Source organism: Mesorhizobium sp. M1B.F.Ca.ET.045.04.1.1 (assembly GCF_003952465.1).
Taxonomy (GTDB): domain Bacteria; phylum Pseudomonadota; class Alphaproteobacteria; order Rhizobiales; family Rhizobiaceae; genus Mesorhizobium; species Mesorhizobium shonense.
This window is the reverse complement of record NZ_CP034448.1, coordinates 4,061,359-4,286,318: the sequence shown is the minus strand read 5'-3', so window position 1 is coordinate 4,286,318 and position 224,960 is coordinate 4,061,359. Positions and strand designations below refer to the sequence as shown.

The following is a 224,960-nucleotide window of genomic DNA, read 5'->3' as shown; positions in this document are numbered from 1 at the left end:
AACGCTTCCCCGTCCTGTTGCAGCTTGCCACGCAGCATCTCGCGGCCAAGGTTCTCGCGGATGGCCACGAATTCCATCTCGGGCGTGATGATCCCTGCGCGCGCATAGGCAAGCTGCGTCACCGCCTTGCCGGCTTTCGCCCGCAACGGACGGTTGCGGATGGGGAATTCCGGCGTCAGCCGTTCGCCGGTCGCAAATCCGTTGTCCTCCGGCCTCACATGGCGGCCGTCATAGGCCTCGACATCGCCGCGCGCCGTGATCCAGTCCCGGCGAAGCCGGACAAGTCCCTTTTCAATGTTCGTTTCGATCGCCGGATCGGTATACGGGCCTGATGGATCGTAGACCGTCACCGGCGGCTCGCCGGCGGTCGGATGCACGCTGATCTCGCGCATCGGCACTCTGATCTGCGGATGGATAATGCCGGCCTTGTGGATCTTCCGTGAGGCTGGCAGCGGTCCCGTCGAAACGGTGGGGGTCAAGGCATTCATTTGAGGCTCCTTTGCTCAACTGCATTGGAGACCCAGTTCTGTGCCGGAAGGATGTAGGACGCTTTGGTCTGCCTGCTCGACGCAGGTCTTCGGGCATGGAGTCCCGCAAAGCGCTTGCACCGTCCCTACGCCAGTATGAACTGGATCAGGTTCAACGGGTCACTGCGCCGCGAAAGCCAGCAGTATCTCAGCCCCTTGCCGGGACTCCCCTGGTGAATGCTTCAAGTTGAACGAGCCGCCGCCGTCTTGTCAAGCGCGTTCGGCCGGCGGCAGTGGGTCAGTTTGAAATTCCCAGCATCATTCCTCGACCCCATACGAACCTATAGGGCCGAGCATGGCGGCAACATAAGCGATCACGTCGGATTGGATGTCGTAGCGCGCGTGATAATAAGGGTCGGTAACTTTCACGAGGCGATCTTTGGGCATTCGCTGCGCATGGGCGTGAAAAAACGCTAGGTGTTGGGCAGTGTCCAGAATTTCTCGCGTATTTCTGGAAATTTGCTCGTCATTATCCCGAAACGGATGTTTCATGACGAAATGCATGCGTTCAATGGCATCTGGGTATTTTGTCAGATGCAGCCGCATAAACTCTTTGAGTTGGCTGTCGCTGAACGTTCTTTGCCTCAATTCAGTTTCTTTCGATAAGGCCCGCGAACCATTGGTTTCTCGGCTTCTTTCGCTTCAATCAACGCGATAATATCACCGATCTCCCAAAGCTTGTCAGCCACGCCAGCGGCCATCGCCGGCGTGACGCGCAGCGTCTTATGGATGCGCACGAAGTTGTAATACATGAAGTGCAGAGCAACCGCGTTGGCGTGAACCTCTACCTTCTTTGAGAAGCCATTGGTCAGGCGGGTGAAGCGGCGCATGTGCATGCGCATGGTGAGGTTCTGGCGTTCCGCAAACGACGTGCTGACGTGCTTAGGATCGGGGTTGCCTTCGACGGTCTCTTTCCGTGCGCCAGTGCATTCGGCGGAGCTGTAACGGCCCTTGGCGCTGTCCGGCGACGTGCCGTAAATCTTGACCAGCATGGCGTAATCGACATCACAACCGAAAGCGCCTTCCACCGCTTCAAGGTAAGCCCGGTGGCGGTCGCTAGTCAGTTGAATGCGATTGGCGAGGCGGCGCGAAAGATCATCAATGAAGGCCATCGCATATTCGCTGTCGCGGCCACCGACCAGCCACGACATGACAAGCTTGGTGTCGGCATCAATGGCCGTCCAAGTCCAAGTGTCGCCAGCCCACTCCGGCGCAGCCTTGGCAGCCGGGACATTCTTTTCCTTGGCATAGGTGAAGCTCCAGATTTCGTCCACCTGCACCCGCTTGCAGGTCAGATTGCGAAGAGCCTGGTCCTGATATTCGGCGCACACCGCGCCAGCGTCCGAAAGCAGCTTGGCAACGGTGTTTTTGCTCATCCCCATCACGGGGGTGATGGCGCGGATCGACTGACCCTCACAAAGCATGTGGAGGATTTGCGAACGGGTCTTGGTGTCGAGTTTATTCACGCATTCGTTATGGCATGTGCTATAAACGAAGTCAAGCATAAAGGTCAGTTTAACGCGTTACGTTCATTCATTTGTTGACACCCAACCCTTTGGTGTGTAGGGTGATTCCGCATGAGGGTTGTGTTCGCGGACAAAAATCTTGCGCGCATTCTGACGGACGAAGCCCACAAGCTCGGCCTGCCGATTGCCGTTATAAAAGCCGCCCGAAACAAGCTCGTGCAACTGGAAGCAGCGGCCGACGAGCGAGACCTGAGAAACTTGAAAAGTCTAAACTATAAAAAGCGGCAAGGGTCCGATGACGGGATCAGATCGATCCGCGTCAACGACCAGTATCGTATTCAATTCACGATTTCGGACGGCGAACGGCCTCCAATCGTAACAATCACTGCCATCGGCGACACGCACTGAGGAGGGTCGGCATGACTATCGCATCTAGCCTTACTGACGTGCCCCACCCCGGCGAGTTCATTCGCGAAGAATTGGACGCGCGCGGTTGGTCTCAGCGCGACTTGGCTTATATCCTCGGCGTTCAGGAGCAGGCGATCAATCCTATCATCTCCGGCAAGAGAGGAATTAGCCCGGAGATGGCGAAAGCGCTTGGGGACGCGTTCGACGTGTCGCCCGAATACTTCGCCAACCTGCAGCAGGCGTACGAGATGGCGAATGCCCACGCGCCAGATCCTGGCGTTGCAAGACGTGCACACCTGCAAAGCGTCTATCCTGTCCGCGAGATGATTAGGCGCGGCTGGTTGCAAGATACCGGCGTTAGCTTGCTAGAGGCGCAGATGATGCGCTTCTTCGGCAAGAATGACCTATCTGATATCCCTTATTTGGCGCACGCCGCAAAGAAGGCGGATTATTCGGAAGAGACGCCGGCTCAGGTAGCTTGGCTATTTCGCGTGCGTCAGCTTGCCTTAGAAACTGTGGTTCCGAGCTATTCAGAATCCAAGCTTCGTACGCTCGCTCAGGAGATAACCAGATATATGGTTGATCCTGAGGACGTCCGTCGCGTGCCTCGTGCTCTTGCTGAGTGTGGTGTGCGGTACGTGATCGTGGAAACCTTGCCCAAAGCGAACATCGATGGAGTTTGTTTCTGGTTGGATGGCGGTTCTCCGGTTATTGGAATGACGGTGCGCTTCGACCGGATCGACAATTTTTGGTTCGTTCTTCGGCATGAAATTGAGCATGTCCTCAACCGCGATGGTCAGGGGAATCTTGGCCCTGAGATTATCGATACCGAGCTTGAAGGGGAGCGAGCTGGCACGGGCGACACACTGCCAAAAGAGGAGCGCTTGGCTAACCGGGCTGCGGCTGAAATCTGTGTCCCCGCAACTGAATTGGAGTCGTTCTACATTAGGAAATTCCCGTTCATTTCCGAGAGGGACATGCTGGGCTTCGCCCGCCGTGTGCAGAGACATCCGGGAATTGTTGTTGGTCAGCTACAACGCAAGATGGAGCGTTACGACTGGCTAGCCCGGTACAAGGTCAAGGTGCGTCATTTTCTGATTGGCAGCGTCGTGGTTGACGGGTGGGGTAACGCTGCTCCGTCCAATTTGTAGGAGCAACCAATGGCAAAGTACAAAGAGCAGCTTCAGCGAGTGTGGCATGAATACGAGCATGCACACGGGCATGTCCCTGCCTCGCTACGTGAAGCAGTGCAATGGGGCGTATCCAAGGGGATGATCCAGGCCCCGGAAGTCGATCCGCTGGCGAAGCTGGTTGAGGATATGTCTGACGCGCTGCGCGAAGAGTACGCAACCGATGCGGACGGCCGCCGCTACCGCGTAAATCACGCTGTGCGAGTGACGCGGGCAGGAGTGCAGTATACCTTTTGGGCCGTAATGAAAGATGCGCCTCGCGAGCACATGCAGAAGGCGTTTATCCAGCGGCGCGAACAAATCGTTGGCGATTGCGTACAACTCGCTACCGACGTTGACGCCTACAACACGATGAAGAAGGACCAGCCGCCGATCCAGATGCTTTTCGACTTCCGAGATGACGTTGAAGAGCGTTTCGCCCTTGATGGTCGAAAGGCCGCCTAGCTTTTTTTCCAACGAGCCTCAGCAGCGATTCTGGCGATCTCCGAGCGCTGCTCAGGCGTCAGCGCTTCCATCCTTGCCTTGGAACCTTTGAGGCCCCCTTTGCGAGCGCTGGCGAGAGGCTTCTTATCTTCGGCTTCGCCCGTGGCGAGATCGACAATCGACTTTGCCAACTGGTTCGGATCGCGCGGGCGCTTGGGGTTGGTTGTCACGAGGCGGTCAACTCAAAGCCAAGATAGTCCCTAGAGCCGTTCCAGCGGAACATCTCGCCGCACTTGTGGCATGCGAACTCACCGCGCTCACGTTGCGGGCCATCCTGATAGCGCGCAAGATAACGCGTCCCGCACTTCTCGCAGGTGATTTCGACAGTTCCAGTGCTCATCAAAGCCATATCCGCAATATGGCATCGCAGCCGGTCACTTCAAAGTCGGAATTTCAAACTGACCCACTGCCCGGCCGGCAATTGCCGCTCAACACCGTCGTGGATGGAAGGTTGGCGATCGAGCGGACCCGGAAAGCCAGGCGAAAGAAACACGCGCGAGGCTGGAACCGGATTCATCACTGGTCTCCGGGAGTGACTTGCGGCGCGCGGCGACCGCCCTTGGCTGCCGATCCCCACAGCGCCATCAGCGGCGCGGCCAGCAGCAGGAAGGGCGGCAGAAGATTGGGGAAATAGATGCGGGTATCGTGGATCGGGAAGACGGTGAACTTCGCCAGCACGCCGAATACGAGAGCCGCGAGCAGGATGCCGGCGCGGCGGTCGAGCCGGAAGCCGGCGCGGTCGAGCCCGTACCAGCCGGCTAAAGCCAGCACCGACACGCCGACCCAACTGTTGACGTTGACGGCGCGCACCACCGAGGCGGCAAAGGCCTTGAGATAGGCCACCACCGAGAATGGCGGCTCGAAGCCGTCCATGTTGTAGTGCTGTTCGATGCTGGAGAACCACAGATGCGGCCACCAGCCGGGATGCTGCGCCCAGTGCGAAATGGCGAAATAGGCGATGAAGGAGGCGGCGAAACCGGCGAGCGCGCCCCATGCCTTCTGCCGGAAGGCGACCAAAAGCACGGCGAAGATGGCGAGGAAAACGATGTTGTCCGGACGCGCCATGAAGGCCAGGAAAAGCAGGATCGCCGTCGCCACCTCGCGTTTGCGCACAAAGGCAAACAGCCCGCCGAGGAACAATGCCGAGCACAACAGGTCAGGCGTCGAGGCCCGCGCGGCGTCGCCGAGATCGGCCATGATCAGGACGGCGCCGGCGACCGGCGCCAGTGCCAGCGCGCCCTCCGCGCGCAGCCAGGCGAGCGTGATGATGCCGAACAACAGCACCGAAAATACCTGCACCAGCCGCATCGCCTCGACCGGCGACACGACATGGCTGAGGCTCGACAGGATTTCGGCATAGAGGAACTTGATCCGGTACATGCCGAGCAGCGAATGGAAGTCGGCGGCATTCTCCGTCATGTGGCTGCGGAAGCCGCCGCCATCGTCGGTCAGCGTCTTGTAGTCGCCCGCCGATACGCCTTCCCTGACCGTGCTGTAGGCATAATCATGCAGCGCCTGCGGGTCGAGATAGGTGCCTTCCTCGGCGATCGCCAGATAAGGCAGCATGTCCCAGTTGGCGTCCGGCATGAACCAGGCCGTCACAGCAGTGAGCAGGATGTAGAGCGAGAAGGCGGCCGCACCGATCGGCGCGGCCCATCTCGCGTAAACCCCCTCGCCCCAGGCAAGACCGGCTTCGGTCGGCCGGTCGAGCGGATTGGCGGGAGCGGCTGGCGGCCTGGTCAGCATCGTCTGTCTCAGCGGACCTGGCTTTTCACGAAATCCTTCACGATGGCCACGATGCCGCGCGAGAGCAGGCTGTCGAAGGCATCGACGAAGCGGTCGACATGCTCGCGCTGGCAGATCAGCGGCGGCTCGAGCCGAATGACGTTGCGGTTGTATTCGGTGAAAGCGACGAGCACGTCATAGTCGCGCAACAAGAGCGCGCCGACGAAGCCCGACAGCGAGCCCTTCAGTTTGTCGTCGAGCACGCTGACCACTGGACGCAGCACCATCGGCAGGGTCTGCGAGAAATCGTGGAACTCGAGCCCGACCATGAAGCCCTTGCCCCGCACGTCCTTGATGATCTTCGGATATTTTTCCTTCAGCGTCCGCAGCCGCTGCAAAAGGTACTCGCCGGTCGAGGCGGCGTTATCGATCAAGCCCTCGTCATAGAGCACGTTCAGCGCCTCGATCGCGGTGATGCAGGCCTCGCCCATGCCGCCGAACGTCGCCATGGCATGGATCATCGCCGTCTTTGGCGTGCCGTAGGCCTTCATGTAGACGTCGCGCCTGGCGATCATGGCGCCGACCGCGGCCTTGCCGCCGCCGAGCGATTTCGCCAGCGCCGTCACGTCCGGTACGACGCCGTAATGCTCGAAGGCATAGAAACGCCCGGAACGGCCATAGCCACACTGGACTTCGTCCGCGACCCACAGCACGCCATGCTGGTCGCAAAGCGCGCGCAGCTTCCGCCAATATTGCGCCTCTGCCTGGATGATGCCGCCGCCGCCCTGGATGGTTTCGAGCACGATGACGCCGATAGCAGGGTCGCTCTTGAACAGGCGTTCGACGGCGTCGATGTCGGCGAAGGGGATGCGCACTGCATTGTCCGCCACCCTGAACTCGGCGCGGTAGAGCTGGCCGTCGGTGATCGCCAGCACGCCCTTGGTCTTGCCGTGGAAGGAATTCTCGGCATAGACGACCTTGGGCCGCTTTGGGCCTGCGGCGCGCTCGGCGAGCTTCACCGCCGCTTCCATGGCTTCCGAGCCGGATGAGCCGAGGAACACCATGTCGAGGTCGCCGGGCGAGCATTTGGCGATGTTGTGCGCCAGTGCCGCCGCATATTGCGACATGAAGGCGATGGCGATCTCCTGGCGCTTCTCCTCCTGGAATTTCTTGCGCGCCTCCAGGATGCGCGGATGGTTGTGACCGAAGGCCAACGAGCCGAAGCCGCCGAAGAAGTCGAGGATCTCGCGGCCGTTCTGGTCGATGTAGAACATGCCCTCGGCACGCTCGATCTTGACCTTGTGGAAGCCGAGCAGCTTCATGAAATGTAGCTGGCCCGGGTTGAGGTGCGCCTTGAACAGGTCGGTGATGCGGGCGACATCCATCGCCTTGGCCTGTTCGACGCTGATCAGGTCGGGCTTGGCGATGGTAGCAGGCAACAGCGCCGGCGCATCGACCAGCGCGCGCACACCCGGTTCCGGTTTGGCAATGACGGTCATCTCGAAATCCCCCCTTCGTCGCCTTTATTCGGCAGGCACATGTTCGGTGGCGACGGCGTGGCCGTCCTTCTTGGCGCGGTATTCGCTGTAGGCGGCGATCAGCATGTCCTCGTCGCGGTATTGCGGCACCCAGCCGAGCTGACGCTCGGCCTTGGACACGTCGAGCACGCATTCCTCGTCGGCGATCAGATACTGCTCCGGATCCATGATCGGCATGTTGAAGAGGTCGAGCAGGTCGAGCGTGCGCTTGACCGCCCAGCCCGGCGTCGGCAGCAGGATCGACTTGGAGCCGGCATGCTTGATCAGGTCCCCGAGCAGTTTTCTCACCGGCGGCGGATTGAGCGAACCGAGATTATAGGCTTCGTTCGGCACGCCGGCCCTCCAGGCCGCGCGGGCGGCTTCCGCGCAGTCGAACACCGAGATGAACTGATACGGATTCCTGCCCGAGCCGATCATTGGCACCGGCAAATTCCAGTCGATCAGCTTGAAGAGCTTTTCCAGGATGCCGAGGCGGCCGGGGCCGATGATCAGGCGCGGTCGGAACAGCGAGATCGACATGCCGCGCCTGCGCCACTCGACGGCGAGCTCCTCGGTCCTGAGCTTCGACAGGCCGTATTCGCCGAGCGGCGCGACAGGATGATCCTCGGTCATCGGCAGCACCACCGTGTGGCCGTAGATCATGTCGGTCGTGTAGTGGACCAGTTTCGAGGAACCGGCCCTGTCCATCGCCTGGATGATGTGCTCGGTGCCGTGGAAATTCACCGGGAAGAAGAAGTCATGCCGCTTGGCGCGGACCTGGATCGGCGACAGCATCTTGGCCGACAAATTGTAGACCATGTCGTCGGCCTTGAGCCCGACCGCCGCGACCGAAGCCGGATTGGTGACGTCGCAAGTGATGAAGCGCACCGAGCGATAATGCGGCAGGTCGCTCTTGACGATGTCGGCGACGACGACGTTCTCGCCGTCGGCGGCGAGCTTGGGCGCAAGATGACGACCGACGAAGCCGTCGCCGCCGAAAATCACATGTCTCATCGAAGGATCTCGCTTGTGCCGACCTTGTCGGAGGTGATGGAAGCGGTCTGGTCCTCATGCCCTCGTCCACTTTGCGCGATCAGAATTGTGCCGGCGCAGATGCAGGCAATGCCGGCGATGCGCCAGCCGTTGAGATCCTCGCGGAAGACGAAATAGGCAAAGACGGCGACCGCGACATAGGCGAGGCTGAGGAACGGATAGGCGAAGCTGAGCTCGACCTTCGACAGCACGTAGAGATGCGAGCCCATCGAGATGACGAAGGTGCACAGCCCGAGGAAAACCCACGGGCTGAAGACGATCTGCAGCAGCTTGACGAGCGGATTGACGCCGTCGAATGAGATCGGCCCCAGCGACATCATGCCCTGCTTCAGCATGAGCTGCGCAGCGGCATTGGTCATGACCGTGAAGAGAATGAAGACGATGTATTTCATGTTGCCACCCCGCCCTTGAGCGGTCCTACTACGGACCTGCAAATATTTCGTGAAATCACATGTCTATTTTCGGTAAACTTCGATCTTAACGCTTCATTTACCAAGATTTACTCGAATTTTATCTATTCCGCTGCCTCCGCGATATCGCGCCTCACGCTCAGCTTTTTCGCTGTCCGCGCCCAGAAACTCGACATGAAGGCGGGATCGCGAAGCGCCTCCAGCCGCTGCCATTGCGGGAAGGATGCCGCGAAGGTTCCGGCACCCATGCGCGCGTCCTTGTAGGGGTTGACGGCCCCGCCGGCCTCGACCGTGATGTGGTCGAGTTCGTCGAGCAGCTTCAATGTCCTTTCCCCCCTGTTGGGGAAATCGAGCGTCAGCGTGTAGCCCGGCCGCGGGAACGACAGCAGCGCCGGCGAACGGACGTCGACAAATCGCTTCAGCACCGTGAGAAACGAGCCCTGCCCGGCCCGCCGCGCCGCTTCGAGCAGTGCCGGAACAGTGCGGCGCGCGTCAGCCTCAGGAACCACACTCTGGTGCTGGAAGAGCCCATGCGGACCATAGAGCCGGTTCCAGTCGCGAACGCCGTCGAGCGGAAAGAAGAAGCCCTGGTAGCCCGCATGACGCGCATCGGACGAGCGACCCTTCTTCCACCGATAGGCAGCGTTGAAGACGGTCAGGAACGGGCGGTTGAGCACGTTGAAGGGTGGCTGCACGGCCACCGAAAGCCGGCCGCCCGCCTGCAAGGTGGCATGCGAGCCGTGCTCGGCGTGATTGCCGGTGAACAAAAGGCCCCGCCCTCGCGCGTGGCCGCCCGCAAGCTGATCGATCCAGGCAACGGCATATTCGTCGGCCTGGTCGGCTGCGCCGGCAAGATCGAAGAACTCGCCGAGATCGCGAAACCGCGTCGCTTTTTCGACGATGTCGAGCGAGGGCACCCGCATCAGCCGGATCGACGCCGACAGGATCAGTCCGGTCAGCCCCATGCCGCCGATCGTCGCCCTGAACAGACGGGCGTTCTCGGTGTCGGAGCAGCGATACGTCCGGCCGTCGGACCGCAGCAAGGCCAAGGATTCGACATGGCAGCCGAATGTGCCGCGCCGGTGATGGTTCTTGCCATGCACGTCATTGGCGATGGCGCCGCCGAGCGTCACGAACTGCGTGCCGGGAACCACGGCCGGAAAGAAGCCGTAGGGAGCGCCGTGTGCAATGATGTCGCAAAGCAGCACCCCGGCATCGGCCTCGATCACACCGGTCTCGGCGTTAAACGAACGGATACGGTTGAGCGGCCGCATGTCGACGACCATGCCGGCGTCGTTCTGGCAGCTGTCGCCGTAGGAGCGGCCATTGCCGTAGCCGATGAGCGAGCCCGGTTTGGCGGCGCCGCTCTTCAGCAGCGCAATGGCCTCGTCGGCCGGGATCGCCCGGCGTGCCGGCGGCGTCGCCAGCCCGAAGCTGCCGAAGCGTTCGCTGCCCATCCTCACCAGCCCCAGCCCCCGGCAACGAGAAGCGCCGAGCCGATGGCAACGACGATCTGGCTTCGCCAGTCGCGGATGATGAAGACGACCGGATCGTCATGCATCTCGTCGCGGCGGGCGAGGATCCAGACGCGCATGGTCAGGTAAAGCACGATCGGCGCCAAAGGCCACATCACCCACGGATGCGGATAGAGCTCGCGCACCGCGACGCTGTCCATGTAAAGTGCCAGCACCAGGGCCGAGGAGAAGGCCGAGGCCATGCCCGCCTGGGCGACGATCTCCTGGTCTTCGGTGCGGTAGCCGCGGCCGGCGATGCGCTCGCCGGCCGCGATGGCGGTCGTGCGCAACTCGACGAAGCGCTTTACCAGCGCCAGCGACAGGAAGAAGAAGATCGAGAAGGCGAGCAGCCAGAAGGAAACGTCGACGCCGGTGGCCGCCGCACCTGCCAGCACTCGGATCGTGTAGAGGCCGGCGAGCGTCAGCACGTCGATCAGCAACATGCGCTTGAAAGACAGCGAATAGGCCGTGGTGACGATCATGTAGCCGCAAAGCACGCCGAGGAACTCGATCGGCAGCAGGCAGCCGGTGGCGATGCCGATCGCGAGCAGCACAAGGATGGCGCCGAGGCCGAACGGGATCGACAGCGCACCGCTGGCAAAGGGCCTGTTGCGTTTGGTCGGATGCTTGCGGTCGAGCGCAAGGTCGAAGAAGTCGTTGACGATGTAGATGGCGGAGGCCACGGCGCTGAAGGAAACGAACGCCAGGGCGCACTGCCAGATCATATTTACGTTGAAATACTCATGCGACAGCACCATCGGCACCGCGATCAACGAATTCTTCAACCACTGATGGACCCTCAGCATCTTGACGTAGGTCTTGAGCGTCGGCTTCGGCGCCGGCATGGTCTCGGCGCCGTGCGCCGCCTGCCAGCGCTGGGCGCTGCTGTCCGGCGCCACCACGATGGCGTTGCGCGCCGCGTCGAACACCTTGAGATCGTGGCGGCTGTTGCCCGCATAGTCGAAGCCGGCATCGCCATAGGCCGCGACCAGCGACGCCCGCTTTCTGCCCGAGGTCAGATTGTGCGGCCCGTCCGTTGCCAGCACGCGGTCGAAGATGCCGAGATAGGCGGCGATCGTCTCGGCGAATTTGCGCGGCGTACCGGTCGCCAGCACGATCTTGCGGCCGTCCTCATGTTCGGCGCGGAGCCGCTCCAGCAATTCAACCCGGTAGGGCAGCGAGGCCGGATCGATGTCGATGCGCCGGGCGATTTCCTGCTTGAGCCGCGCCGGGCCGCCGGTCAGCCAGAGCAGAACCAGAAAAAGATAGAGCGGGTTCTTCTTGAGCAGAACGAACAGGCCTTCCCACAGAAGGTCCGTTGCAATCAGCGTGCCATCGAGATCGACCGCAAGCGGAATTGCGTTCCTGTCCGACCGCGCGTCCATTGCCCTGCCCTGCTCACCCCACGCCGTATTTCGGCGTCTTCGCAATGGATATAACGGGGGATGACGGAGCGAACGTTAAAACGCCCGGTTGCAGCGCGCTGTGCTGGGGTATTTCCGGTGTTATCGTTAAGCAGCGGCTATCGGAAACGATAAAAGGCCGGACATTCGCCCGGCCTTTGCCGATCATGTCTGAGAGTTTTTACTTGATCCGGGCAATGCCGCCCGAGATTTCGACCGTTTCGGAGCCGGTCAGCGCTTCGAGGTCACCATTGGGCAGGGTGACAAAACAGCCATTCGGGCAGAACTCCACCGTCTCGCCGGCGGCCAGCGCCAGCTCGGTCTTACCGCCGCCTTCGGTCACGATCAACGTCCGCGTCTGGGCGTCCTTGTTGACCGCGCTGGCGCCAAAAGCCGAACCGCCCAGGGCCAGAAAAGCGATGGCGGCAACGACAGACTTCCACATTGCAATTTCCGGTGTTTCCACACCGCCTCTGTTGCATTTCGCAAGGCATTCCCGCCCTTTGCGTGAGAGCTTATATGAGATGTAACCTGAACCGCAACTGAATGCCGCATTCATGCCACAATTGGTTTCGGCAGCCGGATACAACGCCGCCGAAGGTGTACCGAGATTCGGGTCAGGCCGTGTCGAAAATGGTGGTTTCCGAGAACCGGCCTACGCCGGCCGTGCCCTCATAGGGCGGAGACATTTGTGAGGGCTTCGGTCGGCGAAGGCCGGAAGCGCAGGAAACCGCCGTTTGCAGGCCGGCCCACCCGAATGCCGATGCACCTCAGCCCGGATCGGGCTTGCGGCCCCTCCGCTTCATCTTCGCTAGCCGTGCCTGCTCGGCCGCGGCCTCCGCCTCCAGCCGTTCACGCTCGGCAAATTCCGCCTCGATCTTGTCGTCGTCGATCGGCCACGATACGTGCTTTTTGGTCTCGACCACGGCGCGCGGCGTCGACGGGATTTCGATGTGCTCGTCGTCGAAGATATCGAAGATCGCGAAGCGGATGTCGTTCTGGACGATGCTGCCGTTCATCACATCGGCCACGAATACCCGTATCTCGAATTCGAGCGCAGCGGCGCCGAAATTGGCGAAGAGCACGAAGGGCTCGGGGTTCTTGAGCACCATCGGATGGGCCCGGGCAATGTCGAGCAGAAGGGCATGAACGCGCTTGACGTCACTGCCATAGGCGACGCCGACCTTGATGTCGACGCGGCCAAGCTTGTTGCGATGCGTCCAGTTGCCGACCGCGTTGTTGATGAGGTTCGAGTTCGGCAGGATCACCGACTGCCGCTGGAACGTCTCGATCTCCGTCGCGCGCACGCTGATCTTTCTGACCGTGCCGCTGATGTCGCCGGCGACGATCCAGTCGCCGACCTTGAACGGGCGCTCGGCAAGCAGGATCAGGCCTGAGACGAAGTTCGAGACCACGTTCTGCAGGCCGAAGCCGATACCCAGCGAAAGCGCGCCGGCGACCAGCGCCAGATTGGAAAGATCGATGCCCGCCGCCGATATGCCGACCAACGCCGCAAGCGCGACGCCGGCATAGCCTACCGCCAGCCGGATCGAGTTGCGCACGCCGGTGTCGACCTTGCCGCGCGCCATGACCGAGCCGTCGAGCCAGCCCTGGAACCAGCGCGTCAGGAAATAGCCGATGACGAAGACGACGATGCCGGTGAGGATGCCGAGGAACGAGATCGTGACGGAGCCGATCGTGACGCCCGTCGCCAGCTTGTAGGCCCAGGCCTCGATGTCGCCGGGCTGGAAGCCCCACATCAAAAGGATCAGCGGCAGGAACACCAGCATGATCATCAGGTTGATGGCGATGCTGACCACCAGGCCGAGTTGATCGAGCGCGGTGTCCTCAGAGCTGGAATTGGCCGACAGCCAGCGCCCGACCGAAGTGTCGGCGAAGCCGCCCTCCTCGCCGATCGCCCGCGCCGACAGGAAGCCGATATAGGCGGTGACCAGGGTGGTGCCGGTGACAACGACCTGGATCGAGACAAAAAGCGCAAGGCCGATATAGCCGAGCAGCGCCGCTGCGATGGTGAACAGGCCGAGCCCGATGGCAATGAGGCGAAGCCATGCCGGCCACGGTCGCCACGAGCCGTCTTGCGCTTTGAAAGGTCTCAGCACTCCCATCAGGATCAGGATGACGCCGACGATGACGGTGGCGACGAAGCTTCGCGCGATCGTCAGCGACAGCGGCGAACCCATCTTCTCGTTGACGACCGACAGAAAGTAATTGAAGCCGAGAACCACGGCCATGGCCGTGGTCAGCCGCACCAGCCAGCGCGCCGGACCGGTCTCCACCGGAATAAGCCGCCAGTCCGGCAGCCGCGGCTCGAGTGCCGCATTGGTCAGCCGGTTGACGCAGAACACCACCGCGATGACCGCGAGCAGCGCGTTGAGGAATTCGCCGATGTCGCCGCGCAGCACGTTGTAATAGTTGAAGAAGAACACGGTCGAGGCGAGGAACGCGCCGAGCGCCACGGTCGGCAGCAACGTCGACCAGAACGCCACCGAAAGCCGGCTGAGGTAGGACGGCTCTTCGACCGATGGATCGGCCTCGAAGATGCGGCCGAACAGGCGCCTGCCGCCGATCAGCAGCACTGCCGCGAGCGCCAGCGCCATCAGCGTCGCCGCAAGCATGGCTTGGAACTTGAACTTCAACGCGAAGCTGAGCCAGGACGCCACCGCTTTGTAGAGGCCGCTGAACTGGTCGTGCGCATCGGAAAAGGCCTGCGGGCTCAGCGCATCGGTCAATTCATAGCGTTTCGTCAGAACGCTGCGGAAAAGCTCGCTGCGCATGGTGGCGATCTTGTCGACCAGCCCGCTGATGCGGATCGACAGGTTCTGCGCGCTGGCCACCACCGCATTGATCTCGGCCTTCTCGGCCGAGAGCGCTGCGCGCTCGTTGGCGACGACCGCGGGCTCCGGCGGCTGGCCTTGCGCCGGCGGCGGCCCCAACACCTCGATGCGACCGTTAATGTCGTTGAGGCGCGAACGGAACGCGAGCGCGCTGTTCAGCGCCGCCCGCGAAATATCCTCGAGCTGCAAGCGGATATCGACAAGGCCGGCATCGTCCTGGTCGGGGGCGCCTATTTTCTTCTCCAGGCCGTCGGTCTTCGCCGTCAGGTCCTGGATAGCCTTGGTCTGGTCTGCGATGAGCTGCGCGGAGCCTTGGCCGATCGCCTGCGCCATCGCGCCGGACGACGGCTGCGCCGCGGCGACGACAATGGCGACCAGGATCAGGCGTAGCAGTCGGAAAATCATGACGTGACGGGCGACTCGCGGCCGAAAAATCTTCGAAAATTCCGCCCTTGATAAAGACCGCCATACCGGGCGGCAAGCCGTCTCCGTCCGCGGACCGATGCCGAGGATCGGAGTCGGCCTGTCGAAAAGCGATGGCGTAATCTTGGCTTTGCGCTTCCCGCCTGCTCTATAGTCTGCCGCCTCGCACCAAAAGGACAACAGGAAGAATGGCGGAATATTCAGCCTTTTCGCTGCTCAAGAACGCTCTGACCGGCAACAAGGACTGGAAGCCGGCCTGGCGCAAGCCGGATCCCAAGGCGTCCTATGACGTGATCGTCATCGGCGGCGGCGGCCATGGCCTCTCGACCGCCTATTACCTTGCCAGGGAGCACGGCATCACCAATGTCGCGGTGCTGGAAAAAGGCTGGCTGGGCTCGGGCAATGTCGGCCGCAACACCACCGCTGTGCGCTCCAACTACCTCTTGCCGCAGAACACCCGCTTCTACGAACATTCGATGAAGCTGTGGGAGAACCTGTCGCACGACCTCAACTACAACGTCATGTTCTCGCAGCGCGGCTGCCTCAACCTCGCGCACACACCGGCCCAGCTCGACGATTATGCGAGGCGCGGCAACGCTATGCGCCATCTCGGCGTCGATGCGGAACTGATGAGTGTCGACCAGATCAAGCGGCTTGTTCCAGCACTGGACGTCTCGGGTTCGGCGCGCTTTCCCGTCCTCGGCGGACTGATGCAGCCGCGCGCCGGCACGGCGCGCCACGACGCGGTCGCATGGGGCTATGCGCGCGGCGCCGACCGGCGCGGCGTCGACATCATCGAAAATTGCGAGGTCACCGGCTTCCTGCGCGACGGCGACAGGGTCATTGGCGTGACGACGACGCGCGGCGAGATCCGCGCCAAGAAGGTAGCGCTTGCGGTTGCCGGCAGCACCGGCAGCGTCATGCAGCTTGCCGGCATTTCGCATATGCCGATCGAAAGCCACGTGCTGCAGGCCTTCGTCTCGGAATCGCTGAAGCCGATCGTCGACACCGTTCTCACCTTCGGCATGGGCCACTTCTACATCTCGCAGTCCGACAAGGGCGGCCTTGTCTATGGCGGCGATCTGGACGGCTACAACAGCTATGCCCAGCGCGGCAGCCTGCCGGTCGTCGACGAGGTGATGAGCGAGATGCTGGCGCTGTTCCCGGGCCTGGCGCGCGTGCGCATGCTGCGCTCCTGGGGCGGGCTTTGCGACATGACGATGGACGGCTCGCCGATCATCACCACCGGACCGCTGCCCGGCATGTATCTCAATTGCGGCTGGTGCTATGGCGGCTTCAAGGCGACGCCTGCCTCGGGCTGGTGCTTCGCCTGGACTATCGCCAAGGACGAGCCGCATGAGTTCAACGCCCCCTTCACGCTCGACCGTTTCTATCGCGGCCTGATCATCGACGACAAAGGCCAGGGCGCGACGCCTCGGCTGCACTAGGGTTGAAATCAAGATGTTGATCACCTGTCCCTATTGCGGCCCGCGCGACGTAATCGAATTCACCTACCAGGGCGACGGCAACCGCGAGCGGCCGCAACCGGCCTCACAGGACCTCGACGCCTGGAACGCCTATGTCTACGACCGGCTGAACCCGGCCGGCGACCACAATGAGATCTGGCAGCATTCCGGCGGCTGCCGCGCGCATCTGCGGGTGGTGCGCAATACCGTAACCCATGAAATCTTGAGCACCGCCTTCGTCCGTGGCGGACACAAATCCGCGGCCCATAAGGCGGGAGGCAACCAGTGAGCCCTCGCCGCACGGAAACCGGCGGCCGCATCGACCGGCTGCGCACCATCCGCTTCACCTTCGACGGCGCACCCTATACCGGCCATGCCGGCGACACGCTCGCATCGGCGCTGCTCGCCAATGGCGTGACGCTGTTCGGCCGCTCGTTCAAATACCACCGCCCGCGCGGCCTGCTTGCCGCCGGTGTCGAGGAACCGAACGCGCTGGTGACGGTGCTGCGCGGCGACGTTCGCGAGCCGAACATCCCCGCCACCATGGTCGAGATCTATGACGGGCTCGTCGCCGTCAGCCAGAACCGCTCGCCCTCGCTCGCCTGGGATGTCGGCGCGCTCAACCAGCTCGGCGGCAAGATCCTGTCGGCCGGCTTCTACTACAAGACCTTCATGGGGCCGGTGATCGGCCCGCTGAAGGGCACGCGCTTCTGGATGTTCTGCGAGCATTTCATCCGCCGCGCTGCCGGGCTCGGCAAGGCGGGCACCGCGCCCGATAGCTCGCGCTACGAGCGCATGAACGCCTTTTGCGACGTGCTGGTGGTCGGCTCCGGCCCGGCCGGCCTGATGGCGGCGAAGGCCGCGGCCGACCAGGGTGCGCGCGTGATCCTGGCCGACCTCGAAGCGCGCTTCGGCGGCTCGGCCAACTGGTCGGACGAAACCATCGACGGCGCGCCAGCCACCGACTGGGCGGGGCGCGTCGTCGGCCAGCTCGAGGGCAATGACAATGTCCGCCTGCTGCCGCGCACGACGGCCTGGGGCTATTACGACGGCAACACGCTCGCCGCGCTCGAACGCGTAACCGACCACAAGGAGGTGGCGGCCAAGGGAGAGCCGCGCCAGCGCTATTGGGCGATCCGCGCCAGGACCGTGGTTCTCGCCACCGGTTCCTTCGAGCGTCCGCTGGTGTTTCCCGGCAACGACCGTCCGGGTGTCATGCTGGCGCATGCGGCCGAACGCTACGCCAATGAATATGGCGTGCTGCCCGGCCAGCGGATCGCGCTGTTCACCAACAACGACAGCGCCTATCGCCCGGCCGTTGCCCTGAAGAAGGCCGGTGCCGCTGTCGTCGCCATCGTCGATGTCCGCAGCGACGTGTCGAACGAGATGAGCAGGCTGGCCAGCGAAGCCGAGGCCGAGCTGCTTGCCGGCCATGCCGTGATCGCCACCGAAGGCGGCAAGGCGCTCACCGGCCTCAAGGTGCAGCGGTTCGACGCGATGGGCGGAGCGCTCAGTGGCGATGAGCGCAGCATCCATGCCGACTGCCTGCTGATGTCGGGCGGCTGGTCGCCGACCATCCATCTCGCCAGCCAGGCCGGCGCCAAGGCCGTGTGGGATCCGGGCAGGCAGGCCTTCCTACCGCCGCGGCCGACGCAGCGCTGGATCGGCGCCGGCGCCTTCACCGGCGCCTTCTCGACCGCGGAAGCCATCGCCGAGGGCCGCGCGGCCGGCCTTGAGGCCGCCGGCGGAACAGCGTCATCCGCGCCCCTGCCGGTCGTCGAGGCCGCCCCTGGCGATCCCGATCCGGCGCCGGTCTTCGAGATCAAGGCCAAGGGCAAGAGCTTTGTCGACTTCCAGCACGACGTGACCGCCGAGGATGTGCGGCTCGCGCATCGCGAAGGCTTCGTCTCGGTCGAGCATCTGAAGCGCTACACCACCCTTGGCATGGCGACCGACCAGGGCAAGAACTCCAACGTGCCGGGCCTCGCCATCATGGCCGAAGCGCTCGGCAAGCCGATCCCCGAAGTCGGCACGACGCGCTTCCGCCCGCCCTACACGGCGGTTTCCATCGGCTCGCTGGCGGCCGAGCGCTTCGGCGACTTGAAGCCGGAGCGGCTGACGCCGATGCATGACTGGCACCTCGACAATGCCGCGACCATGTATTCGGCCGGCCTGTGGTATCGCCCGATGATCTACGGCCTTGCCGGCGAGACGGTCGAGCAGGCCTATGTCCGCGAGGCCAAGGCGACGCGCGAGAGCGCCGGCATCGTCGATGTCTCGACGCTCGGAAAGATTGCGGTACAAGGGCCGGATGCGGCGGAATTCCTCGACCGCGTCTACACCAACATGTTTTCGACTTTAGCCGTCGGCAAGGCCCGCTACGGCCTGATGCTGCGCGAGGACGGCCTTGCCTTCGACGACGGCACCACCTGGCGGCTCGGCGAGCAGGACTTCCTGATGACCACCACCACCGCCAATGCCGGCAAGGTGATGCAGCATCTGGAATATTTCCTCGACGTCATCTGGCCCGAGTTGAAGGTCACCGTCACCTCCGTCACCGACGAATGGGCGGGTGCGGCGATCGGCGGACCGAAAGCCAGGGCAATCCTCGCTTCTTGCGTTACCGGCACCGCCGTCGACAATGCGACCCTCCCCTTCATGGGCATCATCCATGGTGAGATCGCCGGCGTGCCGGTGATGATCTGCCGCCTGTCTTTCTCCGGCGAGATGGCCTTCGAGGTCTATTCCGGAGCCGGCCACGGCACGCGGGTGTGGGAAGCTCTCATCGAGGCAGGCAAGCCGTTCGGCCTGGTCACCTACGGGCTCGAGGCGCTAGGTACCATGCGCATCGAGAAGGGCCACGTCACCGGCGCCGAGATCGACGGCCGCACGACTGCGCGCGACCTGCATCTCGACTGGATGCTGTCGAAGAAGAAGCCCTTCATCGGCTCAGCCATGATGGATCGCGAAGGCCTGATCGCTCCCGACCGGCTGGAGTTGGTCGGGGTGATTGCGCTCGACAACCGGGCGCTGAACGGTGGCGGACATATCGTAGAGGAGCTGGATGAAGCCAATCCGCACGATTCGATCGGCCATATCACCGCCTGCTGCTATTCGCCGGCGCTCGGCAAATATATCGCGCTGGCCCTAGTCAAGGATGGCAAGGCGCGCCACGGCACGCGTGCCTTCGTCTCCGACCCGCTGCGCAACCGGTTTGGGCCGATCGAGATCGTCTCCAACCATTTCTACGATCCAGACGGGAGCCGCATGCATGGTTGAGCGCCAATCTCCGCTCGAGCCGGTCTACCACCCGGGCTCGCACGGCAATTTCGAGCATGGCGTCGACGTCATCCTGTCCGAGACGCGGCCTGGCTCGATCCTGCAGCTCGCGGCATGGCCAGGCGAGGAAAAGCGGCTGATCGATGCCGTCCGCAAGGTCACCGGCCTTGCCTTGCCAGACGGCGCCGGCGGCGGCGTAAGCAGCGGCCTTCGCGCCGCTTTCGGCTTCGCGCCCGGAAAATTCACCGTGGTCGACGAGGCGGAGGGCCTGGCGGCAGCGTTCGCTGGCGTCATCACGCCTGCCGTCGGCACGATCACGGATCTTTCACATGGCCGCACCGCAATCCGCATCGCCGGGCCGAAGGCCGAATGGGTGATGGCGAAATTCTTCGCCATCGACTTCGCCTTGCCGGCTTTCCCGCTTGGAGCCGGCCGTTCGACCACCCATCACGATGTCTTTGCCCAGATCCAGCGCAGCGGCGCCGACCAGTTCGACATCTATGTGTTCCGCTCCTTCGCGCGCTCGTTCTGGAAGGCCTTGTGCCACGCCAGCGAGGAAGTCGGCTACGAGGTGCACTGAAGCAATCCGGGGAAACCAGGGATTGGTCCAGTGAGTAGTCTGGCACTATCGACGGCCACAACTGCTGCTTGAGCCTTGGGCCAGCGAAGACGATAGATAGGAATCACGGGCTCTTGTCGGCAGGCGTCCGTTCAGGCAACCAGTTCGACCATACCCTCCCATGACTGCAGAGATTTCGGCGACGGCCACGCCCCGCTTTGCTCCGGCGGGCGAGCCGTCCATGCTGTTGCCGGCGACTGTCGCCTGCGGCGTCTTCATGACCAGCCTCGACCAGAATGTCGTGGTGACCGCGCTGCCCGGAATCGGCGAAAGCCTTGATCGCCCGCCGAGCCAGCTCGGCCTTCTGATTACCGTCTATGTCGCGAGCCTCATCGTCACGATGCCGCTCGGCGGCTGGTTGGCCGATCGCTTCGGCCTGCGCAACGTCTACTGCTTTGCCTTGTTGGTTTTCGCCAGCGCCTCGGCGCTCTGCGGCCTGTCGGAAAACATGTGGATGCTGGTCGCCTCGCGCGCGCTGCAAGGCTTCGGCGGCGCGCTGATGGGCACGCTCGGCCAGGTCGTGATCCTGTCGAGCTTCCCGCGCGATCGCACGCTCAAGATCAACATGTACATTTCGCTCGCCGGCCAGTCAGGGCCGCTGGTTGGGCCGCTCGTCGGCGGCGCGCTCACCACTTACGTTTCCTGGCGCTGGATCTTCTACATCAACATACCGATCGCGCTGACCGCCGCGCTGCTCGCGGCCTCGCTGTTCCCCACGACCACCAAGCCGGTCCGCACGCCTTTCGATTTTCCGGGCTTCCTGCTCGTCGGCAGCGGCATGGCGCTGCTCGTCTTCGGCATGGACTCGCTCGCCGCCAAGGACGCAGCGGCCGCCCGCATCGCCTTGGAACTCGTCCTGGCGATAGCCATCCTCACCGTCGCGGCCTTCTATTGCCTGCGCGCCCGCAATCCGTTGCTCGATCTCAACCTGCTGCGCATCCGCACCTTCCGCATCAGCTTCCTCACCGGCGGCGGTCTCGACACGATCGGGTTGAGCTCGGTGGTCTTCCTTTTGCCGCTGATGTTCCAGCTCGGTTTCGGCATGAGCGCGGTGCAGGCCGGATCGCTGACCTTTGTCGCCGCGATCGGGTCGCTGCTGATGCGTTTCTTCATGCCGCGTATCTTGAACCGCTTCGGCTTCAAGCGCGTTCTGGTCACCAACACGCCGATCGCCGCCTTGCTGGTCGCCGGTTTTGCCTTGCTGCAGGAAAGCACGCCCGCCTGGATCGTGCTTACCTACATTTTCATCTTCGGCCTTTTCCGGTCGGTACAATGGGCCTCGACCGGCAATCTTTCCTATTCCGACATCGCGCCCGAGCAGCTCGCGCGCTTCAGCGCGCTTTACTACATCCTGTGGCAGCTGGCGGTAGCGATCAGCGTCGGCCTGGCGGCCGCACTACTCTCGCTGCTTGCCGGCGGCGGCCAGGCCAGCGTCAACGACTATCGCATCCTGTTCGTCATCGAAGGGCTGATCACGCTTTGCGCGCTGCTCGCCTATCTCAGGCTCACGCCGCAGGACGGCGCCCATGTCAGCGGCCATGGCGCGCATATGAGCACGGATTAACTGTTACTCCGCGAACGTCACCCAATCTTCGAGCGGCGCGCGGTCGGTGCGGAATTCATTCTCGGGCTTCGAGTGGTCCTCATAGCCCAGCGCCATGCCGCAGACGACGACTTCCTCGTCGGGAATGTCGAGCACCGGTCGGATCTGCCGGTGGTAGGGCGCGAAGGCCGCCTGCGGACAGGTATGCAGCCCCCTGCCCCTTGCCGCGACCATGATGTTCTGCAGGAACATGCCGTAGTCGATCCACGATCCCTTATTGAGCCGCCGGTCGACCGTGAAGATCATGCCGACCGGCGCATCGAAGAAGACGAAGTTGCGGTCGTGCTGCGCGCGCATCTTGTCGACTTCGCGCCGGCCGATGCCGATCGCGCCGTAGAGGCCAAAACCATTGGCGCGGCGCCGGCTGAGATAGGGCTCGAAGAACTGGTCGGGATAGTAGCGGTACTCGTCCCATTCCGCCTTCTCGGCGCGGATGCCGGAATTGAGGATGGCGTCGCTGATGCGCTGCTTCACCTCGCCCTTGGTCACATAGACCCGCCAAGGCTGCATATTGGTGCCCGACGGCGCGCGCGCCGCGACCGTCAGGATGGCGCGGATCGTCTCATCGTCGACCATGTCGGGCAAAAAGGCGCGCACGGACCGGCGCGAAACGATCGCCTCGTCGACGATCGCCGCATCCTCGGCGATCCGGCTATTCTTCTCCAGCATGGGCCGTCCCTTCACGCATGGCCGGAACCGGCAACTCGATTCCGCAACGACCATCCGCAGACACTGATAACTAACTGGTCCCCGACCTGACGTCCCCACTCGCCGTTCGTCGGCGAGCCTTTGCATCAACCGCCAAAATCGCGCAAGCAAATCTTCTGGTTCATGAAAATCCACTTGATTTTTCATGAGTTTGCTGTCTCATGAAATTTATTCAGATTTTTCACGCCAGATTTCAGACGGAGAGACGATTGGCCTCGACCGCTGTCTCGGCGACATCCGGGGCTGCGCGGCGACGCCACCGAATCGCGCTGAAGCCGCCGTCGGCTGGTCACCAGTCGAGCGCGGCGTCGTTCTTCGCTCGGCGACCTCGCCGAACTCGAAAAAAAAAAAAACTGGTCCCCGCCTGACGTCCCCACCTCGCCGTTCGTCGGCGAGCCGTTTGCATCAACCGCCAAAATCGCGCAAGCAAATCTTCTGGTTCATGAAAATCCACTTGATTTTTTCATGAGTTTGCTGTCTCATGAAATTTATTCAGATTTTTTCACGCCAGATTTCAGACGGAGAGACGATTGGCCTCGACCGCTGTCACATCGGAGCAGGACAATGGCGAGCGGCTGCTGGCCGGCGACATCCGTGCGCTGCGTAAGGCGCGCGGGCTGACGCTCACCGAAATCGCGCTGAAGCTCGGCCGCTCTGTCGGCTGGGTCAGCCAGGTCGAGCGCGGGCTGTCGGTTCCTTCGCTCGGCGACCTGCGAGCCTTCGCCGAACTCTTCGGCGTGCCGGTCAGCCTGTTCTTCAGCCATGACGTGCCTGTCGAGAAGGAACGCGGCGTGGTTGTGCGCGCCGGCAGCCGCCGCTCGCTTGGCACAAGCGAATCCGGCCTGGTGGAGGAGCTTCTGTCGCCCGACCTCGGCGGTAGCTTCGAGATGTTGCGCTCGGTCTTCGCGCCGGGCGCAGAGCTGAAGACCGAAGCGCGCCGTCCGACCGAGGAAGCGGGCTACGTAGCGTCGGGTGTTTTCGAGATCGAGATCGGCGGCGTCTGGCACCGACTCGGTGAAGGCGACAGCTTTCGTTTCGAAGGCAAGCCGTTTCGCTGGCGCAATCCTGGCGCCGAGCCGGCAGTCGTCATCTGGGTGGTTTCGCCGCCGGTATATTGAGTAGACTTTGGAGGAAAAAATGGCCGGTTTGCCGACCACGGCACGCGTGGTGATCATCGGAGGCGGTGTCGTCGGCGCCTCCTCCCTCTACCACCTCTGCAAGGCGGGCTGGATCGACTGCGTGCTCTTGGAAAAGAATGAGCTGACCTCCGGCTCGACCTGGCATGCCGCCGGTAACGTGCCGACCTTCTCCTCGTCATGGTCGCTGATGAACATGCAGCGCTATTCGACCGAGCTCTACCGGGGCCTCGCCGAAGCGGTAGACTATCCGATGAACTACCACGTCACCGGCTCGCTGAGATTGGCTCACACCAAGGAGCGCATGCAGGAGTTCCAGCGCGCCAAGGGCATGGGCCGTTACCAGGGCATGGACATCGATGTCGTCGGCCTCGACGAGATCAAGCGGCGCTACCCCTTCATCGAGACGCATGATCTCAAGGGCGCGCTCTACGATCCGAGCGACGGCGACATCGATCCGGCACAGTTGACCCAGGCGCTCGCCAAGGGCGCGCGCGACATGGGCGCGAAAATCATCCGCTTCTGTCCGGTCACCGGCGTTCGCCGCGAAAATGGCGAATGGGTGGTTGCGACGCCGCAAGGCGAGATCCGCTCAGAGATCGTCGTCAACGCTGCCGGCTACCGGGCCGCCGAGATTGGAAAAATGTTCGGCCGCGAAGTGCCGATGATGGTGATGAGCCATCAGTACATATTGTTCGAGGAAATCCCCGAGCTCGCGGCATGGACGAAGGAACAGGGCAAAAAACTGCCGCTGCTGCGCGACGTCGACACGTCCTATTACCTGCGCCAGGAAAAGACCGGCATGAATCTCGGCCCCTATGAGCGCAACTGCCGCGCGCATTGGGCGACCCACAACGATCCGATGCCGGAGGACTTTTCCTTCCAACTGTTCCCTGACGACCTCGACCGGCTGGAGCATTACCTGGCCGATGCGGTCGCCCGCGTGCCGATCCTGGGAACCGCCGGCCTCTCCAAGGTCATCAACGGGCCGATCCCTTATGCGCCGGACGGCAACCCGCTGATCGGGCCGATGCCTGGCGTGCCCAACGCCTTCGAGGCTTGCGTCTTCACCTTCGGCATCGCGCAAGGGGGCGGCGCCGGGAAGGTGCTCGCCGAATGGGTGACCGAGGGCCAGACCGAATGGGACATGTGGTCCTGCGATCCGCGCCGCTTCACTTCCTTCGCATCCGCGCCGGATTATTGCGTCGCCAAGGGCATGGAGATCTACGGCAACGAGTACGCCATCCAGTTCCCGCGCCATGCTTGGCCGGCGGGGCGCGACCGCAAGCATTCGCCGCTGCACGAACGCATCAAGGCGCTTGGCGGCCAATTCGACGCCTATAACGGCTGGGAACGCGCCACCTGGTATGCTCAGCCCGGCGACGACATTTCGGAAGAATCGACGCTCACCTTCCGCCGCGACGGACCGTGGCAGCAGCTTGTGCGCGAGGAATGCCTGGCCGTGCGCGACGCCGCCGGCATCCTTGACCTGCCCGGCTTCTCGCGCTTCAACCTCGAAGGCCCGGGCGCAGCGGAGTGGCTGTCGCGGCAGGTCACCGGGCTCGTGCCGAAACCCGGCCGCATCGGCCTAGTCTATTTCGCCGACGACAAGGGCCGCATCGTCACCGAAATGTCGGTGGTGCGTCATGGCGAGGATCAGATGACGCTGATCACCGCCGCGGTGGCGCAGTGTCACGATTTCGAATGGCTGAAGTCGCGCATGCCGGCCGACGCCGCCTTCACACTGACCGACCGCACGGAAGAGTATTCGACGCAAATCCTCGCCGGCCCGAACTCGCGCAAGATCCTCGCCGAGGTCTGCGACGCGGATCTCTCGCTGCCCTGGCTGACGCATCAGGAAACCACCATCGCCGGACGCTGGGCGAAGCTGGTGCGCGTCTCCTTCGCCGGCGAGCTTGGCTGGGAAATCCACACCAAGGTTGCCGACACTTTGACGGTCTTCGACGCCGTCTGGGCCGCCGGCCAGAAGCACGGCCTGAAACCGTTCGGCATGTATGCGCTGGATTCGCTGCGGCTGGAGAAAGGCTACCGCGCCTGGAAATGCGACCTGTCGACCGATTATTCGATCTTGCAGGGCGGGCTGGAGCGCTTCGTCAAATGGGACAAGCCCGACTTCCGCGGCAAGGCAGCGCTGCTCAACGAAAAGCAGCAGGGCGTGAAGAAGCGCTTCGTCACGCTGGTCGTCGAGAACCCCGGCGATTGCGATGCGCCCTATATGTCAACGCTCTGGCATGACGGCGTGATCGTCGGCGAGACGACGTCGGGCGGCTGGGGCCATCGCGTCGACAAGTCGATCGCGCTCGGCATGCTGCGCGCCGATCTCGCCGAGCCCGGCACGGCGGTCGAGGTCGAGATCTTCGGCGACCGCTTCAAGGCGGTGGTTCAGAAGGACGAACCGCTCTGGGATCCGAAGAATGAGAGGTTGCGCGCATGACGTCGGTTGTCCTCACCGATGGCGGCATGGGCCAGGAACTGGTGCGCCGCAGCAGGTCTGAGCCGACGCCGCTGTGGTCTGCCAGGGTGCTGATCGACGAGCCGGACCTGGTGCGCGACCTGCATGCCGAATTCATCCGCGCGGGCGCCCGCGTCATCACCATCAATACCTATTCGGCGACGCCCGAGCGGTTGGCGCGCGAAGGCGCGCAAGATCTGTTCAAGCCTTTGCAGAAGCGGGGCATCGAACTCGCCCGGCAAGCGTGCGACGAGGCAGGTGACGCCGCGATCGCCGGCTGCCTGTCACCGTTGTTCGGCAGCTATGCGCCGGCGCTGACCATCTCCTTCGAGGAGACGCTCGGCATATATCGCCGCATCGTTGCCGAGCAGGCGGACGGCGTCGAACTGTTCCTGTGCGAGACAATGGCCTCTGCCGAAGAGGCGCGCGCCGCCGTCACCGCGGCCTCGGAAAGCGGCAAGCCGGTGTGGGTGTCGTGGACGCTTGCCGATCACGGCACACCGCGCCTGCGCAGCGGCGAGACCATTGCCGCAGCATCAAGTGCCCTCGGCGACCTGCCGGTCGCAGCGCGGCTGCTCAACTGCTGCCGGCCCGAGGCCATTGCAGCCGCGCTGCCCGAACTGATCGCGCTCGGCGGTCCCGTTGGCGCCTATGCCAACGGCTTCACGTCGGTCGAGGCGCTCAAGCATGGCGGCACGGTCGACGTGCTGCACGCTCGCCATGACCTCGACCCGCAAGCCTATGCCGCCCAGGCCGTCGGCTGGGTCGACGCGGGCGCCGGCATCGTCGGCGGCTGCTGCGAGGTCGGCCCCGCCCACATCGCCGCGCTGCGCGACCGGCTCATCCAGGCCGGCCATCAGATCACGGGAGTTTCCTGATGCCAAAACCATCAAAGCGCATTACCGGCATCGTGCCTTCGGGCAAGGATGGCTGGGAAGTCCACTTCGCCGCCTGGACCCGCAGGGCAGCCGGCGAAGACATCATCGTGCTTTCGGTCGGCGACCATGACTTCGACACGCCCTCGGAAGCGATCGAGGCCTGCGTCAATGCCGTCCGCGGCAGCAACCACCACTACACCCCTCTCCCCGGCCTTCCGCGCCTGCGCAAGGCGATGGCGGCGGCCTCCACCGCCTGCACCGGCATCTTGACGGAACCGGACGAGATCATCGCCACGGCTGGTGGCCAGGGCGCGCTCTACGCCGCCGTGCAGGGCGTGCTCGATCCCGGCGATCACGCCATCGTCGTCGCGCCTTACTACGCCACCTACCCCAACACCTTCAGCGCCGCCGGCGCCAGCTTCACCGTGGTCGAGACGCCGGCCGAGGACGGCTTCCAGCCGCACGCCGACATGATTCGCGCGGCGCTCAGGCCGAACACGCGCGCCATCCTGATCAACACGCCGAACAACCCGACGGGTGCTGTCTATTCGCGCGAACGGCTCGAACAGCTGGCCGCAATCTGCAAGGAGCACGACCTCTGGCTGCTGTCGGACGAGGTCTACTGGACGCTCGGCGGCGGCGAGCACATCTCGCCGCGCTCGCTGCCCGGCATGCCCGAGCGCACCCTGGTCATCAATTCGATGTCGAAAAGCCACGGCATGACTGGATGGCGCATGGGCTGGCTGACCGGGCCGAAAGCGATGATCGCGCTGATGACCGACCTCAACCTGGTGACGACCTACGGCCTGCCGGCCTTCATCTCGATCGCCTGCGCCGAGGCACTGGAAAACCATTACGGCCTGAAGGAGATCGCCGAGCGCTACGCCTCGCGCCGCGCCATCTTCCTCGATGCCATACGCGGCGCAAATGAACTCACCGTGCATGGCTCCGAAGGCGGCATGTATGTCATGCTCGACATCTCGGCCGTCGAGCCCGACGATGAGAAATTCGCCTGGGCGCTGCTCGACAAGGAAAAGGTCGGCGTCATGCCGGGCTCGAGCTTCGGCGAAGCCGCTGCCGGTCATATCCGTATCAGCCTCTGCCAGCCTGAACCCATCCTTCGGGAAGCAGCGCTTCGCGTGCGTCGCTTCGCTTCCAACTATCGCCGCGAGGCCGCATGACCAAAACCGTTCCATCCAAAGCCCGCGCCGTCATCATCGGCGGCGGCGTCTCCGGCTGCTCGGTCGCCTATCACTTGGCCAAGCTCGGCTGGACCGACATCGTGTTGCTCGAGCGCAAGCAGCTCACCTGCGGCACGACCTGGCACGCCGCCGGCCTGATCGGCCAGTTGCGCGCCTCGCTGAACATGACCCGGCTAGCGAAATATTCGGCCGACCTCTACGTCAAGCTCGAAGCCGAGACCGATGTCGGCACCGGCATGCGCCAGGTCGGCTCGATCACCGTCGCGCTGACCGAGGAGCGCAAGCACGAGATCTACCGGCAGGCCTCGCTTGCTCGCGCCTTCGATGTCGATGTGCGCGAGATTTCGCCGAGCGAAGTCAAGCAGATGTACCCGCATCTCAATGTGTCCGACGTCGTCGGCGCGGTTCACTTGCCGCTCGACGGGCAATGCGATCCGGCCAACATCGCCATGGCGCTGGCCAAGGGGGCGCGCCAGCGCGGTGCGACGGTCATCGAAAACGTCAAGGTCACCAAGGTCCACACCAGGAACGGCCGTGTCAGCGGTGTCTCCTGGGCGCAAGGCGAGGACCAAGGCACGATCGAGACCGACATCGTGATCAACTGCGCCGGCATGTGGGCGCGCGAGCTTGGGCGCCAGAACGGCGTCACCATCCCGCTACACGCCTGCGAGCATTTCTATCTCGTCACCGAGCCGATCCCAGGGCTTGCCCGCCTGCCGGTGCTGCGCGTGCCGGATGAGTGCGCCTACTACAAGGAGGATGCCGGCAAGATGATGCTCGGCGCCTTCGAGCCGGTGGCGAAACCCTGGGGCATGGACGGCATCCGCGAGGATTTCTGCTTCGACCAGCTGCCCGAGGACATGGATCACTTCGAGCCGATCCTTGAAATGGGCGTCAACCGCATGCCGATGCTTGGCACGGCCGGCATCCACACCTTCTTCAACGGCCCCGAGAGTTTCACGCCCGACGACCGCTATTATCTCGGCGAGGCGCCGGAACTCGCCGGCTACTGGATGGCGACCGGCTACAATTCGATCGGCATTGTCTCCTCAGGCGGCGCCGGCATGGCGCTGGCGCAGTGGATCAACGACGGCGAAGCGCCCTTCGACCTCTGGGAGGTCGACATCCGCCGCGCCCAGCCCTTCCAGAAGAACCGCCGTTATCTGAAAGAACGGGTCTCGGAAACGCTCGGCCTGCTCTATGCCGACCATTTTCCCTATCGCCAGATGGCGACATCGCGCGGCGTGCGCCGCTCGCCCTTGCACGAGCACCTGAAAGCACGAGGCGCCGTCTTCGGCGAGGTGGCGGGCTGGGAGCGCGCCAACTGGTTCGCCCGGGACGGCCAGGAGCGCGAGTACCGCTATTCCTGGAAGCGACAGAACTGGTTCGACAACCAGTGCGAGGAGCATCTGGCCGTGCGCAACGGCGTCGGCCTGTTCGACATGACCTCTTTCGGCAAGATCCGCGTCGAAGGCCGCGATGCCTGTGCCGTCCTGCAGCGGCTCTGCGCCAACGACATGGACGTCGCGCCGGGCAGGATCGTCTACACGCAGATGCTCAACGCCCGGGGCGGCATCGAAAGCGACCTCACCGTGACGCGGCTGTCGGACACGGCCTATTTCCTGGTCGTGCCCGGCGCCACCTTGCAGCGCGATCTCGTCTGGCTGAGGCGGCACGTCGCCGACGAGTTCGTCGTCATCACCGACGTGACCGCCGCCGAAGCCGTCATCTGCCTGATGGGTCCGGATGCGCGAAAACTGATCCAGAAGGTCAGCCCGAACGACTTCTCCAACGAGGCCAATCCGTTCGGCACCTTCCAGGAGATCGAGATCGGCATGGGCCTCGCCCGCGCGCACCGCGTCACCTATGTCGGCGAGCTCGGCTGGGAGCTCTATGTCTCGACCGAGCAGGCGGCCCACGTCTTCGAAGCGATCGCGGAGGCCGGCGTCGATATCGGCCTGAAGCTCTGCGGCCTGCATACGCTCGATTCCTGCCGCATCGAAAAAGCCTTCCGCCACTTCGGCCACGACATCACCGACGAGGACAATGTGCTGGAGGCCGGCCTCGGCTTCGCCGTGAAGATGAGCAAAGCCGACTTTATCGGCCGCGACGCGGTGCTGCGGAAAAAGGAAGCCGGCCTGTCACGCCGGCTGGTGCAGTTCCGCCTGAAGGACCCTGAGCCCCTGCTCTTCCACAATGAGGCGATCCTGCGCGACGGCAAGATCGTCGGCCCGATCACCTCGGGCAATTACGGCCACCATCTCGGCGGCGCGATCGGCCTGGGCTATGTGCCGTGCGCGGGCGAGAGCGAGGCGGAGGTTCTGGCCTCATCCTACGAGGTGGAGATCGCCGGAGAACGGTTCGAGGCGGAAGCATCGCTGAAGCCAATGTACGATCCGAAGGCGGAACGGGTAAGGATGTAGCGCAGGCTTTCCTTCTCCCCCTTGTGGGAGAAGGGAAGATCGGCACTCAAAACCTCTCCAGCCTCGCCCTTACCTTGCCGAGAAACGCCACCCGGCTTTTCGGCGTCGAGGAATCCATCAGATAGTGCGCCAGGAAGAACGTCCGGCAGCGCGTGGCGCAGAGCGCGCGCATGCCGCGCAGGATCGTCTTGCGCTCCGGCTGGCCGACGACGACGCTCCACCAGGTCGGCGCGCCGCAGGTGGTGATGACGCCGACCTTGGTCACATGCCTCATCAGCGACGTGATCCTGCCCTTGCCGGCAGGCAGCTTGAAGGCGATGTCGGTCGCCCAGACACGGTCGAACCAGCCCTTCAGCATCGCCGGCAGGCCGTACCACCAGGTCGGGTAGATGAACAGGATCGCCTCGGCCCATTGCAGATGTTCGAAATGCGGCTCGAGTGCTGGGTCGTCCGGCGCGCGGTCATTGTAGGAGCGCCGCTCCTCGCAGCTCATCACCGGATTGAAGTTCTCGGCATAGAGATCGAGCAACCGCACATCCCAGCCTCTCCCCTTCAACACCTCGACGGCGGTGTCACGGATCGCGGCGCAATAGCTCTCGGGCACCGGATGGCAATAGACCACCAGCACGCGCATCAGAATTGATCCATGCTGGCTGCCACCTTCGCCATGAAGGCTTTGCGCGTCTTGTCGGTCGAGAGATTCATCGAATAATGCGCGAGATAGGAGACGGAAGCGCCCGGCTTGATGGTGGCTCGCAGCATGCGCTTCACCACCTTGCGCGGTGGATCGCCCATCAGCATGGCGCGGAAACGGCTGCCGCCATAGGTGGTGACGGCGGCGAGCTTGCTTATGTTGTGCAGCGTCGGCTGAACCTTGCCGTCGATGAGCTTGAACGAGACGCCGGGCAGGAAGACGCGGTCGAAAAAACCTTTCAGGATCGCCGGATAGCCGTAGTTCCAGATCGGAAAGGACAGCACCAGCGCTTCGGCTTTGCGCAGCCTTTCGACGTAGCCCGCTACCGCGTCGGCCGGCCCGCGCTGGTCGTGGTAGCCGAGCCGCTCCGTCCGCGTCAGCCGTGGGTCGAAATCCTCGGCGTAGAGATCGCAGTCGTCGATCGCGTGCCCTGCCGCGGAGAGCCGCTCTACGATCAGCCTGTGCAGGCCGGCATTGAAGCTGGTCTCCACCGGGTGAGCGTAAAGCACGAGGACGTTCATCAACCCGCCTTTTGCAGCCCCTTGAACAGGAACGACTTGCCGGAACGGTAGTCGTAATCCGCGTTCTCCCAGGCGATCATCTTGCCAGGATTGAGCAGGCCTTGTGGATCGGTCTCGCGTTTGAAGGCGAGCTGGACATCGTCGGTCCGCTTCATGCCGCCCTCTTCCAGCGTGTAGCGGTGCGGGTTGAAGATCCAGCAGCCATTGTCCTCGTGGATGCGGATGATCTCATCCAGTCGTTCTTCCGTGGTGAAGCGGACCAGCGGCAGGCCTGCCGCGCCGATCGCTCCGTCGAAGCGGATGAATTCGAGATGCGCCGGCACCTCGTCGCCGAAACGGTCGACCATCGCCTTGACGTGCGCGAGATGGTCCGGCGACGGGTAGCGCGCCTGCAGATAGGTGATGGTCGGATCGACGCGGATGGCACGCAGCGTCGTGTGGTTCCAGGTCAGCTCGTAGGCGGGCGGCAGGCCCTTCAGATCGGCTTCCTGGTCGGCCCGGAACACGATCTCGCCCTTGCCGCTGCGGACGAAGGCGACGAACGCATCCATTGCATGCGGCGCGATCATGCAGACCACGATACTCTGCTCGCGCCGGAAGAATCTCTGGTGCCGCTTGAAATAGTCATATGGGATGGGCGCCGCGATCGGCGTGATCAGCTTCGCCAATATGCCGTCCTGGATGGCGAGGTCGTTGCCGAAGCCGGCGGCATCCATGAAATCGTCGAAGCCGACGATGACGTCGATCCAGTCATAGGAGGCGGTCAGCGGCATCTCGACTTCGGTGATGATGCCGTTGGTGCCATAGGCGTGCATGACCTTGAGCACGTCTTCGCCTGTGAGCTCCATGACGCGCGGCTCGGCCTCCATGGTCACGGTCCTGAGCCGGATGACATTGCCGAGGTCGCGCAACCCGCCCCAGCGGATCGAGCCGACACCGCCCGAGCCGCCGGCGACGAAGCCGCCGATAGAGGCCGTGTTGTAGGTGGACGGCGACATGCGCAGTTCCTGCGCGGAATGCGCGCGCGTCGCCTTGTCGATATCGGCCAGCACCGCGCCCGGCCCGGTCACCACGCGTCCGGGCGCGATCGCCTTGACCTCATTCATCTCGGCGAGGTTGAGCACCACACCGCCCGACAGCGGCATCGCCTGCCCGTAATTGCCGGTGCCGCTGCCGCGCGGCGTGACCGGAACGCCGTGCCGGTGGCAGGCGGCGAGCACGCGGATCACCTCGGCCTCGTTCTTCGGCGTGACGATCAGGTCGCCGGCGACATGATCGAGCTGCTGCTTGAGCACCGGGCTGTACCAGTAGAAGTCGCGGCTCTTCTGCTGGACGATTGCCGGATGGTCGTCGATCTTCAGCCCTTCGAGATCGCGCTTTAGCGCTGCGATATCCATCATTCCACCATCAATTCGTCGAGTTCGGCATAGTCGGGCAGCTTACGCTCAATCGCCATGCCCTCGCGCACCACGATGCGATTCGATTCGGGCCGCGACAGCAATTCGGTCCAGCTGCGCCCCTTGAAGACGATGAAGTCGGCACTGCCGCCGGCGGCGAGAGTGCCGACGCCTTCCAGCCGCATCACCTCGGCCGGCGTCGCCGCCACCGCTCGCGGCCAGTCTCCGACGGGGTGGTCGAAATGCAGGATGCGCGTCGCCATGCGGTAGACCTCCAGCATATCGAGATCGCCATAGGCATAGAACGGGTCGCGCGTGTTGTCGGAGGCGATAGAGACCTTGATGCCGCGCGCTTTCATTTCGTGCAGCAGCGTCACGCCGCGCCAGCGCGGTGTCGTTCCGTTATTGCGCCTGTCCTGCAGATAGAGGTTGCACATCGGCAGCGACACCACGGCGAGCCCCGCCTTCGCCACCTTGTCGAGCGTGTCGAGCACCTCGAGATCCGGCTGGCGCGAGAGCGAACAGCAATGGCCGACCAGAATGTTGCCGTCAAAACCGTTCCACAGCGATGCTTCGGCGATCTTCTTCAAGGAGATCGCCGCAATGTCCTCGGTCTCGTCGGCATGGAAGTCGAGGTCGAGCCCGTGCTTGATCGCCTGCGCAAAAACCCGGTCGAGCAGTTCCTCGAGGTCGGGCACCATATAGGCCACGACGCCGAGCACGCCCTTGGCCGCGGCGACACGCTTTGCCAGCCGTTCGAACCAAGCCTTGTCGCGCACGCCTTCGATGCCGAGCAGGCAGGCGGCCTGCAGCTCGATGCGCCCGCGCCATTTTTCCCGCATCGTCTCGAACACCGGCCAGGAGATCTCCTCCTGCGGCGCCACGCTGTCGAGATGCGTGCGCAAGGCCTTTGTGCCGTGCGCGTAGGCTGAGCGCAGTGAGAAATCCATGCGCCGCGCGACATCCTCCGCGCTCCAGCGCGCGGCGCGGTCGGCGCCTGCGGCGTTGAGCGCGCCCATGAAGGTACCGTCCGGATTGGGTTTTCGCGGCCAGATATGGCCCTTGTCGATATGGGTGTGGCAGTCGACGAAGCACGGCAGCACTATGCGGCCGGAGAGATCGATCGCGCTGGGTTGTGCCACTGCCTGGCCATGCGCAGCAAGGTCGGCGATCTTGCCATTTGCAACGGTAACGTCGGCCAGCGCAAACCCATCCGGGTCGAAAGCAGCGGCAAGACCCGGCGTGAGCGATCGATGAAGCCGAACGTTAGCCAGACGATAAGAACCAGAGGTTGGTATCAAGGCCTAGCCCCCTCTGCCCTATGCAACATCGTTCCCCAAAGGGGTCGGTGGGATCGGGGAAACGGCGAACGGCCGTGCGGAGACATCGCGAACAGTTTTGCACCGCTGCTAAGCTCGAAGGGAACGGCATGGATCCTAGGGTCTGCGCGTCCGCTTCGCTCCCGCTCCGCCCTAGGATGACGAAGAGAAAGGATTCCGGCACCAATCGCAAACGTCGGGGATAACGGGGTTCCTACCAATCTCCAGCGTTGGCGATTTGCATATGCTTTCTTGTCCTTCGTCATCCACGGGCGGAGCGGGAGCGAAGCGGACGCGCAGACCCGAGGATCCATTCCGTTACGGTCGCCGAAGAATGCGGCGGTGCAAAAATGTTCGCGATGTCTCCGCACGCCTGTTCGCTGTGTCTCTGGCCCAAGCAGCCCCTCACTGTTCTCAATCACGTCACCCACCCTACCGCTCCTGCTTCAGCGCGCTCTCGTGCCAGCGGCGCAGGATAAGATGCGATACCAGTGACAGCACCAGGAAGATCAGTATGCCGGTGAGCGAGATCAGGATCAGCGCCGCGAACAACCTCGGCGCGTTGAGCCGGTAGCCGGCCTCGATGATGCGCGACGCCAGCCCGGACGATTGCCCCTGCGCGCCGGCGACGAATTCGGCGACGACCGCGCCGATCAGCGACAGGCCGCCGGCGATCTTCAACCCGCCGAGGAAATAGGGCATGGCCGCCGGCAGGCGCAAATAGCGCAATTGCTGCCAGCGTGTCGCGCCGTTGAGCTTGAACAGATCGCGCAGATTGCGGTCGACGGAATTCAGCCCAAGCGTTGTGTTGGAAAGGATCGGGAAGAAGGCGACGATCCAGGCGCAAAGCAGAAGCTTCGTCGTCTGGTTGTTGATGTAGATGTTGATCAGCGGGAAGATCGCGACGATCGGCGTCACCTGGAGCACGATGGCGAAGGGGAAGAACGACATCTCCACCCATTTCGACTGCGCGAACAGCACCGCCAGCCCGACGCCGCCGATGACGGCAAGCAGCAGGCTGAGGAAGGTAATCCGAAGCGTCACCAGCAGAGACGAGGACAACAGGCCGGCATCGTCATGCAACGTCTGCAGCACCACGCCGGGACGCGGCAGGATGTATTGCGGAATCTCGTTCCAGACGCAGATGCGGTCCCACAGCCAGATCGCGAGCACCATGATTGCAAGCGGCAGCACCCATTTGCCGATCCGCTCCAGCCGCTCCTGGCGAACGCGGCGCGCCTCTTCGGGATCGAGCTTGAGGGCGGTGTCTTCAGTGGCCGTCATGATGAGGTCCGGCGGTTGAGTTGATGGCATTCACCAGCACGTCCGAGGCCTGCCGGCAAAGCGCGGCATAGTCGGGCGAGGTCCGGAATACCTCGTCGCGCGGATAAGGCGCTTCAATGGCAAGCTCGCCGTAAACCCGGCCCGGCCGCGCGGCCATGACGACGACGCGGCTGGACAGGAACACGCTTTCGAAGACGCTGTGCGTGACGAAGACGACGGTGAAGCGCTCGTCCTGCCAAAGCTCCAGAAGGTCGTTGTTGAGCTTGAAGCGGGTGATCTCGTCGAGCGCCGCGAAGGGCTCGTCCATCAAAAGGATGCGCGGCCTGGTCACCATGGCCCGCGCGATCGAGACGCGCATCTTCATGCCGCCGGAAAGCTCGCGCGGCACCGCGTTCTCAAAGCCGGTAAGGTGGACGCGCGACAGCATCTCCATGACGGCGGGCTCGGCCCTGGCGCGCGACACACCTTTGAGCCTCAGCGGCAGCCAGACATTGTCGAAGACGCTCGCCCATGGCAGCAGCGTCGGCTCCTGGAAGACGAAGCCGATCTTCGACCGGTCGATCGAGCCGCGCCAGTCGAGCTGGCCGGAGGTCGGCGTCGACAGGCCGGCGATCAGCCTGAGCGCCGTCGACTTGCCGCAGCCCGACGGGCCGAGCAGGCTGAGGAAATCGCCTTCCCGGATCGCCAGGTCGACCTTGCTCAGCGCCGTCACGCCGTTGGAAAAGATCTTGCCGACATTTCGCAGCGAAAGCAGCATCGGGCTTTCGCCCGATGCCTGCTTCCGTGCCACTTTCTCCTGGATCATGTCAGGCAGGCCGCCTTACTTCTTCAGCTCCAGCCCGACGCCCTTGTTGATGAAGGCGAGCGTATAGGCCTTCTTGATGTCGATGTCCGGCTGCGCGACCTTGGCTTTGACCATCTTGTCGTAGAAGCTCTGGATGCGCGCTTCGGTCATGGCGCCGATGCCGAGCTTTTCCGAATCGCCGGAATCGACAATGCCGAACTTCTTCAGCTGCTCGATCGAGAAGGCGATCTGCTCATCCGTCATGTCCGGATTGTCCTTCTTGATCATGTCGTTGGCGGCTTTGTTGTCGCCGTAGAGATAGTTGTACCAGCCCTTGGCCGAACCATCGACGAAGCACTGCACCACCTCCGGCCGCTTGTCGATCGTGTCCTGCATCACTTCGATGGTCGTGGCGTAAGTATCCCAGCCATTGTCAGCGAGCAGAAACTGGTTCGGCATGAAACCGCCCTGCTTCTGCACGGCGAAGGGCTCCGACGTCACATAGCCCTGCTGGATCGACTTCTTGTTGGCGATGAAGGGCGCCGGATTGAAGGTGTAGGGCACACGCTTGGCGGCGTCGAAGCCGAGATCCGTCACCATCCACTGGAAGAAGGTCTGCGCGCCCTCGTCGCCGAGGATGTACTGATCGGCGTTCTTGAGATCCTCCCACTTATCCAGCCCCTGCCCCGGCTGGGACATGATGACCTGCGGGTCCTTCTGGAAGTCGGCGGCCACGACGCGCATCGGAATGCCCTGCTGCACGGCGTCGAAGGCCGAGAGCAGGTTGCCGCCCATGTAGAAATCGATCTTGCCGGCAAGCAGCATCGGCCGGCCGCTGACCTGCGGGCCGCCCTGCATGATGGTGACGTCGAGGCCGCAGGCGGCGTAGGTGCCGTCGGCGATCGCCTGGTAGTAGCCGCCATGTTCCGGCTCGGCCAGCCAGTTGGTGCCGAAGGTGACCTTCTCGTTGGCCGCCGCACCCAACGTGCCTGCCGCAAGCAGCGCGATCGCACCCGCCAGGATCTTTTCTTTTCCGTGCATAAACATCACCCTCTCTTGGCTCCGGCGCGCTGCGCGCTGGGCTCGACACCATTTGTTCAAGAAGCAAGACACATGCCACCGCCTGGGCCGCCTGCTTGCGCGGCAGTCATTGCCGAGACCGGACGGGTCATGCTGTACGGGAGGCATCGTGCCTATTTTTTGGACGCCTGTCCACAATCGCCCGCGTGGCATGCACCGCATCTTGAAGGTTTCGTCAATCCGGCCTTAGTCTGCCTATAGACAGGAGAATGCCATGCTCAAATACCTCGCCCCCCAATCGATCAAGCCGCCCTTTGCCCGCTACAGCCACGGCGTCGAAATTCCAGCGGGAAAGCGCATTGTCCTGTGTTCGGGCCAGTTGGGTATCGGTCCGGACGACGCCGTCCCCGAGGATGCCGGGGCGCAGACGGAGCTGTGCTTCAAGAACATTGCCGCGATTCTCAGCGAAGCCGGGCTGACGTTGAACGATGTCGTGCGCATCAACGCCTTCGTCACCGATCGTGCGCATCTGCAGGCCTATATGGACGTTCGCAACCGGCTGTTTTCCGATCCGGCGCCGGCCTCGACGCTGATGATCGTCTCCGGCTTCGCCCGCGCGGAATTCAAGGTCGAGGTGGAGGTGCTCGCGGCCGGCTGATGGTTGCCCGCGACCGCCAGGCGCTTTAGATCATCCCAATGAGGTCAATCGGGAGACGAAAGTGACGACAAGACGTGTATGGTGGGGCGACTACCGGGCGACCGAATACGCCTCGATCGACGCGGAAGCGACCATCGCCGTTCTGCCGGTGGCGGCGATCGAGCAGCATGGCCCCCACCTTCCGGTCTCGACCGACACTTCGATCATGATGGGCATGCTGGAGACTGTGATCGCGCGCCTGCCCGACGACCTCGACATCCGTATCCTGCCGGTCCAGGCCGTCGGCAAATCGAACGAGCACCTGCACGCGCCGGGCACGCTCACCCTGCCGGCCACCACCCTGGTCGATGCCTGGACCGAGCTTGGCCTGTCGATTGCCCGCGCCGGCGTCAGGAAGCTGATCGTCGTCAACTCGCATGGCGGCAACGAGGAGATCATGGGCATCATCACGCGCGAATTGCGCGTGCGTGCAAAAATGCTGGCGGTGAAGACCAGCTGGCAGCGCTTCGGCCGCCCGGCCGGCATGTATACCGAGCTGGAGGACCGTCATGGCATCCATGGCGGCGACGTCGAGACCTCGCTGATGCTGCATTTCCGGCCGGATCTCGTCGACATGGGCAAGGCCGATAATTTCGTCTCCAATGTCGGCCGCGCCGAAAAGGAATTCGCCCTGCTGCGCCACATCGGCACGCATGCCTTCGCCTGGATCGCCAGCGACCTCAATCCGAACGGCGTGGTCGGCGACGCCAGCATCGCGACCGCCGAGAAGGGCCGGCTGACGGCCGAGCATCAGGCCGACGGTTTTATCAACCTCGTCCGGGATGTGCGTAAGGCGAAGCTTGCCGACTGGCTGTCGTAGCTGAACAGCGCGAGCTCAACTTTCAATAGTGAGCTCGAACGGCGTCCCTTCGAAGGCATCCGCGCCGCGCCCGATCGCTTCGATCGCCGCGATCATGCGGCCGTCGCGCCCGAGCAAAGTGTCGGCGACGGCGATCAGCCGCGGATTGGGCGTCGCTGACGGCGAGAGAAAGCGCAACGTCTTGGCCAGTTCCGCCTCGTCGCGTTTGGGCGCCAGTGCTGCCGCGATGATGTAGGCCGAGGCGGTCGAGCGGCTGATGCCGGCATAGCAGTGCACGACCATCGGCTTTGCCCGATCCCAGCGATAGGCGAAGTCGAGAAGCGCGCGCACATGCTCCTCGCCCGGCATGGTCATGCCTTCCTGGGCGATCGCGATATCGTGCATGACCAGATGCAGATGGTTTTCAGCCAGGATGGAAGCCGGACGGATCACCTCGGTGCCTGCGGCAAGCAGCGACAGCAGCCGTTCGGCGCCAGTCCTCGCCACCGTCTCTCCCACCTTCGACAGCGAACAGACATGAATCATGGTGCGGTCTCCTCCGCCACATCGTCGCGCCGCGAGGCCCAGGCTGCAAGCGCGCCTTCAAGGCGCTGCCATTCCTCCTCGCTGCCCGGCAGACCGATGCGCAAGACATGGGGCCGCGCGGCAAAATGGCGGACCAGCACGCCACGCTCGCCAAGTGCCGCAAACAGGGTTGGAGCGTCAGGGAAAGACAAAAAGCGGAACAGACTGGTGCCGCCAGCGACCGGAACATCGAATCGAGCGAGCAGCGCGTCGAGACGCTCGGCATCGCCTGCCAGGCGTCGTCGCATGTCGCCAAGCCACTTGGGGTCCGCCAACGCGCGGATACCGTATTCGAGCGCTGGACCGGCGACAGCCCAGGGCCCTAGCTGCGCATCCAGCCGCTCGACCGTCAGTCGGTCGGCCAGCGCGAAACCGAGCCTCACGCCAGCGAGCCCGAAGAACTTGCCGAAGGAGCGCAGCACCACGATGCCGCCCTGCCCGACATGGCCAGCCAGACTTTGCCCGGTTGGCCCGACATCCATGAAAGCTTCGTCGACGACCAGCAGGCCGCCCTTGGCGCGAAGCTGCGCGGCAAGGTCGAGCAGGCGATCCCTTTCGACCACTCGCCCATCCGGATTGTTTGGATTGACCAGCACCGCAAGGTCGGCATCCGCCAGGGCATCGAAATCGTCCACCTCCGCTGCCGCATGGCCCGCGATTGCGGCAGCTCTGGCATGCTCTGCATAGGTCGGGCCGAGCACCAGCGCCTTGCCCGGCCTCACCAGCGAGGCGACGCGCGGCAGGAGGATCTGCGTGCCGGGCGCAGCCGCGACATGCGCCGCCGACGGCGCGCCATAGGTCCTGGCCGCAATTTCGGCCAATTCGCGCAGTCGCTCGGATTCGGGCAATCGCGACAGGGCGGTGGCGGGCAATTCGAAAAGCGGGTAGGAGTGCGGATTGATACCTGTCGAAAGATCGACGAAAGGCCGTGGCGCGTGGGGGAAGAGCGCGCTCGCCCGGCCAAGGGATCCGCCGTGATCCACCGCAGCAATCGCTCCATCAAGAAGCTTCATGTCGATCCTGATCGCTTTCCTGTCACTTGCCGTTGAACGTACCCTTGGCTATCCGGACTGGCTGTTCAACGCCATCGGCCATCCCGTCACCTGGATCGGCAGGCTGATATCCTTTCTCGATCGCAGTCTCAACCGCGCCACCGATTCCGACGAATTGCGTCGCCGCCGCGGCGTCCAGGCGCTGCTGGTCATAGTGTTGGTGCCGGCCCTCATCGGACTGACGCTGCATGTCCTGCTCTGGCTGATCTTCCCGACCGGCCTCATCGTTGCGGCCATCCTCGGCTCCTCGCTGCTGTCGCAGAAGAGCCTTGCCGAGCATGTCGAGGACGTCGCCGATGCGCTGGAGACCGGCGGCCTGACGCTTGGCCGCATCGCCGTTTCGCGCATCGTCGGCCGCGATCCCGAAAAACTCGACAAGGCGGGCGTCGCCCGCGCCGCGATCGAAAGCCTGGCCGAGAATTTCTCCGACGGCATCGTAGCACCTGCCCTCTGGACCGGCGTCGGCGGGCTGGCGGGAGGCGCCGCCTACAAAGCCGCCAACACCGCCGATTCGATGATCGGCCACCGCACGCCGAAACACGAGGCTTTCGGCCGTGCCGCGGCGCTGTTCGATGACAGGATCAACCTGCCGGCATCGCGCCTTACCGGCCTGCTGATCGTGCTCGCGGCATTCCTGGTCAAAGGCGCCGATCCTCGCAATGCCTGGCAGGTGATGCGGCGCGACGCCAGGAAACACCGCTCGCCCAATGCCGGCTGGCCGGAAGCCGCGATGGCCGGCGCGCTGGGCCTGTCCCTGGCGGGGCCCCGTAGCTATGGCGGCGAGATCGTCGAGGACGCCTTCATGGGCGAAGGCGGCCGCCGTGAGGCCGAGAGCACCGACATAAGACAGGCGTTGAAACTCTATCGGGTCGCCGACTGGCTGCTGATCGGTCTGTTCGGCGTCCTTTCGGCTCTCATCATCTACTTGACCATTTCGATCGCCGGTTAATGCATGTCGCCCGGAAGTGTGCAGCGGTTCTGGGACAACGACATGCATCAAAACAAAGACTTTTAAAGCGCGTCGCCTGAATCCGTTTCAGCGCGAGGCGCTTTATGGCGCTTCAGAATTCAATTCCCTGCTGCGCCTTCACGCCCGCCGAGAAGTGGTGCTTGGTCAGGCCCATCTCGGTGACGAGATCGGCCGCGTCGATCAATAGAGGCTTGGCGTTGCGGCCGGTGACGATGACATGCAGGCCCTCGCGGCGCGCCTTCAGCGCCGCGACCACCTTTTCAAGGTCGAGATAGTCGTAGCGCAGCGCGATGTTGAGTTCGTCGAGCACGACGAGGCTGATCGAAGGGTCGGCCATCAGCTCGTGCGCCTTCGCCCAGGCGGCCTCGGCGGCGGCGATGTCGCGCTTGAGGTCCTGCGTCTCCCAGGTGAACCCCTCGCCCATCGCATGCCAGACGACGCGGTCGCCGAAGGCGGCGAACGCGTCCTTCTCGCCGGTGTGCCACTTGCCCTTGATGAACTGGACGACGCCGACGCGCTTGCCGTAGCCCAGCATTCTCAGCGCCAGGCCGAAGGCCGCGGTGGTCTTGCCCTTGCCCGGTCCGGTGTTGACGATCAGCAGGCCCTTCTCGATCGTCTTGCCCGCCACCTCGGCATCCTGCACCGCCTTGCGCTTGGCCATCTTGGCGCGATGGCGTTCGGCGTCCCTGTCTTCGCTGGTGTTGTCGTCAGCCATGTCACTTCACCTTGAGCGGCAGCCCGGCCACCATCATCAGCACGCTGTCGGCGACCGCCGCGACCTGCTGGTTGAGCCGGCCGGCGGCGTCGCGGAACCGGCGCGCCAGCGCATTGTCCGGCACGATGCCGAGTCCGACTTCGTTCGACACCACGAACCATGGGCCACGCGGGCGCGACAGCACATCCGAGAGCCGCCGGCATTCGGCCTCGATGTCATGTTCCGCCAGCATATGATTGGTCAGCCACAATGTCAGGCAATCGATCAGCACCGGCTGGTGATCCGGCAAGGCCTCGATCGCGCTGGTGAGATCGAGCGGCGCATCGATGGTCACCCAGCCTTCGCCGCGCCGCGAGCGATGCAGCGCGATGCGCTCGCGCATCTCGTCGTCATAGGCCTGTGCGGTGGCGATGTAGACCCAGGGCGAAGGGGTTGCCGTCGCCAGGATCTCGGCATGCGCGCTCTTGCCGGAGCGCGCGCCGCCGAGGATGAAGGTCAGGCGACCCTCGGCGCGATCAGGCAAAGCTGCCGCGCAGGCTGGTCGCCGTGCCGGTGAAGCGGCCGCGCACCACGCCGACGACGGCACCCAGCACCAGCCAGAACACCAGGTCGGTGAGCGTCACCGCCACCACGAACTGATGATGCAGCCCTTCCGGAATTGCCGTCTCGAAGCTGTCGGGCTGCGGCGCGCCGACGACGTGCGGCGCAACGATCAGTACGACGGCCAGTATGGCCAGCGGCAGCGACTTTCGGAAGGCGATCAGGCCAAGACCGACCGCCGTTGCCGCCACTGTCGAAATCCACCAGATCTGGCGCGGCAACAGCTCGGGCACCGGCATCGCCGGCAGTTCCGGTGGCAGGCTGAGGCCCGGCGCCAGGGTGAACACGGCAAAGCCGGCGAGGCCCCAGAACACGCCCTGGCGCCAGTTACCGATGCCGCCCGCGAATTCGGAGACCGCGGCCAGGATCAGCGCGAAACCGATGCCGGTGACGATGTTGGCGACTACGTTGAAGGCAAAGCGTTCGAAGCCGTCGGCCGGCGCCCAGCCCTCGTCTTCGGCCGGAGCCGCCGCTTCCGTCGGCGCCGGAGCAGCGGTGCTCATTGCGTTGTCCGCCGGAGCAGCCGAGCTCATCGCATTGTTGGCTGAGGTCGCGGCATGGTCGTGGTGATGACCGCCACCCGCCTTTTCATAGACTTCCGCCTTGAGGATCAGCGGCACGGTCGCGTAGGCCTGCATGCAGGCGAGCACGATGCCCGCCACGAGCCCCGCGATCGCCGCGATGAACACGACGTTGCGAAACAGATTCATGATGTCGGACCTAGCTTAGTGGCAGGGAAAAGCCATCGAGTGGCGATAGTCGTGGGCGGCATTGTGGACCGCATCGATATGCGAGAAGCCGACAAAGCCGACGACGAAAATGCCGAGCAGCGCGGCCAAGGCCAGCTGCATGATGCGCGACTGCGAGGAGACGGAGGCGCCGAGAGAGACGGAAGCGGTATTCATGTCTTGTCCTTTCGCCCTCCACCCGAGGGCATAGAAGTCAACTTTGCCGTCGCCGGCAGGTCTCCTGGCTCGCGGATCCGCGCCCTTCCCCACCTTCCCGAGGAAAAATCCCCAGTGGTCTATGGAGAGGACTACCGCATACAGTTGCGGGGGCAGCCACGGCTTTGGGCAAAAAAGTCCACCCTCACCGCATTCCCTCTTGGCTCCAAAAACGGAACCGACGACGCGACCGACTATAGGCAGAATCATCGCGCCCGGCAAACCAAATTCCGCCACCTCAGAGCGCGATTGCGGCACGCAGTGGCGTGCTAGGAGCCGGCAATCCTTTCGGCGACAAGCTGCTGCAATCGCCACAAATGGGCGTCGTGGATACCGCGCGCTTCGAGATTCTTGACGGTGTTGTAGAGATAATCGGCGCCCGAACCCCAATGGCCGCAGGACGTCGCCAGCCTTTCGACCACCTCCTCTTCGCTGAGTGGGCCGGCATAGGTCGTGCCCTTGCGATTGATGACGAAGGCGAGCGCCCGCAACGGCCCTTTGTCGGTTGCAAGCTGCAGCAGGCGCGGGTGGTAGCTGGTCGGCTTCAGCGTCATCTCGCGCCGGAAAAGCTTGTCCAGCGCTTGCCGGCGCTCACCACCGTTCAGGCGGAAGGCGACGCCCTTGCATTGCCCGCCGCGATCCAGCGCCATCATCAGGCCCGGGCTCTGCTTGGTGCCGCGCCAGCGCGTCATCTTCATACAGAAGGAGCGATGCCAGCCGCGCGCCACGGCGACCCGCTCCTCGACATGCTCGATTTCAGGCTTCCAGATCAGCGAACCATAGCCCAACAGCCATAGCGGTTCGGTCGCGGGAAGCTCAGCCTCGAACGCATCCAGCATGGCTTCATAGTCGCTGTCGCAGAGATGCTGCGCATCAGGATCTGGCCCTGGATCCTCGACCGCACGAAAACAGCGGGCGACGAGTTCCTCGGTGAGCGACATCGTTCTTGCAGACATGCTTGAAACCCTGGCCAGCCCGCAATGCGAACAGAGCTTAAGGTGCCCGCACAATCGCCACAATGCGGAAGACCATCCGGTCAAAACGACTTCGGCAAATAGCGCCAGGTGACGAAGCCGCAGAAGGCGGCCAACAGTCCGAGCGTGACGAAGACCGAGCCCAGCCCGAAGAAGCTCAGCACCACCGAATAGACGAGCGGCGGCGTCAACTCGGAAAAGTCGAGATAGGTGCGGTAGACCGCCGCCATCTGCGCCTTTTCGTAAGAGCGCACCGAACGCATGAAGGCGGTGGAACCCAGCGCGTCGAGCGCGATGGTGAAGAGCGCGCCGCAGAGCAGGAAGCCGGCGGTGAGCAGCGGCGCGGCTGCGCCGACACCTCCCGCCGCAAGCAGCATGGCAGACATCGCGAAATAGGCGAAGGTCATGGTCCGCCGGCCGCCGAACCGCTTTCCCGCCCTGCCCCAGAAGATCGCCATGAACAACAGCGCATTGCCAGCCGAGACCAGCAACCCGCCGGCAAGCTTGCCCTCGCCGGTGATCACCATGAACAGCGGGCCGTAGACGAAGAAGGTCGTCCAGAAGCAGGAGCGACCGAAGGCGATCAGCCAGGCGAGACGCAGGCGCGGCTGCGCGATGAAGCGGCCGATATTGGCGAGCGGATTGGCCGGCCGGCTCTTGCCGGGGCGGATCGACGGATTGTCGCCCAGCCGGTAGGTCCAGAACAGCGCCAGCAATGCCAGCGCGAAGGCCACGACCACGCCATGCGCGGCATAGATGCCGAAGCGCGCATAGAGGAAAATGCCGAGCGTCGGCCCGCCGGTCCAGGCAAACATCGACCACGCCATGCGCAGCGACTCCGCCTGCATGAAGTCGGTCTTGCGGATGTGGTCCATAATATAGAGGTTGAGCGTGATCGACAGCGCGCTCGCCCCCATGACGCGGCAAAGCATGCCGGCGAGTTGCCCAGGCAGCGTGTGGGTGACGAAGAAAACCGAACCGAGCGCCAGCATCAGGCAGCCGGCCGTGTAGACCCAGCGCCGCGCGAAGCGGCGGATCAGCATCGGCATGAATAGCGTCACCGAAAGCCCGAGCAGCGACACGATTGTGTAGAGGATCGAGACGATCTGCTCGTTGTGCAGTATCTCGTAGGCCTGGATAGGAATGACGCTGGAGATCGTGGCGCGGGCAAAGGATTCGACCGCGTAGAGCGAGGCGAAGGTGCGCGCGTCTGCCGGCCGCAGCGCCGGAAGCCAGATCGGATGGCGCACATGGGTGGACATCGGCCCTCCGAAAAGTGAATCGCTCGCCAAATCTGGCCGGACCAGCGGTCGGCCAGTAGCAGGAAACCGACTCCGAGAAGCCGAAAAGCGAAGCCGGCCAAAGGCTTTCCGCTACTGGCCTAAAGCGCGTCGCGCTGAAACGGATTCAGGCGACGCGCCTTAGGCCTTTGCTTTGGTGCATGTCGTTGCCCCAGAACCGCTGCACACTTCTGGGCGACATGCATTAAAGTGGCTTGCCGTGCCGTCGGATCGCCGCTGCCGATCCACCCTCTGTTGTTCGCCCGAACCGTGATAGTCGTTTTGGCACGACTGAATCGGATGCGAGATCATGAGCCTTCAGACGACGAGCGAAGCCGTTCAGGACGCGCCGAAGCACAGCCGCATCGTCGCCATCGATATCCTGCGTGGCATCGCGCTGATCGCCATGGCGAGCTACCACTTCACCTGGGACCTCGAAAACTTCGGCTACACCGCGCCCGGCCTGACCGCCTTCGGCTGGTGGAAGCTCTGTGCGCGCTGCATCGCCTCCACCTTCCTGTTCCTGGTCGGTGTCAGCCTGTTCCTTGCGCATGGCCGCCAGATCCGCTGGCCGAGCTTCTGGAAGCGTTTTGCCATGGTCGCGCTGGCGGCGATCGCCATCTCGGCCGTCACCTATATCGCCACGCCTGACGGCTTCATCTTCTTCGGCATCCTGCATGAGATCGCGCTGGCAAGCCTGCTCGGCCTCGCGTTTCTCAGGCTGCCGGCGCTGCTGACTGCAATTGCCGCTGCGGCCGTGATCGCAGCGCCCTATTTTTCCAGGTCGGAATTCTTCGACCATCCGGCGCTGTGGTGGGTCGGGCTGTCGGCGACCAACCCGCGCTCGAACGATTATGTGCCGCTGTTTCCATGGTTCGGCGCGGTGCTTGCAGGCGTCGCGGTCGTCAAGCTCGCTTCAGCATCCGGCCTTCTCGCTCGCCTGGGGACCTGGATGCCCGGCCGCTGGTCCAATCCGCTTGTCTTCATCGGCCGGCATAGCCTCGCCTTCTACCTCATCCACCAGCCGGTGCTGTTCGGCTCGGTCTGGCTGCTTTCGCAGGTCATGCCGGCACCGCCGCAGGACAAGGACGCCGGCTTCCTGAAAGCCTGCCAGGCCTCCTGCGAACAGCAGCGGGACACGACGTTCTGTTCCAGCTATTGTGGCTGCATGCTGGCCACGCTGAAGGGCGAAGGGTCTCTCGACAAGCTCTACGGCAACGACCAGACCGAGATCTGGAAATCGCATCTTGCGGATCTCGCGAGCACCTGCACCGCGGCGACCGAAAGCAAGATGGAGGGAGGACAACAATGACCGGCACCCAGCCGAAGCATGGGATCATTCCCTGGCCGCCCGTGATCTATGTCGTGGCGATCGCGCTCAGCGTCGTGCTCGGCATGCTCTACCCGCTGCCCTGGATCGGCGACATTTTTGGCGACATCCTGGTCGGCGCCGGCTGGGTGGCGCTTTTCGGCGTCGCAGCGCTCTGGGTCACGGCGATCCGCACCATGGTGCGCGCGAAGACGACGCTCAATCCCAATGCCGAGCCCGACCATCTGGTGACGTCGGGGCCCTTCGGCATCACCCGCAACCCGATGTATCTCGCCAACACGCTGCTCTTGATCGGCGTGTCCTTCATTACCGGCATCGCCTGGTTCCTGCTCTTCGCCTTCCTCGCCGCCTTCGCCACGCAGAAGCTGGCGATCGAGAAGGAGGAAAAAATGCTGGCGGCGAAGTTCGGCAAGAAGTACCGCGACTATGCCAAACGGGTCCGGCGCTGGATTTGAGCCTACCGCTCAGGTGTTGACACCCAGCTCCGCCAGCCGCTCCACGCACGACTCCTCGGCCTGGTCGAGCTCGGCCAGCGTTTCCTCGAGATCGCGCCGCTTCTGGCGCAAGTCCTCGCGCTTTTCCTCGATGCGCTTGATCATCAGCTTGAGCTGGCCGACCTCGCCGGGCGGCTCCTTGTACATCTGGATGATTTCCCGGATCTCGGCGATCGAGAAGCCGAGCCGCTTGCCGCGCATGATCTGGCGGATGAGATGCCGGTCGGAGGGGCGGAACAGCCGCGTGCGGCCGCGCCGGATCGGCTGCACCAGCCCTTCATCCTCATAGAACCGCAACGTCCGGGTCGACACGTCGAACTCGCGCGTCAGCTCGGTGATCGTGTAATATTCCCGCATTCTCGCTCCCACGCCCAAATGTCCAGGCATCGCTACGCAGAAGCGTCGCCCTTCCTCCGATCAAACCCCGTCACATGCCGGAATCGGCATATGATCCCAAGGCAACGTCGCACGGCATTTACGTAAAAGTCAATTGTAGCACTCTCTTAGGAAACGCCAAACCACCAGGTGGCCAACCCAAGGAAGGCAAAAAAGCCGACGACATCGGTGACCGTGGTGACGAAGACGGCCGAGGCCACCGCCGGATCGATCTTGAAGCGGTCGAGCACCAGTGGGATGAGAATTCCGGCCAGTGCCGCGGCGAACATGTTGATGATCATTGCGGCCGCGATGATGCCGCCCAGGTTAGGGTCGTGGAACCAGAGCCCGGCGACCGTCCCGATCAGCACCGCAAACACCATGCCGTTGATGAAGCCGACGCCCAGCTCGCGGCGGATGATGCGGGCGGCGTTGTAGATGTCGAGATCCCTTGTCGCCAACGCCCGCACGGTGACGGTCATGGTCTGCGAGCCGGCATTGCCGCCCATGCCGGCGACGATTGGCATCAGCACCGCCAGCGCCACGATGTGCTCGATCGTGCGGTCGAACAGGCCGATCACCGATGCCGCCAGGAATGCCGTCAACAAATTGACGAGTAGCCAAGGCACGCGCGAACGCGAGGTGGCCAGCACGGTATCGGACAGCTCTTCGTCGCCGACGCCGCCCATGCGCAGAAGGTCTTCCTCCGCTTCCTGCTGGATGACGTCGACCACGTCGTCGATGGTGAGCACGCCGACCAGCCGGTCGTTCTCGTCGACCACCGCGGCCGAGAGCAGGTCGTACTGCTCGAACTCGCGCGCCGCTTCCTCCTGGTCCATGGTGGCCGGGATGGCATGTCGCGTCTCGTGCATCACGTCCTCGACCTTCACCGCGCGCTTGGTGCGCAGGATCTGGTCGAGGTCGATGGCGCCGAGCAGCTTGAAGCTCGGGTCGATGACGAAGATCTGGCTGAAGCGGTCGGGAAGGTTCTTGTCCTCGCGCATGTAGTCGATGGTCTGGCCGATCGTCCAGAACGGCGGCACGGCGACGAACTCCGTCTGCATGCGCCGCCCGGCCGTCTCTTCCGGATAGTCGAGCGCGCGCCTCAGCCTGATGCGCTCGGTGAAGGGCAGTTGCGAGAGGATCTCTTCCTGGTCTTCCCGGTCGAGATCCTCGAGGATGTAGACGGCGTCGTCCGAATCGAGTTCCTGCACCGCCTGCGCGATCTGCGCGTTGGGCAAATTGTCGACGATGTCGAGGCGGATAGCCTCGTCGACCTCGGTCAGCGCGGAGAAGTCGAAATCGGAACCGAGCAGCTCGACCAGGGCCCGGCGCTGCTCGGGATGCAGCGCCTCCAGCAGATCGCCGAGTTCGGACTGATGCAGGTCGTCGACCTCTCGCTTGAGGGTCAACGTGTCGCGGTCGGCGATGGCTGCGCCGATCTGGGCAAGGAAGGAGGAACGGACGGCGCCGTCCTCGCCGTAGATATCGGCGTGGTGCTCGTCGGCGGCCCTGGCGCCGGTCGTCTCTGTGTCCTGGGCTTCCACCAGCGCCTCCGCCAACAGGAATCCGGAAAGGGTGCGAAATCAAGGTCTAGAGCATGATCCCCGAAAGTGGAAACCGCTTTTCGGGGAAATCCTATGCCAATGCGGCAGATAGGGCCGTGATGCGATTCGTCTTGCGAAATCGTTGCGCTAGCATGCGGAATATTCAGCGAAATATGCCGCGTGAGGCCTTCGACGCGACCTGACCGCCTGGCAATTCTCGGCTTCAGCCGGCGCGACAGCGCATGTCGCTGCGGAAAGAGCGCCCTTTTGCGATTGGGGCAGAATTGTCATGATGCAGGTCCGAAGGGACCGGCAACTGCATAAAGATCGACAGGACAATCGGCAGGCCTTGAACCTCAAGTCCCGGAAAACGACCGAAGCAATTGGCAACCGGCGCGTACGCGTTGTCGTCGCCGAGCGCAATCCGCTCGTTGTGTCGGCGCTGCGCGAGATGCTGGAATGCGACGGGCGTTTCGAGCTCTTGAGTTCGGTGCAGAGCGGCAAGCAATTCCTGGAATTGGCCGAGGACACCAAATTCGACGTCGCCGTCATCGGCTGGAAACTCGCCGACATGGACGGCGCGGATATCCTGGCGGAAGTCCAGAACCGCAAGCTCGACCTGCGCATCACGGTTTTTTCCAACGACCATGACATCGGCATCCTGAAGCAGTGCGTGCGCCTCGGCGCCCAAGGCTACTGCTTCCAGTTCGACGATCCGCCGATCATCTTCGAGACGATCCTGGCCGTCGCGCATGGGCGGATCTGCATCCCCTACATCGATATCAACAAGGTCAACGACACGCCGCTGTCGCAGCTCACCGTGCGTGAGCGCGAGCTGCTTGCGGTGCTGTCCGATGGCTGGACCAATCTCCAGATCGCGACCCGGACCGGGATCTCGGAGAACACGGTGAAGTACCACCTCAAGAATCTCTACGACAAGCTTGACGTGCGCAACCGCGCCATGGCTGTCGCGCTCTATGCGAACGAGAAACGCCGCACGTCCAAATCGCCATTCGGGTAGGCCGGCCGGGTAGGTCAGCCCTACCCGCGCGCGGCGACAACTTACCCGGCAAGGTGTTGTTGCTCGGCGCCCTCGCAACGAAACTTCCTCCATCATCCCAAACGATCGGAGGAGTTCGCGCATGGCTGGGTTCACCCATCTTTTCATCCCAGGGCCCACCAACATTCCGGAGGAGGTCCGACAGGCCATGAACCTGCCGATGGAGGACATGCGCGCCGCTTCCTTCCCCAATCTCACGCTGCCGCTGTTCGAGGACATCAAGCGGGTCTTCAAGAACGAGACCGGCCGCGTCTTCATCTACCCTTCGTCGGGCACGGGCGCCTGGGAAGCGGCGATGACCAATGTGCTCAACCCCGGCGACCGGGTGCTGATGTCGCGCTTCGGCCAGTTCTCGCATCTATGGGTCGACATGGCCGAGCGCCTCGGCTTCGAGGTCGACGTCATCGACTGCGAGTGGGGCACGGGCGTCCCGCTCGACCTCTATGCGGAGAAGCTCCGAGCCGACAAGGCGCACCGCATCAAGGCGGTCTTCTGCACCCAGAACGAAACCGCGACCGGCGTCACCAGCGACGTCGCCGGCTGCCGCGCCGCGCTCGACGCCGCGAACCACCCGGCACTCCTCTTCGTCGATGGTGTCTCGTCGATCGGCTCGATCGACTTCCGCCAGGAGGAATGGCGCGTCGACTGCGCCGTCAGCGGCTCGCAGAAAGGTTTCATGCTGCCCGCCGGCCTCGGCTTCCTGTCGGTCAGCAAGAAGGCGCTTGCCGCCTCGCGCGTCGCGACCCACCAGCGCTGCTACTTCTCCTTCGAGGACATGATCCGCGCCAACGACGCCGGCTACTTCCCCTACACGCCCGCCACGCAATTGCTGCGTGGCCTGCGCGCCTCGCTCGACCTGATTGCCGAGGAAGGGCTGGAGAATATCTTCGCCCGCCATCACCGCCTGGCCGAGGGCGTGCGCCAGGCGGTCGACGCCTGGGGCCTGAAGTTGTGCGCAAAGTCGCCGCAATGGCACTCCGACACGGTCAGCGCCATCCTGGTGCCGGAAGGCATCGACAGCGGCGACGTCGTCAAGCGCGCCTATCGCACCTACCAGACATCGCTCGGCGGCGGCCTCAACAAGGTGTTCGGCAAGGTCTTCCGCATCGGCCATCTCGGCTGGCTGAACGAGGTGATGGTCTGTGCTTCGCTGTCGGCGGCCGAAATGGCGCTGCTCGATTGCGGCGTGCGCCTTGCGCCGGGCTCCGGCGTGGCGGCAGCGATCGAGCATTTCAGGCGCACGGCCGAAGTGCCGGTCGCCGAGGCGGCGTGAGGAGCAGACGATGAGCCACACCATCAACCACCTCAAAAAGCTCAGGCTCCAGCGCAGCGAGCTGGCGGTTCCTGGCTCCAGCCCGGAGATGATCGACAAGGCGGCGAACAGCGCCGCCGACTTCGTCTTCCTCGACATCGAGGACGCGGTCGCGCCGCCCGACAAGGAACGCGCCCGCGAGAACATCATCCAGGCGCTCAACGACATCGACTGGCGCGCCAAGGGCAAGACCGTCTCGGTGCGCATCAACGGCCTCGACACCCATTACATGTACCGCGACGTGGTCGACGTGATGGAACAAGCTGGCGATCGGCTGGACACGATCCTGGTGCCGAAGGTCGGCGTGCCGGCCGACCTCTACATGGTCGAAGCCATGGTCAACCAGATCGAGATGGCCAAGGGTTTCAAGACCCGTGTCGGCCTCGAAGCGCTGATCGAGACGGCGCTCGGCATGGCCAATGTCGAGGCGATCGCAGCCACCCCCGGCAGGCTCGAAGCAATGCATTTCGGCGTCGCCGACTATGCCGCGAGCAACAAGGCGCGCACCGTCAACATCGGTGGCCTCAACCCCGACTATCCCGGCGACCAATGGCATTTCGCCCTCTCGCGCATGACCGTCGCCTGCCGCGCCTACGGCCTGCGCGCCATCGACGGGCCGTTCGGCGATTTCTCCGATCCCGAAGGCTACAAGGCGGCCGCCCGGCGTGCCGCGGCGCTCGGCATCGAGGGCAAATGGGCGATCCACCCTTCGCAGATCGCTTTGGCCAACGACGTGTTCTCGCCGCCGGAGAAGGAGGTCACGCGCGCCCGACGCATCCTCGAGGTGCTCAAGGAGGCGGAGGCGCTCGGCAAGGGTGCGGCAGCGCTCGACGGCAAGATGATCGACGCGGCATCCGAGCGCATGGCGCGGAACGTGCTGGTGGTGAGCGAGGCGATCGAGCGCGCCGGCCAGGCGCAGGCGCACTGACAATCCCCGGGAGGAAAAAATGGACATTCACGAATACCAGGCCAAGGAACTGCTCGCTCGCCACGGCGTGCATGTGCCGCGTGGCGGCCTTGCCTACAGCCCCGAGCAGGCGACCTACCGGGCGCGCGAGATCGGCGGCTCGAAATGGGTGCTGAAGGCGCAGGTTCATTCGGGCGCGCGCGGCAAGGCCGGCGGCATAAAACTCTGTTCCAATGACGAGGAGATCTCCAACGCGGCGGAAGCCATGCTCGGGCGCAAGCTGGTGACCCAGCAGACCGGCCCGCGCGGCAAGCTGATCTCGCGCCTCTATCTCGAGGAAGCGGTCGACATCGCCCAGGAGCTCTATCTCGGCTTCGTGCTCGACCGGAAGGAAGAGCGCGTCATGATCGTGGCGTCGGCCGCCGGCGGCATGGAGATCGAGGATATCTCCGAAAAAAAGCCGGATTCGATCATCCGCGCCACCGTCGATCCCGGTGTCGGCATGCAAGGTTTTCAGGCGCGCGAGATCGCCTTCGGCCTCGGCCTCGAGAGCAACCTGATCGGCAAGGCGACCGAAACCATCCTCGGCTGCTACCAGGTGTTCCGCGACTACGACGCCTCGATGCTGGAGATCAACCCGCTGGTGGTGACCCGCGACGGCAATCTCGTCGCGCTCGATGCAAAAATGTCGTTCGACGAGAACGCGCTGTTTCGCCGCCCGGAAATCTCCGAGCTGCGCGACAAGAGCCAGGAAGACCCGCGCGAGACCTTCGCCAGCGACCGCGGCCTCTCCTATGTCGGGCTGGACGGCAATATCGGCTGCATTATCAACGGCGCCGGCCTTGCCATGGCAACGATGGACATGATCAAGATCGCCGGCGGCGAGCCGGCCAACTTCCTCGACATCGGCGGCGGCGCCTCGCCCGAGCGGGTGGCGAAGTCTTTCCGCGCCGTGCTCGGCGACAAGAATGTCGAGACCATCCTCGTCAACATCTTCGCCGGCATCAACCGCTGCGACTGGGTCGCCGAAGGCGTCATCAAGGCGATCCGCGAGGTCGGCGTCGACGTGCCGCTGGTGGTGCGGCTCTCCGGCACCAAGGTCGAGGAAGGGCGCAAGATCCTGGCCGATTCCGGCGAGAAGGTGATCGTCGCCGACACGCTGGCCGAAGCCGCCGAAAAGGCCGTCGCCGCGTGGCGCAAAGTCACCAAGAACAAAAAAGCAGCCTGAGGGAGGTAGAAAAAAATGGCAATCCTGCTCAACCGCAGCACGCGCGTCATCGTTCAGGGTTTTACCGGCAAGATCGGCAGCTTCCACGCCGACGACATGAAGCGCTACGGCACCAAGCTGGTCGGCGGCGTCACCCCCGGCAAGGGCGGCCAGAGCCATCTCGGCCTGCCGGTGTTCAACACCGTCAAGGGCGCGGTGCGCGAGACCCGCGCCGAAGCCAGCATCGTCTTCGTGCCGCCGCCGTTCGCCGCCGATTCGATCATGGAGGCGGCGGATGCCGGCATCAAGCTATGCGTGTGCATCACCGACGGCATCCCCTCGCAGGACATGATGCAGGTCAAGCGCTACATGCGCCGCTACCGCTTCGAGGACCGCATGCGCCTCGTCGGCCCGAACTGCGCCGGCGTCATCACGCCCGGACAGGCGCTGATGGGCATCATGCCCGGCAATATCTATCTCCCCGGCCGTGTCGGCATCGTCGGGCGCTCCGGCACGCTCGGCTACGAGGCGGCCTCGCAGATGAAGGCGCTGGGCATCGGTGTGTCGACCAGCGTCGGCATCGGCGGCGATCCGATCAACGGCTCGTCCTTCAAGGACATTCTGCAGCTCTTCGAGCGCGACGAGGATACAGACGCCGTGGTGATGATCGGAGAGATCGGCGGCCCGCAGGAAGCCGAAGCCGCGATCTGGGCGCGCGACAATATGCGGAAGCCGCTGATCGCCTACATCGCGGGCTTGTCTGCGCCGAAAGGCCGCCGCATGGGCCACGCCGGCGCCATCATCTCCGCCTTCGGCGAGTCGGCGCAGGAAAAGGTCGAGATCCTGAAGGAAGCCGGCGTCGTCATCGTGCCGACCCCGGCTTCATTCGGCGAGGTCGTGGCCGATACGCTGGCGCGGTCGAAGAAGGCGGCGTGACCGCGGTCAGGGGCGACCGACACGAAACTCAAAAACTTGATGCGGCGGCGCGGTCCTCGTGGCCGGCCGCCGTTTCCGTTTGGCCTATCGGACAAACACACGATCGCAAGCATTCGCGTGCGCGCTTCAATTAACCGGCTCGTCGAAAGAGGCTTTAGAGGGGAGTTTGGTGCGGTCGAGAAGACTCGAACTTCCACGGGTTGCCCCACAGCGACCTCAACGCTGCGCGTCTACCAATTCCGCCACGACCGCACGTGGTAGGAGCCGGAACCGTCCGGCCCGGGGCCTGTAGCAAATCGTTTCCGGCGAAACAAGTGCGCCGTGCGGAATATTCGCTAATGCATGTCGCCCAAAAGTGCGCAGCGGTTTTGCGAGAACGACATGCACAACACAAAGCTGCCGGCACAATGCTCCACAGCCTCGCCGCGAGCTGGCGGAACTGGACGTTTTTGTCGATTGCCGCCATATGAAGGGCAATTGCATGTCGCCCGAAGCCGTTGACGGATTTTTGGGGCACAATACACATCTGAGCCCGCCTGGATCCGGTTCCGGTCATGGCGCGCCTCAGGAGAGACGCGCCATGACAGAACGCAGCCAGATCGCCACGTCGTTCCTGCCCCTTCCCGGTTCGGCGCCGGTCGAATGGGTGATCGAGCCAGGCCTCACCTCCTATCCCGACGCGCTTGCCTTCATGGAGGCGCGCGCCGAGGCGATCCGCAGCGGTGCCGCCGGCGAGATGGTCTGGCTGGTCGAGCATCCGCCGCTCTATACCGCCGGCACCAGCGCGCGTATCGAGGACCTGATCGAGCCCGACCGTTTCCCGGTCTTTGCCGCCGGCCGCGGCGGCGAATACACCTATCACGGCCCCGGCCAGCGTGTGGCCTATGTGATGCTCGACTTGAAGCGCCGGCGCGAGGATGTCCGCGCCTTCGTCGCCGCGCTCGAGCAATGGATTATCGAAACACTCGCCGCCTTCAACGTGCGCGGCGAGCGGCGCGAGGACCGCGTCGGCGTCTGGGTGGTGCGGCCGGATCGCCCTGCCCTGCCCGACGGCTCGCCCGCCGAGGACAAGATCGCGGCAATAGGCATCAGGCTCAGGCGCTGGGTGAGTTTTCACGGCATCGCCATCAATGTCGAGCCGGAGCTTTCCCATTTCAGCGGCATCGTGCCGTGCGGCGTCTCGGACCATGGCGTCACCAGCCTCGTCGACCTCGGCCTGCCCGTCACCATGGCCGACCTCGACCTCGCGCTGAAATCCGCCTTCGAGGACGTGTTCGGATCTGCCGCCGTCCTGGTCGCCGAACTGGCCCGAAAGGCAGGCTGACTCCCTAGGATGTGCTGAGATTCAGGTCAGGCCGAGTCGGAGTCGAAGACGGGCGCGAAGCGAAGAAACAAGTTGGGTTCCGAGAACCGGAGCGGAGCGTACTTAAGTACGTGAGCACCGGCCTACGCCGGCCGTAGCCTCAACTGTGATGCCACTCATGAGTGCTTCGGCCGGCGAAGGCCGGAAGCGCAGGAACCCAACGTTTTCGACTCGGCCTGACCTGAATCTCAACACGCCCTACATCAGCTTCGCCGAAGCCCACAGCACGCCATAGCCATGAATGGAAAAGACCGCGAGCAGCGCGCCGGCCATGGCCAGGCGATCGAAGGCTCGGATCGGCCTCAGCTCATGACGCGGCTTCACGCCGCTTCCCACGGTGATGAGGCTGAGCATCGAGAACACCGCGCCGGCGATGAGCAGGAAGCTGGGCGGGAAACCGGCGCGCCAGCCGAGCGCCAGCAGGGCCGACAGCAGCAGGAAGGAGGCCAGCGCCAGCGCGAGCGGCCCCGGGCAGATCTGGCGCAGCACCTGGCCGCCGTCGAACTTCCATACCGGCACCAGATTGGCGATGTTGAACAGAGACGCGCAGCCGGCAAGCGCCGCCAGCAGCAATGCCGCCAGGCGATGCCCCTCGCTGCCGGCGAAGCCGCTGGCGGCGATCAGCAGAGGCACAAGGAAAGCGGAGAAGCCCGCGCCCATCAGCGCCACGAAAGCGACTTCGAAGCGGCTGTCATAGGGCCTGCCGCCCATGGCGATGCCGCCGAGCAACGGGATGAAGATCATCCGCGCCCGGCGATGTTCCGTAAGGCGGAACGCTGCCATATGGCCGAGCTCGTGCAGTGCGACCACCGAGGTCAGGATGGCGGCCAGCGCCAGCCCGCCGAGGTTCAGCCCGAAGAACGGCCACAGGATGAAGGCCGAAAGTACAGCAAAGCCGATCTGGCTCACCGGATGCTCGAACCAGCCGCCCTTGCGATAGGTTCCGGTTCTCGCCCAGACCTGCAGCTTGGCGAGCTCGCGGCGCATGGCGAAGTAGCGGAAGATCAGAAAGGCGACGCCACGATAGTGGTCCGTCTGCGTCAGCGTGACCCGCGTCGCGTTGCCTTCGCGGACGAGTTCGGTGGTTTCGCGATAGTCGGCCCAGAACGAAGGATCGAGCGCCGTGTCCTCGATGATGCGCATCGAGAAGCGGCTGCCTTCCACCACATCGTCGAACCGCGACTTGCGTTCGATCGGCCGGCCATCCCGCCCTTCCCAGGACAGTCTGATCAGCGCCGTCCCCTCGCCGTCCAGCGGTTCGGCTGACAGGATTTTGCCCGACCAGGCGGCGTCTTGGCCGAACGGCCAAAGCGCCTGCCAGAGGCGATTGCCGTCAGCCGCCACAAGACGGCTGACACGAACGGTGCGCAGCCCGAGCGGCGCCGTCATCAACAGAAAGATCAGTCCGAGATTTCCGGCCACGAGAGTGACCGTGGCGATGACCGACACTGCCTTTTGCTCCCTTCTTCGGGAAGCAGCCTAGCGGCGGCGCGGCCAAGAAAGACTTAACAATGGGCGGGGCCTTGCCCGTCCCAAACAGAGGGCGGGCCTTTTGCCCACCCGAGGAAGCGGCGGCGAACCGCCTGATCACATGGCGCCAATCCAGATCGCCATGGAAATGAGAAAGGTGCTCATGCAAACCAGCGAGACGACATCCTGAACCAGATCGGCCATAACTCTCTCCTGTTGTTGGTATGTTCGTAATTTGTTCTAATTTTGTTCGAATGTCAACGGATCAGGGAGCGGCGCGCCAGGCGAATCCGGACGGTCCGTTTGAGCACGGTTAAGGAAAGGTTGACGGGCGAAAAACTGCGACGGCCAAATGCCGAAGGCGACCAGACAATCGCAGGCCGGGGTGTACCGAGATTCAGGTCAGGCCGAGTCGAAAATGGTGGTTTCCGAGAACCGGAGCGGAGCGTACTTAAAGTACGTGAGCACCGGAAGCGCAGGAAGCCGCCATTTGCAGGCCGGCCTCATCTGAATCTCGGTACACCCTACAGCGGCACCACCTTGCCCTCGGCCAACGTCACACGTCGGTCCATACGGGCGGCCAGCTCGTGATTGTGGGTGGCGATCAACGCCGCCAGCCCCGACTGCCTGACAAGCGCTTCGAGCGCGTCGAAGACGTAGTGAGCCGTCGCGGGATCGAGATTGCCGGTCGGCTCGTCGGCCAGAAGCACCAGCGGCGCATTGGCGACGGCGCGTGCGATTGCCACGCGCTGCTGCTCGCCGCCGGAAAGCTCCGACGGCCGGTGCTGCGCGCGCTTGCCGATCTGCATGTAGTCGAGAAGCTGCGCCGCCCGTTCGGACGCCTCCTTGGCGGGAAGCCCCTTGATCAGCTGCGGCATCATTATGTTTTCGAGTGCGGAAAACTCCGGCAGCAGATGATGGAACTGATAGACGAAGCCGACATCGTTGCGGCGGATCGCGGTGCGTTCATCATCTGAGAGCCGGCCGCAGGCGCGGCCGTTAAGAACCACATCGCCGGCGTCCGGTCGCTCGAGCAGGCCCGCCGTATGCAGCAACGTCGACTTGCCGGTGCCAGATGGCGCCACCAGCGCAACCATCTCGCCACGCCTGAGCGAGAAGTCGGCGCCGTTCAGGATGGTGAGCTTGCGCGGCCCCTGGACATAATGCCGCTCGACGCCCTTCAGCTCGATAATGGCGTCGGCCATCACTCGTACCTCAAGGCTTCGACCGGATCGAGCCGGGCCGCCCGCCAGGCCGGAAACACCGTCGCCAGGAAGGACAGGGCCAGCGCCATGATGACGACATAGGTGGTCTCGCGCGGATCCATTTTCGCCGGCAGCTGGCTAAGGAAATAGAGCTCGGGATTGAACAGGATCCTGCCTGTCATCCAGGAGAAGAACTGGCGGATCGATTCGATGTTGAGGCAGATGACGACGCCGAGCAGCACGCCGGCGATGGTGCCGGTGACGCCGATCGCGGCCCCGGTCATCAGGAAGATGCGCAGGATTGCGCCGCGCGACGCTCCCATGGTGCGCAGGATGGCGATGTCGTGGCCCTTGTCCTTCACCAGCATGATGAGGCCGGAAATGATATTGAGCGCCGCCACCAGCACGATCAGCGTCAGGATCATGAACATGACGTTGCGCTCGACCTGCAGCGCCGAGAAGAAGGTCTCGTTGCGCTGGCGCCAGTCGACGAGATCGACCGGCCGTTGCGCCGCCTGCTCGACCAGCGACTTCAGCGCATCGACATTGTCGGGATTGTCGACATAGATCTCGATGGTCTGCGCCCGCCCGTCCATGTTGAAATAGAGCTGCGCCTCGGAAAACGGCATGTAGACGATCGAGCTGTCATATTCCGACATGCCGACCTCGAAGATCGCCGCCACCTTATAGCCCTTCATGCGCGGCGTCGTGCCGAGCGGAGTGACATCGCCTTCGGGCGAGATCAGCGTGATGGTGTCGCCGAGGACGAGGCCGAGATTCTCGGCCATGCGCTTGCCGATCGCCACACCCTCACCGGCATCGAAGCCGTCAAGCGTTCCCTGCTTGATGTTGCTGGAGACGATTGCGATCTTGGCAAGGTCCTCGCCGCGGATTCCGCGCACCAGCGCGCCGGTTCCGCCGCCGACATTGCCTTGCGCCAGCACCTGGCCGTCGATCAGCGGTATGGCGTATTTGACGCCGGCAACGCCATTGATGCGGCTCGCTACCTGCGCATAGTCCTCCAGCGGCGAATCCAGCGGCTGCGCGATGAGATGGCCGTTGACGCCGAGGATGCGGGTCAGCAGCTCGGCGCGAAAACCGTTCATCACCGCCATGACGACGATCAGCGTCGCGACGCCCAGCATGATGCCGAGGAAGGAGATCGAGGCGATCACCGAGATCACCGTCTCCTTGCGCCGCGAACGCAGGTAGCGCCACGCCACCATGCGCTCGAAGCCTGAAAAGGCGCCCGCCGGCGATCTGGCCGCTGCCGCCGCTTCGCTCATCAGGCGATACCCAAGCGTTTCCTGGCCTCCGCGATCGGCAGCGTCTCGCGTTCGCCCGACTTGCGGTTCTTGATCTCGACCTCGCCGGCGGCAACGCCCCGCGGTCCGACGATCACCTGCCAGGGCAGGCCGATCAGGTCAGCGGTGGCGAACTTGCCGCCCGGCCGCTGGTCGGTGTCGTCATAGAGCACGTCCTTGCCGGCTGAACTCAGCGCCGCGTAGAGCTCGTCGCAGACGCGGTCGCACTCGGCGTCGCCCACCTTCATGTTGATCAAGCCGACATCGAACGGCGCCACTGCTTCCGGCCAGATGATGCCGTTCTCGTCATGGCTGGCCTCGATGATCGCCGCGACCAGCCGCGACGGGCCGATGCCGTAGGAGCCGCCCGAGGCGAAATGGTCCTTGCCGTCGGGCCCGGTCACCTTGGCGCCCATCGGCTTCGAATACTTCTCGCCGAAATGGAAGATGTGGCCGACCTCGATGCCGCGCGCCGAGAGCCTGTCGCCTTCAGCGACATTCGCCCAGGCCGCTTCGTCATGCATCTCGTCGGTGGCGGCGTAAGGCGTCGTCCATTTCTTCACGATGCCGCCGATCTCGCCATCGTTGGAAAAGTTCGTGTCCGCGCCGGGCACGTCGAGCGACAGATAGGCGCGGTCGCAGAACACCTGGCTCTCGCCGGTTTCGGCCAGGATGATGAACTCATGGCTGAGGTCGCCGCCGATCGGGCCGGTGTCGGCGCGCATCGGGATGGCCTGCAGGCCCATGCGCGTGAACGTCCTGAGATAGGAGACGAACATGCGGTTGTAGGCGGCTCTCGCGCCTTCGAAATCGAGGTCGAAGGAGTAAGCGTCCTTCATCAGGAATTCTCGGCTGCGCATGACGCCGAAGCGGGGGCGCACCTCGTCGCGGAACTTCCACTGGATGTGGTAGAGGTTGAGCGGCAGGTCCTTGTAGGATTTGACGTAGGCGCGGAAGATCTCGGTGACCATTTCCTCGTTGGTCGGGCCGTAGAGCATGTCGCGGTCCTGGCGATCCTTGATGCGCAGCATCTCCTTGCCGTAGTCGTTGTAACGGCCGCTCTCGCGCCAGAGGTCCGCCGACTGGATGGTCGGCATCAGGATTTCCAGCGCGCCTGCCCGGTTCTGCTCCTCGCGGATGATCTGGCAGACCTTGTCCAGCACGCGCTTGCCGAGCGGCAGCCAGGAGAAGCTGCCCTGCCCCTGCTGGCGGATCATGCCGGCGCGCAGCATCAGCCGGTGCGAGACGATTTCGGCCTCGCGAGGGTTTTCTTTGAGAATGGGCAGGAAGTAGCGCGACAAACGCATGGACTGGTCCGTGACTGAAAAATGGCGGCGCGGGAATCGGCGCAACCGAGGCTGCTTGCCCGGGCTTCATAGCCATTTCATGACCGAATGGAAACCCGAGCGCCCCAAAGTATCGGGGCCTTCTGCACCTTACCAAAAACGCCGTTTTTGATCACAAAGTGCCGCATCCGGCTTTTTGATCGATTCACAAGCAAGCCCTGCCGCACTATTGTGCAGTGCAGCACGATATTGCCCGTTTGAAGGCAAAATTCTTCGTGACATTTTCACCTGCCTTGGTCTAGTGTGCGCCGATAACCGAGAGGGCGGAGAAAAATCTGCTCTCCTACGCGGTCAAAGTCTTGGGAGGATGCGATCTAGGCGCGGTAACTCGCTGCCGCCGGACACCGGAAACGGATCGGACGCGTTTAAATTGCAAGGCCTCGTGCCTTGCATTTTTTTTGTGCAATCATCTGCTTAGCACGACAAGCTGCCAAACGGCATTACGCTGCGTCGGCCGTTGAAATCGGAAGCCGGGTTCCGATTTCAACCACCGCGCGTGGCTGCTGCTTAATACTTGCAGAAACCTCGCCAGGGACTTTAGTTTTAGATTTAGTGGCCGTCGATATGACTAAAGTCCGGTACGATGTGCGGAATGTCGTCGAAGCCGAGGCCGAGCCCCCTCGTCAGGCCGTAGAAAATACCGATCACGATGGCGGTGACGATGGTCGTGCGGATCGCCGCGCGCAGCATATGCGGCCCGCGTGGCGCGCTCGAAACCGTTCCCAGCGTCACGTCCTTGTCCTCGTCCTGCGTGCGCAGGCTGAACGGCAGCACGGCAAACAGCACCAGCCACCAGGTGACGAAGAACAGCGCTATAAACGAAACCCAGTTCATGCCTGCTCCAGTTCGACCAGCGTGCCGAAGAAATCCTTGGGGTGCAGGAACAGCACCGGCTTGCCGTGCGCGCCGATCTTTGGATTGCCGTCGCCGAGCACGCGCGCGCCGCTCGCCTTCAGATGATCGCGCGCGGCGAGGATATCGTCGACCTCGTAGCAGACGTGATGCATGCCGCCCGACGGATTCTTCTCCAGGAAGGCGGCGATCGGCGAGGCATCGCCCAGCGGCTCCAGCAGCTCGATCTTGGTGTTGCCGACATCGACGAACACCACCGTCACGCCATGTTCCGGCAGCGCCCGCGGTTCGCTCAACCGCGCGCCCAGCGTATCGCGATAGGCCGCGGTCGCCGCCGCCAGATCCGGCACGGCAAGCGCGACATGGTTCAGGCGTCCGAGCATTGTCATTTTCCTCAAGGCAGTAGCCAATAGGCAGTAGGGAAGAACAAAGTGGGCGAGTTACAAACCCATCACCTTTTCCCTACTGCCTACTGCCTACCTCCTACTCCCTCATCTGGTGACGAACACCGTCACCAGCGGCTTCTTGCCCCAGGCTTCGTTGGCGGCGCCACGCACGGCACGGCGTACGGCCTCCTGCACCAGGTCGAGGTCTTTTCGGCGCTGGCGGGGGATCGAGTCCACCGCGCCGATTGCCGCATCGAGCATCAGGTCTTCCAGCGTCTCGCCGCTGGCATCCGCCTCGGCGACGCCGATCGCCACCAGGTCGGGGTCGCCGGCAAGCTCGTATTTGTCGTCGAGCACGACATTGACCGCGACATGGCCGGCGAAGGACAGCTTGCGCCGGTCGCGTATTCCCATCGCCTGGTCGGTGCCGATCAGAAAGCCGTCCTTGTAGAGACGGCCGAACGGCACCTGGTCGATGATCGTGGCGGGACCGGGCCAGAGCCTCAGCATGTCGCCGTCGCGCACCTGCGCCACCTGGCCGATGCCCGACATCGACATCAGCGAACCCTGCGCCACCAGATGCGCCGCCTCGCCATGCACCGGCACGCCGATTTGCGGCCGCACCCACTCATACATCTTGCGCAATTCGCTGCGGCGCGGATGGCCGGAGACATGCACCAGCGCGTCGCCGTCCTCGATGATCTTCATGCCGAGGTCGATCAGCCGGTTCTTGATCTCGAGGATCGCCTTTTCGTTGCCGGGAATGGTGCGCGAGGAAAACACGACCGTGTCGCCGGCCGTCAGCGCCACCGACTTCATCTCGTCGCGCGACAGCTTCGCCAATGCTGCCAGCGGCTCGCCCTGACTGCCGGTGCAGATGATCACCAGGTTTTCCCGTGGGATGAAGCCGTAATCCTCTTCGGTGATGAATTCCGGCAACCCGTCCATATAGCCGAGCTCGCCCGCGACATCGATGACGCGCTTCAGCGAGCGGCCGAGCACCAGGCATTGCCGCCCGGCATCGCGCGCCGCCCTGGCGATCGAGACGATGCGCCCGACATTGGAGGAAAATGTGGTGACCGCGACCCGGCCCTTGGCGTTCTCGATGACGCCCTTGAGGCCCTCGCCGACCGCCACTTCCGAGGGCGAGTCCCCTTCCCTCAGCGCATTGGTGGAATCGCAGACCAGCGCCAGCACGCCCTTGTCGCCATAGGCGCGGAAGCGCGCCTCGTCGGTCTTCGGCCCGATCGTCGGCGCCGGGTCGATCTTCCAGTCGCCAGTGTGGATCACCGTGCCGGCCGCCGTGGTGATCGCCAGCGACATCGGCTCGGGGATCGAGTGCGCGACCGGGATGGCCTCGATCTCGAACGGCCCGATGGTGAACTTCTCGCCCGCCCGATAGATCGTTGCCGGGATCTTCGGCGCGCCCTGCTCGCCCTGCCGCTTGGCCTCGAGCAGGCCGGCTGTGAACGGCGTCATCCAGACCGGCACCTTGAGCCTCGGCCAGATGTCGAGCAGCGCCCCGTAATGGTCCTCATGCGCGTGGGTGATGACGATGCCGCGCAAACCGTCGATATTCTCCTCGATGAAGCGCGTGTCGGGCAGGATGAGATCGACGCCCGGATGCGCGGTGTCGGGAAAGGTGACGCCGACATCGACGACGATCCACTCGCGCGCGTTTGCCGGCCCGTAGCCGTAGAGGGCGAAGTTCATGCCGATCTCGCCGACACCGCCGAGCGGCGCGAACACAAGTTCGGCGTTTTCTCTATCCGCCATGAATTCTTTCCTTCCTGGCCGGTCAGGCCAAGCCGTTAGAGCAATTCCAGGAAAAGTGTGTCACCGTTCTCCGTCCGGAATAGCGCAAAAACAAAACTATATCCGCGCCGACGCGACCGCGCCGAAATGCACGTCGCCGGCCGCGATCGTCAAAACAGATCCGTCATCGTCGCGGATCACGAAACGGCAGTCCTCGTCAATGGTCTCGAAGACGCCGCGCACCACATTGCCGTCAATTCTGACAGCAACCTCGCCGCCGAGCCCGGCCGCGCGCGCCAGCCAGCGCTTCCTGATTGCGGTGAGCCCGCGACCGTCATCCCACAATCTGAAATTCTCGCTCCAGGCATCCGAAAGCGCCAGGAACAGCGTCTCGGCATCGCAACTGGCACCCAGTGCCTTGAGCGATGTCGCCGGATACGGCAAATCCTGCGGGTAAGCCACGACATTGACGCCGATGCCGACAGCGACGGCAAAGCGGCCGCCTTCGAGCATCGCCGATTCCAGCAAGATGCCGGCAAGCTTGGCGCCGGAGGCAAGAACGTCGTTCGGCCATTTCAGCTCGAAGCGGTTACGGCCTTCGCTGCCGCCGTCCAAGCCGACGGCAATCCGCCCTTTCGGGACTATGGCGTCGAGCGCGTCCGCCAGGGCGAGCCCGGCGACGAAGCTGAGCGTCGCGGCGAGCCGTAGCTCGCCGCCAGGAACCAGGAGCAGCGTTGCCGCCAGGTTGCCTTCAGGCGTCGCCCAGGCGCGGCCACGCCGCCCGCGCCCGCTTTCCTGCTTCTTCGAGACCACCCAGAGTTTCCCCGGATCGCCGGCCCGCGCATGCTCCAGCGCCAGCGCGTTGGTCGAGCCGACGCTGTCATGGGCCTCGAGCCGGAACCCTTCCGAAGCCGCGGTTGGAGCCAGCCGAAATGCCATCCGGTCAGAAGAAGGTTTTTGCGGCGGCTTCGGCATAGCTGCCGATCGGGCCGCCGATCAGCACGTAGAACAGCACGAAGGCGCCGCTGACGCCGAGCACGAGGCGCAACTCGCTCGCCATCGGCACGAAGCCGCCGACAGGTTCGTCGAACCACATGATCTTGATGATGCGCAGGTAATAATAGGCGCCCACCACCGAAGCCAGCACGCCGATGATCGCCAGCGCATAGAGATGCGCGTTGATGGCGGCGAGGAACACGTACCACTTCCCCCAGAAGCCCGCGAGCGGCGGAATGCCGGCCAGCGAGAACATCAGGATGGTGAGGATGGTGGCCATGATCGGGTTGGTCGAGGCAAGGCCGGCGAGGTCGCCGATCTGTTCGACATTGCCTTCCTTGCGCCGCATGGCGAGGATGAAGGCGAAGGTGCCGAGCGTCATCACCAGATAGATCAGCATGTAGATCGCGACGCCGCGCACGCCGGCCTGGCTGTTCGCGGCAAGGCCGACCAGTGCGTATCCCATATGGCCGATCGAGGAATAGGCCATCAGGCGCTTGATGTTGGTCTGGCCGATGGCCGCGAAGGCGCCGAGCGCCATCGAGGCGATCGAGATGAAGACGACGATCTGCTGCCAGTCGGCGGCGATCGGCTTGAAGGCGCCCATGGTGACGCGCACGATCAGCGCCATCGCCGCCATTTTCGGCGCCGCCGCCAGGAAGGCGGTGATCGGCGTCGGCGCGCCTTCGTAGACGTCCGGCGTCCACATGTGGAACGGCACGGCCGAGATTTTGAAGGCAAGCCCGGCGAGCACGAAGACCAGGCCGAAGACGAGGCCGAGCTGGCGCTCGCCGCCGCCCAGTGCCGTCGCGATCTCGTGGAAACCGGTATTGCCGGTGTAACCGTAGACTAGGCTGATGCCGTAAAGCAGCATGCCCGACGACAGCGCGCCGAGGACGAAATACTTCAGGCCCGCTTCGGTCGAGCGGAGATTGTCGCGATTGATCGCCGCCAGCACATAGATCGCCAGCGACTGCAGCTCGAGCCCGAGATAGAGCCCGATCATGCCGTTGGCCGAGATCATCAGCATCATCCCGAGCGTGCAGAGCACGATCAGCACCGGATATTCGAACTTGTCGAAATGCTCCTGCCTGGCGAAGCGCATCGACATGACGAGCGTCACCGCCGAGCCGATCAGCGCCAGCATCTTCATGAAGCGGCCGAAGGAATCCTGAACGAAGGCGCTGCCATAGGCGGTCCCTTGGCCAGCGGAGAAGGCCAGCCACAGGCCGGCGATCACAAGCACCGCGACCGCGAGGCCGGTTACCGTCATGGTGTTGTTGGAGCGCGAATAGGCGCCAACCATCAAAAGCGCCAGCGCGCCGATAGCGAGGATCAGCTCCGGTGTCGAGAGCGAAAGGCTGGAGAGAAGGTCCGGCGTCATGGTATTTCCCCAGTCAGTTCGCCGCCGCGGTCTGCGCGGAATTGATGGATGCGGTGACGTTGGTGACGAGCGCCTTCACCGACTGCGTCGTGACGTCGAACACCGGCGCCGGATAGACGCCGAAGAAGATGACCAGCGCCACCAGCGGGTAGATGATGACCTTCTCGCGGGTCGAGAGATCGAGCAGGTTCTTCAGGCTCTCCTTGGTCAGCGCGCCGAAGATCACCCGGCGGTAGAGCCAGAGCGCGTAAGCCGCCGACAGGATCACGCCGGTGGCTGCGAAGAAGGCCACCCAGGTGTTGACCCGGAACACGCCGAGCATGGTCAGGAACTCGCCGACGAAGCCGCTGGTGCCCGGCAGGCCGACATTGGCCATTGTGAAGATCATGAACACGGTGGCGTATTTCGGCATGTTGTTGACCAGCCCGCCATAGGCGTCGATCTCACGCGTATGCATGCGGTCGTAGATGACGCCGACGCACAGGAACAGCGCTCCGGAGACGAGGCCGTGGCTGAGCATCTGGTAGATCGCCCCCTGCACGCCTTCCTGGTTCATCGCGAAGGTGCCCATGGTGACGAAGCCCATGTGGGCCACCGACGAATAGGCGATCAGCTTCTTCATGTCCTCCTGCATCAGCGCCACCAGCGAGGTGTAGATGATGGCGACGACCGAGAGCGTGAAGATCAGCGGCGCGAACATCTCGGACGCCAGCGGGAACATCGGCAGCGAGAAGCGCAGGAAGCCATACCCGCCCATCTTCAGGAGGATGGCGGCCAGGATGACCGAGCCCGCCGTCGGCGCCTCCACGTGCGCATCGGGCAGCCAGGTGTGCACCGGCCACATCGGCATCTTCACCGCGAAGGAGGCGAAGAAGGCGAGCCACAGCCAGGTCTGCATGCTGGCCGGGAAGTTGTGCGTCAGAAGCGTGGTGATGTCGGTCGTGCCGGACTGGAAGAACATCGCCATGATGGCGAGCAGCATCAGCACCGAGCCGGCGAGCGTATAGAGGAAGAATTTGAACGAGGCATAGACGCGCCGCTTGCCGCCCCAGACGCCGATGATGATGAACATCGGGATCAGGCCCGCCTCGAAGAAGACGTAGAACAGCACGATGTCGAGCGCACAGAACACGCCGATCATCAGCGTCTCGAGGATCAGGAAGGCGATCATGTAGGCCTTGACCCGCTTCTCGATCGCATCCCAGGAGGCGAGGATGCAAAGCGGCATCAGGAACGTGGTCAGGATGACGAACAGCATCGAGATGCCGTCGACGCCCATGTGGTAGGAGATGCCCGAATCCAGCCAGGCGAATTTCTCGACGAACTGGAAGCCGGCTTGCGAATTGTCAAAACCCTTCCAGATGAACAGCGACACCACGAAGGTGAACGCCGTGGTGATGAAGGCGATCGAGCGGATGTTGCGGCGCGCGTTTTCGCTGTCGTCGCTGATCGGCAGAATGAGCAGAACACCAACCAGCGGCAGGAAGGTGACCAGCGAGAGGATTGGCCAGTCGGTCATCAGAGCATCATCCAGGTGACGAGAGCGGCCACGCCGATCAGCATGGCGAAAGCATAGTGATAGAGATAGCCGGTCTGCAGCTTGACGACCCGGTTGGTGACGTCGACGACGCGCGCCGAGATGCCGTCGGGGCCGAGCCCGTCGATGACGGCGCCGTCACCGGTCTTCCACAGGAACCGGCCGAGGCGTTTCGCCGGCCGCACGAACAGGAAGTCGTAGAGCTCGTCGAAATACCACTTGTTGAGCAGGAAGCCGTAGAGCAGGCGGTGGTTGGCGGCGACGCTCCGTGGCAGTTCCGGCGAGCGGATGTAGAACTTCCAGGCAACCGCGAAGCCGATGACCATGGCGATGAACGGCGCCAGTTCCACCCATAGCGGCAGTTCGTGGATCTCGTGCAGGATATGGTTGTCCTGCAGCGTGAACAGCGAAGCCTTCCAGAACTCGGCATAGCCCTCGCCGATGAAGGCGCCGTGGAAGAGGATGCCGGCAAACAGCGCGCCGGCGGCCAGCAGATAGAGCGGCACCAGCATCACCGGCGGCGATTCATGCACGTGATGCATGATCTCGTGGCTCGCCCGCGGCTCGCCATGGAAGGTCATGAAGATCAGCCGCCAGGAATAGAAGCTGGTGAAGCAGGCGGCGATGACGAGCAGCACGAAGGCGAAGACCGCGACCGCGTTGTGGCTGGCAAAGGATGCCTCGATGATGGCGTCCTTGGAGAAGAAGCCGGCGGTGCCGATCACCGTCGCCGGGATACCGACGCCGGTCAGCGCCAGCGTGCCGATCACCATCATCCAGTAGGTCTTGGGAACGAGCGTCCTCAACCCGCCCATCTGGCGCATGTCCTGCTCGTCGGAAACGGCATGGATGACCGAGCCCGAGCCGAGGAACAGCAGCGCCTTGAAGAAGGCATGCGTGAACAGGTGGAAGATCGCCGCGCCATAGGCGCCGACGCCGAGCGCCACGAACATGTAGCCGAGCTGCGAGCAGGTCGAATAGGCGATGACGCGCTTGATGTCGTTCTGCACCAGGCCGACGGTCGCCGCGAAGAAGGCGGTGAAGGCGCCGATGAAGGTGACGACGGTCAGCGCCGAATGCGACAGCTCGAACAGCGGCGAGAGCCTCGCCAGCATGAACACGCCGGCCGTCACCATGGTCGCGGCATGGATCAGCGCCGAGACGGGCGTCGGACCTTCCATGGCGTCGGGCAGCCAGGTGTGCAGCGGCACCTGCGCCGACTTGCCCATGGCGCCCATGAAGAGCAGCAGGCAGACCACCGTCAGCGCGATATGCTTGTCCAGCGCATGGCCGAGGAAGTTGAGCACCGCGGCGCCTTCCGGCGCGCCTTCGGCCGGCAGGAAGGAGGCTGCGTTGGCAAAGACTGTGCCGAGATTGACCGAGCCGAACAGCACGAAGACGCCGAAGATGCCGAGTGCGAAGCCGAAGTCGCCGACGCGATTGACGACGAAGGCCTTGATTGCGGCGGCGTTGGCGGACGGCTTCTTGTACCAGAAGCCGATCAGCAGGTAGGAGGCGAGGCCGACGCCTTCCCAGCCGAAGTACATCTGCACCAGGTTGTCCGCCGTCACCAGCATCAGCATCGCGAAGGTGAACAGCGACAGATAGGCGAAGAAGCGCGGCCGGTTCGGATCGTGGTGCATGTAGCCGATCGAATAGATATGGACCAGCGCCGACACCGTGTTGACGACGACCAGCATCACGACCGTGAGGGTGTCGATCCTGAGCGCCCAGGCGGCGTCGAGCCCGCCGGCCTGGATCCAGCGCAGCACCGGCACGGTAAACACCTCGCCATGGCCGAAGCCGACGGTGAAGAAGACGATCCAAGACAGCACCGCCGAGATGACCAGGAAGCCGGAGGTGATGTATTCGGAAGCCTTGGCGCCGAGCGAATTGCCGAACAGGCCGACAATCAGGAAGCCAAGCAGCGGAAGGAAGACGATGGCCTGGTACATGGTTGTTCCCGTCAACCCTTCATCTGGTTCACGTCTTCGACCGCGATCGAGCCCCGGTTGCGGAAGAAGACGACAAGAATGGCAAGTCCGATCGCGGCCTCGGCCGCGGCGACCGTCAGCACGAAGAGCGCGAACACCTGTCCGACGAGGTCATGCAGCGCCGCCGAGAAGGCGACGAAATTGATGTTGACCGCAAGTAGGATCAGCTCGATCGACATCAGGATGACGATGATGTTGCGGCGGTTCAAGAAGATGCCGAACACGCCGAGCGTGAACAGGACCGCCGATACGGTCAGATAATGCGCGATGCCGACGACCATCTCAGATACCCTCGCCCGACTTGACCTTGCGGATTTCCATGCCCGTCGCAGCCGTGCGGCCGACCTGGGCGGCGATTGACTGCCGCTTGACGCCTTCCTTGTGGCGCAGCGTCAAGACGATGGCGCCAATCATGGCGACCAGCAGCACGAGGCCGGCGATCTGGAAGTAATAGAGGTAGTCCGTGTAGAGGATGTCGCCGAGCGCTGCCGTGTTGGAGCGCGTGGCGATATCCGGCGTTGCCTTCGCCACCGTCGAGGCAAGCTGCGGCGCGAAGCTGTAGCCGCCGAGCACGACGATCAGTTCCGCCGCCAGGACCAGCCCGACCAGCGCGCCGATCGGCGCGTATTGCAACGCGCCCTGCTTCATCTCGGCAAAGTCGACGTCGAGCATCATGACGACGAACAGGAACAGCACCATCACCGCGCCGACATAGACCACGAGCAGAATCAGTGCCAGGAATTCGGCGCCGGTCAGCAGGAAGAGCCCTGCGGCGTTGAAGAAGGTCAGGATCAGGAACAGCACGGAATGCACGGGGTTGCGTGACGAAATGACCATGAAGGCCGACGCCACGGCAATAAAGGCGAAGAGGTAGAAAAAGACCGCCTCTAGTCCACTCAGCATGGGGTTCCCCGGGTTCCTGTCCGAACACTGGGCTCAGCGCCCCTGCTCGATATCGCCGCCGCCTCCGGCTGGCAAAGTTGGTGTTCCATTAGACGAGGCTCTTCGCCCCGTCCATGCGTCAAATGTCAGCGATAGGGCGCGTCCAGCGCGATGTTGCGCGCCAGTTCACGTTCCCAGCGATCGCCGTTCGCGAGCAGCTTTTCCTTGTTGTAGTAAAGCTCCTCGCGCGTTTCGGTCGCGAATTCGAAGTTCGGCCCCTCGACGATGGCGTCGACCGGGCAGGCTTCCTGGCAGAAGCCGCAATAGATGCACTTCACCATGTCGATGTCGTAGCGCACCGTGCGGCGTGTGCCGTCATTGCGGCGCGGGCCGGCCTCGATGGTGATCGCCTGAGCCGGGCAGATCGCTTCGCAGAGCTTGCAGGCAATGCAGCGCTCCTCGCCGTTGGGATAGCGGCGCAGCGCATGCTCGCCACGGAAGCGCGGGCTGATCGGCCCCTTCTCGTGCGGATAATTGATCGTCTCCTTCGGCGCGAAGAACTGGCGCATCGACAGGAAAAAGGCGCTGACGAAATCCTTCAGCAGCAGGGCCTTTGCGGCTTGGGCAAGAGCAGACATCACGCAAATCCCGTGATCTTGAGGAAGGCCGCGGTGGCGACGACCATGAACAGCGAGATCGGCAGGAAGACCTTCCAGCCCAACCGCATCAACTGGTCGTAGCGGTAGCGCGGCACGAACGCCTTCACCATCGAGAACATGAAGAACACCAGGCAGACCTTGAGCACGAACCAGATCAGCCCCGGCACCCAGGTGAAGGGCGCGAAGTCGAACGGTGGCAACCAGCCGCCGAGGAAAAGGATGGTGGCCAACGCGCACATCAAGACGACGGCGACATACTCACCAAGGAAGAAGAGCAGGAACGGCGTCGACGAGTATTCAACCATATGGCCGGCGACGAGTTCCGATTCCGCTTCCACCAGGTCGAACGGCGGGCGGTTCGTCTCGGCCAGCGCCGAGATGAAGAACACGATGAACATCGGGAACAGCGACAGCCAGTGCCAGTCGAGGAAGGTGTTGGGCAGGCCGAGCCGCGTACCCAGGCCATCCTGCTGCGCGAGCACGATGTCGGAGAGGTTGAGCGAGCCGACGGTGAGCAGAACGGTGACGATGACGAAGCCGATCGAGACCTCGTAGGACACCATCTGCGCCGCCGAGCGCAGCGCGCCGAGGAACGGATATTTCGAGTTCGATGCCCAGCCGCCCATGATCACGCCATAGACCTCGAGCGAGGAGATGGCGAAGACATAGAGGATGCCGACATTGATGTTGGCGATCGCCCAGCCTTGACTGACCGGGATGACGGCCCAGGCCGAGATCGCCAGCACCGCCGACACCAGTGGCGCGAGCAGGAAGACGCCCTTGTTGGCGCCGGACGGGATCACCGGTTCCTTGAAGACGAATTTCAACAGGTCGGCGAAGGCCTGCAGCGTGCCCCACGGACCGACGACGTTCGGACCGCGACGCAATTGCACCGCCGCCCAGATCTTGCGGTCGGCATAGAGCACATAAGCCACGAAGATCAGAAGAACGACGATCAGCACGACCGACTTCAACAGGATCAGCAGCGCCGGCAGCACGTAGAAGGAGAAGAAGGTGTCCATGCTTATTCCGCCGCCTGCTTGAAGCCGCTCTTGGCCAACGCCGAGCATTCGGCCATCACGGCCGAGGCCCGCGCGATCGGGTTGGTCAGATAGAAGTCCTTCACCGGCGAGGTGAAGGTGCCCTTGTTCAACCGCCCGCCGAGCTTCGCCGCCTTGGCGACGTCGTCGGCGCTGCCGGCCAGGACCTGGTCGATACGGGCCAGATGCGGATATTCGCCACAGAGCTTGGCGCGCAGTTGCGCCAGCGAATCGAAGGGCAGTTTCTTGCCGAGCACATCCGACAGCGCCCGCAGGATCGCCCAGTCCTCGCGCGCCTCGCCTGGAGCGAAACCGGCGCGGTTTGTCTGTTGGACACGGCCTTCCGTGTTGACATAGGTGCCGGACTTTTCGGTGTAGGCGGCGGCCGGCAGGATGACGTTGGCGCGGTGCGCGCCGGCATCGCCATGCGTGCCGATATAGACGACGAAGGCGCCGCCGGTCTTGGCCATGTCGATCTCGTCGGCGCCAAGCAGGAACAGCAGATCCGTCTCGCCCAGCATGCCGGCGACATTCTTGCCGCCCTCGCCCGGCACGAAGCCGACGTCGAGGCCGCCGACGCGGCCGGCGGCGTTGTGTAGCACCGCAAAGCCGTTCCAGTCGGCCGTCACGGCATCGACGGCCGTGGCGAGTTTGGCCGCCTGGCCGAGCACCGCCGCGCCGTCCGCACGCGCCAGCGCGCCCTGGCCGACGATGATCAGCGGATGCGTCGCCTTCTTCAGCACCTCGAAGAACTTGCCGTTGCCGTCGGCGAGGTCCTTCAAGGATTCGGGGCCGGCGCCGATGAGCTCATAGTCGTAACGCGTGTCGCCGATCTCGCCGATGACGCCGACCGGCAGGTTGCCGACGCGCCAGCGCTTGCGGATGCGGGCGTTGAGCACCGAGGCCTCGAAGCGCGGATTGGCGCCGATGATCAGCACCGCATCGGCCTGCTCGATGCCCTCGATAGTCGGGTTGAAGATGTAGCTCGCGCGGCCGAGCGACGGATCGAGCGCTGCGCCATCCTGGCGGCAGTCGATGTTCTTCGAGCCGAGCGCGCCCATCAGAAGCTTGAGCGCATAGATCTCCTCGACCGCGGCGAGGTCGCCGGCGATGGCGCCGATGCGCTCAGGCGCGGTCTTGCCCACCTCGTCCTTGATCGCCGCGAAGGCCTCCGCCCAGCTTGCCGGGGCGAGCTTGCCGTTCTTGCGAACGTAAGGGCGATCGAGGCGCTGCGTGCGCAGGCCGTCCCAGATGAAGCGGGTTTTGTCGGAAATCCACTCCTCGTTCACCGCTTCGTTGACGCGCGGCAGGATACGCATCACCTCACGGCCTCTCGAATCGACGCGGATCGCCGAGCCGACAGCGTCCATGACGTCGATCGATTCCGTCTTGGTCAGTTCCCACGGCCGCGCCTGGAAGGCGAACGGCTTGGAGGTCAGCGCGCCGACCGGGCAAAGGTCGATGACGTTGCCCTGGAGCTCCGACGTCATCGCCTGTTCGAGATAGGTGGTGATCTCGGCGTCCTCGCCACGGCCGATCAGGCCGAGCTCGGAAATGCCGGCGACCTCGGTGGTGAAGCGGACGCAGCGCGTGCAATGGATGCAGCGGTTCATCACCGTCTTCACCAACGGGCCGATATACTTGTCTTCGACCGCGCGCTTGTTCTCGTGATAGCGCGAGGAGTCGACGCCGAAGGCCATCGCCTGGTCCTGCAGGTCGCATTCGCCGCCCTGGTCGCAGATCGGGCAGTCGAGCGGATGGTTGATCAGCAGGAACTCCATCACGCCTTCGCGCGCCTTCTTGACCATCGGCGTGTTGGTGAAGATCTCCGGCGGCTCGCCGTTCGGGCCGGGGCGCAGGTCGCGCACGCCCATGGCGCAGGAAGCCTGCGGCTTGGGCGGACCGCCCTTCACCTCGATCAGGCACATGCGGCAGTTGCCGGCGATCGACAGCCGCTCGTGGAAGCAGAAGCGCGGCACTTCCGCGCCGGCGTCCTCAGCCGCCTGCAGCAGCGTGTAATGGTCGGGTACCGTGATCTCTTTCCCGTCGACCTTGAGCTTTGCCATTCGCCTCAAACCCTCGCGGATTTCCCGCAATCTCTCATTCCGGGCGCGACTGGTGCCGCGCCCGGCATTTCATCTCACTACTTGGCGGCCAGCGCCGCCGCCTGACCGGTCCAGTCGTCGCGGCCGATGCGGCCGGCGAGCGACAGGTAATCCTCGACCCAGGCGATCTCTTCCGACGTCCAGGCAGCGATCTGGCCATAAGTCCAGATGCCAAGACCGTTCAGCACTTTCTCGAGCTTCGGCCCGATGCCCGAGATCGCCTTCAGGTCGGAAGGCTTCCCCGGCTTGTCGATCGCCTTGGGCTGCCTGAAATCCTCCGGCATCAGCCCGGTCGCGGCCGTTCCGGCAACCGTGTCGGCGCCTGAAGTGTCGAGCGCCTTCTCGGTGGCGTTGGCCGCGATGTCGGTCACGTCCCTGGCGAAGGTCTGCGCCTCGGCGATCAGCGTCTCGGTCGCCTTGCGCGCCTTGGACGAATTGTTGGCGGCTTCGGTCCGCGCCTCGAGATCGTCGAGGAACGGTTGGAACATGCGCTGCGAGGCTTCGACCGCGCCGGAGAGCGCGCCCATCCAGACGCCCATTGCCTGATTGGCAAATCCGATGCCCAGCGCCGACATCGCGGCTGCGCCCGCGACAGGATGCGCCATGAGGTTGACGGCGCTAGCCATCTCCCTCGGCATCATCTTTGTCAGGTCCTGGTTCATCTTCTCGAGTTGGTCCCAATAAGGCATCAGCGGGTAGGCTATCGAATACGGCGCCATAGACATCTCCTGGTCGTTTCTTCGTACGCCCCGCCCCTGCTTTTCCGTCCCGGGCAATGCCCGTCTTACAAATCTTATTCCGCCGCCACCATCACCGGCTCGACCCGGTGGGCGTTGCGCGAAAACTCGTCGATGCGGCGCTCCACCTCGCCGCGGAAGTGTCGCATCAGGCCCTGGATCGGCCAGGCCGCCGCGTCGCCCAGCGCGCAGATCGTGTGGCCCTCGACCTGCTTGGTGACGTCGAGCAGCATGTCGATCTCGCGCTTCTGCGCTTCGCCGCGCACCAGCCGCTCCATCACCCGCCACATCCAGCCGGTGCCTTCGCGGCATGGCGTGCACTGGCCGCAGCTCTCATGCTTGTAGAAGTAGGAAAGCCTGGCGATCGCCTTCACGACATCGGTCGACTTGTCCATGACGATGACGGCCGCCGTGCCGAGGCCGGATTTGAGGTCGCGCAGCGCGTCGAAGTCCATCGGCGCGTCGATGATCTGCTCCGCAGGCACCAGCGGCACCGAGGCGCCGCCTGGGATCACCGCGAGCAGATTGTCCCAGCCGCCGCGAATGCCGCCGCAATGCGTCTCGATCAGCTCGCGGAACGGGATCGACATCGCTTCTTCGAAAGTGCACGGATTGTTGACGTGGCCGGAGACGCAGAACAGCTTGGTGCCGGCATTGTTCGGCCGGCCGAAGGACGAGAACCAGGCAGCGCCTCGGCGCAGAATGGTCGGCGCCACCGCGATCGACTCGACGTTGTTGACCGTCGTCGGGCAGCCATAGAGGCCCACGTTGGCCGGGAATGGCGGCTTCAGCCGCGGCTGGCCCTTCTTGCCTTCGAGGCTTTCGAGCAGCGCCGTCTCCTCGCCGCAGATATAGGCGCCGGCGCCATGGTGCATATAGACGTCGAAGTCGTAGCCGGACGTGTTGTTCTTGCCGATGAGCTTGGCTGCGTAAGCCTCGTCGATGGCGCGCTGCAGCGCCTCGCGCTCGCGGATGAACTCGCCGCGCACATAGATGTAGGCCGCGACCGCGCCCATGGCGAAGCCGGCGACCAGCGCGCCCTCGACCAACGTGTGCGGATCGTTGCGCAGGATGTCGCGGTCCTTGCAGGTGCCGGGCTCGGATTCGTCGGCATTGATGACCAGATAGCTCGGCCGGCCGTCGCTCTGCTTCGGCATGAACGACCATTTGAGACCGGTCGGGAAGCCGGCGCCGCCGCGGCCGCGCAGGCCGCTCGCCTTCATCTCGTTGACGATCCAGTCGCGCCCCTTGGCGATCAGGCCCGGCGTGTCGTCCCAGATGCCGCGCGCCTGAGCTCCGGCCAGCGACTTGTCGAACAGGCCGTAGATGTTGGTGAAGATGCGGTCTTTGTCCTGAAGCATGGTTCGTCCCTCAGACCGGCTTTTTGCCGAAGACGCGGATGTATTCGGCGACGCCGCCCTTGGCGAGCGCCTTTGCCTGCTTCACCCAGTCGTCGCGCTCGATGCGGCCGCGGAAGTTTAGATAACCGTCGACCCATTCGCGCTCGGCTTTCTTCCACGCGGCGACCTGCGCGAAGGTGTAGATGCCTATCGAATGCAAGGTGCTCTCGATCTTCGGTCCGACGCCCGAGATCAGCTTGAGATCGTCGACCGTTGCCGGGCGCTCGATGCCGGCCGGGCGGTTCTTGTCCTCAAGCGAAGGCTTCGCCGTTTTGGCGATAGGCTGCTTGGTTTCGGGTGACTTGAAGGCGGAAGCCGGTTCGGCCTTGATCGTCGGCCCGCTGCGCGGCTTTGAAACCCCTTCGACTTCCGGATCAGCCTGATTGGCGTTGGCGGCGGAATGGCGGGGCGCCCTGACGCTGGCCGCCTTCTCCGTGGCCGGCGAAACCTTTACCGGCGACGGCGTCTTCAGCGCCGGGCTGGTCTCGGGCGCATCCGTCTTCGGCTTGCTGGATTTCGACGGCCCGACCGGAGCCGATGGCGCCGGCGCGGCGGGTGCCTGCGAGACGACGGCGGCCGGCGCGGCTGCCGGTGCGGCAGCGGCGGCCTCTCTGGCCGCCTTCGCCGCAGCCTTGGCTTCCTTGTCGCGGGTCGACTTCAGAATTGCCTTCTCGCTCTTCAGCGTCGTCAGCCCAGTCGCCGGCTCCGAGCCGGTGCGGCCATTCTGGGGGCCGGGCTTTACAGTGGCGCCTTTGCCAGCCTCATAGAGATCGATGATCTCGGCCAGCCGCTCCGGCGTCAGGTCTTCAAAAGTGTCTTTGAAGATCATGACCATCGGCGCGTTGACGCAGGCGCCGAGGCATTCGACCTCCTCCCACGACAGCGTGCCCTTGTCATTGGTGTGGAACTGGTCGTGATGGATCTTCGAGCGGCAGACATCCATCAGCGCTTCCGAGCCGCGCAGCATGCAGGGCGTAGTACCGCAGACCTGGATATGCGCGCGCGTGCCGACCGGATTGAGCTGGTATTGCGTGTAGAAGGTCGCGACCTCGAGGCCGCGGATGCGCGGCATGCCGAGCATGTCGGAGATCGTCTCGATCGCCGCCTTCGTGACCCAGCCTTCCTGCTCCTGCGCCAGCATCAGCAAGGGAATGATGGCCGACTGCTCGCGTCCCTTGGGATATTTGGCGATCCACTGCTTGGCCGCCGCCGTGTTCGCCTTGTTGAAGGCGAAGGAAGCTGGCTGGACGCTGGCATCTGCGAGACGGCGGACTGACATTTTAGCGATCGACCTCACCAAACACGATGTCGAGGGAGCCAAGCACGGCGGTGACGTCGGCCAGCATGTGGCCACGGCACAGGAAATCCATGGCCTGCAGATGCGCGAAGCCTGGCGCGCGCAGCTTGCAGCGATAGGGCTTGTTGGTGCCGTCGGAGACGAGATAGACGCCGAACTCGCCCTTCGGAGCTTCCACTGCCGCATAGACCTCGCCGGCCGGCACGCGATAACCCTCGGTGTAGAGCTTGAAGTGATGGATCAGCGCTTCCATCGAGCGCTTCATCGCCGCGCGCTTCGGCGGCACCACCTTGCCGTCGAGGTTCGACACCGGACCGCTGCTCTCCTTGCCGAGCAGAAGATCGACGCACTGGCGCATGATCTTCGCCGACTGACGCATCTCTTCCATGCGCACGAGATAACGGTCGAAGCAGTCGCCGTTCTTGCCGATCGGGATGTCGAAATCCATCTCGGAATAGCATTCATAAGGCTGCGCCTTGCGCAGGTCCCAGGCAGCGCCCGAGCCGCGCACCATCACGCCCGAGAAACCCCAGGCCCAGGCGTCCGCCAGTGACACCGTGCCGATATCGACGTTGCGCTGCTTGAAGATGCGATTGGGCGTGAGCAGCGCGTCGAGATCGTCGATCGACTTCAGGAACGGGTCGATCCACTCGCCGATGTCCTCGACCAGCTTCTGCGGCAGGTCCTGATGCACGCCGCCCGGCCGGAAATAGGCCGCGTGCATGCGCGAGCCGGAGGCGCGCTCATAGAACACCATCAACTTCTCGCGCTCGACGAAGCCCCACAGCGGCGGGGTCAGCGCGCCGACGTCCATCGCCTGCGTCGTCACGTTGAGGATGTGCGACATGATGCGGCCCATCTCGGAATAGAGCACGCGGATCAGCTGGCCGCGCTTCGGCACCTCGATGCCAAGCAGCCGCTCGGCTGCGAGCGCGAAGGCATGCTCCTGGTTCATCGGCGCGCAATAGTCGAGCCGGTCGAGATAAGGCACGGCCTGCAGGTAGGTCTTGGCCTCGATCAGCTTCTCGGTGCCGCGATGGAGCAGGCCGATATGCGGATCGACCCGGTCGACGACTTCGCCGTCGAGTTCAAGAACCAGACGCAAAACGCCATGCGCCGCAGGATGCTGCGGACCGAAGTTGATGTTGAAGTTGCGGACGGAGGTTTCAGCCATTCTGCCGCCTCAATTTGCCTTCGCTTTCTCGTCGCCCGGCAGCACGTAGTCGGTGCCTTCCCAGGGCGAGAGGAAATCGAAATTGCGGAATTCCTGCTTGAGCTCGACCGGCTCGTAGATCACGCGCTTGGCCTCGTCGTCGTAGCGCACCTCGACGAAGCCGGTCAGGGGGAAATCCTTACGCAGCGGATGCCCGTCGAAACCGTAGTCGGTCAAAATGCGCCGCAGATCCGGATGGTCGGAGAACAGCACGCCGTAGAGGTCGTAGGTCTCGCGCTCGTACCAGTCGGCGCCGGGATAGACGGCGGTCAGCGACGGCACCAGCGTTTCCTCGTCGGCCTGAACCTTGAGCCGGATGCGGACATTCTGCTTCGGCGACAGCAAGTGGTAGACGACGTCGAAGCGCCTGGCGCGCGACGGGTAGTCGGCACCGCAGATGTCGATGATCGAGATGAACTGGCAGCGCGGATCGTCGCGCAGGAAGGTCGCCACCGCGATCAAATTGTCCGGCTCGACGGAAACCGTCAGTTCGCCATAGGCAAGCACGGCTTCGCCGATGCGGCCGGAGAGCTTCTCGCCCAGATAGATGGAGAGTTCGTTCAACGCCAGGGTCATCGGCTCACCGTTCGATTGTGCCGGTGCGGCGGATCTTCTTCTGCAAGAGAAGAATGCCGTAGAGCAGCGCTTCCGCGCTCGGCGGGCAGCCGGGCACATAGATGTCGACCGGCACGATGCGGTCGCAGCCGCGCACCACCGAATAGGAATAGTGGTAGTAACCACCACCATTGGCGCAAGAGCCCATCGAGATGACGTAGCGCGGCTCCGGCATCTGGTCGTAGACCTTGCGCAGCGCCGGCGCCATCTTGTTGGTCAGCGTGCCGGCGACGATCATGATGTCGGACTGGCGCGGAGACGCGCGCGGGGCGACGCCGAAACGCTCGCTGTCATAGCGCGGCATCGAGGTGTGGATCATCTCGACCGCGCAGCAGGCGAGGCCGAAGGTCATGAACATCAGCGAGCCGCTGCGCGCCCAGGTAATCAGCGCTTCAGTCGAGGTGACGAGGAAACCCTTGTCTGCCAGCTCATTGTTGATTTCGAGGAAGAAGGGATCGTCCTCCCCCACCGGCCTGCCGGTGTTGGGATCGATGATGCCCTTGGGCTTCGGCGCGACGAGGGTGCCTGAACTGTCGTTCAATCCCATTCCAGCGCTCCTTTTTTCCATTCATAGGCAAAGCCGATGGTCAGCACCGCCAGGAACACCATCATCGACCAGAAGCCGAGCATGCCGACCTTCGAAAAGGACACCGCCCACGGGAACAGGAAGGCGACCTCGAGATCGAAAATGATGAACAGGATCGACACCAGGTAGAAGCGGATGTCGAATTTCATGCGGGCGTCGTCGAACGAGTTGAACCCGCATTCATAGGCGGAAAGCTTTTCGGGGTCGGGATTGCGGTAGGCCACCAGGAACGGCGCGACGATAAGCGCAAGACCGACGACCATCGCCACCGCGATGAAGAGGACGATGGGCAGATACGAACTCAGGAGTGCGCTCATGCGGCGACTTTCCTTTGGCGGGCCAGTTCACTTTGATTACAGCAACGGACTCTAATGCGGAAGCGTGACAGTTTAACCCGCTGAACCGTTTTAAGGGCCCTATGCTGCGACGCGGCGAGGGTTAGCGCAGCGGTTTCGGCGAAGCAAGTCAAACCTTGTTCAAAATCCGGCCCTGGACGCCATATCGGAAGAAACTGGTCCGATCCGCTCCTGTTTGATTTCCTTCACTTTTTACTCCACTTTTCTCTCCTGACATATCTCCCGCCATTTGCCTGCTAGCATGGCTGGAATCACCGGCTGGAAATCAGGTAAACGGATCGAGGCAAAGGCTCCTTGATGAAGGAAAAAATCTCGCTTCGCATGGCCAGGCGCATCGCGCTCGGTGCGCAGGGTTTCACGGACCCCCGCCCCGGCGGCGAGCCCAACCGCCGGCACCTCGCCCGCGTGCTCTTCCGAACCGGGCTGCTGCAGATCGATTCCGTCAGCGCGGTGGTGCGCGCCCACTACATGCCGCTTTATTCGCGTCTCGGCCCCTACCCGCTTGCGCTGCTCGACAACGCCGCGGTCACCCGCAAACGCGCCGTCTTTGAATATTGGGCGCACGAGGCGTCCTTCTTGCCGGTCGAGACCTACCCGCTGATGCGCTGGCGCATGCAGCGCGCCGAACGCGGCGAGGAAATGTATCTCGGCCTCGCCAAATGGGGCCGTGAACGCAAGGAGATGATCGACGAGATATACGGCCAGGTCGCCGAACGCGGGCCGATCGCCGCTTCCGACATCGAAGGCCACAAGGGCAATGGCGGCTGGTGGGGCTGGAGCGAGGCCAAGCACGCCTTCGAATGGCTGTTCTGGGCCGGGCGCATCACCACCGCCTACCGGCGCGGCTTCGAACGCTACTACGACCTGCCGGCGCGTGTTCTGCCGCAGGCTATCCTGGACCTGCCTGTACCTTCGGTCGAGGACTCGCATCGCGAATTGCTGCGCATTTCCGCCCGCGCCCACGGCATCGCCACTTATGGCGACCTGCGCGATTATTTTCGCCTGGCGCCGGGCGACACGAAGGATCGCATCGAAGAGCTTGTTGAAATGGGCGAATTGCTGCCGGTTAAGGTCGAGAGCTGGGATAAGGCCGCTTATCTGCACAAGGACGCCCGCATTCCGCGCCGGATCGAGGCGCGCGCCCTGCTAGCGCCGTTCGATCCCGTGGTCTTCGAGCGCACTCGCACCGAAAAGCTCTTCGGCTTCCGTTACCGCATCGAGATCTACACGCCGGCCGAAAAGCGCCAATACGGCTACTATGTGCTGCCCTTCCTGCTCGGCGACCGGATCGTCGCTCGCGTCGACCTGAGGGCCGATCGCCCAGCAAGCATCTTGCGCGTCCACGCAGCCTATGCCGAGGCCGACGCCCCGTCCGAAACGGTCGCGCAGCTCTTCGAGGAATTGAAGCAGATGCAGGCGTGGCTCGGACTGGAGGCTATCGAAGTGACGCCGGCCGGCGACCTCGGGCCGGCGCTGGCCGACATCTCGGCGTCGCACCCTGCGTTGACAGGCGCATAGCCGTAAGCCTAAATCCGAGCCAGACGGTCTTCTCCCGGCAAAGGGAGGAGCTGAGAGGGAATGCGGTGCGGGATAATTTCCCAAATCCGCGGCTGTCCCCGCAACTGTAAGCGACGAGCCTCAGCCGAAAACCACTGGGATGTTCCCGGGAAGGCGGCATTCAAGGCGATGACCCGCGAGCCAGGAGACCTGCCGTCTGAGACTTTAAGTATCCGAATGCCTGGCGGGTTTTCCGGGCAAGGAGCCTGGTTTTGGATCGTAACGGCAGTTTCCCGGCAAACATCGCGGACATTTCGTCCGAGCCCGACGCGTTGGCGGACGTGACGGTCATCGTCTGCTCGTCCTGCCGCGACGAAACCGGTTCGGATGCCAACCCGCGCGCCGGCGCCCTGCTTGCTGAAGACACGCGCCGCGCCGCATCGGGCGAAAACATCCGCATCCGTACCGTCGAATGCCTTGGCAATTGCAAGCGCCGCTTGAGCGCGGCGCTTCTGCGCGACGGCTGCTGGAGCTACGTCTTCGGCGATCTGGATGCGACCAGCGGCGCCGACCTCGTCGCCGGCGCAAAGCTCTTTGCAACTTCCACTGACGGCCTCATCCCCTGGCGCGGCCGGCCCGATTCCCTCAAGCGCGGCCTGGTTGCCCGCATCCCTCCCCTCGACCTCCTGAAGGACCGATCATGAACGCCTCCGTTTCTCGTGTTCCCTGCACCGTCGTCACCGGCTTTCTCGGCGCCGGGAAGACGACGCTGATCCGCAACCTGCTCGAAAACGCCAAGGGCAAGCGGCTGGCGATCATCGTCAACGAGTTCGGCGATGTCGGCATCGACGGCGAGATCCTGAAAGGCTGCGGCATCGACACCTGCCCGGAGGAAAACATCGTCGAGCTCGCCAATGGCTGCATCTGCTGCACCGTCGCCGACGACTTCGTGCCGGCGCTCGACCAGATCCTGTCGCGCACGCCGAAGGTCGACCACATCCTGATCGAGACCTCCGGCCTCGCTTTGCCGAAGCCGCTCGTCCAAGCCTTCCAGTGGCCGACGGTGAAGAGCCGCGTAACGGTCGACGGCGTCATCGCCGTGGTCGATGGCCCGGCTTTGGCCGATGGCCGCGTCGCTTCCGACATGGATGCGCTGCAGGCGCAGCGCGCCGCGGACGATTCGCTCGACCACGACGATCCGGTCGAGGAGGTGTTCGAGGACCAGATCGCCTGTGCCGACCTGATCATCCTGTCGAAGAGCGACCTGATGGATGCGGCCGGCTCGGCCCGCGCCAATGCCGTGATCGGCGAGCATGTGGCGCGCGCCGTGAAAGTCGTGCCGACCGCGCAGGGCAAGGTCGATGCGTCGGTGCTGCTCGGCCTCGGCCTCGCCGTCGAGGACGACATCGAGAACCGCAAGACCCACCACGACGACGAGCTCGACCATGAGCACGACGATTTTGACTCCTTCGTCATCGATATCCCGTCGATCGCCAATCCGGATGAGCTGGCCAAGCGCGTCGCTCTCGCTGCCGAGCATGAAAACGTGCTGCGCGTCAAAGGCTTCGTCGAGGTCGGCGGCAAGCCGATGCGGCTCTTGCTCCAGGCCGTCGGCCCGCGCGTCAATCATTATTATGACCGATCCTGGACGGCGGAGGACGACCGCCGCTCGCGGTTGGTCGTCATCGGCCTCAAAGGGCTGAATCGCCCGGCGATCGAGCGTATCCTCGCCGGCTGAGGCAACACGAAAAGCCCAAACACGAAAAGCAATGCATATCCTCACCACGACATCCGCCTCGCTCGACGATCTCGCCGAGCCGATCGACCTCAGGCAGACGCCTGCGGATGTCGTGGCCCTGTCCTTCACCGACAGCGATCTTTCGGGACTGGCTACCGCCTGGAAAGCCGACACAGAGCGGCTGCCATCGATGCGGCTCGCCGCACTTCGCGACCTTCGCCACCCGATGTCGGTCGACCTCTGGGTCGATAGCGTCGCGCGCCATGCCAAAGTAATCCTCGTCCGCATCCTCGGCGGCTATGACTGGTGGCGCTATGGCTGCGACCAGCTCGTGGCGGTCGCGCGCGAGCGCGGCATCAAGCTGGCGCTGCTGCCGGGCGAAAGCCATGACGAGGACCAGCGCCTGATCGAAGGCTCGACCCTGCCGCGCACCGAGCTCGACGCCCTGCTCGGCTATTTCCGCGAGGGCGGCCCGGCCAATATGAGCGCGCTGGTGAAAAGGTTGGCGAGGCTTGCGGGGTCGGACGCGGCGGTTGCTGAGCCTGTGGGCGTGCCGAAGGTGGGTTATTATCAACCTAGAATTGGAGTCGTAGAGAAGCCTGGACTTTCAAAGGTCGGCGATCCTTCACACCCCCTCTGTCCTGCCGGACATCTCCCCCGCAAGGGGGAGATCAGCTATCACCAACCCCGGCGCCAATTCTTCCACGTCAGCAGCAGAGCCATCTGCAACATCTCCGATTGGCGAAATCGTCGGCGACAGCTCAATCTCCCCCCTTGCGGGGGAGATGTCCGGCAGGACAGAGGGGGTGTGACGGGACTCGACGCCGACAATTTCGCCGCGCCCGTCATCCCTATCCTCTTCTACCGATCGATGCTGCTGGCAGCCGACGTGGCACCGATCGACGCGTTGGCCGAGGCGCTGCACTTGCAAGGCATTACGCCGGTGCCGATCTTCGTCTCCAGCCTCAAGGATCCGGCGTCTCTGACGTTCGTCGAAAACGCCATTGCTTCTCTGAACCCATCAGCCATCGCCACCGCCACCGCCTTTGCCTCCGGCGCAGAACCAGGCGCCGAGACGCTCTTTGACCGCGCCGGCGTACCCGTCTTCCAGGTCATCGTCGCGACGACGCGGCGCGAGGTCTGGGAAAAAAACCAGCGCGGCCTGGCGCCCGCCGATCTCGCCATGCATGTCGTGCTGCCGGAGCTCGACGGCCGCATCCTGGCCGGCGCGATTTCCTTCAAGGGCGAGGTCGAAACCGATCCGGCGCTGGCCTTCCGCGCCTTCGCCAACCGGCCAGAGCCCGACCGCGTCGCGCAGGTCGCCGCCCGCATCGCGGCGTTCGTTCGCCTGCAACAGACCGAGCGCGCTAAGCGCAAGCTGGCGATCCTGATCCCGGATTACCCGAGCGCGCCCGGCCGTACCGGCTACGCCGTCGGGCTTGATGTTCCGTCGAGCGTGCTCGCCATGCTGCACGACCTGAAGGAACAGGGCTATGCGGTTGAGAGGATTCCGCAATCGGCACGGGGGCTGCTGGATGCACTGGAGATGGGTGGGCATGGTCTGAGCCTTAACGACTATCGGCGCCTGTCGATGGAGCTGCCGGAAGGCGCGCGCGATGCGGTTGAGGCTGCGTGGGGTAAGGCCGGGAGCGAGATAGGGTTGCGCGAGGCACCCCCCTCTGTCCTGCCGGACATCTCCCCCTCAAGGGGGGAGATTGCCCCGTCACCACCGCTTTCGCCAATCGCCAGCGTTGTAGGTGGAGCGCCGTCGCCCGAACTGCCAATCTCCCCCCTAGAGGGGGAGATGTCCGGCAGGACAGAGGGGGGTGTTCAAGCGCCGGCCTCGCCAAGCTTCCCCTTCCGCGCCGCCACCTTCGGCAACATCACAGTGGCGCTGGCCCCCGATCGCGGCCGCTCGGCCGACCGCCGCGCCGACTACCACGATCCGACGCTGCCGCCGCGCCACGAACTCATCGCCTTCGGCCTCTGGCTGCAGAAATCCCTCGGCGTGCACGCCATTATCCATGTCGGTGCGCACGGCACGCTGGAATGGCTGCCGGGCAAGACGGTCGCCCTCTCGGATAACTGCTTCCCCGAGATCGTCACCGGCTCGCTGCCGGTCGTCTATCCCTTCATCGTCTCCAATCCCGGCGAGGCGGCGCAGGCCAAGCGCCGTATTGCGGCCGTGACACTCGGTCATCTGCCGCCGCCGCTGACCGGTGCCGGCCTGGACGAGGCACAGCAGAAGCTCGAGCGGCTGGTGGATGAATATGCGCAGGCCGACGGGCTCGACCGTCGCCGCCGCGACCGGCTGGCGAGGCTCATCGTCGAGACCGCGCAGAAGACCGGTCTTGCCGCAGAAGCCGGCCTTGCTGGCACCGATGCGCCGGACGAGGCGCTGCGCCGCATCGATGCCTGGCTTTGCGATCTCAAGGATTTCGCCGTCAAGGACGGTCTGCATGTCTACGGCCGCGCGCCGGAAAACGAGGCCGACTCGCTGCGCCGGCAAAGCGCCGAGGCCGAAAAAACTGCCCTCCTCGCCGCGCTCGACGGCCGCCACATCAAAGCCGGGCCGGCCGGCGCACCGGCGCGCGGCCGCTCCGACGTGCTGCCCACGGGGCGCAACCTCTTCACCTCGGATCCGCGCACCATGCCGACCCCGACCGCTTACGACCTCGGCCAGACGGCGGCGGAGGAAGTGGTGCGCAGCTACATGCAAAGCCATGGCGACTGGCCGCGTTCGCTGGTCATCGACCTTTGGGGCTCAGCCTCATTGCGCACCGGCGGAGAGGAGATCGCCCAAGGCCTGGCGCTGATGGGATGCCGGCCGCAATGGGATGCCGCGACGGGTCGCGTCACCGGCATCGAGGTGCTGCCGCCGGCAGCACTTGGCCGCCCGCGCGTCGACGTCACCTGGCGCATCTCGGGCCTGTTCCGCGACATGTTCCCGACCCAGATCGCGTTGATCGACGCCGCCGCCAGCGCCGTCGCCGGCCGTGACGAGGACGATTCGGAAAATCCCCTCGCAGCCGCGACTCGCGCCGCTGGCAAGGTCGGGCCCCGCATTTTCGGCACCTCGCCCGGCACCTATGGCGCTGGCGTCGAGGATCTGCTTTCGCGCGGCGAATGGGGCGCACGCGAGGAGATCGGCCGCGCCTATCTCGAGGCCACCTCGCACGCCTATGGCGGCGCAGAAGGAGAAGCGATCTCGGCGCCCGGCGCCTTCGAGGGCCGCATCGCCGAAGCCGATCTTCTCGTCCATACCGGCGACGATCCGGGCCGCGACATCCTCGAAGGCTCGGCCGACGTCGCCTTCATCGGCGGGTTCTCGGCGGCGCTTGCAGCACTTGGCCGGAATGCCGATGTCATCGTGCTCGACACGACCGATCCGAAGAAGCCGAAGCCGCGCTCGGTCGGCGAAGCCGTCGCCCGCGTGGTGCGGGCCCGCGCCGTCAACCCGCGCTTCATCGCCGGCCAGATGCGTCACGGCCCACGCGGTGCCTCGGAATTCGCCGAGACGGTCGACCGTCTCGTCGGCTTCGCCGAGACCACGCATGCCATATCCGGCGCGCTGATCGAGGCCGTGCATGATGCCTATGTTGGCGATCCGGACGTCCGCGCCTTCCTTCTGCGCGAGAATCCGGCCGCAGCAAAGGTTATCGCCGAGCGGTTTCTCTCCGCACGGCGGCGCGGACTTTGGCATCCGCTTCGCAACTCCATCGACGATGATCTCGCGGCTTTGATCGCCGAGGCGCAGAGGGTAGCGGCATGAACGCCTTCTCGCGCCGCGGCGCCTGTCCCGCTTTGTCCGCGCCGATGCAGACCGGCGACGGGCTGCTGGTGCGGCTCAACCCTGTCGCTGGAGGACTTGCTCCCAAGTCGCTGATCGGACTCTGCGAATCCGCCTTCCGCCACGGCAATGGCACCATGGAGGTGACCGCGCGCGGCAGCCTGCAGATCCGCGGCCTGACAGCGGAGAGCGCACGGCTGTTGGCGGCTGAGGTGGATGCGCTGGGGATCGCGGTGCGCACCGGAGTGCCGGTTGAGACCGGGCCACTGGCGGGGATCGATCCGCAGGAGATTGCAGACCCGCGCCCGCTGTCCGAGCGGGTCAGCGCGGCGATCGAAAAGGGCGGGCTGACGGCAAGGCTGGGGCCGAAGGTGTCGGTGGTTGTCGATGGCGGCGGGCAGTCGACGATGGATGCGGTGACGGCTGACGTAAGGCTGGCTGCGGTGCGGGCCACAGCGGGCGTCCAGTGGAGCGTATCGGTTGCCGGAGATGCGCGGGGTGCAAAGCCGCTAGCAACGGTCGATGAAGATTCCGCACGCGACATTACCGTGGCAGCGCTCAGGATGGTCGCAGAGAAAGGCCGCGAGGCACACACGCGGGATTTGTCGGAGCGGCAGCTCAAATCTCTCGCAAGCTGGCACTCCGTCACACCCCCCTCTGTCCTGCCGGACATCTCCCCCTCTAGGGGGAGATTGAGCTGTCGCCATCGGTTTCGCCAATTTCCAACGCCGAAAGCGAAGAGCCGGCGCGCGAACTGCCAATCTCCCCCCTAGAGGGGGAGATGTCCGGCAGGACAGAGGGGGGCGCCGTAGAGCGCCATCGTTCGCCGCTTGGCCTTTTCAACCTTAACAACGGCCACGCCCTCGGCATCGCCCTGCCTTTCGGCAGCATGCCGGCGCATCCCCTCATCGACCTCGCCAGCCAAGCCTTCGACCTCGGCACCACCGAAATCCGCCTTGCGCCCGGCCGAGCCCTGCTGTTCCTCGGCCTCTCCGCAACCTCCTGCCCTGCCCTGCAAGCGTCCGCCACCACCCTCGGCTTCGTCACGGCCGCCTCCGACCCCCGCACCCGCATCGCTGCCTGCCCCGGCACGCCCGCCTGCGCTTCCGGCCGCATCGCCACCCGCGCCATCGCCGAGACGGTCGCCGCTGAATGCCCCGACCTCCTCGACCCCTCGCTCACGCTCCATATTTCCGGCTGCGCCAAGGGCTGCGCCCATCCCGGTCCGGCGGCGCTCACTTTGGTCGGCGACGAAAACGGAGCCGGACTTGTCGTGGACGGGACGGTAAAGGCCCTTCCTGCCGGATACAGGCCGGGCTATGACGCCGCGCGCGGCGTCGGCGGCGTCCTTGCCGCGATGCGCGCGCAAAGACATCCCGGCGAGACCGCCGCTGCCTGCCTCACAAGGCTTGGCACGGCCGGCATCGCCGAACTCTATCGACGGAACTAAAGAATGGCCGCCTACGACTATATCCATGACGGGATGGCGATCTACGAGCGCTCTTTCGCCATCATCCGCGCTGAGGCGGACCTGTCGCGCTTCTCCGAGGCGGAAGCCGACGTCGCGATCCGCATGATCCACGCCTGCGGCCAGGTCGAAGCCGCCGGCCATTTCGTCTTCTCCAGCGATTTCGTTGCCGCGGCCCGCGCCGCGCTTGCCGCCGGCGCGCCGATCTTCTGCGACGCGGAGATGGTCGCGCATGGCGTCACCCGCGCCCGACTGCCTGCCGGCAACGAGGTGATCTGCACGTTGCGCGACCCGCGCACCGCCGAGATCGCCAAGGCGATCGGCAACACGCGCTCGGCCGCGGCGATCGATCTCTGGGGCGAGCGCATGGCAGGCTCCGTTGTTGCGATCGGCAATGCGCCGACCGCGCTTTTCTATCTGCTCGAAAAGCTGCGCGACGGCGCGCCGAAGCCGGCGGCGATCATCGGCATGCCGGTCGGCTTCGTCGGTGCCGCCGAATCCAAGGATGCGCTGGCCAAGAATTCTTACGGCGTGCCTCACGCCATCGTTCGCGGCAGGCTGGGCGGCAGCGCCATGACAGCGGCCGCGCTCAACGCATTGGCGAGGCCGGGTCTGTGAACGTGATTGCAAAAGGCCGTCTTGTCGGCGTCGGCACCGGTCCCGGCGATCCGGATTTGTTGACGCTCAAGGCCGCGCGCGCGCTGGCCGAGGCCGACGTCGTCGCCTATTTCGCCAAGCGCGGCAACAACAGCAATGCGCGCACCATCGTCGAGGCGCGTTTCCGGCCGGACATGATCGAGCTGCCGCTGCTCTATCCCGTGACGACGGAGATCGACAAGGATCACGACGACTACCGTTCGCAGATCACCGAATTCTATGAGCAGTCGGCCGAGCGGGTCGCCGAGCATCTCGGTGCCGGTAGGATGGTTGCGGTGCTGTCGGAGGGCGATCCGCTCTTCTATGGCTCCTACATGCACCTGCACGTCCGGCTGGCGCATCGCTTCCCGACCGAGGTCATTCCCGGCATCACCGCCATGTCCGGTTGCTGGTCGGCGACCGGCCTGCCGATCGTCCAGGGCGACGACGTGCTGACCGTGCTGCCGGGCACCATGAGCGAGTTCGAGCTGACCCGGCGCCTCGCCGACACCGATGCCGCCGTCATCATGAAGGTCGGCCGCAACCTGCCGAAAATCCGGCGAGCGCTCGAGGCGACCGGCAAGCTGGCGAAGGCCATCTATGTCGAGCGCGGCACCATGCCGGGCAGCGTCTCGATGCGTCTCGCCGAAAAGCCGGACGACAACGCGCCCTATTTCGCCATCGTGCTGGTTGCCGGCTGGTCGGCCCGCCCCGGAGCCCCCGGAGCAAAGCCATGAGCGGCCGCCTCACCGTCATCGGCCTCGGTCCCGGCAATGCCGACCAGGTCACGCCGCAGGCAAGCCGCGCCGTGGCCGAAGCTTCCTTCTTCTACGGCTACAAGCCCTATCTCGACCGCCTCGAGCTGCGGGAGGACCAGACCCGCGTCGCCTCCGACAACCGCGAGGAGCTCGCCCGTTCCAACGAGGCACTCGCCAAGGCGGCCGAAGGCTACAACGTCGCCGTCGTTTCCGGCGGCGATCCCGGCGTCTTTGCCATGGCGGCAGCCGTCTGCGAGGCGATCGAAGCCGGGCCTGCCGAATGGCGCGCTATCGATCTCTCAGTAGTCCCTGGCGTCACCGCCATGCTTGCGGTCGCCGCCCGCATCGGCGCGCCGCTCGGTCACGACTTCTGCGCCATTTCGCTGTCCGACAATCTGAAGCCATGGGACCTGATCGAACTGCGTCTCTTGGCGGCCGCCGGCGCCGGCTTCGTGATTGCGCTCTACAATCCGATCAGCAAGGCGCGCCCCTGGCAGCTCGGCCGCGCTTTCGAATGCCTTAGGGCGATCCTGCCGGGCACGACGCCCGTCATTTTCGGCCGCGCCGCCGGCCGGCCCGACGAGCGCATCGAGGTGTCTCTTTTGGCAGATGCCGACGCAGAAAAAGCCGATATGGCGACCTGCATCATTATCGGCTCGCCCGAAACCCGGATCATCAAGCGGGGCGAACAGCCGGCACTGGTCTACACGCCGCGTTCGGCAACCGGTTCGAAAAAATGATCGACGATTGCCGCCAGCTGATCGACGGTTTCAGCCGAGCGAATGTCCGGCAAGGGCGGCCGGCGCACAATGATCATCTCGATGCCGAGCGCCCGAGCCGCAGCGATCTTGCCATAGGTCGCGTCGCCGCCGCTGTTCTTCGAAACGACGGCATCGATGCCGTATTTTTCGAGCAGAGCCCGTTCGTCCGCTTCCGGGAACGGCCCACGCGCAAGCAGATAGGCCGCGTCCGGAACTGCCAGCTCCGGCTCGACCGGATCCACGCTGCGGATGAGATAGCGATGCTGCGGCGCGGCTTCGAAGACGCCCGCCTCCTGCCGGCCGATCGCAAGGAAGACACGCCGCGGCGCCGTGCCAAGCGCTTGCGCCGCTTCAACAACACTGTCGACCAGCGTCCAGCGATCACCAGCCACAGGCTCCCAGCCCGGACGGCGCAGCGCGATGATCGGCACGCCGGCCTGCCTGGCTGCTTCGGCGGCATTGACCGATATACGCGCCGCGTAAGGGTGCGTGGCGTCGATCAGCAGGTGGATGTGTTCCTGGCCGAGATAGGCCGCCAGCCCGTCGGCACCGCCAAAACCTCCGGCGCGCACCGGGACGCCTTGCGCGATCGGGTTCTCCGTTCGGCCGGCCAGCGACAGCGTTACGGAAAAATCCTCGCGACGCGCCAGCTTTCCCGCCAGTTGCCGGGCTTCCGTCGTTCCGCCGAGGATCAGAATGTTCTTCATGGGCACCATGATGCTCAGCGCTTGCGCTGTCCCTCACCCTTACCCTCTCCCCGTAAGAACGGGGAGAGGGGATCGCCGACGTTGCAACCAGCCTCCTTCTCCCCGTCACTATACGGGGAGAAGGTGCCCGCAGGTGGATGAGGGGCGGCGCGGCATGTCAAAAAACAAGCAGCCAACGCGGAAATGGCTCACCATCGTCGGCATCGGCGAGGACGGTGTAACGGGTCTCGGCGACGAGGCCAAGCGGCAGATTGCCGAGGCCGAAGTCGTCTTCGGCGGCAAGCGGCACCTCGCCCTTGTCGCATCCTTGATCAAGGGCGATGCCCGCTCCTGGCCGACGCCTTTCGACGCCGAAATGCGCGATGTGCTGGCGCTCAAGGGCAAAAACGTCTGCGTGCTCGCCTCCGGCGACCCGTTCTTCCACGGCGTCGGCGTCACTCTGGCGCGCAAGGTCAAGCCGGATGAGATGCTCGTGCTGCCGGCGCCCTCGTCGCTTTCGCTGGCGGCCTCCCGCCTGGGTTGGGCGCTGCAGGATGTCGAAACCATCTCCCTGCACGGCCACTCAATCGACCTCATCAGGCCTTTGCTCCACCCTGGCGCGCGTATCCTCGCGCTGACGTCCGACGGCGACGCCCCAGCTGCAATCGCCGCATTGCTCGATGAACTCGGCTTCGGCCCGTCCCGACTGACGATCCTCGAAGCGCTCGGCGGTCCGGATGAGACGCGTCGCACGGTGCGTGCCGATGCTTCCGATCTCAAAAAGATCAATCCGCTCAACGTGCTGGCGCTCGAAATTGAATCGACGCCGGATGCGCGCATCTTGCCTTTGACCGTGGGCCTTGCCGACCATCTGTTCGAGCATGACGGCCAGATCACCAAGCGCGAGATCCGCGCCATCACGCTGTCGGCGCTGGCGCCCCGGCGCGGCGAGCTGCTGTGGGATATCGGCGCCGGTTCCGGCTCGATCGGCATCGAATGGATGCTCGCGCACCCTTCGATGCGCGCCATCGCCATCGAGGCCGACAACGAGCGCGCCGCCCGCATCCGCCGCAACGCCTCGCATTGCGGCGTACCCGGCCTCGCCGTGATCGAAGGCTCGGCGCCGAAGGTGCTGGCAAAGCTGGAGACGCCCGACGCCATCTTCATCGGGGGCGGCGGCAGCGATGCCGGCGTGCTGGAGAAAGCGATCAAGGCGCTGCGTGCCGGCGGCCGGCTCGTTGCCAATGCGGTGACGCTGGAAATGGAAGCGCTGCTTCTCGACCAGCACACCAGGCGCGGCGGCGACCTTACCCGCATAGCGCTCTCGCGTGCGGCACCGGTCGGGTCTATGCAGGCCTGGCGTCCGGCAATGCCGGTCATGCAGTGGAGCTGGGTGAAACCATGATGGTCGCGGGCATCGGCAGCCGGAAGGGCGTGACGGCAAGCGATGTGCGCGCCGCTATCGAGACCGCGCTCGAAGCGCACGGGTTGGCGATGACCGCACTTTCGGCACTTGCCACAAGCGAAATCAAACGCGACGAGGAAGCGATCTTCCTCGCCGGTCGCGACCTCGCCCTTCCGGTGATCGTCGTCGCCGACGAAGCGTTGCATGTGGTGTCCGCGGACATAATCAGCCGATCCGAAGTATCGCAAGCGCATGCCGGAACGCCGTCGGTTTCGGAAGCCTCGGCGCTTGCCGCGGCTGGGAAAGGTGCAAAACTGCTCGGGCCGCGCACGGTACTTGGCGCGGTGACCTGCGCCATCGCTCTTGGCGGAGGTACTGAATGACCGTCCATTTCATCGGCGCCGGGCCGGGCGCGGCCGACCTCATCACCTTGCGCGGCAGCAGGCTGCTGGCGTCCTGTCCGGTCTGCCTCTATGCCGGCTCGATCGTGGCGCCGGAGTTGCTCGAGCATTGCGCGCCGGGAACGAAACTGATCGACACCGCGCCGATGTCGCTCGACGAGATCGAGGCCGAATATGTCGCCGCCCACAAGGCCGGCCAGGATGTCGCGCGCCTGCATTCCGGCGATCTCTCGGTCTGGAGCGCGGTGGCCGAGCAGATCAGGCGGCTGGAAAAGCACGACATCCCCTACACGCTGACCCCCGGCGTCCCCTCCTTCGCAGCCGCAGCTGCAGCGCTGCGCCGCGAGCTCACCATCCCCGAGCTTGCGCAAAGCCTGGTGCTGACCCGCATCTCCGGCCGCGCCTCGAAGATGCCGCCCGGTGAGACGCTCGCCGGCTTCGGCCGCACCGGCGCCACGCTTGCCATTCATCTCGCCATCCACGCCATCGACCGCATCGTTGCCGACCTCACGCCGCTCTATGGTGCCGAATGCCCGGTTGCGGTCGTCTTCCGCGCCTCCTGGCCGGACGAACGGATTCTCACCGGTACGCTCGGCACGATCGAAGCGCTGCTGGCGCAAAACCCGATGGAGCGCACAGCGATCATCTTCGTCGGCAGTGCCTTGGCCGCGCAGGATTTCGGCGAAAGCTCACTTTACGACGCCCACTACCAGCGGCGTTTTCGCGGACGGGACGGATTGTGAACGGCAGCGCCAACAGAAACGGACGGGCAACGGTGGAGCAGGCGCTGGCGCGGCTGAACTTCAGGCCGCGCGCGCTGGAGCCCGGCCAGGTCTGGCTGGCCGGCGCCGGCCCCGGCGATCCCGGCTGCCTGACGCTGGAGGTGCTGGCGGCGCTCGGCCAATGCGACGCGCTGGTCTATGACGCGCTGGTCTCGCCCGATGTCGTCGCGGTCGCCGAGGGCGCCGAGCTTTTCTACGCAGGCAAACGCGGCGGCCAGCCTTCGATGAAGCAGGACGACATCAACACCCTGCTCGTGCGGCTGGCGCGCGAGGGGCGCCGTGTCGTGCGCCTCAAGGGCGGCGACCCCTATATTTTCGGCCGCGGCGGCGAAGAGGCGCTGGCACTCGCCCGCGAAGGGATCCAGTTCCGGGTGCTGTCCGGCCTCACTTCCGGTCTGAGCGCCTTGGCCGCTACCGGCATCCCCGCCACCATGCGCGGCATCAACAAGGCCGTCATCCTCGCCACCGGCCACGCCGCCGGCACCGATGACGACATCGACTGGGCCGCGATCGCGCGCACCGGCCAGCCTATCGTCGTCTATATGGGCATGGCCAATCTGCCGCTGATCGCCGCAGCCCTGCTCAAAGGGGGCCTCGCGCCATCGACGCCGGCTGCGGTGATCGTCGCGGCGACCACGCCGCAGGAGCGCACCGTCGTCGCCACACTCGCCACGATTGCTGAAGAGGCCGCCGCCGCCGGGCTCGCCTCGCCGGCTTTGATCGTCGTCGGCGGCATCGTTGCCATGCGCGCGGCATTGGCGGGCGGGACATGACGGCGCGGGCGATCATCATCGGCGCGCCGCGCTCAGGCTCGGGCAAGACCAGTGTCACCATCGGCCTCCTGCGCGCGCTGGCCCGGCGCGGCCTGAAGGTCCGCGGCGCGAAGTCCGGGCCGGACTACATCGACCCCGGCTTCCACGCCGCAGCCACCGGGCTTTCCGGTGTCAATCTGGACAGTTGGGCGATGTCGCCCTCCCTGCTGAATGCGCTGGCAAGCCAGGCCGCGGACGATGCGGAGTACGTCATCCTCGAAAGCGCGATGGGCCTGTTCGACGGCATTCCCGCGCCCGAGGGTCGATCGGGCTCGGCCGCCGACCTCGCCCGGCTCTACGGCCTTCCGGTGCTTCTGGTGCTTGACGTTTCCGGACAATCGACCACGGCAGCCGCCGTCGCCAAGGGTTTCGCCACATACGATCCGGGCGTGCGCATGACTGGCGTCGTGCTCAACCGTCTGGGCAGCGAACGTCATCGGCGGTTATCGGGCGATGCGATCGAGGCGATCGGCCTGCCGGTGGTCGGCGCCATCATGCGCGATCCCACACTCAACCTGCCCGAGCGCCATCTCGGCCTTGTGCAAGCCGGCGAATACGAGAACCTGATGGCGCATCTCGACCGGCTGGCCGACATGGTGGAAAAATCGCTCGACATCGACGCCATCCTGGCGCTGGCAACCCCGCTGGAACCTGCGGCTGGCGACTTCGGCGATGCCTTGTCGCCGCCTGGACAGCGTATCGCGCTGGCCGGGGACGCTGCCTTCACCTTCCTCTACCCGCATGTCGCCACGCACTGGCGCAAAGCCGGCGCCGAGATCGTCCCTTTTTCGCCGCTTGCCGATGAGGCGCCAGCCGAAGACTGCGATGTCTGCTGGCTTCCAGGCGGCTATCCTGAGCTGCATGCCGGCAGGCTTGCGGCCGCCGCCAACTTCCGGGCGGGAATGGCGCGTTTCGCCACGACCAAGCCCGTGCATGGCGAGTGCGGCGGCTTCATGGTGCTGGGTGAGGTGCTGGAGGACGCCGGCGGCCAAAGCCACAAAATGCTCGGTCTGCTCGGCCATTCGACCAGCTTCGCCAAACGCAAGATGAACCTCGGCTATCGCGAGGCCCGGCTGCGTGCCGGATGCCCGCTGGGAAGCGAAGGCACGCTGATCCGGGGTCATGAGTTCCACTACGCGCAGATGATTGCGACCGGCAATGACGAGCCGCTGGCCGACCTCGCCGACGGCCAAGGTAACCCGCTTGGGGCGTCAGGGTACCGGCGCAGCCATGTCAGCGGCACTTTCTTTCACGCGATTGCGAGGGGCGCATGAGCGGCCTCTCCGAACCCAGGCAGTTGCTGGACGATATCGGCCTCAACCTTGTCTTCTTCACGCGGCTGAGGCTGCCTTCGGGCGATTTCGGCGGCCGCAATCTTGCCGACGCGATCTGGGCGGCACCCTTTGCCGGCCTCGCCGTGGCGATCATCGGCGCGCTCGCCTACGCCATTGCAGTCGCCCTGGGTCTTGCCGGCGGCCCGGCCGCGGCGCTCGCGCTTGCCGCGACGATGCTCGCCACCGGCTGCCTACACGAGGACGGCTTCTCCGACATTGCCGACGGCTTCGGTGGTGGCGGGACGCGCGAAAGGAAACTGGAAATCATGCGCGACAGCCGCATCGGCGCCTATGGCGCCGCGGCGCTCGGCATCTCCCTGCTCATCCGCTGGAGCGCGCTTTCGGAACTGGCCGGTCCCGGCCACGTCTTCCTGGCTCTTTTGGCGGCGCATGCTTCTTCGCGTGGGCTTTTCGGCGCCTTCATGCGTCTTCTGCCGGCGGCTCGCGCCAACGGCCTGTCCGCAAATGCCGGCTCTGTGAGTGCCGAGACCGCTATTATCGGCGCGGCTCTCGGGGCCGTGGCGCTGCTGGCGCTTGGCCTTGGCGGCGCGATCGCCGCGCTCATCCTGCTCGGCCTGTTGTTTGCCGCGTTCCGCGCGCTTTGCCTCAGCCAGATCGGCGGCCAGACCGGCGACACGATCGGTGCCCTGCAACAGCTCGCCGAGATCGCGGTCCTCCTCGTGGCCTCAGTTTCCCTATCCCCCTGACTCTCAATTGGAGACATTGCCCCCATGTCGTTCAAATCGTTCGAAGACCTCCGAGCCGCCTGCCTAGACCTTCCCGCTGGCAGCGACGCCGCTGCCAACGCCGTCGCCCGCCGCCAGGACACGCTGACCAAGCCGCAGGGCAGCCTCGGCAGGCTTGAAACGATCGCCGCCTGGCTGGCCCGCTGGCAGGGCCGAGAGATGCCGAAGCTCGACGCGGTAAAGGTCTTCGTGTTCGCCGGCAATCACGGCGTCACCGCGCAGGGCGTGTCGGCCTACCCGTCGGAAGTCACCGTCCAGATGGTGGCCAACTTCTCCGGCGGCGGCGCGGCCATCAACCAGCTTGCCCGCGTCGCCGGCGCCAGGCTCGACGTCATCCCGCTCGATCTCGACCATCCGACCGGCGATTTCACGCAAGTGCCGGCGATGGACGAGAAGACTTTTCTCGCCGCCGTCTCGGCCGGCTACGACGCCGTGTCCAAGGATCTCGACCTCGTCTGCTTCGGCGAGATGGGCATCGGCAACACCACGCCGGCGGCGGCGATCTCGACCGCGCTGTTCGGCGGCGGCGCCGAGAAATGGACCGGCCGCGGCACCGGCGTCGATGACGCTGGAATGATCCGCAAGATCACGGCGATCGAGGCGGGCCTCAAGCGCCACACCGATTCGCTATCTGACCCGATTAAGATCGCCGCAGCGCTCGGCGGGCGCGAGCTCGCCGCCATCCTCGGCGCCACGCTCGCCGCGCGCCGCAACAATATCCCGGTGCTGCTCGACGGCTTCGTCTGCACCGCAGCCGTCGCACCGCTGGCAAGGCTGCACCCGACGGGGCTTGCGCACACAATCGCCGCCCATGTCTCGGCCGAGGCCGGCCACCGCCGCCTGCTCGAAGCGCTCGGCCTGCCGCCACTGCTCGATCTCGGCATGCGGCTCGGCGAGGGCTCCGGCGCCTGCCTTGCCGTCAACATCGTGCGTTCGGCGCTGGAGTGCCATGCGAAGATGGCGAGCTTTGCAGAGGCCGGTGTTTCAGAAAAATAAATCGATCGAAATTTCAACGCTGTTGAAACATCGAAATAACGCCATCTTGATTATTTCATGGGACAGAGATGTCTCACGGGAGATCGATCGATGTATTTGAGGTACCTAATATCCGCTGCAATTCTTGTTGCAGCGGCTTCGCCAGCCTCGTCTCAAGAGCAATATGTTCGCCCGCTTCGCCCGGGCGACGATGGGTCGGCCAGGATCCAGTCTTCCTTCTCGATGACCCTACCGGTCAAGGATGACGAAGACGCCGGCGCTCAGCAGCAGGTAGCGCTTCGCTCCTTCTACAAGGTCGCGGCGGGCAGTTGCGCCATCGTGGTAGAGACCGTGGCCGACACATGCGAGATCACCGGCATGACGACCAACGTCAACGCCCGGGACCGCAACGTCGGCGGCTATGGCGGATCGCAGATCACGGTGACCGGGCAGATCACGATGAAGGTCAAGTTCAAGGCCAATCTCGGCAAGACGGCGTTGTAGCCCAATCAAGTCACCGGACCAGATCCGGGCCGCCCTGGTTCCGGCGGCGTTTCCCCTGAAACGGTGAACCGCTCTAACGGGATCACCTGGCGTGGGCGCCGTCATGCGGGACTTGGCCTCCGGGAGAAGGCCACTGGTGTCGAAAGCCTGCCGGCGACGGCCGCATCATTTGATCTTGATGGCGATGAGCCTGGGGCGGCGCAGTCCCAAAGAGCGGACGGCGATGGAAGCCAGCCTTTTGTAAATCCTTGCTGCCTCGCGCAATGCCGCGCCAGGAGCGCGGAGACGTTTTGGCCTCTCATGGCGCACGATCACGGATGGAAAACGCGGGGCGGCGGTGAATCGGTCCTGTATGCAGAGCGCCGGACCGATTTTGTAGACCTTCAAGCCGGGCAGCCCCTCGTTGAAGAGGTGTTGATCGAACTCTTGATTGATTTCCGTGAAAGTGGCGTGCAGCTTCGCGGCGCATTCACGCGAAATGATATAGGCCGCCGTTCCGGCGAAGCCTGAGAGCGCCTGATACAGCTTTCTCCCCAATGCTCTCTGTCCGGTTTCGACGCCGACAAACCGTTTTCCGAGCTTTTCGAGATGAACGATGTCGGCATCGACCGGTATCCACGACACATCATTCAAGAATGCGGGCAGATCCGCGCCAAGATGCGCATCGTCCTCGAAAATCGCGGCGAACCTGTCAGGCCCACTGGCGATTTCCTTCCAAATCGCGCGATGGCTGAAGAAGCAGGCGACCGCTTCCTTCGAGACATTGAACTGAGTGGCGACACTGTCCGCGATCGAAGCATTGCTCACCGCGTCAAATCGTTCGATATCCAAGCCTAGCCGGCTTGCTTGAGCGTCAAACCATTTCCGACGGTCAACGGAGACCGCCAAGTTGATGTAGAACGACCGCATTTTGAATACCCCCGAAGCCCGAAACCGTTCTAGCTAAGGAAAGGCAACAGCTCAATACATCCCTGATCAGGATTAGCGGTCGCGGATGCGCTTTTGCACAGAGTTACTCAGATAGAGGACTTCCGTAGGCACTGAGCCTCGAATAGAATTGGCCGATGCTGAAGCTTCGTCCGTTTGCCGCTGCCTTCGCCATTGCCCTGTCGCCGGAGTGCTTCGCCGCAGCGGATATCTTAGCTACGGCCTGATCGACACTGCGGTTCTTATTCTTTTCTTGATTTTTGTCTGATGGCTTATCAGCGATTTTTCCGGGGGCAAGGAACCTGTTCTGACCGACGCCAAAGATGGCGTTGACAACAGCCTGGCCTTTCGATTCGGCAAGTTCCTGAACCGTGTTTTTCGACGCGGACGCAGCGTCTAATCTCGGCATATCGGAGAGTTGATTGGTGGGTGTGCACAGGATCGAACTGTGGACCCGCTGATTAAGAGTCAGCTGCTCTACCAACTGAGCTACACACCCACACCGCCGGGAAACCCAGCGTCGGCGGGCATATAGCCGCCGGATTCGGTGATGTCTAGCCCTGCCGGATCATTTCCCGACAAATCGCCGAATTGCCGCACCGGTCAAACAAAGAGGCTGCCTTCCGCCACCTTGATGGCATGGCCGCCGATGCGCGCGGAGGCCAATTTTCCGCCGTCGACATTGAGCTCTAGCCGGATGCGCGACGGCCTGCCCATCTCCAGCCCCTGCTCGATCCAGAGCTGCGTGATTCCGTCGGTCGGGGCGTCGAAATGCATGATCGCGCCGGCAAAGGCAGCCGCGGCCGAGCCGGTCGCCGGGTCTTCGTAGGACGGGGTACCGGGCACGATCATGCGGACATGGAAGGCGCTGTCATGGTGCACCGTCTCGCGGCAATAGACATAGGGGCTGGCGAAAGCCCAGTCGCTCTTGCGAGGCGCCAGCTCCGACCAGGCCTGGTTGTCCAGCCTGACTTTTGCCGCCGCATCGAGGCCAGAGACCGGAATGGCGACATAGGGCACGCCGGCCGACCAGAAGGAGACGCGGTGATTCTCGAAGCCGATCTCGTGCGGCGCAAGGCCGAGCGCTGCGCCGATCATTTCCGGGTCGGCGGCGAGTTCCAGGCGATCCGGCAGTTTCGCCAGATCGAATTCGGCATAGATGGCGCCGTCATGCTTGCTGACCGCGCAGCGCACTGGGCCGATATTCTCCTCCAGCACGAAGACCCCCGCCGCCTCGCCTGCCAGTTCCGCCAGCGCGATCGCCGAGCCGACCGTCGGATGTCCGGCGAACGGCATCTCATAGTCGGGCGTGAAGATGCGAATCCGATTGCGGTGCTTGGGATTGTCGGGCGGCAGCACGAAAACCGTTTCCGACAGGTTGAATTCACGCGCGATCGCCTGCATGGCGGCCGTCTCCAGCCCTTGGCTGTCGAGCACGACGGCGACCGGATTCCCGGCCAGCCGCTCGGTCGTGAATACATCGTAAAGCAAGTAGCTGCGTGCCATCGAGAAAACCTTCCGCCTCATCCCGAATTTTCCGCCTCAATCCCAACATGAGGAAAATTTAATTTGAAATTCGAACCTTAAGGCATGATTTGTGCACCAATAGGGACAGCAAATTTTCGCTATAGGGGTCTGGGGTGGACCAGGTTGTCAATCCGCCAAACGCAGAATCCGACACTTCCATCGAAGCCGCCCTCGGGCTCGACCGCAAAGGCGTGAGCCGCAAGCGCCGGCGCGGCTGGCTCTATGCGCTGCTGGCGCTGGCGGTAGTGGCGGCCGCGATTGGCGCCTACCGGTGGAACGCCGCCGCGCCGCCCCGAATCGAATACACGACTGCTCCGGCGACGGTCGCCGACCTGACCGTCCAGGTCTCGGCAACCGGCACGTTGCAGCCGTTGACCCAGGTCGACATCTCCAGCGAGCTTTCCGGCATCGTCCGCTCCGTCGCGGTCAACGAGAACCAGCAGGTGAAGAAGGGCGACGTGCTGGCGACGCTCGACACCGCCAAGCTCGAGGTCCAGATCGAGCGCGCCACCGCCTCGGCCAAGGCGGCCGCAGCTAGCGTCGAGGACGCCAAGGTCACCTTGCAGGAAAACGAGAACGCGGTGGCCCGCGCGAGCGCGCTCACCAAGCGCGGCATGGCGACGGACCAGTCGCTGGAGGCGGCGACCGCGACGCGCGACCGCTCCAAGGCTTCACTCGACAGCGCCGAGGCCAATCTCGCCATCGCTCAGGCCGATCTCAAGGCGCAGCAGACCGATCTTGCCAAGAGCACGATCTACGCGCCGATCGACGGCATCGTGCTCACGCGCTCGGTCGATCCCGGCCAGACGGTCGCCTCTTCGCTGCAGGCGCCGGTGCTATTCGTCATCGCTGCCGACTTGCGGAACATGGAACTGCAGGCGGCGGTCGACGAGGCCGATATCGGCCAGGTCAAACCCGGCCAGCATGCCCGCTTCACCGTCGATGCATTCCCGGACCGTCCGTTCGACGCTGAGATCCGCGACATCTCCTACGCCTCGGTCACCACCGATGGCGTCGTCACCTACAATGCCCGGCTCGAAGTGGACAACAGCGAGCTTCTGCTCAGGCCCGGCATGACCGCCACGGTCGCGGTGGTGACCAGGCAGGCCAGGGACGTGCTCACCGTGCCGGCCACTGCCTTCCGCTACCGCCCGGTCCAACAGACGGCCCGCGGCTGGAGTCTGCGCGACCTGTTCACTGGCCGCATGGGCCGTCCCAACCGGCAGCGTGAGGCGACGAAGGCGCCGACCGACGGCTCGCGCACGCTCTATGTCCTGGAGAATGGCCGGCCGCATCCCGTCAACGTCAAGATCGGCTCGACCGACGGCGAGTTGACCGAGATCACGTCCGGCCTCGAGCAAGGCGCCGAGGTCGTCACCGGCTCGCAGCAGCGGAGTTGACGCCATGTCGGCTCCCCTGCTCATTACTTTCGACCAGGTCTGGAAGAGCTATGGCGAGGGCGAGGCGCGCGTGCATGCGCTTGCCGGCGTCGATCTTGCCATCCGCCGCGGCGAGTTTGTCGCCATAATGGGCCCCTCCGGCTCGGGCAAGTCCACCGCCATGAACATCATCGGCTGCCTCGACACGCCGACCGCTGGGACCTACAGATTCGAGGGCATCGACGCCGGCCGGCTCGATCGCAACCGCCGCGCCCTGCTGCGCAACCTCTATGTCGGCTTCGTCTTCCAGGGCTACAATCTCCTGCCCCGCACCACGGCGGCGGAAAATGTCGAGCTGCCTCTCATCTATCGCGGCGTCTCCGCCCGCGAACGCCGCGAACTCGCCATGCAGGCGCTGGCTGAGGTCGGGCTTGTCGGACGGGAGCACCATACGCCTGCCGAGCTCTCGGGCGGTCAGCAGCAGCGCGTGGCGATCGCGCGCGCCATCGTCACCAAGCCGACGCTGCTCGTCGCCGACGAGCCGACCGGCAATCTGGACACCGCGCGCACGCACGAGATCATGGAATTGCTGACCAGACTGAACGCCGAGCTCGGACTCACCATCGTCATGGTCACGCACGAAGCCGATGTCGCGGACTATGCCGAGCGCACCGTGCGCTTCCTCGACGGCCATGTTGCCTCTGACACAGCGAAAGCCGAGGCCGCATGATCTGGGAGACCGTCCGCCTTTCGCTGATTTCCATCCGCAGGAACGTGCTGCGCTCGTTCCTGACGCTGCTCGGCATCGTCATCGGCGTTGCCGCCGTCATCGCAATGCTGACCATCGGTTCGGGCACCACCGAGAAGGTCAAGGCCGATATCTCGAAGCTCGGCAGCAATCTTCTCGTCGTCCGCGCCGGCCGTCCCGCCGGGCCCGGCGGACCGGGCGGGCTCGACCAGGTCACCCGACCGCTGGCCGCCAAGGATGTCGAAGCGCTGGTCGCCCACCTCAGCGGCGCCCGCGCCATCGCGCCGGCTTCGCAGAAGCAGGTGCGCGTCATCTTCGGCACGGAGAGCCTGACGTCGGGCGTCACCGGCACCGACAGCGCCTATCTCGACGCGCGTGACTGGAAGCTGGTCTCCGGCCGCCCCTTCAGCGATTCCGAGACGCGCGCCGGCGCCGGCGTGTGCCTGATCGGCGAGACGGTGCGCCAGCAATTCTTCGACGCCGGCGATCCGGAGGGCGAGACCATCCGCGTCAACCGCACGTCCTGCAGGATCATCGGCCTGCTGGAGCCGAAGGGCTACACCGGCTTCGGCCAGGACCAGGACAATGTCGTGCTGATGCCTTTAGCCGCCTACCAGCGGCGAATCGCCGGCAATCGCGACATCGACAATATCTACATTGCCGCCGACGACAGAACGCCCACCACCGAACTGCAGCCGCGTGTCGAAGACATCTTGCGCGACACGCGCCGCATCACGCCGGACCGCGATCCCGATTTTTCGATCCGCGACATGACCCAGATCGCCGACGCCATGGCCAGCGCGACCACGACCATGACCGGAATGCTCGGCGCCGTCGCCGGCGTCAGCCTTCTGGTCGGCGGCATCGGCATCATGAACATCATGCTGGTGTCGGTCACCGAACGCACGCGCGAGATCGGCATCAGGCTGGCGATCGGCGCGCATGAGAAGCACATCCTCATCCAGTTCCTGGTCGAGGCGACGGTGCTGTCGCTGCTCGGCGGCATCATCGGCATCCTGATCGGCCTGGCGCTCGCCGGTCTCGCTTCGGCGACGCTGACGATACCTTTTGCGCCGAGCCCGGCGGTCATCCTGCTCGCGGTCGGCTTCTCGGCGCTGATCGGCATGGTATTCGGCTTCTTCCCCGCGCTGCGCGGCGCAAGGCTCGATCCGATCGACGCGCTGAGGCACGAGTAGGCCCACGCGGCTTTTGCCGCGCCTCTGGCCTGCAGGAGCTGTTAAAACGGAAGCCGCGCATTCTCCTTGACCTCCTTCATGACGAAGAAGGTCCGGGTTTGCCGGACGCCCGGCAGCGCGATCAGCTTCTGCCCATGCAGCTTGTTGAAATCCGCCATGTCCCGCACCCTTATCTTCAAGAGATAGTCGAAGTCGCCGGCCACGAGGTTGCAATCAAGCACCTCCTTGAGTTTGAGCACGGCCTCCTCGAAAGCGGCGAAGCTTTCCGGTGTCGAACGGTCGAGCACGACGCCGACCATCACCAGCGCGCCAAGCGCTACGGCGGCGGGCGCGATCTCCGCCCTGACCCCGGTGATGTGGCCCTCTTCAAACAGGCGTTGCGTGCGCCTATGGCATGTGGCGGCGCTGACATTCACGCGCGCCGCCAGTTCCGCATTGGTCAGCCGTCCCTCGGACTGAAGGGCCCGCAGGATCTTGATGTCAATGCGATCGAAGGCTGGTTCGGAAGATTCTTCCATTTTTACGGTTCCAAATGGATGATTGGAGCCAACCTTAGCGCATTTTCTTATGAGAGTGGAAAAATCCTGGAGAACCTTCGAGAGCACCTTTCGCCCTTATTCGTCTATCATCTGTCTATCGAAAACGACCACGGCGGAGGCAGATCGATGTCACTTCTCGACAAGTTTGAACGCTATCCGCTGACCTTCGGCCCGACGCCGATCGAGCATCTGCCCCGGCTGAGCGCGGCCTTGGGCGGCAAGGTGCAAATCTACGCAAAGCGTGACGATTGCAATTCCGGTCTCGCCATGGGCGGGAACAAATTACGAAAGCTCGAATACATCGTGCCGGACGCTATTCGCTCCGGCGCCGACACGCTGGTGTCGATCGGCGGCGTCCAGTCGAACCACACCCGCATGGTCGCCGCGACAGCGGCCAAGATCGGCATGAAGTGCGTGGTGATCCAGGAAAAATGGGTGCCCCACTATGATGCGGTCTACGACCGGGTCGGCAACATCCTGCTGACCCGCCTGATGGGCGCTGACAGCCGGCTTGTAGACGACGGCTTCGATATCGGCATTCGTAAGAGCTGGGAGGACGCGATCCAGTCGGTGAAGGACGCGGGCGGCAAGCCCTATCCGATCCCCGCTGGCGCCTCGGTGCACAAGTACGGCGGGTTGGGCTATGTCGGCTTCGCAGAAGAGGTCGCCAGGCAGGAGGCCGAGCTCGGCTTCACCTTCGACTATATCATCGTGTGCGTCGTGACCGGGTCGACGCAGGGCGGCATGATCGTCGGCTTTGCCGCGCAAGACCGCGCCGACCGGGTGATCGGCATCGACGCCTCCGGGACGCTCGAACAGACCCGCGCTCAGGTCCGCCGCATCGTCGACGACACCGCCGCCCTCGTCGGGCTGGGCCGAGCCGTCCGCGACGACGAAATCGTGATCAATCCCGACTATGCCTATCCGGCTTATGGCGTTCCGTCTGAGGCGACGAATGACGCGATCCGGCTGGCAGCCCGCACGGAGGCTATGATCACCGATCCGGTCTATGAGGGAAAGTCGATGCAGGGCCTGATCGATCTGACCAGGAAAGGCTTCTTCCCCGAGGGTTCAAGAATCCTTTACGCGCATCTCGGCGGCGCGCCGGCCATCAACGGCTACAGCTACTATTACAAGGACGATCGCCCGGCGACTAACCTCGCGAGCGAGCTCGGCGCCCAGGAACGCGTGCCTGAGGACACGTTACCTCCAATCTTTCCATGATCGAGCTTCCGTCCGGCTGGCTGCCTGGTGCATGTCGCCCAAAAGTGTGCAGCGGTTTTGGGATAACGACATGCATAAAAACAAAGACGTAAAGCGCGTCACCCCTTTCAGCGCGACGCGCTTCAGTGACGGGTTGCCGGGGTCGCGGAAGACGTTCCGCTTGCTCGCAAAGGCGACATCAAGGATCAGAGGTCCTCGTCACTGCCAGCAAAATGCCATTCGATGAGCGGCTTCATATGCCCCATCAGACCGTCTGGCAGGTCATCAGCATGGCGGATGATGACCGGGCCCTCGATCTCCGGCTCGTTTTCAGCGGCAACGAAGGCACCGATGCGCCGCGAGATCTCGTCGGCCGGCTCGGCCACCCGGTAGCGGCGGAAAATCACCGTGCCGCTCGCTGTCGATAGCGCGTGGTAGCGCCGTCCGCGCCGGGCCGCCGACAGGTCGATGCCGGTCTCCTCGCCCACCTCGCGGATCATGTTGAAATCGACATCGACGAGGCCGTCGCGGAAATCGATCGGCTCGAAGGAGCCGGCGGCGAAATAGACTCGGCCGGCATTGACTGTATGCGAACCCATGCGGATCGCCACCAGCGCATTGTCGCCGGCGACCAGCACGGCATGCGCATAGGCATGTTCGGCGCCGCTCAGCTCGCGGTTTTTGCGCCAAAGCATGAAGGTAGAGTACTTCACGGCATGGCAGCGGCCCACGAGCCGGCTATCGCGATAGGCGAGCGCCGAAAGCAGCACCACCGTGCCGTCATAGAGCGCCGGCTTCGCCTCCATCTCGCGCCGCCAGTTTTCGGCGATCGCTGCCTGGTTGTCGCGTTCGAAAGGATGAAGGCTTGGGTCGAGCAGTACGTCGACTGCGTCGACCGGCAAAATGACGTTGCGCGGCAGGTCGAAACTCACGGGCTCAGGCCATGTCCAGAGTGATCACCACCGGGCAATGGTCGGAGGCCTTCGGCCTGTCCCATCCAGCACGCGGGAAACGTTCGACTTCCTGGCCGGACGGAAAGATGGTGCGCCAGGGCTGGCCGCTGCGGATGATGTCCGGAACTGCCGTCGCGTTCTTCGCGGCGAGCGCTTTCGACAGCAGGATGTAGTCGAGTTGGCACAGATGCCGCTCCTCCGGCCCGCGTGTGTGATAGAAACTCCAGCGGTCCATCTCCGGACGCCGCTCGACGACATTTTCGCAAAAGCCGCCGGCGGTCAGAACATTGATCGCGGACTGGGCCTCGTCTACCACCTCGAAACGATAGCCGTCGAAGCTGTCGCCTTCGATCTTCACGCGCTGCCGATAGTCGTTCATGTCGCCGCAGATCGCCCAGCGCTTGTCGGCGGCATGGTCCTTGCCGAAACGCTCCTCGATGATGCGGCGCACGGCCTGCGCTTCGGCGATGCGCAGCGGCATCGTCGCTTGGCGGCCGTCGAGCCCGTTGCGCGGCGAACCCATCGACTTGAAGTGCACCAGATAGAGCGTCAGCGGCACGCCGCCAACCGTCACGTCGATTTCAAGGCAGTCGCGCCGGAAGATGCGGTCGTTGGCCAGATGTCCAAGCGCTGCAAGCTCCGGCGTGAACAGGCCGAACTGCTCGAACGTGACATAGGCATGGCTGGCCATGCGCACGAATTCGATCGGCTGGCCCTGGGCTGTCTCGCTGCGCATCATCACGGCGACGTCGATACCGCGGGAGTCGTTGCCGGCGGTGGTGTATTTCTGCCGGTAGCCCTGCCCGATCATCTTGAAGAGGTAGCCATATTCGAAGGCCTTCAGCGCCTCGATGTTATCGACCTCCTGCATGCAGATGATGTCCGCTCGGGTCGCTGCTATGGCGAGCGCGGTAAGCTGGCGGGTATCGTCGGACTGGGCGATGGTGCGCGCCTGTTCGAGCAGCCTGTACTCAGCCTCGCTCTGGATATCGAACAGCGCCAGTGTGCGGTCCTCGTTGAGCTGGTTGCGGTAGCCGGAGAAATCGAACCTGTTCATCAGGTTCTCGACGTTGAAGGTGGCGAGGCGCAGCGACATGGCCGAGACCTTTGCCCGCAAGCAAGAGCGAAAACAAGGGCCAGGCGACACCAGTCATGGTTGACGGAACCTTTCCGTTCATCCTCCGTTCAGACGGAAAGTCCCATCAATAGGCCTCTTCCCGGGGTATTTCTGGGCGTGGGGCCTTTACTCCTTGGAGAGTGAAATGAAACCGCTCTTGTCTTCCCTCGGCTCCGGGCTGGTGGCCCTGAGCCTCATGGCAGGCCTGACGGCGCCGTCGATCGCCGGCCCGATCCTGCAGCCCGATCTCTCGACCGCCACCAGCGCGGTGGCACCCACGATCATCCCCGTCCGCGACAGTTGGGCTGGCGGCAACAACTACTCGCCGCAGATGTATGACTGGCGCTGGCGGCGCGGTGGCGACTGGCGCGGCCGCGACTTCAGATGGCGCGGCGGCGACTTCCGCGGCCGTCATTTCTCCCGCAACTGGGATGGCGGCAGATGGGATGGAGACTGGCGCTGGCGCCACCATCGCCATCATCGGCATTTCGGTGGTGGCGACGCGGCCCTTCTTGGGTTAGGCCTCGGCTTGGGTCTAGGCGCCCTAGCCTACGACAACTACTATGATCCCTATCCGCGCTACTATCAGCCGCGGCGCATTTACCGGACGGAGCGGCTTTCCAGCGCCCATGTCCAGTGGTGCTATGATCGCTACCGGTCCTATCGGGCCTGGGACAACACGTTCCAGCCCAATTACGGCCCGCGCCGGCAGTGCATTTCGCCCTATATCTGAGCCGGTCCGCAGGAAGAATGAGACGGCGCCCATCGCGGCGCCGTTTCCTTTTCGGCAAGAAAGAAACCGCCTGCGGAGGCAATAACCTTAAATTTAGCGGGAACGTCTATTGGTGATGCGATGCCCCGCATGACGATCGCGGTGCCGCGATCCGCTAGGACATGCCCGCCATGGCTGAGAACGAGTTGAGAGGCAAGCACAGGCAACGCGTACTGAAAGGCGCGGCGATCCTGACCGGCATCAACAATTCCGAGGTCAAGTGCACGGTGCGCAACATGCATCCCGGCGGCGCCGAGCTGAAGGTGCCGATCGAGGCGCGCGTGCCCGACGAATTCCTGCTCTACGTGGCGACCGACGGCGTCGGCTACAAGGCGATCGTCCGCTGGCGCCGCGAGAACCGCATCGGCGTCGAATTCACCGGCACCGAGCCGAAGCCGCATTGGCATTACGGCTGAGCATGAAAAGCCGGCGGATCGCTCCGCCGGCCTGTGATTCACAGTCTAAAGACCGACAATCAGTTCTCGCTTTGTCGACCAGCTTGTTCCTGGCGATCACTCCGCGCGACCGCAGGGGCGAAGCCCGAGGACGCGCAAGGCAGAAGAACGTGGATCGCCTTAGTTCTTGGCCTTGTCGACCAGCTTGTTCTTGGCGATCACTCCGCGCGACCGCAGGGCGAAGCCCGAGGACGCGCAAGGCAGGAGAACGTGGATCGCCTTAGTTCTTCGCTTTGTCGACCAGCTTGTTCTTGGCGATCCACGGCATCATCGCGCGCAGCTTCGCGCCGACTTCCTCGATCTGGTGGTTGTCGTTGTTGCGGCGGATGCCCTTGAAGCGCGACAGGCCGGCGCGATACTCCTGCATCCATTCCGAGGTGAACTTGCCGGTCTGGATGTCCTTCAGGATGCGCTTCATCTCAGCCTTGGTGTCGGCGGTGATGATGCGCGGGCCCGAGACATACTCGCCCCATTCGGCGGTGTTCGAGATCGAGTAGTTCATGTTGGCGATGCCACCCTCATAGATCAGGTCGACGATCAGCTTGACCTCGTGCAGGCACTCGAAATAGGCCATTTCCGGCGCGTAGCCGGCTTCCACCAGCGTCTCGAAACCGGCGCGGATCAGCTCGACCAGGCCACCGCACAGCACCACCTGCTCGCCGAACAGGTCGGTCTCGCATTCCTCGCGGAAGTTGGTCTCGATGATGCCGGAGCGGCCGCCGCCGACCCCGCAGGCGTAGGAGAGCGCAAGGTCGAGCGCGTTGCCCGAGGCATCCTGGTTGACGGCGACCAGGCACGGCACGCCGCCGCCCTTCTGGTATTCGCCGCGCACCGTGTGGCCCGGGCCCTTCGGCGCGATCATGACGACGTCGACCGAAGCCTTCGGCTCGATCAGGCCGAAATGCACGTTGAGGCCGTGCGCGAAGGCGATCGCGGCGCCGTCGCGGATGTTCGGCGCGATCTCTGATCTATAGATGTCGGCCTGCAATTCGTCGGGCGTCGCCATCATCATCAGGTCGGCCCACTTGGCGGCATCCGCCACGCTCATCACCTTGAGCCCGTCGGCCTCGACCTTCTTGGCGGTTGCCGAGCCGGCCTTGAGACCAATGGCGATCTCCTTGACGCCGGAATCCTTGAGGTTGAGCGCATGCGCCCGGCCCTGGCTGCCATAGCCGATAATGGCGACCTTCTTGCCCTTGATCAGATTGAGATCGGCGTCACGATCGTAATAGACACGCATTTCGTCTTCCTTCCCGTTTTGAAGATCAGAGCATGATGCCGAAAAGTGTGAAGCGGTTTTCGGACGACATCATGCTCTATCTCTTTGATTTAGAGCCGGATTCAGATTTCAGGTCGACTTGACCTGAAATCATCCGGCTCCAGGGCCTTGCGGCCCGGTTTTTGCTCCGTAAAGAGCGAGAAACTGCTGCGTCGCCCGCACGGCATCGCCGCCGATCGCCGCTTCAGTCAATTCCAGCCGGTCGCCGAGCAGAAGCCGGATCTGCACATCGCGGGCGACCAGCCCGAAAAAGCTGCGGAATGCCGTCTCGGCGTCGTCGAAGCCAAGCAACCCGGCCTCTTTGCCTGCTTCCAGCACCGGCTTCAGGCGCCTGGCCAGCGCGAAACGCCCATTCTGCAGCACAATAGCGCCAAGATCGTCCTTGCCGGAACCGGCATGGCCGACAGCCACGCGGTTGAGCGCGACGGACGTATCGCTGGAAATCACCCTCAGCCAGTCGGAGGCGAAGCGTTCGAGGCTTGCCGTCAGCGAAGCAAGGTCGAGACCCTTCCGGTCGACCGGCGCCACACGTACTTTCGAGGCCTGCCATTGCACCGTCGCGGTCAGCAGCCCGTCGCGGTCGCCGAACCATTTGTAGAGCGTTTCCTTGGAACAGCTTGCCCGCCGCGCCACCGCTGTCATGGTCAGGTTGTCGCCCTCCTCGACCAGCAGGCGAAGCGCGGCGTCCAGAACGGCTTGCTGCCGCTCGGTGAGCGCTTCGCTGGCATCGATGTCCGGCACGCTGTGCAACACGTTTCCCTCGGCTCACGCCCACCAGTCCAGGGCGTACCGTACGTTACGGTTCGGTTCTATGCCGTATTGTCCGAAGCCATGCAAGCGCTATTTTCCATTCCTTGCCGGAGGAACAAGATGCTGGCCGGTCTGCTTGCCTTGGCAGTTGCAGCCGCCTTCACCGGCGCCGCTGTCTATGTCAGCGTCGCGGAGCAACCGGCGCGGCTTACCCTCGACGACAAGGCGCTGCTGCTGGAGTGGCAACCCTCCTACAAGCGCGGCGCCGCCATGCAGGCCTCGATTGCCGCTATTGCCTGTCTTCTTGGCCTCGTCGCTTGGTGGCAGGCCGGCAGTCTTGCCTATCTGGTCGGGGCGGTGCTGATCATCTTGCCCTGGCCATGGACATTGATCGTGATGATGGCGACAAACAAGGCGCTGTCGGCGATGGATGCTGCTGCCATCAATCCACAAGCCAGGGCCTTGATCGTCAGATGGGGGAACATGCACCTGGTTCGCGCAGCCCTCGGCGTGCTGGCGACGCTGGCATTTCTGTGGGGCAGCCACCTGACCTGAATCCGCGCGATCCCACCGGGCCGGCTCAGGCGGCAAGTCACTCCATGACCGGCGGATCGCGCAGCCGCCCGAGCAAACGGGCCAGCGTCTCCAACTCCTCGGACGAAAGCCTGTCGCCCATCAGCTCCGATATGGTTTTTCCGTAGACTGCCCATAGGCGGCGGCGCGTCTCCCGGCCGCTTGGCGTGATGCGTACCGTCTGGCCGCGGCCGTCATCCGAGACGGGCAGCTTTTCCACCAGGCCATCCGCTTCCAGCCGGGCGAGCAGCCGTGAGACGTTGTACTGCGCCAGCAGGACGCGATCGATCAGCTCGAACGGCCGCAAGCCGCCCTCGCCCGCCTCGGCAAGTTCGTGCAGCACGTCGTACCAGGCAAGCGGCGGCAGACCCTCGGTCTTCAAAGCATCCTCGGTCTTTTCGACCAACTGGCGCGATACGCGCATCAGGCGGCCCCAGGCTTTGATGGCGTCGGGCGAAGGAGATTTTTTCGTCATCGGCGGGACCCTATTCGATAGATGCAATTGCATCAAGCTTGACGATCGATGCAAGTGCATCCATATAGATGCAATTGCATCAATAGGGAGTACTCCGATGAAACATGAAATCTGTAAAGTGGCCGATATCCCTGAGACCGGCAGTCTGGTCGCGCCCTTCTTCGGCCGCGAGGTCCATGTCTGGCGCAGCGGCGAGCGCATCCGCGCCGCGGCCAATGCCTGCCTGCATTTCGGTGGGCCGCTCGACTGCAAGGACGGCACATTTGTTTGCCAGTGGCACGGCGCCCGCTTCGACATGGAAAGCGGCGAGCGTCTCGAAGGCCCGGCGCCAAAAGGCTCGCGCCTGATGTTCCTGTCGACCCGCGTCGAGGACGGCACGCTGAACTATGTCTGGGGAGAGTGAGATGACCGCAAGGCTAACCCTCGTCAGCCATCACCTTTGCCCCTACGTCCAGCGCGCGGCGATTGCGCTTGCCGAGAAAGGCGTGCCGTTCGAGCGGGTCAATGTCGACCTTGCCAACAAGCCGGACTGGTTCAAGGCCATCTCGCCGCTCGGCAAGGTGCCCTTGCTTCGCGTCAGGCGAGATGACGCGGAAGAAGTCATTTTCGAATCCGCCGTCATCCTCGAATTCCTCGAGGACACCGAGGCCAATCCCTTGCATCCGGCCGATCCGCTCATGCGGGCCCGGCACCGCGCCTGGATCGAATTCGGCTCGGCTATCCTCAACGCCATCGGCCGCTTCTATTCTGCTGGCGACGAGGCCGCTTTTTCCAATGAAAGCAAAGCTCTGTCGCAAATGTTTGCGCGCGTGGAGGCGGAATTGTCGGCGAGGCAGAGCGGTCCATGGTTCGCCGGTGACCGCTTCTCGCTGGTCGATGCCGTCTACGGGCCGATCTTCCGCTATTTCGACACCTTCGACCGCATCGGCGATTTCGGCGTTCTCGACGGAAAGCCTCTGCTCCAAACTTGGCGTGAGGCCTTGAGCAAGCGGCAATCGGTCAGGGAAGCGGTCGGCGCCGACTATCCGCGGCGGCTGCACGCCTTCCTGCGGGCAAAGGGATCTTATCTTTCCGAGATCATCCGGCTGCAGGCCATTGAAACTCCGCAAGCCCGATCGGCCTGAACGGGTCGATCACCGTACCGGCGACCATGGCGGCGAGGAATTGCGGTCCCGGCGGGATCCTCGCCGCTACCGCCACCAATCGGTCGCGCACGAACGGCAAGACGACGGAGTCCGACTGGTAGAACGGCGTCAACGACAACGACAGCGCCTGGAAGACCCGCACATGCCAGCGGCGCGCCCGTGCATAAGCCTCCAGCGCCTCGTCGATCCCGTTCGTCCGCGCCAGCGCGTGGCTGAGTGCCGCCGCGTCGAGCAGGGCCATATTGGCGCCTTGCCCGAGCTGCGGGCTGGCCGAATGCGCGGCGTCGCCGATCACCGCCAGCCGTCGGCCCGCCGGCAGCGTCATCGTGTGGTGGCCGTAACGGGCGAGCGAGAGCTGCTCGAAACTGTCGATCTGGTTGGTGAACGCCTCGCATTCCGGCCAAACGGAAACCACCCTCTCCTTCCAGGCGTCGAGGCCCTCTGCCCGCACCTGTTCGACGTCGGCGGGCTTCAGGCTCCAGAAGAACGCGGCCATGCCTTCCGCGCCAGGTTCCGGCCGGCCGACCGGCAGCACACCGAGCATGATGCTTGCCTTGTCGTAGCGCTGCAGCAGCGCCCTTTCGTCAAAGCCGTGACGCCAGCCGAGGGACGCCCAAAAGGCGCCATAAGTGAGTGGGCGCAGCACAGCCATGTCGCCAAGGCATTGCCGCAGCCTGGAGCGCGCGCCGCTGGCATCGACGACCAGATCGAAGGGCCCCAGTCGCTTTCCATTGGCACAGACCGGCCTCGCACGCTCGCCCGTATCCAGCGCATCGATCTCGACATTGGTTTCAATGGGAATTTCCGCGCGTCGGGCGGCGCGATAGAGCACACCGAAAAGGGCAGCGCGATGCACGGCGAGGCCGAAGCGGCGGCCGCGCCGAGCGTCGTAGCGCACGTCGAGCACTGTTCTCCCGCTTTTCGCATCCGTGCCGTGCAGCCGCTCGATGCGGCTTCCCCGCGAAAGAATCTCGTCGAGCAGGCCGAGATCGGCGAGCACCGTCAGCCCGGTCGGCTGCAGCATAAGGCCAGAGCCGACAGGCTTCGGCTCGTCGAAGCGCTCGAAAATGGTGACCTTGTGCCCTGCCCGCTTGAGGTAGAGTGCCGCGGCCAGTCCGGCCGGACCGGCGCCGGCAATCGCGATCTCGTAAGACTTGCTCATTGCCCCCAACCCGAACCGGCGGGGAACAATCCCGCACAGAAAGCGCCAGATCAAGCGGCGCTTTGACGCTTATCCCGCGGGAGGAAAAGCTCAGGCCTGCGCGTTGTCGAAGGCGGCGCGCGCTTCGCGCACCGCATCATGGTTGAGTTCGGCCCATTGGATGAGCAGTTGCAGTGGCGCGAACATCGAGCGGCCGAGATCGGTGAGGCTGTATTCGACGCTCGGCGGCTTGGTCGGAAAGACTTCGCGATGCACATAGCCGTCGCGCTGCAGGTCGTAGAGCGTCTGCGTCAGCATACGCTGCGAGATATCGGGCACCAGGCGGCGCAACTCCCCGAACCGGTAAGGCCTCTCGGCCAAAGCCATGACCAGCAGCGAGCTCCATTTGCCGTTGATGCCCTGGATCACGTCGCGAACCGGGCAATCGCCGAAATTGCCGCCACCGGTCATGGCCTTGTAGACCTCGAGCTTCGATTTCAGGTTGAAGATCTTGCTGTCCATGGCGACGTTCCGATGAGCGAATGACGGCCAGCCTGGTGGTTCCCCGGCTGTGCCTACCTCCCGAAAAACTGCCTTCTTTACGGCCTCGGGTCAATTCCTATTTTAGCGCTGGTCTCTTTTTGAGACCATAAACCACAGACGCCCTTCGACACAATTTCAGGAACCTCCCATGACCGAAACCCTTCTCGTCACCGGCGCCTCCGGCCATCTCGGCCGCGCCGTCGTCAACCATCTGCTGAACGCGCAGAAGGTTGCGCCGGCCAGCATCATCGCCACCACCCGCAATCCTGAAAACCTTGCCGATCTGGCGGCCTTGGGGATCACCGTCCGGGCGGCCGATTTCGACAACCAAGCCTCGCTGGAGAAGGCATTCAAGGGCGCCGACCGGGTGCTGATCATTTCGACCGGCGAACTCGACCTGAAGAGCGACCGGCGCCTCAAGCAGCATCAGGCGGCGGTGGCCGCGGCCAAGGTGGCCGGCGTCTCGCATCTGCTCTACACCTCGATGCCAAATCCCGAGCCGGTTTCGCCGGTGCTGTTTGCCGGCGACCACTACGGCACCGAGCAGGCGATCAAGGCAAGCGGGATTCCCTACACCATCTTCCGCAATGGCTGGTATCAGGAGAACCTGTTCCTGTCGCTGCCGCATGCCATTTCGTCGGGCAAGTGGTACACCTCGGCCGCCGATGGCCGCATCGCCCATGGCGCGCGCGACGACATGGCGGCCGCGATCGCCGCGAGCCTGGCGTCCGGCACGACGGAGAGCCAAATCTACACGCTGACCGGCCCGCAGGCCTACACGACGGACGAAATCGCCGCCCTGGTAACCGAAGTCACCGGCAAGCCGCTGGAAGTCATCCAATTGCCTGACGAGGCTCTGACCGAGGGCGTCAAGGCGGCCGGCCTTCCCGAGGACTTTGCCCGCATCATCGTCTCCTTCGACGCCAACACGCGATCCGGCCGTATCGGCATGGTGACCGACGCGGTCGAGACGCTGTCGGGCCGCAAGCCGCGGACGTTGAAGCAGTTCCTCGAGGCAAACAAGGCCGCGCTGACCGGACCAGCCCACGCACATCACTGATCGTCGCTGAATTTGGGACCGTGCCCGTCTGGGCATGGTCTCAATCTCAGATCGCCACTTGCGTGCCGATCTCGACGACGCGCCCCGTGGGAATCTGGAAATATTCTGTCGCATCCGCCGCCGTTTTCGCAAGGCCGATGAACAGCCTGTCCTGCCAGATCGGCATGCCGGAATTGGGCGAAGCCTTCAACGAGCGCCGCGACAGGAAGAAGGACGTCGTCATGATGTCGAACTTCCAGCCCTGCTTGCGGCAGATGGCCAAAGCGCGCGGGATGTTCGGCTGCTCCATATAGCCGAAGGTCAGCGTCACCCGCATGAACAGCTCGTTGACCGTCTCCATCTTCACCCGCTCGCTGTCGGGCACCACCGGCTGCGGCGCCGTCACCACCGAGAGGATGACGTTCTGTTCGTGCAGAACCTTGTAGTGCTTGAGACTGTGCATCAGCGCCGTAGGGGCGCTCAGCGGATCGCTGGTCAGGAACACGGCGGTCCCCGACACCAGTTGCGGCTTCTTCTTCAGAAGATTTGCCGCCAGGAAATCGAGCGGGATTTCGTTGCGGCGGGTCTTCTCGAACAGGTAACGGCTGCCGCGCACCCAGGTCCACATGCCAAGGATAATGGCGAAAGCCACGGCGAGCGACGCCCAGCCGCCCTCGAACACCTTGACGATGTTGGAGGCAAAGAAGCCGATGTCGATAAGCGCGAACACGGCCGTCAGCGCGATCGCCGGCCAGAGGTTCCACTTCCAGATGCGCGTCATGACAACGAAGAGCAGCGTCGTCGTCACCAGCATGTTGCCGGTCACCGAGATGCCGTAAGCGGAGGCAAGCCTGCTGGACTCGCCGAAGCCGACCACCAGCAGCATCACCACAAGCGCCAAGAGCATGTTGACGCGCGGCATGTAGACCTGTCCGGACTGTTTTTCCGACGTGTGCAGGATTTCGAGCCGCGGCAGCATGTTGAGCTGCACCGCTTGCCTGGTCAGTGAATAGGCGCCGGAAATCACCGCCTGGCTGGCGATGACGGTCGCCGCCGTTGCCAGCGCCACCATGGGGATGAGCGCCCAGCCCTCGTTCATCTCGAAGAACGGGTGCCCAACCGTACCGTTCTGGGCAAGCACGAAGGCGCCCTGCCCGGCATAGTTCAAAAGCAGGCAAGGAAACACGATCGCCAGCCACGCCAGCACGATCGGTTTGCGGCCGAAATGCCCGAGGTCGGCATAGAGCGCCTCGGCCCCGGTTACCGCCAGGAACACCGCGCCGATGGTGACGAAGGAGACGTCGGGCGAATTGATCAGGAAGGCGACGATGTAATGGGGACTGATCGCCCACAGTATTTCGGGGTCGTCGATGATGTGCTTGAGCCCGGAAAGGCCGATGGCGAGGAACCAGACGGCGGTCACCGGGCCGAATACGAGGCCGACGCCGCCCGTGCCGAACCGCTGCACGGCAAAAAGAACGGCAAGGATGAGCAGCGTCAGCGGCACGACATAAGGCTGGAAAGTGGGCGTTACGACATTCATGCCTTCGACCGCCGAGAGCACGGAGATGGCGGGTGTGATGACAGCGTCGCCGAAGAACAGCGACGCGCCGATAATGCCGATGCCGAGAATGATCGCGGAGCGCGTCGGGAAGCTGCCGCGCGCCAGCGCCATCAGCGACAGCACGCCGCCCTCGCCACGGTTGTCGGCGCGCAGCACGAACATGATGTATTTTATGGTGACCGTGATGGTGAGCGACCAGATGATCAGCGACAACACGCCGAGAATGTCGGCGCGGTTGGCGACGTCGCCGCCCGACGAGGCATGCAACGCCTCGCGGAACGCGTAGATCGGGCTGGTTCCGATATCGCCATAGACGATACCAAGCGCGCCCAGCATCAGCACCTTGGTGCTGTGCTGCTCTGTTTCCGGATGCCCCGTTTGGTCGACGGGTTCTGCCTCTGCACCATTGGCAAGGGCCATGGACGACACTCCGATAAAATGCGCGGTGCTCTACGCTTGCTGCAGTGCAATATCAAGTGCCCTTGCGTTAGGGCTCCCATGCCACCAGTGCAGGGCTCGGCCTGCCCTGGTCCATTCAAATCTATCGCGCAAAGTGTCGGCTTGAAGGGTCAGATCGCGACCTGTGTGCCGATCTCGACCACGCGGCCGGTGGGGATCTGGAAATACTCCGTCGCATCCGCCGCCGTGCGCGCAAGGCCGATGAACAGCCGGTCCTGCCAGACCGGCATGCCGGAATTGGGCGAAGCCTTTAGCGAGCGCCGCGACAGGAAGAAAGAGGTCGTCATGATGTCGAACTTCCAGCCCTGCTTGCGGCAGATGGCCAAAGCGCGCGGAATGTTCGGCTGCTCCATGTAGCCGAAGGTCAGCGACACCCGCATGAACAGCTCGTTGACGGTCTCCAGCTTCACCCGCTCGCTGTCCGGCACCACCGGCTGCGGCGCCGTCACCACCGACAGGATGACGTTTTTCTCGTGCAGCACCTTGTAGTGCTTGAGACTGTGCATCAGGGCCGTCGGCGCGCTGAGTGGATCGCTGGTCAGAAAAACCGCCGTGCCGGACACCAGTTGCGGCTTCTTCTTCATGAGATTTGTCGCCAGGAAGTCGAGCGGGATTTCGTTGCGGCGGGTCTTGTCGAAGAGATAGCGGCTGCCGCGTATCCAGGTCCACATGATCAGTCCCATGATCGACGCCACCGTGATCGACACCCAGCCGCCTTCGACGATCTTGACGACATTGGCCGAGAAGAAGCCGAGGTCGATGATGCCGAAGAGCAGCGCCAGCGCGACGGCGACAGCCAGCTGCCACTTCCAGAGCCAACGCATGACGACAAACAGCAGCACCGTCGTCATCAGCATCTCGCCGGTCACCGAAATGCCATAGGCGGCGGCCAGCGCGCTCGAACTGCCGAAGCCGACGACCAGAAGCATCACACCGAGCGCGACCAGCAGATTGACCCTGGGCATGTAGATCTGTCCGCTCTGCATCTCGGATGTGTGCTGCACCTCGATGCGCGGCAGAAGGTTGAGCTGCACGGCCTGCCTGGTCAGCGAGAAGGCGCCGGAAATGACCGCCTGGCTGGCGATCACCGTCGCCGCCGTCGCCAGTCCGACCATCGGCATCAGCGCCCATTCGGGCAGCATCTGGAAGAACGGGTTGGTCGGCTTGCCGCCATGCGAGAGCACGAAGGCGCCCTGGCCGAAATAGTTGAGGAGCAGGCAAGGGAAAACCACCGAAAACCAGGCCAGCACGATTGGTTTGCGGCCGAAATGGCCGAGGTCGACATAGAGCGCCTCGGCGCCGGTAACCGCCAGGAAAACGGCGCCGACGGTGACGAAGGCTCCGGTTGGCGTGGTCGCCAGATAATAGATGGCATAGTACGGATTGATCGCCAGCAGGACGGACCAATCGTCGACGACATGATAGAGGCCGGCAACGCCGATAGCCACGAACCACGTCGCCGTCACCGGCCCGAAGACGGTCGCCACCTTGCCGGTGCCGAAGCGCTGCACGGCAAAAAGCACCGCCAGGATGACCAGCGTGATCGGAACGACATAAGCGTCGAGCGCCGGCGTGACGACTTCCAGGCCTTCCACCGCGGAAAGCACGGAAATGGCTGGAGTGATGATCGAATCGCCGAAGAACAGCGCCGCGCCGCAAAGGCCGATCGTGAGGATAAGCCCGGATCCGTTGGGATAGGCGCTGCGTGCAAGCGACATCAGCGACAGCGTACCGCCTTCGCCCTTGTTGTCGGCCCTCAGCACGAAAGCGACATATTTGATCGTGACGATGATCGTCAGCGCCCAGACGATCAGCGACAGCACGCCAAGCACATCGTCCCGGGCGACTGCGCCCCCGGAGGCGTGCAACGCCTCCCGAAAGGCATAGATTGGGCTGGTGCCGATATCGCCGTAGACGACGCCGAGTGCGCCAAGCATGAGAACCTTGGTGCTGTGGTGGCGTTCGGTGTCGGCATAGGCCGAGTGTTCGAGGGTTTCCGACTCGCTGCTGGCGTTGGCTAGCACCATGGACCCCACTTTGTCAGATGCCCGATGTTTTCCGGTCGCTGCGATGCACGCGATACGTGATAACCGCCGGAACTACGCAAGGCTTCCTTGCCCTACCATCCACAGGCCTTCAAGAACCGTCCCACCGTGCCGGCCATGCCATACTCCAGCGCATCGGCTGTCAACCCATGTCCGATCGACACTTCGGCCAATGCCGGGATACGCTTGGCGAGCGCCGGCAGGTTGTTCACGGTCAGATCGTGACCGGCATTGACCTGGAGCCCCGCCGCAATTGCCGCATCTGCGGTTTTTCCCAGTTTTTCCAATACTTTCGCCGCCTTGGCGGAATCGGAATGGCAGCTGCCGTACGGGCCGGTATAGAGTTCGATCCGGTCGGCGCCGGTGTCGCGGGCGGCATTCACGCCGGCCGGATCGGCGTCGGAAAACAGCGACACACGAAAACCCCCCTTCTTCAGCCGCTTGACGATCGGCGTCAGGAACGCCGCCTGGGCGACGAAGTTCCAGCCATGGTCGGATGTCGCCTGGGCCGGGTCGTCGGGCACCAGCGTCACCTGCTCGGGCTGGTTCTTCTCGACAAGCGCCAGGAAATCCTCGTTCGGATAGCCTTCGATGTTGAATTCCGCTGCCGGAAACTCGTCGTCGATCAGCGCCCTGATCTCCGGCAGGTCGGAATGCCTGGTGTGCCGCTCGTCGGGGCGTGGATGGACAGTCAGTCCATGCGCCCCGGCGGCCAGCGCGATGCGGCCGAGCCCCGTGACGCTCGGCCACGGCAGGTCGCGGCGGTTGCGCAACATGGCGACGGCGTTGAGGTTGACCGAAAGCTTTGCGGGCATGATCCAGCGTCCAGTTGGAGCAATTCCAGGAAAAGTGCGTAGCGGCTTTCCGTCTGGAATTGCGTAAGAACAAATACTCACAGCGGCTCAGCAGCTCTGTCAAACGCTGAACCACCTGGCATTTGGCGGGCATCTATAGCGCCTTTGCAGGGAACAGATAGAGGGTTTCCGGTGTTCCAGATGGCGAGATGGTGGCCAACGCAAGGATTTGCCAGTGAATTTTCTCGAAGCCGTGCCAGCGATACGCCGCATCGAGACCAATCGCGACGCGCTTTTTGCCATCGACGTCGTTGGAGATGTTTCGCCGGCGGACGCGGAAAACCTGTTCGGCCTGCTCGAAGCGGCCTATGCCCTGCATCCGAGGATCGACGTGCTGGTCAGATTGACCGACGAGGAGAGCGTCGATTGGGCCAATATTTCGGAAAAGACGATCCGACAAGGTTTGGCCGATGCTTTGGACCATGTCGTCCGCTGCGCGGCTATCGGCGAACCGCGCTGGGCATCCTTTGTCGGAGGCCTCTTTCCGAAGGCTTTGCCATTCGAGTTCAGGCATTTCGACAGTGATGACGAAGCCGCCGCCTGGCGATGGCTCGGCGCGAGGCCAGAAGGGTAAGCGGACTAGCGGACGATCGTCAGCCGCTCGGCCGCGCGGGTGATGGCGGTGTAGAGCCAGCGCTGCCGCGTCTCCTTGAACGCCCAGCTCTCGTCGAACAGTACGACGTCGTTCCACTGCGAGCCTTGCGCCTTGTGTACCGTCAGCGCATAGCCATAGTCGAAATCGTCGAACCGCTTCTTCTGCTGCCAGGGGATTTCGGCGTCCGGATCCTCGAACGCCGCCTTCAGCAGCTTGATCTTGGCGACGCCGCGGTCGGGATCGTCCTCTTCCGGCGAGACCAGCAGGTTGATGCCGGGCTTAACCGTCTCCCGCGACGAGGTCATCACCTTCCACAGCGAGCCGTTGAGCAGCCCCTTGGCCGGATCGTTGCGCAGGCAAACCAGCTTGTCGCCGGCCTGCGGATAGTCGGCATTGAACCCTTTGAGTTCGCGCAGGCGCTGGTTATAGCGCCGCCGGGTGCGGTTGGTACCGACCAGCACCTGGTCGGCCTTCAGCACGAGTTCCTGGTTGACGCCTTCCCTGCCGATCACCTGCGCCGTGCCGTAGTCGCCATGCATGAATTCGCGGCCCTCGCGCACGTCGAGGGCGAGGCGGAGGATCGGATTGTCGCGCGCCTGGCGGTGGATCTCGGTCAACAGCACATCAGGCTCATGCTCGGTGAAGAAGCCGCCGCCCGAGATTGGCGGCAGCTGGGCCGGATCGCCCAGCACCAGGATCGGCGTCCCAAAACTCATCAGGTCGCGGCCAAGCTGCTCGTCGACCATCGAGCATTCGTCGATCACGACCAGCTTGGCGCGGGCGATCGGGCTTTGCCGGTTGAGCGCGAAGGTCGGCGACATCGAGGTCTTACCGGTCACCTCGTCCTCGACTGATTCCTCGCCGCGCGGCCGGTAGATCAGCGAGTGGATGGTGCGGGCGTTGGTCGCTCCCTTCGAGCGCAGCACCTGCGCCGCCTTGCCGGTGAAGGCGGCGAACTGCACCTGCCCGTCGACATGTTCGGCGAAATAGCGCGCCAGCGTCGTCTTGCCGGTGCCGGCATAGCCGAACAGGCGAAAGACCTGCGGCCGGCCGTCCTTCAGCCAGCGGCCGACCGCCTTCAAAGCCTCGTCCTGTTGGGGAGAGAATTCCATCAGCGCGACAGACCGGATTCGCGAGCGAAATACAAGATTGGCCGTCCCATCGCCAGCCTCGCCGGTGACGATCTCATTTACTACAGGCTTGGCACGCTACCAGGCGGACACAGGAACGTAAAGGGAACAAAACCCTGAGCTACCGGCCGGGCCCAGGATCGTTTTCCAGCAGGATAGGCTTGCCGTGCGGGGTCGCATGCGCGGCACGCTCCCAGGCGGCCGCCAGCGCGTCGACCTCGCCTTTGCCGGCAACACCCCTTGCCGACAGCAGCTTTTCCAGAGCCGCCAGCCAATGCTCGTAATAGTCGTGTCCGTCGCTCGCGGCCGCCGGCTGCTTCACCTCTGCGGACAGGACCTCCGCCCATTCGCTCCACGAGAACAGGCCCTTGTCGTGCAGCGCGACCGTCATGGCGAAAGCCTGCGCCTGCCAAGGCTCTGCAAACACCGGATTATCGAAGCCGTCCGGCAGTCTGGGCTCAGGCTGGCTCAAGATAGCTCTCCCAGGCATCGATCGAGACAGCAAGCGTCGGGTCGGCGTCCTCGCCCCAGATCTCGGCCCCGTCGAAAACCACGGTGTAGACCCATTGCGGGTTCTCGCCCTTGCCACGCGCATTGCTGTCGGGGAACACGAAGCCGTCGCGCACGGCCTCGATCGTCCCGCTCTTGCCGCGCGCATAGCGCGGCAGGCGCGTGTGGCCGGTCGGATTGAAATTCTTCGTCCGCACGCGGTCGCCCGTCCGGAAGCGCGCCGGCGCGGCGACCGGCCGGTCGCACGGCCCGCCCTTGGCGAGCACGGCCGGCACGTCCACAGCCCTCAGAACGCGCTTGGGTGTCGCCGCCGGATCAACCGCCTTGCCGGCCGTGAGGTCGCTCTGCGTGATGAAGCCATGGCGCTTCAGAAGCACTTCCAGCGCCTTGATCCAGATCTGATAGTAGCTCGACGCGTAATAGTCGGCCGGATGCAGGGATTCCCGCGCATGCCGGCTCTCGTCGATGTTCCAGGCGCCCATGGCGCCGGCGGTAAGCGTTACGCCGAGCGCGCGCTTTTCCCATTCGGCGTGGAAATAGGGCTCGTCCATTTCGGGCGCGACCGGCCCGAAACCCATCTGCCCGCCGAGATCCTGCGGCCCGTTCATTCAGGCTCCTTCGCCAGCGCCGTGCCGATCATCGCGTCGCGGCTGACCAGGCCGGCGAGCTGTTCCTCGCTCCAGCCTTCGGTGCCCTTCGGCCGCATCGGCACCACCAGATAGCGAAGCTCCGCCGTCGAATCCCAGACGCGGATCTTCTTGTCCACCGGCAGCGCCAGCCCGAACTCCTGGAGCACGCCGCGCGGGTCGATCACCGCCCGCGAGCGGTAGGGCGGCGCCTTGTACCAGACCGGCGGCAGGCCCAGCACCGACCACGGATAGCAGGAGCAGAGCGTGCAGACGACCAGGTTGTGCGTGTCCTTCGTGTTGAAGACGGCCTGCATGTGCTCGCCCTGGCGGCCGGTATAGCCGAGCGATCCGATCGCCGCCGTCGCGTCGCGTTTCAGCCACTCGGCATAAGCCGGATCGTTCCAGGCCTTCGCCACCACACTGGCGCCGTTGCGCGGACCGATCTTCGTCTCGTAGGTGTCGACGATGACGTCGATGGCCGACGGATCGATCAGGCCTTTTTCGGTGAGGATCGTCTCCAGCGCGCGCACGCGCGCCGCGAACGGATCGAGCTCGTTGTCGTGGTCATGATCGTGGGACATGACACCAGACTAGGATCGCCGGCACGATGCCGCAAGCACGAGACCTTGGGCCAAGCGGCGGCGGCCTGGATTTTTGTTTTTGAAGCACGGTCTTCTCCGAAAAGTCTGCAACTTTTCGGGATCATGCTCTATTCGGCGGCCACCTTTTTCGGTTCGGCTTCTTCCTCGGAATCGAACAGCGAGGGCTGATCGGCAGGCTCGACCGCGTGCAACGCCGGCCGGCTCTTCTTCGACGAGAAGCCGAGCAGCCAGCCGGAGAAGTTTTCGAAGTAGACGTAAATCACAGGCGTGACGAACAGCGTGAGCGCCTGCGAGGCGAGCAGGCCGCCGACCACGGCGACGCCGAGCGGCTGGCGCAGTTCGGCGCTGGCGCCGGTGCCGAGCGCGATCGGGAACGTGCCCATCAGCGCTGCCAGCGTCGTCATCATGATCGGCCGGAAGCGCATCAGGCAGGCTTTATGGATAGAATCTTTGGCTGACATGCCCTGTCGCCTGAGCTCCAGCGCTACGTCGACCATCATGATGCCGTTCTTCTTGACGATGCCGATCAGCATCAGGATGCCGATCACCGCGATGACCGAGAGGTCCATGCCGGCGAAGCGCAGCGCCAGCACCGCGCCCAGCACCGCCGACGGCAGGCCGGTGAGGATGGTGAGCGGATGGATGAAGCTCTCATAGAGCATGCCGAGCACGATGTAGATCGTCAGGATCGCGCCGCCGATCAGCAGGCCCTGGTTGGCGAGCGAATCCTGGAAGGTCTTGGCGGTGCCGGCGAAGCTGGTCGAGATCGCCTTCGGCATGCCGATCTGCTCTTTCAACTGGTCGATGCGTGTCACGGTGTCGCCGAGCGACACGCCCTGCGGCAGGTTGTAGGAGATCGTCACCGCCGGCAACTGGCCGAGTTGGTTGACGGTCAGCGCGCCTGCCGTGCGATCGACATGGGCGAAAGCGCCGAGCGGCACGAGGCTGCCGCTCGCCGTCCTCACCTGGATGGCCAGCATCCGCTCGGGCGACCATGCAATCTTCGGGTCGAGCTCTGTGATGACTTCATAGCTGTCGGCCGAGCCAAAAATGGTTGAGACCTGATCGGTGCCGAAACCGCCATAGAGGGCCGAGCGCAGCGTGCTGGTGTCGATACCGAGCTGAGCGGCCTTGTCGCGGTCGACGACCAGGCTCGCCTGCAGGGCATTGTTCTGCAGATCGCTGGTGACGTCGGTAAAGGTCGTGTGGTCCGCCGCCATCGCGTCATCGAGCTTCTGCGCCCAGATATCGGTCTGGCCGGTATCGAGGCCCTGGACCACGAGCTGGTAGGCGCTGGCGGACGAGCGCGAGCCGAGCCGCAGATTCTGCACCGGCTGCATATAGGTCTCGATGCCCGCGACGCCCGCCAGCTGCCGCCGCAGGTCCGAAAGCACCTTCTCGATGTTGGGCCTCTGATCCTTGGCCTTCAGCTGCACGTAGAGCTGGCCCTGGTTCAGCGCGTTGTTGCCGCTACCGGCCGACCAGGCCACATGCGCAACGTAAGGCGAATGCGCGAAGACGTTCGCCACCTGGCCCTGCAGCTTCACCATGGCGTCGAAGGAGATGTCCTGCCGGGCCATCGTCGTCACCGAAATTTGGCCGATATCCTCCTGCGGGAAGAAGCCCTTCGGCGAGGCTTGGATCAGCCAGACCGACGCCGCCGCCGTGCCGATGAAGACGAGGAACACGAAGAAGGAGTGCCGCAGGCAGAAGCTGAGCAGCCAGATGTAGCCGCGCGTGAAGAGGTCATGGCCGTGGCTTTCGCTATGCGCCTCGCGGTCGGCCTTGGTCACCGACAGCAGCCGCGAGCACAGCATCGGCGTCAGCGTCAGCGACACGAACATCGACGCCAGGATGGCGACCGTCACCACGACCGCGAATTCGTTGAAGATGCGGCCGATGACGCCACCCATCAGAAGCACGGGGATGAACACCGCCACTAGCGAGATCGAGATCGAGATGATGGTGAAGCCGATCTCGCGCGCACCCTTGAGCGAAGCGTCGAAGGCCGACAGCCCGTCCTCCTCCATGTGGCGGAAGATGTTTTCGAGCATGACGATCGCATCGTCGACGACCAGGCCGACCGCAAGCGTCAATCCCATCAACGAGATGTTGTCGATCGAGAAGCCGAACAGGAACATCGCGCCAAGCGTGGCGATCAGCGAGATCGGCACCGCCACCGCCGGGATGATCGTCGCCGTTACCCTGCGCAGGAATACGAAGATCACCATCACCACCAGGGCGATGGTCAACAACAGCGTGAACTGCACGTCGTCGACGGCCTGGCGGATCGAGGTCGAGCGGTCGTTGAGCAGCTTGATCGAGGCCGCCGCCGGCATCTGGTCCTGGAAGGAGGGCAGCATTGCCTTGACCTTGTCGACGACGTCGACAGTGTTGGCATCAGGCTGGCGCTGCACGGCCATGATTATCGCGCGGGTACCATCGTACCAACTTGCGGTGGTCGTGGTCTGCACCGAATCGACGACGCGCGTCACCTCGCCCAGCCGCACCGGGTGGCCGTTCTTGGTGGCGATGATCAGGTCGGAGAACCCGGCGGCGTTGTCGAGCTGGGTATTGGCGGTGATGGTGAGTTGCTGCTTGTTGTTCTGCAGCACGCCGAGCGGTGTGTTGCTGTTCGCCGACGCGATGGCCGCCTGCAGCTGATCGATCGAGATGCCGCGCGCGGCGAGCGCGGTCGGATCGATCTGGATACGCACCGCATATTTCTGCTGGCCGAAGATCGACACCTGCGCCACGCCGTCAATGGTCGACAGCGATGGCGAGATCACGTTCTCGGCGAATGCGTCGAGGTCGGTCAGCGGAACCGTGTCGCTGACCAGCGACATCAGAAGGATCGGCGCGTCGGCCGGATTGACCTTTCGATAACTCGGCGGCGCGGTCATCTCCGGCGGCAGCGATCTTTGCGTGCGCGCGATCGCGGCCTGCACGTCCGCAGCCGCCGCGTCGATGTCCCGGTTGAGCACGAACTGGATGGCGATCGAGGTCTGGCCGAGCGAGTTTGTGGTCGAGATCGAATCGATGCCGGCGATGGTGGAGAACTGCTTGATCAGCGGTGTCGCCACCGACGTCGCCATGGTTTCCGGCGAAGCGCCGGGCAGCTGGGCCGAGACGTTGACCACCGGGAATTCGGCGCTCGGCAGCGCCGCCACCGGCAGGAACTTGTAGGCAAAGATACCGCCCAATACGAGGGCGAACGACATCAGCAGCGTGGCGACGGGCCTGCGTATGCAGAATTCGGAGATCATGGCCGCGCCTGGCCCGCCTTGTCGGCTTCCGCGACCTTGGGGGCGACCTGACCGCCGTTGCCGGCGGCCTTGCCTTCGTGGACGGCGGCGCCGTCCTTCAGCCTGGTCTGGCCTTCGACGACGACCTTTTCACCGCTCTTCAGCCCCTGGCTGATGGCGCTGTTTTCGCCCTCCGTCAGCGCGACCTGGACCGGCCGCATCTCGACGGTGTTGTCGGGCTTGACCACATAGACGAAGGAGCCCTTCTGGCTGGGCTGCACAGCGACCGTCGGGACCGACGTCATCTGCGGCATCGTTCCGGCGTCGAGCACGACGTTCACATACTGGCCGGGCCAAAGCGAAAGATCGGAATTCGGTATGCTCGCCCGTGTGGCGATGGTGCCGGATGCGGTGTCGACGCTGGAATCGACGAAGTCGAGCGTGCCCTTGCCGATCGGCGTCGGGTCGCCGTCCTTGATCAAGGTGACGGCGCCCTGCTGCGGGTTCGCCAGCGCCTTGTGCAGCAGCGCCAGATTGCTCTCCGGCAAAGTGAAATTCACCTGCAGCGGGTCCATCTGCGTGATGGTGACAAGCGGCGTCGTGCTGCTTGAGTTGCCGTTGCTGGTGGTGACGAGATCGCCGACGGATACGTTGACCGCTCCCAGCCTGCCGGAGATCGGCGCGGTGATGGTCGCATAGCTCAACTGCACGGTGTCGGAATCGATCGTCGCCTTGTCGGCGTCAATGGTCGCGGCAGCAGCCTTTTGCGCCGCCAGCGCCTGATCGTAGGTCTGCTGCGTGCCGGCCTGCTTGGCGACGAGGTCCTTGGCGCGCTGGAGGTCGCCCGCGGCGCTGACCAGCATCGCCTGGTCCTTGACGAGCGTCGCCTGGTCCTTGGCGAGTTGGGCTTTCAGAGCGCGGTCATCGAGCGAGAAGAGAAGATCGCCGGCCTTGACCATCTGCCCGTCCTTGACGGCGATCGATACGATCTGGCTGGAGACACGGGCATTCACGCTGACCACCGATGGCGAGGAGACGAAGCCGATGGCGTAGCGGCGGATCGGAAAATCGGCGGTCGTCGCAGTTGCAGAAAGGATCGAGGCCGAACGCGCGCCGCCACTGCCGCCGCCCTTCGGATTGTCCGATGCCTTTGCCGTCTTGTCGGCACTGGCCGCGCCGGCCTGCTGGCCCGAAATTAATTGCTGGACCTTGCCCAAGGTCGCAGGCGAAAAGTAGAGGCCGCCACCTGCCAGGCAGGCCAGCGCAACGACTGCAAGAGCGATTTTTCCGCGCATCGACACCATGCCCTCTACCAGACACGCCGAACCCGGTGGTCTTATTCTAGCTCGATTCACGGCGCCTTGCCGCGATTTTCGCCGAATAGATAGGGCAAGGCTTTGGCGGAAAAGGGCCAAAACGCGCCATTACGAAGATTTAATGTGCACTGCACAATCGCTGTGCAGCCAGCTAACGTGCCGTGCCGGCCCCTCGCATCAGGTTGAAAATGAGCCTGGGTCTGTTGAGATTCAGGTCAGGACGAGTCGAGAATGGTGGTTTCCGAGAACCGGAGCGGAGCGTACTCAAAGTACGTGAGCACCGGAAGCGCAGGAAGCCGCCATTCGCAGGCCGGCCTCACCTGAATCTCGACAGACCCTAGCGGAGCATCGGCCAGAGCGTCGCCGCCAGCAGCACACCCATGGCGATGTTGAACCATTTCAGGCGCACGGGATCGGACAGGAAGACGCGCAGCGCCGTGCCGAACCCGGCCCAGACGGAGACGCTGGGCAGGTTGACGATGGTGAAGGCGATCGAGATCAACGCCACCGAGACGAAGGGGTGGTCCGGGTTGGTGTAGACGGCCATGGCGGTGATCGCCATCACCCACGCCTTGGGATTGACCCACTGAAACGCGGCGGCGTCGATGAAGCGCATCGGCCGCGCCTCCGCTCCTTTTCTGTCGCTCATCGAGCGCGACATGGCGATCTTCCAGGCGAGGTAGAGCAGATAGGCGGCGCCGGCGATCTTCAGCGCCGTGTGCAGCGTCGGAACCGCCGTCAGCACCGCGCCGAGCCCGAAGCCGACGGCCAGCAGCAGGACCAGAAAGCCGATGCTGATGCCCAGCATGTGCGGAACCGTCCTGACGATACCGAAATTGACGCCGGAGGCGAGCAGCATGAGATTGTTCGGCCCCGGCGTGATCGAAGTCACGAGGGCATAGACCAACAGGGCAAGGAATGCGTCGAGCGACATGTTATCCTCCCAGATATGTCAGTCTTATTGTCCTTTTTTGGCGGACACGCAAAAGCCACCGACGGGCGACTGCCGGACCAGAGAGAAGATTGAGACGGTGCGAGCGATGCTCGCCGGGCTCACATGCCCTGCGGGCCGCGGTTCATCGCCGCCACACCGGTGCGGCAGATCTCGACCAGGCCGAGCGGCTTCATGATGGCGATGAACTGATCGAGCTTCGAACCCTTGCCGGTGATCTCGAAGATGAAATGCTCGGTGTTGGCGTCGATGACGCTGGCGCGGAACGCGTCTGCGAGCCGCAGCGCCTCGACCCGGGCGTCGCCGGTTCCGGCGACCTTGACCAGCGCCAGCTCGCGCTCCAGCGGCCGCTCCTGGCCAAGCTCGTGCGAGCGGACGGTCAAATCGACCACGCGGTGCACCGGCACGATGCGCTCGAGCTGGTGTTTGATCTGTTCGAGCACATGCGGCGTGCCGCGCGTCACGATGGTGATGCGCGACAGATGCTTCTCGTGCTCGGTCTCGGAGACGGTAAGGCTCTCGATGTTGTAGCCGCGTCCCGAGAACAGGCCGATGACGCGGGCAAGCACGCCCGGTTCGTTGTCGACCAGCACGGAAAGCGTGTGCGTTTCCGGCTTCTCGGTTTCCTTGGCGATGAAATAGGCGGAGCCGGTCGGCTGAAGCTGTGCGTTCATGACGTGAATCTCGACTTCAAACTCTTGATCTAAAACTCTGTTTCCACACGGCTTCCAGCCGCAAATCGCCGCCAGCGGCTACACCAGTTCCCTGCCCTTGGCGTCGATGGCGTTGGCCACCGCCTCGTCGGTCGCCTCGTCCGGCAGGAGCATCTCGTTATGCGCCTTGCCGGACGGGATCATCGGGAAGCAGTTGGCTAAAGTCGCCACGCGGCAGTCGAACAGCACAGGCTTCTTGACCGAGATCATTTCCTTGATCGCGTCGTCCAGCTCGTCCGGCTTGTCGCAGCGGATGCCGTGGCCGCCATAGGCTTCCGCCAGCTTGACGAAATCAGGCATCGCCTCGGTGTAGGAATGCGACAGCCGGTTGCCGTGCAGCAGCTGCTGCCACTGCCGCACCATGCCCATATACTGGTTGTTGAGGATGAAGATCTTGATCGGCGCCTCGTACTGCACCGCCGAGCTCATCTCCTGCATCGTCATCTGCACGGAAGCGTCGCCTGCAATGTCGATGACGAGCGCGTCCGGATGCGCGATCTGCACACCGAGCGCGGCCGGCAGCCCGTAGCCCATGGTGCCCAACCCGCCCGACGTCATCCAGCGGTTCGGCTTGTCGAAATGATAGTGCTGCGCCGCCCACATCTGGTGCTGACCGACCTCGGTGGTGATGTAGGTGTCGAGGTCCTTGGTCAGCGCATAGAGCCGCTGGATGGCGTATTGCGGCATGATCACGTCGTTGTTCATCTTGTAGGCGAGCGAATCCCGCGCGCGCCATTTCGCGATCTGCTCCCACCACGGATAGAGCGCCTTCTTGTCGGCCTTGGCGGTCGCACGCCACAGCCGCACCAGATCCTCCAGCACGCGGCCGACATCGCCCAGGATCGGCACGTCCGTATGGACGTTCTTGTTGATGGAGGACGGGTCGATATCGATGTGGATCTTCTTCGAATTCGGCGAAAACGCGTTGAGCCGGCCGGTGATGCGGTCGTCGAAACGCGCGCCGATGCAGAGCATCACGTCGCAGTCATGCATCGCCATGTTGGCTTCATAGGTCCCGTGCATGCCCAGCATGCCGACCCAGTTCTTGCCCGAAGCCGGATAAGCGCCGAGGCCCATCAGCGTCGAGGTGATCGGGAAGCCGGTGAGATCGACCAGTTCGCGCAGCAGATGGCTCGCCTCCGGGCCGGAATTGATGACACCGCCGCCGCTGTAGATGATCGGCTTCTTGGCGCCAGCCATTAGCTCGACGGCAGCCTTCACCTTCTCCAGATCGCCCTGGACCTTCGGCTGGTAGCTGGTGCGCGGCGCCGTCTGCGGCGGCACGTAGATGCCCTTGGCGAACTGCACGTCCTTCGGAATGTCGACCACGACCGGGCCGGGACGCCCGGTGGTCGCCACATGGAACGCCTCATGGATCGTGGCGGCGAGATCGTTGACGTCCTTCACCAGCCAATTGTGCTTGGTGCAGGGCCGCGTGATGCCGACCGTGTCGCATTCCTGGAACGCGTCGGAGCCGATCAGCGAGGTCGGCACCTGGCCGGTGAGACACACCAGCGGAATGGAATCCATCAGTGCGTCCTGCAGCGGCGTCACCGCATTGGTGGCGCCGGGGCCGGACGTCACCAGGAGAACGCCGGCCTTGCCGGTCGAGCGGGCGTAGCCTTCGGCGGCATGGCCGGCGCCCTGCTCGTGCCTGACCAGGATGTGCTCGACCTCGTCTTGTTGAAAAATTTCATCGTAGATCGGGAGAACGGCGCCGCCCGGATAGCCGAAGACATGCTTGACGCCGTTGTCCTTCAGCGCCTGCACCACCATTTCGGCACCTGTCATTTCGCGCCGCTCGTTCTGTCCGTTGCTCATCGGTCTGGTCCCGTACTGTCCGCCGTCTGGCGATTTGCTGGTCGTTTAGTTGGGTTTTGGGCAATAAAAAAGGCCCCCGAGGGAGCCTGTGGGATGCGCATGGGAGGTTTTCGCCCGGCGGTTACACCGCCTTGCCCACGCGCCAGCCTACGAGAATGAGTGCCGTTTTCATGGGCGCGGACACTAGAGGCGGGTACGGCAGCCTGTCAACGGCAAAAATGACACCTCTGGGCCCCTTGCCGGTTCAAGCCATTGAAAACGCGCCAAACTATTGGAGGGCGTGACGCCTCGCAGCTTTTGCCGAAATACTTTGCGGGTGCCGGAAACCCAATCCGGCGGCGCGCTCACCCAAGAAGCGATCCAAACCCGGAGGAAACTGATGCTCGAGAGGACACCCACCACCAAGGCGCAGGCGCTGCTCGACAAATTCGGCAAGGCGCTGGAGGCCGGCGACATCGATGCTGCCGTCAACTGCTTCCAGGAGGACTGCTACTGGCGCGACCTCGTCACGTTCACCTGGAACCTGAAGACGATGGAGGGCCGCGACCAGGTCCGCGACATGCTGCAGGCGATGCTGGCCGACATCAAACCGACCGGCTGGACGGTGGCCGAAGGCGAGGAAGCGACGGAGGACGGCGGCATCATCACCGCCTGGATTACTTTCGAGACCGGCGTGGCGCGCGGCTTTGGCCTTGTGCGGTTCAAGGGCGACCTGATCTGGACGCTGCTGACGACCATTGCGGAGCTGAAAGGCCATGAAGAGAAGGCGGGCTTCACCCGCCCGCTCGGCGCCAAGCATGGCCACGGCAAGGGCCGCAAGACATGGCGCGAGGAGCGCGACGACGAAATCGCCGAACTCGGCAACACTCGGCAGCCCTATGTCGTCATCATCGGCGGCGGCCAGGGCGGAATTGCCCTTGGTGCTCGGCTGAAGCAGCTCGGCGTGCCGACCATCATCGTCGAGAAGAACGAGCGTCCAGGCGATTCCTGGCGCAAACGCTACAAGTCGCTCTGCCTGCACGATCCGGTCTGGTACGATCACCTGCCCTATATCGACTTTCCAAAGAACTGGCCGGTCTTTGCGCCGAAGGACAAGATCGGCGACTGGCTGGAGATGTACACCAAGGTAATGGAGCTGAATTATTGGAGCTCCACCACCGCGAAATCCGCCGCATATGACGAGAAGGCCAAGGAATGGGCCGTCGTCGTAGAGCGGGACGGCAGGGAGATCGTGCTCAAGCCGAAGCAGCTGGTGCTGGCGACTGGCATGTCCGGCAAGGCGAACTGGCCGAAATACAAGGGCCAGGACATTTTCAAGGGCGAGCAGCAGCATTCCTCGACCCATCCCGGCCCGGACAAATACCGCGGCAAGAAGGTTGTCGTCATCGGCTCCAACAACTCCGCGCACGACATCTGCGCGGCGCTGTGGGAAGCAGGCGTGGACGTGACCATGGTTCAGCGCTCGTCCACGCACATCGTCAGGTCCGACACGCTGATGGATATCGGCCTCGGCGCCCTCTATTCCGAGCAGGCGGTCGAGAACGGCATGACGACCCGAAAGGCGGACATGATCTTCGCCTCCCTGCCCTACCGCATCCTGCACGAGTTCCAGATTCCGCTCTACCAGCAGATGAAGGAGCGCGACGCCAAGTTCTACGCGGATCTGGAAAAGGCCGGCTTCATGCTCGATTGGGGCGATGACGATTCGGGTCTGTTCATGAAGTATCTGCGCCGCGGCTCCGGCTATTACATCGACGTCGGCGCGTGCGACCTCGTCATCGACGGCTCGATCAAGCTCAAAAGCGGTCCAGGTGCTGGAGTGCAGGAACTCACCGAAACCGCTGTGAAATTCGTCGACGGCACCGAACTGCCGGCCGATCTGGTGATCTACGCCACCGGCTACGGCTCGATGAACGGATGGGCCGCCGACCTCATCTCACAGGAAGTGGCGGACAAGGTCGGCAAGGTCTGGGGTCTCGGCTCCAACACCACCAAGGATCCCGGCCCGTGGGAAGGCGAGCAGCGCAACATGTGGAAGCCGACGCAGCAGGAAGCGCTGTGGTTCCACGGCGGCAACCTGCACCAGTCGCGCCACTACTCGCAGTATCTGTCGCTGCAGCTGAAGGCCAGGCAGGTCGGCGTGCCGACGCCCGTTTACGGATTGCAGGAGGTCTACCACCGGGCTTGAGGCCGGACGCTTTCCACACAGGGTGGAAGCCCGGCCGCGGGCTTCCATCTATCCTGCCTTGAGCTTCGGGCAGGCCCATATTGTCGCGACTTGATGGCTATCGATCTTTGCCTATCCGCTTCCAGTAGATGAGCGTGCCGGTAAGGCCGCCATGCGGCCTGAGCGCATAGTCCGGGATCTCGCCGGTCAGCGTGAAGCCGAGTTTTTGGTAAAGCCCGGCAGCCCCCTCCTCGCGCGCGGTGTCCAGCACCAGCAGGGTACGTCCCTTCTCGACGGCAAAGTCCTCGGCGGCTCGCATCAGGCCGGTCGCGGTGCCTTTGCCGCGATAGTCGAGGCGAGTCATCAGCTTGGCGATCTCGGCACGGTGCGGCTGGTTGGGCGGGCAATCGAGAAGCAGCGTGACGGTGCCGACAAGCGTCTCGCCATCCCATGCGCCGAGCACCGCCCTTTCTCCACGTGCGGCGGCATCCAGCGATTTGCGCCAGAACGCATGGGCCGCATCGGGCGACAGCGGATGCAAGAAGCTCACCGATCCGCCGGCGGCGACCGTCTCGATCAGCAGACCGGCCAGCATCCCGCGGGTTTTCGCGTCGTTGCTCAACGCCCGGATTTCAAGGGAGTTCATGTCGGTATTCTCCAGGTGGTGAGGTGTCGAGCCGCGGTCATTCGAAATGACTGGTCCGTCTTCGGCGGCGCGCCCGGCGGATTTCCGCGATGCGCTCGGCGTCGTCCTCGCTGAGGTGCCGCCCGCGCTCCAGGATCTCGAGCGTGTATTCCTCGTAGGTGAGGCCAAGCCGCTCGGCCCGCTCCAGCCGCATCAGCATGATGGTCTGGCTCGGCGCCTTCCAGGCCTTGTCATGGGCGTCGCGCCAGGCAAGGAAGATGTAGGCGCCGCCCTTGCCCCATGGCGGGCCTTCGTAATCGTCGAGAGGCGGCCCGCGATTGTGCGAGCGTCTCAGTCGGCGCGCCATGCGATCAGCCCCTGGCCAGCGCCACCAGATACTCGGCGGCTTCCGGTCCTGGCGCATGGAAGATGCAATCCGACGGCGCGCCGAGCGCCAGGCAGTCGCCTGGTTCGAGCTTGTGCACAACATCGCCTTCCGTGAAGTCGAGGCGACCGCCGATCAGCCAGATCTGCTGCTTGATGAAGGCATAGGACGCTGCTGGGAAACTCACCTTTGCGCCGGCCGGCAGACTGACCCGGATCAGTTCGAGCGGCATTTGCGAGGCCGGCGACAGATGGCGTCTTACATAACCGGTCGCAGGATCTCGCCAGACCGGCTGCTCGTCCTTGCGGGAAACGCCGCCGCCCTGCATTTCGGCGCGGGCGATCAGCGTCGACAGCGTCATGCCGAAGGCGGACGCAACGCGCACCAGGAGCGCCGCGGTCGGGCTTGTCATGCCGCGCTCCATGGCGCTCAGCATCGCCTTGGAAACAGCCGACCGGTCGGCCAGTTCGCCCAGCGACCATCCCCGCAAATCCCGCTCGGAGCGTATCCGCCTGCCGATGGTGGATGTGATGTCGTTCGATATATCAGCCATTTTTCCAATATATCGAAATCTCAACGCGACGAAAGAGGCTTTTCGATCGAATTTTCCCGGCCGGCTTAACAGGCTCTACACCATCCGACCTCACGCGACTTTAACTCCAATCCGATAGGGTCGACGCTCAGGGGAATGGGATCAGAGTCACCGATGTTTGTTGAACGCGAAGCCTCCGTTGGGGAACCGACCTCGCAGGAGCGCCGCAACATCCAACAAAACGACAAGCGCATTCTGGGCAACGTCGTGCAGTGCGACGGCGCGCGTGCCACCATCAGCGCCTATGCCGAGGATGCCGAAGGCACGGTCACCGGCCTGTGGACGGTCGGCAAGATGATCTCCATCAACCTTGGCGCGACGCGCACGGTTGGCCTTGTCTATGCGATCGGCAAGTCTGACCGTGCCTGGAGCAACGAGGGTCAGAACGCAATCGAGGTCAGCATCGAACTGATCGGCGAGGTGCGCGACGGTGCCGAGCCTGGCGCCAAGCCGGTCTTCGACCGCGGCATCACCACCTATCCGCATATCGGCGCCATTGCCCACCGCATCCGCAGCCGTGACCTGCAGGCTGTTTACGATCTCGCCGGCCGCCACTCGATCACCATCGGCACGCTGTCCCAGGACGAGGCGATCGATGCCAACATCGCCATCGACGACACGCTGGCGCGCCATTTCGCCATTGTCGGCACGACGGGCGTCGGCAAGTCCACGGCAGTCTCGCTGCTTTTGCGCAAATCGATCGAGGCGCGGCCGGATCTGCGCGTGCTGATCCTCGATCCCCACAACGAGTTTGCGGCCTCGCTTCCGGAATATTGCGTGAAGGTCGATTCCAAGACGCTCGACCTGCCGTTCTGGATGTTCAGGCTGGACGAATTCGCCGAAGTTCTGTTTCGCGGACGCGAGACCGAGCCGGAGGAAGTCGACGTCCTGCGCGACCTCATCCCAGCCGCCAAGAACCTCTACCGCAACCCTAGTTCCGGCAGCTACATCAGGCGCGGCAGCGACGCGCTGACGGCGGACACGCCGGTGCCTTACCGCATCGCCGATCTCCTCAAGCAGATCGACGAGCGCATGGGTCTCCTGGAAAGCAAGAACGACCGGCCGACCCTGAAGTCGCTGAGGACGCGCATCGAATCAGCTGCCTCCGACCCGCGCTACCGCTTCATGTTCAATTCGCGGCTGATCGAGGACACCATCCACGAGACGATCGGCAACATCTTCCGCGTGCCGAACCACGGGCGTCCGGTAACCTGTTTCGAGATGGCGGGCATGCCGTCAGAGGTCGTCAACTCCGTCTGCTCGGTGCTGGCGCGCCTCGCCTTCGATCTTGCCCTATGGAGCGAGGGCCGGCTGCGGCTGCTCCTGCTCTGCGAGGAGGCGCATCGCTACATGCCGGCCGATCCGCGGCTCGGCTTCGCGCCGACCAGGCACGCTTTGTCGCGCATCGCCAAGGAAGGCCGCAAATATGGCTGCTATCTCGGCGTCGTCACCCAGCGTCCGGGCGAGCTCGATCCGACCATCCTGTCGCAATGCTCGACCTTCTTCGCCATGCGGCTCGCCAACGAGCAGGACCAGGCGATCATCCGCTCGGCGATCGCCGATTCCTCGGCCTCGACGCTGGCCTTCCTGTCTTCGATGGGCCAGCGCGAGGCGATCGCCTTCGGTGAAGGCGTGGCGACGACCATGCGGCTCAAATTCGAGAAGCTGTCGCGTGAATTCATCCCGGGAACGGCCAAGCGCGAGCAGACCATGCCCGCGGAAGCCGGCGACGATGTCGACCTCGCCGGCATCGTCGAGCGGCTGCGCAACGTGCCGAAACCGCAGCAGGCCATGGCTTTCGCCGAGGTGGTCGACACCGGTCGCCAGGCCGGTGATCCCGACTACCGCAAGCCGCCCACGCCCCGCGTGCAGCCGGACGACGATTTCGACCTGCGCTACGGCCTGAAGCCCTCGACCTTTGGCATGCGCCAGCAGAACGACTGATCGGGCAACGGCGCAGGCACTGCCAAATTCCAAAAGAGAATTCATCAGGCTGAGCCGGATGGTGCCGTTTGCGAGAACCGGAGCGGACATTCAGTCCGTGAGCACCGGAAGCGCAGCAAACGGTGGCATGCGGCCGGCCTCATGAATTCATCTTCGGAATTTTAGGCGCAGACGCGGTTGCGGCCTTGCTTCTTCGCCTCGTAGAGCTGGCGATCGGCGCGGCGATAGAAGTCCTCCGCGCTCTCCTTGCGGTCCCAGACGGCCAGGCCGACGCTGGTGGTCACCTTCAGCCGCACATTGCCCGACAGGATCGACATGCTGGCGATAGCCTTGCGGATGCGCTCGGCGAACCGGGCGAGCAGCTCCGCGTCCATGTTGGGGGTGACCACGGCAAACTCCTCGCCGCCAAGCCGCGCCACCACGTCGTGATAGCGTGTCATGCCCCGCACGCATTGTGCGACGGCCCGCAGGACCTCATCACCGACATCGTGTCCATGTGTATCGTTGACCTGCTTGAAATGATCGAGGTCGAGGATCATCAGCCCCACCGGCTTGTCGATGCGGCCGAACTCGTCGAGATACTCCCGCAGCGCATCGTCGAAGTAGCGACGGTTCTGCATGCCGGTCAGGCCGTCGGTGAGAGCCGCCTGCTCGAGCGTTTGCGAGCGGGCGCTCAGCGAAACCGTCATGGCGCGCAGCTTGCCCTCTTCCCTCACCTGGCCGCGGATCAGCGGGTAGATGAAGAAGGTCCCGAAGAACAAGGCGGCGGCGAGCAGCGCACCGGTCAGGAATAGCAATTTGTTGAGATAGATGATCCTTTGGAGTCGCGACGCGGTGTCGAGGTCGGTCGCGATGTCCTGCAATTGGCCATAGGCGTGGAAGGTCACCAGGCCCGCGGCCAGGATCACGAAAATGAAGACAAAGAATGCGGATTCCGCCTTGTGAAAACGCATAACTCCCCGCGGGACCACGACCCATTGTCGTTATGGCATGCCCGGCCTTACGGACGGTTAACCCGGACAACCGTGGCGAGAAGCTGCGTTCACGATTCCAAGCCTCTGATTGAGATCGCGATCTACCGGTCCGGAGTTGCCGGTTCCTCGCCGGGGCGGAGCCTTTGCCACTCCGGTCCCAGTTGGTGCCTGAACCATGTCGCCTGACGCTTGGCATATTGGCGCGTGGCGACCTTGGCGCGCTCGATCGCTTCGGGGAAGCTCATTTGTCCGGCCAACGCGGCCTGCAGCTCCCGAACCCCGATCGCTTTCATCGCCGGCAGGTCCGGAGCGAGGTCAAGCGCCATCAATTGCCTGACCTCGTCCAGTGCGCCCTTGTCGAGCATCTGGTCGAACCGCGCCTCGATGCGCGCGACGAGTTCGCCGCGATCCGGCTCGATCACCAGGAAGCGCGCACTGCCGCGATCGATCAGCGGTTGGCCGCGCGCTGCCTGCCAATCAAGGATCGACCGTCCCGACGCGTCGAGCACCTCGAGCGCCCGCACGATGCGTTGGCTGTCGGTCGGCCTGAGCTGCATGGCGACAGCCGAATCCTCGCGCATCAGAATGCGATGCAGCCGTTCGGCCCCTTGTTCCTTGAGCTCATAGCGCCAGCGCTCGCGCACCGACGGCGGAATGTCGGGCATCTCCGAGATGCCTTCGGCTAAAGCGCGAAAATAGAGCCCCGTGCCGCCGACGAAGACGACCGGCCGCCCCGACAAAACACCTTCCGCAATAAGCCCGGTGACGTCGCGCAGCCAGGCGCCGGTGGAGTAGGCTGTCGAAGGATGCACATGGCCGTAGAGGAAATGCGGCACGCGCGCCATTTCCGCCGCACTTGGGCGCGCCGTCAGCACGTCGAGCACCGAATAGCCCTGCATGGAATCGGTGTTGACGATCACGCCGCCTTTGCGTTCGGCAAGATCGAGCGCCAGCGCCGACTTGCCGCTGGCCGTCGGCCCGGCTATCAGGATCGCGTTCTTCACGCGGCCCTCGCCCGCCTGTCTGCCGGAATTTTCGATGCCGCTGATCGCCACGCTTGTATCCCGTCCCGAAGACCGAAGAGTGTCGGCCTCGCTTGCGAATATGGCCTCGCGGGCGGCCGGCGCAAGCTCCGTTCATTGGCTAGCCGAAGGCGTTGCCTGCGATCTGGTTTTGCCGGAGACGCGCGACGTCGGCGTATTGACGGCCGATCTCCGCGCGGCATTGGCCTCCGAGCCGATCGATATCATCGTTCAACCGGCCGAAGGCAGGAGGAAGAAGATCCTGCTTGCCGACATGGATTCGACGATGATCGACCAGGAATGCATCGACGAGCTTGCCGACGAGATCGGCGTCAAGGAGCACGTCGCGGCCATCACGGCGCGATCGATGAATGGCGAGATCGCCTTCGAGCCTGCCTTGCGCGAGCGCGTCGCCTTGCTGAAGGGCCTCGACACGGCGGTGGTCGACCGCATCATTGCCGGCCGCATAACGCTGGCCGCCGGCGGCCGCGCGCTGGTGCGGACCATGCGCGCCAACGGCGCCTGGACCGCGCTCATCTCCGGCGGCTTCGACGTCTTCACCAGCCGCATCGCCGCGCTGCTCGGCTTCCAGGAAAACCGCGCCAACCGGCTGATCGAGGAAGATGGCCGATTCACCGGCACGGTGGCCGAACCGATCCTCGGCCGCGCCGCCAAGGCGGAGGCGCTGCTCGATATTGCGGCAAGGCTTGGCCTGGCGACGGCCGACGCGATCGCCGTCGGCGACGGCGCCAACGACCTCGACATGATCCGCCTTGCCGGCACCGGCGTCGCACTTCACGCCAAGCCGATCGTGGCGGAACAGGCAGGGTTCCGCATCGATCATGGCGACCTGACCGCGCTGCTTTATCTCCAGGGCTACCTGAGAGAGGAGTTCGTGCAGTGAAGCCGATCCGCACCGAGCGCCTCATCCTGCGCAACTGGGAAGAACGCGACCGCCCTCTCTTCCATCGCATCAACTCCGACGAGCGCGTTATGGAGTTCTTTCCGTTCCGTCGCGACCGCGCTACCGCCGACGCCATGATGGATGAGTTCCGGTCCTGGATCGCCGAGGATGGCTACGGCTTCGCCGCGGCCGAGATTGCAGAAACCGGCGAATGCATCGGCTTCATCGGATTGCTCGAAACGGAGGACATCGACACCCTCCCGGCCGGCACGATCGAGATCGGCTGGCGGCTGGCGCCGGAATTCTGGGGCAATGGCTATGTCACCGAGGCTGCCGAAGCCTGGCTCGACTACGGGTTCGAAACGCTTGGGCTGGACGAGATCGTCTCCTTCGCCGTCGCCGAGAACCATCGCTCCATCGCGGTCATGAAGCGGCTCGGCATGCGCGCCGATGCGGGCGCCAACTTCGATCATCCCGCCGTGCCGGACAGCCACCCTCATCTGAAGCGACATGTCCTCTACCGGCTGTCGCGCGAAGATTGGCAGGCGCGACGGCGCTGATCAGCGCCTCTCGGAAGGCCGCTCGTCGCCTGCCTGCGGCGGGCCGGCTGCGACCCGATCAGGAATTCTTGCAAAATCCTCACCGGATGCGTCCCGCGCCCGCTGGCGCAGGAAATCAGCCGCGGTCTCCATGGCGCCGACCTTTTGAGCCACTGCCGGACTCAGTCCATCCGGATCGTCACGAAGCGCAACTCGCCGCTCTTCGAGGCCAGCATCAGCAGCGCGTTCTTGCGACCCTGCTCCTTCAGCGCGCCGATCCGGTCCATGACGTCCTTCGGTGTGCCGACCGATTCCTGCGCGATCTCGGTGATCACCTCGCCCGGCTGGATGCCGCGCTCGGAGGCGGCCGAATCCTTGGCTACATCGGTGATGACCACGCCCGACACATCGGCTGCGATGCCGAACTTCTGCCGGGTCTGGTCGTTGAGCTCACCGACGGTCATGCCGAGCACGGAGGCCGTGGACACCGGAGGCGCCTTGTCGCCTTTGTCCTGATCGGTATTGCCGTTTTCGCCGCTGGCAAGCTTCTCGCCGTCCTCGAGCCGGCCGAGCGTCACCTTCACCGTCTGTTCGACGCCCTTGCGTACGATCACGACGTCGACTGCCTTGCCGACCGGGCTTTCGGCGACGACGCGCGGCAGGTCGCGCATTTCGTGAATGTCCTTGCCATCGAACTTGATGATGACGTCGCCGGCCTGCACCGAACCGTTGTCGACCGGACCGCCCTTGATGACGCCGGCCACCAGCGCGCCCTTGGCGGTCGCCATACCGAGGCTCTCGGCGATGTCGTCCGTCACCGGCTGGATGCGCACGCCAAGCCAGCCGCGCCTTGTCTCGCCGAATTGGCGAAGCTGGTCGACGACGCCCGCCGCAAGCTGCGCCGGGATGGAGAAGCCGATGCCGATCGAGCCGCCCGACGGCGAGATGATCGCCGTGTTGATGCCGATGACCTCGCCGTCGCTGTTGAACAGCGGGCCGCCGGAATTACCGCGATTGATGGCGGCGTCGGTCTGGATGAAGTCGTCATAGGGGCCGGAGTTGATGTCGCGGTTGCGCGCCGAGATAATGCCGACCGTCACCGTGCCGCCGAGGCCGAACGGGTTGCCGATCGCCATCACCCAGTCGCCGACGCGCATCTTGGTCGAATCGCCGAACTTCACGGCCGTGAGCTTGTGGCCCTTTGGATCGACCTTCAGCACCGCGACGTCGGTCTTGGTGTCGGTGCCGATAAGCGTCGCCTTCAGCGTCGCGCCGTCGGAAAAGTTCACCTCGATATCGTCGGCGTCGGCGATGACGTGGTTGTTGGTCACCACGATGCCCTGGTCGGCGTCGATGACGAAGCCGGAGCCCAGCGATTGCACCTTCTGCCCGCCGCCGCCCTTGTCACCGCCGCGGTTCTTGAAGAAGTCGTCGAAAAAGTCCTGGAAGGGCGAGCCTTCGGGAAGCTGCGGCATCGGCACCGCGCCTGGCCCTTCCGTGCCTTTCACCGTCTGCGAGGTCGAGATGTTGACCACCGCGCCGAGCAGGCGGTCGGCGAGATCGGCGACGGAAGGCGGTCCGTCGGATGCGATCGTCGGCGTGACGAAGGACGGGACGGCAATCATGCCGACGACGAATGCGGTGGCGCCGGCGAAAAACGTGCGCCGTGCCGCGCGCAACAGGGTGTCGGATATCATCGTGGCCTCCCGGCGTTTCTAGAAAAGGAAAAGCGCTTCCGCAAAAGCGCCTGCCCAATCCATGTTGGCAAGAAATAAGGCACGTTTGCGGCTATAGCTATCGGCAAAACATAAATCGTCAATCGCCTCGGCACCAAGGAATTTCATCAGCCGCGGACCAGCCAGACGATGCCGACGCCGATGGCGATTGCAACCAATCCGCCGATCCGCAGCACATTTTCGGGCGTCGACAGCACTTCCGTCGCGAGTTTCCGGGCCAGAGCGGGAAACCCGCCATAGACCAGGCCCTCGATGACGAGGACCAGGCCGATTGCCGCGAGAAAATCCTGCACCGCCCTACTGGGCGGTGCTGGGTTGCGTCGCAGGCGCGGCAGGTGCCGTCGCAGGCGCGGCAGGTGCCGTCGCCGGGGCGGCTGGCGCCGACTGTTGCGCAGCCGGTTGCCCAGGCACGGGCTTGCTGTCCGGATCGCGGAAGTAGCGGAAGAACTCGGACTCCGGCGACAGCACCATGGTCGTTCCGGTGTTGTCCAACGCCGTGCCGTAAGCATTCATCGAGCGATAGAAATCGAAGAAGGCGGGGTCCCGCTTGTAGGCGTCAGCGAAGGTGGCGCTGCGCTGCGCCTCGCCTTCACCGCGAAGGATTTCCGATTCTTTCTGCGCCTCGGCGATGATCTCGACGACCTCGCGGTCAGCCCTGGCCCTGATGCGCTGCGCCGCCTCGTTGCCGCGCGCCCTCAGCCGCTCGGCTTCCGCCAGGCGTTCGGCCTTCATGCGGTCGTAGGTCTGCTGCGACACTTCCGCCGTCAGGTCCGTCCGGCGGATGCGCACATCCTCGATGTCGAGACCGAGCGATGTCGCATCCGGACGCAGCTGGTCGCGCACCTCGCGCATCATGACGCCGCGTTCTTCGGAAAGCGCCGCCTCGAAGTCGCGCAGACCGTAGACGCGGCGGAGCGCTGCATCGAGGCGCGTCTTCAGCCGGGCTTCGGCGAGTTCCACCTGGCCCGACACGGCCGCGCGGAAGGTCCGCGGATCCGAAATGCGATAGGCGATGAAGGCGTCGACCTCGTAGAACTTGCCGCCGGAGACCTGGACGCGGATGTTGTCGAGGTCGAAGCGCATCACTTTTTTCTCGATCGTCTGAACGCTGTCGGCATCGAAGAAGGCGAATGGCGCTTTGAAGTAGATGCCCGGCTCGGTCTTGACGTCGATGATCTCGCCGAATCTCAGCACGATGGCCTGCTCGCCCGCCTTGACGACGAACACCGACGAATAGAGCAGGAACAGAAGCACAGCCGCGATGACGGCGACGATGGGAAGACGATTGGCCATCACTGGTTACCTCCCAGCGCCGGCGCCGGCGGCGCCTTCGGCTGCAGTGCCGGCAGCGGCAGATAGGCAAGCACGCCCTGCCCGTCTCCTTGCTCGACGACGACCTTGTTCGAGTCCTTCAGGATTCTCTCCATCGTTTCCAGGTAAAGGCGCTTGCGCGTCACGTCGGGCGCCTTGGCGTATTCGTTGTAGACGGAGATGAAGCGCTGCGCCTCGCCTTCCGCCTCCTGCACGACACGGTTCTTGTAGGCGGCCGCGTCCTCGCGGACCTGGGCCGCCTCGCCACGCGCCTGGCCGAGCTTCTGGTTGGAATATTGGTTGGCCTGCTCGACGAACTTGTCCTCGTCCTGCTCGGCCCGCTGCACCTCGTCGAAGGCGTCGGCTACCTCGCGCGGCGGCGCTGCGTCCTCGATGGAGATCGCATTGACTTGCAGGCCGGTCTTGTAGCCGTCGAGCGTGTTCTGGACGATCTCACGCACCGAAGTGGCGATACCCTGGCGATCGTCGCGGAAAATATCCTGCGCCGGGCGCCGGCCGACGACTTCGCGCATGGCGCTTTCGGCTACCTGCGTCAGCATGCCGTCGGGATCGGAGACATCGAACAGGTAGGCCCTTGGATCGGAAACCTGATAGGCGACCGAGAACTGCACATTGACGATGTTCTGGTCGCCGGAGAGCATCAGCCCGGAGCCGCTGCTCGCTCCGCCACCGATGCTGACGAGTTGCTCGGAGATCTTGGCCGTCTCGACCGTTTCGATCGGCCACCAGTGGAAATGCAGGCCGGGTTGCGAAAGCTCCGCTTTCGGCTGGCCGAAGCGCAGTTCGACCGCAACTTCGTCAGGCTGCACGGTGTAGATTGCCTTGAAGGCCCAAAGCACGACGAGCGCCAGCGCGATCAGCCCTAAAACAGCTGGACTGGCGCCGCCGCCTCCCGGAAGAGCACGCCGCAACCTGTCCTGGCCGCGGCGGATGATGTCTTCGAGGTCGGGAGGCGAACCCTGCGGGCCACTCGGCCCTCTCGGTCCCTGCCCCCAGGGTCCCTGATTGCCGCCGCCGCCCCATGGGCCGCCGCCACCGCTCTTGTCGTTCCAGGGCATGAATGTCCTTTCGCTTCGGTTCCCTCGGGCCTTGCGGCGCAATCCTAGCGCATGACCCCGAAAACCGATATCGGTTTTCGGAAAGGAATCACGCGCCAAATCAAAGTTTTACAGCAGCCTTTTGCGGGTCCGGTTGGACACGCGGCGCTGTAATATGTCGTTCTTCTATAGGGACGCCGTGACGCGCTTTCAACGCGGTCTGCCGCCCGCGCCGTCCGATTTGGGCCGGCAGCGACCCTTTGTCGTCGTCACCGACCGTCGCGCCGTCGCCCGTAGACGGTGTAACGCGTCGCGTGGCTGTCCTTTTCGCCTGCCGGGAAATCCTCGGATCGGACGATCCGCCAGATAGCCGGATCGATCGGCGGGAAATGAGCGTCGCCATCGACTTTGGCCAGCACGTGGGTGACATGGAGGCGGTCGGCAAGTGGCAGGGCCTGGGCGTAGATCTCGCCGCCGCCGACCACGCAGACCTCCTCGGCGCCCGTCATGCAGCGGCCGCGTACCCTGGCCAGCGTGATCGCTTCGTCGAGCGAATGCGCCACCTCGATGCCGTCGGCGCGCCAGGTCTTGTCTCGCGTCACCACGATGTTCAGCCTGCCGGGCAGCGGCCGGGCGATGCCCTCATAGGTCTTGCGGCCCATGATGATCGGCTTGCCCATCGTGTCGGCCTTGAAGCGCTTGAGATCGCTGGAAAGCCGCCAAGGCAGTCCGCCTTCGCGTCCGATCACGCCGTTCTCGGCAATAGCAACGTAGATCGCGATGTCCATCAGCCGCCGTTCCCGCCATTGTCCGACGGCTCGAGCAGCAGGATGTCGATGTCGTGCTCGGGATAAAAATCCTTGGCCGTCGTCTCGAACGTCGTCGGGCCGACCTTGCGGACATTGTCGCCGCAGAAGGAAACCAGGTTTTTGGGGCTGCCCTTGTCGATGGTGAGCTTGAAATTGCCGATATTGCCCGATGCCCAGTTGCCGCCCGTGGTCAGGATATAAGCGATGCGGCTTTCGAAATATTTCGGATAACCGTCGGGATTTTCCTTCGCTGCCTTGCGCACTGCGTTCTCGAACGCGCCGTCCATGCAGTAGCGGGTCTTGTAGGTGCCGTACTGCCCCTGGAACTTGCCTTCATAATAGAAGCTGACCGAGGACGTGCCGCCGACGCTCGGCTTGTAGCGGTGCGAGACATGGACGGCCTTGTTGGCCGGGAAGGTCGAGCGCCACCAATAGGTCGAGCGCAATTGCCAGAACGGCGCGTAGGCGGTTTGCATGCCCGACCCGTCATCGGCAGTATCCTCGATGACGATGCCTCGGTTTTCCCAATCATCAGCGACGGCCTTGGGCAGCTTCGCCAGCGCCGCCTTGGCGGCATCGCCGAACGGATAGAGCGGCACGTTCTGCGCCTTGAGGTCGGCGGTGATGTCGATGCCGAGCGCGAACGCCTTTTGTTCGAGTTGCGGCTTCGCGTCGGCGCCGTCGATCGTCACCTCGAAGCCGAGGAAATTGTCGCTTTGCGCTTCCGGGATCGCCGGCATCTCGTTCGGGTCGCCTTCGATGTCCGGCATCGGAAACGCAACGATGGCGCTGACGTCCTTGTCCGTGTTGTTGCGGAAGACGTAGTCGACCGTCACTTTCTGTGGCGAGATGAAAAGGTCCTCGCTTTCCATGGCGACGGCATCGCTGCGCGACAGGATCAGCCCGCCGGTGCCGAGTTCGGCAACGGAGTCGTTGGCAAGGGCCGGCGCGGCCAGCAATGCCAACGCTGTGGTTAGGAAAGTGCGGAGCATGGATCCCCCTTTCGACGGCAATACCGGGACCATCCGGATGCGCTTCCATCTAGAGCAATTCCAGGAGAAGCAGGTAACGGTTTTCCGTCCGAAATTACCTAAAACAGATAGCTAGAGCAGTTCAGCGTTTCTACCAACCGCTGAACTGCTCTAGCCGTTTCAATGTAGTGTTTCAAAGCCCTCTGCGTTCGCACTCAGCTGCCTGCGCTGTCTGGACACCGGCCGCCCGATCAGGCAGGAGATCGCCTTATGCGCAAGCTTCTCGTCATCGGCATCGGCGCCGGCAATCCGGAACACATGACCGTGCAGGCCATCAACGGCCTGAACCGGGCCGACGTGCTGTTCATTCCCGACAAGGGCGTGAGCAAGAACGAACTCGCGGAACTCCGCCGGCAGATTTGCGACCGCTTCGTCACCAATCCGAAATCGCGCCGGGTCGAATTCGATGTGCCGGTGCGGGCCGAGCCGACATCGTCCTATCGGGTGACCGTCGACGACTGGCACGAGGCGATCGCCGAGATCTATGAGGGGCTGATCCGCGACGAGCTCGTAGAGGACAGCTGCGGCGCCTTTCTGATCTGGGGCGACCCTTCGCTTTATGATAGTGCGCTGCGCATCCTCGAGCGCGTGCGCCAACGGGGCAATGTCGGTTTCGAACTGGAGGTTATCCCGGGCATCACCGCCATCCAGGCGCTTGCCGCGAGCCACGCCAGCGCGCTCAACCGCATCGGCGATTCGATCCTCGTCACCACCGGCCGCCGCCTCACCGAGGAAGGCCTGCCGACAAATGCCGGCTCCACGGTGGTCATGCTCGACGGCAAATGCGCCTTCAACACGCTGGCCGACAAGGATGTCTTCATCCAGTGGGGCGCCTATCTCGGCACGTCGGACGAGATCATCGTGTCCGGACGCCTTGGCGATGTCGGCGCCGAAATCGAGAAGATCCGTGAGGAAGCCCGGCGGAAAAAGGGCTGGATCATGGATACCTATCTGCTGAGGAAGCCAGGGGAATAGGCAGTAGGGGCGATCGGGAGCCGTCGATTTGGTGCGCGTCGAGCAACTCTAGGACATCACTGCCTACTGCCTAATCCCTATCCAGCGTCGATCTCCGCCTGCAAAGCCTCCATATGGACCGCGGCTGCCGAAGCGGCTGCGCGCTCTATCGCCCTGAACCGGCTGACCACAGCAAGGCCTACCGCGGTCAATTGCGCGCCGCCACCTTTCCTGCCGCCGGTCTGCGCTGCGACCAGCGGCTTGCCGAACACCCGGTTCATGTCCTCGACGAGATCCCAGGCATGCTTGTAGGACATCTCCATGCCGCGTGCCGCGGCCGAGATCGAGCCGAAGGCAGCGATCTGCTCGAGGAGCTCGATCTTGCCGGGACCTATACGCCCCTCGGGGTCGAGATTTATCCTCAGGCTCAGCGATGGCATCTCTTGTCCTTTGCAGTCACGCAGACTAACCCTTTTGCAGCCAAATCGCTATTCCAATTGAACATAGCGGTATACTCTTCGTCATCCATCGGCCTCGGCCGGCAACCCTGGACCGGTCGTCGTAGCGTCGAAGCTGACCGTCTTGATGACCGCGAAGACCTTGCGGCCGAGCGCGAGGCGCAGGCTTTGTTTCGACTGCTCGGTAATGCGCGCCAGCACGGTCGCGCCATTGCAATCGATGGCGATTTCCACCGTGGGCCCTATGCCCGGCCTGACCGCGGCGATCGTCCCCGCCAGTATGTTGAGCGCGCTCAGGCCCGCCGGCTGCTCGGTCGCGATCATCACGTCACGGGCCCGGATGCGGAGCCGCACTGGAGCTCCCGCCGGCCGAGCAATGCGCGGTATGCGGATCTCTCCGGCCGGCGAGCCGAGCACCGTCATGCCGAAAGCCTCGTCGTGACGCAGCACCCTGGTGTCGAGCACCGCGCCGCCCTCGCCGCGCTCCTCCGCCGGCAAGAGATCCAGCCGCTGCATGATCGCATCGGTCTGACCGAAGGCCGCGACCTTGCCCTGCGACAGCACCACCACGTCGCTCGCCAGCCGCGCCACCTCGGCGATCGAATGGCTGACATAGACGATTGGGATCTTCGTTTCGTCGCGCAGCCGCTCGATATAGGGCAGGATCTCGGCCTTGCGCGCCTCGTCGAGCGAGGCGAGCGGCTCGTCCATCAGCAAGAGTTTGGGGCTGGCAAGCAGGGCACGGCCGATCGCCACGCGCTGCTTTTCGCCGCCTGACAGTTTCGCCGGGCGCCGGTCGAGCAGGTGGCCGATGCCGAGCAGGTCGACCACCGCATCCATATCGGCGTAGCGCTCGGAAGACGGCGTGAACCAGCGGCCATAGCGCAGGTTGCCGGCAACGCTCATATGCGGGAAGAGCCGAGCATCCTGGAAAACCATGCCGATCCGCCGCTTATGCATCGGCACGAAGATGCCGGCGGCGGTGTCGACCAGCACGCGGCCATCGACGGCGATGCGCCCCTTCTGCGGCCGGATCAGCCCCGCGATCAGATTGATCAGCGTCGACTTGCCGGAACCCGACGGCCCGAACAGCGCCGTCAGCCGGCCGGCGCTCTCGAAATTCGCTTCGATGGCGAAATCGCCTAGTCGATGGCTGATGTCGACCACGATCGTCATTCGATGTCCATCCGCCGACCGACCCTTCTCGCCAGCACTTCCGAAGCGATCAGCGCGACCATCGAGATGACGACCGAGATCAGCGTCAGCCTGAGCGCGCCCTCGTCGCCGCCCGGCACCTGGGTGAAGGTGTAGATCGCCGAGGGCAACGTCTGCGTCTCGTTGGGGATGTTGGAGACGAAGGTGATCGTGGCGCCGAACTCGCCCATCGCCTTGGCGAAGGAAAGGATCGCGCCTGCAATCAGGCCGGGCAGGATCAGCGGCAGCGTGATGGTGGCGAACACCCAAACCCGATTGGCGCCGAGCGTGCCGGCTGCGGCTTCCATCTTGCGATCGACCGCTTCGATCGACAGCCTTATTGCCCGCACCATCAGCGGAAAACCCATGACGCCGCAGGCGAGCGCGGCGCCTGTCCAGCGGAACGAAAAGACGATGCCGAAATGCTCTGCAAGGAAGGCGCCGGCCGGCCCGCGCCGACCGAAGGTGAGCAAGAGCAGATAGCCGGTCACCACCGGCGGCAGGATCAGCGGCAGATGCACCAGCCCGTTGAGCAGGGTCTTGCCCCAGAAACGGCCGCGCGCCAGAAGCAGCGCGATCAGGATGCCAGGCGGCAAGCTCACGAGCATCGCCACCGTCGCCACCTTGATCGACAGCCGGACCGCATTCCATTCGTCGGGAGTGAGGTCCAGCAGCCAGTTCATATGCGGTCTAAGGTCTTTCTCAGTTGCTCGGCGCGAGCACCGTAAAACCCTGTTCCTTGAAGAGCGCCGCAACCTTGGCCGACTCGACGCACTTCAGGAAGGCAGCCGTATCCTTGTCCTTCGAATCCGCCGTCTGGGCAATCGGGTAGATGATCGGCGGGTGCGAATCCTCGGGGAAGGTGCCGACAACCTTCACGCCCTTTTCGGCATGCGCATCGGTGGCGTAGACGACGCCGAGCGCGGCCTCGCCCGTCGACACCAGCTTGAGCGCGGCGCGGACGTTCTCGGCCTGCGCGACCTTGCCTTCGACGGAGGACCAGACGCCCAGCGATTCCAGCGCCGCCTTGCCGTATTTGCCGGCCGGCACCGCCTTGACATCGCCGATGGCGAGCCTGCCGTCGCCGATGAGCTTGGCGAGGTCGAAGCCTTTTTCGACCTTGGTCTCGACCGTTGAATCCTTCGGCGCAACCAGTACGATCTGGTTGCCGAGCAGCTTCACTTCGGTATCGGGCTTGGTCAGCTTCTTGTCGGAGAGATATTTCATCCAGTCGAGATCGGCCGAGACGAAGACATCCGCCGGCGCACCGCCCTCGATCTGCTTGGCCAGCGCCGAGCTTGCCGCATAGGAGATGGTCGCCGCTTCGCCGACTTCGGGTTCGCAGGCCTTGTTGACCGCATCGAGCGCATCCTTGAGGCTCGCCGCCGCGAACACGATCACCTTGTCGTCGGCATGAGCCGCCGGCATTGCCGCCATCAACAGCGCCGCCAGCCCGCCAACGGCGACCGCCTTCAACCCAAAGCCCTTGCCGGCCATGAAACCTCTCGCTGCTCGAAAATCCGTTCGGCTCAAAGCCCTGAGCCGATATATCCGGATGAACATAACAAGGAAAGGCCTTTTACCTTCGGCGGCATCATATGGCAGGGTCTTCCCGGCCTACGATGGAGCCAGCTCGATACAGCGAAGCCTAGGATATGAAGACCCAGCGCCCGCAAACCGCAAGGGCAAGGACTGCGATCGGTTCCGAAAGTCCAAACGCAGCGCCCGGTGTGTTGAGATTCAGGTCAGGCAGAGCCGAAAATGGTGGATTTCGAGAACCGGCCTACGCCGGCCGTAGCCTTCATAGAGCGGAGACACTTATGAGGGCTTCGGCCGGCGAAGGCCGGAGCTGAGCGTACTTAAAGTACGTGAGCACCGGCCTACGCCGGCCGTAGCCTTAGCTGCGCGGCGGCTCACAAGTGCTTCGGCCGGCGAAGGCCGGAAGCGCAGGAAGCCGCCATTTGCAGGCCTGCCTTACCTGAATATCAACACACCTTAGACGGCGATCGGCGCCTTGATGCTCGCGTCCGCAAAATAGTTCTCGAGGCGGAAATCGTCGAAACGGAAGGCAAAAAGATCCTTCACATCCGGGTTGATCCACATCGTCGGCAGCGGCTTCGGCGTGCGTCGCATCTGCTCGCGCGCCTGCTCGAAATGGTTCGAGTAGAGATGCGCGTCGCCGAGCGTGTGGATGAAGTCGCCCGGCTTCAGCCCAGTCACCTGCGCGACCATCATGGTCAGCAGGGCGTAGGATGCGATGTTGAACGGCACGCCGAGGAAGATATCGCCGGAGCGCTGGTAGAGCTGGCAGGAGAGCCGGCCTTCCGAGACGTAGAACTGGAACAGGCAGTGGCAGGGCGGCAACGCCATCGCCTCCACTTCGGCCGGGTTCCAGACCGAGACGATCAGCCGGCGCGAATTAGGATTCTTGCGTATCTCCTTGAGAAGACCCGCGATCTGGTCGATCTCGCCGCCATGCCCGTCCGGCCACGAGCGCCATTGCTTGCCGTAGACGGGGCCGAGATCGCCATTCTCGTCGGCCCACTCGTCCCAGATGGTGACGCCGTTGTCGTTGAGATATTTGATGTTGGTGTCGCCGGCCAGAAACCACAGAAGCTCGTGGATGATCGACTTCAGATGCAGCTTCTTGGTGGTGGTGACGGGGAAACCGCGCGAAAGGTCGAAGCGCATCTGGTAACCGAACACCGAGCGCGTGCCGGTGCCGGTGCGATCGCCGCGATCGGCGCCGTTTTCCAGTACGTGCTTCAACAGGTCGAGATATTGGCGCATCGGCTCCGCTCGATTCGGGTGACAGGTGATCATAGCCGACTGGCCGTCGGTCGAATACTGTCACAGATGTGAATCGTGCGCCAGAAAGTCCAGGGCGCCGGCACGATGTCGTGCCGGCTGCCGACGGCTATGCCTCAGAGCGCGCCGAGTTTGCCCAGATCCTTCGCCACCAGATAGTAGAAGGTCACGCGGCTCTTGGTGTTGTCTGCGGCCATCGCCTTGCAGACTTTCTGGATCGAGGCGTCGGCCTTGGCGGCATCGGCGATGCCGAGCTTCTTGGCCGCCCAGTTCTCCCGGACGCGCTCAAGCTCCTTCGGGTCCGTGCAGGACACCAGCGAGGAATCGCGGTTCCTGAGCGCGATGCCCAGATGCTTGACGATCTTCTCGACCGCGTCGGCGCTGGCGCCGGCATCGTATTTCTTCACATCCGCAAGATAGTCGGCCATCAAACTTCCCCTCGTCGGCGCCACGGATCCGAACGATGAGGCTTGTGGCGCGCCGCGCAACCTATGCGCCAGGTCCGAGATTCCTCACCGCCGGCGAGCTTCGATTGAGTAAGCGCGCAAGTCAACCCTCGGCTGTTGAGTTTGGCGCCGGGGACAAGTGCCGGTTTGGCCTTTCATTTTTCATGATCGCTCCCTATATTCGCTTCGTCGGCTTGACCGACTATGGCGATAAACAGGCGATGAAATAAGCCGTTCGGACCCGGGGGCGGTACCCGGCGCCTCCACCAAAAACCGCTCTGGACCACGGAGCGGCTTTTGCTGGGGGCGAAATAGGATCGACGAAGGTGTAAAGATCGTACTTTTGCCCGGCATTGTACCACCGTCATCGGGCTAAACTTATAGTTGCCAACGACAACTATGCGGAAGCTCGTCTCGCTGCTTAATGCAGTGCGAACGCTTCAAATCAAGCCCTAGAGGTTCGCACTTCTAGGCGGGGTTCGGAGGTACCTGGCAACAGAAACCTCCACCTTCCCCCCTCTTTTTCTCCTTTCCAAATCAACTGAACGGCCAAGGCTCGTCCGGCGTGCGGGCCGTTCCGTCTTGCCGTTCATCATCCATGGGCAAGTTCATGCAAAACGATTTCGATCGCTTCATCGTGCTGACTGGCGGTCCCGGCTCGGGCAAGACCACGCTTATCGAGGCACTGAAGGCGGCAGGCTTCGCGACAGCGCCCGAGGCGGGGCGCGACATCATCCGGGACCAGGTGGCGATCGGCGGCGCTGCCCTCCCCTGGCAGGACCGGACGCTTTTTGCCGATCTGATGCTGTCCTGGGAGCTACGCTCCTGGCATGCGGCGCATGCCGAGCCAGGTCCAGTCTTCTTCGATCGCGGCGCGCCCGACACGATCGGCTATCTCAGGCTCTGCGGCCTGCCGGTGCCGGATCATGTCACAAGCGCGGCGGAGAAATTCCGCTATGCGCGCCGCGTCTTCATCGCGCCGCCTTGGCCGGAAATTTTTGCGCAGGACGAAGAGAGGAAACAGACACTCGATGAGGCCGAGCGCACCTTTCAATCGGTTACGAGCGTCTATGCCGAACTCGGCTACGAGTTGGTGCCCTTGCCGCTTGCGCCGGTCGAGGAGCGGCTGCGCTTCGTCCTCGATACAGCCGGCTTGACGCAGGCATGAAAAAGGCCGGGGCAAGCCCGGCCTTTTCCGATCTTTTGTGAGTTGCTTACTCGGCAGGCGCTTCGACCGCTTCCCGCGCGCGGCCGAGCGTAAGCTTGGCCAGCGAGAACGAAATCACCGCGCAAAGCGTGATGCCGGCCACCATCGGCAGCGGCGTGCCGTCGAAGAAGATGCCGGCGACGCCCATCGCCAGCGCGCCGATCGCAAAGTGCAGAGTGCCCATCAGCGCCGAGGCCGTGCCGGCGATCTCGCCATGCTCTTCCATGGCCAGCACCGACGTGGTCGGGATGACCAGGCCGAGGAAGCCGTAGCCGACGAAGAGCAGCGCCGCCATCACGTCGAGCCGGTCGACGCCCGACGCCATGATCGCGAACAGCGCCACCATAACCGTGGCGTAGCCGGTCACCGCCACCCAGACGACACGCTTCAACCCAAACCGGTCGGCCAGCATCCCGGTCAGCTGCGACATACCGATGAAGGCGACCGCGTTGATCGAGAAGAACACGCTGTAGACCGACGGCGACAGGCCGTAATGGTCGATCAGGATGAAGGACGAGCTCGACAGATAGACGAAGAAGCTCGCAATACCGAAGCCGGCGATCGCCGTCAGGCCGAGGAAGTTGCGATCGCCCATCAGGTAGCGGTAGCCGGCCAGCGCCGTGCCGAAGGACGAGCTGGCGCGCTCCTCCACCGACCGCGTCTCCTTCAGCGAGGTGGCGAGCAGGATGGTGGCTAAAGCCGCGGCGCCCGTCACCGTCCAGAACACGGCGCGCCAGCCAAAACTCTCGATGATCTGGCTGCCGGTGAGCGGCGCAAGGATCGGCGACACCGAGAACACCAGCATCAGAAGCGACATCAGCTTGGCGGCCTCGTTGCCGGTGTGCAGATCGCGCACGATGGCGCGCGGCACCGCCATGCCGGCGCTGGCGCCGAGCCCCTGCAGGAAGCGGAAGGCGATCAGCCACTCGATGTTGGGCGCCATCGCCGAGCCGACGCCGCCGACCATGAACAGCGCGAGGCCGGCATAAAGCGGTAGCTTGCGCCCGACCATATCGGAGATCGGGCCGACGACGATCTGGCCGAAACCCATCGACAGGAAGAAGATCAACAGGCTCATCTGCACGGCAGCTGTACCAGCGTGCAGATCCTCACCGATCGAGGGCAGCGCGGGAAGATACATATCGATGGCGAAAGGGCCGATTGCGGACAACAAGCCGAGCACGACCGCGATGCGGAGGAATTTGGGACTCATGATAGGGCTTCTTTCGGATCTGGTTGCCGCCGTGGTCCGGCGTCTACCCAAGGACGTTCCATCCCGCGGAAATCCGACATCTGAGAGCGAATGCATTCGTCTCTTAAGCGCGAATTCAATCGTCTCTAGAGCGAATTATTGGTCCTCCAGGGAGCGGACTTCCCTATGTTGTGTCCACAAATTTAGACAGGCTTGTCCAATTCGTCAATCACAGCTATATAGTTTTTTATGAAGCCCGGCGTTTCTCCTGACATTTTCCCGCCACGCAGCCACGAGGCCAAGCGCATATCGGTAGTCGAGGCTGCCGCTTCGGTTTTCTGCCGGGAGGGTTATGCCGGCGCCAACATCGACCTGATCGCGGCCGAGGCCGGCGTTTCACGCCAGACCGTCTACAATCACCACGGCGACAAGGAAAAGCTCTTCATGGCCGTCGTGCGCGACCTGACGGAGCGCTGCAATGCCGGCATTTTCGCCACCATCGCCACCTTCCCCGACCAGCCCGCCGACCTTGAATCCGATCTTGTCGCTTTTGCCGTGCGGATGAACCGCAACTGCATCTGCAACCGCGACGGCCGCTTCCTGCGCAAGCTGATCCAGGCCGAAGGCGAGCGCTATCCGGAGCTTTTCGCCGAGTGGCGCGAACAGGGCCCCGGCCGCACCTGGTCGGCGCTTGCCGCCCGCTTCGCGCGGCTTGCCTATGCCGGGCACCTGTCGATCGACGATCCGGACGTGGCGGCGCGCCAGTTCTTCGCTCTCGTCAATGCCGAGCTTCAAATCACCTTCATGCTCGGCGGCATGCCTACCGAGGAGGAGGTCCTGCGCTCGGCCACCAACGGCGTGCGCACCTTCCTCCGCGCCTTCGGCTCGCGCAAAGCCGCATCCGTCAAGTCGGCCGCCCTCGCCCACGCCTGAGCAATCAAATCGCCGCCACCCCCTCTTGGCCTCAGCGTTAGGCGCCTATATGCGGTTTACGCCGCGCTCAAGCTTGATTACAGCTATGCGGACGATTCAACGGAACCCGACCGTCACATGGCCGACGACCACATCCGCTACGACATTCTGGCCCAGGAGGCATTGCGCGGCGTCATGCGCAAGGTCCTGGCCGAAGTCGCGCGCACCGGCCTTCCGGGCAACCACCATTTCTTCATCACCTTCCTGACCGGCGCGCCGGGCGTGCGCATTTCCTCGCGGCTGCGCGAGCGTTATCCCGAGCAGATGACGATCGTCATCCAGTTCCAGTACTGGGACCTGAAGGTCACGGATGCCGGTTTCGAGGTGGGGCTCTCCTTCTCCGACGTGCCTGAAAAGCTCGAGATCCCCTTCTCCGCCGTGCGCGGTTTCTACGATCCTTCGGTGAATTTCGAACTCGAATTCGACGTCAAGGCGGAAGGCGCGGCGGAGGACGACGATGCCGCGCCGGCGCCGGAGCCGATTGCCGTCGTGGCCGAAAAGAAACCGGAATCGAAGAAAAAGTCCCCTGAGGCCGAGAAGAAGCCGGCTGTCGCCGACAGTGGCGGCAAGAGCGCCGACGTCGTTTCGCTCGACGCCTTCCGCAAGAAGTGAGCCGGGAAAATGGGCGAGGTCGTCAATCTCCGCCAGGCCCGCAAGCAGAAAGCGCGCATCGAGAAGGAACGCCTGGCCGGCGAGAACCGGGCATTGCACGGTCGTTCCAAGGTCGAACGCGAGCGTGACCGGCTGACGTCCGATAGGACCGAAAAATTCATGGACGGCCATCGCCGCGAAAAGCCCGGCGATCCGGACCGGCACTGAGCGCCTCCGATGGCCGCGGTCGAAAAACGCTCGGTCACGATCCGAGGCCACCGCACCAGCTTTTCCCTGGAGCAACCCTTCTACGACGATTTGCTCGCGATCGCGGCGGAGCGCTCGGTGTCGCTCGCGGCTCTCGTCGCCGAGATCGACGAGACGCGGACCCGTGATGCCAACCTGTCCTCCGCGCTGAGACTTTACGTGTTGGCCTGGGCAAAGCGCAGCGGCAAATCGTCTTGAGTTGCCTCAGACGGGGTCGCCGATGCCTTGCTCAGCTTTCCGCCTGGCTCCGAAGCTGAGCAAGGCGGCACGGTCGCGTTCCTCCGCCTGCTTTTTCGACCGCACCCGCATCAGGTCTTTCCAGCCGACATAGCCGACGAGCCGCGCATCCTCGCGTGAGACGACAGGCAGATGCGAGACGTTGGCGGTGAGCAGCTTGTCGGACAGTCCTTCCAGATATTCGTCAGGATAGGCGAGCGTGACCTTGCTGCCGGCGAGCAGCTCGCCAAGCGTCGTCTTGCGGTGCTTGCCGGCGCGGCGCCAGCGCAGGATCGCTGGCGGATCGATGACGCCGAGCACATGGCCCTCCTCGGTCACGACTGGAAAGCTCGGATGCCGTGTCTCCGGCGCGGTGAGGAAGGTTGCAGCGCCATGCAGCGTCATTGCCGCAGGCACGCTTTCGACCTTGGTCGTCATCACTTCGCGCACCCTGGTCAGCGCGAAGGGATCAACGCGGTATTCGCGAACGAGGTGATGGCCGCGCCGCGCCACCTTTTCAGTCAGGATCGAGCGCTTCATCAACAGCACGGTGACCGCATGGGCGGTGGCGCAAGCCGCGATCAGCGGCACCAGCATATGGGTGTTGCCGGTGAGCTCCACCGCGAAGAAGGTCGCGGTCAGCGGCGCGCGCATGGTGCCGCCCATGGTCGCAGCCATCGCCAGCAGCGGCCAGAAGCCCGGCGTCGCTTCCGGCAGGATGCCGGCCAGCACCGCCCCCATCGCGCCGCCCATGATCAAGAGCGGCGCCAGCACACCGCCCGACGTTCCCGAACCCAGCGCCACCGACCAGACAATGGCTTTCACCACCAGCAGCGTAAGCGCCGCAGCCGCGACGACGCGGCCATCGAGCATATTGGCGATGTTATCGTAGCCGACGCCGAGCGCCTGCGGCTCGATGAGGCCGCCTATGCCGACCACAAGGCCGCCGATCATCGGCCACCACATCCAGTGTATCGGCAGCTTCTGGAAAGCGTCCTCGCAGGCGTAGACCAATTGCGTCAGCAGACCCGAAAGCAGGCCGGAGGCAATGCCGACCAGCACCCAGCCGCCCAATCCGGCGACCGATGCCTCCATGCTGCCCGAAAACGGAAAAATCGGACCCGGTAGGTGCAGCAAAGTGCGTTCGACTTCCGCAATGATCGCAGCGACGGCGACCGGGATGAAGCTGCGCGGCGTCCATTCGAACAGCAGCAGTTCGACGGCAAGCATGATTGCCGCGATCGGCGTGCCGAACACGGTCGTCATGCCGGCCGCGGCACCCGCCACCAGCAGCGTCTTGCGCTCGTTGTCGCTGACCGGCAGCATCTGCGCGATCAGCGAGCCGATCGCGCCGCCGGTCATGATGATCGGGCCTTCGGCGCCGAACGGCCCGCCCGAACCGATCGAGATCGCCGACGACAATGGCTTCAGCACCGCCACCTTGGCGTCGAGCCGCGAGCGGCCGAGAAGGATCGCCTCGATGGCCTCAGGAATGCCGTGGCCGCGGATCTTTTCGCTGCCGAAGCGGGCCATCAGGCCGATGATCAGCGCGCCGATCACCGGCACGATCACCGCGGCAAGCCCAAGCGGCGTGTCCTCGAGCCTCAGCTCGGCCAGCGTGAACTGGCCGAAATAGGCGATGTTGGTGGCAAGCCGGATGAGCTTCAACAACACGATGCCGGCAAACAGCCCGGCGGTCGCGACCACCACCGCGATGGCCGCGATGACGAGCACCCTGGGATCGGTGGTGAAGTCGCGGAGATGGCCGTTTCCGGCATGGGCGGATTTCATTGTGGAGCCTGGGCTTTCTGGCAGCGCGGTGCCGTCCGGTTGTCGGGCGGCTACATATCGTACTGCGATATATTTCTTCAAGACCGTTTTCGACCGCTGCTCCGCGTCATTTTGGTCATGGATTGCGCTAACGCATGTCTCCCGAAAGTGGGGACCGGTTTCGGGACAAAGACATGCGTAAAATCAAAAAACCTAAGCGCACGGAGCGAATCTGAAAGATCGCGATGCGCTTTAGGTCCCAAGCCTTCGTAGGAGTTGAGCTTTGGCGGGAAAGGGCCATAAGTCGGGGAATGACGCAGCCGAAGAAACCGCCTCCCTCTATCAGCCAGGCTGACTACCAGCGGCTGTCGGAATTCCGCTATCTGATCCGCCGCTTTCTGGAATTCAGCCAGATTCAGGCGAACGAGGCGGGCTTGACCCCGCGCCAGCATCAGGCGCTGCTGGCAATCAAGGGTTACCCCGGCGGTGGACCGGTGGCGGTCGGCGATCTGGCGGAGCGGTTGCGCATCCGACACCACAGCGCCGTCGAACTGGTGAACCGTCTTGCCGAGGCCGGATTGGTCACAAGGGATCAGGACAAGGCCGACCACCGCCGCGTTCTGCTCCAGCTCACACCTCTCGCCGACGATCGCCTGGCCGAATTGTCGGCCGCTCACCTCGACGAGCTTTCGCGCATCGAGCCTATGCTGCGGCGCCTGCTTTCGCGGCGGGAGCCGGTTTGAGCCACAGCCAAAGCGCCGAACTCGCGGTGTCTTGACCGGATGAGCCTCAGCCGCCGTCCAGCGACTTCAGGAGATTGTCGATCGTGAACGGATTGGCCTTTGGTTTCGCCGGCTCTGAAGCGGAACCGTCGTTGACGCCGGGAAGCGACCGGTCGATCTTTGGCGCCTGCTCAGCCGCCTTGCGTTGGGCTTCCAGCTTCGCCTGCTCGGCCTTCCTGCGCTCCGCCTCGGCCCGCGCTTTGACCGCCTTGTCGGCCGCCTGTTGCTCCGCCCTGGCCTTCGCTTCGGCTTCAGCCTGCGCCTGCGCCTGCGCCCGCGCCTCGGCCTCGGCTTGAGCTTTGGCGTCGGCCTCAGCCTTGGCCCTGGCATCCGCCTCTGCTTTCGCGCGCGCATCCGCCTCGGCCTGGGCCTTCGCGTCGGCCTCTGCTTTGGCCCTCGCCTCTTCTTCCGCCTTGGCTTCCGCTTCCGCCTTTGCCAGCGCCTCTGCCTCGGCTTTCGCCCTGGCCTCGGCTTCGGCCTTCTGCCGCGCCTCTTCCTCTTGCCGGCGCAGTTCTTCGGCCGCACGGTCGCGCTCGGTCTGCAGCGCCGCGTAATAGCGCACCTCGCGCCGCAGCCTCTGTTTCTCGAGCAGTTCCGCCTGCATTGCCTCGACCCGCTGCTGTTCCTTCTCCAGCGCGCGCTGGGTGAGGAACTGGGCCAGCGGCTCGCTGTCGAACTGGCGCGTCGTCGCGCCGACAGGGCCGGCGAGGCTGAAGTTTACAGCCGGCGCGGAGCCGACCAGCGCCTCGTCGCCGGGACGATAGGTGAGCGCCCCCTTTGCCGTGACGGTGCTTGTGTTGATGTCGGCGGTCACATCGGCCGTCAGCACCGCCGCGGGATTGTCGAGGCTGATCGGCGGCGCCCGCAGCGTGCCATTGGCAACGGTGAAGGCAATGTCGCTGTCACCCGCCGCGAAACTGCCCTCCCCAGCGATCCCAGGCGCGAAGCCGGCGGTCTTGGCGGCGTCGATGTCGCGCCCGATTGCGTCGGCCCTGGCGATGATGGCGGCAAAGGCGTCGGGATTGATGCCGGCGATATTCAAACCTTTCACCGCCGCGGTCCCGGACCCGGACAGAGCGGCGATCATCGCGTCGACCGACTTGCCGCTGGTCGACAGCGCCGCCGAAATATCGCCGCTGCCGCTGACACCCGAACCAGGCAGCAGCGCGGAAAGATCGCTGCCCGCCAGCTTCAACTGACCTGAAAACAGGCCCGTGCCTTCCGTGTTCTTAAGCTCGAACAGGCCGGTCAGCGCGCCGCCATAGAGCTTGGCCTTGAGGTCCGAGACATGGATGCCTTCCCGGTCGAGCTTCAGCGACAGGGCCGCATCATGCGCTGTGGCGAACGGTCCGGCGGCCAGCGCCGCCGCGTTGAGGTCGAGATCGGCGCTGAACGGCAAGGTCGACTGCTGGCTGAACGGCGCCGTCGGCCAGCCACCGCCTTTCGCGGCGAGGAAAGACTGATCGCCGAACAGCGACACAGCCAACGGATCGAGATCGAGTTCGTCGAGCGCCAGCGCGCCGGCGAGATGCGGCAGCCCATCTTTCATGTCGACGTTGACGTCACCGGACACCGCGGCCCTGTTGATCGCGCCGGCGAACCTGCTCAGCACCAGCAGCCCATTGCCGAAATCGGCGTCGGCGGCAAGCGATGCCGACGTGCCGGTGCCCATGCCCGGCAACCCGACGCCTGTCGTCATGAGCCACGGTTCGATATCGGCGGCATCGAGGTTGACCTTGCCCTTGGCGGTCGCGCCTTGCTGCGTCTCCGCGACGGTTCCGTCAAAGCTCGCCCGGAAATCGTCGGCCGTCAGATTGAAGCTGGTCGCCAGGCCGCCGCCGAGCGAGCCTTTCGCCGAGAGATCGGTTGCCGCCTGTCCAAGCATGCCGAGCGGCAGCGCCGGCAGGCCGTAAAGCGCCAGCAGCGTGGCGGCGTTCTCGTTCCTGGCGTTGAAGGTGAGCGACACAGGCGCATCGAGAAGCCGGTCCGCGGTGCCCTTGCCCGAGAGCGAGGCCGAAAAGGCGGACCCGCCGGCCTTGCCCTGCGCCGAAAGCGCGAGCCCCGTGGTGCCGTCGCCGTTGTCGGCCGCACTCGTCACCAGGTCGATACGAGCGTCCTGGAACAGTTCGGGATAAGCGGCTGCACGGTCGGCCAGACCCTTCAGAACCTGATTGTCCGGATAATGCTGCGCCGCGACGTCGATGAGCGGCCTCAGATCCACGGCCACGACCGAAGCGTCGAGCTTGCCGGTCGGGCTTTCCGGAAAATCCTTGACGCGCCCCGTGGCGCTGATCGAGGCGCCCGCAAGCCCGCCGACCGAAAGCCGGTCGATCTCAAGCAGGCCCTCGCGCAGCCGCAACGCCGTATCCACCGTGTCGGCGGTCAGCCCGCCGACGCTGACCGGGCCTGCCTTGATCTGGAAATCGAGGTCGCGGTCGGCGAAGCGGTTGGCGCCCTTGTCGCTGACGAAGATCGAGGCAAAGGCCGCCAAGCCGTCGACATCGAGCTCGCCGCCCTCCAGCCGCATCAGCACCGAGGGCCTCGCGCCGTCGGGCTGGCTGGAATCAATGCTGCCGGAAAACTTCGCCTTGCCGAGGATGAGTTCGAGATCGCTGAAGGACTGCCGGTTCTCGCTGAGATCGACCTTGGCCTTGAAGCCCGCCGCCGGCAGCCGGCGGATCGCATCGTCGACATCCTTCGACAGCCAGGCGGCGAAACCGGAGGGCTGTCCGACAGCAAGCAGCAAGGAACCCGTAAAGCCGAACCGGTCTTCGACGCTCAGCATGCCGTCGGCTTCGAGCGTCGCCCGGCCGGGCAGAGTCGCGGCAAGCGACTTCACCGACCAGCCGCCCTTGACGGGCTCCGCCGAAAGCCGCACGTCGCGCACCGTCGTGTCGCCCGCCACCACCGCCGGCAGCCTGACCTCGACCGTGCCCGGTATCGTCGGCTTCGGCATGTGCAGCAGCGTCTGTTCGAGCGCCGCGATGCGCTGGTCGAGCGTCAGCCCGGTGCCCGCGGATGCGCCCACGGCCTCGTCGAACTGTACCTGCGCCCCGCTGGCTTCGATCGAGAAATGCGGCTTGAGGCCGAGATCGACCGACGCCTTGCCATCGGCAGTATATGGATTGTCGAGCGGCCCGGTTTCGAAGCGGAATTCGTCTACGCCGAGCTTCTGGTGATCGAGCGCGAATTTGCCGTTCAGCCGGAAGCCCGGATCGGACTTGCTGGCGCTGACCTTGACCGGCTTGCCGTCGGTGCCCCGCAGTTCGGCCGGGTTCTTGTCGGCCCCATTCTTGTCGGAGGCCGAAACCTTGAACTGGCCGGAATAGACCGCAGCGCCCTTGACGATGCCGGCATTGCCGTCGGTCTCGACGACCAGCGGATAGGCATCCGGGTCTGCCTTCAGCCTGAGCCGCATCCGGCCGTCTGCCTCCACCTTGCCGGTGAAGGCCGAGACTTCCGTGCGCAGCCCGTCGAAGCGCAGCGTGCCATCCATGCGCCACGGGCCGGCGAGCGACTTGGCGGAAACGGTCGAGTTGATTTCGGAGATGAAATGGCTGCGTCCGCCGGCGGCATGGCGCAATTCGATCTGACCTTCGGTCACCGTCAGCTTCTCGATCGCGATTTGACCGGGATCGAAGGGTGTCGACGGGCGGATGGCCCAGTCGACCGTGCCGTCGCCGGCGACGTCGATGGTCGCCTTCGGATGCACCAGCCGCATGTCGAAGATCAGCAACTCGCCGCGCAGGAAAGGGGCGAGCTCGGCATCCATGGAGAAGGTCTCCATCGTCATTGCCGGCTGGCCGCCAGGACCGCCGGCGACCTCGACATTGGAGAAGGTCACCGAAGGGAATGGCAGCAACCGCGCGGTCGCATCGCCTTTCACCGTCACCTTGCGGCCGAGGATGGTGCTCGCCTCGCGCTCGAAATCGGCGCGGTAGCCGGTCCAGTCGATGAAATACGGCACCACCAGCGCCGCGCACAGCACCAGCACGAACAGCCCACCGAAGATCACGAACAGGCGTGCGAGCATTTTCTCCCCGGATTGAAAGTCAGCCGCACTCTACCCGCATCCGCGTGTCGATAAAGAGGCAATTCGCCGGTGTCGGCGCGCAATCAAGGCAGCGTCCGCTGTTGCGTGGTCGCTCGCGATCGCGATATCTTTTTGGAATGCACTCTGCCTCAAGTGGCCACGCCCGGTCGCGATCATCCGAGCCAAATAGCGAAACGTGGAGCATTCCCGATGTCAGGCAAGAACTGGGACAGGGTGCCGATCGATGCGCAGAGCGTCGATGCCCCGCTGTCGCTCGCCGCGGTTTTCCTCGTCGTCACGGTCGGCAGCGACAAGGCAGCCCTCTCGAAGGTGGCCTCGGTGCTCGGCGCGCTTGACGATCTCGTCAAGAATGTCGGCTTCCGCGATCTTTCCGGCCGGCTGTCGTGCATCGCCGGTATCGGCGCCGACCTCTGGGCGCGTCTCTCGCCGGACCGGCGACCGCGCGAACTGAAAGCCTTTGCGCCGGTCAAGGGACCGGTCCATTCGGCGCCGTCCACGCCGGGCGATCTTCTCTTCCACATCCGCGCCGAACGCACCGACATGTGCTTCGAGTTCGAGCGCATCTGCTGGACAGTCTGCGCGGCAGCGTCACGGTCGTCGACGAGGTCACCGGCTTTCGCTATTTCGACGCGCGCGACCTACTCGGTTTCGTCGACGGCACCGCCAACCCGACCGGTCTCGATTTGCCCGCCTCGGCCCTTGTCGGCGACGAGGACGCCGAGTTTGCCGGCGGCAGCTATGTCGTCGTCCAGAAATATCTGCACGATCTTGGCGCCTGGGCGGAAACGCCGACGCACCTCCAGGAAGAGATCATCGGCCGCACCAAGATCGACAACATCGAGATCGATGACGACGACAAGCCACGCAAGTCGCACAAGTCGCTGGCCACCATCGAGGACGACGCCGGCAACGAATACGACATCCTACGCGACAACATGCCTTTCGGCCGGCCGGGCCAGAAGGAGTTCGGAACCTACTTTATCGGCTACACCCGCTATCTGTGGGTGATCGAAAAAATGCTGCAGCGCATGTATGTCGGTGAGCCGCCAGGCGCCTACGACCGGCTGCTCGACTTCTCCACGCCACATACCGGCACGACCTTTTTCGCGCCCACCCGGCCCATGCTGCAGAAGCTGGCCGACGGCGCGCAGGGGTAATCCGCGGCGACTCGATCATCCAGCCGCCGGCAAGATCTTACCCGGGTTCATGATGTTCAGCGGATCGAGCGCCTGCTTGATCGTGCGCATGACGTCGACACCGTGACCGAGCTCGTGGCGCAGGAAGCCGACCTTGCCCTGGCCGATGCCGTGCTCGCCGGTGCAGGTCCCTTCCATGGCGATCGCGCGCATGTTGAGCCTGGCGACAAACTTTTCCGCCAGTGCGATCTCTTGTGGGTTGTCGACATCCATCAGCACCAGCACATGGAAATTACCGTCGCCGGCATGGCCGACGATGGGTGCTACCAGCCCCATATCCGCGATGTCGGCTTCGGTTTCGGTGACGCATTCGGCGAGCCGTGAGATCGGCACGCAGACGTCCGTGGACAGGCCCTTGGCCCCCGGGCGCAGCGTCAGCGACGACCAATAGGCATCGTGCCGCGCCTTCCAGAGCTTTGTCCGTTCCTCGGCGACGCTGGTCCACAGGAACGGTCCGCCGCCCTGTTCCTCCGCGATCATGCCGAACATCTCGGCCTGCTCGGCGACGCCCGCGTCGCTGCCGTGGAATTCGACGAACAGGCACGGGCTCTCGGGATAGTCGAGCTTGGAATAATTCTTCATCGCCCGCATCTGCAGCGCGTTGACCAGTTCGATGCGCGCCACCGGAATGCCCATCTGGATGGTCGCGATCACCGTGTTGCAGGCGGCCTCCAGGCTGGGGAACGGGCAGACGCCGCCGGAGATCGCCTGCGGAATGCCTTGCAGGCGGAGCGTCAGCGCCGTGATGATGCCGAGCGTGCCTTCCGAGCCGACCAAGAGCCGCGTCAGGTCGTAGCCGGCCGAGCTTTTCTTCGCCCGCTTGCCGGTCGTCACCGTCTCGCCGTCCGCCATCACCGCCGTAAGCGACAGCACGTTCTCGCGCATGGTGCCGTAGCGCACGGCGTTGGTGCCGGAGGCGCGCGTTGCCGCCATGCCGCCGAGCGAGGCGTTGGCGCCGGGATCGATCGGGAAGAACAGGCCGGTGTCGCGCAGGTGCCGATTGAGGTCCTCGCGCGTCACGCCCGGCTCGACCGTGCAATCGAGGTCCTGCGGATTGACCGAAAGGATGCGGTTCATCCGCGAGGTGTCGATCGAGATGCCGCCGCCCGGCGCATTGGTGTGGCCCTCGAGCGAGGAGCCGACGCCGAAGGCGATGACCGGCACGCGATGCGCCGCGCAGGCGCGCACGATCTCCTGAACCTCCGGAGTGGTTTCTGCGAAGACGACACCATCCGGCGCCTGTGTCGGGATATAGGTCGTGGTGTGCGCGTGCTGGCCGCGGATCGCCTCGCCGGTCTGAAAACGCTCGCCGAACCGCTGCTTGAGGATGCCGAGTACCGTAGCGATGCCTTCCTCGTTGCGCTCGACTGGGTTGAGGTCGCTCAAAGCCATGAATTCCTCCGCGAATGGACCAGCGGCCACTCTTGCCATGCAGCTATGGATGATGCCTAAAGCAATTTCAGGAAAAGTGTGAAGCGGTTTTCCGTCCGGAATTGCGCCAAAACAAAGAGAACCTCACCAGCCACGCCCTGTCCAGCGACGATCGAGGAAAACCAGATGACGATGCCCGCGCCGATCATTTCCAGCCCGATGGCGATCGAGAAGGATTGGATCGACTATAACGGCCATCTCAACATGGCCTACTACAATGTGTTGTTCGACCGCTGCTCGGACGAGGCGTTCGAATTGATGGGCATGGGGCCGAACTATGCCAAGGAACGCCGCCTCACCATCTACACGGCCGAAGTCCATGTCTGCTACGTTCAGGAGCTTCACCTCGACCACAAGGTGAACGTCTCATTCCAGCTCATCGACCATGACGAGAAGCGGCTCAGGGTCTATCAGGAAATCCGTCATGTCGACGGCTGGCTGGCCGCGACGTCCGAATCGCTATCGCTGCATGTCGATATGGCCGGGCCGAAGGTCGCTCCCTTCCCGGCCGATGTGATGGCGCAGGTTGAAGCCATGCGGGCCGCCCACGCGGCACTGCCAATGCCGGAGCGCGCCGGTCGCTCGATCGGCATCAAGCGCAAGAGCGCTTGAAGCACGCAAACGCCCACGTTAACCTTACCAAGGTTTTAACGTGAACAAGTCACTTGAGTCCGTTGAACGACTCAGTGGCCCGTTCGAAAACCGCCGCACCGGGTTTACGCGCGGGCGGCAGGCGGAATGCGGTGCGAGGACTGTGCATGAAAACCGACATCAAGGTCGAAGTGGAGCGGTTGGCGGCCGATCCACGCATCACCGACTATGATTTCTGGCGATCGCTGAAGAACGTCAACAACGAGATCTTTCACATAGCCAACAACAACGAGCCCATCCCCTTCGACATGATCCGCTGGCGCGCGATCCTGAAACAGGCGCGCATGAAGCGGGGGCATGCATAAGCAATTCCAGGAAAAGTGCGCAGCGGTTTTCCGTCCGGGATTGCGCAAAAAAATGCCGAGCCCTCAGCGCTCCCTTAAACCACCAAGCGGCGAGCGCGGCTCGACCGGTGACGATTGGATGATGGCGGTGTTGGTCATCGCATAGGGAATGATCTTGTCGATCACCCGCTCCAGTTCGGCCACCGAGCCGACATGCGCCAGCGCGATGAAGCAATCCTCACCGGTCACCCGGTCGCATTGCGCGATTTCCGGCAGGTCGCGGATGATCCCGGCCACGACGGCGAGTTGCCCGGGCACCGGCCTGATCCGCAGCCATGCCGACAGCTTCAGGCCGAGCGCCGCCGGATCGATCCTCACCGTGTAGGCCTCGATCACGCCGTTCTCCTGCAGCTTGCGGATGCGTTCGGCCACGCTCGGCGGCGAGAGCCCGACCGCGCGCGCCAGCTCCGCCGTGCTGGTGCGCGCATCCTTCTCCAGGAGCCGTAGGATCTTCAGGTCGGCGGCATCCAGGCCGGCATTTTCATTTCGAAGGCGTTTCAAAGGAATTCTCTTTCTTCAGAAAGGTGACGGCCGTCAAAGCCGTTCATCGCTCATATAAATCGCGAAGATCGCCTGCGATAATGATCTCATGAATTCCGAAGTGCAAGTTCGCGCGACAAACCGGGCCACTGGCGACACCGACGCTGCGCGCCCTGCCTTTGCCGGACTGGCCAATGCGCTGCCGCCGCATGTCTGGTTCTGCGTCAGCGCGATTTTCCACTATCTCGGGCCGGCCTTCGCCGTGCTGCTGTTCGCTCAGGTCGGCGTGCTCGGCATGGCCTGGCTGCGCATCGCCACTGCGGCGCTGATCTTCGCGCCGCTCACCCGGCCATGGACCGTCTTCGCCCGGGCCGACCGTTCGGCACGGCTCCTGCTGTTGGCCTTCGGCGCCTGCCTGGCGGTGATGAACTGCGCGTTCTATCTGGCTCTCGACCGCTTGCCGATTTCGCTGGTCGCCGCGATCGAATTCGTCGGCACCATCGGCGTGGCGCTGGTCGGCCTTAGAAGCCGGCGCAATTTCGCGGCGCTGGCCATCGCCGTCGCCGGCACCTTGCTGCTGATCGATATCAAATGGTCCAGCGATCCGATCGGCCTGTTCTGGGCGTTTTTGAACGGCGCCTTGTTTGTCGGCTACATCGTGCTGGGCCACCGCATCGCCCAGACCGGCATAGGCATTGCCGGCCTCGGCACCGCCATGGCGATTGCTTTCCTCGTCGTGCTGCCGATCGGCTTCGACCAAGCGCTGCCGGCCTTCTCGGCGCCGCAGCTTTTGATCGCCGCCATCGGCGTCGGCGTTTGCTCCTCGGTCATCCCCTATATCTGCGACCAGCTCGCCATGGCGCGGCTGCCACGCGCCAGCTTCGCGTTGATGCTCTCGCTACTGCCGCTCACGGCGACGCTGATCGGCGTCATCGTGCTCAGGCAGGTTCCCAGCCTCACCGATTGCTTCGGCATTGCGCTGGTCGTGGCAGGCGTCGCCATCCACAAGCCGGCGCAGGAGTGATCCGCCGACGGCGCCGTCGAGATGTGTCGAGTCTCAGGTCAGGCCAGCTTCTCTTTCAGAAACGCGACTGTCCGCCCCCAGGCGAGATCGGCCGCCTTCTTGTCATAGCGGGTGGCCGAGGTGTCGTTGTTGAAGGCGTGGTTGACGCCGTCATAGACATAGACCGTGTATTCGACATGCGCGGCGTCGAGCGCCTTCTTGTAGGCATCGATGCCGGCGTCGATGCGTTCGTCCAGCCCAGCATAGTGCAGAAGCAATGCGGCCTTGATCTTCGGCACGTCCTCGGCTTTCGGCTGCATGCCGTAATAGGCCACGCCGGCGCTGAGGTCCGGCGCATTGACGGCGAGCGTGTTCACAGTGCCGCCGCCCCAGCAGAAGCCGACCGCGCCGACCTTGCCGTTGCCGTCTTGGTAAGCCTTGAGGTACGCGACTGTAGCTACACCGTCGGCCGCGACCTGTTTGGCGTCGAGCTTGGTGAACATGTCGCGCGCCTTGTCCTCGTCGGCAGGCGTGCCGCCGAGAGGCGACAGGAAATCAGGCGCCAGCGCGACAAAACCTTCCAGCGCCACGCGCCGCGCGACATCGCGGATATGCGGGTTGAGCCCCCGGTTCTCATGGATGACGATGACGGCTCCCGCCTTGCCGGATTGACCTGCCGGCTTGACCATATAGGCCTTCACTTCGCCGTTGCTGCCGGGATAGGTGACGTCCCCGCCTTTCACGCGCGGGTCGTCCTCGGCAACGACCGCCGCCTTGGCCGAATTCGCTGCCAGCATCGGCACGATCGCCGCGGCCGCCGCGCCCGATCCGGCGAGGCTGGTCAGTTGCTCCATGAAGCGCCGTCGGTCGAGGGTCAGATGCGTGTACTCGTCATAGGCATCGATCATCGCCTGGGTGATGATGGGTTTGCTGGCACGTTTGGTCATGGCTCTCCTCGACGTCCACACAGGGTTGACGCGCAAGATAGGGTTGAGGCTTGCACGGTCCAGTCACGGACGGATGACGATTTGGTGCGCCCGAACGCATGCGTCGCAGCACGACGAGCACCTTGGGGGCGAGCCATCACATTTTGGTCATTTCCGAAAGCCTTGATGGAGCTGTCACATAAGCAAGGAAGGCCGCCGATGCTGCTCGCCAATCCATGCGACAAAAAGGGGAATGCCATGAACGTCCAGGACATCTTGAACACCGTCTCGCAAAAGGCAGGACTCGACCAGCCAACCACCGAGAAGGTCGTCGGCACCATTTTCTCCGTGCTTGAACACGAAGCGGAAGGCACCAGCATTTCTTCGTTCTTCGATAAGATCCCCGGCGCCGATGCGCTGGCACAGAAATACGATGTGATGGCCGCCGGCGCCGCGCCCGGTTCAGGCGGCGGCTTGCTGTCGTCGCTGCAGGGCGCGCTTGGCGGCGTGCTCGGCGAAAAGGCCGGCGCGCTGATCAACGGCGTCGCGGTGCTTAAGGAGTCCGGCCTCGACATGGCGCAGATCCGTCAGGCCGGCGAGACCCTGATCAAGCAGGCCGAGGCAGCCGCCGGCCCGGATCTCACCAACCAGGTGCTCGGCCAGGTGCCCAGCCTGAGGGGCCATCTGGGCCTCTGAACGGACGGGCGCAGCTTCACTACTTCGGCAGCGTGTAGGCCATCACATAGTCGCCCGGCTTGGTGCCGACCGAGCCGTGGCCGCCGGCAACGATGACCACGAACTGGCGGCCGTCGCCGACCGTGTAGGTCATCGGTGTCGACTGCCCGCCCGCCGGCAGCCTTGCCCGCCAGAGCTGTCGGCCGGTGGTGAGATCGTAGGCGCGTAGATAGTCGTCGACCGCCGCGCCCAGGAAGGCGACGCCGCCCGCCGTGATCATCGGCCCGCCGATGCCGGGAACGCCGACCTTGAACGGCAGGGGCAGCGGCGTCATGTCGTAGACCGTGCCGTTGCGATGCCTGTAGGCGATCTGACCGGTCCTGAGATCGACGCCGGCGACATAGCCCCAGGGCGGCGCCTGGCAAGGAATGCCGAGCGGCGACAGGAACGGTTTCAGCACCACCGCGTAAGGCGCGCCCTCGTTGCGGTTGAGCCCCTGCTCGCTGCCTTTGGTGTTGTCGCCCGGCGGCGGCACGTCCGCGCGCGGAATGAGCTTCGAAATGAAGGCGAGATAGGTCGGCATGCCGAACATCACCTGCCGCACCGGGTCGACCGCGACGCCGCCCCAGTTGAAGACGCCGAAATTGCCAGGATAGATCAACGAGCCCTGCAGCGAGGGCGGCGTGTAGCGTCCCTCGTAGCGCAGTTTCCTAAGCTCGATCCGGCACAGCATCTGATCGAACATGGTGATGCCCCACATGTCGGCGCCGGTCAGCGGCTTGGGATTGAACGACAGGTCCGAGGCCGGCTGTGTCGGCGAGGCATGATCGCCTTCGATCGCACCGCCCGGCGCCGGCACTTCCTTCACCGGAATGATCGGCTCGCCGCTGCGCCGGTCGAGCACATAGAGGTCGCCCTGCTTGGTCGGCCCGATCAGCGCCGGCACGATCGCGCCGCTGGCCGAGGTGATGTCGACCAGCGTCGGCTGGGCCGGCACATCCATGTCCCACAAGTCGTGATGCACCAGCTGGCGAACCCAGCGCAACTGCCCGGTGTTGAGGTCGAGCGCCGTGATCGAGGACGAGAATTTCTCGACGTTGGCGCTGCGGCCCATGCCGAGCTGGTCGGGCGTCTGGTTGCCGAGCGGCAGGTAGAGCAGGCCAAGCTTCTCGTCGGCGCTCGCTGTCGACCACATGTTGGGCGAGTTGTTGGTGTAGTTTTGCCCCGCCGGCAGCGGCGTCGTCTGGTCCGGATTGCCTGAATCCCAGTTCCACAGCAAAGCGCCGGTGCCTGCGTCATAGGCGCGGATGACGCCCGACGGCTCCTCGGTTGAATAATTGTCGTTGACCGCCCCGCCGACGATGATCTTGCCGGCGACGATCAGCGGCGCCGACGTCGAATAATAATAGCCCGACTTCGGATAGGGCATGTTGGCAAGCAGGTTGAGCGTCCCGCCTTCGGCGAAGGACGGACACACCTGGCCGTTGGCGGCATCGAGTGCGATCAGCCGCGCGTCCGACGTCGGCAGATAGATGCGCGCGGCGCAAGGCTGTCCGGCCGCGATCTTGGCATCGGCGTAGTAGGATACGCCGCGGCAGGTCTGGTGCTGGCGATTGCTGTCGACCTTGATCTTCGGGTCGTAGCGCCATTTCTCCTTGCCGGTTGCGGCATCGACGGCGATGGCGAAATTGTGCGGCGTGCAGATGAAGAGCGAATCGCCGATCTTTAGCGGCGTCACCTGGTAGGTTGTCTCCTCGATGTCGTCGGGACCTTTCACATCGCCGGTGCGGTAGGTCCAGGCCGGCTGCAGCTTGGCGACATTGTCGGGCGTGATCTGGTCGAGCGGCGAATAGCGCTGGCCGAACGGCGTGCGGCCGTAGAAGTACCATTCGCCGGCCGACATATCGGCGCCGAGATTGGCAGTCGGCGTCACCTTGTCGGTGTCGAGCGTGCCGCCGATGTCTTCCGGGTCGACGGTCATCGAATAACCGGCCACCGCGAGCGAGGCCAGCACCGCCAGGATCAACGGGGCGCGTCCGTCCGGGCCCTTGAGCGCTCGTCTGACCCATGGCGTCAGCAGCCAAAGTGCGACAAGCACAATGATGCCGCCGCGCGGGCCGAGCTGCCACCAGTCGAAGCCGATCTCCCACACCGCCCAGCATAGCGTGCCGAGCACAAACGCCGCGTAGAGCCAGAGCCCCGTCGACCTGCGGCGGAAGATAAGAAAGGCGGTGACCAGGAAAGCGAGACCCGCGATCGCATAGTACCAGCTGCCGCCCAGCGAAACCAACCAGATGCCGCCGCCGCCAAGCGCCAGGCCGATGAGGAGGAGGACGAGGGAGGTGATGGTGACAGCCAAGACGATACTCCTTCGACTGTTGCGCGGTTGCGGCGCCTCTCAGGCAACGGCATGCCGTCCCTGCCCTGTCGGCAGCTTTCCCTCACCGGCAGCGCCTGTCAAGCGAACCGGAGCAGCGCAAAAATGGAACAAAACGTAGACACTTCTGGCCTTTCGCCGCCGAATCACTACATTCGGGGCGATGTCCGGCTTTTCGGAAGACATGCCCTTCTTTGACGAACCGAATGCGCGGCCCGCTGCCCCGTCCGGCATTGCCGCGCGCGCCATGGCGGCCCGCAGCGCGCAGAACCGCGCGGCCGACTACCTCAACGGCCTCAATCCCGAGCAGCGGCTCGCCGTCGAAACAACTGAGGGTCCGGTCCTGGTGCTGGCCGGAGCCGGCACCGGCAAGACGCGGGTCCTGACCACGCGCATCGCCCACATCCTTGCCACCGGCAGGGCCTACCCTTCGCAGATCCTCGCCGTCACCTTCACCAACAAGGCCGCGCGCGAGATGAAGCAGCGCATCGGCATCCTGATTGGCGACGAGAATGTCGAGGGCATGCCCTGGCTCGGCACCTTCCACTCCATCGGCGTCAAGCTCTTGCGCCGCCACGCCGAGCTTGCCGGGCTGAAATCCGATTTCACCATCCTCGACACCGACGACGTGGTGCGGCTGATCAAGCAGCTGATCCAGGCCGAGAACCTGGACGACAAGCGCTGGCCGGCCAAGCAGTTCGCGCAGATGATCGACAACTGGAAGAACAAGGGCCTCGGCCCCGATGAGATTCCGGAAGGCGATGCGCGCAGCTTCGGCAACGGCAAGGGCCGCCAACTCTACAAGGCCTATCAGGAACGGCTGCAGACGCTGAATACCTGCGACTTCGGCGACCTGCTCTATCACCCGATCCGCATCTTCCGCGCCTATCCGGACGTGCTGAAGGACTATCACCGCAAGTTCAAATACATCCTGGTCGATGAGTATCAGGACACCAACACCGCGCAGTACATGTGGCTGCGACTGTTGGCGCAGCGGCCGCAATCCTCCCCCTTGAGGGGGAGGTGCCCGCGAAGCGGGCGGAGGGGGTTGCCGCAGAAGGCACCGCCCAGTCATCAAACGCCAGGGCGTCGAGCACTGCCGCGAGGACCTCACCCGACCGGGCTTCGCCCGGCCACCCTCCCCTCAAGGGGGAGGGAAACCGGCGCCCGTCCCCCGTAAATATCTGCTGCGTCGGCGACGACGACCAGTCGATCTATGGCTGGCGCGGCGCCGAGGTCGACAACATCCTGCGCTTCGACAAGGATTTTCCGGGCGCCACCATCATCCGGCTGGAGCGCAACTACCGCTCGACGGCGCATATCCTTGGCGCGGCCTCGCATCTCATCGCCCACAATGAGGGCCGCTTTGGCAAGACGCTGTTTACCGACCGCGACGACCCCGAGGACGACAAGGTGCATGTCCATGCCGCCTGGGACTCGGAGGAAGAAGCGCGCGCCGTTGGCGAGGCGATCGAGGCCTATCAGCGCCCCGACAGACATGGAAATCGGCACAATCTGAACGACATGGCGATTCTCGTCCGCGCGTCCTTCCAGATGCGCGCCTTCGAAGACCGCTTCATCACGCTCGGCCTCAACTACCGCGTCATCGGCGGTCCGCGCTTCTACGAGCGGCTGGAAATCCGCGACGCGCTCGCCTTCTTCCGCGTCGTCGCCAACGGCGGCGACGACCTCGCCTTCGAGCGCATCGTCAACGTGCCGAAGCGCGGCCTCGGCGAAGCCACCATCCGCCAGATCCACGATACGGCGCGCGCCATGCGTATCCCGATGCTGGAGGCAGCCGCGACGCTTGCCGAAAGCGACGAGCTGAAGCCGAAGCCGCGCGCGGCGCTGCGCGAGGTCGCGGCCAATTTCGAACGCTGGCAGAAGGCGCTGGAAACCACGCCGCACACCGAGCTTGCCGAGACCATCCTCGAGGAGAGCGGCTACACCGACATGTGGAAGAACGACCGTTCGGCGGAAGCGCCAGGGCGGCTGGAGAATCTCAAGGAGCTGATCCGCTCCATGGAGGAGTATGAATCGCTGCGTTCCTTCCTCGAGCATGTCGCGCTGGTCATGGAGGCCGAGCAAGGCGAGTCGCTCGATGCCGTCTCGATCATGACGCTGCATTCGGCCAAGGGCCTCGAATTCGAGACCGTCTTCCTCCCCGGCTGGGAAGAAGGCCTCTTCCCGCACCAGCGCGCGCTCGACGAAGGCGGCCGCTCCGGACTGGAGGAAGAGCGCCGCCTCGCCTATGTCGGCCTGACGAGGGCGAAAAAGAACCTGCACATCTGGTTCGTCTCTAATCGCCTCATCCATGGGCTGTGGCAATCGACGATCCCGTCGCGCTTCCTCGACGAATTGCCGGAGACCCATGTCGACGTCGCCGACGGCGGCAATTCCTATGGCGGCTACGGCAATCCCTATGGCGGCGGCTCATTCGCCTCAGGCCGTGGCGGCGGCCGGCAAAATCCCTATGGCGCCTCGCGCTTCGACAATATCGGCGCCAAGGATCAGGGCAGCTTCTCCAACACCTATGCGACGCCCGGCTGGCAGCGTGCGCAAGCGAACCGCACCGAGGCGACCGACCGCAACTGGGGCACTCGCTCCGGCCACCAGGTCGAGCGCATCGGCTATGGCGAGACCGACTCTGGCTACGGCGCCGGCCGCACCAGCGTGAAGGGCCGCACCATCGAGGGCGAGCTGGTCGCCAAATCCGTCGCCGACACCCCGTCCGCCTTCAAGCTCGGCGACCGCGTCTTCCACCAGAAATTCGGCAACGGCAACATCGCGGCAATCGACGGCAACAAGCTGACCATCGACTTCGACAAGGCCGGCCAGAAACGCGTGCTGGACGGATTCGTCACCGGCGTTTGAGCAGTCCCCTCAACGATACCGCGCCTGGTTCCATTTGTGGCCGAGCAGCGACAGGATGATGATCAGCCCGTTGAAGAACTGCACGTAGAAGCCGCTCAGGCCCGCCGCCACCACGCCGGTCTGGATGAACGACACGGTGACCGCGCCGATCGCGCCGCCGACCACCGTTCCGATGCCGCCCCAGGTCGGCGTGCCGCCGACGAACACCGAGGCCAGCACCGGCAGCAGATAGCCGTCGCCGGCTGTCGGCCACCAGGTGAAATTGATCATCACCGAGAAGGTGCCGGCGATCGCGGCGCCGATGCCGACGAAGACGAATACCTTGACCCGCACGCGCTTGACGTCGATGCCCATCTGCCTGGCGCTGTCCGGATTGTCGCCGACCACCTTCACCTGCGCGCCGAAGCGATGGCGATTGTAGAGCAGCGCGGAAAAGACGACGAAGGCGATGGCCCAGAAGATCTGCACCGGGATGCCCCAGAGCTGGCTGGAGAAGATCGCGTAGGCTGAGCTGTCGGCAAGGCTGGTCAGCGCCGTCGACTTGCCTTCATTGATGATCTGGATCAGGCCGCGCAGCAGGAAATTCATGCCGAGCGTGGCGATCAGCGACGACAGCCCGCCATAGACCACCAGCGATCCGACCAGGAAGCCGAGCAGCGTGCCGGTGACGAGCGCCGCCGCGATGCCGAGGAACGGATCGTAGCCGGCCTGCACCACCAGCGCGAAGACCCATGAGGCGAAACCCATCGTCGCCGGGAACGACAGGTCGATCTCGTCGCAGGTGACGACGAAGACCAGCGGCACGACCACGAACAGCGCCACGGGGAGCGTTGTGAGCACGGAGCTATAGAGATACCAAGTGGTGAAGACGGTGGGGTTGGCGATCATGAAGATCGCCATCATGACGATGAACACCGCGAGCGAACCGAGCGCCGCGCGATTGTCGAGGACGAAGCCGCGCAGCCAGTGATCGGAGGGATGGCTCCACTCCTTGCCTGATTCCTTGGTTGTCGGGCCGCTTGCCCTTCCCAGAGGCGTTTGCAGATCGGGTTCCATGGCCTTGCTCATTGCGCTGTCTGCTCCGCTCCGTGTGCCTCGTGCAGCCCCGGCAAGCCGTCGGGATGCGCGATGTCTTCCATGAAGTCGATGAGGTCGTCGGCCGACTTGACCTCGCTGCGGTCGGCCGTCAGCGCCACCTTGCCGCGGTCGAGCACCACGAAGCGGTCGGCGATGTCGAAGACGTGGTGGATGTTGTGGCCAATGAAAAGGATTGAGCGGCCGCTTGCCCGCACCTGGCGCACGAAGTGGAAGACCTTGGCGGTCTCGGTCAAGGACAGCGCCGTCGTCGGCTCGTCGAGAATGATCAGCTCAGCCTGCTTGTAGATGGCACGCGCGATCGCCACGCCCTGGCGCTCCCCGCCCGAGAGCTGGCCGACGATTGACTGCGGCGTGAAGACTTTCGAGGTGAAGCCGATCTCGCGCATCAGCCGGCTCGCCTCCTCGATCTCCTTGCCGACCTTCAGCCAGCCTAGGAAGCCGGTGAGCTCGCGACCCATGAAGATGTTGCGCACGATCGTCTGCTGTACGGCAAGAGCCCGGTCCTGGAACACCGTCTCGATGCCGGCGTCGCGCGAGCGCGCCGCGCTCCATCCGGTGACCGGCTCGCCGCGCACCAAAATCTCGCCGCTAGTCGGCTTGACCACGCCGGACAGGATCTTGATCAGCGTCGACTTGCCGGCGCCATTGTCGCCGATCAGGCCGACCACTTCGCCCCGGTCGACGCTGAGGTTGACGCCGCCCAGCGCATAGACCTGGCCGTAGGATTTCTTGATGTCGCGCAATTCGATGATGCGTTCGGCCATGGCAATCCTCGCTTGGTTGTGCCGGCGCGTCACCGGCGGTCATGCCGGCCGGGACAGATTCCCGGCCGGCAGCTCGGGAGGTCAGCGCAATGCCTGCTTGGCCAGCTCGGAGACGACCTGATAATTGTCCGGCGTGACGAAGCCGGCGCCGGTGTCGACATTCATCGGCGCCAGGCCGAGCACCACCTGCTGGCAGAGGCTCAAGATCGGCAGATAGCCTTGCAGGAACGGCTGCTGGTCGGCGGTGAGTTGCACCCAGCCGCCCTTGAAGCCTTCGACGATCTGCGGGCTGGTGTCGAAGCCGAAGTTGAAGATGTCGCCGGGCTTGCGTCCCGCCGCCTGCATGTAGGTGGCGACATTGCCGAGCATCTGTCCGCCGGGATAGCCGACCGCCTTGACGTCGGGATGGTTGAGCAGTGCGGCCGTGATCACCGGAATGGCGAGGTTGGGATCGGACGCCCATTCGCCGCTCGGCGGCGAGGAAAGCTGGATCACCTCGACGCCCGCTTCCTTCAACGCCGCGACTGTGCCGCGCTCGCGGGCGCCGCGGTTCTCGTTCTCGAACGGGCCGATCATGATCGCCTTGTCGCCGGCCTTGAGCTTGCCGAGCTTGAACGCCTCGGCGCCGAGCGCGCGGCCCTGCTGCTCCTGCTGCGCGCCGACATAACCGCCGCCGAACGCCGCCACTACCTTCGTCACCGGCACGTTCTGGTACATCATCTTGATGCCGTCCTTATGCGCCTGCTCGGCCAGCGGCATGATCGCGGCATCGCCCGGATGGCCCATCATGGCGATGCCGTTCGGCTTGACCGCCACTGCCTCGCGCAGTTGCTGCACCATCTTCTCCGCGTCCCACTGGGAGAATATGTAGTCGACCTTCGGTCCGAGATCGGCGGCCGCCTGCTTGGCGCCATTATAGACGATGGTGCCGAAAGCGTCGCCCTCGGCGCCGCCGACGAAGAAGCGGATATGGACGTCCTTGCACCATTGCGCGTCGAGCGCCTGGGCCGGCAAGGTGGAGATCGAGGCGCACAACGCCGTGGCGGCCGCCACGACGGTCGAGCGCAGAACAGTCCTTCTGGTCGTGATGCTCATGCACGTTCCTCCCTTTTGTCCCTCGCACCGGAGGGTTTTCAACGATCGCTTCGGCGTGACGCTGCAGTCCTCGGTCAGCCGGCTCCTCCCGCCGGCCAGGTCCTCACACCGGGTTTGGCAGGTAGCTAGCCCCTCCCCTGCACTGCTTCAGATAGTCCAACGCCCGCACCTGGCCGGTGATCTCGAGGTCGCCGCGATAGACCGGGTCGTGCCAGCCTTCGATGTCGATGGCGCCCCTGTAGCCGGCCAGTCGCAATTCGCCGATCACGCGCGTCCAGTCGCTGTCGCCGAAGCCCGGCGTGCGCATCTGCACGAATGGCAGGCGGCCGAATACGCCATGCTCGCGGATCACGTCCCAGCGCACCGTCGCGTCCTTGCCATGGACATGGAAGATGCGCGGCGCCCATTTGCGGATCTGCGGGATCGGATCGATCAGATAGACGAGCTGGTGGCAGGGTTCCCATTCGAGGCCGAGATTGTCGTTCGGCAACTCGTTGAACATCAGCTCCCAAGCATCCGGGTTATGCGCGATGTTCCAGTCGCCGCTCGCCCAGTTGCCGTCCATCGCGCAGTTCTCGAAGGCGATGCGCACTCCCTTGTCGGCGGCGCGTTTCGCCAGCGCTCCCCATACCTCGCGGAAGCGCGGCAGGCTGTCGGTCAGCGGCTTGCCGCGCAGGCGGCCGGTGAAGCCGCTGACCGTGGACGCGCCGAACAGATGCGCATGGTCGATGACGGTCTCCCAGGCCTTGAGCACGCCGCGATCGGTATCGCCGCTTTCCAGCGGATTGCCGAACACGCCGATCGAGGACACGGTGACGTCGGCATCGCCGATCGTTTCGCGGATCTCTCCGGCGAGCCGCGGCAGATCCTTGCCGCCCAGCGTCTGCCAGAAGAAGGGCTGGATGCTTTCGAAACCGAGCGGCAGGATCTGCCTGATGTAGGCCGCCGGGTCGTCGAGATTGGCCCGCACCATGGTGCCGATCCTGATGTCGAGAAGCGGGTTTGGCATCATTGTGCTTCCTTGGCGATTGCCACGCGTCGCCCTGTCTCCGCGCTTTCGATGGCGCCGAAGACCATAGCGAGACTCCGGATGTTGTCGGCGCCGCGCGTCTCCGGCTCGGTGCCGGTCTCGATCGCGTGCATGAAATCCTTGATGATGCCGAAATGGCCATCGACCCGATCGGCGGGATCGAGCGGCGGCACCTCGATCGGCTGGGTCTTGTCGATGATACCGTCGCGGCCGGACGCAACCACCTCCGCCTTCAGCCCGTCATGGCCATCCCACAAAAGGCTGCCGCGTTGGGCGACGATGCGCCAGCTGCCTTCCCAGCTGGTGCGGAAGCCGTCGGCGCACCAGGATCCGGCATAGGTGAAGACCTTGCCGCCGCCAAGATCGAAGACGGCGCTGGCCGACGATCCCTGCCGGTACCACGAGTTGGACGGTTCCCATTCCTGGCAATAGACGCTGGCCGGTTCGCCGGCGGCCATGTAGCGGGCGGCGTCGAAAGTGTGGATCGCCATGTCGAGCAGCAGCACATGCGCCATCTCTTCGCGAAAACCGCCGAAATGCGGCGCGACGAAGAAGTCGGCATGGATGCTGGTCGGCGCCCCGATCGCGCCGGAGTCGAGGAACCGCCTGATCCGCCTGACATTGGCGACATAGCGGCGGTTTTGGACGACGGCGTGGATGCGTCCCGCGCGACGCGCCGCATCGACAATGGCACGTGCGTTTTCAGGACTGTCGGCCAGCGGCTTTTCGGTCAGCAGATGGCAATTGTGGGCAAAGGCCGAAAGCGCGACCGCGCGCCGGGCGGGGGGAACCACGACATCGAACACGGCATCGGGTCTGGTTTGGTCGAGAACGGCATCGAGGCTGGTGCCGATGACGGCGTTGGCGAGTTCGTATTCGCGCGCTCTCGCCTGCGCCCGCTCGGCATCGAGGTCGACGAGGCCGACAATGGCAAGCCCGTCGATCTGCCCTGCGGCATCGAGCCAGTGCTTGCTCATGGCTCCGCACCCGACCAGGACGACCTTCATCATCCAGCGCTCCTCCCGTCCGGTCCCTCCTGACCGCTCGTCACGGCATCCACGGTATGACCGTAAACGTTTTTCCGTAAACGTTTACGACAACACACCCGATGGCGTAGAATGTCAATCGCCCGCACGCGAAAAATCGTCATCGGCTGCTTGGCCTCAGCGCCGGCCGGTGCTAGCGAACAAAGGGGGAGAACCGGCCTTGGCGTCCAGCATCCACGATCTCGCGCGTCACCTGAACATCTCGATCGGCACCGTGTCGCGGGCGCTGAACGGCCGTGCCGACGTCAATGCCGAGACGCGCCAGCGCGTGCTCGAAGCGGCGAGGAAGCTGAACTATTCGCCCAACCAGTCCGGCCGCAGCCTGCGCCAGGGCGCCACCCGTTCGATCGCCTTCATGATGCAGCCGCATCCGGGCGACCAGCAATATGGCGAGCCCTTCTTCATTCCCTTCCTCACTGGCCTGCAGTCGCGGCTCGCCGAGTATGACCTGGATCTGATGGTCGTCATGGGTGAGCCCGGCCAATATCAGCAGGAGAGGCTGCGCCGCGTGGTTGAGACGCGCCGGGCCGACGCGGTCGTGTTGGCCAATACACGGCGGAAAGACGATCGGATCGACTATCTCAGCAAGGCCGGCTTTCCCTTCGCCACGCTTGGCCGAAGTCAATCCGGCGGCGACACCTATCCATCGCTCGATATCGATTTCGAGAGGGCGGGTGATGAAGCCGTCGACCGGCTGGTCGCGCGCGGCCACCGCCGCATTGCCGCCATCCGCCCTTCGCATGATCTCAACTTCGGGTACCTGTTCCTCGACGGCTACCGCAGGGCGCTGAAGAGGCACGGCATCGAAGTCGACCCCGGCCTGATCGCCGACGGCTTCATCAACGAGGCCGGCGGCTACCAGGTGACGCCGCGCGTCATGCTCTCCAAGGACCGGCCAACGGCGATCATCTTCAACAATGACGCCATGGCGCTCGGCGGCTGCAAGGCACTGGCCGAGATGGGCATCAGGCCCGGCCACGACATAGCGGTGATCGTCATCGTCGACACGCCGCTTTGCCGCTATTTCTCGCCGGCGCTGACCGCCTTCCGTCCGTCGCTGGAGCCCATGGGCCGGCGGCTGGCAGAGATGCTGCTCGCCTCGCTCCCCGCCTTCGCTGGTCCCGAAGGCACGCGGATCATCCGCGAGGTCTGGCCGCTGGAGCTGGTCGCGCGCGAGAGTGATTGAGCACCCTCTCCTTCTCCCCTTGTGGGCCCCTTGTGGGAGAAGGGAGAGTGCACCCCTTCTGTCACGCAACCATCACGTTCAAGTCCTAGACCGCTCGACGGAAACCGGCACGCCGCATCTTCGATGCCGCGTCCTTCCAGGCATTGGCCACTCTGTTCGTCAAGAAGGGGATATCCATGAAACATTTGAACCGAACTGTCTCGCTCGGCATCGCGCTCGCCCTGTTCACCACCCTGACTCCGGCGCTCGCCGACGGCGTCGCCTATGTCAACAAGGGCCTTGTCGGCGTCGGCCGCATTCCGGCCAGCCAGAAGGACAAGTTCGGCGAGACCTTCGGCTCCGGCTCCGGCATGGCGATCGACACCAAGGGCTGGGCGCGTGACGGCGCCGGCTACAAGGGCTCGCTCTGGCTGCTGCCGGATCGCGGCTACAACGTCGCCGGCACCACCGACTACCGCCCGCGCCTCAACACCATCTCGATCGAGCTTGCCCCGACCGTTCCGGGCGCGGCGGCTGCCGCCGGACAGGAACAGTCGGGTGTCAAGGCGACGCTCGCCGACACCGTGCTCTTGACCGACGACAAGGGCGCCGACGCCACCGGCCTCGACCCGCTCAACAGCGTGCGGCCGGCCGCCGGCGACATGCCGATCCTGCCGCAGGCCGACAACGGCAAGCTGGCCCTCGACGACGAGGCCATCGTGCGCCTGCCCGACGGCACCATGTTCATCTCCGACGAATATGGTCCCAACATCTACCGCTTCTCGGCCGACGGTCGCCTGATGTCGGCCACCCAGCCGCCGGTGGCCCTGGTGCCGATGCGGCACGGCAAGCCGAACTTCGCTTCCGACAATCCCGGCCCGGGTGCGGCCGAGCCCGATCCGAAGGATCCCGAGACCGGCCGCCAGAACAACCAGGGCCTCGAGGGCATGTCGATGACGCCGGACGGCAAGTTCCTGATTGCCGTGCTGCAGTCGGCGCCGCGCCAGGATGGCGGCGATTCCGGCTCGACGCGCCAGAACACCCGCGCGCTCGTCTATGACGCCTCCGACCTCGCTCACCTGAAGCTCGCGCACGAATATGTCGTGCCGCTTCCCGTGTTCAAGGACGCCAAGGGCAAGACCAAGGTGGCCGCGCAGAGCGAGATCGTGGCGCTGTCCGACAAGAGCTTCCTGATGCTGGCGCGCGACAGCGGCAACGGCCAGGGCCTGAAGGGCGATGAGTCGCTCTACCGCAAGATCGAGATCGTCGATCTCTCGGCCGCGACCGATATCGCCAACGGCCCGTTCGACGCCGCCGACAAGCCGGTCGCGCCGAAGGGCGTGCTCGACCCGTCGGTGACGCCGGCCAAGCTCACTGCGTTCATCGACATCAACGACAAGGGCGAGCTCGGCCGCTTCGGCCTGCACAATGGCGCGCCGAACGACAGGAACAACCTCTCGGAGAAGTGGGAAGCGATGTCGCTGGCGAGCGTGCTCGATCCAAAACTGCCCGACGACTATTTCCTGTTCGTGGCCAACGACAACGATTTTCTCACCCAGGACGGCTTCCAGGTCGGCGCGCCCTACAAGGCCGAGGACGGAGCCGATGTCGACACCACCTTCCTCGTCTATCAGGTCACCTTGCCCGGCCTCTCTGGAACCACAGTCGCCGGCCAGTAGGCGGTGACGGGCGGCTGCCTGTCACCCAGTCCGATCCTGAAAGGATGCATCACCATCAGGCCTGCGATAGCATCGCGGGCCTGATTCCATTTTCGGGTGCCCACCATGGAAGACGACAAGCCCGTTCGCCGGCGGACACCCGACCTGACCAGCGGCCCGATTCCGCGCACGCTGCTTTTGTTCGCCTTGCCGGTGCTCGGCTCCAACGTGCTGCAGTCGCTCAACAGCTCGATCAACGCCGTCTGGGTAGGCCGCTTCCTTGGCGAGGCGGCGCTGACGGCGACCTCCAACGCCAATCTGGTGCTGTTCCTGATCCTGGGCACGGTGTTCGGTATCGGCATGGCGGCGACCATCCTGGTCGCGCAGTCCGTCGGCGCCCGCGACCTGCCCGAGGCGCGGCGCATCGTCGGCACCAGCGCCACTTTCTTCTTCCTGGTTTCCGTGGCGTTCGCGGTCTGCGGCTGGATCTGGGTCGACGCCGTCCTCACCGGGCTCGGCACGCCGGCGGACGCCTTGCCGCTGGCGCGCGCCTATCTGCGCATCATCTTCGTCGCCGTGCCGATGATGAACCTGTTATCCTTCGTCATGACGGTGCTGCGCGGCGCCGGCGACTCGCGCACGCCATTCTTTTTCATGGCGTTGGCGGTCGTGCTCGATGTCGTGTTGAACCCGCTCTTGATCCGCGGCATCGGCCCCTTCCCCGCGCTCGGCATCGCAGGTTCGGCCACCTCGACGCTTATAGGCCAGACGGTGAGCGTGATCGCCATCCTGATCGTGCTCTATGCGCGCAGGCATCCGCTGCGGCTGGCGGGCGGCGATCTCGCTCTGCTCAAACCGGACCCGACGCTTTTGCGCATCGTCGTTTTCAAGGGCATTCCGATGGGCCTGCAGATGATCGTCATCTCGGCCGCGGCGCTGACCGTTATGGGGATCGTCAACGCCTATGGCTCGCAGGTCGCCGCCGCCTACGGCATCGCGGCGCAACTCTGGACCTACATCCAGATGCCGGCTCTGGCCATCGGCGCCGCCGTCTCCTCGATGGCGGCGCAGAATGTCGGCGCCGGGCGCTGGGACCGCATCGGCAAGGTCGCCGCTTCGGGCGTCGGCTTCAACCTCGTGCTCACCGGCGTGCTGGTGGCGCTGCTTTTCCTCTTCGACCGCCCGGTGCTCAGCCTCTTCCTCAGCACCGACAGCGCCGCGATCGACATCGCCGCCCACATCAACAAGGTGGCATCCTGGTCCTTTATCCTGTTCGGCGTCACCATTGTGCTGTTCGCCACGGTACGCGCCACCGGCGCGGTGATGCCGCCGCTGGTCATCCTGATCATCTCGGTGCTGATCGTGCGCACCGGCTTTGCCTATTCCATGCGAAGCGTCATCGGTCAGGAAGCGCTGTGGTGGAGCTTTCCGGCGGGCTCGATCGCTTCGCTGGTGCTGGCCGCCGCCTACTACCGCTTCGGCCGCTGGCGCACCATGCATATGATCGAGGACCGGCCGGCCGCCGGCGAGCCGCCGGACACCGGCCTCGGCGTGCCGCGCCAGCGCGCGCAACTCCTGTCGGAGACGCCGACCGCCTGAAGGCGAGCTGTGCGCCGCTCGAGATCACCGCGCGTAGCGCGCGCCGAACCCCAGCGCCACCAGCGAGAAGATCGTGATCATGCCGGCGAAGGCGAGGCTTGCGACGGTCGCGCTCGCCCAGCTCGACAAGACGCCGATGCCGATGACCGGCAGCGCATTGCCGCAGAAGCAGCAGACGAAGAAGGCCGAGACCACTTCGGCGCGACGCTTCGCCGGCGCGATCTGGTTCACCACCTGCAGGCCGCCGCGATAGCCGAGCGCCGCCGCCGCGCCGCAGAGCGCGGTGGCAATGATCATGATCGCCATCGAAGCAAGGACCTGCGCCGCGACAACAACCGCCACTGTCGGGATCATCAGGACAAGCGCCGCCAGCATGACCGTGCGGCTGGCCAGACGCGCCGTTGCCAGGATCGTCGCGGCGGTCACCACCGACAGTTCGAAGAACAGCCCGCCGGCTTCGGCGTGATTGGTGACATGAAGCTGCTGCGCCAGAACGCTCGGCGCCAGCGCCGCATAGAAGCCGACGAGAGCCATTGCGCCGAATCCGGTGACCGCGGGCGCCACGAACCGCGCGCGGATGCTGTCGGGAACCGAAAGCCGCGGCCGCATCGGAACGTCGGAGAGCCGTCCCGGCTCGGACACCGTCTCGCGTGTACGCCAGATGAGCAACGTGACCAGCGCCAACAGGGCGAGATAGACGACGAATGTCAGCCTGAGCGGCAATGGCGCGTACTCGGCCAGCAACCCCGATATCAGGGCGCCAAGACCCAGGCCGAGAAAATTGGTGCTGGTGGCAACGATGGCGGCGCGCGACTTGTCCTCGCCTTCGATCAGTTCGGCAAGCCAGGCGGTGCCGGTTCCCGCGCCGATGCCGATGCCAAGTCCGCTCAAGATGCGGGCGATATCGAGCCAAGCCAGGTTTTCGGCGAACAGGAAAGACAACGCGCTGACCACGGCGACGGCCATCGCCGCCATTGCCGCCGGACGGCGGCCGATGACATCCGACAATCGGCCGAAGAACAGCAACGCCGCCAGATTGCCGACCACATAGACCGCGTAGACCAGCGTCAGCGTCACCTGCGAGAAGCCGAAGGCTTGCTTGTAGATCACGTAGAGCGGCGTCAAAGCCGTGCTGCCGGCAAAGAGCGCCGCAATCATGGCGGCAACCGCTGCCATGGCGACGCCGCCGCTGAGTTCATTGTCGCGCGTCATGGTCCGAGCGTAGCTGGTCATGGAGACCTCCGCTGGTTGTAAGCCCAACGGCTATGTAGTGGCGCTGTTCCGCTCTCCGAACGCGCTCCTGACAGTTCTGGCAGTATGGTCTTGCGCGAAATCCTACCGTAACGTCCGTCGACCGACGAGGGAGGAACCATGGGCAAGGGACGGGTCGAGGCATTCACCGATGGCGTCGTCGCCATCATCATCACCATCATGGTGCTGGAGCTGAAAGTGCCGCACGGCGAGGACTTTTCAGCGCTGGCGCCCTTGTGGCCGATCTTCTTCAGCTACGTGCTGTCCTTCATCAACGTCGGTATCTACTGGAACAACCTGCACAACATGTTCCACACCGTTCAGCGGGTCGATGGCCGCGTGCTATGGGCGAACTTGCACTTGCTGTTCTGGCTGTCGCTGATGCCGGTGACGACGGCCTTCATGGGCGAGAATCATTTCGCGCCGGTGCCCGTCGCCGTTTATGGCGTCGACCTCGCGCTCTGCGCGTTCGCCTACTACATTCTCGTCGTCGGGTTGCGCCATCTGCATGGCGCGGACACGACCTTTGCCAAGGCAGTGGGCCAAGACCGCAAAGGCAAGATCTCGCTGGCGATCTACATCGCGGGCGTGCTGCTCACCTCCGTCAACCAGTGGATCGGCGTCGCGCTCTATGTGGCTGTGGCGATGATATGGTTCGTGCCGGACAGGCGCTTCGAACGGCTCATCGAAAAGTAGCGGCGCTTACTTCCGCATCGCCTTCAGTTTCTCGGCCGCCGAGGCGGCAAGGTCGGCATAGCGTTCCTCGAGCCGCTCCGCGGCTTTGATGACAGGAAAGTCATGGCCGAACTTCTCCAGCGCCAGGCGCAGCTTTTCGGCGAAATCCGCCTGTTGTTCCAGCGCCGAAAACAGCGTCTTGACCTGCGTCTCGCTGATATCGGGGTCGGCGAGCATCTTCGGCACGTCTCGCCCCATCTGCTCGCCGGTGGCGGTCTGCTCTTTCAGGATTCCGATCCAGTCGGTCAATGCGAGCTCCTTTTTCCTTACAGCATGCGCGGGGGACGCTGTCGCGGTCAACCCGTTGCCGCTCTGCGGTCAATCTGTTGCGGCGATCGAGGCTTGTCTCGGCTCCGGCCGGCGTTAAGTTCGGCTCGACTCAGAACAAGGACATCGATCATGACCAGCGACGCCGAAATCCAGACCGCCCTGCCCGCCTTCGCCTCCGGCAATGTCGCCGTCATCACCGGCGGCGCCAGCGGCATCGGCCTTGCCGCCGCAAAACGGTTCGCGGCCATGGGCATGAAGACGGTGCTTGCCGATATTGGCGGCGTGCGCCTCGACCAGGCGCGGCAGGCGGTCGCCGCCATTGCCGGCGACGATGCCGTTCTCCCGGTCCCCACCGACGTTTCGAAGCCCGACGAAGTCGACCGGCTGGCGGAACTTGCCTACGGGGCATTCGGCGCGGTCTCGGTGCTGATGAACAATGCCGGCGTCGGCAACAACCCGGGCAAGCCCTGGGAAAACCGCGTAGCTTGGAGGCGGTTGCTCGACACCAATTTCTGGGGCGTCGTCCATGGCGTCGAGGCCTTCGCGCCGCGCATGCTGGCCGCGGGCAGGCCCGGCCTGATCATCAATACCGGCTCCAAGCAAGGTATCACCACGCCGCCCGGCAATCTCGCCTACAACGTCTCCAAGGCCGGCGTGAAGACATTCACCGAGGGGCTGGCGCATGCGCTGCGCAACGAGCCAGGAGCAAAGGTCTCGGCCCATCTGCTCATTCCTGGCTTCACCTATACCGGCCTGACCGAGGGCGCGACGGCAAAGCCGGCCGGCGCCTGGACGGGCGAGCAGGTGATCGATTTCATGCTGGCATCGCTCGAGCAGGATGACTTCTACATCCTGTGCCCGGACAACGAGGTCGCGCGGCCCACGGACGAAAAGCGCATGGCCTGGGCGATCGGCGACATCATCGAGAACCGCCCTGCCCTGTCACGCTGGCATCCGGACCACAAGGACGCGTTCGCGGCTTTCATGGACGGCTGAGCAATTCCAGGAGAAGTGCGTAACGGTTTTCCGTCCGGAATTGCGTAAAGACAATAGTTAGACCAGTTTGGTGTTCAGGCGGCATGCTTCTTTGATCCGTGCTTTTGCGCCGCGGCCTTCTTGACGGCCGCCTCGGCAACCTCCCGGTCATGCCGCTTTGCGGCCTTTTCGCATTTTTCGCGGATCTCCTCGACCTCGGATTCGGTTAAGTGCTCGATGCCGATGAAGGTGTTGTGCGCCCGGCTCGCCCGGATCAATTCGTCGAGCTTGGTCTGGAGGGCCGCGCTGTCACGATTTTGCGTGTTCTGGATGAGGAACACCATCAGGAAGGTGACGATGGTGGTGCCGGTGTTGATGACGAGTTGCCAAGTATCCGAAAAGCCGAAGACCGGTCCGCTCAGAGCCCAGGCGAGGATGACCAGGCAGCACAGGGCAAATGTCGGCGGCATGCCGGCGAGATGCGCTACGGCGTTGGCGATCCTGGTGAAAAACTTCTCGATCATCGAAAATCCCTGAATGGTCAAAGCGCTCTGGATTCGGCCAACGGCCGACTTCAGATCCTGGTCAAGAACAAGTGGCGGCCGCTCCCGGTTCCCTGGCGACAATATTTTCGCGATTGCATCCCTCTACAATTGAACACACGCCAGAAGGGCAGCTTCCGGAAAAACCACCTTATGGGTTTGTTGAGATAGTTGCCGGTGCAGGTGAAGACGCCTGCTCGCTTCACGGCGGTTTACCTCCAGCCCCTTCCGCCGCGCCACCCCCGCATGGCGGAAGGGGCACTGATTCCCAAAAATCGTGAAGAATCAGGGTGCTTTGTTTTCCCAGCGATCGAGGAAGGCCCCGATCGGCATGGACTGCATGTCCGGGACCGCCCTGGCGAGTTTCTCCGGCGTCCAGTCCCACCAGGCAAGGCTTTCGATGCGCGCCGCCGTGGCGGCGGCGAACCTCTGGCGCAGCGGTTTCGCCGGAACGCCGGCGACGATTGCGTAAGGCGGTACGTCATGCGTCACCACCGCATTGGCGCCGATGACAGCGCCGTTGCCGATCGTAACCCCTGGCATGACGACGGCGCCGTGGCCGATCCAGACATCGTGCCCGATGCTGACCTGCTTTGCCTGCCGCCGTTCGCGAAATGCCGCGTCGACGCCAAGCCAGCGGAAATACTCGTTCGGCCGGTAGCTGACCTTGTGCTGGGTCAACCGCTCGATCGGATGCTCGAGCGCATTGATGCGGCTGTTGGCGGCGATCGAGCAGAACTTGCCGATCGTTGTGTAGATCGCTTCCGAATGCCGCTCGAAATAGGAGAAGTCGCCGACCGTCACGTCGCGCAGGATCACCCGCTCGCCGATCGAGGCATAGCGGCCGAGCTTGCACCCCTTCAGCTCCGCGGTCGGATGGATGCGCGGCTCCGGATCCTTGAGGACGAGGTGTTCAGGGCGGTCCATGGCGCGGCTTTACGCCGGGCGCGACCGCCCCGCAAGGGCGTGACCAATCCAGGTCGCAACTGTCTCCAATGCCTACTGCGGCTTGCCCTTCGTCCACACGATGTTCTGGCCATAGAGCGGCACGGTGGTGACCGACATCTTCGCCGAGCCGTTCTGCACCTGGCGCGAATGCGAGAGGTAGATCAGCGTCTCGTTCTTCTTGTCGTAGATGCGGTTCACCACCTGCTTCTTCCAGATCAGGCTGAGGCCCTGCTTGAACACCTCTTCGCCGCCCTCGCTCATGTCGATGTCGCCGATTGTGATCGGGCCGGTCTGGCGGCAGGAGATCGAGGAATCGGACGGATCCTCGAACCAATTGCCCTTGTGCAGCCGATCGATGATGCTGCGATCGAAATAGGCGACATGGCAGGTGACGCCGTCGACTTTCGGATCCTTGATCGCATCGACCATGATGTCGTTGCCGACCCAGTCGACGCCGACCTTGCCGACCTCGTCGGCGGCCGCAGCGCCGGCGCTGAGCGCAAGACATGCGGCGAACAAGCCGATCATTTTTCGCAAGGAGGCCTCCTCAAGTTCGTTTTGGCCGATGTCAGGTGGGATGAGACCATGGCATTTGCAAGCCGCTCGACGACGGTGCGGCCACCAGGCTCGGCCTCGCTGACGGCCGGCGGATCATAATGGTTGCGGCAACGCGACATCTTTGCGCACGCGCCGCCGAACCGTTAAGACTGTCGCCAAAACGTGGTTCGTGCCCAACCCGGCGCGCCCCGACGATCGACGGATAGTTTCTGATGATGCGCTCAATTCTGGTCGGCATTCTCGTCCTGATGGCGGCGGGCATAGGCTGGCTCACCTTCGACTGGTACCGCGGCCATTATGGCGGCGAGCCCTACGGCGCCCCGTTCACGCTGATCGACCAGAAAAAAGCGCCGATCACCGAGGCTGCGTTCCGAGGCCACCCGAGCGTCGTCTTCTTCGGCTTCACCCATTGCCCGGAAGTGTGTCCGACCACGCTGTTCGAAATGGCCGGCTGGCTGAAGACGATGGGCGACAGCGGCAAGAACCTCAACGCCTACTTCGTCACGGTGGACCCTGAGCGCGACACGCCGGAGATCATCAATTCCTATGTCAGCAATTTTTCCGATCGCATCACCGGCATCACCGGCGATCCGGACAAGGTTCATGCCATGGCCAAGGCCTTCGGCATCTACTGGAAGAAGGTCGACACCGGCGATGGCGACTACACCATGGACCACACGGCCTCGGTGCTGCTGCTCAACGCCAGGGGCGAGTTCGCCGGCACGATCGCCTACGGCGAAAGCGCCGACACCGCCATTGCCAAGCTGAAGCGGCTGGCGGCTGGCGGCCAGGCATGATCGGAACCGAAGGTCGGCGTGGCACGAAGTGGAACCGGTTCTCGCAAATGATCATGCTTAGACAAGAGTCGCCTTGATGGGGCAGACCAGGCTCCATTTCACCGCCGGCAAGGCCGAGGCCGATCGCATCTTTGCGGCGCTCGATGCCGCCTTCGAGGACGAAGGCCTGCCGCTTGCCGTGCTGGAAGTCGACGAGGCCAACGACATCCACGAAGTCTCGCTCTATGCCGATGGCGATGTCGAAGCGATCGAGGCGCGGATCAACGACATCCTCGCGGGCCTAGCTTTGCCCAAGCCGGTTGAACGCGAAGCGCTTCCCGACATCGACTGGGTGGCGCGCTCGCTCGACGGGCTGAAGCCGGTCCGCGCCGGGCGTTTCTTCGTCCACGGCGCGCATGATCGCGGCAGGCGCCACAGCAGCGATCTCGCCATCGAGATCGAGGCTGGCCTCGCCTTCGGCACCGGCCATCACGGCACCACCGCAGGCTGCCTCGAAATGCTGGAACAGGTTGTACTGCGCGAGCGACCCCGCAATGCGCTCGATCTGGGCACCGGCAGCGCCGTGCTGGCGATAGCGCTGGCGAAGCTCGCGCATATCCCTGTGCTGGCGACCGACATCGACCCGATAGCGGTCAGGGTTGCCGCCGCCAATGCCCGCCTCAACCACGTGAAGGCGCTGGTCGAGACGGTTACGGCGCCGGGCTTCCACCACCCGATCTTCGCCAGGCGCGCGCCCTTCGACCTGATCGTCGCCAACATCCTGGCGCGGCCGCTGATGCGGCTGGCGCCGGAGATGGCAAAGCACATCAAGCTCGGCGGCTCGCTGGTGCTCTCCGGCATCCTCGACCGGCAGCGCGATGCGGTGATCTCGGCCTATGTCGGCCAGAGCTTCCGCCACGTCCGCACCTCGCATCGCGAGGGCTGGGTGACGATCCACCTCAAACGGTGAGCTTGGACCAATCCGCGCCGTCCCAGAGCATTCGAAAATCGATTCCGGTTTCCCGACCTATGCGCTACGGTCGCGCCGAAACAGAGGGAGCCCAAATGTTCCAGACCTTTGATTCCGCCGGCGATCCGGCCGTCGGCAAGCCGCGCGTGGCGATGCTGCGCCAATGGCTGGCGGAGAATGGCCTCGACGGTTTCATTGTTCCCCGCGCGGACGAGCATCAGGGCGAGTATGTCGCCGACCGCTCGGCGCGGCTGAAATGGCTGACCGGTTTTTCCGGCTCGGCCGGCGTCGCCATCATTCTGCGCGACCGCGCCTTCATCTTCGTCGACGGCCGCTACACGCTGCAGGTGCGGGGCGAAGTCGATCTCACGATCTTCACGATCGAGAGCCTCATCGACAATCCCCCGCCGTCCTGGATCAAGGACAATCTCGGCAAGGGCTCAAGGCTCGGCTTCGATCCCTGGCTGCACACGGTCGGCGAGATCAAGGCGCTGAAGGCATCGGCCGAGCAGTCCGGCGCGACGCTCGTGCCGCTCGACAAGAACCCGATCGACATCATCTGGAAGGACCAGCCGGAGCCGCCGCGCGCGCCGGTGGAGCTCCACCCGATCGCCTTTGCCGGCGAGCTCGCCAAGGACAAGCTGGCGCGGCTGGCGGGCGCGATCGAAAAGGACGGCGCGACCCATGCGGTGCTCACCGATCCCTCCTCGATCGCCTGGGCGTTCAACATTCGTGGCGGCGATGTGGCGCACACACCGCTGGCATTGGGCTTTGCCATCCTTGCCGCCGACGGCAAGCACCAACTCTTCATGGACCCGCGCAAATTCTCGCGCCAGGTCGCGGCCTATCTCACCCAACTTGCCGACCTGCACGATCCAGGCGAGTTCGAAGCAGCCATCGCTGGGCTTGCCGACGGTGGCGCAAAAATCGCGCTCGATCCGGTGCTGGCGGCGGAAAAGCTGAAGATGCTGGTCGAAGGCAATGGCGGTAAGGTCGTTTCGGCCGCCGACCCCGCGCGCATCCCGCGCGCCACCAAGAACCAGGCCGAGGTGAACGGCAGCCGCGCCGCGCATCGTCGCGACGGCGCAGCGGTCGCCAAGCTGCTCTGCTGGCTCGACCGGCAGAAGCCGGGCGCGCTCGACGAGATCGACGTCGTGACCAGGCTCGAAGAGGTGCGCCGGCAGACGGGCGAGGAAACGCAGATGCCGCTGCGCGACGTCTCCTTCGACACCATTTCCGGCGCCGGCCCGAACGGCGCCATCATGCATTACCGCGTTTCACGCGCCACCAGCCGCAAGCTTCAAAGCGGCGAGCTGTTCCTGCTCGATTCCGGCGGGCAATACCAGGATGGCACCACCGACATCACTCGCACCGTGCCGATCGGCCAGCCGAGCGAGGAGATGCGCGAGCGTTTCACATTGGTGCTGAAGGGCATGATCGGCATTTCGACGCTGCGTTTTCCCGCCGGAACGCGCGGCTCTGAAATCGACGCCGTCGCCCGCATGGCGCTATGGAAGCATGGCTGCGATTTCGCCCATGGCACCGGCCATGGCGTCGGCTCCAACCTCGCCGTCCACGAAGGGCCGCAGCGCATCGCCCGCACCGGCACCGAAAAACTGCTCGCCGGCATGATGCTTTCCAACGAGCCGGGCTACTACAAGGAAGGCGCCTACGGCATCCGCATCGAGAACCTCGTTCTGGTGACGCCGGCGGAGCAGATCGACAGCGGCGACATCGCCATGCACGGTTTCGAGACGCTGACGCTGGCGCCGATCGACAAGCGGCTCATCCGCACCGATCTTCTGACGCGCGACGAACTGCATTGGCTCGACCAGTATCACGCGCGGGTGCTGGCCGAAATCGGTCCGATGGTGGACGGCGAAACGCTGGCCTGGCTGGAAAAAGCCACCGCGCCGCTGCCGCACGACGCCAAGATCTGATGTCTAGCCGACGAACTGGCGCGCCAGAATCAGCACCGCAGCGCCGGCCAAAAACATCGCCATCAGGCCGCCGCGCAGCGACACGATCGCCGTGACGACCAGGGCCGCCCATTCGGCCGGTCCGGCGCCCAGTGCTGCCGGCGCGACCAGTGTCGTCAGCACGGCGGCCGGCACGGCGTTCAAGCCCGCCTCGACGCGCGGATGGATGTTTTCGAAGCGCGAGATGACGAGGTGGCCCCCGACGCGCGTGAGATAGGTGGCGACGGCGCCGGCAAGAATGATCCAGAAGGTCGTGCTCATGGCCGCTTGCCCACGCCGCTGTGATGGGGCGGCAGGATCACAGCCAGAAGCACGCCGGCAATGGCGCCGATGGAGACGTGCCACGGCGAGCCGACCGTCTTGTAGGCGATGATCGAGGCAGCCGCGCTTGCCACGACGACGGGTAGCCAGAGCGGCCGTTTGCGGAAACCGAGCACAAGGCCGAGGAAATAGATCGGCAGCAGGAAATCTATACCCAGCGCATGGGTGTCAGGGATCAGCTTGCCGAACACCGCGCCGAGCGCGCTTTCGGCCACCCAGAACACGTAGACCGGCAGGCCGAGCCCGAGATACCAGACGAACCCGACCGGTTGGCCGGAGGCAGCCTTCGCCTCGGCCACGGCATATTGCGGATCGGTCAGGATGAAGTAGCCGAGCGCCTGCTGCAGCACCGGCCAATGCGCGATGCGCCGGCCGATGCCGGCGGAATAGAGCACATGGCGGAAATTCACCGCGAAGATCGAGAGCACGACCAGCCACGGCGCGACATGCTGGCCGAACAGCTCGATGCCCACCATCTGGCTGGCGCCGCCATAGATCATGGCGCTCATCAGAAAGGCTTCGAGAACGGAAAAGCCGTTGTCGACGGCTAAAGCGCCGAACAGCACCGCGAACGGCGCTGAGGCGACGACCACCGGCATCGACAGCCGCACACCGCCCCAGAAATCGCTCTGCGCACGGCCTTCGGAGATTGCTTCCGCTGACATCCAACTGCTCCCTTATGCATGTCGCCCAGAAGTGCGCAGCGGTTCTGGGACAACGACATGCATCAAACAAGAACCTAAAGCGCGTCGCCTGAATCCGTTTCGGGAGACGCGCTTTAGGCCGCCTGATGTAGGGAGCGTCGCCTTCCTTGTCACACCAATTCGCTTGAGCCGACGATCAGCGGAACTGATCGCCGGCAGTGCAAGCTATCTGGCCGTACCCTGGATCGCCCTGCCCCAATCGAGCAGCGGCCTGGCGCGCGAGGTGAAATCGACGAGATCGTCGACCAGCGCCGGCGAGTAGATCGTCGCCGGATCGATGTCATGCCGGACCACGAAATGCCGGTTGCGCACCGCCTGGGCGAGATCTTCTTCGGTGACGTCTTCGAAGCCGCGCGGCGCACGCTTCAGCCGGTCTTCCGAATCGAGCGCGAGACCGCCCTTCTTCAGCGCCGCCACCATGCCACGAAATGCCGCTGGCTTCGCAGCGATCGCCATGCGCATCGCCTGCAGCAACTCCGGCCCCGGCTGCCACCAGGCGACGCCGGCAAAGCAGCGCTCCAGTCCGATATGCACGTAGAAAACGCCCTGCTCCATCTTGGTGCCGTCCGGCGACAGGATGGCCGACAGATGCCGGTTGTAGGGACGCTTGTCCTTTGAAAAGCGCACATCGCGATTGATGCGGAATAGCGACCTTTTGCGATCACCGCGCAAGCCGAGCTTTGCCGCTTCGAAGCGTTCGCTCAGCGTCTCGATGAGATCGCAAAACGGCTCGTGAAGCTCGCTTGCGTAGAGGTCGCGGTTTTCCTGGAACCATTCGCGGCTCTGGTGGAAGTCGAGCGCCTTCAGGAACGGGATGGCCTTCTGCCCAAAACCGTTGAACGCGCCAGCCATCAGCCGCCCCTGCCGATGCGCTGCAGCCAGGTGTCCTCGTCGATCACCTCGATGCCGAGGTCGGTCGCTGTTTTAAGCTTGGAACCGGCTCCCGGGCCCGCCACGACCAGATCGGTCTTGGCAGAAACCGATCCAGCGACCTTGGCGCCGAGGCGCTCGGCCATCGCCTTGGCCTCGGATCGCGTCATCTTTTCCAGCGTGCCGGTGAACACCACCGTCTTGCCGGAGACGTCGCTGTCGGCCGATATCTCGACGACGTAAGGCTTGGGATGGACTTGCGCGAGCAGCGCATCGAGCACGTCGTCGTTGCGCTCGTTGCCGAAGAAATCGCGCAACGCGCCGATCACCGTGTCGCCGATGCCGCTGATCGACGGGAACACCGTGTGCGGGTCATCCGCTTTTGCCGTCTCCTTGCCGACGCGGATCAGCTCCTCGATGGTCGAGAACTGGCGGGCAAGCACCGCGGCCGTCGTCTCGCCGATATGGCGGATGCCGAGCGCGAAGATAAAGCGGTCCAGCTCCGGCTCGCGGCGCGCATCGATGGCCGCAAACAACTTGTCGAGCCCTTCGTAGTTGCGCTCCTCGACACTGCGCACATTCTTGCGCGTTTTGCCCGATGCTTCCTCGCGCAGCCTCGCCTGCTCCTCGCGCCGCTCGGCCAGCGCCTTGGTGACGGCGGGCCGGCGATCCTTGAGCGTAAAGATGTCGGCGGCTGTCTTGACCAATCCGGCATTGAAGAACAGGTCGATGTTTTCGGCGCCCAGGCCCTCGATATCGAGCGCGCCGCGCGACACGAAGTGGCGCAGCCCTTCCACCGCCTGCGCCGGGCAGATCAGTTCGCCGGTGCAACGGCGGCGCGAATCCTCCTTGCCGGTCTTCTCGTTGATCTCGCGCGTTGCCGGCGAGCCGCAGACCGGGCAGGTGTGCGGGAACTCGTAAGGCACTGCGTCTGCCGGCCGCTTACCGATGACGACGCTGACGATCTGCGGAATGACGTCCCCTGCCCGCTGGATGACCACCGTGTCGCCGATGCGGACATCGATGCCGTCGCGGATCGGTTGGCCGTTGCTGTCGAAGCCTTTGATGTAGTCCTCGTTGTGCAGCGTCACGTTCTCGACCACCACGCCGCCGACCGTCACCGGCGCCAGCCGTGCCACCGGCGCCAGCGTGCCGGTGCGGCCGACCTGGATGTCGATCCTCTCGACCGTCGTCATCGCCTGCTCGGCCGGGAATTTATGCGCGACAGCCCAGCGCGGTTCGCCGGTGACAAACCCCCAGCGGCGCTGCAATTCGAGCTGATCGACCTTGTAGACGACGCCGTCGATGTCATAGCCAAGCGAGGAGCGCTGCTCTTCGATCCGGTGATACTGCGCGATGAGTTCCGCGATCGACTTCGCCCGCACCATCAGCGGGCTGACCTTAAAACCCCATTCCGCGAATTTCTGCACCGAACCATACTGTGTCGGCGCGGGATCCGCCGTCGTATAACCCCAAGCATAGGCGAAGAATTTAAGGTTGCGGCTGGCGGTGACCGCAGGATCCTTCTGGCGCAGCGAGCCGGCCGCCGTGTTGCGCGGATTGACATAGTCCTGGCCGCCGATAGCCGCCGAGCGCTGCTTCAGCGCCTCGAATTCGGCATAGGTCATATAGACCTCGCCGCGGATCTCGATGACCTCGGGCCAGTCAGCGCCTTTCAGCTTCTTCGGTATATCGGCGATCGTCTTGAGATTGGCGGTGATGTCTTCGCCGACGGCTCCGTCGCCGCGCGTCGCACCCTGCACGAACACGCCGTTCACATAGCGCAGCGACGCCGACAGGCCGTCGATCTTGGGCTCGGCGGTGAAGGCGATGTCGAGATCCTTGTCGCGATCGAAGAAGCGCCGGCCGCGCTCGATGAAATCGGCGACGTCCTGGTCGGTATAGGCCTTGGCGAGGCTGAGCATCGGCACCGCGTGGCGCACCTTGGCAAAGCCTTCCGCAGGCGGCGCGCCGACCCGTCGCGATGGCGAATCCTCGCGCACGAGATCTGGAAAGCGCTCTTCAATGGCAAGGTTGCGCCGTGCCAGCGCATCATACTCGGCATCCGAGATCGTCGGCGCGTCCTCGGTGTGATAGCGCCGGTCGTGCTCGGCGATCTCAGCCGCCAGCCGCTTCAATTCCTCCGCGGCCTCGCTTTCGCTCAGCGATTCGATTGATTTTTCCGACATGAAGCGCGGTCCTCGAATTATGGCGGGCCACTATAAATCAGGATTCGCTGGCAGGGAGTCGGCTCGCATAAAAATCATTCCTGAACAGCAGGATGCAGCCATCTGCTGACTCATCCTCCAGGCGGGAGAGATCAGGCTCTAATGCATGTCGCCCAGAAGTGTGCCGCGGTTCTGGGACAACGACATGCATCAAAACAAAGGCTTAAAGCGCGTCGCCTGAATCCGTTTCAGCGCGACGCGCTTTAAGCGGCGGCCGTATTCTCGCGCAGCAGCCGCTCGGCCGCGGCGCGCGCTTCATCGGTGATGGTGGCGCCAGCCAGCATGCGCGCGATCTCTTCCTGGCGCGCGGCGCGGTCCATCTCGGCGACACCGGTGGCGACGCGGTCCTTGCCCCCGGACTTCGAGATCAGGAAATGCGTGGCGGCACGCGCCGCCACTTGCGGCGCGTGGGTGACCGAAAGCACCTGCACCCGCTTCGACAGTCTCGCCAACCGCTGGCCGATGGCGTCGGCCACCGCGCCGCCGACGCCGGTGTCGATTTCGTCGAAGACAAGGGTCGGCGCCGAGCCGCGATCGGCCAGCGCCACTTTCAGCGCCAGCAGGAAGCGCGACAGCTCGCCGCCGGAGGCGACCTTCATCATCGGCCCGGGCCGTGTGCCCGGATTGGTGCGCACCCAGAATTCGACCTGGTCGATGCCCTCTTCCACGCGGCCTTCGGCATCGCTCACGATATCGACGATGAACTCGGCCCGCTCGAGCTTGAGCGCCGGCAATTCGGCCATGACCGCCTTGGTCAGCCCGGCCGCCGCGGCGTGGCGGAGCGAAGAGAGCTGCGCCGCCGAAATGTCGTAAGCCTCGCGCGCCGCGGCGGCCTGCTTCTCCAGCCCGTGCAGCCGCTCCTCGCCGGCATCGAGGTCGGCGAGGTCGGCCGCCATCGTGTCGCGCAACTGCGCCAGGTCGTCGACCGCGACATTGTGCTTGCGCGAGGCCGCGCGCAGCGAGAAGAGCCGTTCCTCCGCCTTTTCCAGGCGCTGCGGATCGTATTCGGTGGCGCGAAGCGCCGTCTCGACGCCGGACTGCGCCGCGTCGAGCGAGATCATCGCCTCGTCCAGCGATTTCACCACGTCGTCGAGCAGGCCCGGAACTTCCCCTGATTTGCGCTGCAGCCGCCGCAGCAGGCTGGCGAGCTGCGGCAGCGGCGAGGACGGCCCCGACAGCACGTCCTGCGCATCGTGGATCTCGGAGGCGATCTTTTCGACGCGCATCATCTGGGCGCGCAGCTCGGCAAGCTCGGTCTCCTCGCCCGGCTGCGGATCGAGCTTCGCCAGCTCTGCGACGGAGGCGCGCAGATAATCGGCCTCGCGCGCCGCGGCCTCGACCTTGGCGCGGTGCCTGGAGAGTTCCTGCTCGCAGCTTCGCCAGTAGCGCCAGGCCTCGCCCGTGCCGCGTACGGCGCCGAGATGGCCGCCGAAACTGTCCAGCAACTCGCGGTGCGCGCCGGGATCGACGAGCGCGCGCTCGTCATGCTGGCCGTGAATCTCCACCAGCGCGCGGCCGACGTCGCGCATCAGGGTCACGCTGGACGGCTGGTCGTTGACGAAGACGCGGGTGCGGCCGTCGGCCGTTTGCACCCGGCGCAGGATGATGTCGCCGTCGTCCTCGATGTCGTTGTCGGCAAGCAGCGCGCGCGCCGGATGGTTGCGCGACACGTCGAACACGGCGATGACCTGGCCCTGCGCCGCGCCATGGCGAACAAGCGAGGCGTCGCCGCGCGCGCCGAGCGCCAGCGACAACGCGTCGAGCAGGATGGATTTGCCGGCGCCGGTCTCGCCGGTCAGCACCGAAAGTCCAGGCAGGAAGTCGATGTCCAGCTTCTCGATCAGGACGATATCGCGGATCGACAGTCTGGACAGCATCAGGAGTGTCAGGCGCCGGTGATCAGCTTCCCGGCCTTGGAAATCCACGATCCGGCATTTTCACGCGGCTGAAGCCCGTTGCTCTGCAGGAGCTTGTAGGAATCCTTGTACCACTGGCTGTCCGGATAGTTGGTGCCGAGCACCGCCGCGGCCGTCTGCGCTTCCGAGGTCAGACCCATCGCATAGTAGCTCTCGGTCAGGCGCGCCAGCGCCTCCTCGACATGGCGGGTGTTGGAATAGTTCTCGACCACCGTGCGGAAGCGCTTGACGGCGGCGATGTACTCGCGGCGTTCGAGATAATAACGACCGATCTGCATCTCCTTGCCGGCGAGCTGGTCGGTGGCGAAGCGGATCTTGTCCTTGGCGTCGTCGACATATTCGGATGTCGGCCAGCGCGTCACCAGGTCCTGCATGGTCTGCACCGTCTGGCGCGCTTCCTTCTGGTCCTGGGTGACGTCCTTGATCTGCCGGTAGTAGCTCAAGCCGATGATGTATTGGGCATAGGGGGCATCGTCGGTCGAAGGATAGAGCGTGAGGTAGCGCTTGGCGGAACCGATCGCCTCGTCGTAATTGCCGGCGCGATAGTCGGCGAAGGCGCCCATCACCATCGATTTGCGGGCGAATTCCGAATAGGGGTGCTGGCGGTCGACGGCATCGAACTTCTTGCTCGCCTCATCGAGGCGGCCGGCATTCATGTTGGCCAGGCCCTGGTTGTAAAGAACGTCAGCCGGCTCGGTCTGGTCGACATAGGTCGCCAGGTTGACATCCTTCTCGGACGACATACAGGCCGACAGCACGAGCGCGGGAGCAACCACCGACAGCGCCAGCAGGGCGGCCCGACGCGGCGCTACCGATTGACCAACTCGCGAAAAAAACATGTTTGGATCCCGCCCTTTCGGCGTCGTTTCGGTCCGGGCCGCAGCCATAAACCATTATCCCCTTGCCCGGCAACGCTATGTCCGGCCAATCGCACATTTTTGTGGCGGTTTGGCGCCGCGCTCACACCTGCTAAATTTCAGGGACTCGTGATGCACTTGTGCAACACAAGCTTCGCTACAAAGCCAGAAAATCGTTAAGAATCAGATCACCCAGGGCGCGTAGACCGGCCCGCTGACGGCGATCATTTCGGCAACCCGGCCGCGTTCGCGGCGCCGCGTCTCGACGATCTCGAACGCCGTGCGATCAGACAGCAGCCGGCGGAGCGCCGCCGCATTCATCCGGTGACCGCCGCGATAGGAGCGGAAGCAGCCGATGAAGCGCGCGCCGGCCAGCGCCAGATCGCCCATGGCGTCGAGCGTCTTGTGGCGCGCGAATTCGTTGGGATAGCGCAGCCCGCCGACATTGATGACGCGGTTGTCGTCGCCGATGACCAGCGAGTTCTCCAGCGACGAACCAAGCGCGTAGCCGGCGGCCCACAGCCGCTCGACATCCTTCATGAAGCCGAAGGTGCGGGCCCGCGCGATATCGCGGCGGAAGATGTCGGGGTTGATGTCGGACGCGAAGAGCTGGCGGCCGATGGCTGGGCTCTCGAAATCGATCTCGACCTCGAACCGCGTGCCGTCATAGGGGCGGAACTCCGCCCAGGAGGCGCCGGCTTCGATGCGGACCGGCTTGACCACGCGAATATAGCGGCGCTTGACCGCAAGCGTCTCGATGCCGGCCTGGTCGAAGGCCTCGACGAAGGCAACCGCGCTGCCGTCGAGAATGGGAACTTCCGAGCCGTCGATCTCGATGATGAGATTGTCGATACCAAGTCCGAACACCGTCGCCATCAGATGCTCGACGGTTCCGATGTGCTCGCCGGCCGGGTCGCCTAGCATGGTGCAAAGATCGGTGGCGCCGACCTCGGAGACCAGCGCGCGGAACTCGCGGTCCTCGCCGCCATTCGAAAGGTGGAACACGATGCCGGTGTCGGCGTCGGCCGGCAGGAAATGAACGGTGACGGGCCCGCCGCTGTGCACGCCCGTGCCGGTCAGCGTCGCGCGCGTTTTAACTGTCGTCTGATAGTCGTGCAAGACAAACCCCATAAGCCCTAACTGCCTGCGTCCGCCTTGTCAGCCTCTTGAGCATTTTCAGCCAGATAGGTCACTGGCGTCCGCGAAAATGCGGCAAATGAACAAGGCATGCGGCTCTGAAATGATCGGCAGGCAGGGCCAACTCCCCGAATCCCGGCAAACCGACTTTAGTCCAGGCGGAAGATAATGGCCCGTCCGGGATACTCCAAATCACGGTTTCTTTCCCTGTGTAACTGCGGCCTCGATCGAGAAAACGCTTATAACGTGCTGTTTTAGAATGGTTTTTAACAAAAACAGGCAGGCGATCTCTCGCCTGCCTGTTAACAACCGTTATATATCGTTAACGATCAGCGCTCCGCCGCATCGATCAGTTGGCCTGGCGGCGCAGGAATGCCGGAATCTCCAGCTGATCGTCTTCCTGGACCGTGCGGCTCTGCGGCGTGAGGCGGCCCTGGTCGTCGAGCTGGCCGCGGCGCGGCGCGTAGAGCTGCGGGTCCTGGCTGGCGAGGCGGCGCATTTCCGGTGCCGCCTGGCGCAGTTTCGGTTCGCGCGGCTGCGCCGGCTGGAGCCGGGCCGGCTCTTCCTCGCGACGGGTCAATCCGTTCGTCAGCCGCTTGATCAGCCCCATCGGACCGCTGTTCTCATGGTCCGCGGGACGGCTCTTGGCTTCCACTTCTGCCCTCACGACCGGCGGAAAGTCCTCCACGCGCGGCATGCGCTGCGGCGCGGCGGCCATCGGCTGCGGCATCTCGCGCTGCGGCGCGGGCTGCGCAACCTGATGCTGCACCCACCGGCTGGGGCTGCGGCTGCGCCGGCGGAGCCTGGAAGATCTTGCTCTGCGGGCGGAAGTCGTCGACCGGTGCCGGGCGCGGCTGCGCCATCGCGGCGGCGTTGGCCTCGGCAAGCTGGATCGCTTCGGCGACCGGATCGACGGCGCCGGGGTTCGTAAGCCTGCTGCTGAACCGGTGCGGGACGGCTTTCCTGAGCAGGCGGCACGGGACGGGCGACCGCTTTGCGGCGCGCGGATCGAGATCGGCGCCGCGGCGATTTCGGCCGCCGACTGTCGATGCCGGTGGCGACCACCGAAACGCGGATACGCTTCCAGCTCCTCGTCGAAGGGCGGCCGAGGATGATGTTGCGTCCTGGTCGACCTCCTCGCGGATGCGGGTCCGGCTCGTCGACTCGACAGGGTAGGCGCGGCCGCGGTGATCGAGATCAGCAGCCTTGGCGCCCTTCATCGAGTCCTCGCGAGACGGTTGGCGATGGCGGCTTCCCCGCCGCGGCCATTGCGCGCCCCTCGCCCGAAGCTCGCCGTGCCCACATCGGCCTTGCCATTGGCGCGACCGGACGCGGCGCATCGAAGATCGGCGACACGTCGGGATTGATCAGGCCGAGCACTGGTCGGATGCGAAGGCGTCGGCGAAGGTGGTCTTGTATTGAGCCGGAACAGGTTCTGGGGGGAGGACAGGGTGTCGACGCTTTCCAGTTCCTCGAGCATGTCGGCCGTAGCGGCGGCCTGAATAGGCTTGGTACCTGGACGGGAGGTCCTTCTCGCGCGCCGGGGGGCGAACGACGGGCAGGCCCGTCCGGTGCGGATCGGCCGGCCCTTGGAAAAAACATATCGGTCGTCGTGCAAGTTCGCGATGCCTTCCGCGCCGCGCGGCCGACTTGCGCCGGCCCTGCGAGCTGCGCCATAGACCCCCTCGGTGACATGTCGCGCCGAACTCGGATAGCCGCTCGGACTTGACATCGGCATACGCCTGCGCGTTCCGGTGTTGGCCACCACGTCTGAATGCATCGACGCCGCGCAGGCCCTGGCTGTGATCATGTTGTTGACAGCGTGCCGGCCGGCCTGGCCGCTGCGGAGCCGAAAACGGTGATGCGTGGCTTCAGCTCGGTGATGTCGGCTTTTCGCAGATTTAATGGTCATTGTCCTCCGGTCCTATTGTCGGCCTTCTCCGCCCGCTCGCCTCGCCAAGCTGCGACGCGGGCCTAGGGGGCTGTACCCCCGATCAATTAAAACTGTCTCTCACACTGACTCAATGCGATGCACCCCGTACTTTCACCGCCCCGTTCCGGTCATCCTGAAACCGAGACAACCATCCGTATACTCTTTGTCGCCCCGAAATGGCTGCTCACCCGAAGCTCGCATACTGCGGATACCATGGCCACCAAGTGCGCAGACGGGCCTCGAAACCACGCCGAGCCCCCTTCCGGCCCGCTTCCCTGGCCAGCCCAGCCCAGCGCCCGGAGTCGGGCCCCTGGCGGCCGCATGCGCGGACACCTTGCGACCCGAGGATGGGCGCGAAACCGCTTCTTCGGCAGGAGCATTCCCGGCACGCCCAAACTGGCTAGTCGCCGCCGTCGCTGAGAACGACGCGCTTGCCGAACGGAGTTGCCGCCAAGCCCAGAGACTTGTTTCAGCTCAGCCTACAACATGATCGGCGCAACCCAATTCACCACCCAAAAACCGGTCTTGAATCATTCGGCCAGCCGGAAAGGTTCTGTTGGTGATGACGTCAAGGGTCGACGGCATCTGCAGAGGTTTCTCGATGCCCATTGCCGTCTCTCGGCGCTGGCCGTCGAGAAAGCAACGGCGGGAAGCACAGCCGACGGTGAGATCCCGCGTTGGCTCGCGCGCCCAGCCGCCGGTGAGCAAGCGACGGTATGCCAGCGCCCCCCGCCGCACCCCAACCAGGTTGGAAATGACGATGATCTCGTCGATGCATTCTTCCGCCGCCGCGCGGCCGACTTCCGGCTGCGAGCCTGCGCCAAGACCCTCGGTGACATGCGCGCCGAGCTGGATCAGCCGCTCGGACTTCGACATGGTCAGCGCCTGCGCGTCGGTGTTGGCCACCACGAACTCGACGCCGCGCAGGCCGGCTGTGATCATGTTGTTGACCGCGTTGCCGCCGCCGCCGCCGACGCCGAAAACGGTGATGCGTGGCTTCAGCTCGGTGATGTCCGGCTTTTGCAGATTAATGGTCATTGTCTCCGTCCTTTTGCCTTTCCCGCCGCCTCGCCGCTGCGGCCGCCTATGGGGCTGTCCCCGTCAAATTAAAAACTGTCTCTCAACCACTGACTCATGCGATGCAGTTTTCCGCCCGTTCCGGTCATCCTGAAACCGGAAATTCCTTTCGCCGAATGGCTCTCGAAGCTCGCCATCTGCGGATAGATCAGAAGTCCCACCGGGGTCGAAAACGCCGGCCCCTTGGCCGCTTCCGGCAGGCCCGCCACGCCGAGCGGCCGGCCGATGCGCACATTGCGCCCGAGGATGCGGCGCGCCGCCTCCGGCAGGCCGGCCAACTGGCTGGCGCCGCCGGTGAGAACGACGCGCTTGCCGACGGCGTTGCCGTAGCCGGACTTGTTCAGCCGGTCGCGCAAGAGCTCCAGCGTTTCGTCGATGCGCGCGCGGATGATGCGCGTCATCACCGAGCGCGGTATCTGCAACGGCAACTCGCCTTCCTCGCCGATCGGCTGAATGGAGACCAGGTCGCGGTCGTCGGCGCTGCCGGGCAGCGCCGAGCCATGCATCACCTTCAGGCGTTCGGCGGCATCGAGCGAGGTCGACAGACCCTTGGCCATGTCGAGCGTCACATGGTTGCCGCCGATGGCGATGGCGTCGCCATGCACGAACTTGCCTTCCGAGAACACGGAGATCGTCGTGGTACCGCCGCCCATGTCGATGCAGGCAGCACCCATTTCGAGCTCGTCGTCGACCAGCGCCGCAAGGCCGCTGGCATAAGGCGTCGCCACCATGCGCTCAACCGACAGGTGCGAGCGATTGATGCAGAGCTCCAGATTGCGCATCGGCGCGGCATCGCCGGTCAGCACGTGCATGTCGACGCCGAGCGCGTCGCCGACCATGCCGCGCGGATCGCGCATGCCGCGTTCGGCATCGAGCGAGAAGCCGACGGGAAGCGAATGAACCACCTCCCGCTCGGCCCGCAGCGCCTGCTTGGCGCCGGCGGCAAGCACGCGCTTGATGTCGGCTTCTTCGACCTGATGCCCGCCGAGATTGATGGTTGCCGAGAAGGCTTCGCTCTTCAGCCGGCCGGCCGTCATGTTGACGATGAGGGAATCGACGGTAAGCCCGGCCATGCGCTCGGCCGCGTCGACAGCCAGGCGAATGGCATGTTCGGCGCGGTCGAGATCGATCACCACGCCCGACTTCACACCCTGCGATTTCTGATGGCCGATGCCGATCACCTGGATGCGATGCGAGCGCCCGCGCAGAAGCTTGCCGTCGTCGCGCGGCTTCAGCTTCGCCACCACGCAGCAAACCTTGCTCGAGCCGACATCGAGCACCGTAAGCGTGCCCGACCGGCGCGAAGAAGCATCGCCGCTGCCGCCAAGCCAGCTCATATCTTCGTCTCCGGCTTGCGCTTCGTCAGGTTCTTCGGCTTTTCGCTGAGCGCGGCCTCGCGCTGCGTCGCGGCCTCCGGCGACAGCTCCACCACCAGCCGATCGGTGAGCCGCATGTCGACGGCGGCGATGTCGCGCGTCAGAAGCCCGTTGTCATGGTCGAGCTTGACGAGTTCGGCGATCGCCTGATCCTCATCGCCTTCCGGCAGCTTCACCGTGATGCCGTTCTCGAGCTTGATATCCCAGCGCCGCTCGCCGACGCGGATATAGCCTTTGACCCGCGCCGCGAGCTCGGGATAGCGCTTGATCTTCTCCAGGAACTCAGGCGCCTTGGCCGGCGCGCCCGTGCCTATGATCAGCGGCAGCAGCGCCTCCTTGCCGCCCGAGAACGGCGCGATCACCTCACCCGACCGCTCGATCACCGAAAGCGAGTTGCCCTGCTGCCAAAGCGCGAAGGGCTCGCGCTCCTCGACGCGCACCTCCAGCGTATGCGGGTAGATCTTGCGCACCGCCGCAACCTCGACCCAGGGCAACGTCGCGATGCGCTCGCGCGCGGCCTCGGCGTTGAAACCGATCAGCGAAGTCCAGCCGTCGAGGCCGAGCCGGTCCAGTATGTCGATCTCGGACGTCTGGCGGTTGCCGACGACCTTGATCTGGTCGACGGCAAAACCGGTTCGGGCCGTCACGCCCTGCACGATGCTGTCGCTATAACCGCCGAGATAGGCGCCATAGGCACCGGATGAAGCCAACAACGCAGCCGAAAGGATCGCGGCGGAAAAGCGCGGCGCCTCGTACTCGCCGCCGCAGAGACGGGCAAGCACACGCACCGGCCGGCGAAGCTGGCGCGGCAAAACGAAATGGTCGAACGACAGCGGCACACCAAACAGCGCGGGTCCAGCCCCGCCGGCCTTGCCCTGTCCCCACCTCAACGCAGACACGAAGCGTCCTCCACCATCCAACTCAACAGATCGCCGAACGAGTGTCCCGCTTGCGCGGCGATTTCAGGCACCAGAGACGTCGGCGTCATGCCCGGCTGGGTGTTGATCTCGAGCCAGACAACCTCGCCGTTTTCGGAGTGACGGTCGTCGTAACGGAAGTCCGACCGGGAGACGCCCCGGCAACCGATAGCAAGATGAGCCTTGAGGGCCAGTGTCTGTATTTTTTGGTAAATATTCGGTGAAATTTTTGCAGGGGTTTCGTGTTTTGATCCGCCAGGCACGTACTTTGAATCGTAGTCGTAGAAGGAATGCCCGGTCGGGATGATCTCGCAGACGCCGAGCGCCACGTCACCCATCACCGCGCAGGTCAACTCGCGCCCATGGATGTAACGCTCGACCATGACGATCTCGCCATACTGCCACTCGGACGAGCCGATGACCTGCGGCGGATGCGACTGCCCCTCATGCACGATGACGACGCCGAAGCTCGAGCCCTCGTTGACCGGCTTCACCACGTAAGGCGGCTTCATCGGATGCTTGTTCTGGACCGCAAAGCGGTTGACCACCTTCGATTCCGCGACCGGAATGCCGGACGCCTTGGCGACCTTCTTGGCCTGCTCCTTGTTCATAGCCAGAGCCGAAGCGAGCACACCCGAATGGGTGTAGGGAATTCCGAGATATTCGAGAATTCCCTGGATGGTGCCGTCCTCGCCGAACGGGCCATGCAGCGCATTAAAGGCGGCATCGGGCTTGAGCTCGGCAAGCACAGACCCGACATCGCGCGAAACATCGACCCGGGTAACCTGATAGCCTTCATTCTCGAGCGCATCCGCACATGCCTTCCCCGAGGACAGAGACACGGGCCGTTCCGAGGAAAATCCCCCAGGAGAACAGCCACATGCTTCTTCTTCATCCCGTCATCCCCTCTCACGCCGGGCCCGCAACCGATATTTCCGCACGCAACATTCCCGCATAGTGAGTCCGAGTCTTCCGGCAGGTTGCCCCCCCCAGACGGAAAACGCGGGTAACGCGTCAAACGACTCAAATCAGGAAACGCTTTAGGGCAGAGAATCAGAGAGTTGATTCCCTGGCAAGTGCCTATGATTCCGAGAGATTCACTTTCCGCGAAAACAGGTCAGAAAAGCGTGTTGTTGAGTCTTTGCAGCAACGCTTGACGGCTTCGCCGACCATGCAAGTTCAAGCACTACTTGAACACCGCAGCGGGCTAAAGAAGCTGCCCCAGAAACTCCTGCACCTCATGACCCGGCCGGAAGTTGCCCAGCCGCCTGATCTCCCAATGCAGCCGGATGCCCGAATTCTCGAGCACCCGCGCCCGCACCGTCTCGCCGAGATATTCGAGGTCGTAGCCGGTCGCGGTGCCGGTGTTGATCATGAAGTTGCAATGCATCGGCGACATCTGCGCGCCGCCGATCATCAGCCCGCGGCAGCCGGCCTTGTCGATCTCCTTCCAGGCCGAGGTGCCTTCGGAATTCTTGAAGGTCGAGCCGCCGGTCTTCTCGCGGATCGGCTGCACCGTCTCGCGATGGTTCTGCACGGCGTCCATCGCCGCCTTGATCGCCGCCTTGTCTTCCGGAACGCCTTCGAAGGTGGCCGAAGTGAAGATCAGTCCGCCCGGCGCCGACGAATGACGATAGGCATAGCCCATATCGGCATTGCTGAGCGTATGGACATTGCCCGTGCGGTCGAGCGCCCGCACCTCGACGACGCGCTCGCGCGTCTCGACGCCATTGGCGCCCGCATTCATCCGCAGCGCCCCGCCGACGGCGCCCGGAATCCCATGGTAGAAATGGAGCCCGCCGATGCCGGCCTCATACGCGACCGCTGCGACACGCTTGTCCGGCGTCGCCGCGCCCGCCTTGATTGTGGTCGGCCCGGTGGCTTCGGCTTCGCCAAAGCCCTTGGCCGAAAGCCTCACCACGAAACCGGAAATGCCGCCGTCGCGTACCAGAAGGTTCGAGCCGACGCCGACCACGGTGATCGGGATTTCCTCCGGCACGCCGCGCAGGAAGGCCGCAAGGTCCTCCTCGTCGGCCGGCTGGAACAGCGCCTCAGCCAGGCCGCCGGCGCGGAACCAGGTGATCTTGTCCATCTCGGCATTGGGCGTGATGCGACCGCGCAGGCCGGCTAGCTTGTCACCGAGTTTGTCGATCAGGGCTTGGCCGCGCATCATGAGGGTGTTCCCCCAAGTTCCTTGGGTAGGGCATAGGCCCACTGCGTGATGTTGCCGGCGCCAAGGAAGATGACGAAGTCACCGGGCTTGGCAAGGTCGCGGATGGCCGTAGCGACCGCCGCCGGACCTTCGATATAGCGCGCGTCGCGGTGACCGCCGGCGCGGATGCGCGACACCAGCGCGTCCGATGAAACGCCTTCGATCGGCTCCTCGCCGGCCGGATAGACCGGCGCCACCATCACCGTGTCGGCATCATTGAAGCAGACGGAGAACTCTTCGAACAGATCGTGCAGCCGGGTGAAGCGGTGCGGCTGGGCTACGGCGATGACGCGGCCCTTGGTTGCCCCGCGCGCGGCCTTTAGCACCGCCGCGATCTCAACCGGATGGTGGCCGTAGTCGTCGAACACCTCGACCCCATTCCAGGAGCCGGTGTGGGTGAAGCGCCGCTTGACGCCGGCGAAGGACGAAAGGCCCTTCTTGATCGCTTCGTCCGACAGGCCGAGCTCATGCGCGACCGCGATCGCCGCCGTCGCGTTGGAGACGTTGTGCCGTCCCGGCATCGGCAGCCGCAGGTCCTTAATCGTCGTCGAGCCGCGCCCCTTGCGGTCGCGGATCACCACGTCGAACTCCGATACTGCCCCGTCCATGCGATGATTGGCGAAGCGCACGTCGGCCTGCGCGTTTTCGCCATAGGTGATGACGCGCCGGTCCTCGATGCGGCCGACGAGCGCCTGCACCTCGGGATGGTCGGTGCACATCACGCCGAAGCCGTAGAACGGCACGTTCTCGACGAACTGACGGAAGGCTTCGCGCACCTTGTCGAAGCTGCCATAGTGGTCAAGATGCTCGGGATCGATATTGGTGACGACCGCGATATCGGCCGGCAGCTTGAGGAAGGTGCCGTCGCTCTCGTCCGCTTCGACCACCATCCACTCGCCGTCGCCCATGCGGGCATTGGTGCCATAGGCGTTGATGATGCCGCCATTGATGACGGTCGGGTCCAGCCCGCCGGCTTCGAGCAAAGTCGCCACCATCGAAGTGGTCGTCGTCTTGCCATGCGTGCCGCCGATGGCGACCGCCTGGCGGAAGCGCATCAGCTCGGCGAGCATTTCGGCGCGCCGCACGATCGGCAGTAGTTTCTCCCGCGCGGCCTTGAGTTCGGGGTTGGATTTCTTGATCGCCGTCGACACCACCACGACTTCTGCGTCGCCGATATTCTCGGCCTTGTGGCCGACGAAGCACTCGATGCCATTATCGCGCAGCCGCTGCACATTGGCGCCGTCCGCCTGGTCCGAACCCTGCACTTTGTAGCCGAGATTGTGCAGCACTTCGGCAATGCCGCTCATGCCGATGCCGCCGATGCCGATGAAATGCACGAGGCCGATCGTCTGCGGCATCTTCATGCGCGCGTCCTCCTGTAGTCCGAAACCGTTTTGCCGGACGCAATAGCCTCTGTCAGATCGGCGAGCAACCGTGCCGCGTTGGGTTTTCCGGCCGAGCGGGCGGCCGTGGCCATCGCCGTCAGCCTGTCGGGGTTGCCAAACAGCCCGTCAAGGAGCGCAGCGATGCCCTTGGGCGAAAGCGTGGATTGTGGATGCACCTCGGCCCCGCCGGCGGCGGCAAGTGCCGCGGCGTTGGCCGCCTGGTCATGGTCGAGCGCATGCGGATAAGGCACCAGCAGCGCGGGGCGGCCGATGACGGCAATCTCCGATACGGTCGAGGCGCCGGAGCGCGACATCACCAGATGCGCCGACGCCATGCGCGCCGCCATGTCGGTGAAGAAGGGCGAGACCTGCGCGTCGACGCCAAGATTGGCGTAGGCGGCCTTGACCCGCGCCACGTCTTCCGCGCGCGCCTGCTGCGTGATCGCCAGTCGTTTGCGTTGCGCTTCGGGCAGAAGCGCGATCGCCGCCGGCACGGCATCGGAGAAGAACTGCGCGCCCTGGCTGCCGCCGAACACCAGGAGGCGGAACGGCTCACCGTCTGTGGGTGCTGTGTAAGAGATTTTCGCCGCTTCCAGCACCTGCGGCCTGACGGGATTGCCGGTCGTCACGGTCTTGGCGTCGGCAGCGCTTTCACTCTCCGCCAGGAAGCCGCCGGCAATGGCATCGACGCGGCTGGCGAGCGCCTTGTTGGCGCGGCCCATCACGGCGTTCTGCTCATGGATCAGCGTCGGCACCTTGCGTCGGGTTGCCGCGTAGAGCGGCGGCAGCGTCGGGTAGCCGCCGAAGCCGACGACGGCATCGGGCTTGATTCTGGCTATTACCCGACCGGCCTGCCGCACGCCTTGCCAGATCGTCCAGAAGGCCGAAAGCATAGCGATCGGATTCTTCGAGCCAAGCGTGGCCGAAGGGATCGAGTGAATGTCGGCAGCGGGAAAGTGGCCGGAGTAGCGCTCGGCGCGGCGGTCGGTGGCAAGATGCACCTCCCAGCCGCGCTCGATCAGCTCATGTGCGAGCGCCTCTGCCGGGAACAGATGTCCACCCGTTCCGCCGGCCGCAAGCAGGATGACACCTCTCGACATCCCGCCTCATTCCGCCGGAAGGGTGCGCTGCGAGAAGGCATAGCCTATCTGCTTGCGCTTTTCGGGGTGCCTGCGCGTCAACGCCAGCATCATGCCCATCGAGATGGCGATAGCGATCTGCGAGGAGCCGCCATAGGAGATGAAGGGCAGCGTCATGCCCTTGGCAGGCATCAGCTGCAGGTTCACACACATGTTGATGGCAGACTGCAAGCCGAAAATGGTGACGAGCCCGCCGACGGAATAACGCGTGAAATCGTCGTGCTCCTTCAGCGCGATGCTCAATCCGCGTAGCACGATGAAGGCGAAGATCGACATGATGAAGAAGCACATGATCAGCCCGAACTCCTCGCCTGCGACCGAGAACACAAAGTCGGCGTGGCTGTCCGGGATGACCCGCTTCACCGTCCCCTCGCCCGGGCCGACGCCGAACCAGCCACCGTTGATCAGGGCCTCGCGGCCCATGTCGACCTGGAAGGTGTCGCCTTCGCCGGTGAGGAACTTGTCGATGCGGGCGGCGACGTGCGGAAACACCGTATAGGCCGCGAACACGCCGCCAATGCCGGCAGCTCCCAGCGCGACGATCCAGAACCAGGGCAGGCCGGCCATGAAGAACATCACGCCCCAGGTGCCCAGCACCAACATCGTCTGGCCAAGATCGGGCTGCGCCACCAGGAGCGAGATCACCAACGCGAGCAGCAGCATGGCGAAGAGATTGCCGGGAATGTCGGGCTGTCGCTTATGCTCGGCAAAAAGCCAGGCGCAGATGATGACGAAGGCAGGCTTGAGGAACTCGGACGGCTGGATGGAGAGGCCGGCGAGCGACACCCAGCGCCGCGCGCCCTTCACTTCGACGCCGACGTAGAGCACCACCACCATCAGCACCAGCATGATGCAGAGCATCACCAGCGACATCCGCCTTATTTGCCGGGCCTCCAGGAAAGAAACCGCCAGCATCACGATAAGCGCCGGGATAGTGAAGATGATTTGCCGCGTGGCGAAATGGAAGCTGCTGAGGCCGATCCTCTCGGCGACCGCTGGGCTTGCCGCGAAGGACAGAATGATGCCCAGCCCCATAAGCGACAGGAATGCCGCGAGGAACCAGCGATCGATCGTCCACCACCAGGTTGCGACTGGACTTTTGTCGAGACGGCTTTGCATCAACGTGGCCCTCCGATGGGTCTCACTCCATCAATAGCAGTCGCAGCTTGCCTGAAGGCTTCGCCGCGAACCTCGAAATTCTTGAACTGGTCGAAACTGGCGCAGGCCGGCGAAAGCAACACCACCGCCTCGCCGCCGGTGTCGCTCGCGGCGTCATGGGCGGCATGCTCGACCGCGGCTGCCAGCGTTCCGGAAATCTCGTAAGGCACGGCCTCGCCGAGCGTGGCGGAGAAAGCGGGCGCCGCCTCGCCGATCAGATAGGCCTTGGCGATGCGAGGGAAGAAGCCGCGCAGCGGCTCGATGCCGCGTTCCTTGGGCAGGCCGCCGGCGATCCAGTAGATGCGGTTGAAGCTCGACAGCGCGGGTGCCGCCGCGTCGGCGTTGGTCGCCTTGGAATCATTGACGAACAGCACATGGCCCTTGCGGCCGACCTGCTCCATGCGGTGCGCCAGCCCCGGGAAGCTCTCAAGCCCGGCCTGGATCTCGCCAAGCTCGAGGCCGATCCTGAGGCAGGCGGCGACAGCGGCAAGCGCGTTCTGCGCATTGTGCTGGCCGCGCAGCGAGCCAATACCTTCGAGGAAGGCGACACGGCTGTAACGGCCATTCACCGCTTCCATCAGGTTGGTGCCGTCGGCGAAATAGCCGTCGGTCAGCGGCAGGCGCTTGGAAATGCGGATGACTTGCTTGCCGGCCCGCTCCAGCCGGTCGGCGATCTGGGCGCACCAGGAATCGTCGATGCCGATGATCGCGGTGTCGCTGCCGGCGACCAGCCTTTCCTTGATCGAGGCGTAATGCGCCATCGTGCCGTGACGGTCGAGATGGTCCGGCGTCAGGTTGAGCAGGATGCCGGCGGTCGGGTTGATCGAGGGCGCAAGATCGACCTGGTAGGAGGAGCATTCCACCACATAGTGCCGCTTGGGCTCGGGCGGATCGAGCGTCATGACGGCGCGACCGATATTGCCGCCCATTTGGGTATCACGTCCGGCCGATTTCAGTATGTGCGCCGTCAGCGCCGTCGTCGTCGATTTGCCGTTGGTGCCAGTGATCGCGATGAAGGGTGCCGTCGGCGCGCGCTGAATGCGCTCGCGGCAGAACAGCTCGACGTCGCCGATCACCTCGACGCCGGCTCCGCGCGCCAGCTCCACCGCCCAATGCGGCTTCGGGTGCGTGAGCGGCACGCCGGGCGACAGGACGAAGGCCGCGAAGCGCGGCCAGTCGGCGGCGCGCAGGTCGCCGGTCGCGATCCCGGCGGCGGCCGCCTTGGCGACGCTGTCCGGATTGTCGTCCCAGGCGAGGATCTCGGCGCCGCCCGCGATCAGCGCATGCGCGGTCGCGATCCCCGAACCGCCGAGCCCGAAGAGCGAAACGCGTTTGCCAGCGAAGGAAGCGGCGGGAACCAAGCGGTGTCCTATCTAAGCTTGAGGGTGGAGAGGCCGACCAGCGCCAGGATGACGGCGATGATCCAGAAGCGGATCACCACCTGGCTCTCGGTCCAGCCGAGCTTTTCGAAATGGTGATGGATCGGCGCCATCAGGAACACGCGCTTGCCGGTCATCTTGAAGTAGCCGACCTGGATGATGACCGACAGTATCTCGACCACGAACAGGCCGCCGACGATGACCAGCACGATCTCGTGCTTGGTGGCGACGGCGATGGTGCCGATCAGGCCGCCCATCGCCAGCGAGCCGGTGTCGCCCATGAAGATCGCGGCCGGCGGCGCGTTGAACCACAGGAAGCCGAGGCCGGCGCCGATGACCGCGCCGAGCACGACCGCGAGCTCACCGGTGCCGGGGACGAAATGGATCTGCAGATATTCGGCGAAGACCGCGTTGCCGGAGAGATAGGCGATGACGCCGAAGGACGCGGCCGCGATCATGATCGGCACAATCGCCAGCCCGTCGAGACCGTCGGTCAGGTTCACCGCATTGCCGGCGCCGACGATGACGAAGCAGGAGAACGGCACGAAGAACCAGCCGAGATTGATGAGGAATTCCTTGGCGAAGGGAAAGGTCAGCGAAGACGAGAACGGCGCCTGGCCGTTGTGCATGATCACCCAGGCGGCGATGCCGGCGACGACGAATTCGATCGCCAGCCGCGCCTTGCCGGAAAAGCCCAGATGCGACTGCTTGGTGACCTTGAGATAGTCGTCGTAGAAGCCGATCGACCCGAAGCCGACGGTGACCAGGAGCACCACCCAGACATAGATGCTGGAAAGGTTCGCCCATAGGATCGAGGAGCCGATGATCCCGGACAGGATCATCAGCCCGCCCATGGTCGGCGTGCCCGCCTTCTTGAAATGCGTCTGCGGTCCGTCGGCGCGGATCGGCTGGCCCTTGCCTTGGCGAAGCCGCAGCGAGTTGATGATGGTCGGTCCGAAGATGAAGACGATCAGCGCCGACGTGATCAGCGCGCCGCCCGTGCGGAAGGTGATGTAGCGGAAGACATTGAAGGCCGAGATCTTGTCCGCGAAATCAACGAGTAAAGTGAGCATGCGTTTCCGTCCCCCGGAGCCCGACCTCAGGTCGGTTCGATGGTTGTGGCTTCCGCCGGAAATTTGCCGAGCAATGCCTCGACCAGCTTTGAAAATCCAATGCCTTTCGACGACTTGACCATGACCACGTCGCCAGGCCTGATTGCCGACATCACGACCGGCTTCAGCTCTTCAGCGCCTGACCGGTATTCGGTTTCGACATCGGATGGCAGAACATCGGCCAGCGCCCGCATCTCCGGACCGCCGAGAAAGACGTTGCGCGTCCCGGTGCCGACGATGAGTTCGGCAAGCGCCGCATGGAGTTTCGCCGAATGGCTGCCGAGCTCCAGCATGTCGCCGAGCACGGCGATGCGCCTGCCCCCACCCGAGACGGGCGTGGCGTTGAGCAGCGCCATGGCCGCCGCCATCGAAGCCGGATTGGCGTTGTAACTTTCGTCGATCAGCGTGATCGGGCCGTTCGGATGATGCAATATGTGACGCCTGCCGCGGCCGCGCTCGGCCGAAAGGTCACCAAGCGCCGCCGCCACCTTGTCGAGGTCGGCGCCGACCAGTTGCGCGGCCCCCAGCACGGCCAGCACGTTCTGCACGACGTGTCGGCCGGGCGCCCCGACACGGGCCGTCACGTCCTTTTTGCCGATCTTGACAGCGATGTCGGAATGGTCGGCATAGAGCTCGCAGCCGGCAAGGCGGAAGGCCGAGCGGGCGTTTTCGCCGAAGCCGAAGACATGCTCGACACCAGCCTCTTTCGCCATTTTCCCGAGCAGCTTCCAGCGCGAATCGTCGCGGTTGAGCAGCGCGGCGCCGCCGGGCTCGATCGCCTCGAAAATCTCGGCCTTGGCCATGGCGATCTCGTCGAGGCTCTTGAAGAAGCCGAGATGGGCGGCGGCAATCAGCGTGACGATCGCGACATGCGGCCTCACCATCTTGACCAGCGGCCTGATCTCGCCCGGATGGTTCATGCCGATCTCGAAGACCGCGTAGTCGCAGTCTTGCGGCATGCGCGCGAGCGTCAGCGGCACACCCCAATGATTGTTGAACGACTGCGCGGAAGCGTGCACCTTGCCGACCGCCGATAGCACATGGCGCAGCGCTTCCTTGGTCGTCGTCTTGCCCGCGGAGCCGGTCACCGCGATGATCTTCGCCCGTGAGCGGACACGCGCGGCGACGCCGAGCTTTTCCAATGCCGCAAGCACGTCCTGCACGACGATCATCGGCGCCGTCAGCCGGCCGAGCGACGGCAGCTTGCCCTCGGCGACGACCAGCACGGCGGCGCCTGCTTTCACCGCCGCGGTCGCGAAATCGTGGCCGTCCATCGTCTCGCCCTTGATGGCGAAGAAGGCATTGCCGGGCTCGAGGCTGCGGCTGTCGATGGAAATGCCGGTGATGCCTTCCGGCAGCGAGCCGATCGGCCTGCCGCCCATGGCCTCGACAAGCGCCTCCGATGTCCAGAGCAGGTTCATGCGGCGCGCTCCTGGAGCGCCTCGCGCACTTCCTCATGGTCGGAGAAGTGGAAGGTTTCGGTGCCGATGGTCTGGCCTTCCTCATGCCCCTTGCCGGCAACGATCAGCGTGTCGCCGGCATGAAGCATGGCGACCGCCTCATGGATCGCCTTGCGGCGGTCGCCGATCTCGATGGCGCCGGGCGCCGCGGCAAGGATGGCCGCGCGGATGGTTTCCGGAATTTCCGTGCGCGGATTGTCGTCGGTGACGATGACGACATCGGCGAGCCGGGTGGCGATCTCGCCCATGATCGGCCGCTTGCCGCGATCGCGGTCACCGCCGCAGCCGAACACCACGACGACGCGGCCCGTGGTGAACGGACGAACCGAAGAGAGCACGTTCTCCAGCGCGTCGGGCTTGTGCGCATAGTCGACATAGACCGGAGCGCCGGCCGCCGTCGTGCCGACGAGGTCGAGCCGGCCCGGCGCGCCTTTCAATTTTTCCAATGCCGCCAAGGCTTTGCCGGCCGATGTTCCAGTCGAGATGGCGAGGCCGGCCGAAACCAGCGCATTGGCGATCTGGAAATCGCCGGCGAGCGGCAGGTCGATCTCGTAAAGCACGCCGTCGGCCTCGACCTCGGCACGCTGGCGCCGCCGCTCATGCTCGACGCGCTTCAGCGTGAGGAATTCGCCGTGGCGGCCGACCGTCAGCACGTCGAGACCCGTTGCCCTCGCGGCATGGACCGTCGGCTCGGACCAGGGATCGTCGGCGAAAATCACAGCCGGCGCGCCCTTCGGCAGCAGCGTGTCGAACAGGCGCAGCTTGGCGCGGTGATAGTCCTCGACCGTCGGGTGGTAGTCCATATGGTCGCGGCCGAGATTGGTGAAGCCGGCGGCCGCCAGCCTGACACCGTCGAGGCGGCGCTGGTCGAGGCCGTGGCTGGAGGCCTCCATCGAGGCGTGGGTGACGCCGGCATCGGCCAGCTCTTTCAGCAGCTTGTGCAACGCCACCGGATCCGGCGTTGTCAGCGAGCCATACTCATTGCGGCCGGGCGCCACGACACCCGTCGTGCCGATCGAAGCGGCGGCAAGGCCCGCCTGCTCCCAGATCTGGCGTGTGAAGGCGGCGACCGACGTCTTGCCGCTGGTACCGGTGACGGCGACCATTGTTTCAGGCTGCTTGCCGAAGAAGCGCGCCGCGCTCAGCGCCAATGCCAGACGCGGATCATCGACGGCAAGAACCGGGATCGACAGTCCGGAAATGGCATTCCCCTTGGCGGCAACGATCGCAGCGGCGCCTTTTGCCGCAGCGTCGGCTGCGTAGGCCGAGCCGTCGGCCTTGCTGCCGGCCAGCGCAAAGAAGACGACGCCCGCCCTTACCTGGCGGGAATCGGATGAGAGACCGGTAACCTCCAGATCGGGGGAAACTGTTCCCTCGATAGGCAGGACACCGGCTAGATCTTTCAGATGCATTGAGTCCCGTTCACCGCAACAAAATAGCGCGCAGTTGCCGGCGCGCCCCAAGAATCACTGATAGGAAACCAGCGTTGCACCATTTTCATGGCTGAAATCTGGCTTCACGCCAAGCATGGCCGCCGAACGCCTGATGATATTGCCGGCTATAACCCCCGCATTAGCGGCCGCGACGTCTGTCATGCCAGGCTTTTCCGGATGCGGGGCGTCGGCAATCGTGAACACGAGATATTGCGGATCGTCCATCGGGAAGGCGGCCACAAAGGTATTGAAATTCAAGTCTTTCGAGTATCGGCCATTGATGACCTTCTCGGCTGTTCCGGTCTTGCCACCAACGCGATAACCGGGAACTCTAGCGTTTCTGGCAGAGCCCTTCTCGGCGTTGAGCGTATAAAGGTAGCGCATGCCTTCGACCGTCTTTTCGCTGACCACTTTCTTAGCCACCGTCATTGCCTGCTCCACGGTACGTGGCAGGAAGGTCGGTTCGATCAGATAGCCGCCATTCATCAGGGCCGCGCAGCCGACAGCAGCTTGCAGCGGCGTCGTCGACACACCATGGCCGAAGGCGATGGTAAACGAATTGACCTGTTTCCAGACCTTCGGTTCAGTCGGGCGGGCGACTTCCGGCAGTTCGGTCTGCATCTTGTCCAAAATTCCAAGGCGATGCAGGAATTCCCGGTGCCCCTCGATGCCGACCAGCTCGGCCTCCCTGGCCGACCCGATGTTGGACGAATAGAGGAACACCTCCGGCAACGACAGCACACGGTTCTTGCCGTGGAAATCGTGAATGGCCTGATGGCCGACCCGGATTGGATGCGAAGCGTCGAAGCGGCTCGCCATCGTCGCTTTGCCGGAATCGAGCGCCATGGCCGAGGTGAAGCTCTTGAAGGTCGAACCCATCTCATAGAGGCCCGCGGACATACGGTTCAGCCGGTCCTTTTCCTGTGCATTGTAAGGATTGTTCGGATCGAAATCCGGCACCGAGGCCATGGCCACCACCTCGCCCGTTTTGACGTTGAGCACAACGGCGCCAGCGCCAATGGCGCGATAGCGCTCCAGGGCGGCGGCGACCTCGTCGCGCACGACATGCTGGACGCGAAGGTCGATCGACAGCTTCACCGGCTTCAGGTCCCTGGCCACCGCCAGCCCCGACGCCTGCAGGTCGGTCAGCCCCTGGTCGTCGATGTATTTCTCCATGCCGGAGATGCCTTGGTTGTCGATGTTGGTCAGCCCGACAATATAGGAGGACGTCTCGCCGCTCGGATAAAAGCGGCGCTTTTCGGTGCGGAAGCCGAGGCCGGGGATGCCCAGTGCCAGGATGTCGGCCTGCTGCTTCGGCGTCAGCTGACGCTGCAGCCAGACAAAGCCGGCGCCGCTCTTGAGCTTGCGATAGGTCTGCTCGTAATCGATCTCGGGAAGCACGGTCGACAATCTCTCGATCGCCTCGTCGGCGTCGACGATACGGCGCGGCTCGGCAAACAGCGATGCCGTCTTGATGTCGGTCGCCAGCACCTCGCCGTTGCGATCGACAATATCTGGCCGCGAGGCGGTGACGCGGCTTTGCGGACCGCCCGACATGTCGGGGTTCTGCAGGCCAAGATAGACGAGCCGGCCGGCAATCGTCGAATAGATGGTGAAGAACACCGCCATCGTCATGATGATGCGGGTCTTGGCCTTGCCGCCGGTCGCCTTGCGGGCGGCGTCGACGACGATCGAGCCGTCCGGGGCCACCTTCTTGCGACGCCTCAGCAGCTCACCGATCCTTGGAAGCCTGCCGATCATTGCACGGTGCTCCCGGTGACCACCGGATCCTTGTCGTCCGAAGGCTCTTTGCCGGAATTGTCGGCCATCCCGCCAAGCCGCTGCGACGACAGGTCCTCGATGTTGACCGGTTTCATCGGCACGTCGTCGAGACCGCCGATCTGGCGGGCGTTGAGCGGCTCGAGCCCGAGCTGCGACTTGTAGATTTCGGCAAGCTTCTGCAGCCGCGCCGGCTGGGTGAGCAGGCTCCAGTCGGCCTTCAGAAGGTCGATCGTGTCTTCCTCGTAGCGGATCTGCGCCTGCAGCTTCTGCACCGCCGCCAGCTGGTCCTCGGCTTCGCGCTTGGTCTTGTAGGTCAACGCCGCCGCCGAGACCATGACGGCGATCAGGACTATGTCGCTGGTACGAAACACGTGATTACCTCTCCCCCGGCCGCTCGACGGCGGGAAGCTTTGGAAGGCCGAAAATCGAAAAGTCGCCACTGCGCGCCGGCACGTCGGTGCGGATTGCCGCGCGCAGCCTGGCCGAGCGCGCCCGCGGGTTGGCCGCGATCTCGGCCTCGCCCGGCGTCACCCCGCCGCCGGACTTGCGGAAGGTCGCCAGCCGCGCCGGCGCATCCGGCATGTGGCGGGAGCCGCTGGCCGCATCTGCGCGATCGGCGATGAAGCGCTTGACGATGCGATCCTCCAGCGAATGGAAGGTCACGACCGCCAGCCGCCCGCCAGGCTTGAGCACACGCTCGGCGGCGAACAGCGCGCTCGCCAGTTCGCCGAGCTCGTCATTGACGAAGATCCGCAGCGCCTGGAAGACACGCGTGGCCGGATGGATCTTGTCCTTCGGCGCGCGGCCAATATGGGTGGCGATGGCGTCGGCCAGATCGAGCGTCCGCTCGAAGGGCCGTTTCTCGCGCCGCGCCTCGATCATGCGGGCGATGCGGCCGGCATGCCGCTCTTCGCCGAGGAAGCCGAAAATGCGGGCAAGGTCGCCCGCCTTGAAGGTGTTGACGACGTCGGCGGCGCTCAGGCCCGCCTGCGCCATGCGCATGTCGAGCGGCCCGTCGGCGCGAAAGGAAAAGCCGCGCTCGGCCTGGTCGAGCTGCATGGAAGAGACGCCGATGTCGAGCACGACGCCGTCGGCGCTCTCGACCTGTTCGTCCAGCGTCGAGAACGGCGCCTGTACGAGCTTCAGCCTGCCGCCGGCCTGCTGCTCCAGAGCCCGGCCCGCGGCGATCGCATCCGGATCGCGGTCGATGGCCACGACCGATGCGCCTCGCTCGAGGATGGCGCCGGTGTAGCCGCCGGCGCCGAACGTCCCGTCGACGATTGTCTCGCCGGCCCTTGGCGCAAGCGCCTCCAGCACCTCGGCAAGGAGGACCGGAATGTGACGGACCAGTCCGCCAACGGCGTGAGGATCATCGCCGTGGCCAGCCATCATTCCGGCCGCTCCCCAGGCTTCGTCCCCTGCCGAAGCTGCAAGAGCCTGGCCCGCGCCTGTGCCCCATAGGCGGCAAGCCGGCCCGGTTCCCAAATTTGAAAGAAATTGCCGCGTCCGACAAAGGCCACCTCCGTGGAAATGCCCGTATGCTCGCGGATGAAATCGGTCATCGTGATGCGACCGTCCTGGTCGAGTTTCAGGAACGTCCCGTCG

207 protein-coding genes, 2 tRNA genes, 1 other RNA gene, 5 pseudogenes and 3 riboswitches (2 of these 218 only partly in view) are annotated in these 224,960 nt (G+C 64.2%); of the genes and pseudogenes, 78 read left to right on the top strand and 137 right to left on the bottom strand.

All coding sequences use genetic code 11. The annotated features are described in order from the left end of the window. The 3 genes from thiC to EJ071_RS21085 all read right to left on the bottom strand — a co-directional run. Nucleotides 1-488, bottom strand: the beginning of a protein-coding gene (thiC, locus tag EJ071_RS21095; RefSeq protein WP_126099612.1) for a phosphomethylpyrimidine synthase ThiC. The gene continues 1,333 nt to the left of window position 1, outside the view; only the first 488 of its 1,821 coding nucleotides appear in the window; the start codon lies at nt 486-488; its stop codon lies off the left edge, out of view. 104 nt (nt 489-592) lie between these two features. After that, nucleotides 593-709, bottom strand: a riboswitch (TPP riboswitch). A 76-nt stretch (nt 710-785) separates the two neighbouring features. After that, entirely contained in the window at nt 786-1,115 is a 330-nt protein-coding gene (locus EJ071_RS21090; RefSeq protein WP_126099611.1) for a hypothetical protein, read from the bottom strand. After that, nucleotides 1,112-1,993: an IS1 family transposase gene (locus tag EJ071_RS21085; protein ID WP_210211877.1), complete on the bottom strand. Its 882-nt coding sequence runs from the start codon at nt 1,991-1,993 to the stop codon at nt 1,112-1,114. The genes EJ071_RS21090 and EJ071_RS21085 overlap by 4 nt, the downstream gene beginning before the upstream one ends. Nucleotides 1,994-2,104: 111 nt before the next feature. On the opposite strand from EJ071_RS21085, the gene EJ071_RS21080 reads away from it, so the two are divergent. The 3 genes from EJ071_RS21080 to EJ071_RS21070 are packed head-to-tail and all read left to right on the top strand — an operon-like array spanning nt 2,105 to nt 4,035. Further along, entirely contained in the window at nt 2,105-2,401 is a 297-nt protein-coding gene (locus tag EJ071_RS21080) for a type II toxin-antitoxin system RelE/ParE family toxin (RefSeq protein WP_126099609.1), read from the top strand. A gap of 11 nt (nt 2,402-2,412) precedes the next feature. Next, entirely contained in the window at nt 2,413-3,552 is a 1,140-nt protein-coding gene (locus EJ071_RS21075; protein WP_126099608.1) for a HigA family addiction module antitoxin, read from the top strand. Nucleotides 3,553-3,561: 9 nt separating this feature from the next. Beyond that, nucleotides 3,562-4,035: a hypothetical protein gene (locus tag EJ071_RS21070; protein WP_126099607.1), complete on the top strand. Its 474-nt coding sequence runs from the start codon at nt 3,562-3,564 to the stop codon at nt 4,033-4,035. Here EJ071_RS21070 and EJ071_RS21065 read toward each other — a convergent pair. The 9 genes from EJ071_RS21065 to EJ071_RS21020 all read right to left on the bottom strand — a co-directional run bounded on the left by EJ071_RS21065 (nt 4,032) and on the right by EJ071_RS21020 (nt 14,956). Continuing rightward, a complete protein-coding gene (locus tag EJ071_RS21065; RefSeq protein ID WP_126099606.1) occupies nt 4,032-4,244 on the bottom strand; it encodes a histone H1 in 213 nt (70 codons plus the stop codon). The genes EJ071_RS21070 and EJ071_RS21065 overlap by 4 nt on opposite strands. Before the next feature lie 346 nt (nt 4,245-4,590). Next, complete coding sequence (locus EJ071_RS21055) at nt 4,591-5,820, bottom strand: hypothetical protein (RefSeq protein WP_126099604.1); 1,230 nt, start codon at nt 5,818-5,820, stop codon at nt 4,591-4,593. 8 nt (nt 5,821-5,828) lie between these two features. Next, nucleotides 5,829-7,298: an aspartate aminotransferase family protein gene (locus EJ071_RS21050; protein WP_126099603.1), complete on the bottom strand. Its 1,470-nt coding sequence runs from the start codon at nt 7,296-7,298 to the stop codon at nt 5,829-5,831. Nucleotides 7,299-7,322: 24 nt separating this feature from the next. Then, complete coding sequence (locus tag EJ071_RS21045; RefSeq protein WP_126099602.1) at nt 7,323-8,330, bottom strand: NAD(P)-dependent oxidoreductase; 1,008 nt, start codon at nt 8,328-8,330, stop codon at nt 7,323-7,325. Next, nucleotides 8,327-8,761: an EamA family transporter gene (locus tag EJ071_RS21040; RefSeq protein ID WP_126099601.1), complete on the bottom strand. Its 435-nt coding sequence runs from the start codon at nt 8,759-8,761 to the stop codon at nt 8,327-8,329. Before EJ071_RS21040 ends, EJ071_RS21045 begins: the two co-directional genes overlap by 4 nt. Nucleotides 8,762-8,883: 122 nt before the next feature. Next, the gene (locus tag EJ071_RS21035; protein ID WP_126099600.1) at nt 8,884-10,236 is read right to left on the bottom strand and encodes an FAD-binding oxidoreductase; all 1,353 of its coding nucleotides are present in this window, start codon (nt 10,234-10,236) and stop codon (nt 8,884-8,886) included. Nucleotides 10,237-10,238: 2 nt separating this feature from the next. Further along, nucleotides 10,239-11,678, bottom strand: coding sequence for a UbiA family prenyltransferase (locus EJ071_RS21030; protein ID WP_126099599.1), 1,440 nt, complete (start codon nt 11,676-11,678; stop codon nt 10,239-10,241). A gap of 199 nt (nt 11,679-11,877) precedes the next feature. Further along, nucleotides 11,878-12,141, bottom strand: coding sequence for a hypothetical protein (locus EJ071_RS21025; RefSeq protein ID WP_126102656.1), 264 nt, complete (start codon nt 12,139-12,141; stop codon nt 11,878-11,880). 325 nt (nt 12,142-12,466) lie between these two features. Further along, complete coding sequence (locus EJ071_RS21020) at nt 12,467-14,956, bottom strand: mechanosensitive ion channel family protein (RefSeq protein WP_126099598.1); 2,490 nt, start codon at nt 14,954-14,956, stop codon at nt 12,467-12,469. A gap of 206 nt (nt 14,957-15,162) precedes the next feature. Here EJ071_RS21020 and EJ071_RS21015 point away from each other — a divergent pair, with 206 nt between their 5' ends. The 5 genes from EJ071_RS21015 to EJ071_RS20995 all read left to right on the top strand — a co-directional run bounded on the left by EJ071_RS21015 (nt 15,163) and on the right by EJ071_RS20995 (nt 21,902). Continuing rightward, nucleotides 15,163-16,422: a sarcosine oxidase subunit beta gene (locus tag EJ071_RS21015; RefSeq protein WP_126099597.1), complete on the top strand. Its 1,260-nt coding sequence runs from the start codon at nt 15,163-15,165 to the stop codon at nt 16,420-16,422. Between the two features lie 13 nt (nt 16,423-16,435). Further along, a complete protein-coding gene (locus tag EJ071_RS21010; RefSeq protein ID WP_126099596.1) occupies nt 16,436-16,729 on the top strand; it encodes a sarcosine oxidase subunit delta in 294 nt (97 codons plus the stop codon). Next, on the top strand, nt 16,726-19,719 hold the full coding sequence (locus tag EJ071_RS21005) for a sarcosine oxidase subunit alpha (RefSeq protein ID WP_126099595.1): 2,994 nt from the start codon (nt 16,726-16,728) through the stop codon (nt 19,717-19,719). The genes EJ071_RS21010 and EJ071_RS21005 overlap by 4 nt, the downstream gene beginning before the upstream one ends. Beyond that, nucleotides 19,712-20,299, top strand: a complete 588-nt coding sequence (locus EJ071_RS21000) for a sarcosine oxidase subunit gamma (RefSeq protein WP_126099594.1) — start codon at nt 19,712-19,714, stop codon at nt 20,297-20,299. Before EJ071_RS21005 ends, EJ071_RS21000 begins: the two co-directional genes overlap by 8 nt. A gap of 160 nt (nt 20,300-20,459) precedes the next feature. Then, nucleotides 20,460-21,902 (top strand): MFS transporter, encoded by a 1,443-nt coding sequence (locus EJ071_RS20995; protein WP_126099593.1) that lies wholly within the window; start codon nt 20,460-20,462, stop codon nt 21,900-21,902. Nucleotides 21,903-21,905: 3 nt separating this feature from the next. On the opposite strand, the gene EJ071_RS20990 is transcribed toward EJ071_RS20995, so the two are convergent. Beyond that, nucleotides 21,906-22,610, bottom strand: a complete 705-nt coding sequence (locus EJ071_RS20990) for a nitroreductase (RefSeq protein WP_126099592.1) — start codon at nt 22,608-22,610, stop codon at nt 21,906-21,908. A gap of 184 nt (nt 22,611-22,794) precedes the next feature. On the opposite strand from EJ071_RS20990, the gene EJ071_RS20985 reads away from it, so the two are divergent. The 6 genes from EJ071_RS20985 (at nt 22,795) to EJ071_RS20960 (ending at nt 30,761) form a co-directional block, all read left to right on the top strand. Continuing rightward, the gene (locus EJ071_RS20985) at nt 22,795-23,118 is read left to right on the top strand and encodes a hypothetical protein (protein ID WP_126099591.1); all 324 of its coding nucleotides are present in this window, start codon (nt 22,795-22,797) and stop codon (nt 23,116-23,118) included. Nucleotides 23,119-23,179: 61 nt separating this feature from the next. Next, a complete protein-coding gene (locus EJ071_RS20980) occupies nt 23,180-23,767 on the top strand; it encodes an XRE family transcriptional regulator (protein ID WP_126099590.1) in 588 nt (195 codons plus the stop codon). A 19-nt stretch (nt 23,768-23,786) separates the two neighbouring features. Continuing rightward, nucleotides 23,787-26,240, top strand: a complete 2,454-nt coding sequence (locus EJ071_RS20975) for an FAD-dependent oxidoreductase (protein ID WP_126099589.1) — start codon at nt 23,787-23,789, stop codon at nt 26,238-26,240. Further along, nucleotides 26,237-27,136: a homocysteine S-methyltransferase family protein gene (locus tag EJ071_RS20970; protein ID WP_126099588.1), complete on the top strand. Its 900-nt coding sequence runs from the start codon at nt 26,237-26,239 to the stop codon at nt 27,134-27,136. Before EJ071_RS20975 ends, EJ071_RS20970 begins: the two co-directional genes overlap by 4 nt. After that, complete coding sequence (locus EJ071_RS20965; protein ID WP_126099587.1) at nt 27,136-28,317, top strand: pyridoxal phosphate-dependent aminotransferase; 1,182 nt, start codon at nt 27,136-27,138, stop codon at nt 28,315-28,317. The genes EJ071_RS20970 and EJ071_RS20965 overlap by 1 nt, the downstream gene beginning before the upstream one ends. Continuing rightward, nucleotides 28,314-30,761 (top strand): FAD-dependent oxidoreductase, encoded by a 2,448-nt coding sequence (locus tag EJ071_RS20960; protein WP_126099586.1) that lies wholly within the window; start codon nt 28,314-28,316, stop codon nt 30,759-30,761. Before EJ071_RS20965 ends, EJ071_RS20960 begins: the two co-directional genes overlap by 4 nt. 46 nt (nt 30,762-30,807) lie before the next feature. Here the strand turns inward: EJ071_RS20960 and EJ071_RS20955 are convergent, their stop codons facing one another. From EJ071_RS20955 to EJ071_RS20925, 7 genes are all read right to left on the bottom strand, one after another. Then, on the bottom strand, nt 30,808-31,395 hold the full coding sequence (locus tag EJ071_RS20955) for an NAD(P)H-dependent oxidoreductase (protein WP_126099585.1): 588 nt from the start codon (nt 31,393-31,395) through the stop codon (nt 30,808-30,810). Beyond that, nucleotides 31,395-31,976, bottom strand: a complete 582-nt coding sequence (locus EJ071_RS20950; protein ID WP_189521145.1) for an NAD(P)H-dependent oxidoreductase — start codon at nt 31,974-31,976, stop codon at nt 31,395-31,397. Before EJ071_RS20950 ends, EJ071_RS20955 begins: the two co-directional genes overlap by 1 nt. Next, nucleotides 31,976-33,373, bottom strand: coding sequence for an FAD-binding oxidoreductase (locus EJ071_RS20945; RefSeq protein WP_126102655.1), 1,398 nt, complete (start codon nt 33,371-33,373; stop codon nt 31,976-31,978). The genes EJ071_RS20950 and EJ071_RS20945 overlap by 1 nt, the downstream gene beginning before the upstream one ends. Beyond that, nucleotides 33,373-34,674 carry a cytosine deaminase gene (locus EJ071_RS20940; protein ID WP_126099583.1) on the bottom strand — a complete coding sequence of 434 codons (1,302 nt, stop codon included), beginning with the start codon at nt 34,672-34,674 and terminating at the stop codon, nt 33,373-33,375. Before EJ071_RS20940 ends, EJ071_RS20945 begins: the two co-directional genes overlap by 1 nt. Before the next feature lie 450 nt (nt 34,675-35,124). Further along, nucleotides 35,125-35,976, bottom strand: a complete 852-nt coding sequence (locus EJ071_RS20935; RefSeq protein WP_126099582.1) for an ABC transporter permease — start codon at nt 35,974-35,976, stop codon at nt 35,125-35,127. Continuing rightward, nucleotides 35,963-36,781: an ABC transporter ATP-binding protein gene (locus EJ071_RS20930; RefSeq protein ID WP_126099581.1), complete on the bottom strand. Its 819-nt coding sequence runs from the start codon at nt 36,779-36,781 to the stop codon at nt 35,963-35,965. Before EJ071_RS20930 ends, EJ071_RS20935 begins: the two co-directional genes overlap by 14 nt. 15 nt (nt 36,782-36,796) lie before the next feature. Continuing rightward, complete coding sequence (locus EJ071_RS20925) at nt 36,797-37,801, bottom strand: ABC transporter substrate-binding protein (protein WP_126099580.1); 1,005 nt, start codon at nt 37,799-37,801, stop codon at nt 36,797-36,799. Between the two features lie 253 nt (nt 37,802-38,054). Between EJ071_RS20925 and EJ071_RS20920 the strand changes: the two genes are divergently transcribed. Both EJ071_RS20920 and EJ071_RS20915 read left to right on the top strand, forming a co-directional pair. Then, a complete protein-coding gene (locus EJ071_RS20920; RefSeq protein WP_126099579.1) occupies nt 38,055-38,438 on the top strand; it encodes a RidA family protein in 384 nt (127 codons plus the stop codon). Between the two features lie 61 nt (nt 38,439-38,499). Then, nucleotides 38,500-39,297: a creatininase family protein gene (locus tag EJ071_RS20915; RefSeq protein ID WP_126099578.1), complete on the top strand. Its 798-nt coding sequence runs from the start codon at nt 38,500-38,502 to the stop codon at nt 39,295-39,297. A 15-nt stretch (nt 39,298-39,312) separates the two neighbouring features. Here the strand turns inward: EJ071_RS20915 and EJ071_RS20910 are convergent, their stop codons facing one another. Both EJ071_RS20910 and cobD read right to left on the bottom strand, forming a co-directional pair. Continuing rightward, entirely contained in the window at nt 39,313-39,822 is a 510-nt protein-coding gene (locus tag EJ071_RS20910; protein ID WP_126099577.1) for a tyrosine phosphatase family protein, read from the bottom strand. After that, nucleotides 39,819-40,874, bottom strand: coding sequence for a threonine-phosphate decarboxylase CobD (cobD, locus tag EJ071_RS20905; protein WP_126099576.1), 1,056 nt, complete (start codon nt 40,872-40,874; stop codon nt 39,819-39,821). The genes EJ071_RS20910 and cobD overlap by 4 nt, the downstream gene beginning before the upstream one ends. Between cobD and cbiB the strand changes: the two genes are divergently transcribed. Next, nucleotides 40,873-41,862, top strand: coding sequence for an adenosylcobinamide-phosphate synthase CbiB (gene cbiB, locus EJ071_RS20900; RefSeq protein ID WP_126099575.1), 990 nt, complete (start codon nt 40,873-40,875; stop codon nt 41,860-41,862). The genes cobD and cbiB overlap by 2 nt on opposite strands. 112 nt (nt 41,863-41,974) lie before the next feature. Here cbiB and cobO read toward each other — a convergent pair whose 3' ends face one another. The 6 genes from cobO to EJ071_RS20870 form a co-directional block, all read right to left on the bottom strand. After that, nucleotides 41,975-42,598: a cob(I)yrinic acid a,c-diamide adenosyltransferase gene (gene cobO, locus EJ071_RS20895; protein WP_126099574.1), complete on the bottom strand. Its 624-nt coding sequence runs from the start codon at nt 42,596-42,598 to the stop codon at nt 41,975-41,977. A gap of 1 nt (nt 42,599) precedes the next feature. Beyond that, a complete protein-coding gene (gene cobU / locus EJ071_RS20890; RefSeq protein ID WP_126099573.1) occupies nt 42,600-43,121 on the bottom strand; it encodes a bifunctional adenosylcobinamide kinase/adenosylcobinamide-phosphate guanylyltransferase in 522 nt (173 codons plus the stop codon). Then, nucleotides 43,114-43,908, bottom strand: a complete 795-nt coding sequence (locus EJ071_RS20885) for a CbtA family protein (protein WP_126099572.1) — start codon at nt 43,906-43,908, stop codon at nt 43,114-43,116. The genes cobU and EJ071_RS20885 overlap by 8 nt, the downstream gene beginning before the upstream one ends. Nucleotides 43,909-43,923: 15 nt before the next feature. Beyond that, nucleotides 43,924-44,103, bottom strand: coding sequence for a CbtB domain-containing protein (locus tag EJ071_RS20880; protein ID WP_095780832.1), 180 nt, complete (start codon nt 44,101-44,103; stop codon nt 43,924-43,926). A gap of 36 nt (nt 44,104-44,139) precedes the next feature. Continuing rightward, nucleotides 44,140-44,340: riboswitch (cobalamin riboswitch) on the bottom strand. A 71-nt stretch (nt 44,341-44,411) separates the two neighbouring features. Further along, the gene (locus tag EJ071_RS20875; protein WP_126099571.1) at nt 44,412-45,098 is read right to left on the bottom strand and encodes a gamma-glutamylcyclotransferase; all 687 of its coding nucleotides are present in this window, start codon (nt 45,096-45,098) and stop codon (nt 44,412-44,414) included. A gap of 80 nt (nt 45,099-45,178) precedes the next feature. Continuing rightward, nucleotides 45,179-46,378, bottom strand: a complete 1,200-nt coding sequence (locus EJ071_RS20870) for an MFS transporter (RefSeq protein ID WP_126099570.1) — start codon at nt 46,376-46,378, stop codon at nt 45,179-45,181. Between the two features lie 328 nt (nt 46,379-46,706). On the opposite strand from EJ071_RS20870, the gene EJ071_RS20865 reads away from it, so the two are divergent. Together EJ071_RS20865 and EJ071_RS20860 are read left to right on the top strand one after the other, a co-directional pair. Further along, nucleotides 46,707-47,708, top strand: a complete 1,002-nt coding sequence (locus EJ071_RS20865; protein ID WP_126099569.1) for a DUF1624 domain-containing protein — start codon at nt 46,707-46,709, stop codon at nt 47,706-47,708. Continuing rightward, nucleotides 47,705-48,181 (top strand): isoprenylcysteine carboxylmethyltransferase family protein, encoded by a 477-nt coding sequence (locus tag EJ071_RS20860; RefSeq protein WP_126099568.1) that lies wholly within the window; start codon nt 47,705-47,707, stop codon nt 48,179-48,181. Before EJ071_RS20865 ends, EJ071_RS20860 begins: the two co-directional genes overlap by 4 nt. Nucleotides 48,182-48,190: 9 nt before the next feature. Here the strand turns inward: EJ071_RS20860 and EJ071_RS20855 are convergent, their stop codons facing one another. Together EJ071_RS20855 and mgtE are read right to left on the bottom strand one after the other, a co-directional pair. Further along, the gene (locus tag EJ071_RS20855) at nt 48,191-48,577 is read right to left on the bottom strand and encodes a MerR family DNA-binding transcriptional regulator (protein WP_040969921.1); all 387 of its coding nucleotides are present in this window, start codon (nt 48,575-48,577) and stop codon (nt 48,191-48,193) included. A 146-nt stretch (nt 48,578-48,723) separates the two neighbouring features. Then, complete coding sequence (mgtE, locus tag EJ071_RS20850; RefSeq protein ID WP_126099567.1) at nt 48,724-50,142, bottom strand: magnesium transporter; 1,419 nt, start codon at nt 50,140-50,142, stop codon at nt 48,724-48,726. Between the two features lie 349 nt (nt 50,143-50,491). Between mgtE and EJ071_RS20845 the strand changes: the two genes are divergently transcribed. From EJ071_RS20845 to sucD, 5 genes are all read left to right on the top strand, one after another. Then, nucleotides 50,492-51,163, top strand: coding sequence for a response regulator transcription factor (locus EJ071_RS20845; RefSeq protein WP_245459930.1), 672 nt, complete (start codon nt 50,492-50,494; stop codon nt 51,161-51,163). A gap of 121 nt (nt 51,164-51,284) precedes the next feature. Continuing rightward, nucleotides 51,285-52,475: an aminotransferase class V-fold PLP-dependent enzyme gene (locus tag EJ071_RS20840; RefSeq protein ID WP_126099566.1), complete on the top strand. Its 1,191-nt coding sequence runs from the start codon at nt 51,285-51,287 to the stop codon at nt 52,473-52,475. Nucleotides 52,476-52,485: 10 nt separating this feature from the next. Next, nucleotides 52,486-53,442: a CoA ester lyase gene (locus EJ071_RS20835; protein ID WP_126099565.1), complete on the top strand. Its 957-nt coding sequence runs from the start codon at nt 52,486-52,488 to the stop codon at nt 53,440-53,442. Between the two features lie 19 nt (nt 53,443-53,461). Continuing rightward, on the top strand, nt 53,462-54,649 hold the full coding sequence (locus tag EJ071_RS20830; protein WP_126099564.1) for a malate--CoA ligase subunit beta: 1,188 nt from the start codon (nt 53,462-53,464) through the stop codon (nt 54,647-54,649). Nucleotides 54,650-54,664: 15 nt separating this feature from the next. Continuing rightward, nucleotides 54,665-55,564 carry a succinate--CoA ligase subunit alpha gene (gene sucD, locus EJ071_RS20825; RefSeq protein WP_126099563.1) on the top strand — a complete coding sequence of 300 codons (900 nt, stop codon included), beginning with the start codon at nt 54,665-54,667 and terminating at the stop codon, nt 55,562-55,564. Nucleotides 55,565-55,731: 167 nt separating this feature from the next. Here the strand turns inward: sucD and EJ071_RS20820 are convergent. Continuing rightward, nucleotides 55,732-55,816, bottom strand: a tRNA-Leu gene (locus EJ071_RS20820). Between the two features lie 328 nt (nt 55,817-56,144). Here EJ071_RS20820 and lipB point away from each other — a divergent pair. Next, the gene (gene lipB, locus EJ071_RS20815; protein WP_126099562.1) at nt 56,145-56,888 is read left to right on the top strand and encodes a lipoyl(octanoyl) transferase LipB; all 744 of its coding nucleotides are present in this window, start codon (nt 56,145-56,147) and stop codon (nt 56,886-56,888) included. A gap of 237 nt (nt 56,889-57,125) precedes the next feature. Here lipB and EJ071_RS20810 read toward each other — a convergent pair whose 3' ends face one another. The 23 genes from EJ071_RS20810 to EJ071_RS20695 all read right to left on the bottom strand — a co-directional run bounded on the left by EJ071_RS20810 (nt 57,126) and on the right by EJ071_RS20695 (nt 82,007). Continuing rightward, a complete protein-coding gene (locus EJ071_RS20810) occupies nt 57,126-58,376 on the bottom strand; it encodes a site-2 protease family protein (protein ID WP_126099561.1) in 1,251 nt (416 codons plus the stop codon). Between the two features lie 545 nt (nt 58,377-58,921). Continuing rightward, a complete protein-coding gene (locus tag EJ071_RS20800) occupies nt 58,922-59,602 on the bottom strand; it encodes an ABC transporter ATP-binding protein (protein WP_126099560.1) in 681 nt (226 codons plus the stop codon). Next, nucleotides 59,602-60,888, bottom strand: coding sequence for a lipoprotein-releasing ABC transporter permease subunit (locus tag EJ071_RS20795; RefSeq protein ID WP_126099559.1), 1,287 nt, complete (start codon nt 60,886-60,888; stop codon nt 59,602-59,604). The genes EJ071_RS20800 and EJ071_RS20795 overlap by 1 nt, the downstream gene beginning before the upstream one ends. Next, the gene (gene proS / locus EJ071_RS20790; protein WP_126099558.1) at nt 60,888-62,213 is read right to left on the bottom strand and encodes a proline--tRNA ligase; all 1,326 of its coding nucleotides are present in this window, start codon (nt 62,211-62,213) and stop codon (nt 60,888-60,890) included. The genes EJ071_RS20795 and proS overlap by 1 nt, the downstream gene beginning before the upstream one ends. A 588-nt stretch (nt 62,214-62,801) precedes the next feature. Beyond that, nucleotides 62,802-63,086, bottom strand: a complete 285-nt coding sequence (locus EJ071_RS20785; protein WP_126099557.1) for a DUF1467 family protein — start codon at nt 63,084-63,086, stop codon at nt 62,802-62,804. Next, nucleotides 63,083-63,487 carry a methylmalonyl-CoA epimerase gene (gene mce, locus EJ071_RS20780; RefSeq protein WP_126099556.1) on the bottom strand — a complete coding sequence of 135 codons (405 nt, stop codon included), beginning with the start codon at nt 63,485-63,487 and terminating at the stop codon, nt 63,083-63,085. The genes EJ071_RS20785 and mce overlap by 4 nt, the downstream gene beginning before the upstream one ends. A 108-nt stretch (nt 63,488-63,595) precedes the next feature. Then, nucleotides 63,596-65,266: a ribonuclease J gene (locus EJ071_RS20775; protein WP_126099555.1), complete on the bottom strand. Its 1,671-nt coding sequence runs from the start codon at nt 65,264-65,266 to the stop codon at nt 63,596-63,598. Nucleotides 65,267-65,362: 96 nt separating this feature from the next. Then, complete coding sequence (locus tag EJ071_RS20770; RefSeq protein ID WP_126099554.1) at nt 65,363-66,184, bottom strand: biotin--[acetyl-CoA-carboxylase] ligase; 822 nt, start codon at nt 66,182-66,184, stop codon at nt 65,363-65,365. A gap of 4 nt (nt 66,185-66,188) precedes the next feature. Beyond that, nucleotides 66,189-67,625: an NADH-quinone oxidoreductase subunit NuoN gene (gene nuoN, locus EJ071_RS20765; RefSeq protein ID WP_126099553.1), complete on the bottom strand. Its 1,437-nt coding sequence runs from the start codon at nt 67,623-67,625 to the stop codon at nt 66,189-66,191. A gap of 13 nt (nt 67,626-67,638) precedes the next feature. Then, complete coding sequence (locus tag EJ071_RS20760) at nt 67,639-69,144, bottom strand: NADH-quinone oxidoreductase subunit M (RefSeq protein ID WP_126099552.1); 1,506 nt, start codon at nt 69,142-69,144, stop codon at nt 67,639-67,641. Continuing rightward, nucleotides 69,144-71,117, bottom strand: a complete 1,974-nt coding sequence (nuoL, locus tag EJ071_RS20755) for an NADH-quinone oxidoreductase subunit L (protein WP_126099551.1) — start codon at nt 71,115-71,117, stop codon at nt 69,144-69,146. Before nuoL ends, EJ071_RS20760 begins: the two co-directional genes overlap by 1 nt. A gap of 11 nt (nt 71,118-71,128) precedes the next feature. Beyond that, nucleotides 71,129-71,437, bottom strand: a complete 309-nt coding sequence (nuoK, locus tag EJ071_RS20750) for an NADH-quinone oxidoreductase subunit NuoK (RefSeq protein WP_126099550.1) — start codon at nt 71,435-71,437, stop codon at nt 71,129-71,131. Nucleotide 71,438: 1 nt separating this feature from the next. After that, entirely contained in the window at nt 71,439-72,059 is a 621-nt protein-coding gene (locus tag EJ071_RS20745) for an NADH-quinone oxidoreductase subunit J (RefSeq protein WP_126099549.1), read from the bottom strand. 125 nt (nt 72,060-72,184) lie between these two features. After that, on the bottom strand, nt 72,185-72,676 hold the full coding sequence (nuoI, locus tag EJ071_RS20740; RefSeq protein ID WP_126099548.1) for an NADH-quinone oxidoreductase subunit NuoI: 492 nt from the start codon (nt 72,674-72,676) through the stop codon (nt 72,185-72,187). Next, nucleotides 72,676-73,719, bottom strand: coding sequence for an NADH-quinone oxidoreductase subunit NuoH (gene nuoH / locus EJ071_RS20735; protein WP_126099547.1), 1,044 nt, complete (start codon nt 73,717-73,719; stop codon nt 72,676-72,678). The genes nuoI and nuoH overlap by 1 nt, the downstream gene beginning before the upstream one ends. Nucleotides 73,720-73,721: 2 nt before the next feature. Further along, nucleotides 73,722-75,803, bottom strand: coding sequence for an NADH-quinone oxidoreductase subunit NuoG (gene nuoG, locus EJ071_RS20730; protein ID WP_126099546.1), 2,082 nt, complete (start codon nt 75,801-75,803; stop codon nt 73,722-73,724). A gap of 77 nt (nt 75,804-75,880) precedes the next feature. Further along, nucleotides 75,881-76,561 carry an NADH-ubiquinone dehydrogenase gene (locus tag EJ071_RS20725; protein WP_126099545.1) on the bottom strand — a complete coding sequence of 227 codons (681 nt, stop codon included), beginning with the start codon at nt 76,559-76,561 and terminating at the stop codon, nt 75,881-75,883. Between the two features lie 74 nt (nt 76,562-76,635). Further along, on the bottom strand, nt 76,636-77,940 hold the full coding sequence (gene nuoF, locus EJ071_RS20720; RefSeq protein ID WP_126099544.1) for an NADH-quinone oxidoreductase subunit NuoF: 1,305 nt from the start codon (nt 77,938-77,940) through the stop codon (nt 76,636-76,638). Nucleotides 77,941-77,950: 10 nt separating this feature from the next. Next, nucleotides 77,951-79,258 carry an NADH-quinone oxidoreductase subunit E gene (locus tag EJ071_RS20715; protein WP_126099543.1) on the bottom strand — a complete coding sequence of 436 codons (1,308 nt, stop codon included), beginning with the start codon at nt 79,256-79,258 and terminating at the stop codon, nt 77,951-77,953. Between the two features lies 1 nt (nt 79,259). Next, a complete protein-coding gene (locus tag EJ071_RS20710) occupies nt 79,260-80,450 on the bottom strand; it encodes an NADH-quinone oxidoreductase subunit D (protein WP_126099542.1) in 1,191 nt (396 codons plus the stop codon). A 9-nt stretch (nt 80,451-80,459) separates the two neighbouring features. Then, the gene (locus EJ071_RS20705; protein ID WP_126099541.1) at nt 80,460-81,065 is read right to left on the bottom strand and encodes an NADH-quinone oxidoreductase subunit C; all 606 of its coding nucleotides are present in this window, start codon (nt 81,063-81,065) and stop codon (nt 80,460-80,462) included. 4 nt (nt 81,066-81,069) lie between these two features. After that, a complete protein-coding gene (locus EJ071_RS20700; protein ID WP_013531090.1) occupies nt 81,070-81,651 on the bottom strand; it encodes an NADH-quinone oxidoreductase subunit B in 582 nt (193 codons plus the stop codon). Next, on the bottom strand, nt 81,642-82,007 hold the full coding sequence (locus EJ071_RS20695) for an NADH-quinone oxidoreductase subunit A (RefSeq protein WP_126099540.1): 366 nt from the start codon (nt 82,005-82,007) through the stop codon (nt 81,642-81,644). The genes EJ071_RS20700 and EJ071_RS20695 overlap by 10 nt, the downstream gene beginning before the upstream one ends. A 336-nt stretch (nt 82,008-82,343) precedes the next feature. Between EJ071_RS20695 and EJ071_RS20690 the strand changes: the two genes are divergently transcribed. The 8 genes and pseudogenes from EJ071_RS20690 to EJ071_RS20655 all read left to right on the top strand — a co-directional run bounded on the left by EJ071_RS20690 (nt 82,344) and on the right by EJ071_RS20655 (nt 92,673). Further along, nucleotides 82,344-83,564 (top strand): winged helix-turn-helix domain-containing protein, encoded by a 1,221-nt coding sequence (locus EJ071_RS20690; protein ID WP_126099539.1) that lies wholly within the window; start codon nt 82,344-82,346, stop codon nt 83,562-83,564. 7 nt (nt 83,565-83,571) lie between these two features. Further along, nucleotides 83,572-83,776: riboswitch (cobalamin riboswitch) on the top strand. 39 nt (nt 83,777-83,815) lie between these two features. Next, nucleotides 83,816-84,247 (top strand): DUF1636 family protein, encoded by a 432-nt coding sequence (locus tag EJ071_RS20685; RefSeq protein ID WP_126099538.1) that lies wholly within the window; start codon nt 83,816-83,818, stop codon nt 84,245-84,247. Next, on the top strand, nt 84,244-85,281 hold the full coding sequence (cobW, locus tag EJ071_RS20680; protein ID WP_126099537.1) for a cobalamin biosynthesis protein CobW: 1,038 nt from the start codon (nt 84,244-84,246) through the stop codon (nt 85,279-85,281). The genes EJ071_RS20685 and cobW overlap by 4 nt, the downstream gene beginning before the upstream one ends. Before the next feature lie 31 nt (nt 85,282-85,312). Continuing rightward, entirely contained in the window at nt 85,313-89,053 is a 3,741-nt protein-coding gene (locus EJ071_RS20675; protein ID WP_126099536.1) for a cobaltochelatase subunit CobN, read from the top strand. Further along, nucleotides 89,050-90,521 (top strand): annotated as a pseudogene (gene cobG, locus EJ071_RS20670) (precorrin-3B synthase). The gene EJ071_RS20675 and the pseudogene cobG overlap by 4 nt, the downstream one beginning before the upstream one ends. A 3-nt stretch (nt 90,522-90,524) precedes the next feature. Beyond that, nucleotides 90,525-91,157 (top strand): precorrin-8X methylmutase, encoded by a 633-nt coding sequence (locus tag EJ071_RS20665; RefSeq protein ID WP_126099535.1) that lies wholly within the window; start codon nt 90,525-90,527, stop codon nt 91,155-91,157. Beyond that, nucleotides 91,154-91,912: a precorrin-2 C(20)-methyltransferase gene (locus tag EJ071_RS20660; RefSeq protein ID WP_126099534.1), complete on the top strand. Its 759-nt coding sequence runs from the start codon at nt 91,154-91,156 to the stop codon at nt 91,910-91,912. The genes EJ071_RS20665 and EJ071_RS20660 overlap by 4 nt, the downstream gene beginning before the upstream one ends. Further along, the gene (locus EJ071_RS20655) at nt 91,909-92,673 is read left to right on the top strand and encodes a precorrin-3B C(17)-methyltransferase (RefSeq protein WP_126099533.1); all 765 of its coding nucleotides are present in this window, start codon (nt 91,909-91,911) and stop codon (nt 92,671-92,673) included. The genes EJ071_RS20660 and EJ071_RS20655 overlap by 4 nt, the downstream gene beginning before the upstream one ends. On the opposite strand, the gene EJ071_RS20650 is transcribed toward EJ071_RS20655, so the two are convergent. Beyond that, nucleotides 92,637-93,401, bottom strand: a complete 765-nt coding sequence (locus EJ071_RS20650; protein ID WP_126099532.1) for a cobalt-precorrin-6A reductase — start codon at nt 93,399-93,401, stop codon at nt 92,637-92,639. The genes EJ071_RS20655 and EJ071_RS20650 overlap by 37 nt on opposite strands. A gap of 154 nt (nt 93,402-93,555) precedes the next feature. Here EJ071_RS20650 and cbiE point away from each other — a divergent pair, with 154 nt between their 5' ends. From cbiE to EJ071_RS20610, 8 genes are all read left to right on the top strand, one after another. After that, the gene (gene cbiE, locus EJ071_RS20645; RefSeq protein ID WP_126099531.1) at nt 93,556-94,785 is read left to right on the top strand and encodes a precorrin-6y C5,15-methyltransferase (decarboxylating) subunit CbiE; all 1,230 of its coding nucleotides are present in this window, start codon (nt 93,556-93,558) and stop codon (nt 94,783-94,785) included. Beyond that, complete coding sequence (locus EJ071_RS20640) at nt 94,782-95,168, top strand: cobalamin biosynthesis protein (protein WP_126099530.1); 387 nt, start codon at nt 94,782-94,784, stop codon at nt 95,166-95,168. The genes cbiE and EJ071_RS20640 overlap by 4 nt, the downstream gene beginning before the upstream one ends. Further along, on the top strand, nt 95,165-95,929 hold the full coding sequence (cobM, locus tag EJ071_RS20635) for a precorrin-4 C(11)-methyltransferase (RefSeq protein ID WP_126099529.1): 765 nt from the start codon (nt 95,165-95,167) through the stop codon (nt 95,927-95,929). Before EJ071_RS20640 ends, cobM begins: the two co-directional genes overlap by 4 nt. Further along, entirely contained in the window at nt 95,926-96,741 is an 816-nt protein-coding gene (cobA, locus tag EJ071_RS20630) for a uroporphyrinogen-III C-methyltransferase (RefSeq protein ID WP_189521143.1), read from the top strand. The genes cobM and cobA overlap by 4 nt, the downstream gene beginning before the upstream one ends. After that, entirely contained in the window at nt 96,738-98,054 is a 1,317-nt protein-coding gene (locus tag EJ071_RS20625) for a cobyrinate a,c-diamide synthase (RefSeq protein WP_126099528.1), read from the top strand. The genes cobA and EJ071_RS20625 overlap by 4 nt, the downstream gene beginning before the upstream one ends. Continuing rightward, nucleotides 98,051-98,821: an adenosylcobinamide-GDP ribazoletransferase gene (locus EJ071_RS20620; RefSeq protein WP_126099527.1), complete on the top strand. Its 771-nt coding sequence runs from the start codon at nt 98,051-98,053 to the stop codon at nt 98,819-98,821. Before EJ071_RS20625 ends, EJ071_RS20620 begins: the two co-directional genes overlap by 4 nt. A 24-nt stretch (nt 98,822-98,845) precedes the next feature. After that, nucleotides 98,846-99,856, top strand: coding sequence for a nicotinate-nucleotide--dimethylbenzimidazole phosphoribosyltransferase (gene cobT, locus EJ071_RS20615; protein ID WP_126099526.1), 1,011 nt, complete (start codon nt 98,846-98,848; stop codon nt 99,854-99,856). Nucleotides 99,857-100,078: 222 nt separating this feature from the next. After that, a complete protein-coding gene (locus EJ071_RS20610; RefSeq protein WP_126099525.1) occupies nt 100,079-100,339 on the top strand; it encodes a hypothetical protein in 261 nt (86 codons plus the stop codon). Between the two features lie 165 nt (nt 100,340-100,504). Here EJ071_RS20610 and EJ071_RS20605 read toward each other — a convergent pair whose 3' ends face one another. From EJ071_RS20605 to EJ071_RS20595, 3 genes are all read right to left on the bottom strand, one after another. Then, entirely contained in the window at nt 100,505-101,248 is a 744-nt protein-coding gene (locus EJ071_RS20605) for a glycosyltransferase family 25 protein (protein ID WP_126099524.1), read from the bottom strand. A gap of 441 nt (nt 101,249-101,689) precedes the next feature. Next, a tRNA-Lys gene (locus EJ071_RS20600) sits at nt 101,690-101,765 on the bottom strand. 104 nt (nt 101,766-101,869) lie between these two features. Further along, nucleotides 101,870-102,772: a PhzF family phenazine biosynthesis protein gene (locus EJ071_RS20595; RefSeq protein ID WP_126099523.1), complete on the bottom strand. Its 903-nt coding sequence runs from the start codon at nt 102,770-102,772 to the stop codon at nt 101,870-101,872. Nucleotides 102,773-102,906: 134 nt separating this feature from the next. Between EJ071_RS20595 and EJ071_RS20590 the strand changes: the two genes are divergently transcribed. Genes EJ071_RS20590 through EJ071_RS20580 form a run of 3 tightly spaced genes read left to right on the top strand, consistent with a single transcriptional unit; the run spans nt 102,907 to nt 106,116 of the window. Next, nucleotides 102,907-104,193, top strand: a complete 1,287-nt coding sequence (locus EJ071_RS20590; protein ID WP_126099522.1) for an efflux RND transporter periplasmic adaptor subunit — start codon at nt 102,907-102,909, stop codon at nt 104,191-104,193. Between the two features lie 4 nt (nt 104,194-104,197). After that, the gene (locus tag EJ071_RS20585; protein ID WP_126099521.1) at nt 104,198-104,902 is read left to right on the top strand and encodes an ABC transporter ATP-binding protein; all 705 of its coding nucleotides are present in this window, start codon (nt 104,198-104,200) and stop codon (nt 104,900-104,902) included. Beyond that, on the top strand, nt 104,899-106,116 hold the full coding sequence (locus tag EJ071_RS20580; protein WP_126099520.1) for an ABC transporter permease: 1,218 nt from the start codon (nt 104,899-104,901) through the stop codon (nt 106,114-106,116). The genes EJ071_RS20585 and EJ071_RS20580 overlap by 4 nt, the downstream gene beginning before the upstream one ends. A gap of 41 nt (nt 106,117-106,157) precedes the next feature. Here EJ071_RS20580 and EJ071_RS20575 read toward each other — a convergent pair whose 3' ends face one another. Continuing rightward, a complete protein-coding gene (locus EJ071_RS20575; protein WP_126099519.1) occupies nt 106,158-106,634 on the bottom strand; it encodes an Lrp/AsnC ligand binding domain-containing protein in 477 nt (158 codons plus the stop codon). Nucleotides 106,635-106,781: 147 nt separating this feature from the next. Here EJ071_RS20575 and EJ071_RS20570 point away from each other — a divergent pair, with 147 nt between their 5' ends. Further along, entirely contained in the window at nt 106,782-107,879 is a 1,098-nt protein-coding gene (locus EJ071_RS20570; protein ID WP_245459929.1) for a 1-aminocyclopropane-1-carboxylate deaminase, read from the top strand. A 185-nt stretch (nt 107,880-108,064) separates the two neighbouring features. Here EJ071_RS20570 and EJ071_RS20560 read toward each other — a convergent pair whose 3' ends face one another. Beyond that, on the bottom strand, nt 108,065-108,790 hold the full coding sequence (locus EJ071_RS20560) for a hypothetical protein (protein WP_126099517.1): 726 nt from the start codon (nt 108,788-108,790) through the stop codon (nt 108,065-108,067). A gap of 4 nt (nt 108,791-108,794) precedes the next feature. After that, the gene (locus EJ071_RS20555) at nt 108,795-109,907 is read right to left on the bottom strand and encodes an endonuclease/exonuclease/phosphatase family protein (protein WP_126099516.1); all 1,113 of its coding nucleotides are present in this window, start codon (nt 109,905-109,907) and stop codon (nt 108,795-108,797) included. A 166-nt stretch (nt 109,908-110,073) separates the two neighbouring features. On the opposite strand from EJ071_RS20555, the gene EJ071_RS20550 reads away from it, so the two are divergent. Together EJ071_RS20550 and EJ071_RS20545 are read left to right on the top strand one after the other, a co-directional pair. Further along, nucleotides 110,074-110,661 (top strand): BA14K family protein, encoded by a 588-nt coding sequence (locus tag EJ071_RS20550; RefSeq protein ID WP_126099515.1) that lies wholly within the window; start codon nt 110,074-110,076, stop codon nt 110,659-110,661. Between the two features lie 170 nt (nt 110,662-110,831). Next, a complete protein-coding gene (locus tag EJ071_RS20545; protein ID WP_126099514.1) occupies nt 110,832-111,116 on the top strand; it encodes a PilZ domain-containing protein in 285 nt (94 codons plus the stop codon). A 259-nt stretch (nt 111,117-111,375) separates the two neighbouring features. On the opposite strand, the gene ilvC is transcribed toward EJ071_RS20545, so the two are convergent. Both ilvC and EJ071_RS20535 read right to left on the bottom strand, forming a co-directional pair. Next, nucleotides 111,376-112,395 carry a ketol-acid reductoisomerase gene (gene ilvC, locus EJ071_RS20540; RefSeq protein WP_126099513.1) on the bottom strand — a complete coding sequence of 340 codons (1,020 nt, stop codon included), beginning with the start codon at nt 112,393-112,395 and terminating at the stop codon, nt 111,376-111,378. A gap of 129 nt (nt 112,396-112,524) precedes the next feature. Beyond that, nucleotides 112,525-113,187, bottom strand: coding sequence for a TetR/AcrR family transcriptional regulator (locus EJ071_RS20535; RefSeq protein ID WP_126099512.1), 663 nt, complete (start codon nt 113,185-113,187; stop codon nt 112,525-112,527). A gap of 120 nt (nt 113,188-113,307) precedes the next feature. Here EJ071_RS20535 and EJ071_RS20530 point away from each other — a divergent pair, with 120 nt between their 5' ends. After that, on the top strand, nt 113,308-113,739 hold the full coding sequence (locus EJ071_RS20530) for a DUF1772 domain-containing protein (protein WP_189521556.1): 432 nt from the start codon (nt 113,308-113,310) through the stop codon (nt 113,737-113,739). A gap of 37 nt (nt 113,740-113,776) precedes the next feature. Here the strand turns inward: EJ071_RS20530 and EJ071_RS20525 are convergent, their stop codons facing one another. Then, nucleotides 113,777-114,232: a MarR family winged helix-turn-helix transcriptional regulator gene (locus EJ071_RS20525; RefSeq protein ID WP_126099510.1), complete on the bottom strand. Its 456-nt coding sequence runs from the start codon at nt 114,230-114,232 to the stop codon at nt 113,777-113,779. Nucleotides 114,233-114,329: 97 nt separating this feature from the next. On the opposite strand from EJ071_RS20525, the gene EJ071_RS20520 reads away from it, so the two are divergent. Further along, complete coding sequence (locus EJ071_RS20520) at nt 114,330-114,635, top strand: Rieske (2Fe-2S) protein (protein ID WP_126099509.1); 306 nt, start codon at nt 114,330-114,332, stop codon at nt 114,633-114,635. Nucleotide 114,636: 1 nt separating this feature from the next. Then, a complete protein-coding gene (locus tag EJ071_RS20515) occupies nt 114,637-115,356 on the top strand; it encodes a glutathione S-transferase family protein (RefSeq protein ID WP_189521141.1) in 720 nt (239 codons plus the stop codon). On the opposite strand, the gene EJ071_RS20510 is transcribed toward EJ071_RS20515, so the two are convergent. Together EJ071_RS20510 and EJ071_RS20505 are read right to left on the bottom strand one after the other, a co-directional pair. Further along, on the bottom strand, nt 115,310-116,539 hold the full coding sequence (locus EJ071_RS20510) for an NAD(P)/FAD-dependent oxidoreductase (RefSeq protein ID WP_126099507.1): 1,230 nt from the start codon (nt 116,537-116,539) through the stop codon (nt 115,310-115,312). The genes EJ071_RS20515 and EJ071_RS20510 overlap by 47 nt on opposite strands. A gap of 90 nt (nt 116,540-116,629) precedes the next feature. Then, nucleotides 116,630-117,040 (bottom strand): helix-turn-helix domain-containing protein, encoded by a 411-nt coding sequence (locus EJ071_RS20505; RefSeq protein ID WP_126099506.1) that lies wholly within the window; start codon nt 117,038-117,040, stop codon nt 116,630-116,632. A gap of 169 nt (nt 117,041-117,209) precedes the next feature. Between EJ071_RS20505 and EJ071_RS20500 the strand changes: the two genes are divergently transcribed. Further along, nucleotides 117,210-118,121, top strand: a complete 912-nt coding sequence (locus EJ071_RS20500) for an SDR family oxidoreductase (RefSeq protein ID WP_126099505.1) — start codon at nt 117,210-117,212, stop codon at nt 118,119-118,121. Between the two features lie 46 nt (nt 118,122-118,167). On the opposite strand, the gene EJ071_RS20495 is transcribed toward EJ071_RS20500, so the two are convergent. From EJ071_RS20495 to EJ071_RS20485, 3 genes are all read right to left on the bottom strand, one after another. After that, nucleotides 118,168-120,084 carry a potassium transporter Kup gene (locus EJ071_RS20495; protein ID WP_126099504.1) on the bottom strand — a complete coding sequence of 639 codons (1,917 nt, stop codon included), beginning with the start codon at nt 120,082-120,084 and terminating at the stop codon, nt 118,168-118,170. A gap of 149 nt (nt 120,085-120,233) precedes the next feature. Next, nucleotides 120,234-122,150 carry a potassium transporter Kup gene (locus EJ071_RS20490; RefSeq protein WP_126099503.1) on the bottom strand — a complete coding sequence of 639 codons (1,917 nt, stop codon included), beginning with the start codon at nt 122,148-122,150 and terminating at the stop codon, nt 120,234-120,236. A 92-nt stretch (nt 122,151-122,242) separates the two neighbouring features. Continuing rightward, nucleotides 122,243-122,983 carry a pyridoxine 5'-phosphate synthase gene (locus EJ071_RS20485; RefSeq protein WP_126099502.1) on the bottom strand — a complete coding sequence of 247 codons (741 nt, stop codon included), beginning with the start codon at nt 122,981-122,983 and terminating at the stop codon, nt 122,243-122,245. 214 nt (nt 122,984-123,197) lie between these two features. On the opposite strand from EJ071_RS20485, the gene EJ071_RS20480 reads away from it, so the two are divergent. Further along, nucleotides 123,198-123,596 (top strand): STAS/SEC14 domain-containing protein, encoded by a 399-nt coding sequence (locus EJ071_RS20480; RefSeq protein WP_126099501.1) that lies wholly within the window; start codon nt 123,198-123,200, stop codon nt 123,594-123,596. Between the two features lie 5 nt (nt 123,597-123,601). Here EJ071_RS20480 and EJ071_RS20475 read toward each other — a convergent pair whose 3' ends face one another. The 9 genes from EJ071_RS20475 to EJ071_RS20435 all read right to left on the bottom strand — a co-directional run bounded on the left by EJ071_RS20475 (nt 123,602) and on the right by EJ071_RS20435 (nt 134,505). Beyond that, nucleotides 123,602-124,729 (bottom strand): ATP-dependent RecD-like DNA helicase, encoded by a 1,128-nt coding sequence (locus tag EJ071_RS20475; protein WP_126099500.1) that lies wholly within the window; start codon nt 124,727-124,729, stop codon nt 123,602-123,604. A 139-nt stretch (nt 124,730-124,868) separates the two neighbouring features. Next, entirely contained in the window at nt 124,869-125,237 is a 369-nt protein-coding gene (locus EJ071_RS20470; protein WP_189521139.1) for a nitrile hydratase accessory protein, read from the bottom strand. Beyond that, entirely contained in the window at nt 125,206-125,865 is a 660-nt protein-coding gene (gene nthB / locus EJ071_RS20465) for a nitrile hydratase subunit beta (protein WP_126099498.1), read from the bottom strand. Before nthB ends, EJ071_RS20470 begins: the two co-directional genes overlap by 32 nt. Next, a complete protein-coding gene (gene nthA, locus EJ071_RS20460) occupies nt 125,862-126,467 on the bottom strand; it encodes a nitrile hydratase subunit alpha (RefSeq protein WP_126099497.1) in 606 nt (201 codons plus the stop codon). Before nthA ends, nthB begins: the two co-directional genes overlap by 4 nt. A 128-nt stretch (nt 126,468-126,595) precedes the next feature. Further along, on the bottom strand, nt 126,596-129,754 hold the full coding sequence (locus EJ071_RS20455) for an efflux RND transporter permease subunit (protein ID WP_126099496.1): 3,159 nt from the start codon (nt 129,752-129,754) through the stop codon (nt 126,596-126,598). Then, nucleotides 129,751-131,028, bottom strand: coding sequence for an efflux RND transporter periplasmic adaptor subunit (locus EJ071_RS20450; protein ID WP_126099495.1), 1,278 nt, complete (start codon nt 131,026-131,028; stop codon nt 129,751-129,753). Before EJ071_RS20450 ends, EJ071_RS20455 begins: the two co-directional genes overlap by 4 nt. 358 nt (nt 131,029-131,386) lie before the next feature. Next, a complete protein-coding gene (locus EJ071_RS20445; RefSeq protein ID WP_126099494.1) occupies nt 131,387-131,983 on the bottom strand; it encodes a LysE family translocator in 597 nt (198 codons plus the stop codon). A 119-nt stretch (nt 131,984-132,102) separates the two neighbouring features. Further along, nucleotides 132,103-132,675 (bottom strand): acetolactate synthase small subunit, encoded by a 573-nt coding sequence (ilvN, locus tag EJ071_RS20440; protein WP_059185300.1) that lies wholly within the window; start codon nt 132,673-132,675, stop codon nt 132,103-132,105. 78 nt (nt 132,676-132,753) lie between these two features. After that, nucleotides 132,754-134,505, bottom strand: a complete 1,752-nt coding sequence (locus EJ071_RS20435) for an acetolactate synthase 3 large subunit (RefSeq protein WP_245460347.1) — start codon at nt 134,503-134,505, stop codon at nt 132,754-132,756. A gap of 409 nt (nt 134,506-134,914) precedes the next feature. Here EJ071_RS20435 and EJ071_RS20430 point away from each other — a divergent pair, with 409 nt between their 5' ends. Then, nucleotides 134,915-136,723, top strand: coding sequence for an NAD(P)/FAD-dependent oxidoreductase (locus EJ071_RS20430; RefSeq protein ID WP_126099492.1), 1,809 nt, complete (start codon nt 134,915-134,917; stop codon nt 136,721-136,723). Nucleotides 136,724-136,820: 97 nt separating this feature from the next. On the opposite strand, the gene EJ071_RS20425 is transcribed toward EJ071_RS20430, so the two are convergent. From EJ071_RS20425 to EJ071_RS20415, 3 genes are read right to left on the bottom strand one after another with little or no spacing between them, the layout of a single operon-like run. Further along, nucleotides 136,821-137,348 (bottom strand): GNAT family N-acetyltransferase, encoded by a 528-nt coding sequence (locus EJ071_RS20425; protein WP_126099491.1) that lies wholly within the window; start codon nt 137,346-137,348, stop codon nt 136,821-136,823. Between the two features lie 37 nt (nt 137,349-137,385). Further along, nucleotides 137,386-137,694: a hypothetical protein gene (locus tag EJ071_RS20420; RefSeq protein ID WP_126099490.1), complete on the bottom strand. Its 309-nt coding sequence runs from the start codon at nt 137,692-137,694 to the stop codon at nt 137,386-137,388. Nucleotides 137,695-137,698: 4 nt separating this feature from the next. Next, nucleotides 137,699-138,265: an XRE family transcriptional regulator gene (locus EJ071_RS20415; protein ID WP_126099489.1), complete on the bottom strand. Its 567-nt coding sequence runs from the start codon at nt 138,263-138,265 to the stop codon at nt 137,699-137,701. A gap of 153 nt (nt 138,266-138,418) precedes the next feature. Here EJ071_RS20415 and EJ071_RS20410 point away from each other — a divergent pair, with 153 nt between their 5' ends. Beyond that, nucleotides 138,419-140,248, top strand: coding sequence for an ATP-binding protein (locus EJ071_RS20410; RefSeq protein WP_126099488.1), 1,830 nt, complete (start codon nt 138,419-138,421; stop codon nt 140,246-140,248). 161 nt (nt 140,249-140,409) lie between these two features. Here EJ071_RS20410 and EJ071_RS20405 read toward each other — a convergent pair whose 3' ends face one another. Then, nucleotides 140,410-141,201, bottom strand: a complete 792-nt coding sequence (locus EJ071_RS20405; RefSeq protein ID WP_126099487.1) for a GGDEF domain-containing protein — start codon at nt 141,199-141,201, stop codon at nt 140,410-140,412. A 122-nt stretch (nt 141,202-141,323) separates the two neighbouring features. Continuing rightward, on the bottom strand, nt 141,324-142,271 hold the full coding sequence (miaA, locus tag EJ071_RS20400) for a tRNA (adenosine(37)-N6)-dimethylallyltransferase MiaA (protein ID WP_126102652.1): 948 nt from the start codon (nt 142,269-142,271) through the stop codon (nt 141,324-141,326). Here miaA and serB point away from each other — a divergent pair. Together serB and EJ071_RS20390 are read left to right on the top strand one after the other, a co-directional pair. Then, the gene (serB, locus tag EJ071_RS20395; RefSeq protein ID WP_126099486.1) at nt 142,261-143,148 is read left to right on the top strand and encodes a phosphoserine phosphatase SerB; all 888 of its coding nucleotides are present in this window, start codon (nt 142,261-142,263) and stop codon (nt 143,146-143,148) included. The genes miaA and serB overlap by 11 nt on opposite strands. Next, entirely contained in the window at nt 143,145-143,708 is a 564-nt protein-coding gene (locus EJ071_RS20390) for a GNAT family N-acetyltransferase (protein WP_126099485.1), read from the top strand. Before serB ends, EJ071_RS20390 begins: the two co-directional genes overlap by 4 nt. A 161-nt stretch (nt 143,709-143,869) precedes the next feature. On the opposite strand, the gene EJ071_RS20385 is transcribed toward EJ071_RS20390, so the two are convergent. The 6 genes from EJ071_RS20385 to EJ071_RS20360 form a co-directional block, all read right to left on the bottom strand. Beyond that, nucleotides 143,870-145,384, bottom strand: coding sequence for a DegQ family serine endoprotease (locus EJ071_RS20385; protein ID WP_126099484.1), 1,515 nt, complete (start codon nt 145,382-145,384; stop codon nt 143,870-143,872). A gap of 146 nt (nt 145,385-145,530) precedes the next feature. Next, nucleotides 145,531-145,716: a DUF2065 domain-containing protein gene (locus EJ071_RS20380; protein ID WP_126099483.1), complete on the bottom strand. Its 186-nt coding sequence runs from the start codon at nt 145,714-145,716 to the stop codon at nt 145,531-145,533. A gap of 4 nt (nt 145,717-145,720) precedes the next feature. Then, nucleotides 145,721-146,716, bottom strand: coding sequence for a protease modulator HflC (locus tag EJ071_RS20375; protein WP_126099482.1), 996 nt, complete (start codon nt 146,714-146,716; stop codon nt 145,721-145,723). Next, on the bottom strand, nt 146,716-147,813 hold the full coding sequence (hflK, locus tag EJ071_RS20370; RefSeq protein WP_126099481.1) for an FtsH protease activity modulator HflK: 1,098 nt from the start codon (nt 147,811-147,813) through the stop codon (nt 146,716-146,718). Before hflK ends, EJ071_RS20375 begins: the two co-directional genes overlap by 1 nt. Nucleotides 147,814-148,061: 248 nt before the next feature. Continuing rightward, the gene (locus tag EJ071_RS20365) at nt 148,062-148,580 is read right to left on the bottom strand and encodes a dihydrofolate reductase (protein WP_126099480.1); all 519 of its coding nucleotides are present in this window, start codon (nt 148,578-148,580) and stop codon (nt 148,062-148,064) included. Continuing rightward, on the bottom strand, nt 148,580-149,593 hold the full coding sequence (locus EJ071_RS20360; protein WP_126099479.1) for a DUF4424 domain-containing protein: 1,014 nt from the start codon (nt 149,591-149,593) through the stop codon (nt 148,580-148,582). Before EJ071_RS20360 ends, EJ071_RS20365 begins: the two co-directional genes overlap by 1 nt. A 249-nt stretch (nt 149,594-149,842) precedes the next feature. Between EJ071_RS20360 and cobF the strand changes: the two genes are divergently transcribed. Further along, nucleotides 149,843-150,607 (top strand): precorrin-6A synthase (deacetylating), encoded by a 765-nt coding sequence (cobF, locus tag EJ071_RS20355; RefSeq protein ID WP_126099478.1) that lies wholly within the window; start codon nt 149,843-149,845, stop codon nt 150,605-150,607. Between the two features lie 77 nt (nt 150,608-150,684). On the opposite strand, the gene EJ071_RS20350 is transcribed toward cobF, so the two are convergent. The 6 genes from EJ071_RS20350 to EJ071_RS20325 all read right to left on the bottom strand — a co-directional run bounded on the left by EJ071_RS20350 (nt 150,685) and on the right by EJ071_RS20325 (nt 155,474). After that, complete coding sequence (locus tag EJ071_RS20350) at nt 150,685-151,026, bottom strand: winged helix-turn-helix domain-containing protein (RefSeq protein ID WP_126099477.1); 342 nt, start codon at nt 151,024-151,026, stop codon at nt 150,685-150,687. A gap of 81 nt (nt 151,027-151,107) precedes the next feature. Beyond that, a complete protein-coding gene (gene modC / locus EJ071_RS20345) occupies nt 151,108-152,220 on the bottom strand; it encodes a molybdenum ABC transporter ATP-binding protein (RefSeq protein WP_126099476.1) in 1,113 nt (370 codons plus the stop codon). Next, nucleotides 152,217-152,921 (bottom strand): molybdate ABC transporter permease subunit, encoded by a 705-nt coding sequence (gene modB, locus EJ071_RS20340; protein WP_126099475.1) that lies wholly within the window; start codon nt 152,919-152,921, stop codon nt 152,217-152,219. Before modB ends, modC begins: the two co-directional genes overlap by 4 nt. 19 nt (nt 152,922-152,940) lie before the next feature. Then, a complete protein-coding gene (gene modA, locus EJ071_RS20335; RefSeq protein ID WP_126099474.1) occupies nt 152,941-153,735 on the bottom strand; it encodes a molybdate ABC transporter substrate-binding protein in 795 nt (264 codons plus the stop codon). Nucleotides 153,736-154,233: 498 nt separating this feature from the next. Then, entirely contained in the window at nt 154,234-155,028 is a 795-nt protein-coding gene (locus tag EJ071_RS20330) for a thymidylate synthase (protein ID WP_126099473.1), read from the bottom strand. A gap of 134 nt (nt 155,029-155,162) precedes the next feature. After that, nucleotides 155,163-155,474: a DUF2853 family protein gene (locus EJ071_RS20325; protein ID WP_126099472.1), complete on the bottom strand. Its 312-nt coding sequence runs from the start codon at nt 155,472-155,474 to the stop codon at nt 155,163-155,165. 167 nt (nt 155,475-155,641) lie between these two features. Between EJ071_RS20325 and ssrA the strand changes: the two genes are divergently transcribed. Together ssrA and EJ071_RS20315 are read left to right on the top strand one after the other, a co-directional pair. Beyond that, nucleotides 155,642-156,002, top strand: a transfer-messenger RNA (tmRNA) gene (ssrA, locus tag EJ071_RS20320). A 100-nt stretch (nt 156,003-156,102) separates the two neighbouring features. After that, on the top strand, nt 156,103-156,660 hold the full coding sequence (locus EJ071_RS20315; RefSeq protein ID WP_126099471.1) for an AAA family ATPase: 558 nt from the start codon (nt 156,103-156,105) through the stop codon (nt 156,658-156,660). 46 nt (nt 156,661-156,706) lie between these two features. On the opposite strand, the gene EJ071_RS20310 is transcribed toward EJ071_RS20315, so the two are convergent. Continuing rightward, nucleotides 156,707-157,912 (bottom strand): multidrug effflux MFS transporter, encoded by a 1,206-nt coding sequence (locus EJ071_RS20310; RefSeq protein WP_126099470.1) that lies wholly within the window; start codon nt 157,910-157,912, stop codon nt 156,707-156,709. A 228-nt stretch (nt 157,913-158,140) separates the two neighbouring features. Here EJ071_RS20310 and EJ071_RS20305 point away from each other — a divergent pair, with 228 nt between their 5' ends. From EJ071_RS20305 to EJ071_RS20290, 4 genes are all read left to right on the top strand, one after another. Further along, the gene (locus EJ071_RS20305; RefSeq protein ID WP_126099469.1) at nt 158,141-158,824 is read left to right on the top strand and encodes a TetR/AcrR family transcriptional regulator; all 684 of its coding nucleotides are present in this window, start codon (nt 158,141-158,143) and stop codon (nt 158,822-158,824) included. A 117-nt stretch (nt 158,825-158,941) separates the two neighbouring features. Next, nucleotides 158,942-159,475, top strand: coding sequence for an SspB family protein (locus EJ071_RS20300; protein WP_126099468.1), 534 nt, complete (start codon nt 158,942-158,944; stop codon nt 159,473-159,475). Nucleotides 159,476-159,484: 9 nt separating this feature from the next. Next, a complete protein-coding gene (locus EJ071_RS20295) occupies nt 159,485-159,682 on the top strand; it encodes a DUF4169 family protein (protein WP_126099467.1) in 198 nt (65 codons plus the stop codon). 9 nt (nt 159,683-159,691) lie between these two features. Further along, the gene (locus tag EJ071_RS20290) at nt 159,692-159,919 is read left to right on the top strand and encodes a ribbon-helix-helix domain-containing protein (RefSeq protein ID WP_126099466.1); all 228 of its coding nucleotides are present in this window, start codon (nt 159,692-159,694) and stop codon (nt 159,917-159,919) included. Nucleotides 159,920-159,925: 6 nt separating this feature from the next. Here EJ071_RS20290 and EJ071_RS20285 read toward each other — a convergent pair whose 3' ends face one another. Beyond that, on the bottom strand, nt 159,926-161,728 hold the full coding sequence (locus EJ071_RS20285; RefSeq protein ID WP_126099465.1) for a chloride channel protein: 1,803 nt from the start codon (nt 161,726-161,728) through the stop codon (nt 159,926-159,928). 290 nt (nt 161,729-162,018) lie between these two features. Here EJ071_RS20285 and EJ071_RS20280 point away from each other — a divergent pair, with 290 nt between their 5' ends. Then, nucleotides 162,019-162,450 carry a helix-turn-helix domain-containing protein gene (locus EJ071_RS20280; protein ID WP_126099464.1) on the top strand — a complete coding sequence of 144 codons (432 nt, stop codon included), beginning with the start codon at nt 162,019-162,021 and terminating at the stop codon, nt 162,448-162,450. A 46-nt stretch (nt 162,451-162,496) separates the two neighbouring features. Here the strand turns inward: EJ071_RS20280 and EJ071_RS20275 are convergent, their stop codons facing one another. Continuing rightward, the gene (locus EJ071_RS20275) at nt 162,497-166,522 is read right to left on the bottom strand and encodes an AsmA family protein (protein WP_126099463.1); all 4,026 of its coding nucleotides are present in this window, start codon (nt 166,520-166,522) and stop codon (nt 162,497-162,499) included. 210 nt (nt 166,523-166,732) lie between these two features. Between EJ071_RS20275 and EJ071_RS20270 the strand changes: the two are divergent. Next, nucleotides 166,733-167,700: pseudogene (locus EJ071_RS20270) on the top strand (Dyp-type peroxidase). A gap of 15 nt (nt 167,701-167,715) precedes the next feature. Here the strand turns inward: EJ071_RS20270 and EJ071_RS20265 are convergent. After that, nucleotides 167,716-169,131, bottom strand: coding sequence for an FAD-linked oxidase C-terminal domain-containing protein (locus EJ071_RS20265; protein ID WP_126099462.1), 1,416 nt, complete (start codon nt 169,129-169,131; stop codon nt 167,716-167,718). A 165-nt stretch (nt 169,132-169,296) separates the two neighbouring features. On the opposite strand from EJ071_RS20265, the gene EJ071_RS20260 reads away from it, so the two are divergent. Continuing rightward, nucleotides 169,297-169,782, top strand: coding sequence for a thioesterase family protein (locus tag EJ071_RS20260; protein ID WP_126099461.1), 486 nt, complete (start codon nt 169,297-169,299; stop codon nt 169,780-169,782). Between the two features lie 146 nt (nt 169,783-169,928). Next, nucleotides 169,929-170,126: a hypothetical protein gene (locus EJ071_RS20255; protein WP_027168755.1), complete on the top strand. Its 198-nt coding sequence runs from the start codon at nt 169,929-169,931 to the stop codon at nt 170,124-170,126. Between the two features lie 63 nt (nt 170,127-170,189). On the opposite strand, the gene EJ071_RS20250 is transcribed toward EJ071_RS20255, so the two are convergent. After that, on the bottom strand, nt 170,190-170,666 hold the full coding sequence (locus EJ071_RS20250; RefSeq protein ID WP_126099460.1) for an Lrp/AsnC family transcriptional regulator: 477 nt from the start codon (nt 170,664-170,666) through the stop codon (nt 170,190-170,192). Nucleotides 170,667-170,844: 178 nt separating this feature from the next. Between EJ071_RS20250 and EJ071_RS20245 the strand changes: the two genes are divergently transcribed. Further along, nucleotides 170,845-171,669, top strand: coding sequence for a DMT family transporter (locus EJ071_RS20245; protein WP_245460346.1), 825 nt, complete (start codon nt 170,845-170,847; stop codon nt 171,667-171,669). Nucleotides 171,670-171,707: 38 nt separating this feature from the next. Here the strand turns inward: EJ071_RS20245 and EJ071_RS20240 are convergent, their stop codons facing one another. Continuing rightward, entirely contained in the window at nt 171,708-172,595 is an 888-nt protein-coding gene (locus EJ071_RS20240; RefSeq protein ID WP_126099458.1) for a dienelactone hydrolase family protein, read from the bottom strand. Nucleotides 172,596-172,832: 237 nt separating this feature from the next. Here EJ071_RS20240 and EJ071_RS20235 point away from each other — a divergent pair, with 237 nt between their 5' ends. After that, on the top strand, nt 172,833-173,270 hold the full coding sequence (locus EJ071_RS20235; RefSeq protein ID WP_126099457.1) for a hypothetical protein: 438 nt from the start codon (nt 172,833-172,835) through the stop codon (nt 173,268-173,270). A 19-nt stretch (nt 173,271-173,289) separates the two neighbouring features. Here EJ071_RS20235 and EJ071_RS20230 read toward each other — a convergent pair whose 3' ends face one another. After that, nucleotides 173,290-175,608 carry a glucose/quinate/shikimate family membrane-bound PQQ-dependent dehydrogenase gene (locus EJ071_RS20230; RefSeq protein WP_126099456.1) on the bottom strand — a complete coding sequence of 773 codons (2,319 nt, stop codon included), beginning with the start codon at nt 175,606-175,608 and terminating at the stop codon, nt 173,290-173,292. 181 nt (nt 175,609-175,789) lie between these two features. Between EJ071_RS20230 and EJ071_RS20225 the strand changes: the two are divergent. Further along, a pseudogene (locus EJ071_RS20225) lies at nt 175,790-178,500 on the top strand (UvrD-helicase domain-containing protein). A 9-nt stretch (nt 178,501-178,509) separates the two neighbouring features. Here the strand turns inward: EJ071_RS20225 and EJ071_RS20220 are convergent. From EJ071_RS20220 to EJ071_RS20200, 5 genes are all read right to left on the bottom strand, one after another. Further along, nucleotides 178,510-179,568 (bottom strand): ABC transporter permease, encoded by a 1,059-nt coding sequence (locus tag EJ071_RS20220; protein ID WP_126099455.1) that lies wholly within the window; start codon nt 179,566-179,568, stop codon nt 178,510-178,512. After that, a complete protein-coding gene (locus EJ071_RS20215; RefSeq protein WP_126099454.1) occupies nt 179,565-180,362 on the bottom strand; it encodes an ATP-binding cassette domain-containing protein in 798 nt (265 codons plus the stop codon). The genes EJ071_RS20220 and EJ071_RS20215 overlap by 4 nt, the downstream gene beginning before the upstream one ends. Before the next feature lie 81 nt (nt 180,363-180,443). Then, on the bottom strand, nt 180,444-181,457 hold the full coding sequence (locus tag EJ071_RS20210) for a substrate-binding domain-containing protein (protein WP_126099453.1): 1,014 nt from the start codon (nt 181,455-181,457) through the stop codon (nt 180,444-180,446). A gap of 103 nt (nt 181,458-181,560) precedes the next feature. Continuing rightward, nucleotides 181,561-182,469 (bottom strand): sugar phosphate isomerase/epimerase, encoded by a 909-nt coding sequence (locus EJ071_RS20205; RefSeq protein WP_126099452.1) that lies wholly within the window; start codon nt 182,467-182,469, stop codon nt 181,561-181,563. Beyond that, a complete protein-coding gene (locus EJ071_RS20200) occupies nt 182,466-183,497 on the bottom strand; it encodes a Gfo/Idh/MocA family oxidoreductase (RefSeq protein ID WP_126099451.1) in 1,032 nt (343 codons plus the stop codon). Before EJ071_RS20200 ends, EJ071_RS20205 begins: the two co-directional genes overlap by 4 nt. A gap of 196 nt (nt 183,498-183,693) precedes the next feature. On the opposite strand from EJ071_RS20200, the gene EJ071_RS20195 reads away from it, so the two are divergent. From EJ071_RS20195 to EJ071_RS20185, 3 genes are all read left to right on the top strand, one after another. Beyond that, entirely contained in the window at nt 183,694-184,719 is a 1,026-nt protein-coding gene (locus EJ071_RS20195) for a LacI family DNA-binding transcriptional regulator (RefSeq protein WP_126099450.1), read from the top strand. A 176-nt stretch (nt 184,720-184,895) separates the two neighbouring features. After that, nucleotides 184,896-186,377 carry an esterase-like activity of phytase family protein gene (locus EJ071_RS20190; RefSeq protein ID WP_126099449.1) on the top strand — a complete coding sequence of 494 codons (1,482 nt, stop codon included), beginning with the start codon at nt 184,896-184,898 and terminating at the stop codon, nt 186,375-186,377. A gap of 105 nt (nt 186,378-186,482) precedes the next feature. Next, the gene (locus tag EJ071_RS20185) at nt 186,483-187,955 is read left to right on the top strand and encodes an MATE family efflux transporter (protein ID WP_126099448.1); all 1,473 of its coding nucleotides are present in this window, start codon (nt 186,483-186,485) and stop codon (nt 187,953-187,955) included. A 24-nt stretch (nt 187,956-187,979) separates the two neighbouring features. Here EJ071_RS20185 and EJ071_RS20180 read toward each other — a convergent pair whose 3' ends face one another. Then, entirely contained in the window at nt 187,980-189,188 is a 1,209-nt protein-coding gene (locus EJ071_RS20180; protein ID WP_126099447.1) for an MFS transporter, read from the bottom strand. 138 nt (nt 189,189-189,326) lie between these two features. On the opposite strand from EJ071_RS20180, the gene EJ071_RS20175 reads away from it, so the two are divergent. Further along, nucleotides 189,327-189,902, top strand: coding sequence for a TMEM175 family protein (locus EJ071_RS20175; protein ID WP_126099446.1), 576 nt, complete (start codon nt 189,327-189,329; stop codon nt 189,900-189,902). Nucleotides 189,903-189,908: 6 nt separating this feature from the next. Here EJ071_RS20175 and EJ071_RS20170 read toward each other — a convergent pair whose 3' ends face one another. Continuing rightward, complete coding sequence (locus EJ071_RS20170) at nt 189,909-190,190, bottom strand: hypothetical protein (RefSeq protein ID WP_126099445.1); 282 nt, start codon at nt 190,188-190,190, stop codon at nt 189,909-189,911. Nucleotides 190,191-190,340: 150 nt separating this feature from the next. Here EJ071_RS20170 and EJ071_RS20165 point away from each other — a divergent pair, with 150 nt between their 5' ends. Continuing rightward, nucleotides 190,341-191,207 carry an SDR family NAD(P)-dependent oxidoreductase gene (locus EJ071_RS20165; RefSeq protein ID WP_126099444.1) on the top strand — a complete coding sequence of 289 codons (867 nt, stop codon included), beginning with the start codon at nt 190,341-190,343 and terminating at the stop codon, nt 191,205-191,207. Between the two features lie 74 nt (nt 191,208-191,281). Here EJ071_RS20165 and EJ071_RS20160 read toward each other — a convergent pair whose 3' ends face one another. From EJ071_RS20160 to EJ071_RS20150, 3 genes are all read right to left on the bottom strand, one after another. Beyond that, nucleotides 191,282-191,710, bottom strand: coding sequence for a low affinity iron permease family protein (locus EJ071_RS20160; RefSeq protein WP_189521137.1), 429 nt, complete (start codon nt 191,708-191,710; stop codon nt 191,282-191,284). 303 nt (nt 191,711-192,013) lie between these two features. Beyond that, nucleotides 192,014-192,655, bottom strand: coding sequence for a DapH/DapD/GlmU-related protein (locus tag EJ071_RS20155; protein WP_126099443.1), 642 nt, complete (start codon nt 192,653-192,655; stop codon nt 192,014-192,016). Between the two features lie 72 nt (nt 192,656-192,727). Beyond that, on the bottom strand, nt 192,728-193,204 hold the full coding sequence (locus tag EJ071_RS20150; protein WP_126099442.1) for a CreA family protein: 477 nt from the start codon (nt 193,202-193,204) through the stop codon (nt 192,728-192,730). A 242-nt stretch (nt 193,205-193,446) separates the two neighbouring features. On the opposite strand from EJ071_RS20150, the gene EJ071_RS20145 reads away from it, so the two are divergent. The 3 genes from EJ071_RS20145 to EJ071_RS20135 all read left to right on the top strand — a co-directional run bounded on the left by EJ071_RS20145 (nt 193,447) and on the right by EJ071_RS20135 (nt 196,920). After that, entirely contained in the window at nt 193,447-194,031 is a 585-nt protein-coding gene (locus EJ071_RS20145) for an SCO family protein (RefSeq protein ID WP_126099441.1), read from the top strand. Between the two features lie 76 nt (nt 194,032-194,107). Then, entirely contained in the window at nt 194,108-194,980 is an 873-nt protein-coding gene (locus EJ071_RS20140) for a 50S ribosomal protein L11 methyltransferase (protein ID WP_126099440.1), read from the top strand. Between the two features lie 95 nt (nt 194,981-195,075). Then, nucleotides 195,076-196,920 carry an aminopeptidase P family protein gene (locus tag EJ071_RS20135; protein ID WP_126099439.1) on the top strand — a complete coding sequence of 615 codons (1,845 nt, stop codon included), beginning with the start codon at nt 195,076-195,078 and terminating at the stop codon, nt 196,918-196,920. A 3-nt stretch (nt 196,921-196,923) separates the two neighbouring features. On the opposite strand, the gene EJ071_RS20130 is transcribed toward EJ071_RS20135, so the two are convergent. The 25 genes and pseudogenes from EJ071_RS20130 to mraZ all read right to left on the bottom strand — a co-directional run. Next, complete coding sequence (locus EJ071_RS20130) at nt 196,924-197,220, bottom strand: AzlD family protein (RefSeq protein ID WP_126099438.1); 297 nt, start codon at nt 197,218-197,220, stop codon at nt 196,924-196,926. Continuing rightward, nucleotides 197,217-197,945: an AzlC family ABC transporter permease gene (locus tag EJ071_RS20125; protein WP_126099437.1), complete on the bottom strand. Its 729-nt coding sequence runs from the start codon at nt 197,943-197,945 to the stop codon at nt 197,217-197,219. The genes EJ071_RS20130 and EJ071_RS20125 overlap by 4 nt, the downstream gene beginning before the upstream one ends. A 204-nt stretch (nt 197,946-198,149) precedes the next feature. Beyond that, complete coding sequence (locus EJ071_RS20120) at nt 198,150-198,836, bottom strand: TIGR02453 family protein (RefSeq protein ID WP_126099436.1); 687 nt, start codon at nt 198,834-198,836, stop codon at nt 198,150-198,152. Next, the gene (ligA, locus tag EJ071_RS20115) at nt 198,836-201,043 is read right to left on the bottom strand and encodes an NAD-dependent DNA ligase LigA (RefSeq protein WP_126099435.1); all 2,208 of its coding nucleotides are present in this window, start codon (nt 201,041-201,043) and stop codon (nt 198,836-198,838) included. Before ligA ends, EJ071_RS20120 begins: the two co-directional genes overlap by 1 nt. Nucleotides 201,044-201,285: 242 nt before the next feature. Further along, nucleotides 201,286-202,959, bottom strand: a complete 1,674-nt coding sequence (gene recN / locus EJ071_RS20110; protein ID WP_126099434.1) for a DNA repair protein RecN — start codon at nt 202,957-202,959, stop codon at nt 201,286-201,288. An 8-nt stretch (nt 202,960-202,967) separates the two neighbouring features. Next, nucleotides 202,968-203,837: an outer membrane protein assembly factor BamD gene (locus EJ071_RS20105; protein ID WP_126099433.1), complete on the bottom strand. Its 870-nt coding sequence runs from the start codon at nt 203,835-203,837 to the stop codon at nt 202,968-202,970. Between the two features lie 201 nt (nt 203,838-204,038). Continuing rightward, nucleotides 204,039-204,986: a UDP-3-O-acyl-N-acetylglucosamine deacetylase gene (gene lpxC / locus EJ071_RS20100; protein ID WP_126099432.1), complete on the bottom strand. Its 948-nt coding sequence runs from the start codon at nt 204,984-204,986 to the stop codon at nt 204,039-204,041. 355 nt (nt 204,987-205,341) lie between these two features. Next, nucleotides 205,342-205,722: a hypothetical protein gene (locus EJ071_RS39535; protein WP_245459928.1), complete on the bottom strand. Its 381-nt coding sequence runs from the start codon at nt 205,720-205,722 to the stop codon at nt 205,342-205,344. A 486-nt stretch (nt 205,723-206,208) separates the two neighbouring features. Then, complete coding sequence (locus tag EJ071_RS39530; RefSeq protein WP_245459927.1) at nt 206,209-206,904, bottom strand: hypothetical protein; 696 nt, start codon at nt 206,902-206,904, stop codon at nt 206,209-206,211. A gap of 573 nt (nt 206,905-207,477) precedes the next feature. Beyond that, nucleotides 207,478-207,963, bottom strand: a pseudogene (locus EJ071_RS20090) (cell division protein FtsZ); the annotation flags it as partial. 68 nt (nt 207,964-208,031) lie between these two features. Continuing rightward, entirely contained in the window at nt 208,032-209,339 is a 1,308-nt protein-coding gene (gene ftsA, locus EJ071_RS20085) for a cell division protein FtsA (protein WP_126099430.1), read from the bottom strand. Beyond that, entirely contained in the window at nt 209,336-210,277 is a 942-nt protein-coding gene (locus EJ071_RS20080; RefSeq protein ID WP_126099429.1) for a cell division protein FtsQ/DivIB, read from the bottom strand. The genes ftsA and EJ071_RS20080 overlap by 4 nt, the downstream gene beginning before the upstream one ends. After that, nucleotides 210,265-211,190, bottom strand: a pseudogene (locus EJ071_RS20075) (D-alanine--D-alanine ligase). Before EJ071_RS20075 ends, EJ071_RS20080 begins: the two are co-directional and overlap by 13 nt. Before the next feature lie 312 nt (nt 211,191-211,502). Next, nucleotides 211,503-212,468 carry a UDP-N-acetylmuramate dehydrogenase gene (gene murB, locus EJ071_RS20070; RefSeq protein WP_126099428.1) on the bottom strand — a complete coding sequence of 322 codons (966 nt, stop codon included), beginning with the start codon at nt 212,466-212,468 and terminating at the stop codon, nt 211,503-211,505. Then, nucleotides 212,465-213,871, bottom strand: coding sequence for a UDP-N-acetylmuramate--L-alanine ligase (gene murC, locus EJ071_RS20065; protein ID WP_126099427.1), 1,407 nt, complete (start codon nt 213,869-213,871; stop codon nt 212,465-212,467). Before murC ends, murB begins: the two co-directional genes overlap by 4 nt. Then, nucleotides 213,868-214,992 (bottom strand): undecaprenyldiphospho-muramoylpentapeptide beta-N-acetylglucosaminyltransferase, encoded by a 1,125-nt coding sequence (gene murG / locus EJ071_RS20060; RefSeq protein ID WP_126099426.1) that lies wholly within the window; start codon nt 214,990-214,992, stop codon nt 213,868-213,870. The genes murC and murG overlap by 4 nt, the downstream gene beginning before the upstream one ends. A 6-nt stretch (nt 214,993-214,998) precedes the next feature. Then, nucleotides 214,999-216,150, bottom strand: a complete 1,152-nt coding sequence (gene ftsW, locus EJ071_RS20055) for a putative lipid II flippase FtsW (protein ID WP_126099425.1) — start codon at nt 216,148-216,150, stop codon at nt 214,999-215,001. Continuing rightward, nucleotides 216,150-217,550, bottom strand: coding sequence for a UDP-N-acetylmuramoyl-L-alanine--D-glutamate ligase (murD, locus tag EJ071_RS20050; protein WP_126099424.1), 1,401 nt, complete (start codon nt 217,548-217,550; stop codon nt 216,150-216,152). The genes ftsW and murD overlap by 1 nt, the downstream gene beginning before the upstream one ends. 8 nt (nt 217,551-217,558) lie before the next feature. Next, nucleotides 217,559-218,641, bottom strand: coding sequence for a phospho-N-acetylmuramoyl-pentapeptide-transferase (gene mraY, locus EJ071_RS20045; RefSeq protein ID WP_126099423.1), 1,083 nt, complete (start codon nt 218,639-218,641; stop codon nt 217,559-217,561). A gap of 26 nt (nt 218,642-218,667) precedes the next feature. Further along, nucleotides 218,668-220,101: a UDP-N-acetylmuramoylalanyl-D-glutamyl-2,6-diaminopimelate--D-alanyl-D-alanine ligase gene (locus EJ071_RS20040; RefSeq protein WP_126099422.1), complete on the bottom strand. Its 1,434-nt coding sequence runs from the start codon at nt 220,099-220,101 to the stop codon at nt 218,668-218,670. Further along, nucleotides 220,098-221,552: a UDP-N-acetylmuramoyl-L-alanyl-D-glutamate--2,6-diaminopimelate ligase gene (locus EJ071_RS20035; RefSeq protein WP_126099421.1), complete on the bottom strand. Its 1,455-nt coding sequence runs from the start codon at nt 221,550-221,552 to the stop codon at nt 220,098-220,100. The genes EJ071_RS20040 and EJ071_RS20035 overlap by 4 nt, the downstream gene beginning before the upstream one ends. Before the next feature lie 54 nt (nt 221,553-221,606). Continuing rightward, entirely contained in the window at nt 221,607-223,334 is a 1,728-nt protein-coding gene (locus tag EJ071_RS20030; RefSeq protein ID WP_126099420.1) for a penicillin-binding protein 2, read from the bottom strand. After that, nucleotides 223,331-223,726 carry a hypothetical protein gene (locus tag EJ071_RS20025; protein WP_126099419.1) on the bottom strand — a complete coding sequence of 132 codons (396 nt, stop codon included), beginning with the start codon at nt 223,724-223,726 and terminating at the stop codon, nt 223,331-223,333. The genes EJ071_RS20030 and EJ071_RS20025 overlap by 4 nt, the downstream gene beginning before the upstream one ends. Nucleotides 223,727-223,730: 4 nt before the next feature. Next, nucleotides 223,731-224,747, bottom strand: coding sequence for a 16S rRNA (cytosine(1402)-N(4))-methyltransferase RsmH (gene rsmH, locus EJ071_RS20020; protein WP_126099418.1), 1,017 nt, complete (start codon nt 224,745-224,747; stop codon nt 223,731-223,733). Next, nucleotides 224,744-224,960, bottom strand: partial view of a division/cell wall cluster transcriptional repressor MraZ gene (gene mraZ / locus EJ071_RS20015; protein WP_126099417.1) — the 3' end only. It continues 242 nt past the right edge of the window; 217 of the gene's 459 nt are visible here — the last part of the coding sequence; the start codon falls outside the window, past its right edge; its stop codon occupies nt 224,744-224,746. The genes rsmH and mraZ overlap by 4 nt, the downstream gene beginning before the upstream one ends.

Excerpts from the sequence above, each read along its gene's own strand:
- EJ071_RS20130 (WP_126099438.1), bottom strand. The coding sequence starts at position 197,220 with ATGAGCACGACCTTCTGGATCATTCTTGCCGGCGCCGTCGCCACCTAT.
- EJ071_RS20315 (WP_126099471.1), top strand. The coding sequence starts at position 156,103 with ATGCAAAACGATTTCGATCGCTTCATCGTGCTGACTGGCGGTCCCGGC.
- EJ071_RS20405 (WP_126099487.1), bottom strand. The coding sequence starts at position 141,201 with ATGCGTTTTCACAAGGCGGAATCCGCATTCTTTGTCTTCATTTTCGTG.
- modB (WP_126099475.1), bottom strand. The coding sequence starts at position 152,921 with ATGAACTGGCTGCTGGACCTCACTCCCGACGAATGGAATGCGGTCCGG.
- EJ071_RS20725 (WP_126099545.1), bottom strand. The coding sequence starts at position 76,561 with ATGGCGCCGTATTCGATAGCCTACCCGCTGATGCCTTATTGGGACCAA.
- EJ071_RS20775 (WP_126099555.1), bottom strand. The coding sequence starts at position 65,266 with ATGGCGGATAGAGAAAACGCCGAACTTGTGTTCGCGCCGCTCGGCGGT.
- cobT (WP_126099526.1), top strand. The coding sequence starts at position 98,846 with ATGTCGTTCAAATCGTTCGAAGACCTCCGAGCCGCCTGCCTAGACCTT.
- EJ071_RS20350 (WP_126099477.1), bottom strand. The coding sequence starts at position 151,026 with ATGCCATCGCTGAGCCTGAGGATAAATCTCGACCCCGAGGGGCGTATA.
- hflK (WP_126099481.1), bottom strand. The coding sequence starts at position 147,813 with ATGCCCTGGAACGACAAGAGCGGTGGCGGCGGCCCATGGGGCGGCGGC.
- nuoL (WP_126099551.1), bottom strand. The coding sequence starts at position 71,117 with ATGTACCAGGCCATCGTCTTCCTTCCGCTGCTTGGCTTCCTGATTGTC.
- EJ071_RS20995 (WP_126099593.1), top strand. The coding sequence starts at position 20,460 with ATGACTGCAGAGATTTCGGCGACGGCCACGCCCCGCTTTGCTCCGGCG.
- EJ071_RS20570 (WP_245459929.1), top strand. The coding sequence starts at position 106,782 with ATGTCACTTCTCGACAAGTTTGAACGCTATCCGCTGACCTTCGGCCCG.
- EJ071_RS20860 (WP_126099568.1), top strand. The coding sequence starts at position 47,705 with ATGACCGGCACCCAGCCGAAGCATGGGATCATTCCCTGGCCGCCCGTG.
- EJ071_RS20935 (WP_126099582.1), bottom strand. The coding sequence starts at position 35,976 with ATGACGGCCACTGAAGACACCGCCCTCAAGCTCGATCCCGAAGAGGCG.
- EJ071_RS20260 (WP_126099461.1), top strand. The coding sequence starts at position 169,297 with ATGACGATGCCCGCGCCGATCATTTCCAGCCCGATGGCGATCGAGAAG.
- murC (WP_126099427.1), bottom strand. The coding sequence starts at position 213,871 with ATGAAGATGCCGCAGACGATCGGCCTCGTGCATTTCATCGGCATCGGC.
- EJ071_RS20625 (WP_126099528.1), top strand. The coding sequence starts at position 96,738 with ATGACGGCGCGGGCGATCATCATCGGCGCGCCGCGCTCAGGCTCGGGC.
- murG (WP_126099426.1), bottom strand. The coding sequence starts at position 214,992 with ATGTCGAGAGGTGTCATCCTGCTTGCGGCCGGCGGAACGGGTGGACAT.
- EJ071_RS20490 (WP_126099503.1), bottom strand. The coding sequence starts at position 122,150 with ATGGTGCTAGCCAACGCCAGCAGCGAGTCGGAAACCCTCGAACACTCG.
- EJ071_RS20700 (WP_013531090.1), bottom strand. The coding sequence starts at position 81,651 with ATGGGATTGAACGACAGTTCAGGCACCCTCGTCGCGCCGAAGCCCAAG.
- ilvC (WP_126099513.1), bottom strand. The coding sequence starts at position 112,395 with ATGCGTGTCTATTACGATCGTGACGCCGATCTCAATCTGATCAAGGGC.
- EJ071_RS20215 (WP_126099454.1), bottom strand. The coding sequence starts at position 180,362 with ATGGCCGAACGCATCATCGAATTGCGCGACATCAAGAAATCCTACGGC.
- EJ071_RS20925 (WP_126099580.1), bottom strand. The coding sequence starts at position 37,801 with ATGCACGGAAAAGAAAAGATCCTGGCGGGTGCGATCGCGCTGCTTGCG.
- EJ071_RS20840 (WP_126099566.1), top strand. The coding sequence starts at position 51,285 with ATGGCTGGGTTCACCCATCTTTTCATCCCAGGGCCCACCAACATTCCG.
- EJ071_RS20105 (WP_126099433.1), bottom strand. The coding sequence starts at position 203,837 with ATGTTTTTTTCGCGAGTTGGTCAATCGGTAGCGCCGCGTCGGGCCGCC.
- EJ071_RS20330 (WP_126099473.1), bottom strand. The coding sequence starts at position 155,028 with ATGCGCCAATATCTCGACCTGTTGAAGCACGTACTGGAAAACGGCGCC.
- EJ071_RS20605 (WP_126099524.1), bottom strand. The coding sequence starts at position 101,248 with ATGCGGTCGTTCTACATCAACTTGGCGGTCTCCGTTGACCGTCGGAAA.
- EJ071_RS20550 (WP_126099515.1), top strand. The coding sequence starts at position 110,074 with ATGAAACCGCTCTTGTCTTCCCTCGGCTCCGGGCTGGTGGCCCTGAGC.
- EJ071_RS20795 (WP_126099559.1), bottom strand. The coding sequence starts at position 60,888 with ATGAGCGAAGCGGCGGCAGCGGCCAGATCGCCGGCGGGCGCCTTTTCA.
- EJ071_RS20280 (WP_126099464.1), top strand. The coding sequence starts at position 162,019 with ATGACGCAGCCGAAGAAACCGCCTCCCTCTATCAGCCAGGCTGACTAC.
- sucD (WP_126099563.1), top strand. The coding sequence starts at position 54,665 with ATGGCAATCCTGCTCAACCGCAGCACGCGCGTCATCGTTCAGGGTTTT.
- EJ071_RS20710 (WP_126099542.1), bottom strand. The coding sequence starts at position 80,450 with ATGGCTGAAACCTCCGTCCGCAACTTCAACATCAACTTCGGTCCGCAG.
- EJ071_RS21000 (WP_126099594.1), top strand. The coding sequence starts at position 19,712 with ATGGTTGAGCGCCAATCTCCGCTCGAGCCGGTCTACCACCCGGGCTCG.
- mraY (WP_126099423.1), bottom strand. The coding sequence starts at position 218,641 with ATGCTCACTTTACTCGTTGATTTCGCGGACAAGATCTCGGCCTTCAAT.
- EJ071_RS20545 (WP_126099514.1), top strand. The coding sequence starts at position 110,832 with ATGGCTGAGAACGAGTTGAGAGGCAAGCACAGGCAACGCGTACTGAAA.
- EJ071_RS20445 (WP_126099494.1), bottom strand. The coding sequence starts at position 131,983 with ATGTCGCTCGACGCATTCCTTGCCCTGTTGGTCTATGCCCTCGTGACT.
- EJ071_RS20760 (WP_126099552.1), bottom strand. The coding sequence starts at position 69,144 with ATGACCGACTGGCCAATCCTCTCGCTGGTCACCTTCCTGCCGCTGGTT.
- EJ071_RS21070 (WP_126099607.1), top strand. The coding sequence starts at position 3,562 with ATGGCAAAGTACAAAGAGCAGCTTCAGCGAGTGTGGCATGAATACGAG.
- EJ071_RS20885 (WP_126099572.1), bottom strand. The coding sequence starts at position 43,908 with ATGAATCTGTTTCGCAACGTCGTGTTCATCGCGGCGATCGCGGGGCTC.
- EJ071_RS20695 (WP_126099540.1), bottom strand. The coding sequence starts at position 82,007 with ATGAGCGCACTCCTGAGTTCGTATCTGCCCATCGTCCTCTTCATCGCG.
- EJ071_RS20200 (WP_126099451.1), bottom strand. The coding sequence starts at position 183,497 with ATGATGAAGGTCGTCCTGGTCGGGTGCGGAGCCATGAGCAAGCACTGG.
- EJ071_RS20865 (WP_126099569.1), top strand. The coding sequence starts at position 46,707 with ATGAGCCTTCAGACGACGAGCGAAGCCGTTCAGGACGCGCCGAAGCAC.
- EJ071_RS20035 (WP_126099421.1), bottom strand. The coding sequence starts at position 221,552 with ATGCATCTGAAAGATCTAGCCGGTGTCCTGCCTATCGAGGGAACAGTT.
- lipB (WP_126099562.1), top strand. The coding sequence starts at position 56,145 with ATGACAGAACGCAGCCAGATCGCCACGTCGTTCCTGCCCCTTCCCGGT.
- EJ071_RS20620 (WP_126099527.1), top strand. The coding sequence starts at position 98,051 with ATGAGCGGCCTCTCCGAACCCAGGCAGTTGCTGGACGATATCGGCCTC.
- EJ071_RS20310 (WP_126099470.1), bottom strand. The coding sequence starts at position 157,912 with ATGAGTCCCAAATTCCTCCGCATCGCGGTCGTGCTCGGCTTGTTGTCC.
- EJ071_RS20240 (WP_126099458.1), bottom strand. The coding sequence starts at position 172,595 with ATGACCAAACGTGCCAGCAAACCCATCATCACCCAGGCGATGATCGAT.
- EJ071_RS21015 (WP_126099597.1), top strand. The coding sequence starts at position 15,163 with ATGGCGGAATATTCAGCCTTTTCGCTGCTCAAGAACGCTCTGACCGGC.
- modC (WP_126099476.1), bottom strand. The coding sequence starts at position 152,220 with ATGACGATCGTGGTCGACATCAGCCATCGACTAGGCGATTTCGCCATC.
- EJ071_RS20515 (WP_189521141.1), top strand. The coding sequence starts at position 114,637 with ATGACCGCAAGGCTAACCCTCGTCAGCCATCACCTTTGCCCCTACGTC.
- EJ071_RS20525 (WP_126099510.1), bottom strand. The coding sequence starts at position 114,232 with ATGACGAAAAAATCTCCTTCGCCCGACGCCATCAAAGCCTGGGGCCGC.
- EJ071_RS20180 (WP_126099447.1), bottom strand. The coding sequence starts at position 189,188 with ATGACCAGCTACGCTCGGACCATGACGCGCGACAATGAACTCAGCGGC.
- EJ071_RS20970 (WP_126099588.1), top strand. The coding sequence starts at position 26,237 with ATGACGTCGGTTGTCCTCACCGATGGCGGCATGGGCCAGGAACTGGTG.
- EJ071_RS20265 (WP_126099462.1), bottom strand. The coding sequence starts at position 169,131 with ATGGCTTTGAGCGACCTCAACCCAGTCGAGCGCAACGAGGAAGGCATC.
- EJ071_RS20415 (WP_126099489.1), bottom strand. The coding sequence starts at position 138,265 with ATGGCTGATATATCGAACGACATCACATCCACCATCGGCAGGCGGATA.
- EJ071_RS20920 (WP_126099579.1), top strand. The coding sequence starts at position 38,055 with ATGCTCAAATACCTCGCCCCCCAATCGATCAAGCCGCCCTTTGCCCGC.
- EJ071_RS20520 (WP_126099509.1), top strand. The coding sequence starts at position 114,330 with ATGAAACATGAAATCTGTAAAGTGGCCGATATCCCTGAGACCGGCAGT.
- nuoN (WP_126099553.1), bottom strand. The coding sequence starts at position 67,625 with ATGACGCCGGACCTTCTCTCCAGCCTTTCGCTCTCGACACCGGAGCTG.
- EJ071_RS20785 (WP_126099557.1), bottom strand. The coding sequence starts at position 63,086 with ATGAACTGGGTTTCGTTTATAGCGCTGTTCTTCGTCACCTGGTGGCTG.
- EJ071_RS20385 (WP_126099484.1), bottom strand. The coding sequence starts at position 145,384 with ATGATATCCGACACCCTGTTGCGCGCGGCACGGCGCACGTTTTTCGCC.
- EJ071_RS20990 (WP_126099592.1), bottom strand. The coding sequence starts at position 22,610 with ATGCTGGAGAAGAATAGCCGGATCGCCGAGGATGCGGCGATCGTCGAC.
- EJ071_RS20040 (WP_126099422.1), bottom strand. The coding sequence starts at position 220,101 with ATGAACCTGCTCTGGACATCGGAGGCGCTTGTCGAGGCCATGGGCGGC.
- EJ071_RS20410 (WP_126099488.1), top strand. The coding sequence starts at position 138,419 with ATGTTTGTTGAACGCGAAGCCTCCGTTGGGGAACCGACCTCGCAGGAG.
- EJ071_RS20690 (WP_126099539.1), top strand. The coding sequence starts at position 82,344 with ATGAAGGAAAAAATCTCGCTTCGCATGGCCAGGCGCATCGCGCTCGGT.
- EJ071_RS39530 (WP_245459927.1), bottom strand. The coding sequence starts at position 206,904 with ATGACCATTAAATCTGCGAAAAGCCGACATCACCGAGCTGAAGCCACG.
- EJ071_RS20160 (WP_189521137.1), bottom strand. The coding sequence starts at position 191,710 with ATGATCGAGAAGTTTTTCACCAGGATCGCCAACGCCGTAGCGCATCTC.
- EJ071_RS20640 (WP_126099530.1), top strand. The coding sequence starts at position 94,782 with ATGATGGTCGCGGGCATCGGCAGCCGGAAGGGCGTGACGGCAAGCGAT.
- lpxC (WP_126099432.1), bottom strand. The coding sequence starts at position 204,986 with ATGGGGTTTGTCTTGCACGACTATCAGACGACAGTTAAAACGCGCGCG.
- EJ071_RS21055 (WP_126099604.1), bottom strand. The coding sequence starts at position 5,820 with ATGCTGACCAGGCCGCCAGCCGCTCCCGCCAATCCGCTCGACCGGCCG.
- cbiE (WP_126099531.1), top strand. The coding sequence starts at position 93,556 with ATGTCAAAAAACAAGCAGCCAACGCGGAAATGGCTCACCATCGTCGGC.
- EJ071_RS20965 (WP_126099587.1), top strand. The coding sequence starts at position 27,136 with ATGCCAAAACCATCAAAGCGCATTACCGGCATCGTGCCTTCGGGCAAG.
- EJ071_RS20145 (WP_126099441.1), top strand. The coding sequence starts at position 193,447 with ATGATGCGCTCAATTCTGGTCGGCATTCTCGTCCTGATGGCGGCGGGC.
- EJ071_RS20975 (WP_126099589.1), top strand. The coding sequence starts at position 23,787 with ATGGCCGGTTTGCCGACCACGGCACGCGTGGTGATCATCGGAGGCGGT.
- EJ071_RS20285 (WP_126099465.1), bottom strand. The coding sequence starts at position 161,728 with ATGAAATCCGCCCATGCCGGAAACGGCCATCTCCGCGACTTCACCACC.
- ftsA (WP_126099430.1), bottom strand. The coding sequence starts at position 209,339 with ATGAGCTGGCTTGGCGGCAGCGGCGATGCTTCTTCGCGCCGGTCGGGC.
- EJ071_RS20485 (WP_126099502.1), bottom strand. The coding sequence starts at position 122,983 with ATGCCCGCAAAGCTTTCGGTCAACCTCAACGCCGTCGCCATGTTGCGC.
- EJ071_RS20705 (WP_126099541.1), bottom strand. The coding sequence starts at position 81,065 with ATGACCCTGGCGTTGAACGAACTCTCCATCTATCTGGGCGAGAAGCTC.
- EJ071_RS20610 (WP_126099525.1), top strand. The coding sequence starts at position 100,079 with ATGACCCTACCGGTCAAGGATGACGAAGACGCCGGCGCTCAGCAGCAG.
- EJ071_RS20430 (WP_126099492.1), top strand. The coding sequence starts at position 134,915 with ATGCTCGAGAGGACACCCACCACCAAGGCGCAGGCGCTGCTCGACAAA.
- EJ071_RS20830 (WP_126099564.1), top strand. The coding sequence starts at position 53,462 with ATGGACATTCACGAATACCAGGCCAAGGAACTGCTCGCTCGCCACGGC.
- EJ071_RS20930 (WP_126099581.1), bottom strand. The coding sequence starts at position 36,781 with ATGATCCAGGAGAAAGTGGCACGGAAGCAGGCATCGGGCGAAAGCCCG.
- EJ071_RS20475 (WP_126099500.1), bottom strand. The coding sequence starts at position 124,729 with ATGGAATTCTCTCCCCAACAGGACGAGGCTTTGAAGGCGGTCGGCCGC.
- EJ071_RS20745 (WP_126099549.1), bottom strand. The coding sequence starts at position 72,059 with ATGCTGAGTGGACTAGAGGCGGTCTTTTTCTACCTCTTCGCCTTTATT.
- EJ071_RS20855 (WP_040969921.1), bottom strand. The coding sequence starts at position 48,577 with ATGCGGGAATATTACACGATCACCGAGCTGACGCGCGAGTTCGACGTG.
- EJ071_RS20505 (WP_126099506.1), bottom strand. The coding sequence starts at position 117,040 with ATGGACAGCAAGATCTTCAACCTGAAATCGAAGCTCGAGGTCTACAAG.
- EJ071_RS20135 (WP_126099439.1), top strand. The coding sequence starts at position 195,076 with ATGTTCCAGACCTTTGATTCCGCCGGCGATCCGGCCGTCGGCAAGCCG.
- cobD (WP_126099576.1), bottom strand. The coding sequence starts at position 40,874 with ATGAAGCTTCTTGATGGAGCGATTGCTGCGGTGGATCACGGCGGATCC.
- EJ071_RS20910 (WP_126099577.1), bottom strand. The coding sequence starts at position 39,822 with ATGATTCATGTCTGTTCGCTGTCGAAGGTGGGAGAGACGGTGGCGAGG.
- EJ071_RS20365 (WP_126099480.1), bottom strand. The coding sequence starts at position 148,580 with ATGGACATCGCGATCTACGTTGCTATTGCCGAGAACGGCGTGATCGGA.
- EJ071_RS20295 (WP_126099467.1), top strand. The coding sequence starts at position 159,485 with ATGGGCGAGGTCGTCAATCTCCGCCAGGCCCGCAAGCAGAAAGCGCGC.
- EJ071_RS20290 (WP_126099466.1), top strand. The coding sequence starts at position 159,692 with ATGGCCGCGGTCGAAAAACGCTCGGTCACGATCCGAGGCCACCGCACC.
- EJ071_RS20960 (WP_126099586.1), top strand. The coding sequence starts at position 28,314 with ATGACCAAAACCGTTCCATCCAAAGCCCGCGCCGTCATCATCGGCGGC.
- nuoI (WP_126099548.1), bottom strand. The coding sequence starts at position 72,676 with ATGTCTGCTCTTGCCCAAGCCGCAAAGGCCCTGCTGCTGAAGGATTTC.
- cobF (WP_126099478.1), top strand. The coding sequence starts at position 149,843 with ATGCGCAAGCTTCTCGTCATCGGCATCGGCGCCGGCAATCCGGAACAC.
- nuoH (WP_126099547.1), bottom strand. The coding sequence starts at position 73,719 with ATGGACACCTTCTTCTCCTTCTACGTGCTGCCGGCGCTGCTGATCCTG.
- mce (WP_126099556.1), bottom strand. The coding sequence starts at position 63,487 with ATGCTCGGACGCCTGAACCATGTCGCGCTTGCCGTGCCGGATCTGGCG.
- serB (WP_126099486.1), top strand. The coding sequence starts at position 142,261 with ATGCCGCTGATCGCCACGCTTGTATCCCGTCCCGAAGACCGAAGAGTG.
- EJ071_RS20575 (WP_126099519.1), bottom strand. The coding sequence starts at position 106,634 with ATGGAAGAATCTTCCGAACCAGCCTTCGATCGCATTGACATCAAGATC.
- EJ071_RS21045 (WP_126099602.1), bottom strand. The coding sequence starts at position 8,330 with ATGAGACATGTGATTTTCGGCGGCGACGGCTTCGTCGGTCGTCATCTT.
- EJ071_RS20835 (WP_126099565.1), top strand. The coding sequence starts at position 52,486 with ATGAGCCACACCATCAACCACCTCAAAAAGCTCAGGCTCCAGCGCAGC.
- EJ071_RS20205 (WP_126099452.1), bottom strand. The coding sequence starts at position 182,469 with ATGATGCCAAACCCGCTTCTCGACATCAGGATCGGCACCATGGTGCGG.
- EJ071_RS20470 (WP_189521139.1), bottom strand. The coding sequence starts at position 125,237 with ATGCCTGGGAGAGCTATCTTGAGCCAGCCTGAGCCCAGACTGCCGGAC.
- EJ071_RS20455 (WP_126099496.1), bottom strand. The coding sequence starts at position 129,754 with ATGATCTCCGAATTCTGCATACGCAGGCCCGTCGCCACGCTGCTGATG.
- EJ071_RS20030 (WP_126099420.1), bottom strand. The coding sequence starts at position 223,334 with ATGATCGGCAGGCTTCCAAGGATCGGTGAGCTGCTGAGGCGTCGCAAG.
- nuoG (WP_126099546.1), bottom strand. The coding sequence starts at position 75,803 with ATGGCAAAGCTCAAGGTCGACGGGAAAGAGATCACGGTACCCGACCAT.
- EJ071_RS20675 (WP_126099536.1), top strand. The coding sequence starts at position 85,313 with ATGCATATCCTCACCACGACATCCGCCTCGCTCGACGATCTCGCCGAG.
- EJ071_RS20715 (WP_126099543.1), bottom strand. The coding sequence starts at position 79,258 with ATGTCAGTCCGCCGTCTCGCAGATGCCAGCGTCCAGCCAGCTTCCTTC.
- EJ071_RS20175 (WP_126099446.1), top strand. The coding sequence starts at position 189,327 with ATGGGCAAGGGACGGGTCGAGGCATTCACCGATGGCGTCGTCGCCATC.
- EJ071_RS20360 (WP_126099479.1), bottom strand. The coding sequence starts at position 149,593 with ATGCTCCGCACTTTCCTAACCACAGCGTTGGCATTGCTGGCCGCGCCG.
- EJ071_RS20585 (WP_126099521.1), top strand. The coding sequence starts at position 104,198 with ATGTCGGCTCCCCTGCTCATTACTTTCGACCAGGTCTGGAAGAGCTAT.
- EJ071_RS20880 (WP_095780832.1), bottom strand. The coding sequence starts at position 44,103 with ATGAATACCGCTTCCGTCTCTCTCGGCGCCTCCGTCTCCTCGCAGTCG.
- EJ071_RS20950 (WP_189521145.1), bottom strand. The coding sequence starts at position 31,976 with ATGAACGTCCTCGTGCTTTACGCTCACCCGGTGGAGACCAGCTTCAAT.
- murB (WP_126099428.1), bottom strand. The coding sequence starts at position 212,468 with ATGATGCGCGGCCAAGCCCTGATCGACAAACTCGGTGACAAGCTAGCC.
- nuoK (WP_126099550.1), bottom strand. The coding sequence starts at position 71,437 with ATGGTCGTCGGCATCGCGCATTATCTGACCGTATCGGCGGTCCTGTTC.
- recN (WP_126099434.1), bottom strand. The coding sequence starts at position 202,959 with ATGCTGTCCAGACTGTCGATCCGCGATATCGTCCTGATCGAGAAGCTG.
- modA (WP_126099474.1), bottom strand. The coding sequence starts at position 153,735 with ATGGCCGGCAAGGGCTTTGGGTTGAAGGCGGTCGCCGTTGGCGGGCTG.
- EJ071_RS20185 (WP_126099448.1), top strand. The coding sequence starts at position 186,483 with ATGGAAGACGACAAGCCCGTTCGCCGGCGGACACCCGACCTGACCAGC.
- EJ071_RS20985 (WP_126099591.1), top strand. The coding sequence starts at position 22,795 with ATGAGTTTGCTGTCTCATGAAATTTATTCAGATTTTTCACGCCAGATT.
- EJ071_RS20210 (WP_126099453.1), bottom strand. The coding sequence starts at position 181,457 with ATGAGCATCACGACCAGAAGGACTGTTCTGCGCTCGACCGTCGTGGCG.
- rsmH (WP_126099418.1), bottom strand. The coding sequence starts at position 224,747 with ATGATGGCTGGCCACGGCGATGATCCTCACGCCGTTGGCGGACTGGTC.
- EJ071_RS20125 (WP_126099437.1), bottom strand. The coding sequence starts at position 197,945 with ATGTCAGCGGAAGCAATCTCCGAAGGCCGTGCGCAGAGCGATTTCTGG.
- EJ071_RS20275 (WP_126099463.1), bottom strand. The coding sequence starts at position 166,522 with ATGCTCGCACGCCTGTTCGTGATCTTCGGTGGGCTGTTCGTGCTGGTG.
- EJ071_RS20595 (WP_126099523.1), bottom strand. The coding sequence starts at position 102,772 with ATGGCACGCAGCTACTTGCTTTACGATGTATTCACGACCGAGCGGCTG.
- EJ071_RS20155 (WP_126099443.1), bottom strand. The coding sequence starts at position 192,655 with ATGGACCGCCCTGAACACCTCGTCCTCAAGGATCCGGAGCCGCGCATC.
- EJ071_RS21050 (WP_126099603.1), bottom strand. The coding sequence starts at position 7,298 with ATGACCGTCATTGCCAAACCGGAACCGGGTGTGCGCGCGCTGGTCGAT.
- cobM (WP_126099529.1), top strand. The coding sequence starts at position 95,165 with ATGACCGTCCATTTCATCGGCGCCGGGCCGGGCGCGGCCGACCTCATC.
- EJ071_RS20425 (WP_126099491.1), bottom strand. The coding sequence starts at position 137,348 with ATGAACTCCCTTGAAATCCGGGCGTTGAGCAACGACGCGAAAACCCGC.
- EJ071_RS20655 (WP_126099533.1), top strand. The coding sequence starts at position 91,909 with ATGAGCGGCCGCCTCACCGTCATCGGCCTCGGTCCCGGCAATGCCGAC.
- EJ071_RS20190 (WP_126099449.1), top strand. The coding sequence starts at position 184,896 with ATGAAACATTTGAACCGAACTGTCTCGCTCGGCATCGCGCTCGCCCTG.
- EJ071_RS20325 (WP_126099472.1), bottom strand. The coding sequence starts at position 155,474 with ATGGCCGACTATCTTGCGGATGTGAAGAAATACGATGCCGGCGCCAGC.
- proS (WP_126099558.1), bottom strand. The coding sequence starts at position 62,213 with ATGCGTTTGTCGCGCTACTTCCTGCCCATTCTCAAAGAAAACCCTCGC.
- EJ071_RS20300 (WP_126099468.1), top strand. The coding sequence starts at position 158,942 with ATGGCCGACGACCACATCCGCTACGACATTCTGGCCCAGGAGGCATTG.
- EJ071_RS20255 (WP_027168755.1), top strand. The coding sequence starts at position 169,929 with ATGAAAACCGACATCAAGGTCGAAGTGGAGCGGTTGGCGGCCGATCCA.
- nuoF (WP_126099544.1), bottom strand. The coding sequence starts at position 77,940 with ATGCTTCAGGACAAAGACCGCATCTTCACCAACATCTACGGCCTGTTC.
- EJ071_RS20495 (WP_126099504.1), bottom strand. The coding sequence starts at position 120,084 with ATGGCCCTTGCCAATGGTGCAGAGGCAGAACCCGTCGACCAAACGGGG.
- ligA (WP_126099435.1), bottom strand. The coding sequence starts at position 201,043 with ATGTCGGAAAAATCAATCGAATCGCTGAGCGAAAGCGAGGCCGCGGAG.
- EJ071_RS20220 (WP_126099455.1), bottom strand. The coding sequence starts at position 179,568 with ATGAGCAAGGCCATGGAACCCGATCTGCAAACGCCTCTGGGAAGGGCA.
- EJ071_RS21035 (WP_126099600.1), bottom strand. The coding sequence starts at position 10,236 with ATGGGCAGCGAACGCTTCGGCAGCTTCGGGCTGGCGACGCCGCCGGCA.
- EJ071_RS20650 (WP_126099532.1), bottom strand. The coding sequence starts at position 93,401 with ATGAAGAACATTCTGATCCTCGGCGGAACGACGGAAGCCCGGCAACTG.
- nthB (WP_126099498.1), bottom strand. The coding sequence starts at position 125,865 with ATGAACGGGCCGCAGGATCTCGGCGGGCAGATGGGTTTCGGGCCGGTC.
- EJ071_RS21030 (WP_126099599.1), bottom strand. The coding sequence starts at position 11,678 with ATGGACGCGCGGTCGGACAGGAACGCAATTCCGCTTGCGGTCGATCTC.
- EJ071_RS20305 (WP_126099469.1), top strand. The coding sequence starts at position 158,141 with ATGAAGCCCGGCGTTTCTCCTGACATTTTCCCGCCACGCAGCCACGAG.
- EJ071_RS20140 (WP_126099440.1), top strand. The coding sequence starts at position 194,108 with ATGGGGCAGACCAGGCTCCATTTCACCGCCGGCAAGGCCGAGGCCGAT.
- EJ071_RS20420 (WP_126099490.1), bottom strand. The coding sequence starts at position 137,694 with ATGGCGCGCCGACTGAGACGCTCGCACAATCGCGGGCCGCCTCTCGAC.
- EJ071_RS21025 (WP_126102656.1), bottom strand. The coding sequence starts at position 12,141 with ATGTGGAAGTCTGTCGTTGCCGCCATCGCTTTTCTGGCCCTGGGCGGT.
- EJ071_RS20165 (WP_126099444.1), top strand. The coding sequence starts at position 190,341 with ATGACCAGCGACGCCGAAATCCAGACCGCCCTGCCCGCCTTCGCCTCC.
- EJ071_RS20150 (WP_126099442.1), bottom strand. The coding sequence starts at position 193,204 with ATGATCGGCTTGTTCGCCGCATGTCTTGCGCTCAGCGCCGGCGCTGCG.
- EJ071_RS20450 (WP_126099495.1), bottom strand. The coding sequence starts at position 131,028 with ATGCGCGGAAAAATCGCTCTTGCAGTCGTTGCGCTGGCCTGCCTGGCA.
- EJ071_RS20435 (WP_245460347.1), bottom strand. The coding sequence starts at position 134,505 with ATGACAGGTGCCGAAATGGTGGTGCAGGCGCTGAAGGACAACGGCGTC.
- EJ071_RS20500 (WP_126099505.1), top strand. The coding sequence starts at position 117,210 with ATGACCGAAACCCTTCTCGTCACCGGCGCCTCCGGCCATCTCGGCCGC.
- EJ071_RS21075 (WP_126099608.1), top strand. The coding sequence starts at position 2,413 with ATGACTATCGCATCTAGCCTTACTGACGTGCCCCACCCCGGCGAGTTC.
- EJ071_RS21040 (WP_126099601.1), bottom strand. The coding sequence starts at position 8,761 with ATGAAATACATCGTCTTCATTCTCTTCACGGTCATGACCAATGCCGCT.
- EJ071_RS21020 (WP_126099598.1), bottom strand. The coding sequence starts at position 14,956 with ATGATTTTCCGACTGCTACGCCTGATCCTGGTCGCCATTGTCGTCGCC.
- EJ071_RS20800 (WP_126099560.1), bottom strand. The coding sequence starts at position 59,602 with ATGGCCGACGCCATTATCGAGCTGAAGGGCGTCGAGCGGCATTATGTC.
- EJ071_RS20555 (WP_126099516.1), bottom strand. The coding sequence starts at position 109,907 with ATGTCGCTGCGCCTCGCCACCTTCAACGTCGAGAACCTGATGAACAGG.
- EJ071_RS20955 (WP_126099585.1), bottom strand. The coding sequence starts at position 31,395 with ATGCGCGTGCTGGTGGTCTATTGCCATCCGGTGCCCGAGAGCTATTGC.
- ilvN (WP_059185300.1), bottom strand. The coding sequence starts at position 132,675 with ATGAACGCACAGCTTCAGCCGACCGGCTCCGCCTATTTCATCGCCAAG.
- cbiB (WP_126099575.1), top strand. The coding sequence starts at position 40,873 with ATGTCGATCCTGATCGCTTTCCTGTCACTTGCCGTTGAACGTACCCTT.
- EJ071_RS20580 (WP_126099520.1), top strand. The coding sequence starts at position 104,899 with ATGATCTGGGAGACCGTCCGCCTTTCGCTGATTTCCATCCGCAGGAAC.
- EJ071_RS20235 (WP_126099457.1), top strand. The coding sequence starts at position 172,833 with ATGAACGTCCAGGACATCTTGAACACCGTCTCGCAAAAGGCAGGACTC.
- EJ071_RS20770 (WP_126099554.1), bottom strand. The coding sequence starts at position 66,184 with ATGGCATTTCGGCTGGCTCCAACCGCGGCTTCGGAAGGGTTCCGGCTC.
- EJ071_RS21080 (WP_126099609.1), top strand. The coding sequence starts at position 2,105 with ATGAGGGTTGTGTTCGCGGACAAAAATCTTGCGCGCATTCTGACGGAC.
- EJ071_RS20510 (WP_126099507.1), bottom strand. The coding sequence starts at position 116,539 with ATGAGCAAGTCTTACGAGATCGCGATTGCCGGCGCCGGTCCGGCCGGA.
- EJ071_RS20945 (WP_126102655.1), bottom strand. The coding sequence starts at position 33,373 with ATGGATATCGCAGCGCTAAAGCGCGATCTCGAAGGGCTGAAGATCGAC.
- cobW (WP_126099537.1), top strand. The coding sequence starts at position 84,244 with ATGAACGCCTCCGTTTCTCGTGTTCCCTGCACCGTCGTCACCGGCTTT.
- EJ071_RS21010 (WP_126099596.1), top strand. The coding sequence starts at position 16,436 with ATGTTGATCACCTGTCCCTATTGCGGCCCGCGCGACGTAATCGAATTC.
- EJ071_RS20870 (WP_126099570.1), bottom strand. The coding sequence starts at position 46,378 with ATGTCCACCCATGTGCGCCATCCGATCTGGCTTCCGGCGCTGCGGCCG.
- cobO (WP_126099574.1), bottom strand. The coding sequence starts at position 42,598 with ATGGCTGACGACAACACCAGCGAAGACAGGGACGCCGAACGCCATCGC.
- EJ071_RS20665 (WP_126099535.1), top strand. The coding sequence starts at position 90,525 with ATGGCCGCCTACGACTATATCCATGACGGGATGGCGATCTACGAGCGC.
- EJ071_RS39535 (WP_245459928.1), bottom strand. The coding sequence starts at position 205,722 with ATGCCGCAGCCGATGGCCGCCGCGCCGCAGCGCATGCCGCGCGTGGAG.
- EJ071_RS20120 (WP_126099436.1), bottom strand. The coding sequence starts at position 198,836 with ATGGCTGGCGCGTTCAACGGTTTTGGGCAGAAGGCCATCCCGTTCCTG.
- nthA (WP_126099497.1), bottom strand. The coding sequence starts at position 126,467 with ATGTCCCACGATCATGACCACGACAACGAGCTCGATCCGTTCGCGGCG.
- ftsW (WP_126099425.1), bottom strand. The coding sequence starts at position 216,150 with ATGCAAAGCCGTCTCGACAAAAGTCCAGTCGCAACCTGGTGGTGGACG.
- EJ071_RS20375 (WP_126099482.1), bottom strand. The coding sequence starts at position 146,716 with ATGGCCAATCGTCTTCCCATCGTCGCCGTCATCGCGGCTGTGCTTCTG.
- EJ071_RS20875 (WP_126099571.1), bottom strand. The coding sequence starts at position 45,098 with ATGTCTGCAAGAACGATGTCGCTCACCGAGGAACTCGTCGCCCGCTGT.